This is a genomic window from Fructilactobacillus fructivorans, from assembly GCF_000814735.1.
Taxonomy (GTDB): domain Bacteria; phylum Bacillota; class Bacilli; order Lactobacillales; family Lactobacillaceae; genus Fructilactobacillus; species Fructilactobacillus fructivorans.
Genome location: NZ_JOJZ01000009.1, coordinates 1 through 230686, shown reverse-complemented (window position 1 = coordinate 230686; position 230686 = coordinate 1). Strand labels below are relative to the sequence as shown.

Here is a 230686-nt window from a genome sequence, read left to right as displayed (position 1 = left end):
ATCCTGGCTTTATTGTTTGAGGTTGTCGGAATCACAGTGGCGGGATTACAATTCTTGTGGTTATGCTCAATTGCATACGTCCTAGGCTTTGGATTTTATATCAAAGCGATTAAAGATCAGGGACGCAAAATCACACCTTTCGAATGGATCATGATGGCATTGATAACGATTGCCGCCATTAGTGCGGTAGTTGCATTATTTATGGGAAAGATAGGAGTGTCATAGAATGAAAAGAGTCGTGATAGCTCTAGGTGGCAACGCGATTTTGACTGACGATCCAACCGCAAAGGGTCAAGAAGCGGCCCTAAAACAAACAACGAAAAAAATTGTGGAGTTCGTGCGCAATTCAGCTGAGAATGTTCAGTTAATAATTACCCACGGCAATGGTCCACAAGTTGGAAATTTGTTGCTACAAGAACTAAACGGTAGCACAGAAAAGAATCCGCCAATGCCACTCGACGTGGTAGGGGCAATGACACAAGGCGAGATGGGTTTATGGATTAGTGATGCCCTCTGCGATAATGATATGACAAGCTCAACCATTGTCACACGGGTGTTAGTTAATCCAGATGACCCCGCTTTTAAAGATCCGACGAAACCAATTGGTCCGTTTTACGCGGACGTCAACTCGATCTTAAGGGAACATCCAGACTGGAAGTTCGCTGAAGATTCCGGTCGTGGATTTCGCCGGGTCGTTCCATCTCCGCATCCCATCAGTATTCTTGAGGCCAAACAGATTGGCACGCTCGTTGACAGTGGTTTTACTGTCATTGCTGGTGGCGGGGGCGGAGTTCCGGTTATCATGACTGATAACGGGGATGTCGAAGGCGTGGAAGCCGTGATTGACAAGGACTTTACCGCTTCATTAATTGGTCAGATGGTGGAGGCCGATCAGTTAATTATTCTGACCGCAATCGACCAGGCTGCCATTAACTTTGGTAAACCCAATCAACGAGAGCTTGGACACGTGTCGCTTGATGAATTAGACATGTATCTGAAGCAGCATCAGTTTGGCAGGGGTTCAATGGAACCCAAGATTCAGGCTGCCATGCAGTTCGTAAAGAACACTGGCAAAGATGCTGTGATCACGTCGTTAGACAACGTTGCTGAATTTGAAAAGAACGGACGGGCAACCGTCATTAAAAAGTAAAGCGATAATAAATCACCCTATGACTATGTAAAGTAGTTGTGGGGTGATTGTTGTTATAAAAGTAATTTAGCTTATTATTTATTCCAAAAGATTGATATGCAACATAGTTTATATGGTGCTTAAAGATCATCCAAATTACTGGAGAGCTATAAAAAAATAACTGTCTTAGCTTAGCCGAGCGGACAGTTATTATTAACAGAATCAAGCTGCTACCTGGCAACTCTCGGAGCAGTTGCGTAATCGCAACCGCTTTTTTTACAATTAAATATTATCATACAGAAGAAACTTGTCAACGAAAACGATTTGACACAATTGTCACGAGTACAATTGAAAATTAAATGACAAACTCAAAAGTTCCCTCACAACTATCAAGAATAATCGTAAGGGAACTTCAATGATACTTATGGGTCATAACCATCAAATAGAAAGGAGTAGTGCATCTTATTTGAAAACTACCGCTTTTGCGGCACAAACACAGTATACCATATAGAGTAAAAATGTCTAGGAATATTTATTTTATGTAATTGAAAAGGACAAATGAACCACTGAACTGTACCCAATAACCATGATTGGACTGGAATTGATATGCGCATTGCTATTAACAGCTAGTTGAATTTGTTATGCTTTAGATATAAATAGGAGGTATTAATTATGAAAATAATGATTATTGGTGGAACTGGTCGAGTTGGTTCTGACCTAGTAAAACAATTCAGAAAAAACACCGACGACGAGATTACCATTGCCGCTCGTCATCCCGAAGAAATTAAAATCGTTGACACCGTTGAGGAACGTCCTAAGATCAAGACCCTAAAGTTCAGTATCGTTGACATGACCGTGGAACAGATGGCCGATACCATGAAGGGGTTTGATGCCATCTACTTCACTGCTGGATCTGGTGGCCACAACGTAGTCCTCGTCGACAGTTACGGTGCCATTAAAACCATGCAAGCTGCTGAAGAGGCGGGCGTTAAGCGTTACATCATGTTAAGTTCAGCGTTTGCCTTGCAACCAGCCCAGTGGGAAGGTAAGAAACACTACGCTAAGTTACAGGATTACCAAGCCGCTAAGTTCATGGCTGACCACTGGTTGATTCATGATACTGACTTGAATTACACCATCTTACAGCCCGGAAGCTTACTTGAGACTCCTGGAACTGGTGAGGTAACTTTCAACGATGATCAGCCAGGATCCAACTCCATCAACGATGTTTCCCAAGTTTTGTTTGATGTCTTGGATAACAAGCATGCCTTTGATAAGGTCATCATCATGCACAGTGGTGACATGAGTATTGAAACTGCGCTTAACAATTTGAAATAGTTAGGAGAGTTAAAATGGCTGTTAAAAATAAAGTAGTAGTAATCACGGGAGCTTCCAGTGGAATTGGTGAAGCCACCGCTAAAATTTTGGCAAAGAACGGCGCCAAGGTTGTACTTGGTGCTCGGCGTGAGGATCGTTTACGTGCCATTCAAGAAGACATCGAGGCCGCTGGTGGCGTGGTTGCCATTCAAAAGACCGATGTTACCAAGCTTGATGAAGTCAGAAACTTAGCATCAATGGCCGTTGATCAATTTGGTCGTATTGATGTTTGGATGAATAATGCGGGTGTTATGCCTCAATCACCACTAATCAACGGTGATGTCAAAGGCTGGAACCAAATGATCGACGTTAACATCAAGGGTGTTTTGTATGGAATTAATGCATCACTTGATACGATGCGAGCTCAGGGTGACGGTCAGTACATCAATACGGCTTCGGTTGCCGCTCATACTTCTGGAATTAACAGTGGAGTCTACAGCGCAACTAAGGCGGCAGTTAAGATGATTAGTGATTCCCTTCGAGAAGAAGAGGCTCAGGCTAAGTCGGGCATTCGGGTTACCATGATTTCACCCGGTGCGGTGGCTACTGAACTCCCTAATCACATTACCGATCCGGACATCAAGAAGAAGTTTGAATCTTCTGATCTGACGCCACTGAGTCCCGATCGAATTGCCCAATCAATCTTGTATGCCATTGACATGCCAAAGGATGCCTCGGTCAACGAGATTGTAATTCGTCCCACTGATCAGGTTTAGGTGTTAGGCAATGAAACTAGATGTGTCAAAGCACGTGTTACGGGATGGTTCGTTTTTAATCATTGCCATCCTTTCAATCATGCAGTTTGCGCGTTACGTTTACACTCAGGAGTACCTACGTTCGGCAAAGTACCTGGTACTGTTTTTGATTACCATTTTAATGTACGGGTTTGTTCCAAGTACGATGATCCAGTCAGGGGTTAACCTGATTATGATTGTGCTCTTACTGGGATTTACCTGGTACGACGAGCGGATTGATAAGCGACGTGAAAAGAAATAAACCATAAGACTAGTTGTCGAATTTAATCGATAATTAGTCTTTTTTTACGAAAAAGTTTACTTATGGATGAACCATTTCTGGAAATGAGGTTGAAATAGTTAACATTTAATACTATTATTATAAAAAACAGGTTGTTTAGATTTTGTTATTTAACGAGATCCGAACATTGTATACAAAAATGGAGGAGAAAGTTCGATGAATTATTATCTAATCATTAACATCATTGGGGTGGCAGTCTTCCTCGGAATTGCCTTTTTGTTTTCCAAGGATCACAAACACGTCAATTGGCGCTCGGTTATCGTTGTTTTAGTTCTTAACTTGGTCATCGCGTTTCTCCTTACTCGATTCAGTTGGGGTCGAGACGCCGTGAAAGGTGCCGCCGAAGGATTTAACTGGATTGTCCAGGTAGCTTACACTGGGATCGCTTTTGCCTTACCAAACTGGGTCCACGTTAAGCAGATGAACTTCGTGACGTCCGCCTTGCTTCCAATTCTGATGATTGTTCCATTGTTTGATATCCTTACATACTTTGGAATCTTACCATTTATCATTAAATGGATCGGAATCGCACTATCAAAGATTACGGGACAACCAAAGTTCGAATCATTTTACGCCGTTGAAATGATGTTCCTTGGAAACACGGAAGCCTTAGCCGTTTCAAGTCTGCAACTGAAGCACCTGTCAGCTGATCGACTCTTGACGATTGCCATGATGTCTATGTCTTGTATCACCGCTGCCATCGTTGGTTCATATACCCAGATGATTCCGGGTCAGTACGTCTTGACCGCCATTCCGCTGAACATCCTGAATGCGATCATCGTTACTTCACTTTTAAACCCGGTTCACGTTACTCCTGAAGAAGACACGATCGCTACGATGAACGAGCAGCCTTCTGAACAAGTAGCCGAAGAGACGGTGGCTGATAAACCCGAAAAACCGAAAAAAGAACCATTCTTCTCATTTTTGGGTGATTCAATCCTTGGTGCCGGTAAATTGGTACTAATCATCGCCGCTAACGTTATTGCCTTCGTGGCCCTTGCCAACTTAATCAGTAAGCTACTAGGACTCATCAATCCTTGGCTTTCACTTCAACATTTACTTGGAATCGTTATGTTCCCATTTGCATGGCTCATGGGGATGGACGTTAACCACGCTTTCCAATTCGCTCAATACATGGGAACCAAGTTAGTAACCAACGAATTCGTTGTCATGGGTGCCATTGCACCTCACATCAACAACTTACACTTCTTCCCAGCTCACTACCAAGCTCAACTATGTGTCTTCCTTACTTCCTTTGCCAACTTCAGTACCGTTGGAATGGTAATTGGATGTCTGAAAGGCTTGGTAAGCCGCGAAAAGAATGACGTGATTTCTCGAAACGTGGGATACTTAATTCTTTCTGGAATCTTGGTATCACTCCTATCGGCTGGAATCGTTGGCCTGTTCGTCTGGTAATCATTAAATAAAATTAACGACACTTCTGATTAGGTTCAGAAGTGTTTTTTTTATTCATTGAGAAAAGCGCATGTTTAGTGAAACTTAATTTTGATATGATACACTGGTCTTAACTAATTAGGGGATGAGAATTTGAAACGAATCCATCCAAAATTTAAGATTCGTTGGCTCGCCATCGTCTTAGTGTTAATCTCGGGTTTGATCGTTGTGACGTTCACCCATTTTGACGCTCCCATGTACAAACAAACGGTGGCTCGGGTTGTAAACGTGCATAATTATGGTCGTACCTCACAAAGTGATGAATTTCAAAATCATGATTATCAAGAGAACCAGACCCTGACTTTGAAGGTCTTAAACGGTCAGTATAAGGGGAAAACTATCACGGCCAATAATCAGTTCTCTGGTTCTGGAGCGACCGATATGAAGTACCATCCTGGTCAACAGATTTTCATTCACGTTGCCAATAAGAATCTGAAGCGGTCGTCAATTCTGATTAATGGTTTTAAGCGTGATACCGCGGTCGTCTTTCTGATTTGGCTGACGGTGATGCTGCTACTGGTGATCCTGAAATTCAGTGGATCGATGGCGCTCTTGAGTATTGTCATCAACGCCATCCTGTTCTTTTTGGCGGTCTCAATTGACGTGGGAACGAGCTTTAATCCGTTCATATTATTTGCCATTTTGTCGGTAATTTTCACGATTGTCACCGCCGTGCTGATCTTTGGAGCGTCGAAGGAAACGGTCGTCACGATCTCGTCGACGATCCTGGGAACGGCGGTCGCGATTCTGATCGCGTTTATCGTTCTGTCGGTGACGCACGAACGGGGCATGAACTTCGAGATGATGGACTACGTGACCCAGCAACGCCTGCCGATCTACTTCGTTGGTTGTATGATTGGGTCACTTGGGGCCATCATGGATTTGTCCGCGGACATCACGTCTAGTCTGTTTGCGGTCTATGAAGAAGATCATAGTCTGTCATTCTTTAAACTCTTAAAGAATGGGCAAAATATTGGACGCTCGATTATGGGACCGTTGATTAACGTCTTGTTCCTGATTTTCGTTGCTGGAACCTTCCCAATGATGGTGCTGTTCTTAAGAAATGGAAACAGTTGGGGTTACTCGTTTTCAATGATCATGTCACTTGGAATTATTCAAAGTTTGATTAGCGCGATCGGTATCACGCTGACGGTTCCCATTACCAGCCTGATTGCGAGTGCGCTTTGTGAAATGAAGGTGGTCAAATGAGTACGATGACCGTCCTACTGATTATCCTGTTTCTGGCAATGCTGCTGGCAGGGGGATCTAAGGGATTTGTGGCCTTTATTGGCTTGTTATGTAACTTTGGACTGGTCTTCATGTCCGTCGTCCTGATTTCATTTGGAATCCCATACCTCCTTGTCACGCTAATTAACGCCGTCATCATCCTGGTCATTACGATTTACTTCGGCAATGAACAGGGACGAAACGCCGACGTGGCCTTCGTGACGTCGTTAATCGTGGTTGCTATTGTGATTGCATTAATCATTCCGGTGGAACACTGGGCACAGGTGCAAGGCTTTGGTCCTGAGAATACCGAGGACTTGGAAGGTATGTCGCTGCAAATTGGCGTGAAATTCCTCGACATTTCGTGTGCCATGACGATTTTGAGTTGCCTGGGGGCGGTTGCGGAAGCTTCCGTTGCCATGGCAACTGGTCTGGTTGAAATTCAGGACCACAACACGCAGATTTCCGACAAGGATTTCAGTTATATCGGAGTTTCGATTGGAAAGGAAATTGTCGGTACCGCCTTTAACACGCTGTTCTTCAGTTTCTATGGTGAGTTGGTCGGACTATTTATCTGGTTCGCCCGCCTGCACTACAGTATTGGAATGGTGATGAATGACAAAATATTTGCGTCTGAGTTAATCATGACGTTGATTTCGGCGATTGGAGTGGTTCTGACCATTCCGGTGACCATCGCTGTGATGTTGTATTTGAAGCATCGGAAGATGAAGAAAGCAAACAAGGTATAAATACGTAAAAAGCCCTTCACATATGTGAAAGGCTTTTATTAACTTATGAAATTATATTTTTATTTATGAATAATGATAAAATAGTATTAAAGGGTTCTTTATGCGTAAGTACATAAAGGAGGTAATAATTATGTATAAATATTTTAAGTTAACTTCAAAAGCTGCTAAAACCCTTAGAAGTGCTTCACTTAATTTATTGGCACCATTTATTAAAAGAAGTAAGATTAGATATAATAATTCTCCCGAATCAAAATCAATTTCTGACGACTGGAAAAAAGTTGGAGACGACATGAGAAGGGGAATTTTAAAGTATGACCGATCAGTTACCAAATGATCCCAAAGATATTAGGAACAAAGATCAACAGCTAGTTGATGATGTTAAGTCTTTACCTGAAGAAGAGAAAAAAGAAATGATGGCTTCTTTAGAAATGTATGAAGGTCCTATTCCACATCCTAAAATACTTGAAGGATATGAGCATTTATATAAAGGTGCTGCCAAAAAGATTATTGATAATGGAATTGAAGAATCTAATCATCGACGATACATGGAAAATAAAAGACAACGCAGGAGAGGGCGTTTAGCTTATATTGACTTAGTTGGCTCTTTTATCATTATTGTGATTTTGATGATACTTTCATTTTTATTGATTATGAATAATCATCCGATTATAGGTTCTATATTTGGAGGAATAAGTGTTCTAAGTGTGATTGGGAATGCTTTTGATAAAGTTGATTCATTAAGTTCAAATGATGATTTTAAAAGTAATAATGATGATAAGTAATGTTTTATGAATTTTATATTGAGCTTAAAAGAAGAACATGGGAATGTAATTTTTCTTTTTAATTGTGAACCTTATTCTTTACAACCCACTATTTCTGTGGTTAAATAATGACAAAATATGAAAGGGATGAAACCAATGACAATGATTACTACGAACTATCAAAATACTTGCTGTTGCTGTACTTGTTACATGTAGATCGGCGTTCGTAGTTTTAGATGCGGGTGTTGATCAAACGCCTGTATCTAAGTGTAGTAATTTTTGTACTCGGTTAGATACAACGAATTTTGTTAGTCTAACTGAGAGTGGTGGATTCCAACTCAATCGAATATACTAAGCTACTCTATAACGTAGTGAAAGTGGATCAGTTAGGCTAACTTTATCGTTAGTCTGACTGGTCCTTTTTTATTACCTATTTCATGGTATTTCGACAGGAGATCGTCATATGAAGAGTAAAAGTATTAGTAAAATTGAAAGTCCCACCTTACTTAGTCAATTAAAAGAAATTCGGCACTATCTGCATCAACATCCTGAACTGTCCGATCAAGAGTTTAAGACCACCAAATTTATCACAAGTTTCTTAGAGCAATTGGGATATAAAATTATTACTCCGGCAAGTCTTAAAACTGGTGTAATTGCGGAAATCGGTCCCAACGAAACATCTAATGTCATCGCTTTAAGATCTGACATTGACGCTTTACCCATTGACGAACAAACCGACTTGAACTTTGCGTCTGAGAACGCCGGGGTAATGCACGCCTGTGGTCATGATTTTCACATGGCGTCCCTAATGGGAGCGGCGGTTCTACTAGCGGATAATCAGAGTAAATTAACTAGTAAAATTCGTTTGGTGTTTCAGCCGGCCGAGGAGACGAATGCAGGCGCCCGTGAAGTGATTGAGTCTGGTGTTCTGAATGATGTGGCTGCGATCATCGGTTTTCATAATGAACCGACGTTAGCCGCTGGTGAAATCAGTGTGAGTGGTGGTGTTCAGGATGCAGCGGTTGATCAGTTCAAGGTGACCTTAAAGGGCATTGGCGGTCACGCTGCCCATCCTAATCAGGACGTTGATCCGATTGTTGGACTAGCGAGCACGATTACGTCACTTCAGACGATTGTCAGCCGTAACATCGATCCGATTCAGCCCAGTGTCTTGTCGGTCACCCACATCGAAAGTGGTTCCACGTGGAATGCCATCCCCGATGAAGCTTGGTTTGAGGGAACGTTACGAACGTTTTCGGATGCTGACGCCAAGATGGGGAAAGAAAAGTTTTATCAAATCGTTCAAGGTCAGGCAGCTACCTATGGATTGGACGTTAACATTGAATGGATCGAGGGGCCCCGGGTACTTAAAAATGACGACGAACTTGCCAAGGTGCTCGCAGATGATGCCCAACACTACGCCAAGCTGGTCAACGTTCCACCGACCCCTGGTGGTGAAGACTTCGCGTTTTATACCGACAAATTGCCGAGTGTCTTCGCGGAAGTTGGCAGTGGCGCAAACGTGGGCCTCCATCATTCTAATTTGGTGGTCGATGACGACGGTTTGATGACGGGTGTGAAATGGTTTTATCACTCAGCTTTGAGGTTGCAGGATTATTTAGAAGAGGGAGAACAGTAAGATGAAGAAGAGATATTGGATTACCGCATTAGTCGCAATTATCGTGGTTTTGTTTGGATACACGTTTGTGTATCGACCGTACCAGAAGGCGCATCAGCCGCAGTCAAATAAGAAGACGATTGTCTTGGCCAGTTCACCCGGTCCTTACAGTGACTTGTTCATGAAAGGTATCAAGCCCATTCTTGAGAAAGACGGTTACAAGGTTAAAAATAAGTCGTTTTCAGTTTTGTTAAATGCTGACATGGCATTAAATCAAGGGCAAGTCGACCTCAACATTGAACAACACGGAGCTTACATGAACAACTTTAACAAGGAAAATCATGGTGATTTGGTTTCCTTGACCAAGGTTCCAACGATCCCAACTGGTATTTATCCCGCTAAGAAGCACAGTCTAAAGGACGTCAAGAAGGGCGACACGGTTGCCATTCCTAATGATCCATCCAACATGTCGCGAGCCTTCTTAGTAATGGAAAAAGCGGGCTGGATTAAGTTGAAGAAGGGGGTCGATCCCATCAAAGCCACCAAAAATGACATCATTGACAATAAGTACGATTTGAAATTTGATGAAATGGATTCGGCCAACGAACCACGTTCTAGAAACAGCGTAGACTATGCGATCATTCCTGGTTCCGATACTTACGGTGCCAAGATCCCGGCTAGTTCAATGCTGTTGCGTGAGAATCCACAGAGTCAGTACATGCTGCTGGCTGTTGTGAATAAAAAGAATGAGCACACTAAGTGGGCACAGGACGTTAAGAAAGCCTACAACTCCAAGCAATTTATGAACTATATGAAGCAACACAATCAGGATCATGAGTGGGAAATTCCTGAGAAATAATTAAGTATCATATGTAGATACGGAAAAATCCTCCAAGCGCTTGGGGGATTTTTTGTTTCACGTGAAACTTATTTTTTTCTTAAGTATTGCCAATCCTACTTATCGTCATTGTTCAAAGCAATCTTTCTCAACGCTTCAAACGCATCAACGTCAATTTCTTCAGTAGTATTGTTGTTGAAAGTTACTTCATATGAAATAATCTTTCCTTCTGATTCGTGTGGATGGATGGAGTTAACGTTATCAACGTTAATTAAACGACCGTCACCAGTTTCCAATAATCCGTAAAAGTTCATGATTTTCACCTCCTTGTTAATATTATTACATAAGTGGTGTAAAAAGATTACTAATAACGTGCGCAAATTGCCGCCAACCGGGGAATTAACTTCATTAGTATTAATGCGAAACAAGCGTTAGAAATATTTAATTAATTAATCAAGCCATTTTATTGCAACCGTTTTCATATCGGAGTATATTAGGGACAACAAAAGGAACACATATACTTTTGGGAGGAAAATATTATGACAGATGTAAAGAAAATCCCTGCAGCAGTAGCAATGCTTAAAGTCATTGAATCATATGGCGTTAAGGATGTTTTTGGTTACCCTGGTGGTTCCATTAACTCAACGCTTGCTGCACTTGACCAAGAAAAAGACAATATTAATTACGTACAAATTCGACACGAACAAGTGGGCGCCTTAGCCGCAGCTGCTCACGCAAAGTTAACCGGTAAGATTGGCGTGGCCTTTGGATCAGCTGGTCCTGGTGCCGTCAACTTACTCAATGGTTTGTATGACGCCAAAGAAGACCATGCTCCAGTCCTTGCCATCGTTGGACAAGTGGGTCATGACAACATGAACTACAACTACTTCCAAGAATTTCCAGAGACCCCAATGTTCTCAGACGTTTCCGTCTACGACCGAATCGTCATGACTCCTGAAAGTTTGCCACACGTTGTTGACCGTGCTATTCACGAAGCATACCAAAACAAGGGTGTCGCCGTGGTTGTCATTCCAAATGACTTTGGCTTTGACGAAATCCCAGATGTTCCATACAGTTCTGCTTCAAAGACTTACGATAAGCCAGCTCCAGAACCAGTCGCATCTGACGACGAAGTCAGTGAAGCTCTCAAGATGATTAAGAACGCTAAACGCCCAGTTCTCCACGTTGGTCGTGGTATCAAAGGTAACGGCGACAAATTAATCGAACTTTCAAAGAAACTTCAAATTCCAATTATCATGGATGGATTAGCATTAGGCTACGTTGACGCTAGCTACGAAGGTAACTTAGGAACTGCTAACCGTGCCGCATCAAAGGCCGCTGACGAAATTCTAAGTACCGCTGACCTTGTAATCGCCATCGGTGGTGACTTCCCATTCGCTAAGTCAGTGTACGCAAGTCATCCATTTGCCTACATTCAAGTTGATAATTCACGAATCCAACTTGGCCGACACCACGAAGTTGACCTTCCGATCTGGTCTGACTCTGGTTCATTTATCGATAAAGCCCTCGCTCAAAGCGAACAGGTTGCTCCAAGTCCATTCTTCAAGGCTGCCGTTGCCGACGAAGCTAACTGGAAAGAGTACATCAACAAGATGTTGAACGTTGGCAGTGACGAACAAGACAAGAGTAACGGGAACTTCATGGACGAATTCAAGGACTTTGGTAAGCACTTGAAGGACACCATTACGAACGCTAACTCAACCATGCCAGTTGCACCAATCTACAAACAAATTAACCGGGTTGCTGACAAGGATGCCGTCTTCTCAATCGATGTTGGTGACAACATCATCAATAGTTTCAGATACTTGGACATTCAACCAACTAACAAGTGGGTCATCTCCGCCTTATTCGCAACGATGGGTTCAGGACTTCCTGGAGCAATCGCCGCTAAACGGGCTTACCCAGATCGTCAAGTGTTCAACATTGCCGGTGACGGTGCCCTTTCAATGGTCATCCAAGACCTTGTTACTTTGACGAAATATCAACTACCAGTTATCAACGTGGTTACTTCCAACGAAGACCTTAGTTTCATCAAGGGTGAACAAGATGATCTACCAATGCAGATCTTCGGACTTCAACTTCAGGGTCAAAGCTTTGAATTAATCGCTAAGGGAATGGGCGTTGACGCTACCACGGTTCGTAACGTTTCCGAACTTCCTGCCGCCTTTGACAAAGCCGTTAAGGTTACCAAGGCTGGTCACCCATTCTTGATTGACGCTAAGATAAACCAAGACCGTGGCCTACCAGTTGAAGATTTGGTTGTTAAAATCGAAAACGGACAAGTGGTTGAAACCGTAAGTCCAAATTACTTGAAGGACAAGAATGACAACAAGACTTACACACTACCTGATTTCTTCGCAGAATACGGCGGTGAAGGCTTGTTACCACTTAAGGACTTCTTCGACAAATATGATGTTCAACTTTAATATGTAAATCAAAAAGAGTTCCCATCCGGAAGCTCTTTTTTTATGGCCTAATTTATGCGCGAAATTCATCGAAAACCGTCCAGAGCGCGGCCAGGACGATCGTGAAAATAATCCCGGAAATGGGAATAAAATAGATAACAATCATGATGGCGATGCCGAGGGGAACTTCGATGAAGATGTGGGACAGATTAATTCGTTTGTGTTTTCTGAGATAGGTTTTCTCAAAGTACTTCTTGTTAGTGCGAACCATGACGTAGTCAAGGAGAAAAAATGAGAACGTCCAGATAATGTACGTGATGAAGTAGAAGTATTCGGTGGTCTGACTGTACGGATAATGACTAACCCAGGCCGTCGCAACGGGCAGAATCGACATACAGAGTAAAAAGAAGATGTTAGCCGCAAAACCAATCTCTGAGACCCGATGAATGGCCTTGGAAATGGACGTGATGTTGTACCAACAGATGCAGATGAGGGTCGCACTGATGAAATATCCCAGAAAATATGGAATTTGGTTGATCATCCCCGAAATGTGGGGTGAATCGGGCGCCTTAATCTCTAAAACCATGACCGTCATGATGATGGCCATGACGGCGTCGAACGCCTCCATTCTTGATTTTGACATGTGAAAGTCTCCTTTAAATTAAACCTAGTCTTTAAAGCGAAGCGGGGCAAGGATTAGGCTTTCACATCCAGTTATCACTTAAAACAGCTGTACAAAATCCACGAGAGGGCCGTCAGAATTGAGAAGATAATCCCCCAGAGTGGGAAGAAATAGATAATTACCAAACTGATCAGGGCGCAACTCACTTCAATTGCTAAGTGAAAACGATTAATTCGTTGGTGCTGTTTAATTTTGTCGTTTGAGAACTCCCGTTGATTACCTTTGACTAAGAGATAATCCAATAGGTAGTAAGACAGGTACCACACGATGAAAACAAAGAAATAGAAGTATTCGGTGTGCCGACTGAATGGAAAGCGGGCGACCCACGCCGTTGCCATCGGTGCTGGTGACATGCACAAAAGGAAGAGAATGTTACTCCAAAAGGCCGGCTTGGAGACAACCTTGATCGACTTGAAGATGTTCATCAGATTGTACCATCCCGTACTGATCATGATGGCACTGATAACGAAAGCCGCAAAGTAGGGTAATTGTTCGATAATTCCACTAAAACTGGCGGTTTCTGGGACCTTAATTTCGAGGATCATGATGGTCATAATAATGGCGATGACCGCGTCATCACATGCTTCCACTCGACTTTTGGGCATATTAATCACTCCTTTAATAATGATATAAAAATATGCTAAAGGAAGTGGTTAGTCAAGCAGAATTTTCTGGTTGGTATGCATTGGGAACTTAATTATATTTAGTGTTATGTAACATAAATTAAAAAACACGCAAAAAATTGAGCAAATTTCCCGGCTTGTGGGCGTTTAATGGTAAAATGAATGTAATCACAAGTGTATATTGGAGATGACGTAATGAGTTTTAAAAAGATTGTTAACTGGTTTTTAGTCGCATTCTGGATCGTAACCTTTGTCGTATTGGCCATGGGCTTCAGTATGGTATCAATGTATATGATGGTGATTGGGATGCTGATTCATAGTTTAAATTGTGTCTTAGGTGACAAACTATAAAGTTATAAGGAGGAATTAAATGTTTAAACCAATTTTACTGATTATTACCGTAATTGCCTTAATCATTGCGGGTTATTTGTATTGGACGAATCGAGATCGTGCCGACGATAAGAGTTATATCAAGAGCTGGAAATACTTCGTGTTCATCTTATGTATTTTGGTTGCTGTCGTAACTTTTGCCGTTGCCACCAGAAATATTTTGTCGGTTGCGGGCTTCGTGATCGCCTTTATCCTGTTTATCTACTACCTGGTTCGCTACTTCGTCGTAGCTCTGGGAAAGCACTACAGTTGGGATCAGACCGTTTTTCTGAAGTACTTTAGAAGAGGTGTGTACGCATTAATTGCGACATTAATTTTCTTCATTGCGTTTTACTGCTCATCAAACAACCAGTTGGATATGCTGCACCATCGAGAGATCACTTCACATCTTCAGATGAAGCAGAAGAAGACTCATAAGGAAAAGATGAGAATGGAGAAGAAGGATAAGAAAGCGGAAATGAAATAGTTGAAGGGAGCCCTGTGGTGGGGCTTTTTTTATTTCTAAAATCCTCCTTGTCTCCAATTTATTCCTTATGGTAAGATTATTATCGTGAAAAAATTCATTTTTACGTACTTTACTGTGCGTCCGATAATATTCTACTTGGAGGTTAACGTTCATGAACGTTATGCAAGCAATTGAGAAGACCGTCACTAATGCGGGAATCATTAGTTCGATCACCTCAACGATTTTTATTATTTTACTGGGTTTCTTTTTACGTAAGAAGAACATTTTTACCGATAAATTCGGAAAGATGTTGTCAAAGGTCGTCTTGACCGTTGCAATTCCAGCCTTGGCGCTGAACTCATTCATGCAGCCAATCAACAATGACACCCTGAAAGAGGGGATGAATGTCCTGCTGTGGGGTTTCATCATCTACATCATTTTGATTTTCGTTGCGCCACTACTTTATCCCAAACAGGATAAGGATAAAAAAGAAGTCATGGGAATTTTGACCACCTTCGGTTCTACGACCTTCTTTGGAATTCCGATCGTCGGTGCGGTCTTTGGACCCAAGGGAATCATGTACAGTTCCATTTTTAACATTGGTTATCGGGTTTTCCTTTATTCATACGCCTACATCAGAATGTCAGGCTTGAAGATGGAAATGAAGAACATCAAGAAAATGTTCCTTAATCCGGTTGTGATCGCCACCTTCCTAGGACTTTTCCTGTGGTTGGGACAAAACTATGTTCCACATGTAACAGTCCAAACGATGTTAAATGGTCTCCCTGGCAAAGGCACTAGTAGCGTGGCTTTCTACCGCATTGACCAGACTGCCTTGTGGCTCTGGAAACCGTTGAACTACTTGGCTCAACTTTCCTCGCCGCTGGCTTGGTTATCAATCGGTGTGACCCTTGGTTCCATTTCATTCAAGCAGGCCGCTTCCAACAAGCTTTCTTGGTACTACAGTTGGAACAAAGTTATCATCGTTCCGTTGTTCAACCTGATTGCCTTATCAGCCCTTTCGATGATTGGAATCCTGCCAATGAGCTACGTGGCAATCGCTACGATCGTGATCATGATGGCAACGCCAACTGCCACGGTGGCTTCGGCTTACGCAATCAGTTTCAATCGAGATCCAGTCCTAGCTTCCAACGCGTCCTTCCTATCGACAATCCTGTCAGTAATCATGATGCCAATCTGGATTGCTCTACTGGAAGTCATCAATAACTCCGGAATTATCAAATAAAGAGGTCTAAAATGTTTAAAATTACTGCGTACGGGGTGCGTCCCGTCGAAGTTAGTTACTTCAAAGATTTAAATAAATACGATTACGAGTTGAACCTAGTTTCCGAAATGTTAGATCACGAGAACGCCATTGATTCTAAAGGATCGGATGGTGTGTTAGTTCGGGGAAATTGTCTGGCTGACCGGGATAATTTACAAAAATTCGCTGACTGGGGCATTAAGTACGTCTTCACGCGCACGGTTGGATACGATCATATTGATTTGAAGGCCGCTAAGGAACTTGGCATTAAGGTTGCTCGCGTTCCCGGTTACTCGCCATACGCCGTGGCTGAACTGGCGATGACCCTCGGGATGAGTTTGTTTCGAAAAGTCGCTTCCGAAATTAACGCTACTCATGATGGCGATTTTATTGTAAATGATTCGTATTTTAGTCGTGAGATTCATTCCGGTACCGTTGGCATTATTGGCGCTGGTCGGATTGGTCGGGCCGAAGCCAGCTTGTACAGTGGGATGGGCGCAACCGTGCTCGCCAATGACGGCCACAAGGTTGACGCTCCTGAGATTGATGAATACGTTCCAATTAATGAACTATTGAAGCGTTCTGATATCGTTTCGCTGCACGTTCCCTACATTAAAGGTGAAACTGATAACTTAATTAGTACCGATCAAATTAACATGATGAAAGACGATGCCATTTTGGTTAATACTGCTCGCGGTCAAGTGGTCGATTTAAAGGCCGTTGATGATGCACTATCTGCTGGTAAATTAGGTGGATACGGTGCTGACGTGTTGATTGACGAATCCAACATTTTTGGTCATGAGTTCAAGAGTGTCAATGACATCAAGAATCAGGAAGTCGTTGGTTTAATGAAGAAGTATCCGAACGCAATTGTCACGCCCCACGTTGGTTCGTTTACGGAACCCGCTTTAACGGACATGATTACTGTTAGTTATGATAATTTTCATGAGATGGTGACGACGGGTAAGTCTAAGAACGAGATTTAAGGGTCAAAGTTAACATTAAGTATCATCAAAATTATTTGATATAATTGATTTATTATTAAACTGAGTTATAATGATAGATGTAAATAGTTCATGGGACCATCGATTTTTAGTAGGATTGATGATCAAAAGCCCATCGGTTTGTTGCCGATGGACTTTTTTACATAAATACACATAAAAAGGCTGAAACCCCAATCGGTTTCAGCCTTTTTGGTACTATAGGTCTCGCTAATGTGGAGACATTGACAGATGGTGCCATTCCCACTAACGCAGGGATACTCGTTACTTATATCATAACATGTCAGATTAATTAAATAAATGCCGTAACGGCGGAAGCAAAGACAATGAGCACCAATCCAAGATAGGTCAATGTCATTTCCTTGGGTGTCTTTCGCTGGTGCAAGAAGTAAATTCCCGTCAGAGTGGAGACCAGGACGGCTAACTGACCAAGCACGTTGGCAGTGGCTAGTCCGTTCATGTCTGGTTGAGCTGAGATTAAGTACATTAACATCCCGAAGCCTTGTGATAATCCGGCTAGGATATTCTTATATGAAACGGATTGAACAAAGACGTTTTCGTCCTTTAGATTCCACAAACCATAGATCACGGCACAAAGTACCATTCCGACGGCTTGGGGAAGAAAAGCATGATTTCCGTCCATTGGCTGCATTCCCGGCAGTAAGGCCTTCATTGATGGCATGATGACTACCTGGGGAGCGGCCGAGTAAATTAAGTATCCAAAGGCACCGATAATCTGAAAGATCGTGGCCTTCTTTAAAGCACCCTTATTGGTTGATTCTGGATTTTGAACCCAGGCGGTCAAAGTAGCACCTAGGATCACAATGATTAATGCGGCAAACCCCAAAACTTTTCCAATGATGCCGGTCCAGTCTCCGAGGACGAATACTCCCCACAGAGACGTCAGGATCAGTTGGAGAGCCGTGGTAATGGGCATGACCCGTGATGATCCAACTAATTTAAATCCTTTGAACTGCATGATCTGACCAAAGCCCCAGCCGAGACCAGAAATGACGCCAAAGGTGGTACTAATCCAGCCTGGCAGTGCCAGTCCTTCAATGAAGAAGAGGACGACCGCAAAGATCAAGGTTCCAAGCGTCGCACCCAAAATCTGGTTGGCGGGTTTTCCACCAATCTTTGATGAAATCGTGGGAAAGAGTCCCCAACCGATCATCGGTCCTAAACCAATCAATATCGCTAGCCAATTCATAATAACTACCTCCTAAAGTGTATCAATGAATTTGTGAAACGCCGCGGTTCCCTTGTCGTCAAGTTTGAAGACCCCAGCGTTTTCCAAGACGTGCATAAAGGTGATCCCGACTTCTTTGTCGATCACGTCTTGGACGTTGTCGGGATTGAGATTGTAATTTTGTTTAAGCTGCTTCGCCCAGGGAACGTGGTAGTCCGCGATGTCGTTGGGCTGGCCCAAGAGGTCTTTTTTGACCTCGACCAATTCGGATTTCAGTCGGGCTGGTAAAATGGCGCGACCCATGACCTCGATCAGGCCGATGTTTTCCTTCTTGATGTGCTGATATTCGGCGTGGGGATGAAAGATCCCATCGGGATATTTCGCAGACGTCTGGTTATCACGCAGAACCACGTAGACTTCAAACTGACCCTGGTTGTTCATGCGCACAATCGGAGTGACCGTGTGATGAGGGGTTCCGTTGGTCTCGGCGCGGACAGCAACGGATGGATCCGAGTATTTTCGCCACTCGTTTAGGATATGTGTTGCTAGGTAAATCAGTTCATGGGTGTCCTTACTGGTCAGGCGAATCGTCGACATCGGCCAGTTTAAGACTTCGGCTTTCACGTCTGGATAGCCGTTTACGGTGAAAGTGAAACGAGTATTCGCTTTCATCATCGGAAACGTGTGGTAGCCTCCCTGATAATGCTCGTGGCTCAGAATGGAACCACCGACAATTGGGAGATCCGCGTTGCTGCCGACAAAATAAGTGGGAAACATTTGAACGATTTCAATTAAATTTGAAAACGTCTGTGCACTAATTTTCATTGGTTCGTGCACGTCGTCTAAGAAGATGCAGTGCTGATCAAAGTAGGCATAGGGCGAATACTGAAAGCCCCACGGTCTGCCGCCAATCAACAGATCGATAATGCGATGGTTGACCCGCACGGGGACCTGCGCGTTGCCATAGTAACCCTCGGTCTGTGCACACAGATTACACTCGGGATAACCAAAGTGGGTGTTCTGACCAGCCTTTGCGATGTCATTGGGATCCTTCTCAGGTTTTGACAGGTTAATCGTGATCTCAAGGTCACCAAACTTGGTGGCGGTGTCCCAGTGCAAATTTTTCTTGATTCGCTCGGTCTTAATGTAGTTATTTTGTTGACTTAGTTGATAAAAGTAGTCCGTTGCCTGTTCTGGTGAATTATGATAAAGATTCCAGAACCGCTCGTTGACCGTGCTTGGCAGGGGCGTATACAGATTTGTCAGCTCCGCCTCTAAGAGTTCGCGGTTTTTTAGCGTGTCGTCAATTTGATGGTTCTGAATGGCCACGTTGATTAACTGACTGACCGTCTCCAGAAGTGCACCGGATTCGGCATTGCCCTCAACGTTTCCCTCACCCACCAGGTGATACAGATAATTGATTAAATAAGTCCGGTCCATTGGCTGGTACGTCTGATTGGTGCTAATTACCTGATCGGCGTAGTGTTCCACTAAATTTTTCATAATGTTCACCGACCCTAAATCTGAATTTCTCGTGGTCCGTCGGCGATGTTAGCGATGTAGAAATCAGCGTCGTAGCCGAAGCGGTAGTTGTACGTGTCGCCAACGTTTTTAATAAAACGATCAATCTGGTCGGCGGGAACGATGGCAATTGCACAACCACCGAAGCCCGCACCAGTCATCCGGGCTCCGATTGCACCGTTCTTCCAGGCTTCGTGAACCAACGTGTCCAGGTTCGGCCCCGTGACCTCGTAGTCGTATTCTAGTGAAATGTGCGACGCGTTCATTAGGCGCCCAAATTCGTCCACTGCGTTGTTCCGTAGGGCTTTGACAGCACGCAAAGTACGTTGATTTTCGGAGACCGCGTGTCGAGCACGTTTCAAAAGGGTGGCGTTGTTGATGGTGTACGTGTACTCGTCGAATTCGTCGTTGCTCATGGCGCCAAACGAGGAGAAGTCGGCGACCTTATTGACAAGGGCCAGGGCTTCTTCACATTCCTTGCGACGCTCGTTGTACTTGGAATCCTTTAAGCCCCGTTTCTTGTTGGTGTTCATGATGACAATCTTGTAGTTGCCGAGTTTAATCGGGACCAGGTCACTCTTCATCGTGTTCGTGTCCAGCAGGATCGCCGTGTTCTTCTGTCCCATCTCAACGGCGTACTGATCCATGATGCCCGAGTTGACCCCGATGTCGGTGTTTTCAACGTGTTGGCCGAGTTTAGCCAGTTCGGGTCCGGAGAAGACGTCACCGAATTGGTCGTTTAAAATCTTGCCGAATAGCATTTCGATGGAAGCCGAGGACGATAAACCGGATCCGTCCGGTAGGTTACCGTAGATTAGGATGTTAAAACCGTGGTCCAACTGGTGTCCCTTGTCGGCAAAGGCCTTGAACATGCCCTTGGGATAGTTGATCCAGCCGTCATCACGGTTGATATTCAGGTCGTCTAATTGAAACGTATTAATTCCCGTTTCTGAGAAATTCGTCGAGTAGATCTTGACCTGATTGTCAGTCCTTGGTGTCACTAAGGCGTAGGTTCCAAGGCTGATCGCACACGGGAAGACGTAGCCACCATTGTAGTCGGTATGTTCACCGATCAGGTTGATTCGACCCGGGGCGAAGTACGCCTTGGTTGGTTTTTGTTGGTATAAATCTTTAAATTTACTGGTTAAATCACTAATGATCTTGTTGGTTGAAATTACTTTTTTGGTCACCGCAAACATCTCCTTAAAAATCACTTTATCTGATGTTAGTTCTACAATAAGAGTAAGCGTTTTCAAATGGGAAAGCAAGGGCTTTTATTCTGAAAAATAATTGTTTGAATTAATTGCCAAATAAGGGCTGAACAAGTGGAAGTTGTATGGTAATCTGAAATCAATGATAACTAAATTTAATTTCACGAGGTGAAAATCAATGAAAAAGAATCAATGGTGGAAAAACGCAGTTGTATATCAAGTCTACCCACAAAGTTTTCAGGACAGTAACGGTGATGGAGTCGGTGACCTAGACGGAATCAGAGAACGGTTGCCATACATCAAGAAGTTGGGTGCGAACGTGATCTGGCTCAATCCGATCTATGCCTCACCCGAAGAGGACAACGGCTACGACATTTCGGATTATCGCCAGATTAATCCCAAGTACGGTGATATGAAATCATTTCAAAAACTGTTAGACCGAGCTCATGAACTCGGAATTAAGATTGTGATGGATCTGGTGGTCAATCACACGTCCGATCAGCACAGGTGGTTTCAAGAGAGCCGAAAGTCCAAGGATAATCCGTACCGTGATTACTATTACTGGCGTGATCCAGTGGAGGGCCACGCGCCAAATGACTGGGGTTCATTTTTCAACGGTTCAACGTGGAAATACGATGAACAAACGGGTCAGTACTACCTCCATCTTTTTGCGGACGGTCAACCCGATCTGAACTGGGAGAATCCGAAGGTTCGAGAAGAAGTTAAGAGCCTAATGAAGTTTTGGCTGGATAAAGGGGTTGACGGCTTTCGGATGGACGCCATCAACCTGATTTCTAAGCCCCAGGGACTACCAGACATGCCAAAACCTGAAAATGCAAAATATTCCGCTCCGGGAGCGGGTGTCCTGAATGGTCCTCGACTGAACGAATTTTTCAAGGAATTGAATCGGGACGTCTTGTCAAAGTATGACATCATGACCGTTGGTGAGATGTCAGGAACCAAGCCGGAACAGGCACTGGAATACACCGGTTTTGACGCGCATGAACTCAACATGGTCTTTCAGTTTGAGCACGTGGAACTCTCGCCTAATCCAGACCAAAGACTAGGAAAGTGGAATGATCAACCCATTAAGTTGACCGATTTAAAACGAGTCTTTAACAACTGGCAGACCAAATTGCACGGCAAGGGCTGGAACAGTCTGTACTGGAGTAATCATGACCAACCACGTGCTGTTAGTCGGTTTGCGACGGATAAGCCAGAGTATCGTGAACTTGCTGCCAAAATGCTAGGAACGACTTTGCACATGATGCAAGGAACACCGTACATTTTTGAGGGTGAGGAGCTCGGGATGACCAACGCTCACAAGGAAGACCTGACTCAGTACGAAGACATTGAAACGATTAACGCCTACGATCAATTTGTGAAAAAAGAGAAGTTCGTTTCCCCAACCAAGATGATGAGTTACTTGGCTCATATGTCACGAGATAATGCGAGAACGCCGATGCAGTGGGATGATTCCAAAAACGCTGGTTTTACCACTGGTACACCATGGTTTTCGGTAAACAAAAATTATAAGGAAATTAACGCCAAAGATGAAGTCGATGATCCAAACTCCGTTTTTGCTTACTATCAGAAGTTAATTGAATTGCGGAAGGATAACCCCATTATCATCGAAGGTGACTTTGAATTGTTAGATCCAGACGATCAGGAAGTCTTTGCCTACAAGCGTCATTATCAAGGTGAAACTTTGTTAGTTATCAGTAATTTTACTGATCATGTGGTAGAACGGGATTATAAGGTACATGAAAATGCAGAAAGGTTGATTGGTAATTACGCTGATGATGCTGGTAAGAGGTTGAGGGCGTATGAGAGTAAAGTGTATAAAATGAAATAAATTACTTGTATTAATAAAGTTCGTTCTTAATATTAAGAACGAACTTTATTTTTTGTTAAATTATTAACTAATTAATGTTAGAATTAATTAGTTAATATACGTAAAATGAGTAATGATTTGTTTAACATTAATTATTTAATAGAGAAGGTATGACATATTAAAGATTTTCCATTGATTAAAGAAATTCGTTATAGTGAATCTGGCTTAATATCATTATCCGAATCATACGAAGATTTTGACAGGGAATTAATGTTAGACTATCCAACTGTATATATCTTAAATGATAAGGATCCTAAGTCTCATAAGTTTAAAGTATATGTTGGGGAAACTAATGATATTGATCGACGTACTAAGGAACATTTAAAAAATGAAGATAGGGAAGATTTTGAAGAATTAAATAAGTCTAAAACGACAAAAATGTTAGTTATTGGTCATGAACATTTTAATAAATCGTTAACAATGGATATTGAAAATCAAATGATGCTTTATTTAACTGGTTCTCCTGCAGTGGCACAGATTAATAATCGTAGAGAAAATCCGCAAAGTAAATATTTTACTTCTGATGAAATGCCGAAGATTTTTGATGAAATTTGGAATGAATTAGAGAATAAAAATTCTTATCTATTCCCAGCAAAATCTAAAATTGAAAAAACTGCTATTTTTAAGTCATCTCCGTTTCATAAGTTGAATGATGAGCAAAATAAATATAAGAATATGATTATGAATAAAATTGCTGAAAATCTTGTTGATTTATCATCCAGAGAACATAAATTGATTCTTGTTGATGGAGATGCAGGTGCTGGAAAAACAGTTTTATTGAGTTCTATTTTTTATTTAATAAGTCAATTATATAAACAGTATCCGCGTCGTGAATTTAAAAACATAAGTGAATTTATGCTTGTAAACAACGATGAACAAGTTAAAGTTTATGATGAAATTGCACTTAAGTTAAAAATGGAGAAAAAGAAAAAAGAAATAGTCCAAAAACCTACAACATTTATTAATCATCATGATCCTAAAGGAGGATTAGTGGATATTTCTCTTATTGATGAGGGCCATTTACTTTGGACTCAAGGTAAACAAGCTTATAAAGGCAATAATCAATTACAAGATATTATCGATCGTTCTAGAATAACGATTTTAGTTTTTGATAAAAATCAAATGATTAGGACACAAAGTTACACTAACTCTAACGAATTAAATTCAATGATTTCTAAGGTAGAGAGTGAACATAATTATATTCATCTTTCTACACAAATGAGAATGAAAGCTAGCCCTAAAACTATGGCATGGATTGATGCTTTTATATATAAGCAGAAAATTGATGAAATTCCTAATGATCCCAATTATGACTTAAGGATATTTGATAATCCTAAGAAAATGTATGAAAAAATTGTTGAAAAAAATAATGATAAAAACTATGGGTTATCAAGAATGGTGGCGACTTTTGATTGGCCTTATAATCAAAAAAATTCTCCCACAAATTCTAGGTACTGGGATGTACATTTTTCATATAATGGTGGATATTTTTCTATGCCTTGGAATCGTCAGGTTACTAAAAATAATAATGAACAATCTTGGGCTGAAACGCCAAATAGTTTACAAGAAGTTGGATCAACATTTACCATTCAAGGATTTGATTTGAATTATGTTGGTGTTATTATTGGACCTTCTGTAAAGTATAGGAATGGCAAAGTGATTTTCGATTCAAGTCAGAGTTGCGATCGTAATGCTACACAAAAGAGAACTGAAAAGTATAAAGATGGATCTGCTAAGAAGGTAAATGTTTCAGAAAGTATGTTAAAAAATGCTTTAAATGTTTTGATGACGAGAGGAGTACATGGTTTATATATTTATGCTGTGGATGATGAATTACGTAAAGTACTTCAGACAAGACATTATAAATAGATCTTCACGCCATTAGGGATTTAATCAAATTAATATTAGAACTGTATCTTTTGAATTTAATATAATTGATATAGTTCTTTTTATTTGAATTATTTTCCAAAAAGGAATTATTACATTTTCAATAAATGACATCAGGCTCAATTTGTCACATGTAAGGGTGAATGATGTTTGCTAACACCAGTTATATCAAGGCATTTGGGCTGATGATGATTATTAATATGTTCATGGACATATGCTTATTTGAGTGGTTATCGTTTTTTAAGAATTTTGGAAATTGGTTAATAAAAGAACACTTTACCATAATTAGTAAGGTGCTCTTTTTCTATTAATTTTTATAATAGTATTGTGGCTATTTGATTAATTTCATTAGATCGGCGAAATAATCATCATTATCTGGAGACTGATAGTTAAAATGGCAATTTTTCTGGTACCCAAACAAATTATTAACCTGATTGCAGATCATTTCCTCCATACTTCTAATCTTATAAGAAGTTTCTTCCTGCTTTTTAATAAATGAATAAGTACCATCGATATAAATCGGGGTGGCAAGATCATTAAAGTAGATCTCTAATCGATCATCACCCATTCGGATGACATGGTGGAGGTTATGATAGGCGATCCAAGACGTGTTGCGCTTACAATGATCAATCGGTTTCAGTCGTAGCAATTGAACGTCTTTTCGGACGTATGGGATGTTTTTCTTAATCTTACAATAAGCTGCCAACATTTTGATTTTTGTAAGTGACAGGCGGTTGTCTTTCCATAGTTCTTTCATTAAAACGTTGGTAGTTTGCTTTACCAAGGTAAAACCAGAGACACGATCAACCACCAGTGAATTAAATTGACTATTTTTGTCTTTTAAGTCAATTAATAATAGTAAGGAGTTCCAATTTACTGAGTAAGTGGTCAACTTTCTGTTCACCTGCGATGGCAGAATGGAGTTGATGTCCACGGCAAATTCATTCCTCATCTTTCTTTTCATCGGTTCACATAAATTTAATGGTAATTCATTTAGTTCCATAGTATTTCTCCTTTTTTATTGTTCTATAGACAAATACGTAGACTACGGAGAATTTGTTCATGAATTTCGATTATTTAAAATAAATGTGAATTTCCAATTATCAAACAAATCAAAAAATAAGCCCTAGTGATCTTCACTAGGGCTTATTAGTGTATAAATATTTGAAGGATTATTTAGTGAATTTACGTCTGCTTCCAGCTAATCCAAAGATTCCCATCAATGTTGTTAACAATCCGATGATTGACAACCAAGTGGTGTTAGATTGTCCGGTTTGTGGAAGTTGACCGTTGTGCGCTATATTTTTCGTATCATTAGTAGTCGATGTTGGTTGATAAGCAAAGGTGGAAGCAGTTAGGTTTACTTTTGCATGATTACTTAGACGATATTGACCACTATTTATTGGTGTGGCACCAGTTACGTTGGTCTTGATGTTTTCAGGATGAACCGAATCTTGTTGGTTGATGTATGCCACCCGTGACTTGGTATTTTGTTGTGCTCGATCAATGGCGTGGTTAATGATTTGATTATTAACTTTCTGAGCTGCTTTGTTACTTTCGGACTGTTTTGCTGCAGCCTGTTTTTGCCATTTTGCTATCTGAGCCTTGTCCGAAGCCATTTGAGCCTTGGCTTTAGCTAATTTATTTGTTTCATTTTGGTAATCAATCAGTTGCTTTTGGAGGGCGATTAGTTTTGCCTGGTCAGCTTGCAGTTGTTGCTCTGCTCGATTAAGCTCATTTTGCTTGTTAATCAGGTCTTGGATGGCACGAGCTAAATCATCTTGGGCTTGTTGGTTAGCGGCAGTGGCCTTTTGCAACTTGTTTTGATCGTTATTGAGTTGGTTGGTGTCGTTTTCTACCTGTTGTTTTGCCTGAGCTAGTTTGTGCTGCAGTCCTGGAAGGGCAGCGTTGTTATTGTTGATAATCTGTTGCTGCTTTGAGATTTGATGGTTAAGATCGTTAATTTCAGCTTTCGCCTTGTTAATGTCAGTTGACCATTGAGCGGGATTGTTTTCCTTGGCCGCTTTGACATCATTAGCTAATTGATTTTGGAGGGCTGCCAGTTTGTCATGTGCGTTCTGGAGGGTTTGCAAATCGTGGCTTAAGTCTTTGTGGTAGTCCGAAATTAATTCGTAAGTATCATCGATTTGGCGTTGCAGGGTAGCTGGAGTTGGGATGTGGGCGGTTACCTCATTAAATTGTTTAGCATTTTGAATTTGGGCTGGATTAACAAAAACGAGGTGAATTTGGCCGTAGTTATCAATGCCGACGCCCATGTATTTGCTGTTATTAACATTACCCGTAGCTGGATCGATACCTAACAGGTTCATTTCATCACTGTCTGATGAATTACTGTCATTAAACGTCAGGTTCATAATCATGTTGTATAACCTTGAATAGATAGCGTCCATGGTGGTGAAATTGGTGAAGTTCATGTAACCAGAAGCAACGGTTTCATAACCATTCCTCCCGAGATAGGTCAGAAGGCCACTGTCAGCTGCCGCGTTATTAATGGCGTTCACATCATATCCGTTTTTACCAACATTCCAGCCGTCCTGGTTGTAACCGTTTAGTAGACTATTGATAAATTGTTGCATTCCCCACCCACCAATTTCAACGTTGGCGGTGCCAAACTGGTGATGCATTTGGTTAATGAGCCAATTGATGTATTCTTCTATATCTGAGTACTGAGAATTTGTGAACTGTGGAATTGTTTGTCCTGTATTGTTTGTACCAACTATGACCTCATCTTGTTTGGCAATGTCACTAGGTTGATAGTGATTATTAGCCATGGCCGCTTTATCAAATTGGTGAAACCAATCTGCGGCGTTTTCGTTCGGATGTTGTTTTTTCCATTGTTGAAAGCCCTGTAAAGTCATTCCCGCGGGAATATGAATGTTCTGTTCAAAAGCGGGCTTGGACTTGTTCAAATCATTTAGTTGAGATTGGGCGTCGTTAATGGACTTGTTATCATTATTAACTCGGTCTTGCGCATTATTAATGTCTTGGTTTGTTTGATGAATGGCATTCTGATCGTTAGCAGCGTCCTTTTCAGCTTCGTCGTGTTTTTTCTTGGTTGCGGCCTGCCACTTGTCCAAGTTATTTAAGTTGTCCTGGGCATCAGATTTTTGTTGTTCAGCTTGATTTTGTTTTTGTTGAGCATCCTTGGTGCTCTGTTCGTTGTTATCAACGGCATTTTGGGCTTGATTAGCGCCATCGGTATCATGATTAAGCTGATTTTGATCGTTGTTGACATCGCTCTGGGCCTGGTTTTGATCATGTTGAGTGTTTTCAGTGTGTTTTTGCGCCTTTTCTACCGCGGCTTGGGCATTACTTTCGGCTTGTTGATCATGGTCAACCCGGCTCTGGTCCTTTTTAACGTCGTTCCCAGTTTGATTAATTTCATCTTGGGTCTTCCTGATATTATCAGGAGTGGCGTTAGCTGCGTCTTTTTGGGCTTGGTCGACGGCTGCTTTATCATTGTCAACTTGGTTCTGATTGCCTTGAGGAGTTTCGGAAAGACTAGTTGGTTGTTGATTAGTGGGTTGAGCCTGGTCATCGGCACTAACCGAATTGTTGAAGGCTCCCACTGCCAACATTCCGGATGCGACCAGAGTGCTTCCAGTGATGACTTTTAGCCAACTTTTATGTAATCTTACTGGACTAGTGGGCGACTGGTGGTCGTCATCATTAATTGCTTTATAATTATCTTTTTTAATAAATTTACTCATGATGTAAGTCCTTTCTTCTTATTAATTATTTTACATAATTGATAATACTCTAAAATTTCTTACGATACAATTGTTTTAAATAAAAATAGACAATCAAAAGTGTTTATTTTATTCCAGTAAATAAAAAGCCAGCGCTTTAAGCACTGGTTTTTTAGTCTTAAGCTTAATGCTAGATTAACCACCATATAATTAGGGCAATAATTAAAATGACCAAGGCTAATCCTAACCAATCTTTCCACGTGGGCTTATGTGGTAACATTTCAATGGTTAAGTGCTTTCCAATTTTCCATTTCTTAGGTTTCATGAGAATACCTCCAACATTGATGTGTTATAATAAAAATGTAGTAAGGAGCGAGCGCAATCGCTCCTTAATGAATTACCATTTAAAAACAATTTTAAAGCTTATGATTGCTAAGTTTATTTTGACGGTTAACTTAGTTATTCGTGGCTTTTTTATTTTCAAATGAGGCAATTTCATCACCTCCTTACTACATATACTACAATACACTAATGTAAGTGCATTTAAAACACCTTTTCTATTCTATTGTATACAAAATTTATTTTATTTATCATTATCAATAAATAGCTTCTTGCTTTTAAAAATCGGTTCTAGTGACTATCACTAGAGCCGATTTCATTTTGAACTATCGTTTAATTTAGTAATTTGAAATTAGCAAGACATTGTGGTAAATATTTTTCTTTACTTATTTAAGCATAATTTGTGATTGACGAAACCACTATGTAATGTGGATTTATAACAAACAATATTTATCAGATTATTATGAAAATCATCTTGTTTTGAACTAATTTTAGCCATTAAAACACCCTAAACGTTACAATAATTAGTTATTGTAACGTTTTTATGTAGGTTACATTTTGTCATTATTATGTGCTGAAAGTCTTACCCCTCTAAGCTGTTCACACTTTGTCTTTCTTTACTCTGAGCATTTTTCTTCGAGTTTATGTATAATCGCGTTATTCTTTTGAAGTATTAAGTAATTACTTAATATTAATTGTGTCCTAGTAGTGATGTGTTAATCATTATCATTTCACAAGATGTGTTTGAAAGCGTAGGAGGAAGTTTCATGCAAAATAGGGAGCCTAAGAAACATTTTAAGATGTACAAAGCCGGCAAACGGTGGATGGTCGCAGGGATTGTGACCCTCACGACCGTTGGCGGTTTGACCATCGGTGCAAGTGCTGATAGTGCTAGTCAGCCAGCCACGAGTGACGTTAAGACTGAAGCACCAGCAGCCAGTGGCACTGCCAATCAGGCTGATCAGAGCCAGAACGTTGCTCCGGTTAAGTCAGAGCAACCTGCCAACGACAGTGTAACCAAGACAGATCAAGTTCCAGCTGCCAATTCACAGCAGCAGGACAATCAGTCTAGTCAACAAGTAACAAGTAGTGTCAAAGAAGAACCACAAACTGAGCAAAAGAGTCAGAATGCTCAGCCCAGTGATTCTAAACAAGTTCAGCCAGTTCCAGATACTAAGACTGAACAATCAAAAGATGTAAGTAATCAACCTGCTAAGGAGCAACAGTCAAACGATCAAAAGACTGATAACCAGGCCGATAATCAAACGGCCAAACAAGCTGATTCTCAGACTAAGAATCAAACAACTAATGATCAAAATGCCCAACCTGATTCACAAGTAACAGGGCAAAGTAACAAGTCAGACCAAAATACTGACAAACAAGATGAAAAGAACCAGACTAACCCAGTTAAGGCTGAGCAGGATCAACCAAAAGTTACTCCAGAAAAATCGGATCAGAAGACGGAGAATCAAGCTGACGATCAAGCTAATTTATCTGATAATCGTGAAGCAAATGTTGTCCAATCTCAGTTTAAGGCTAATCATACCAACGTAAAACAGGCTGTTAATGACACAATTAACGGGACTTGGGGAACAGCTAATTATGTTTACAATAAACAAACTGGAACGCTCTCATTTAATGAAGGCGGGAACCTTGGTAATGAATTTGCTTATGATAGCTGGTTAGAAGCTAATCACGCTCAAGTTCAACACGTAGTCTTTAATTCGAAAGTCTCAGTTAACGATGCCAATGGTCTCTTTGCCTATTGGAGTAGCGTACAGGATTACCAAAATTTATATAATCTTGATACTTCGAACTGTACCAAGATGACTAACATGTTCTTAGATAATCATTCTCTAAAGTCACTTGATTTAACGGGTATGAACACCAGTAACGTCACCGATATGGACGCCATGTTTTATACCGATGCCGGTTTGGATGGCAAGACCGGAACACAGCTTAAATACGTTAACCTCGGTGGCATTGATACCAGCAAAGTTACCCGATTCTACAACGCATTTAAAAATGACCGTCTCTTAAGTCGAATTGACGGTTTAAACAAACTGGACACTAGTAATGTAACTGCGATGAACAGTATGTTTGCTGATTGTTACAGCTTACAAAGTCTAGATCTTTCTAGCTTTAATACTAGAAAAGCTGATACAACCAATATGCTTGCTAATGATTCTAACTTAAGTGAACTCAAATTAGGGAAAAATACGATTTTAGGTATTTCTACCAATTTACCAAACGTCCCATCACAATACGCTGGTTGGGTTCAAGTTGATGCCAATGGGAAAGTCATTCCTTACAAAGATGCATTACCTTCAAATGAGTTAGCTGATGGAAACGCTCATCCAGGAACATGGATTTGGGGAAATCCAATTCAAGATGAATCCTCAATCCATGCTCAAGGAATTACCATTTATGCTGGCAATCAGGTACCAACGGATGCTGCTGCTTACAATGCGGCAGCTACCAACGCAGATGGAAGCACGGCAGCAATTACTAAGATTGATACTTCTAAAGTTAACAATCAGATTCCTGGCCAATACCCAGTCACCATCACGGCCGCAAATGGTCAGAGTATGACAGTCACGGTAACGGTTATTGCCAATCAAGCTAACATCACAGCGCATGGGATCTCAATCTATGTTGGTGACAATGTGCCAACCGATCCAGCTGCTTACGGTGCCATTGCCACAAATGAGGATGGAACCAAAGCTACGATTACTAAGATTGACACTTCAAATGTCAATAATCAGGTTCCTGGTCAATATCAGGTTGCCATTACAGCTTCAAACGGGAAGACCTTTTTCGTACCGGTAACCGTCCTAGCTAACCAATCCGGCTTAAAGGCACACGGGGCCACCATCTACGTTGGCGATCAGGTACCAACTGATCCAGCTACTTATGGCGCCACTGCCACTAATGAGGATGGAACCGAAGCTACAATTACTAAGATTGATACTTCGAAAGTTAACAATCAGGTTCCCGGTCAATATCCGGTTACTATCACGGCCTCAAATGGGGACACTTTAGTTGTGACCGTAACGGTGCTTGCTAAAGACGGCTCCAAGCCTGATCAGCCTGGTAACAATGGCAACGGCAATAACAATCCATCCACTCCAGATAACAATGGTGGAGATCATGGAAACGGGGAACACCCAAGTACATCAAATCACAACGGTGGTAATGATAACGGTAGCAACCCAGTTGCACCAAACCAACCAAGTGGGAGACCCGAAGTTCCAAGTCAACCAGTAGCTCCTAATCAACCAACTGGCGACAATGGAAGCATGGTTCCAGAAAACCATGCTCAAAACGTTCCAGAGACACCAAAGAAACCGGCTGCTAAATCAGAAGTGCCTGGTAGTAAGGGTGTCAACAAGGACAGTAACTCAACTGCTACTAAATCAACTAATAACGGTGAGCAAGCTACTTCGAATGATCATAAGAGTTCTCAAAAGGAAACTTCCGTTACCAAAACCGATCATTCTGAAAACCAAGTGGCTTCTAAGTCACAAAGTCACCAAACGGTTCGGAAAGCACAGAGTTCAGCCCAAGAAAATTCCAAGAAGGATAAGCAGACTTTGCCACAAACCGGTGAAAAAGCTTCTACGTTCTTAGAATTGATTGGACTTGGCTTCATTGCATCCGCTGCTGTCTTGGCATGGCGTGATTTGAAACATCGTGTTAAATAGATTGGATAAATAAAAAGTCACTCTCGTTGAGGGTGACTTTTTTAGTTGATATAAACTTTTAATTAAATGTCTGATAATTTTTTGACGTATAGATTTTGTTTATTGACGGTTTTGTATGGGATGACATCTTTATTATTTTTTCCGTCTTTTATTTCTAATCTTCTAAATCCATTTTGACAATAAAAATGGTCTAGGTGGGGATTATCATCAACTTCAACATAAAGAATTCTGCCGCCACCTAGTTTCCATAATTCACGTATTTTATCGTATGCTAGGGATAGTAAATCTTCGCCACTTATTTCCTGACAGTATTTATTATTTTTACTTAATTGTCCTAATAAAATGGAACTAATCTCATGAGTTCCTTGCAATGATTGTGAATCCATTGGATTTAATTTTCTTTGAATATTATGAGAAAGTCTATTCCAATTCCTTTTAGAAATTGTTAGAGGCTTGGTAGAAATTGAAAAATAACCTATAAGATCTTTTTCGTTTGAAAATACTAAAGTTGTTCTTGATAAACCAACTCTCTGGAATTCAATGGATTTAGATTTTAAAAAGTGTTCAACATCTTTATTCTTACTTTGAAAGGTGTTAAACACTTTTTTTATTTCTATTTCTTTATAATTTTCTAGTAGATCGCCTAAGCTTACAATTTTATATTCCACTAATTATTTTCTCCTAAATAATGAATCAAATTCTTGATGTAAGCTGTCAGTATCTTTACTACTAAATTCCTTAACAGGTTTTGTCGTTTTAATGTCTACTCTTTTGGATGCGTTTATCGCATCATATAATGAACGAGCAGACTTAGTTGTGAAGGTAAAATCGGTTCTAAAACTTTTAGTTGCCATAATAAACGACCTCCTTATACCAATATATTATAGTCTACTACAAATACTATAATAAAATGAAACAATAATTTTGTCAAAAATGTTTATAAATAATGCTATTAATTTCATTCTCCCAAAATTCGATTTACTACCTACTTTACCAGTCATCCCAATTTTTGTGAGCATAAAAAACTAACACCCATGCCTAGGTGCTAGTCTGGAGAAATTAAAATGTCATTTCAAAAATTAATTATTGTAAGCTAATGATTTTAAAATTATCATCATCTGAGAAAATCTCAAATTCAAACACTTTGCCAAGTGCGTAGTGCTCAACGTGATAGGCGACATTGTCGTCAATCGCGTTCTCTAATCGTGAAAGATTCAAGTTGCGAACAAAGATGATCGCGTACTCTAGTAGCATTATGGGGTCATCAATCAGATCATGAAATTGGCTCTCATCATCACACACCGTGGTGATATTCCCGGAAAATTCGTCACCAATGGTGTTGACCCCGTTGTAACATTTCTGTTTGAAGAATTCGTTACGGATAAATCCAAGACGATTGGCTTGGTCACGGTCTTTAACCTGATCGGTCTTGACCTCAAAGTCATCGTCGGTTTTATTAAGTTGGCTGTGTTTGGGCGCAAAGTCCCAAATGGAGCGTTTATCTTTGAAGTTTGGTGTGACGTTATAAGGATTTAAGCGGATGATTTCACTATCATTGAGTTCGCATACTGGCAAAGATGAATATAGTTTTTCTTTTCTTTGCTTCTTGATGTAGGCGTCTTGGTACATTAGGACTAGGTCGATAACGTATTGGGCGTCTCGAAGTTCATTTAATTTCATAGTTATCCTCCTCCCTATGCCAATCAATATAGCAGGAATTTACAGTGAAAGTCTACTAAGTTGTTTGTAAGTTAACATGAGGTGGAGATGGAAATGATTTAGGTAATAATAATTGTAAAATAGTGGTATAGAAGCATTATTAAGCAATGATAGTTATTGATGGTATGCACTATTTTTTAGGAAATAAACATTATTTGTTAAATAATTCACTACATTGAATTGCTTCTTAACAAGTAAATTTGGTACGATGGACAAAGTTTAAACTAGTTGTGATTATTTCAATAAGGAGAACTAAATGAACGTTCATAAATTTATCGCATTAACCGAACCTAGTTCAATTGTATCAACTCTTTCACCCTTTATCGTTGGCATTATGTTTACAAGTTATGATTATGGAAGGTTGGATATTTTTAATTCGTTGGTTTTATTACTAGCATGTTTAGCTATCCACTTAATGGCAAACGCGCTAGACAATTTATCGGATTATCGGGCTTCTTTTCAAACGACCAATTCAACGGCTCAAAAGTTTCGGCAAAAAACCAATTCATTAGGAGTCCACGGAATCTCATTTAAAGCAGCCGTCGTAACGGCGGCAATTTTAGGAATGATAACCGTTATTTTGGGGATCTACTTACTCTTTGCGACCACAATGTGGCTTTTAGTGATCGGTATAATTGGCTTTGTGATTAGCTATTTGTATTCAGGTGGAAAGCTACCGATCTCGCACACGCCCTTTGGGGAGGCGGCGTGCTCACTGACGATGGGAGTTGGAATTACATATACTGTCATCATGGTTAATATCCCAGTTTCGCAGTTTAGCTGGAACTTGTTTCTTTCTGGATTTTTAGTTGCTACCATCACTATTTTTCCACTTGCAAGTATCATGCTAGCTAATAATGCCTGTGATGTGGCAGAAGACGTGAAGATGGATCGACACACGATTGTTTCAGTTATCGGGAAAAAACGTGCCCTGGAGGCATTTGCGGCCAACTACGTTATTACTTACATTATGGTGATAGTAACGGTTCTACTTCGTTTATTGCCCATTAGCATGCTGTTGGTTTTAGTAACCATCCCAATCGTGTATAAACACGTGAAAGAATTCTTCGCGGTGCAAGATAAGAAACGAACCTTTATTTTATCGGTCAGAAATAGTTTCGCGATTGTTACCATGATTACCATTGCTGGGATTTGTGAGCTACTTTTTGACGGTTTAATTAAATAAATTCTAAAAAATGAAAAGTCAATTCCACTTTCAAGCTTAATATTACGACGTTAGCTCTTGCTAGCGTCTTTTTTACGGCAAAAATCCCTCATTGCCCGTCATGGTAACGTTTTTCATCTGCCCTTATGCTGATACTTGTGACAAAGGCCTTTGGATCAAACTACTTAAGGGAGATTCAATTTTATGAAAAACAAGCAAACCGCGTTTCAGTTCTTAATGGAAGGTGACCACGAAGTTATCGTGTTTGGAGTGCTCAAACGCCTGGGCATCCGCCCATTTTGCGATCAGTATCAGGATTTAGTGTCGGAGGGCCGATTGGCGTTTGTGGACGCATACGACCGGTATCCAGGAGATTGTAACGACGAAAAGAGTCGGTTGAACTTCATCTATCAGGGCGTCTACTGGCACCTCCTGGATATATTGAGAAGGGAGCGGAGACAGAATTCTCACATTGATGTGGAAACTAGTGAAGATGTAGATATCATTGCGACAAATGATGAGGACATTGAGAGTCAGGTCGTCTTGGATGGAATTTTGGCTCAATTGGATGATCGCGAATGTCAGATGATTGGCAAGTTATACAACGGTCAGTCGATGACGGCGATTGCCAGCGAACTCCATGTTTCTCGCAAAACCCTGTACCAATGGCGAAAACGAATTATTAAAAAGATCGATTGGGGTAACACATTTGTCGGCTGATTCGTTTCTAGTATGTGTAAGGGGTTGGCCAACTGCCTTAACAAAATAAATTTTAGAGGATGGAAAAAATGAAAAGAAATTGGATGAAGACAAGCGCAACATACACACTGGCAAAAGACGGTCACGCTGACGCCAAGCACACCTTCAACAACCTGGTGCAAAATGTTTCAGAAGATCAAATCAAACAGTTTGGTGTGATTTTGGCAGAACTATCCGGTGCCAAGTTTAAGAAAGCCACCTTAAGTTCCACTGACACGTTAGACGCTGAATAATTAGGAGGATGAAGATGAGAAATTTAGAATTAGTTTTTAAATCAGACGAAAACAAGGTCAAAACCATTAAGTTGAGCTACGCTTCCAGCACACTAGGGGAAGCAGTTGTGAAAAACGCAATGGATCGCATTGCCAAGCTCGAGATGTTTCAAAAAGACGGGATGAACTTGTACAACACGCCGGTTTGTGCCCGTTACGTTGAGATTAAGAAGTACCCGATCTACCAAGCACCAGTACCAGCAACTAAATAAGCCTGCGGGTTACGAAAAGCACTTCACGAAATGTGGAGTGCTTTTTTTACATGGCGGTACATTGTTGCGGTTGCGTCACAGATTTTATTGAGGTGAAATGGCGTGACATCACCAATGTGTTGGAAAGATTGCCTTTGATCCGCGCACTTTACTTTCGTTTTGTTAGTGTTAAAAGCATGTAAGGAGCGACATCAATGAAAAAAACAATTAAATATGTGATTCTCGTAGTCATCGCCATCTTAGTCGTCGTGGTGCTGGGATTATTTTTCTTGTTTCACGACGAATTGTCCACGCTGAATTCCGTCAAGGAGGTTAACGGATATCCAATGTACGAGATGACGTACAAGAACGACTATGGCTTAGATAAATTGCTGAAAAAGGGTGCGTCCAACGATCAGGAGCTGGTTCAGTTTGCGTCGAAACAGCTCCTAAAGGGACTGCCACTCAAGATTGACATTCCGAAGGTGGCCTGCACGACCTTTTCGGCCACCACGCCTAACGGGCAACATCTATTTGGCCGAAACTTTGACCTTGAGTATTCCCCGTCAATGGTGGTTAAGACCGCACCAAAAGACGGCTACAAGAGTATTTCAATGGTTGACCTGAAGTTTCTCGGACTCGATAAGCAGGCCATGAATCATTTTTCTGACAAGGTGATTTCTCTGGCGGCACCGTATATCCCCTTTGACGGTATTAACGAAAAAGGAGTTAGTGCGGCCGTCCTGTGGGTACCGGACAAGGTTACCAATCAACAGACTGGCAAACCAGATATCACCACTAGTGTTGCCATTCGCATGATTTTAGATAAGGCGAAGGACACAAATCAGGCAATTGCCTTACTGAAGAAGTACGACATGCACGCGTCGGCGGACGGCTGTTACCACTTCCAACTTAACGATGCCAAGGGTCACAGTGCCGTGGTGGAGTATGAGAATAACAAGATGTCAGTCATTCCGCAGACGGGTAACCACCAGGTCTTGACCAACTTTTATGAGACACCTGGAAGTAAGTATCATCATGGAATCGGCTTTGATCGTTACAACGTGGCCAATGATCATTTGAATCAAAGTCACGGCATTGAGACCGAGAAACAGGGGCTTCAGCTGTTAAATGACGTGCATGACGGTCCGCACATGCCTTACAAGGATGATGATCCGACACAGTGGACGGTTCTTTATAATAATTCTAAAAAGACGATGACGGTGGTGACCGGTGCTAATTTTAAAAAACAGTATCACTACCACGTTAATTAATTAAAGCACTTCATTTGATATGAAGTGCTTTTTTTGTGCGTTATAATTTAACTATTGAAGAAACGAATTTGAAAGGAGGAATTGTATGAGTTTACGGTTTGTTTTAGCACCAGATTCATTTAAAGACAGCATGACCGCCAAGCAGGTGACAAATGCGATGGCGGCGGGAATTACCAACGTGGATCCATATGCCCGCATTGATAAAGTTCCGATGGCTGACGGTGGTGAAGGGACCGTTGACACGCTGGTCGATGCGACCCACGGAAAGAAGATTAACGTGACGGTCGATGGCCCGATTCCTGGTCAAAAGGTGGAATCGTTTTTTGGGATGCTGGGTGACGGAAAGACCGCGGTGATTGAAATGGCGAAGGCCAGTGGACTGGAACTTATTCCAAAAAACCGCCGCAATCCGATGGTAACTACCACGCTAGGTACTGGTGAACTGATTCGGGCGGCCCTTGATTTTGGTGCCCAAAAGATCATCATCGGCATTGGCGGAAGTGCCACCGTTGATGGTGGTGCGGGCATGGCAATGGCCCTCGGTGTCAGGTTCATGGATGAGAACGGAAAGGTCATCATTCCAAACGGATCGTCGATTGGTCGAATTTCCGATATCTCCGTTGCCGGTCTTGATCACCGGATCTCTGAGACTGAATTTGTGGTGGCTTCCGATGTCACCAATCCGTTGGTTGGAAAGAACGGAGCCGCACCTGTCTTTGGCCCACAAAAGGGCGCTAATTCGAGCCAGGTGGTTCAGTTAGATGATAATTTGCGAAGTTACGCCCACGTTATTTACGATAAGTTAGGTGTCGACGTGACCAATATTCCTGGCAGTGGAGCCGCTGGTGGCGTTGGCGCTGGTTTACTGGTATTTACCAAGGCTAAACTTCGTCCTGGTATTGAGATTGTTGAAGAAGCCGTTGGACTGGAAGAAAAAATTAAACAGGCCGACTGCGTATTTACCGGTGAGGGCAGCATTGATTCACAGACGAAGTTCGGCAAGGTGCCCTTTGGCGTGGCTAAGCTCGGAAAGAAGCACCACAAGCCGGTCTTTGTCGAGACGGCCCACATTGGTGATGGGATTGGCGACCTCTATGACGCCGGCATTTCCACCGTCATCGACATCCTAAGTGGGGTGACACCCATGGCGGAAGCACTCGAACGGGGACCTGAGAATATTGAACGTACCACTGAGAATATGATAAGAATTATCAAAGCCAGTTCAAAACTTTAATTTTAAAACAAAAATAGGGTAGAATAAACGCATGGAGTAGTGGAATACGTTTATGAAATGGCGGTAGGAAAATGAAGAAATTTTTGGGAAACCTTCTCATCGTGGTCCTAGTAGTGGTCGGACTGGGACTGGTTTTTAACTCACAGATTACGTCGTGGTGGGTTGGATACCAGGGAGGACAGAAGGCTAGTAGTATTACCAAGCAGGAAGCGAAACGTGGCAATCAGCGTAAGGGTGATTACAACTTCAGTAATGTGAAGGCGGTCGACGAGAACGCCATTATGAAGAGTACGAAAGCCAAGCAGTCCCCAGCGATTGGTCGAATTAAGATCCCCGATCTCAAGGTTGATTTGCCGATCTTTAAGGGTCTAAACGACGATGACCTCACGATTGGAGCTGGCACGATGAAGATGGATGAGAAGATGGGCGAGAAAAACTACGTCTTAGCTGGCCATCATATGAAGAACCCTGACGTGCTGTTCTCACCGTTGTCGCGAGCAAAGGTGGGGCAGAAGATCTACCTCTCGAATCCTAGTAAGAAATACACCTATAAAATTACCAGTAAAAAAATTGTCTCGGAAAATGACATTTCTGTGATTAATGATAATGGTAACCAAAAAGAAATCACACTAGTGACGTGTGCTTCTGGCAATCCTGGTGAGACGCGCCGTTTGATTGTGTCTGGCGAATTAGTGAAATCTTAATATAAAAAAAGTCCTCTAAATTAGAGGACTTTTTTTATTTGGGTAATTACTTAAAATGTTTGAATTATTATATTGTTCCTTTTACAATAAATCCGCTTTACGGGTATAAATTATGTTTAATTGTGTAACTTTAATATTAGGGGGAATTTTATGTACGTGGATTCAAAAAAACATTTTAAGATGTATAAAGCCGGAAAGAAGTGGATGGTAGCGGCCATTGTCACTGCATTTGCCGTTGGTGGACTAACCATTGGAGCTAATGCGGATACGATAGTTTCATCCAATTCCTCATCCGACGTGTCAACAAGTGAACAATCGCAACAAACTACACATACGGCTTCTACGAAGAATGCCAATGCGGAAAACGATCAATCTCATAATGGTACGTCGTCAGTTGAGTCCAATCAAACGACGAAGCGGGATACTTCAAAACCGGGTGATCAATCACCAGGTGCAAAATCACAGAACCAAGGTGATGATCAATCGAACCAACCGGCATCGAAATCGCAGCCAGATCAAAAGCAGAGTAACGATCAATCCAGTCAAACTAAAGCAGGTCAAGACGCAAATGTTGGACAAAAAAACGATTCAGTGAAAGATGAAAATAATACTAATGGTTCTAATCATCAGCCCAATCAGGAAGACAAGCAATCGTCTGATCAGAATGACTCTAGTAAGGTTAATCCAAATCAAAAACAAGGTCAGGTCCCACAAACTAACCAGAGCAACTCTGATGATAAGACCGCTTCTCAAAATGATCAACCGAAAAGGAAAACTCAGGATAAATCAGTTAAATCTGATCCCCAGCCGGTCACTAATCAACCAGTTTCTGGGCAAAAAAATAATACCCAATTAGCCAGTGAAAATACCAATAGTAATTTGCCAAGGGGAATAAAGATTACCAGTAATCAAGTTAGTGCTCCATCGAACAACAACTTTAATCAATTTGGCAATTTAGATATTAGTAATAACGTTTCGGTCACAGACGCAAACGCCACCATTAATCCTGGTGACAAAATCGGGTTTAACATCGCTCATAGTGCCGATTCCAATGGTAATGTCATGATGAAGAAGGTCATTAATTGGAATCGGGTTGCCATGACGGGTGGTACTGACTATGGCCATTTAGAAGTCAATGGCGATACCGGTCAGGTCTTTTATGTTTTTGATAAAACCGTTCAGCTCACAACAAGTGGATTTGAATTCAATTTAAACGTGCCATTTCAAGCTGACTCAAGTGTGCCACGTGTTGACACTAACTATTCCTCTGATTTTCAGCAGGGTAACACGACCTATAAACTAGATAATTTTTCCTATGGTTACACGGCTTCTTCCAATCTATCAGCGCCAAACCCAGCTCAAGCTCCTGGTTTGAGAGCCGGACAAGATGGAAGCGGAGACTATGCGGGCGTCTCAACATATGATGGGCCCAATGCGAATAATCCGGTTGCAGGTTCCGATCATGCGCATTCGATCTTTGATCCAAGCAAAGGTGACCAACCCAGTTTTACCAACGTTTTGTATCCTAATACTGATCTAGATAGTAATCTCAATAATCTAACTGGCAGAACGTGGACCGTTGATGTTAAGGGGAATAAGGCTTCCTTTGACCTAAATGGTTTACGGTTTGGAATTCCACAAGCTAGCCTTCCCTCATCAGTAGCATGGGCCGGAAAGTACGCTGGTCAATGGATTACGTTAGGTCAGTTGAGACAAGTTTTACCCGGCATGCAGGTTCAAATGAAGCAAATTAGTTCAGATAACGCACGGTTAGCCCTCATCTTTCCCAATGATGTTGGAATCCAGGATCTACAATTCACGGGTAATTTAGTTGCCCCAGACGTTGGTGGAACTTATTCAGTCAACTTTGGCTACCACGATGATCAGGGAACTCAATTCAACAACATTCCCATGACGCTTTCTTATCGAACTAATAAGCAACATGGCTTTTTCCCGTCCATTGCGGCCAGTGACAAATCCCTTAATGCCGACACCTTTGACGTTAATAGTTTAAATCGTTACTTGTTAGACGGAGTGAATGTTCAGGATGGTACTAATAATGATAAGCTGAAAATTTCTGATGACTCAGACTTAAGAAATGCGCTGATTGAACATCAGGCTGGGGTTTATAATGTGACATACGAAACGACCAATTCGCTTGGCCTAACAAGTTATCAGACGGTTAGTGTGACGATTGCCGTTAGTCAGAATGTCACGGATTCAACGACGGGAACTACCACCATCCATTACAATAATAATAATTGTAACCAGGTTGCTCCTGACAAAGTCATTAACGCCCATTTCACGCGGACAGGTAAAAGAGATCCTTTAACAAACAATGTTACTTGGGATGACTGGGATAGTGATGATAGTGGCTATGACATTACTCCTCCGACTGTGAAGTTTATGACTCCCAATAAGATTCATGTTAGTGGGGATGTCGTGGCGAACGAACATAATTTCGAGACGGTTGTTTATTCTGGCATGACGAAATTGGTAACCGATGAAGGTCGGGGCCAAAGGAAAATTTATTACGTTGATAGGAACGGTAAGGAAATTGCTCCAAGTAAGACCGTAACGGCCGATTTTACTCGAACTGGCCTTAAAGATCTCTTACTTAACGAAATTATGTGGAACAATTGGACTAGTAATGATAATCACTATGACGTTAGTTTGCCGGCCATTGATGGCATGGCATCTGGTAAAGATGGCGTTAGCGGAACGATCACATTGAATGAAAATGATACTGATAATGTGATTTATACCGATAATACCGAACCAGTAAGTGATCATGCCACGGCTCAAAGGACCATTCATTACGTCGATGGTAATGGCAATGAGATTGCTCCAAGTAAGATCGTAACGGCCAACTTCATTCGTACTGGAACGAAGAATCTGCGAACCGATGACATCGCATGGAACAATTGGACCAGTAATAATGATCGTTATGACATTAATTCAGCAACCGTTGACAACATGACGCCTGGTCAACAATGTATAAGTGGTGTGCTGACTCCTGGTGAGAGAAATTCAGAAAACGTGATTTATTCTGATAATACGAAACAGATCACTGATGAAACAACTGGACAAAAGGTAATTCGTTATGTCGATGGTGATGGCAAGAAGGTTGCTCCAAGTAAAACCATGACGGCCGATTTTACCAGAACGGGCATTAAAGATCTACGAACCGGAGATATTACTTGGAATAAATGGAATAGTAATCACTACAATGTCACCTCACCATCTGTTGATAACATGACACCAAGCCAGCAGCAAGTTAGTGGGACATTGTCTCCGAACGAAGATGATTCCGAAAATGTGGTTTATACTGATAATACTGAACCAGTGAATGATGCAACTACTGGTCAGAAGACGATTCACTATGTCGATCACGATGGCAAGAAAGTTGCCTCAAATAAGACCATGACGGCCAACTTTACCAGAACTGGCATTAAAGATCTAAGAACCAACCATACGAATTGGAACAATTGGAGTAGTAGTGATAACTACTACAATGCAACCTCCCCATCAGTTGATAATATGACCCCAAGTCAGCCACAAATTAGCGGGACGTTGTCTCCAAACGAAGATGATTCGGAAACCGTGGTCTATACCGATAATACTGAACCAGTAAATGATCAAACAACTGGTCGGAAGACGATTCATTATGTCGATCATGATGGCAAGAAAGTTGCCTCAAGTAAAACAATTACTACCAATTTCCATCGAACTGGTATAAAGGATATGAGAAGTGGAAGTATCACGTGGAACGATTGGAGTAGTAATGACAACCACTATGATGTTACTTCGCCGGCAATCGACAATATGACGCCTAACGAGCAACATGTTAGTGGAACGATCGCTTTAAATGAAAATGACTCTGAAAAGGTTGTTTATACCGATAATACAAAGCAAATTACCGATAAAGTTGGCGGTCAAAAGGTCATTCGTTACGTTGATAGTGATGGTAAGGAAGTTGCCCCAAGTAAGACCGTAACGGACAACTTCATTCGAACTGGAACGAAGGATTTGCGAACCAATAACATCACGTGGAACGATTGGAACAGTAAGAATGCTCGTTATGACGTTACTTCGCCAGCAGTTGACAACATGACGCCTGATAAAGAACGGATTAGTGGGACGTTGATGCCAGACGAAAGTAGTTCAGAGGACGTGGTTTATACCAAGAATCATTCTGAAGAAAGTAAAACGACTCTAGCTCATCCAACTAATGGTGATAGTAGCGACCCCGTTCCAAGTCAAAACGATCATCATGATGATCCCACTCCAAATAAAAATGAGAGTAATCATTCCACAAATTTTGGTGATAAGAAACAAAGTCAAATTGATCCAAAGTTTGATAAATCCAACGGAGGTTTTGTTAGTAAAATTACGAAACCCCGTACGTCACTGATCGTTCATCCTGATCAAGTCCGTCAACAAAAGCATGTTTCTCAGACACCCCTTAAAGCAACGATCCAATCAAACCGAGAAGAAAAGACGGCAAAAAATAATCCGATTATCCGTAAGAATAAGGCCCAGTTGCCACAAACTGGCCAAAGTTCCGATAACTTCTTAAGTACTATTGGGACAATGTTGCTGTCACTGCTTGGCTTTGTTGGATTAGGGAAATGGTTTAAGGACCGAAAAGAAACCAAGTAAGCATGTAATTAAAAATATGAAAGGTTCATAAGGAAGGTTAGAGGTCAACATCTACGTAGGGTGTTGGCCTCATTTTTATAATTTATTAATAAAAAAATAAATTGTTTAAAGTGAAATCATGATATACTAAAATTTCTAACTTAATTTTTATAATTGTTTTTTTATGTAATTAAGATGATTGAATTGTTAGATGACTAAATTTATAATGTAACCTCACTAGGAGATCAGAAGCATGATTGTGAGAGTAAAGGGGGATTTCTATGTACATGGATTCAAAGAAACGTTTTAAGATGTATAAAGCCGGGAAAAAGTGGATGGTGGCAGCTATTGTTACCTCATTTACCATTGGCGGATTAACCATTGGGGCGAGCGCTGATACGACGGTTCCATCGAGTGCGTCGAGCACTGCAGCGGGTGAAAAGACCCAAGAAACGACTGAGAAGACGCCAACTAAGTCGGCTGATTCAACGACGGGTCAATCTGAAGACGCTTCGGCTACCAGTAGTACTAGCCAAACTGATCATCACGACCAGGCTCAATCAGATGATTCGTCTAAAGCGGCTGATCAGGCAACCCAACCAACTTCGAAATCACAATCAGAATCGCAGGCGGAACCAAAGAATCAGACTGATCAATCAGATCATCAGACCCAACAACCGTCTACTCAGACTTCAAGTGCGGATCAGGCCAAAGATAAGAACGCGCAATCCGACCAAGCTAATCATCAATCAACTCAATCAGCTAATGATGAAAATCACCAAGCTCAACCAACCGATTCGCAGGTAGATGACGCAAATCGTCCTAATCAGAATACCCAAAAGCAACAGGCATCTGATGAAAAGCAGCCCGAGGCGGCTAAAAGGGATGGTCAAACGACTCATCAAACCGATGTCAACTCGCAACCGGATCAAGCCAAGCCGAAGGAGCAGACTGATTCATCTGATCAAAATAATGATCAAAAACAGTCTACTGACCAACCAGATCAAGGACAAAAACAGGAAACTAACAATACTAAACTAGCCAGTGAAGAGCCTAATAGTAACTTACCTAAGGGATTAGCCATTACCAGTGACCAAATTAGTGCCCCATCTAGCAACAATTTTAACCAGTTTGGGACCATGATCATCAGCAATCACGTTTCGGTTAATGATGCTGACGTCACGATTAATCCTGGTAACCGGATCGTCTTTAACATCGCGAATAGTGCAGATGCTGGTAGTGACGCTTTGATGAAGAAGGTCATTAATTGGAACCGGGTTTCTATGACCGGTGGCACTGACTATGGTCACTTAGAGGTGAACGCTAATGATGGACAGGCTTACTACGTTTTTGATAAGACAATTCGTTTAACAACCGGGATGTTTTCATTTACTTTGAACGTTCCGTTTCAAGCTGATCCAAGTGTGCCACTTGTAGGAGTTAATTTCTCCTCTGAATTTCAACAGGGGAACGCGACTTATCCGCTAGATCAATTCTATTATGGTTACGTGGCTTCCTCCAATATTCCATCGCCTAACCGAGTTCAGGCTCCTGGATTGAGAGCGGGATTAGGTGGAAATGAGTATGCCGGGGTTACTTCGTATGATGGATCAACCGCTAATAACCCAATTGCGGTAAGTAACGGGACCTCAATGTTTGATCCAACACGGGGTGATCATCCTAGCTTTACCAATGTTTTGTATCCAAATGATGATCCAGATGGGAACCTCAATAATTTGACTAACAGAACCTGGACCGTCGACATCAAGGGAAATGGTGCTTCCTTTGATCTAAATGGTTTGCGTTTCGGCATTCCACGTGCTGGCTTGCCGTACTCGGTATCATGGGCTGGCAATTACGCTGGTCAATGGATTACGTTAGACCAGTTGAAACAAGTTTTACCTGATATTCAGGTGAAAATGGACCAAATCGATTCCAATGAAGCACGATTATCATTGATCTTTCCGAATGGAGTTGGGATCCAGTACCTCCAATTCACGGGTAACTTCATCGCACCCGATGTCAGCGGCAAGTATGCGGTTAACTTTGGCTACCATGACGATCAGGGAACTCGTTCAAACAACAGTATTGATATGAACCTTGCTTATCAAATTAACAATGAACACGGCTTCTTCCCGACCATTACGGCCAGTGATAAGTCCTTGAATGCCGACACCTTTAATATTAATAATCTCGACCATTATTTATTGGATGGGACGAGCGTTAGTGATGTGCAGGACGGAACTAACAAGGACGTAGTTAAGATCTCTGACGATGCTGCTCTGAGAAGTGCGATCATTAATCATCAAGCCGGGACTTATACCGTGACCTATCAGACTACCAACTCCCTTGGACTGACGAGTTATAAGTCAATTAGTGTGACGGTTTATGTCAGCCAGGATGTGACTGATTCAACGACGGGTACCACTACCATTCATTATGTTGATCAAAATGGCAAGGAAGTTGCGCCTGATAAGGATATTAAGGCTGATTTCACGCGAACCGGTAAAAGAGATCCCTTAACGAACGACGTAACTTGGGGTGACTGGGATAGCGATGATAGTGGTTATAACATTACTTCTCCCACCGTTGCTGATATGACACCAAATATGATCCATGTTAGTGGCAATGTTCTTCCTGATGAAAATAATTCAGTGACTGTGGTTTACTCTAATAACACGGAGCAGGTCACTGATGAAGCAACTGGTCAAAAGAAGATTCGTTACGTTGATCGGAATGGCAATAAGGTTGCCTCAAGTAAAACGATAACGGCTCATTTCACGCGAACCGGTACCAGAGACGTTAAGACGGGTAACATTACCTGGGGTGATTGGACTAGTAATGATACGCATTACGACGTTATCTCTCCAGCAATTGACAACATGACCCCCGATAAGAGTCGGGTTAGCGGAACGATCACAATGAACGAAAATGATTCGGAAAACGTGGTTTATACCGATAATACGGCACAGGTTTCTGATCAAACAACTGGTCAGAAGACCATCCATTATGTTGATTCTGACGGCAAAGAAGTCGCTCCAAGTAAGACAGTAACCGCTCACTTCACCCGAACCGGAACCAAAGATTTAAGAACGGGGAGGATTGAGTGGAACGATTGGACTAGTACCAGTGATTACTATGAGATCATGTCACCGACAATCGCCAACATGACACCTGATAAGCAACGGGTAAGTGGCACTTTGGTACCTAATGAGGATGACGCTGAAAACGTCGTGTACTCTAGAAATGAACCTGAAGCAACTAAACCAACGCCCAATGAAAATGGATCACATCCATCGACCCCTGACCATCAAAATGGTGGTAACGGTGGTAATGAATCAAATTCAGGTGAGAATAATAACTCTAATGATAATGGGTCCACTACTAACGAGAATGGAAACAATCAGGATATGATGCCTGAAGCAAATTCCAATTCTTCCCAAGGTATGAAACCGACGGAAAATTCTAAGACGTCAAAGGAATCGTCTACTAATGAACAGCAGGCCAGTGAAAGTGCTCCAAGGGTTCCCGCTGAATCAACGCAACATCCAAGACCAAAGGGAACGGTTGTAAATTCCAACCAGACTAAAACTGGTAAAAAGAATCAGCTTCCACAGACTGGTGAAAGAAGTTACTCTATTTTAGTCGCAATCGGAGACTTCCTATTGGCTCTTGCTGGAATGCTTGGATTAGGTCAGTGGTTCAAAAGACGAAAAAAGTCGCAATAAACAGTTAAATTGAATAAAATCATCTAAAATGACCAATGTCGAATAAGTTGATGTTGGTCTTTTTTGTGCTGATTTTCGTGAAAATAAAAAATTTTTGAAAAAATATTTTGTGAATTTTACTTACTTAAAATGGGTGGGGAACGGTTAAGGATAGGTCAATTGCGGGCAATAGAGTAAAGCACATGCTACTAGACTTAATTAATTAATTTAGAACCGCTCTTTTAACATATCAAGTCTAATCGCCGCGAAATTAGGATATAAAATGATTAGTTTTTTTAGATTGAAATTCCAATATCGGGAATTCGATAATAGTCATGTGAAACTAGACTTTTTCCAGTCTTTTAACATACTAATTCTTACTTTAGAAAACATATTTATTAGTATGGTTTATACGATTTGTGAAGAATGTTCAGGGGTTGAACGCCGTTATCATCATGTTTACAATGTTAGTTGTGAATATATAAACATCATTTTAAGCGGAAGGTCAAAGTAAGTTGGATATGACTACTAAATCAAGCCAAAATGCACAAGCTAATAATCAACATGCAGTGGTGAATGAGGCAGATAATTCAATTACACCAAACCACAACGGTGGTAGCGGGAACGGCGGTACTCCAGTTGCTCCTAAGCAACCTGTAACACCAAAGCAACCGTCAAATAATGGTGGATTTTCCATTGTTCCAAGTAATAACGGACAAAACGTTCCAGAGACACCAAAGATGCCAGCTGCTAAGCCAAAATTTCTAACTAACAATGGTGGTACTTCAGTTGCGCCTACTCCAAATGGTCACAAAGAAATTGCGGTTACTAAGAAATCCTCTAATCAGATGATTTCTGAACCGCAGAGTAAGCGAGCCATTCACAAAATGACAAATTCATCACAAAGTAACATTAAGAAGAGCAAGAAAATTTTGCCACAAACTGGTGAAAATGATTCCATCGTTCTTGAATTGATTGGATTGGGCTTTATTGCTCTTGCTGTTTTCATGATTATTAAGAAGTTGGATCGTAAATAATTGTTTTCAATGCTTAAATACGCGAAATTTTTCCACCAAAATCTAAATTAGGACAAAAAACAACCTTCAGAAAATTCTGAAGGTTGTTTTTTATTGATTCCACTTGGTTACTAACGAATGACCCACGGTCACAATTGGTTGGTAGCTCATGACTTGGTTGGTCTTGGTGTTGTAGAGAACGTCCCCCATTTTGTCGACGTTGTCGCCACCGTTTTGACTGTACTTCGTGGCGTACGTTACGATGACGCGCACCTTCTTAATGGTGGCTGGACTGTTCGGGTTATCGTACATCTGTAAGCCGACCAACTTACTCTGGATTCCCATACTCTTAACCTTGTCCTTGGTTTTCCGATTTCCCTGTTTGCCAAAAACCTTCTGGTTGTCGGCATAATTAGGGCTAATCAATCCCGCTTCTCTTAAGACTTTGGGACGGGCAAGAAATTGTTCGTCATTGTCGTAGGTGTAAAAGATCTGGAAGAATTCGTTGAGGTTCTTATACGTCGTGTCCGCACTCTTCTGGTTTTGAAGAATGCTGCCAGCCTTTTCGTTATTAGTGTTGAGAAGGCGGTCCTTGTAGTTCTTATTTAGTGAATTAAAACGTTGGTTGTACGTTTTCTGGTCGGCCGCTAGCGTTGCTTGGTTAGTATTGACCTGAGTGTTGATGGTATCGTTATGGATCATCAAGGTGAAGATGGCAAGCAGCATAACCACAATGATGATGAACATGATGGAAAGCACGCTGACGTTCCGACTGAGGTGGAACCTTTTGTTTTTAGCCATTGATTTCCTGACCTCCTAACGCAACAAACGAGTTGGTAAATGATTGGCCAACGAGCGTGGTCTTGTTCTTCTTAACGCTATAATTGACCACGTAGTTTAAGACGTTGGGTTTTTGCTTCTTTTTGGAAGCAAAGGTAATGGTAATCATGGCGTTGTAAGACTGGGACTGATTATCGTAACGGGCGTTATTGACGGAAATATCCTCAATTTTTTGATTGGCGTATTGCTTGTTTTGCCCCTTCTTACTTAGAATCATTTTAATTAAGGCCGGGTCAAAATGGTCTTTCTTCATTTGTTGACTAGCGGCTTGGCGTTGCTTGCTCGACTTTGCCGTGTATCCCATCTTCATGGCTTTTTCATAAACCTGGTCATTACTCTTCTGAATGGCAGTGATGTTGACACCGGTTTGGTGCTGTTTCTGAATCTTTTGCGCGGTTTTATTGGCGTTTAACGTATTGGTTTCCTGTTTGACCGTCTTAATCTTATTCATAAGTTGCTGGTTCTGGGCCTTGGCGTGATGAGTTGAGACCGAGAGACACCCTAAAAGGATTGCCAGCACGACGATGGTGCAGGCAGCGACCGTGACAGCGATAAGGTGGAAATCCCGTTTTTGATTGTTCATAGTTTTCCTCGAATTCTGGCAAATGTAGTTATTTTAATTATAACGGCTTTTATGTTGGGGTGTAAATCAAAATTCCATTAAGTTTAATTGACCACCAAATTGTGATGAAATTCTTAAGCAGAATGGTTTCCCTATGGTTCCGTTCAATGTTAAATTGTATCTAGTAAAGGAGTGATTAAAAATGGCTAAAGTAGCTGTATTAGTAACAAACGACGTTGAAGATGTTGAACTAACTTCACCAGTTGATGCCCTAAAGAAGGCTGGTCATGATATTACGATCATCGATCAAAAGGCTGGCGAAGAAATTACCGGTAAACATGGTCACAAGACCAAGGTTGACGCTGGTATTGCCGACGTAATGCCTGAAAACTTTGATGCCTTATTGGTTCCCGGTGGCTTTTCACCCGATCAACTAAGAGGTGACCCACGGTTTGTAAAGTTTGCTAGAAGTTTCTTGTTAGCTGACAAGCCAACGTTTGCGATCTGCCACGGTCCCCAATTGTTCATGCAAACTGGACTAGTTAAGGGTCGTACCATGACCGCTTACAAGACGGTTCAAACTGATATTTACTACGCTGGTGCAATCGTAAAAGACGAACCAGTGGTAAAGGATCATAATTTGATCACAAGTCGAACTCCAGATGATTTGGATCAGTTCAACGCTGCCATTGTGGAAGATTTGATTCAATAAAAAGATAGTAAAAATGCTTCACGTATTTAATTACGTGAAGCATTTTTTATTGGTCTTGATAAACCAATTTACCATTCGCAAAGGTCATTAAATTCTTGGCGTCAACTTGATCACCAAGAAAGGGTGAGTTATGGCTCTTTGACTTCATGTTTTTAGTGGCAATCTGGTGTGGGTCGTTCAAATCCCAAACGGAGAAGTTGGCGTGATTGCCGATTTTAATTTCATTTTCGTTTGATAGGTTGAATTTAGCGGTTGGGGCACTACTCATCCACTTCAACAATTGAGAAAGGGTCACTTTCTTAGTTTTCACTAATTGAGTGTAAAGGAGTGGAAATGCGGTCTCAATCCCAGTGATTCCGAAAGCCGCGTCGTTAAAGGAGTGTCCCTTATCAGCACTGGTGTGCGGAGCGTGATCGGTTGCAATCATGTCAATGGTGCCGTCGAGTAAGCCGGCTAGTAGTTCTGCGCGATCTTTTCTGGTTCGCAGGGGTGGATTCATTTTATACATGGGATCGTCAGCTTGGATCATTGAGTGGTCTAGCAGGAGGTGATGGGGCGTTACTTCAGCGGTGACGTTCACACCGTCCGCTTTGGCGCGCCGAATCAGTTCAACGCTTCTGGCCGTCGAGACGTGACAGACGTGGTAGTGAACGCCCGTTACCCGAGCCAATTCTAGGTCACGAGCAAGTTGGCTGGTCTCGGCTACTTCTGGAGCTCCCCTAAGTCCGAGCTTGTTTGACGCCGAGCCCTCGTTCATCACGCCTCCGTTCATTAACGCGTGGTCTTCGACGTGCGCCGCAAGTGGGAGACCAGTTTTCGCGATGGCTGTCATGGCGTCGTACATGGTTTTGGCGGTTTGAATGCCAACGCCATCATTACTGAAAGCGACCGCTCCCGCTTTCTTCATCCCGTCAAAGTCGACCAACTGGTATCCACACTCGTCGTAGGTCACCGGAGCGAACTGTTTCACGCTTATTACACCTTGTTCATCATTGTAATTAATCATCTGCTTTAACTTGTCAGGAGTGTTGGGCACCGGCGTAACATTTGGCATGGCGCAAACGGTGGTATAGCCGCCGTGAGCGGACGCTTCACTTCCGGTTTTCACGGTTTCTTTGTCAGTTTGGCCTGGGTCTCTGAAGTGAACGTGGACGTCCACTAATCCGGGTAGCACGGTTTGACCACTGGCAGCGATGATTTGATCAGCTTGAGTTGGGTCAATGTGAGGGCCAATTTGGGCAATGATGCCGTCGTTTAACAGAATGTCACGAGTTTGAAATTCAGAATCCTGAAAAATCATTCCGGCTTGAATTAAAGTTTTCATGGTTAGTCAATTCCCTCAATCTCGGCCTTGTTCACGATGCCCTTGTTGACCAGTACGTCGGTTAAAATGGCCATCCGCATGTACATCCCGTTCGTCATCTGTTTGAAGATACGGGACTTGTCGGCCTCAACTAAGTCAGAATCAATCTCAATTCCACGATTTACCGGAGCGGGGTGCATGATGATCGCGTGGTCCTTCATGGTGTGGTAACGATCCTTGGTTAGTCCGAACTGTTCGTGGTAACTGGCGGCGTCAAAATCCGCGAGCTCCTGTCCGAGACGTTCCTTCTGTACCCTTAGTAACATCACAATGTCAGAGTTTTTGGCAAGTTCATCAACCGTTAAACGTTGGCCATAATCTTCAAACTTTTGATCGTACCACTGGTCAGGACCAGCAAATGAGACGTGTGCACCTAGTTTGGTTAGGAGTTCCATGTTGGAGCGAGCAACCCGAGAGTGGTTTAGATCGCCAATGATCCCAACGTTTAAATTCTTGAAGGTGCCGAATTCCTGATAGATCGTCATCATGTCTAGTAGGGATTGAGAGGGATGTTGACCACTACCGTCACCACCGTTTACAACGCTAATTTTTAGATTTTCATCTAGTAATTTGCGGTAGTACTCGTTTTCGGGATGGCGAATAACCGCGATGTCAACGCCAATCGCCTGCAGGGTTTTGATGGTGTCGGCCAGGGTTTCACCCTTGGTGACCGAACTGGAACCAGCGTTAAACTGCAGGACTTGGATTCCGAGGCGGCGTTCTGCCATTTCAAAACTGGTGTGGGTTCGGGTGCTATTTTCAAAAAAGAGGTTCATCGCATAGGTGGGACGATTAAAGTGGACGGTCTTGCCACGTTGAAATAATTGGGCTAGTTTGATTTTATGTAGGACCTGATCTTCGTCCATGTCGGCTACCGTCACTAGGTCATGCTTGTAAGAATCTGTCATTTTATCCTCCTTGATTTCGATCCGTTCGATTCAGCGCATAAATAAAGGGCCTACTACCAATTAACGTAGTACGCCCATTTCTTGACATCCCAGTTAACTTTCCCATCTCTCTGGATCGGATTAAAGTAGCCTCTATTTATTGATAAACACTCTAACTAAATTAATGCGGAAAGTCAACTGCAATTTGGGGGTAAGGTGTCTCAGTTGACAATGACGGTCCCTTCCCGTTATGATAATAACAATCAATCTTTAATTGGTTCAGAGAAGCCAAAAGATTATCTATCTTAACTAAATAAATCGCAGCCACAATTATGACTTATGGGAACTTCTCTGAATGACCTGGTCGTAGTTGTGGCTTTTTTATACCAAAGGAGTTATCGACCATGAATCAAATTTCGATTTCGGCACGGATTGGCAACGAAACGTTTGAACATCCCTTTGTCAACGCAGCGGGGGTCTTTGATGAGACAAAACAGGAAATGAACCAAATCTTAAACTCCGAAGCCGGTGGGGTCACCACCAAGAGCGCAACCTTGAAACCGCGGACGGGCAATTCCAAGCCACGGTACGCGAATACGGAGCTTGGCAGCATTAACTCCATGGGACTGCCAAATCAGGGTCTTACATACTATCTCGATTATATCGAGCATAACCAAATCGATAAACCAATCGATCTTTCCATCTCGGGAACATCCATTGGTGACGACATTGCAGCTTTAAAAGCGATCCAAAAGAGTAATTTTAACGGTCTCTGTGAGCTGAATTTGTCGTGTCCTAATGTGGTTGGTAAACCGCAAATCGGTTACGACTTTGCGGCAATTGCGGCTGCCATGAAAGCGGTTTTTAGTTTTTACACCAAGCCATTGGGAGTGAAACTACCGCCATACTTTGACCTGCAGCAGTATGATGCCGTTAGCAAGATTTTAAATCAGTATCCCTTGACCTATATCAACACGATTAACAGCGTTGGTAACGGCCTCGTGGTGGACGCTGATACCGAGTCCGCTGTCATCAAACCCAAGGGTGGCTTTGGCGGCATCGGTGGTACTTACGTAAAGCCGATTGCCCTGGCTAACGTGCGGGCATTTCGACAACGACTGAATCCTGACATCAAAATCATCGGAACTGGTGGTGTTAGCACCGGAAAGGATGCCTTTGAACTCATTTTGTGTGGTGCCGACATTGTGGAAGTGGGAACGGCACTTCAAAAAGAAGGACCCGAGATTTTCGCGCGGTTAGATTCCGAACTAACAAATTTAATGATTCACAAAGGATATCACCAATTATCTGACTTTCGTGGTAAACTTAGGGACAATCAAGACTAACAACAGCATCACTTGAAGGGGAAGGTACTATGAAATCTGCGATTGAAGTAAACTCAGAGATTGGCCGATTGAAATCGGTATTGTTGCACAGACCCGGAAAAGAAATTGAGAACATCACACCAGCCACGATGAAACGCATGCTGTTTGACGACGTTCCGTTTCAAAAGATTGCTGACGAAGAGCACGATTACTTCGCTCATCTTCTGCGTGATCAGGGAGTGGAGACGGTCTATATTGAGGATTTGTTGGAGGACGTTTTGCAAGACGATGAGGTCCGAGACGATTTTCTAACTACCTATTTGGCCGAACACTACTACACCGGTAACTCGGCGGAAGACATCAAGAAATACTTCGAGACCCTCTCGATTCACGAACTCGTTTCTACGATTTACGCTGGTCTGAGACGTGATAAGATTCACTTTGAACATCCAAGTTTGCACGAAGTTTCGGGACCAGATGCGGAAACACCGTTCTTGTTGGATCCGTTACCGAATGCGTATTTTACGCGGGATCCGCAGGCGTCCATGGGATCGGGTTTGACGATCAACCGGATGACCTTTGAGGCCCGACGTCCAGAATCGCTGATTACCGAGTACGTGATGAAGTACCATCCCCGTTTTGCTGGAAAAATTGACGTTTGGCTTGATCGCTACAATGACGCTCGGATTGAGGGTGGGGATGAACTGGTTTTAAACGATCACGTGGTTGCCATCGGTTGTTCACAAAGAACCTCAACTCGTTCCATTGAAAAGTTGGCTCATAAGCTGTTTGATGATCCCGACTCTCATTTTGACACCATCGTGGCGGTTGAGATTCCACATAACCATGCAATGATGCATTTGGATACGGTCTTTACCATGGTGAACTACGACCAGTTCACGGTTTTCCCGGGTATTATGCATGGTGGCAAGATGAACATTAACATCCTGCATCCTGGAAATGACCACACCATTAAAATGGAACATCGGACCAGTCTTCCCGCTACCCTAAAGGAGGTTCTGGGACTTTCTGAAATTGATCTGATGGAGACCGGTAACGGTGATCCGGTGGCTGCTCCACGAGAACAATGGAACGATGGTTCAAATAACTTGGCCATTGCGCCCGGTGAGGTGGTTACCTACGACCGGAACTACGTTTCCATCAAGGTCATGAGGGAACATGGTATCAAGGTTCACGAGATTTTCTCATCCGAGTTGTCCCGTGGGCGAGGCGGTGCACGTTGCATGTCACAACCCATCGTGAGAGAACCATTAGACAATTAAAAAATCACTAAAACAAAAGTGACCACACGGCAAACGTCGCGTGATCACTTTTTTAAGTTTGAACCTTAAATTGCGTTTGAAATTTCACCAATTGGACCGGGAATTAACAGTACTAACATCATGCAGACGAGCAGTACAATTACAAGTACAACAGCAATGCCAATTATAATTTTTGTTGACTTGGGCATAATTTCCTCCTAATCATTTTTGATTAGATCAGTCAAAAGGATGAGCTCCCATGAATTAAAACACACAATCTCAATCTTTTTGAGTTTGATCTTGTGTTTCTCGTTTAAAATGGGATCGAACGGATCGTCGACCGCCCTTGAGATTAACGAGAATTTAGACTGTTTAAGATTTTTCATGTAACCGATGTAATCCTTCTTGTGGTGCTTCTTTCCCATCGTGACGACTTCAAAATTAACGCCGTTTTGGGAGAGATATTCCAAGATTTCTTGGAGTGGATTTTTAAAAGGAAGATCTTCGATTGCTTTAATTTGTGGTGTATCTTTGAGCCCATATTCGGTTGCAAGTGTGCGATATTCAATCATTTGTTTCAGGTAAGGGGTTCCCGTATTAAAGACGGGGTTCTCCTTGGTAAGATCAACCAATTCGTAGTTATCGAGCCGGCCTTCGAGGTCAATGGTTCTCATCAACGCGTACTGATCGTTGTGCTTTAAAACGTAGCCAACGTCGAATTTGCTTTTGCGTTCATTTTCAAAGTATTCCACCATGGTGGTGGGTTTTAGTTCATCAATATCAATGTCTTCCATGTTCTCACCTCCTGGGCTCAAATTCATCATACCGAAACGCTCATGATAGTACAAACATTTAGAAAAACCGGCTGAAATGGGTGTAAAATAAAAATAAGAAAAACTAATAAAGAGGTAGTACATGCTAAAAAAACTTTTTAAGACACGTCAATTCAAAACGTTATCACTGGAACTTACGGCGTATGCCTTTGTCATTTTGGATCTTCTCTACTATGATGCCTTTCACCTGGCAGCCGAGATTGGTCTAATTTTCATTTTTATGGCGGTGCCAATGGCTTTCTTCGAGAAGAACGGATGGGGAAGGCAATGGTCGTGGCTAGCGGCTTCCACCCTAATCTGTGGAGTAGCGGCGTCCGTCATGGATCGGCCGTACTTTGTAATCGCCGTCCTGTTTTTCACGGCCGTTTATGCTTTCATGATCTATCACCCGATTCATTTGTATCCGAAGTTTTGGATGATGTTGATCTACTGGATGATTTTTATCTTGGGTTACAACGTCATCACGTGGATTGGACAGAAGATCAACGTTGTGACCGAGAGCCATTCTCAACCCTTCAGTTCCAATCTAGAAATTATCGGCATTACGCTGGTGATCATGATACTTCTGACGGTTTTAGGGTACTTCTTGATTCACAAACAGTTGGAGCCACTACTGATCAAGAATAGTGTGATGTTCTGGATTAACGTAGTTCTGAATGCCTTACTGGTACTACAATCGGTTGTTGTAATTTTTTGGTTAAAATTTGGCCCCGTTAATCTTCACTTTGGTCCTCATTCGATCATGGATGGTTTTATGATGGTCGGCGGCGGTTTGATTGCCCTGATCATCTACGTCGAGCTGGTCTTTATCATTGTTAACTCAGCCTGGGCCAGTCACACGATGGGAAAGTGGCAGGTCGTAACCAGCTTTGTTTACCTTGATCTTGTGATGGTGTTTATCATGCTATTACTGGGAAATTCGCTAGTTTAAATTAAAATAGCAAAATAAAATGGCTTCACGTATTTAGGTACGTGAAGCCATTTTTGGTTGAGTTAATTAAAATGCCATTATTAACAATTTGATTCCTTCAATAATGAAGTAGATTCCGATGAATATAATGACAACGGCGTTGGAAAAGTATGGGGTAAACAACAGAATAATTCCAATGATGATCCCAATAATTCCAGCTGTCACAATCAACCAGTAGTAACGTTTGGGTGATTTTTGTTGGGCCTTCGTGGCGGAGTAAATACTCAGCCCAGAATCCACGATGAACCAGATGGCAAAGGCAATTGCGATTAGATAAAAGCCAAATGATTCACTGAATAATAGGAAAAGACCGATGATAATATCGATAATTCCGTTAAAGATTACTAGATAACTTGAAACGTCAAGATTTTTTTGCAACTGACGGTGAAGCACCAAGTGATACAGACCAATGCAGAGTGCGACGACTCCTAGGATGACCGCTAGTGCTTGCAGAGTTGCGAATGGTTTTACAAAGACGAAGATGCCGGCGGCAATAAAGATGATTCCCGCAATTAAAGCCCATCCGTCAAAACTTTTTTCTTTTGCATTAAACATAAAAACGCTCCCTTTATTAAAGCTATTACTGTATTAATTATAACGTAATTGGTAAGAAATAGTTAAAATAAAAAACGGTCAACAATTTGCCGACCGTTTGGATTATATTTTTTTAATAAAATGAAGGCTTTGAAAGATTCTCCGTACCAGGTTCAACTACCCCAATATCTTCACGTTGGTACTTGCTTGGATCTTCGATGATGCTGACAATCAACTTAGCGATTGCCTCCCGAGTAACTTGGGTACCTTTAAATGGTTCGCCAGCAGGGATGACCTTGTAATTCTCGTTGTTCTTGTCGTTGTAAAGCCAAGTCATTTTTAGATAAGTGTAGTCGACATCAGAATCAAGTAGTTCCTGATAGGCCTTCTTGGTGTCAGGATAGCCGCTTCCGATCATGTCATTATTCCATTTCTTGAATGGTCCAACTACCGTATCGTCCACGTCCAACAAGCCGGCTACGATTAAGCGTTTGACGCCAGCCTGATCCATTTCCTTAATCACAGAACTCATTGCCTCAGCGTGAGGGACATCTGAAAAGACGATGTCTTGTCCCTTCATAACATCCGTTAATTTACTGGTATCATTAATATCGCCATCAACGATGGTCTCACGTTCAGGATCACTAGCGGTCAAACGACTTTTAGCGTTCCGTGCTAACAGCGTCATGTCGACGTCGGTCTCCTTTAATAACTTTGGGATTACGATGCTAGGAATTTGGCCTGCAGCACCTAAAATCAAGACTTTCTTTGCCATATGCATTTCCTCCTGTTTCTATTCATCACTTTTGACGCCCTTAGTGTGACGCATTTCGTAACGAACTACAAATGTTATGAACGCAGAGAACAGTAAAATAATGGCTACGATGGAGTAGGGATAGTGTGGATTGATGTCCATTAAAATTCCTGAAAAGATGGGTCCGATGATATTACCAACGCTGGTCAGTGACATGTTAAGGCCGTTAATTAATCCTTGGTTGTTTTTGCCAAAACGGGTTAATAACGTCGTAATAGCTGGACGCAATACATCGAACGCACAGAATACGACTAGCGTTGCGATGATGACTTCAATCTTAGTGTGGGCGAACAGAATCCAAACGATACAGATCGAACTCAATATGAAACAGTCCCGAATCAGACCCAGTTCACCGCGCATTCTCACCAGCCAATCGAAGAAGACCACCTGCAGAACTAATGAGATCATTCCGTTGATGATTAATACAATGGCTATGTTATCCAGGGTAAAGTGAAAGACCTGGTTGACATAGATTGTATAAATACTTTCAAATCCCTGCAGTCCAAAGGATGAAATTAAGATCATGGCAAAGAGTGCGACCATGGCACCGTTTAAGATGGATTTGAGTCCTTTCTCGGTGATGTGAACTTCCTCCATTACTGCGTTAGAACTACCAGTTTGTTTGATATGTTTTGGTAATCCCACCACGAAGAAGATGACGGCGATGATCCCGAGGGCACCTGCGAACCAAAATGGCGTCTTGTAGCCAAACTTGGCGAGGGCTCCTCCGATTCCGGGTCCAATTATTAATCCACCACTGAAGGCCGCCGAAAGGAGTCCAATTACCTTGGCTCGTTGTTCAGATGATGAGAGGTCAGCGGCCATTGCCATTGACGTCGGAACGACCATGGCGGCGGAAATTCCGCCGATCAGTCGCGAAACATCGAACAGCAAGAGCGTGTTCGATGCAGCAAACATTACCTCTGATACTGAATACAGTATCAAGCCACCAGCTAAAATTGGTGCTCGACCTATTTTGTCAGAAACCCGTCCGACGATTGGTGAACCGATAAACTGAGCTAAAGCATATAATGATGTCATTGTTCCCATTTGAGCGGTTGTTAGGTGATATTCGTTCTTAATAAAGGGCTCAACTGGAATCACCAGACTCATCCCTAGACATATGATAAAGTTCGCAATAATCAGGATGAAAATTGCTCGTTTGGCCGCTTTTGACACGTCGATCCCTCCATTTTCGATAAGTAATATCTTCCATTTTAGCACGGTGTGACGCCCTCTCTCCAATTTTTTTGGCAGGGATTGTGAAGTCAAATAGGAGGAAAAGCCGAGTTTGCGGCACTAACCTTCTGTAAGTTAAATTTTGATTTCAATGGATTATACTTATTAATTGTAATTAGAAATCAAAATTAATAAAATGGACGCAACAAGAAAAACGAACTAAGAAAGGGTGGTTACATGAATAAGGAAGAATTAAACGCCAATTTAAAAAAGTATGCTGAATTAATTGTAAAGGTCGGTGTGAATGTGCAGCCTGGTCAAACCGTCGTCTTGTACATTTCTGATCGACAACCGGAGTTTGCCCACATGATTGTGAAAGAAGCTTATCAGGCTGGAGCCGCCGATGTGATGGTGAAGTGGGATGACACCTTTGTTTCCCAACAATTTCTGGAACACGCTAGTGAAGAGCGACTAGCCAATGTCCCTCAATACTTAGTCGACGAATCCCAATATATTGTAGACAAACACGCTGCTCGAATCTCGGTGCTTTCTGAAGATCCCGCAGCCTTTGCTAAGATCAACCCGAAACGAGTCGCCACAAACTCTGCTGCCATGGGGAAAGCCACTAACGCGGTGCGGGTTGCTACCCAGAACAATGATCTGACTTGGACGGTTGTTGGTGCCGCTGATACCGCTTGGGCGAAACAAGTTTTCCCTGACTTATCTGACGATGAAGCCGTTGATAAGTTATGGCGAGAAATCTTCAAGACGGCACGAGTTGATAATGATGATCCGATTCAAGCTTGGAAAGAACACAAGGACCAGTTAGAAAGCAAAGCGGCCTGGTTAAACGAACAACAATTTGACACCCTCCAGTACCATTCACCACGGACTGACATGGAAGTTGGACTTCCTAAGAACCATGTGTGGGTTGGTGCGGGTAGCACTAGTGCTGACGGAATTTCATTTATGCCAAATATGCCAACCGAAGAGGTCTTTACCGCTCCTGACAAACGCCGAATTAATGGTCATGTCACTTCCACGAAACCGCTAAGCTATGCTGGAACCCTGATTGAAGGCATGGAATTTACCTTTAAAGATGGTCAGGTTGTCAAAGCCACCGCTAAAAAAGGACAAAAAACGCTGGATCACTTGCTGCAGACGGATCCCGGGGTTCGATCTCTAGGAGAGGTTTCTTTGGTTCCTGATCCGAGTCCGATTTCTCAGTCTGGGATTATTTTCTACAACACTTTGTATGATGAAAATGCGAGCGACCACATGGCGCTTGGTGCAGCCTACCCGTTTAGCGTGGTTGGCGGAACCGAAATGAGTCCAGTTGAGCTGGATCAGGCTGGCTTAAATAGCAGTCAGGAACACGTTGACTTCATGATGGGCTCTGATGACATGAACATTGACGGTGTGAAGGCTGATGGCACGGTGGTTCCGGTCTTTCGTGATGGAGATTGGGCCTAGTGAAAAAATTAAACGGTGTGGGCGATCCGATTACGATTGCCTCGACCACCGACAACAACATGGCCATTCCACTAGTCATTAATTACACGTCACTCTTATGTAATAATCCGCATACTGACTTTGAATTTTTTGTCGTAAATGATCATCTGAAGCGGTCCAATAAAAACTTGATGATGAGCCTGCAAAGAATATTTGAAAATTGTCGCTTGGTTAAGTTTCTAGATCCTCATGAAGAGCGTTATCAACAGGCCAATACGGACGCACCTAACAGTGTGATCAAACGAAACACTTATTATCGGATTGATATTCCCGAAGAGATTAAACGACCTCGAATTCTATACCTCGACGCTGACATGATCTGTGATGGCGATATCACTGGACTATGGCAGGCTGACCTTGGTGGTAAAGTTATTGGTGCCGTTGAAAATGCCGGTTACTTGGATCGGCTGCGTGAGATGGGTGTAAGTGAGAAACCTGGCCGTTACTTTAACGCCGGGCTTCTCCTCATTGACACTAAAAAATGGAAGGAACAGGGAATTTCGCAAAGGGCACGAAACCTCGCTAATGATCATCCTGAAATTCTGCGCTTCCAGGATCAAGACGCTCTCAATGCCATCTTTAATGGGGACTGGCAGTCCCTGCCGTCTAAGTACAACGTTCAGAGTAATCTGGTGAAAGGGAAGTACCGAAAAAGTGGCACTGAATCAGGACGGAGATCGCAACAGGAAGCACTTGAGCAACCCGTCATCATTCACTACACTAATTTTGATAAGCCCTGGTTAATAAGAAATGATCATCTGCATCCCTTACGAAGCTTGTATGATGAATACCAGAATAAGTTGCTGAATCAATTGGCTCATTATGTGAACTAGCAGCTTCAATCATAAATACGAAAAAAGCATCCCAGAATTTTTATCTGAGATGCTTTTAATTTATTTAAATAGATAAGTAAGGACAGTTCCAACCATGTATGTCAGGATATACAGCATCACAATTAACGAAATGTTCATAACGATGACGTTGTAGATCTCCTCTTTGTCCTGGTTGGTGTTGAACACCTTCACTTTCGACCAAACGTACGGATAAATCAGAATGGTTACAAGGGCGAAGTAGGGCACAATTCCAACTACCAGTGAGAGGATGGGGATAACCAAGATTGAAAGCCAGTATATCCAATCAAATACTCGGATTGAATTCTGTTTGCCGATGTAATCAACCAAGGTGTGCCGATTATTTCCAATGTCTTGTTCTAGATCACAGGTGTCGTTGGCCAGCTGAATGATGAAGAATAAAATGAACGGTAACAGGGTAACCAAGAAGGCATCGAGCACACTCTGCAGGGTGAAGTTCCAGCGGTGGATACTTCCCATGTACATATAAATCAAAGGAACAAAAAACGGAATCAATGAGGCAACGGCAAGTTCACAGAACGGGGTGGCGTCTAGTGGCTTGGGACCAGCCGAGTAAGCCAGACCTAGGATGAAGCCGATCACCCCAATGACCAACGTAGGCCAACCAGTGAAGTAACTGAGGATTAGTCCCGCAATTACGATGAAAGTACCGAATCCAAGGAGCCAGTGTCTGATCATTGACAGACTAAGGTGGTTACTGCCGATGGTACTGGTACTGTGCTTATAGTCCGTTTTGTCGGTCGCGTGTTCGTAGTCTTCCAGGTTGTTTTGCATGTTCAAAAAGAGGTGCAGAGCAATCACAATCACGAAGGCAAAGATGGCGTAAAGCCAGTTAAACGAACCATAGTAATAGTACGAAAAACTAGCCGCTAGGATGAGCCAGGTGACATCAAGTGGGGTAGTGTAAATCTCGGTCAGTTCATAAAAATATTTCCAGGTCATGATACAGCCTCCTCTTGCTGATTATTTATTAAAGAAAGAATTTGATTAAAGTTCCAATCATATAGGTAACGATATAGATTCCCATTAACATCGTCACTCCACCTACAATATCATGGTAAACTTCTTTTTTACTCTGGTTGGTTAGAAAAACTTTAATCTTCTTCCATGCAAGCGGGTAAGCTAAAATAGTCAGATTAGAAAGTAGTGGGACGTATCCAAAGTAGGATAAAATTGGTATGATTAAGATTGTCAGCCAGAAAACGATTGTAAATAATTTAATTGCGTCTGATTTGCCGATGTAATACACCAGGGTGTAACGGTGGTTACCAATGTCTTGGTGAAGGTCACAGGTATTGTTAGCTAACTGGGTAATGTAGGCCAGTACGAACAGGAACATGGTACCCAAGAAGACATCCCAGACACTGCCCCACGTGAAGGGATGACGATTGATGCTTCCCAAGTAGACGTAGACCAGTGGATCAAAGAACATGATGAGCATGCCCGTTGCGAGCTCACAAAATGGAGTGGAATCCAGTGGACGGGGACCAGCAGAATAGGCAACCCCAAGGCCAAAACCAATCACCCCAATGACTAACGTGGGCCAGCCGGTGAAGTAGGCCAAGATTAAACCTAAAATGGCGATGATAACGCCCATTCCAATTACCCAGTTTCGGATCATTTTGAGGCTTAAGTGATGCATCCCAATGATGCTGGTACTATGCTTGTAATCAGTAACATCAGTGGCGTGCTCATAGTCCTCTAAGTTGTTATGTATGTTTAAAAAGAGATGCATGCCAAACACGATGAAGAAGGCCCACGTGGCGTAAAGCCAGTTAAAGGAGCCGTAAAAGTAGTACGAAAAGCTGGCACAGAACAGTAGGAGTAAGACATCTACTGGAGTAGTGTACATTTCGGTTAGTTGATAAAAGTATTTCCAAGTCATTGCGTTACCTCCAAAAATTGTTGTTAATGTTATTATTATTAAGGATAATGTTATTATTATAGTACCATGAAAGTATTGTAAAGTTACCATAAAAAAGGGAAAAGATATGAAAACTACCATTTGGAATAAATTTCCAGACCTTGAAAAAGAACTGGAACAGGTTCAATCGATCATAACTGATGAAATTCAGGTTCCCGAAGCTAATTTTGAACAAGGAATTGAACAATTAGTGACTGGAAACGGCAAGATGTTGCGGGCGGCACTCGTTTTGATTTCAGGTCACTTTGGGAAAGTGACCGTTGATCGTCAGAAATTATTGAAAGCTGCCGCCTCCATTGAGGTCATTCATTTGGCCTCTCTGGTCCACGATGATGTGATCGATCAATCGGACCTAAGACGGGGAGAAAGCACGTTAAACTCCCAATTTGGGCAGCGAGAAGCCATTTACCTGGGTGATTACCTGTTTACCAAGTACTTTGAGATGCTCTTGGACTACGCACCCAGTTTTGATAATTTACGCTATAACGTTGAGAGTATGAAGGACGTTCTGTTTGGTGAACTCGCTCAGGACGTCAGTAAATTTGATCTGGATCGTAGTGAGCAGGACTACTTTGATTCCATTCAAGGTAAGACTGCAGAACTCTTCAAGGTAGCCATGGGTGATGGGGCCATTCTTTCTCAAGCGGACCAATCGACCATTCAAGTGGCCGAAAAGATTGGCTTAAACTTTGGGATGGCGTTTCAAATTAGAGACGATCTCCTAGACTTTGAGCCTGATGTTGAGACCGAGAAGCCCACTCTTCACGACGCGAGTGAGGGTGTCTACACTTTACCAGTAATTGAGGCTTTAAAGACCGCAGATGCTCCCCAACTAAAAAAGATCCTAAAAAAAGACCAGCTTGATAAAGCTGATCTTAAACAAATTGTTGAAATTGTAAGTGACAGTGGTGGAATGAAGGCGGCTCGTCAGATTTACGACCAGTATCTTGATGATGCTTTTCATCTCATTGCGAAGCTGCCGCAGTCCGAAAGTACTGCCATTCTTAAAACTATCATTTCTGAATTGTTTCAGTCATCCAAATAATCGAATTTTACTCTCCAACGTCCATTGCGTATAACCTACGGTAACGGGCGTTATTTTTATACAATTCTTTTGGATTTCCCTCCATCTTGATCACGCCATTTTCCAAGAAGATGACTTCGTTCATTTCGTCTAATCCCTGAAGATGATGGGTAACCCAGATGACGGTCTTGTCCTTTAGAACACGACTAATCGTCTTAATCAGGTTGTTTTCGGTGATGGGATCCAATCCCACGGTTGGTTCGTCTAGCAGAACAATTGGATTATTCTGCAGCAAGATGCGGGCTAACGCAATTCGTTGCCGTTGACCACCCGAGAATCGGATTCCGTTTTCCTTTACGTTGGTGTCGTATCCCTCAGGCAGTGATTCGATGTAGTCTGAGAGTCCCACGGCCTTAATGGCTTTTTTGACGTCTTCATCCGTCGCGGTTTCGTTTCCAATCCGGACGTTGTTTAGGACGCTGGTATCGAACAGAAACGGACTCTGATCCAGGACACTGAACCACTTGTAACTGTTAGAGCCTAATTTGTAGGCATCGACGTTGTTGATGAGTACGTGTCCACTGGTTGGAATAAGCGCACCGGTTAGTAGTTGTAGTAGGGTAGTTTTACCAACTCCACTGGGTCCGATGATCGCCAGTTTATGGTGCTTATCAATCTTAAAGGAGACGTCCTTGATGATGTCATTCTTATCGTCCTGATAATGAAAAGTTACGTGATCGAGCTTGATGGACTGAAATTCAGCCGGTGTTGGCAACTTTTCGTCAGTAACGTACGGATGTTTTTCTTCATCAGAAAGTTGATTTAAATGAACGACCGAATCACTATACATGGGCCATTCTTCGAGGGCCTGTGAGACGGGCACGAAGGCGTCCATCAAAGGAAAGATTCCCATGACGAAGGCAGCCGCGTAGTTGACAAGTTCTTGAGAGCCCTTGAAGTACAGGTTCGACCACAAGAGGGTCCCAATAATAATAAGCGCAAAGACAACCTTAATTAAGAATTCACGGTTCCACTCAAAGAGGTGAGTTTTGTCGTTTGATTTAGCGATTTTGAGATCGTTTTTGCGGACGTGGCTGATGAAGCCCTTTTCTCTTCCAGAAATCATCCAGTCGGCAATTCCTAGGGTAGAATCGGTCAAGTTCTCGTAGGACTGATGCAAAAGGGACTTTTGGTACTCCTTGGAAGCACCCCGCATTGCGACCGAAGCGAGGGGAACGAAGAACAAGACGATGGCGAACGCTACGAACATAAAGATGGCGTATGGCCAACTGATGATTCCGAGGGCCACGATGATCACGATTCCAGTGATGTAGGCTACGATGGTGGGGAAAATGGTCCGAAGATACAGGTTTTCTAGATGATCAATGTCGTCAGCCAGGACACCTAACAGGTCACCCGTTTGAAACTTTTCACTTAAAAAGATGGCCGATGATTCAAGGGTAGTATAGAGGCGTTTTCTTAAAGCCGACGTCACCTTTAATACCCAGTTATGACTGTTAATTCGTTCGAGGTACTTGAAGACCGGTCGTCCAATTCCAAAGGCTCGCGTCAAGATGACTGGCACGTAGACGATCAGGATGTTGTACGGATGGGTTGCTGAACGGCTAATTAGATAGCCGGCAACGAACATTAGTCCGATTCCACATCCAAACGTGAGAACACCCAGAAAGAAGACCCAGAACAACAAGACCTTGTACTTAGTTAGATACGGTTTAATCCACGTATCGTGTTTAAGAAGTTTACGCATTGTCATCACCTCGAATCTCACTAATTAATCGTTTATAGGCCCCGTTTTGTTTGGTCAGTTCAGACTGAGTTCCTTGTTCAACGATTTTTCCATCTTCCATGACCAAAATGTAGTCCATTTCGTTCATCCAGTGCAATCGATGAGTGGCAAAGATAACGAGATGGTCCTTAAAAATGGGAACCATGGTTTGTTTCAATTGATACTCGGTTTCAATGTCCAAATGGGCGGTCGGTTCATCGAGTAGGAGAATCGTTCGTTGAGTATCAAGTAGTGTGCGGGCTAGGGCAATTCGTTGGGCCTGACCACCACTGATACCACGACCACCCTCCCCGATCTTAGTAGCTGCTTTGTCGGGAAGACTATTTACAAAGCGCTCTAGGCCGGCTTTTTCAATGGCTGCGTTAATGGCATCCATGTCAGCGTCGGGCTTGTAGAAAGCAATGTTTTGGGCAATTGTTCCGGCAAAGATGTAAGGATCCTGGGGAATGTAACTAATGTGTTTTTGCCACTCGGGTTGGGCCAAACTGTCAATTTTTTGACCGTTGACTTCAAACGGGAGATGACCGTTCTCGTTAGTCGGCGAGAGCCAACCACCAAGTAAGTTAAGCAAGGTCGACTTTCCTGATCCTGAGCGACCGACAATTCCAACGTTGACGAAGCCCTTTAAATTAAAGTTGGCGTCGGAGATGTTGTCCTCTTTTTGGTCGTAACTAAAGTTTAAGTCACTGACCTTAAGGGTACTGTCAGCGGTCCAGTTCTTAAAGCCGTGAAGCTTGATTTGACTAGTCGGACTGGGCAAATCAAGAATGTGGTGAATGTCGGTCATGGCATTTTTACCGTCTAGGGTCGCGTGATAGTCATTTCCGTAGTCCCGAACGGGCAAGAAGTAGTCCGGACATAGGATCAAGATGATCAGAGCGGGCAACAAGGTCACCGTTCCGTTAATCAATTTAACTCCTAGTAAGACGGCGACAATGGCAATTGACATCGTCGTGAAGAAATCGAGGGCAAACGTAGACAGTAATGCCACTTTCAGCACACTCATCGTGCTCTTACGGTAGTTTTCACTGACCCGGTAAATGTTATCACCGTACCTCTTACTGAGTCCGAAGAGTTTCAGCGTCTTTAACCCCCGCATGCTGTCGATAAAATTATTCGACATTTCTTTAAAGCCGGAGTATTGGCGGTCTGATTTGGCTTGGGCTGCTAGGCCCAAGATGACCATGAACAGGATGATAACCGGGAAGACCAGCAGCATGACGACCGCAGATAACCAGTTCACGAAGAAACTGTAAATTAGGATAATCCACGGAATAACGGCCAGGTTGATGGTTTTTTGCAAAATTAAATTGAGGTAGTTTTCTACCTTGTCAATGCCTTCAAGGGCAAGCGTTACCATGTGACCAGAGCCAATGTTGGAGACCATGGCTGGTCCTAGTTCAAATTCTTTTTGCAGGAGTTGTTCCTTTAGCTGACTGCTTGCCTGACTAGCAAATTTATCGGTGATTTGATTTTCAATTCTTGTGATCAGATATCTTAATGCGAAAGCAACAAAAAAAGATAGCACGGGTATGGTTAACGCTGCTATCTTTTTTTGTTCCCAAGTAAGTACCATCGCCTGTGAAAGAAACACAGCTTCAAGAATGATAGCGATTGATTGAACGACCGCTAGAACACTTAACTTGGCAATTAATTTTTTGACCCCAGGAATTGATAGAAGTTGTTTATCAAACATGTTTTATCAATCCTTATTTTTTTAGTATCCAGAATTAGTGTCTTCCATATCCTTAAGTGAGATACGGTGAAATTGTGAAATGTAACTCCAGGTGAAGTAAATCGCAATGATTGGTAGGAGGATACATGCCACAATGGTCATAACCACTAGGGTATATGGTGAAGAAGAAGCATTCACGATGGAAATCGTGTGAGCTGGATTTTCTGCATTTAGTAGATTAGGGAATAAACCAACGAAGATCAGGATTACTAGTAGAGCAATGGTGCTGGTACTAGCAAGGTATGCCTGTACTTCGTGACCAGTTGCACTGGTAATCTGACCCCAAATTGTTGTAGCAACGATTAATGCTAATATTACTACAGTTGAGATCAAATGTGTCTCAAAGAAGTTGGTTTGGAAATATAATGCGATCACAACTAGGATTTCCACTGGATATGCCAACCAGTATAGGTTGGAAGCCATGGCTGAGGCGTGATATCTGATCAAACCAGCCGTATGCAAGGCAATGTAGTGAAGACCCTGGTATAGACAGAGAGCGGTTAACGTGATTCCACCAAGAACTGATAGTGGGTTAATCACGTTTAGGAGGGAAACGTAAATGTTACCTTGACCGTCCATTGGTAACCGTTGAATCATGTCGGTGAAGAGCATTCCGAACAAGAAGGGAATGAACACACTTCCGAAGAAGTTCGCCCACATCCAACGGTTTCGTCCTTTTCTAGTCTCTGCGTTTTCGGAGAATTCAAATGAAACTCCACGAAAAATCAGAGCGACCAAGATGAAGAACAATAGGAGATAAAATCCTGAGAACAATGAGGCATACCACATTGGCATGGCAGCGAACATTGAACCACCAGCGGCAACCAAGAAGACTTCGTTTCCACTCCAGTGCGGACCGATCGTTCGAAGGACAAGTGCCGCTTCATCGTAGTTAGTGGCTAAAAAACGAGTTGACATCCCGGCCCCAAAGTCGGCTCCATCAAGAATTAGGAACAGTGCGAACAATAATCCAATCAAAAAATACCATAAAAGTTGTAATAAACTCATTTCTCAAAGGCCTCCTTTGAAAATGGATCTTCAGTGTCGTAACTCTCGTGGTCGCCGACACCTTCAGGACCCTTGTAAAGTGCTTTTCGTGCGTACATAAACATGAAGACACCCAAGGTGGCAAATAAGAAGAAGTAAATAATGATGGTAAAGAGGACGGACGCAGCCGTCGTACTTGGTGAGACCGCCTTGGCAATTGGAAGTAATCCGTAGACAACCCATGGATCACGACCTCTTTCAGTAACTAACCAACCACATGTGTTGATGATGAAAGGTCCAAATGTCGCTACCGTCAGTAGTAGGGTAAGCCACCACTGCTTGCCAATTGTGTTCTTCTTTTTCCTTGAGAACCAAAGACCACAGATGGCAAGGAAGGCTAAGACAACGGCACCAAATGCCATGATTCTAAATGAATAGAAGAGGGTATTTACTGGTGGATAGTAGTTCATATCTTTTCCGAATTTCTTATTCCACTTCTTGTGGAGTTTAGCGTTGGTTTCGTTCATTCCAGTTACTGATCCACTTAGCTTATGATAGGTTAAGATGTCCATTACATATGGAATCTCAATCTTGAAGTCAGCCTTGTGTTCATTGGTATGAGCGATTTCAACAGCCGTCCATGCGGCAGGACTCTTGACGTTTTGGAATTCACCTTCAGCTGCGGCAAACTTCATTGGTTGTTGATGGCTTAAGTAAAGCATCTGTTGGTCTCCAGTTAGGAAACTACCGCAGACCGCAATTAATCCAACTGTCAAACCAATTCGCATTGATTTTCTGAAGAATTCTGGCCATTTCTTTCTGAAGATCATCCAAGCAGAAGCACCAGCAACGATAAATCCACCGGTAACTAAAGCTCCAAAAATAACATGGGGGAATTCGTACCAGAGTTGTTTATTTGTGAGAATGGCTGCAAAGCTAGTCATTAAAGCGTGACCAGTCTTGGGGTCAATTCGGTAACCAACTGGATGCTGCATGAAACTGTTGGCAGCTAAAATCCAGAGGGCTGAAATGGCAGATCCGAAGAAGACCAACCAGATCATCAGAGCGTGCCAACCGGGCTTTAATTTGTCCCAGGTAAACATCCAAACCCCGATAAACGTTGATTCCAAGAAGAAGGCTAACAAAGCTTCGATGGCCAATGGTGCACCGAAAATGTCACCCATGAATCTTGAATAATCAGACCAGTTCATCCCGAACTGGAATTCTTGAATTAAACCAGTTACAACACCAACTGCGAAACTGAGTAAGAAAATCTTACTCCAAAATCTAGTCATGGTTTTGTAGATTGGCTTTTTGGTAACCGCGTAGAAGGTTTCCATAATTGCTACAATCAGTGCCAGTCCAATTGACATGGGCACGAAGAAGAAATGGAAAATCGTGGTTTCAGCGAACTGAATCCGCGCTAGCGGCAAAACACTTAAACCTAAATTAAGCATCGTGAGTAATTCCTCCTTAAATCAGTTTAACTTTCTAACATGGTCCGGATGTTTCCAAGTTCCAATCCATTCTTCTTGAAGATCATGTTTTTAAAGATTGGAACGATGCATCCCTTTAATTTAAATGTCATACCGAACATGTAGATTTCGGCAATTCCACTATAAGGTCCAAGGGAACAAACCGTTCCCATTGACTTGTAGTCGAATTTAACGGCAGACTTGCCGTTTAATTTGTTGAGAAAATCGTTAACTGCCACGTCAGCCTCGTAGATCGAGATCTGACCAGTAGTTGGGAACATTCGTCCCGTTTTGTCGTCCTTAACAGCTGAGACATCACCAATTAGGTATTGGTTAGGGAAGTCGTTAAGACTCATGTCGGTATTAACGGCAACTCGGTTTCTGTGTTCGTCTGGATACTGTGAAGCGGGAATAACGTCGGATCCCTTGACCCCAGCGGTCCAGAAGACTAAGTGTGATGGAATGAATTTATCATCCTTGCCATAGTAAGCACCATCGGCAGTGATCTTTGACACCGTGTCACCCATCACGAACTTAACGCCCTTCTTTTCAAGGAAGTGTTGAGCATAGTCGCCTAACTTCTTGTTGAACATTGGTAGAAAACCAGGGGCGATACAGGTAATCTTGAAGTCTTCCTTCTTAAAACCGTATTTTTTCGCCCACTTGGGAACCATGTGAACCAGGTCACCCAAGAGTTCAATTCCGGTAAAACCACCACCAACAACGACGATATTTAAGAGTTTTGGATCTTTAAATTCATCGTATTCGTCTAAAGTGGTTTGAATCTTTTGGTAATCGGCAGCTGAGTTGTCAATGTCACTGATTTGAAGACCAAACTCGTCAGCACCTGGCGTGCCAAACGTTTCTGGTTCAAAACCTAACGCATTGAACAAGTAGTCGTAACTTAAATCACCATTTTTTTTGGTTGAAACTGTGTTATCTTTACCATTAACTTTAACAACGTCGTCTTCTATGAAATGAACCTTAGGACTGATCATGTCTGTAATTCTAAACATAAGTCGTTCTGGTGCTTCATCTCCTGATGCGACCTTATAAAGGCCGGTAGAGTCATAATGATAAGCATTTTTGTTAACTAAGGTAATGTCTAAATCGGCCTTACTCTTAGCCAAAAGCTTACAAGCCCTTAATCCAGCGAATCCACCGCCTAGTATTAAGACTTTTTTCATTATCAGGATCTCCTTTCATACACCTATTATTGTGTAAATCTTAACATTATTTTAACCCTAATGCTGACATTGTGTCACTCTTTTTATAAATAAATTTTAATAAAATATTTTATTAAAAATAAAAGAGGTGGTCAAAGCCTTTTCAGCACTGTCATTTGGGCCTCGATAGGTGTTGATGCTTGAAAGTGATTTTGAGTTAGGCGATTATGAATGTAGGTAACAAGTAACGTAATTTTTTTCCAAATCTAGGGAGTAAAACATGGCTAAAATTGACAAAATTTTAAATCAAGAGGGAATTGATCGAATTGCGATTAATCCCTATCAAAAATATTCGCGGGGATACATGGAGCCTGGTAACCTTGGCGGTGGTTACGTCACGGGACTAAAGGTTGATGCTGGAACCCGTGAAAAAACGGACGATAGTATGCTGGACGGCATTGTTTCCTATGATCGAGCCGAATGTAAGAATGCTTACATCGGTCAAATCAACATGATGACGGCTTCTAGCTTTACCGGAGTTCAGGGGCACATTTTGGGATATGATTTACTGAGAAATCCTGCCGTTGATAAGGCACAACCACTCTTTTATGAAACCCAGTGGGATGGTTCCAAGCTTCCCATCTATGACGGAAAGCCGCTGCAAGATTCACTGGTGGAGTTTTTCGGGACGGCTGATAATCGGCGCCATTATCCCGCACCCGGCAGTTTCATTGTCTGTGCGAACAAGGGAGTCACGGCCGAACGACCACTTGAGGATCGTCCGTTAAATCCGGGTGAAGCCTATGGAGTTTGGTCGGCCATTGCGATCTCAATTGCGAAGGATCCCGTTCATAACTCTTCCATGTTTATCGAAGACGCGGGGACATGGAATACCCCAAATGAGGATGACTTAAACGAGTTTCTTTATCATCGACGGGAAGCCATCGCCCGTTCCATTGCCCAGTGTGGACAGGACGCTAGCACTTCGTTTGCTAGTTCATGGATCGGTTTTGCTCACGTCATGATGAAGCCGGGTGAAATTGGGAATGCCATTACCGTGGGACCGTACTTTTCCATGCCAGTTGACGCGGTGCCGGGCGGCTCCATTTTGACCCCAGATGTCGACATGAACATCATGGAGGACTTGAGTCTGCCAGAATGGTTAGAGAAAATGGGATATCAATCGATCGTGGAAAACCAAGACATTCAATATTAATTACGAATGAAAAAGCCAGTCAATTTTTATTGACTGGCTTTTATTCTTTTTCAGGGTTAAGCATCTTACTCAAGGGTTTTGGAACGTGACGGGGACCTCTGACGGCTTTTACTCCGGCGCGTTTTAATTGCTCTAGGTTGAATTCAGTCGGTTTGTACCTCGTAAGCAGATGTAAGCGCATGACGTAATGCATGGTAATGTTTTGGTCATGATAGTAATGCGGAAGGTTGACCGCTACCGCCACACATTTGTATTTAATGGCGGAAACGGGAGACGTAACGTAGATGTATACTATATCGCCCACTTGGATGTGGGTGGTTTGTTTCCAAATGATGGTCGTGTGTTTGGCAAAGTCACGTTCAAGGTCAAAGAACTTGGGGTTGGCTGGCACGATCCATTCCTGTCCGGTTGTCACCGGATCGTAGTTAAAGCAGTGGGTCGCAATGTTTTTTAGAATCGCAACGTAGGCTTTCTTAATGTTAGTAGCGAAGCCGCCCTGAGGATCAACCGCCCGGAAGTTGGTGTATTCCGCATGGTAATCATTATCCATTACTTTGCCAGCGACTTGGCCGTTCCGATCAACGGTGATGGAAACCGAAAAATTGGTTTGAGGGATGATGGTTGTGTATTCCAAGTGGTCGTTGACCGATTTAAAGCCGAAATTTCGTAGTTTCGTAAAATTTGGTTTTAAGTTCTTAAAAAGTTGTCGTTCAATCTCCATGATGTCCTCCTTGGGGATTAATTTTATTTATTAACCCTATTGTAACTAAGGATAATAAAACAAACATGATCAGTATAGATTCATTAGCTCATTTCTTAAAAGCGATATAATGGATTTGATGATAAAATCACATTTGATCTAGAAAGAAAGGTAGAGGGAAATGCACGCCAAATTAAGTAAATTTCATGGACTGCAAAAGGCACTTGGATCTCAATTCAATCAGTATCTTACGACTAACCTCCCTAAAGAAAGGGTAAGGGGATTATTGGTTGATAAAAGTGAAACCAAGACATCCGTTTTAATCATTACGAAAACCGAGTTGCTTATTTTTCAAGATGAGAATCAAACTTTTTCCCACCGGTCCTACCCACGTAACATGATTGAGACCATGACTTTTGTGAGTGGGGTCCCCAACGGCGCCCTTAAATTTCAGATTAGAAATCAAAAGTTTAATTACCAAAACATTGTGTACGGTCGGGTCTATGACTTTACCCAGTCCGTTTTAAAACGTGGACTTACGGCTGCTAAATATGACAACACGATTCGTGGCGAAAGCAATTATCTCACTAACACCGACCATGGTAAGGAAGTGGATCGGTTGCGAGTGGCCATGCAAAATGGGAAACTGAGTCGCTATGAGTACGACGACTTAAACGGCTCCATTTCTAAGGCTGGTAAGTAGAGGTAGATTGATGTTTCCATATCAAGTTGATCAAGAAATTTCATTACGGCTTCCGGATCAAGTGGGAGATGCCCGACACCTGTATCAGTTGGTTAATAATTCCCGTACCACGATCGCAAGGTGGTTGCCGTGGGCTAATTCGATGAGATCAGTAAAGTCCGAGCAGCAGTTTTTGACACAAGCCTTGGCACATTATCGTGCTGGAGATTCGGTTAACTTATTGATCATTTATCGGGATCATATTGCTGGGATGATTAGTTTTAATTCGTTTGATGTTAACCAAAAGCAGGGTGAAATGGGATACTGGCTTGGCAATCAGTACACTGGAAATGGGATTGTGCATCGAGCCGTCCTTTCCATATGTCAAATTGGATTTTATAACTATCATTTGAATCAAATTCATATCAAAGCTGTGGTTGACAACGATCGTAGTAATCAGGTTGCCAAACGAGCTGGTTTTCATCTAAATCAGGTAATTCAAAATGGCATTTTAATCAACGGTGTGGGCTACCAAACCAATGATTGGATCATGAAAAAAGTGAAGTGAATTAAAAGTGCTTTTTTGGTTGACTTACTAGTTAATCCATGTTTAAATCATAACAATTAAAAAAGAAGGGAATTTTAACAATTACTAAAGTAATTTATAAATGCTGTGAATTACATAATGTTTTTGTATTAATGTGATAGCTGACATTTTGTGTAAGTATTGACAAAAGTTGTATCTAATTATAAAAGATTTATTATACCTCAATTGGATATATTGATAATCAATGTTAGTTTAGTTGAGGTAATTTACTTGATGTAACCATCTCTTTAAAATGTCCTAGTCGAATTTTTACTGTATCAATTTCTTAACGGGCTTTTTGTTGTATTTAATGATATATAAATACGTAGTAATTAGTGTAACAAGTGTGTACAGAAAGTTATTTCTAGAAATTTCAGGCTTTAATCCATTATATGTGGAAATTGAACATATTAATATATAATATAGGTCTAGTTATATTACAAAAAATAAGATTTTAATTCTGGTAAGTAACTAATACTGAAGTTTGTTTATCTTAGAAGATCCGAAAATATAATCAGAAGTAAGGGAGAGATAAAATGAAATTTAGATACACAAAGAGTGTCCCTAAAAATAACGATAATGCCACTGCTGAAATCTTAAAGGCAGCTGCCAACCCAAAAGTAATTTCTTTTGGTGGTGGACTTCCTGCTCCTGAATTATTTCCAGTTGAAGAGATGAAAACTGCTGCTGACAAAGTGTTTGATAAGTATGGCAAAGTAGTCTTACAATATTCTGAGGCTATTGGTTATTCGAAGTTAAGAAAACAAATTATCGATTTGATGAAAGAAAGAAAAGTTGAAGTTAAGTTAGATAATGTTGGGATTGTAACTGGTTCCCAGCAAGCCATTGATTTAATTGCTAGAATGTTGTTAAATCCTGGTGATGTTGTTATAACTGAAGACCCTACTTATCTTGCTGCAATTGACGTTTTTAATTCTTATGGAGCTAATATCGTTGGAGTTTCAATGGATGATGATGGGATGAAGACGGATGACTTAGAAAAGTTAGTGAAAAAATATCCAGAAGCTAAATTCATTTATACAATTCCTAATTTCCAAAATCCTACTGGAAGAACTATGACAGAATATCGGCGCAAAAAATTAGTTAAAATTGCTAAAGATGCAGAAATTCCAGTAGTAGAAGATGATCCTTATGGAGCTATTCGATATGCTGGCAATTATGTACCACCTCTTAAGCATTTTGATCGTGACGGAGGCGTCATCTATTTAAGTTCATTTTCTAAAATTTTGGCACCTGGTTTAAGAATGGGATGGATTGTAGCTGATAAAAGTTTCATGAACAAATTTGTCATGTTGAAACAAAATGCCGATTTACATACGGATAACTTAACTCAATATATTGTTTCTCAATTCTTGATTGATGTAGATATTAAGAAGCATATTAAAGACATCACTCATGTATATGAACATCGGGCTAACTTAATGGTGAAACAGATTGACAAGTATTTTCCTCAAAATGTTAATCATAGTAATCCTGAAGGTGGAATGTTCATCTGGGTTGAAGTTCCTGGCGTAGGTGATACAAATGAGTTGTTTAAAGCTTGTATTAGAAATAATGTAGCCTTTGTGCCTGGTTCATCTTTTTTTGCTGGCGACATAAAACCAGGGACATTCCGTCTTAATTTTTCCAATATGAATGATGATCAAATTAAAGAAGGAATTAAACGAATGGGAAAATCAATTGCTGAAATTCTTTCTGACAATAAATACTAATTAAATATCAGTAGTTAATTTGAAGTACTCCATAATTATGGAGTACTTTTTATTATGAAAGACTTATTGCATTGTAGATATTTAAATCTTTGCTAATGTAATTTTTTGTGATTTCATTTTTATAAAATGATTATTTCTATTTTCATGTTAATTCATTGATTAAAATATTTATAAAGTTGTTATTCATTAATTAAGTAAACTTAAATATATTGAATACTTAGCCATAAAAAACGTTCCATAATTTTTAAATTATATTTAAAAATTATGGAACGTTTTTTATTCTTCTACTTCATTTCTATTTGTCCACTTTATGCCAAAAATCAACGCAAAGATCAAAGTAATTATGATCATCAAAACCCAACTAAGCGTGTTCGAAATGTAATTAGAAATGGATAGGAAGAAGAGCTGTCCGATCGGAATACTGGCCGTAACACACGTATTCATGGCTCCAGTCACTTGACCGATCGTATTAGAACCTACACTTCGCATTACAAAAGCTCCAACTTTCGGAATCAAAACACCCTCCATTAAACCAACAATCAATAACAATCCAATCTGGTAGATAAAGGGAGTCTGGATAATTAGAAGTCCAGAGAAAATGGAAATACATAGAAGCAAGATTGAACCTAATTTCTTTAAACTCAACAAATTAAACAACTTCATCCCAGCACAAGCTGCTCCAATAACAACTCCAATGGATAGAGCACCATTTGCCAGGGAAATCGTAAAACCCAGATTTTGAATAATCATACTATGGTGCTTTAACAAAGTTACATTTAGTAGTCCAACAATTGTTCCCGAAAACATATTAATCACTGTAAATAATAGGATAATGGTTAACATTGATGGGATTTTTAAAGCAATTTGTAAGTTAGATTTAATCGTAGTCAACGGATTCTTTTCTTCTGTAACATCAGTAGACTTAACCGTTGTCATAGAGCTAAACTGCTTTTTATTAAACAGAAGAATTGCGCTACTTAAACCAAATAATCCAGCTATTAGCAGTGACAAAACATCAAATTGATTATGTATCAAAGTAAGCGCACTGACACCAACCACTTGCCCAATTGCATTAATTAAAGATGACATGGTCGTCTGTAAGGAACGTGCTTCTACTAATTTATCAGGATCAACAATTTCTTGAATCATTGGTAACGTCACTAACGAACTTAGTCCACCAATTAAATCAGAAAAGAAAAGCACCATGATGGTAAATAAAAACGTGATCCAAGTAATACCAAAGGTAAATAATACTGCAAAGATACCAATAAACAGACCGGCTTGAAAAATTCTTGAATAACATAAAAATCTAAAGTGATTTTTCAGTGTATCAGCATAGTATCCTAAAATGATCTGTAACAAGGCCGGAATTGTAGTCATTAACACGGCAATAGTGGTTGCTAGTGAATTATTGGTTAACTCACTTGCAAATACAATGATGGCGATCTTAAAAAAGGAACTGGCTACTAATTCAAAAAATTGTGAAATCGTGAGTATCCTAAATAAAGGGTTGCTTTTAAATACTTGCATAAGCCAATTACCTATTTTTTCTTATTATCCACTTTTTTATAAACAACTTTTTTAGATAAATTAATTAATCGTTTAATTTTATGTTGCAATTCATCTTCTGTTTGTGCTTGAACTGTTGAGATAAATGGAATATCGGTAACAATAGTAGTTTTACCATTGCTAGTATCACCTATTTTTGATAGGATTCTTGTTTCATAAGTCCAATCAAAGTCTTGTTGTTGTGGGAGACTAATAATTTTTCCCTTCTTTTTATAAGGCATAAAAGTTGCTGTTAGATTATTAGGAGTATCTTCCTTTGGTTTGATATTAGTCAAAGTGTTAGTATTACTTGTTTCTAACTCCCAGTATTCCTTTAATAAATTTACTCCATATTCAGACTCAATAATTGTTGTTAAATTTCCACCACCGAATCTTCTTCCAACTTCATTAAAAATAGGTTTTCCGTCAGAAGATACAAACCATTCAAAATGAAAGGGGTTAACACCACTTTTATTACGTAATAAAGTTTTTAAAGCTTTCTGAGATTCTGCTTTTAAATCATTAATAATTTGTGGATTAGATTCATAAAAATGACTAGTTCTTAATATTAAGTATGGTTCAGAAAAGGATTGGAGAAGCTGCTTGTCATATTCATGAACTGAGAATCTCGAAATCTTATCTCCAATTGTATAACCATCACAAGTGACCATTACTGGAGCATTAACAAATTCTTCAATAATGTAGTTGCCTGAATAAATATCATTTGGAAGATTACTAACTTCTGAGCGATTAATTTTATGCACATCGAGGCCGCCAGCTTTTGCTTTATGCTTAATAATAAAAGAATCAGCCTCTGATCTGTCTACAAAAGTATCAATATCTTCCTACGATTCGATTAAACTAAAATCAGGTTGTGCAAGTAGACCATTTAAAAAACTTCTCATGACGTACTTATCTCTGAAAAGGAAATCAGTCATTAGTGCAGACTTAGTATTCAAAAAAAATTCTCTAAGGAGGGCGACCATTTCTATATCTTCTTCAGCAAGCGTTGATACACTATCTATTGAATGTTTAAGTGATATCTCTCTCATAACTGTTACAAGTTTTTTTAGATTCCATTGGTCAACATAAACTTCGTTAGGACGATTATGATTTTCATAAAAGAACTCATCATTATCTTTTTTAAATGATTTTGGTGAAATTAATACAACATTGTCCAGGTTTGCGTATTCGAGATGAACTAATTTTGCAGGGTGTCTTAGTAAAATAATATGCATAGCATTTCTCTTCTTTCATAATTCTTGATGAAAAGTAAAATTCATCTAGTGTTATTGATTGATATACCTGAAAATCATTACTTTGAATCTAAAATTGAATTTTTATACTAATTACCACTTTCTAATTGGAACCATCCTTTCAAATTTGTTTAAAGAATCATAACATAATTTCACAAAATTACTAATAATATGTTCTTATTTGGTGTAAATTATGTTGTATTTATTTTTTAATAATAGGGTAATCACCAGTCCAGTAACCATTCTTATAAACTATTCATCAACTCTTGTATTTCGCATTTTCTTCCTAAAAATTATAGTTTAATATTTATAAATAATTTGAACTATTTTAAATTTATGGTTTTAAAATTATTAATTAATGATATAATCTCTAACTAACATCTATCCAAAGTATTTTGCCAATTAATTAAGGAGGGCAGTATGACTCAAACAAATATAACAGATGCACTATATGATGCATATAAAGATAACAATGCGCTCCAAATAAGTGAATTTCGTGATTCTGTGATTGACGATACACAAGCTTATAAAGTTCAAAAAGAATCATATCTGCTTCGTAATGAAAAAGTTGGAGGTTATAAAATAAGTTTAACCAGTCCTGAAACCCAGAAGATGTTCAGTTCGAATGAACCGCTTTTTGGTAATATTGGGATACAGCACATATTAAAGTCTCCTACTTTGATAGATCTTAGTACATTAAATGAACCATTAATTGAAGTAGAACTTGCGTTTACTGCAAAAGAAGATATTTTTGCAGAAGATACTCCTGTAACATTACTTGAAAAAACATCTATTAGCGGAGCTATTGAAATACCAGATTCTAGATTTAAAAATTGGTTCCCTGATTTACCCAAAAATCTTGTCATTGCTGATGATGCAGTTGGGGCTTACGTTATTGTGGGTAAACAACTGAATGCTAAAAAGTTCTTTCCTTCAGATTTATCAAATATAACTGTAGAACTATTTCATAATGGAAATAAAGTTAGTTCTGGACGAGGCAGTGAGGTATTAAATAACCCATTAAACGCACTAAGCTGGTTATCTAAAAAACTAAAAACAAATAACCAAATAATTAAAAAGGGAAATGTAATTTCTACTGGAACTTTTCTTTTGCCCAAGAAACTATTAAGTGGTAAATGGACTGCAATTTTTAGTAATAATTTAGGAGATGTCAATCTCACAGTAAAATAGAATTACTAATAAGTTGAGAAGATAAGAAAAAGTATTTGCATTTGATCAGTTTGGAGTTAACTATAATAAAAATGATTTTACAAGTAGGCCATTTCTGAAGTCGTTGGTCAATAAAACTAAAATAGCACCTAGCTCGTGTGAGTTAGATGCTATTTTTATTTATCTTTTATCCAATGAAGCTAAACTCGTGGATTTCTGTCCTAACTGCTTCTCGAGCTGTTTTTCCTTGTTAAATTCGTTGTTGTAATTGTAATCTTTAGGATTAACTGGCTTAAAGCCCTTCGGATGATAGAAGCGCAGGAGATTTTCCTTGTTCAGTTTATCCGACAGTTCTAGTTCGGTGTTAACCTGCCTTTGGTTTTTGTTGATCTGTTCCTGTTGTGGTTTAGTGGGATGAAGCGGACGCTTGGTTCTATTATCGTAGACCGTTCCGTTAGCTGACGTGTACTGCGGTGAAACCCAGTCACGGTTTCTAAAAGCCACGACCTGATCGTGTTGTTTCGAGAAGAGATCGGTTCCAAACTGAACGTACGGTTTGGAGTTAATACCCAAGAGGTGCAAGATCGTTGGCAAAACGTCGATTTCACCACCATACGTGTGATGGATCTTCCCACCGGTCGTTCCTGGCATGTTGATCATGAAAGGAACCCTTTGAATCTGGCTGTGATAATAAGAATTCCAGTCGTTTGGCTTCACCCCTAACAGTGGTGCCAAGCTCCGTTCGTCCTGATCCATTAGGCCGTAGTGGTCACCGTAAATCACGATCATCGAGTTCTTATCGAGTCCCGTTTGGTGGAGATAATCATAGAATTCTTTGACGGACTGGTCGAGGTAGTGGGCGGTCACAAAGTAGTTATTGACCTCTGGATTATCGGTGTTGGCGGTCTTAAACCGCATCTGTTTCTGATCCTTTTCGTCCAGAACGTACGGTAAGTGATTGGTGACCGTCAGATACTTGGCGTAGAACGGTTGTTGCAGATTTTCCAGGTATTTGTTGGAATCTTGAAAGAGGAGTTTGTCCTTTAATCCCATGCCTTCGGTTCGATCACCCTTTAAGTTGTAGTCCTTAGAACTAAAGAAGTACTGGAAACCAAGACGCTTGTACGTGTTATTGCGGTTATAGAAGTTGGCGTCGTTACCGTGGAAAACAGCGGAGGTGTAGTTTTGCTGCTGCTTCAGGATGGCAGGGGCAGCTTGAAACGTGTTGGAATTTCCGTACTGTGAGAAGAGCGAGCCTTCCGGCAGACCATATGTACTAGTTTCCAGCATGTTTTCGGCGTCAGCCGTTCTTCCTTGTCCGACCTGATGATAAAAGTTATCAAATGAATTGGTCGATTGACTGTGGTAAATCTTGTTTAGAAATGGCGTAACTTCTTTGCCATTGATCTTCTTGTCGATCAAGAACTGTTGGAAGCTTTCCAGATGGATGATAATCACGTTTTTACCACGAGCTGAACCGTACATTGCTGGATTGGGAGCGGCATAGTGACTATTAGTAAACTTGAGGATGTCATTTAGATCAGATTTCTTAGCGGTGGATCGGGCAATGTTGGTCTGAATCGATTTGGTCCAGTCATAGACAGTGTAGTTGTCGATCCCAATATATTTGACGATGTCATTCTGCTTGCTTTGCGTACTTGATTGAGCGAACAAATTGGGATTATCAATGTGAGTTAGCACAAGATTGAGAATTAAAAAGAGAAATCCGATGCCAGTTGTAAGGAAGCTCCACCTTAGTTTTAAGGGATGCCGGTCGATTTTGATAACCCGAAACAGTAGTAATAGAATCACAATTACTAGGTCCAACCAGTAGAACGCATCCCACTTATTAATCAGGGCGGTGGCACTCGTAATTAACCCACCATTTAAGTTAGAATGGCCAGTTGTCATTGTGTCGGCGGTCATGAAGCCAAGGAATCCACGGAAATACACGATGTTTATGTATAGTAAGACGGTGTTTAAGAAATCAATAAAGATGATAAACGGATAAAACAGTTTCGCGGGTTTTATGTACAGCGCCAGACTGAGTGTGATAATAATCGCGGCGAGCGGATTTATTAGTAAAATAATGTGTTGCATCCGACTAGCGGGAATCAGGTAAAAGACGTGATAGTACGCGTAAACCGTTTTAAACCAGAACAGCGCGACAAGTAGGATGAAGAAGCCAATCCGAGTGTTGAAGACGTGAAGAATTTTTTTGATGATTTTCAAAGTTAGACGTTCCTTTATGTATTAAAAATTATGTAAGTAATTGCACAATTAATATCTTATCATACTGAGAAGTTTTGCGACTGTTTACGTTGCCTTTGTATACACATAAGTATATACTTTAATTGTTGTAGGAATCCAATAAATGGAGGCTTGTAAATATGAATGAGACCAAGATCGTAAAATGGGGTAATTCTCAGGGAATTCGAATTCCGAAAAAAATGTTGAAAGAAATTGGCATTGATAATCCTGATAATCAAAAAGTTAAAATGGAAGTTAATAAGCAAAAGAACGAAATTTTTATTAAAAAAGAGGGGCATGAGTCCAGATTAATGAAAAAGTATGGCTACCTTATGGATCAACCTAAAGACGGTGAAGTTGATTGGGGCCACGACGTAGGAAATGAAATTATTCCGTAAAACTAGTGCCTGAGGTGGTACGTGATATCGACACCATAGGGCGCTAATACTTGTGAAAGAAGGAGTTTGAGTGACCAATTCTAATGATTCAAATTTTCAGGATGGTGACGTAGTTTGGGTGAATTTTTCTCCCACTAATGGCCATGAACAACAAGGACGGCGTCCAGCTGTAGTAGTTTCAATTGGTGACTTGGAAAGATTGGCCGGAGTAGTTTGGGTAGTTCCCATCACATCGACCAATAAAAGAAGGCTGTCAGTACCAATCAATGCGAACATTGGCAATCATGGTATCAATGGTCAGGTATTAGTGGGACAAATCAGATCGATTGATCCACTATCGCCACGTAGAGACGTTGAAAGGGTTGGTCAATGTCCACCAGATACCCTTACTGAAATTCATCAAAGTATCGATATGATCCTTCATCAGTAAGTTAGGTTATGAGAATTTTTAAGTAATACAAAAAAGACTTCAAATGACTTTTAACAAGCCAATTTGAAGTCTTTTTTATTATTTAATTTTCAAAATCTTGCATCATTTCATCCACCACTTCTTTGACACTCTTAATGTCATGGATGTCGTTGATTCCAACGTCGATGGAGATCACCCCATCATCCAGTTTGCCGTCAAGCATGGCGGGTCGAACCCCACCAGCCTCACGAGTTTGCTGATAGGTATCCTTAACACCGTTGTTAAATTCCTTGGCCCACTTGTCAGCCATTGGGTTCTTGATTGAACGTTGGTTAGGTGAAACAAGGACAACGTCATCAACCGTGGAGTCGATGATCTTTTGTTTAGCGGCGTATGAAGTCCGGTTTTCGTCGGTTACGATAAACCGCGTTCCGACGTAGACACCTTGAGCACCGAGGGCAAAGGCAGCTCGTACACCCCGAACGTCCATGATACCACCAGCGCCAACAACGGGGATGGAAACGGCGTCCACAATTCGTGGAATGGTAGTGAAAGTCCCAAGTCCAGTAGTTGGGATAATGCCTCCCTCGTCGTAACCAGTGGCAATTAAGATGTCGACACCGAGGGTTTCGGCCTTCTTGGCACCCTCAACCGACGGATTGAGTTCCCGAAAGATCAAGGTACTCCCAGAATCCTTGATTTCCTTAAATAACTTTGGATTAATGGCTCCAGATAAAATGAAGATTCGAACCCCAGCATCGAAAGCGGCCTTAAAGGTCTTGTCAGGATAGGCAAAGTCGTCTTCACTGTTTACGATCATGTTAACCGCGAACGGTTTGTCAGTGAGCTTCTTAGCCTCCGCAATCTGCTTCTTCAGCATTTCGGTGGCGTCCTGATCAGGACTCGTTTTACCAGCATTGGGGCCAAGTGTTCCCATTCCACCAGCGTTTGAGACGGCAGCTACGAACTTGGCGTCGGTCAACCAGTTTAATGAAGCTTGAATAATGGGATATTTAATTCCTAAAATCTTAGTAATTGGACTTGTTTTCAATTGAATGACTCCTTACTTATTATTAGTTAGTTATACATACACATTTTAGTAGAAAATGCATTAGAAGCAAACTAAAACGATTTGTGATTGATTGAATGACAGTTGAATTAATCTGTAACTTCCATTAGGGCCTGTGATGACCGTGGTTACGTTCCCTTCAAAAATCATTAGTCATTTGGTGAAGTGGAATCCTTATAATGAGCAGTATGTTAAAAGGGGCGAAATGATGAAAAAAGGAAAATTAAAGCGGTGGCACAAGGTTGTCATCGCACTTGTAATTATTGTTATTATCTTGATTTTTTTGGGAACCTACTTTCTATTTAACTTCGCGTTCAAGCGAGGTGGATACAGTACCCAAGTCGGCGAGAAGGTGAATACAACCTGGATCAAAAAACAAAATCCGCAGGTTTGGCACCAGACTAACAAGAGTGGGTTGAAGCTAACGGCGTACTACTTGCCCGCTAAAACAACCACCAATAAAACGATGATCGTGGTTCATGGCTACGGGAGTACGGGACACAAGATGAATAACTACATTCGGATGTTCCACGATGATGGTTACAACGTGCTGGCACCGGATGATGAATCGTTTGGTCGCAGTCAGGGAGAGTACGCTGGCTATGGCTGGAAAGATCGTTCTGACATCGTGACCTGGATGAACATGATCAACCAGAAAATGCCAACTGGTAGGCTGGGAATGTTTGGGATTAGTATGGGCGCCGCGGCCGTGTTGTTCACGCTGCCAAAGGCTCCCCATAACGTTGACTTTGCGATTGCCGACTGTGGCTACAACAGTATCTACGACGAGTTAAAATACGAACTCGGCACATTATTCCATCTGCCGACTTTCCCAATCCTGCCGATTGCCAGGATTTACGGTAACGTCTTCGCCAAGTATGATTTTTACGCTGCCAATACGAAACAGACGCTGGCTCACAACAAAATTCCGCTTTTCATCATCCATGGAAATGCGGACAAGTTTGTTCCCGTAAAAGACGCGTACATTAACTACCAAAATGATCATGGTCCGAAGCGGTTGTGGATTGTGAACCATGCGACGCATGCGGATTCCTTCAACAAAGAAGGCCATGTGTACGTGAAAAAGACCAGGGCGTTTTCGGAACAGTACTTTAAGTAGGACTTGGAAATGAAAAAAATCAAAGTAATTAATTGATTTAACGCTAATAATGTGTTTGAGTGATGATAATTAATGAAGTATAGAGGAGGTCAGGGATGAGAAGAATATGGAAATGGATCGTTGGGATTGCGATTGTTTTAGTCGTCGTCGGACTTGGTGCATATCAGTTTGGGTACAAACCCGCTCAGTCGCCCAAAACCGTCACCCTAGGTTCATATGGTCCTGATACTCAGGTATGGGAATACATTGCCAAACTACCTGAAACCAAGAAAGTCGGAATTAATTTACAGGTCAAAGACTTTTCTGATGGTGTAAGCTTGAACAAGGCTACCGTTGAGGGTCAGGTTGACGTGAATGCCTTTCAGATGGAAAGTTATTTGAAATACTTTAATCAAAATAACAAGAAGGGCAAACTGGCGGTTCTAGGGACCACTTATCTTGAACCAATGGGACTCTATTCTAACCGGTATAAGTCCGTCAATGCGATTCCCGATAAGTCGACGATTGCGATTTCTAGTAATCCGGCCAACACGGCTCGTAGTTTAAAACTCCTCCAGAGTGCTGGTTTGATTAAGTTGGGTGGAGAACCCAAGAATGGGCTTTATCAACCCAGAAACGTGACGGACAATCGCAAGGATTTGAAGTTCCGTGAGGTTGATGACCACACGGGTCCACGTCTGTTGAATGATAAAACCGTTGCGGCCGTCGTTATTGGCAACACTATGGCACTTCAAAGTAACCTGAACGTGAAAAAGGATGCCATTTATCATGAACAACTGAATGAGGACACCAAGGGTAACATTAATGTAATTGCTACGAACGCTAAGAACAAGAATGATCCTAACTACAAGAAGTTAGTGAAGTTATATCACAGTAAGCCAGCGCAGAAGTACATTAAACAGAAGTTTCATGGAACCAAAATTGATGTAAATAAACCAGCCAGTTATTTTAACTAGCAGGGCTAAACGGGACTAAGGAGAGGTTAAATGCTCCTTGGTCCTTTTTTGTGGTTAAAAAATATGAATAATCACAAGAAGTTTCGTAAACGGTTAACTAGTGATGAAATATAAGTTAAACATTGAAAATGATGCGTTATTTTCACAAGTATGCCACAGAAGGGGTGAAGAAAGGCGTATTTTCCGTGTTATTCTTTAGACACTCCAAAACATATTGCTTTCACAACGCTTTTCTTACTTCTGGAGACACATAGCTTCACACTCCCCAAAATGCCACTTAGTAATAAGTGGCATTTTTGTTTGGAAAATAAAGACCGATTAAGTGATTAACTTAATCGGTCTTAAATGTTATTCAAACGTAGCATGAACCATGTAGCGCTTTTTATTTAGATCCACTCGCTTGTTGATGATATCGTACATCAGTTGAGCGGAGTATTTTCCCATTTTGTACGCATCCGTTCGGATACATTTGGTACGTGGGTTAATTAAATTAACGATCTTAGAACTCACAAAGCCCGTGATATTTGGAATTTTTTCTTTATCAATCACGTTGTTTCGCAGTAATCGTGGCAGAAGGTGCAGTAACCATTGTTCCGTAAGGCAGAAGATTAAACTGTTGGGCTGGCGTTTCAACTCTCTCACGATCTCATGGTAGGCCTGATTTAAGGACGTCTTGGAGTGACCCGGTTTGACAATGGTAATATCAGGTTCGGGGTACACGTATTTAATTCCTGCAATTCGTTCCCGAACTACCTTCATTTCACTTTCAGCGTTGGTAACCAGAATTAACTTCTGAATGCCTAGGTTATTTTTAAAAAAGGAGCCAGCTTTTTGGGCAATCTCAAAGTTGTTGGCAACGATGTTGTAGAAGAAGCCGTCATTAATCGATTTGTCGGCTAGGATGACCGGAAAGCGTGGCTTTAGTAGTTCGGCAATGTCCTTAATGTGTTCGTTGACAGGATGAATGATGGCGCCCCTAATCAGACTCGTATCCAGAGAGAGAAAGAGGTCCCGCTCGTTTTTGTATTTACTGGCGGAATTGATTAGTAACGGAATGTACTTATACTTTGATAATTGGTCTTGAATCCCCTCAAACATCCGAATCGAGAAGGGATCTTCAATATCAGAGACACCTACCGCAATGATACTCCCACTGTCATTTTGGCAACTGAGTCGACGAGCCATTGAGTTCGGCACATACCCGAGATGACTAATGGATCTTTTGATCCGATTCGCCGTATTCTTGGACATCGAATTCAAATGGTTATTTAAGAACCGTGAAACGGTTGCTGTCGACACATTGGCATGCCTGGCAACGTCAGTAATGGTGACACGTTTCTTGTTCATTTTTCACTTCCTCAATTTATTTCATAAATGATTACATAAAAATATCATATCCAATAAAATTATAAAAAGCAAAATGTTATTACATAATACTTAGATTAATCATAAGAATTTGAAACAAATTGAGTAAACGGTTAACCACTTACGTATTTAGGTATTGGATAGTGAAAACGGCTCATTTTCATTGTTACAGATTAAAAGTGGGACAAATGGCGGTCTAGAGCGGTTAAGAGGCATTCTTACTTGTAGAATTCCTGAAATTTCTTATTGGTTTACAACTTGACCGCCGTGTATCGCTGAAGGTGCAATGTTAACGAGAGAAACGAGGAGGTTGACTTGTGAAATTTATATGGGATTTTAAATAATTTGGGCAAACGGTTAACTATAGGCGGAGTAGTAATTTACTGCGCAAAAAGGGTCTGATTTGTGAAAATAAATTGTAAAATGGGACCGTACTAGCGATTTCATTCTCTATAATTATAGATAAATCAACCAAGAGAAGGTGTAAGCGATGGGCAGAGGATAGCTTCATGAAACGTTAAAAATTCCATGAATTCAGCAACGAACCAGAGAAAATAGACGGTTATACTTATGAGAAAACCGTGAGTATTCATTATGTAGCTTCCAAAACAAATAATTAAAAGATCAATACTTTAAAACAAACTAGTTCCTAAATGTGGTTACAAGTGTGAGGGATAAAACATAAATAAGTAGACAAACATATAAAAAGATCCTGGCGGTTTCTTTAATATCGAGTTAATTAATTTTAAGGGTGGGCTTTTCGGCGTTAATGCTTGTACGCATGACTAGTGAGTAAGTAAAACTCGTGATGGTTTCCTCTCTGCAAGGGGATGGAGGGAAATAAAACAATTTGACGAAGATCATCATTCTCAAGTTGCTTCTTTAAAAGCAGATCTCATTCATAAAAACACTCCCAGAAAATTGTGAGATTTGTCATTAAAAATTTCAAACGCATTGACGGTTTAGTTAATAACGTTGGTATGCAGAGGAGAAACAATCCGAGTACTAGTACGTAATGGTTTAAAGTATGAGAACTTAAAAGAGAGACCTTGTCATGACAAGGTCCCTCTTTTTTTACTAATAATATTTTATTTAATGGCGTGTTTTAAAACGTTCTGGGCCACAAAGGTGGCATACTTTGGAGCTCCTTGATTATTTGGATGAGCTTGGTCCGAATACAACCAGCTTGGATGTTGATTGATGTAATCGTTCCAGTCAATAATGTATAGATTCTTATATTTCTTTTGCGAGTCCTTTAGCATGGCGTTTACTGAGTTTTGCCATGTTTCGGTTGGAATGTGAACATTAATCCAGAAGACATTTCGTTTTGGTCCGGCAATATCCATGATTTGTTTCATGGTTTCTGGAGAAATATTCCCGTTCGTTCCAAGTCCGATGACGACGTTTTTCCCTAGTAATCCCTGATTAGCTAAACTCTTAATGTCAGGAACCGCTGCAGCGGGTTGACGTGAAACTTGAGCGTCAATGTAAAAACGGGGAAAAATCTTCTGTAAATCATCATGTCCAGCTAACATAACGGAGTCACCAACTGCAGTCCCAGAGATGTTCTGTGCCTCCTTCACCTGGGCAGCCGTTAAGCCATTCTTTTCTAATTGACTTTGATCCTTGTTTGAACTTTTAACTTTTTTGCCACTCTTAATATCTTTAGCAAGATTCTTATTGTTTTCTTTTTCGGTTTTAGCATTTTTCTGAATTCGATTAGCAAGCTCCGTATGGTTAGCTTGCTTAGGATTAACGGTCGTTGACTGGAGGATTCCCACGCCACCAATGATGGCCAAAACGCCTAGAATAATCTCACGAATCCTAGTGTGACTCATGAAACGATATAGTTCACTAAAAAGTTGTTTGTAGTCGTATTTACCGAAGGGAACTTCCACAAAGCGATACGATAATTCTGAGATTCCAACGATCAGTAAAATTTCGACAACGGCGTATAGCAACTGATGATCAGCTACGTTTTTAAATTTATCTTCAAAAAAGATAAAGACGGGTAGTTGATAAACATAGATTTCATAGCTCCGTGATCCGATCCAGTCAAAGATCGGATTAGTCATGAGCCAGTTCCATTTTCCGATATTGGATAGGATGGCCCACATGATCAGGACCGTAAAGAGTGAAAATAGAACCATTCCACCGCGATAGAGGAATTTGGACTGAGCGCCAACGGTAAAAATGAGCCAGACCATACCAATCACACCGACCAGTCCAACAATGTCGAAGAAAATCTTTTGTCCCTGATCAGAGTTTTTAACCGTTCGACTGCTAGGCCAGCTCCTAATAGAATTGAGAACATCCGAGTATCAGTTCCATAATAGACACGGCTTGGATCAGTTCCAGGCTTGAATAGTACGGCCATGAGGATGGCCGACAAGATTGATAATCCAATGGCAACGAAAAATACGCTCTTTTTGTTTAAACGACCATGTTTGTTTTTATTGAAAAGGTACAAAAGGATGACGATAATTAAGGGCCAAATTAGGTAAAATTGACCTTCAATTGCTAACGTCCACAAGTGGGTGAACGGTGATTCTGATCCAGCAAAATTCTGAAAGTATGACTGTCCGTTAGCGATTTCGTACCAGTTATAGACGTACGCTAGGTTAGTAACCACGCTCTGCCATAGGTTTGCTAACAAGTTTCGTTGGAATAAAGTGATGTAAGTTGCCGTTGCAAATAACATTACGATCAGCGTTGGGTATAACCGTTTTAATCTTTTGTACCAAAAGTGACCGTACCGAAAGTGACCAGTTGATTGATATTCATTAATTAAATGGTCGGTAACTAAGTATCCTGATAGTGTTAAGAATACTGGAACCCCTAAATATCCACCACTGAAAATATTTTGATTAAGATGGTAGAGAATTACGCAGATAACTGCTAGGGCTCTCAGTCCTGTAAACCCAGTAATAAAACGATTCTTTGAAGTATTTGTTTCCATAATTAAAATTCCCTACTAATTAATAATTATTAAATTCCGACCAAAAAAGACTGCCAAACAACATTATTTGACAGTCTTTTCACTTATGGTTCATTAAGTTAATTTAGTGTCTAAAATGATGTGCTTTTCTTACGCGATACCAGACAAACGCACCAATGCCGACAATTAAAATGACAATTATGCCACCGATCATCCATGGGGTATGATCCCTTTTAGCTGATTTTTTTGTTCGATCGTCTTTTTTAGCTTGTTTGTCCTGCTTACTTTGCTTCTGATTGTTTTGCTGCTTTTGGGATTCTTGATTGGCTTGATTCTTTGAGTTATCTTGCTTTTTATTTTGTTGATTAGGTTGGTTCTGATTGACTTGCTTGTCAGTAGAATCAGCTTTGCCTTGGTTAGCGTTACTCTGCTTTCCGCTATTATCATCTCCATTGGTTTTGGCTCTGTCATTTGCGTTACCAGTCTGGGGATCGGATTTGGCATTGTTTGCCGGTGTTGTGGCATTTCCGCCTTGCCAAATACCTGTCTGGCCTGCTTGATTGAGTGGTTGATAAGCAATTGTGACCGTCATTGACTGGCCACCAGCTGGGTAGGTGTTGCCACCATTATCAGCTCGGTTACTTCCAGCGACATATCCTGGGATGTTAGGAACATCATTGGATAAATCAAGCATGCTGTTGGGAGCACCGTAAATGACTTTACTAGAACGGATTGGTTGTCCGGTTAGGGCGTTGACGTATTGAACAACAACACGTCCCTGAGCGGTACTCTCCGAAACGTTTGGATCAGCATGAACTGAGTTCGGATGGCTTATAAAGAATCCACCACTAAATAGAGTAGTACCAACTAAAAGTGAAAGGGCAATTTTTTTAATGTTCATCATAACCATCCTCGCTATGTATTTTGTTATAAAACCCAGAAGCCATTATACAACAAAATGGGGGGGTAACTAGAGCCAATAAAAAAGAATCATTTCCATTTATTTTGGAAATGATTCTTTTGATTTTTATTGATACTCAATTGTTGCCGGTGGCTTACCCGTAATGTCGTAAAGAACCCGATTGATTCCGGTTACTTCATCGACGATTCGTGATGAGACCTTACTCAAGACATCCCACGGAATTTCCGCAAATTCCGCAGTCATTCCGTCAACCGAGTTAACGGCACGAATATTAATAGCTTCATCATAGGTTCGTTCGTCGCCCATGACACCAACTGTCCGAATCCCAGGTAGGGCAGTGAAGTACTGCCAGACTTTCTTGTCAAGACCGGCTTTTTTAAACTCATCACGCAGGATTGCATCGGAGTCCCGCACTTTCTTTAATCGTTCAGGAGTCACATCACCGATAATTCTGATTGCAAGACCTGGACCTGGGAAGGGTTGACGCCAAACCATTTCGTCTGGCATGCCAAGCTTTTCACCAATTTCGCGAACTTCATCTTTGAACAACTTGTTTAAGGGTTCGATTAATTTGAATTTAAGGTCTTTAGGAAGACCACCAACGTTATGGTGAGATTTAATCGTCTGGGCGGTATCAGTTCCTGACTCAATGACATCCGTGTATAACGTTCCCTGAGCTAAGAAATCAACGTCCTTGAACTTGCGAGCTTCCTTTGAGAAGGTGTCGACAAAGTCTTTACCGATGATCTTACGTTTCTTTTCAGGGTCAGTCACACCCTTTAGCTGGGATAAAAATTCGTCACTTGCATCGACAAAATCAATGTTTAAGCCAAATTCATCTCCCAAAGTGTGTAAGACCTGTTGAGCTTCATTTTTACGTAACAGACCGTGATCCACGAAAACGGAGATCAACTGATCGCCAATGGCACGGTGTAATAGAACGGCAACCACACTGGAATCAACTCCACCGGAGAGACCCAGCAGGACTCGCTTGTCGCCGACTTCTTCCTTAATGTTCTCAATGGCATCATCAATGAAGTCATCCATGGACCAGTTGTCCTTAGCATGAGCAATGTCAAAGACAAAGTTGTGCAACATCTGATTGCCCTGCTTGGTTAGGTTAACTTCGGGATGGAATTGGACGGCGTAGATTCCCTTGTCGGGATCTTCCATGGCTGAAATGGCACACTGCTCACTAGTAGCGGTCACCCTAAAACCGTCTGGAACCTTGGTAACGAAGTCCCCATGACTCATTAAAACGGTTTGATCAGCATCAAGGCCCTTGAAAGTTCCAGAATCATTACTGGTAACTTTGATTTCAGCGGGACCGTACTGACTGTCGTTGGCGGTCGTTGTTTCGCCACCCTTTAAATCGTGGGCGAGTAGTTGCATTCCGTAACAGATTCCCAGAATCGGAATTTCCATGTTCAAGATCTCAGGATCGACGTCTAGGGCATCTTTGCCGTTCACACTATTGGGTCCACCAGAAAAGATGATTCCCTTTGGTGCGATCGCCTTTACTTCTTTGGCAGTGATGGTGTGTGGTTTTAGTTCTGAATAAACCCCCATGTCACGAATGCGACGGGTGATTAGTTGGTTGTATTGACTACCAAAGTCGAGAACTAAAATCTCATCATAATCACGTTTTTTTGTACCAGTTGCCATCAAATTCCTCCTACTTATCGATTGAATAGTTTGGTGCGGATTTGGTGATTTGCACATCGTGTGGATGTGATTCGCGTAGTCCTGCATTAGTAATTCTAACAAATTGAGCGTTATTAATTAAGTCGGAAATAGTGTGGGAACCGGTGTAGCCCATTCCAGAACGTAATCCTCCGGCAATCTGGAAGAGGACGGTTGAGACGTCCCCTTTATAAAGAGTTTGCCCCTCAATTCCTTCTGGAACGAGTTTCTTTTCTTCTTTAACCTTACCTTGGAAGTAACGGTCAGATGAGCCATTTTCCATGGCTGCAAGAGATCCCATACCACGATAGGCTTTGTACTTTTTACCGTCGGCACCCGTGTAAACGTCACCAGGGGCTTCGGTAGTCCCCGCTAGCATACTGCCAAGCATGACGGCACTACCACCAGCGGCGAGCGCTTTGACGATGTCACCGGTGTACTGCATTCCACCATCAACGATGATTTGTTTACCGTAATCAGCAGCGACTTGAGCAGCGTCGAAAGCGGCGGTGATTTGAGGAACCCCAACGCCAGCCACAATGCGAGTGGTACAGATTGAGCCAGGACCAATCCCGACCTTAGCAATGTCAACCCCAGCGTCAAAGAGGGCTTTAGCCCCCGCACCGGTAGCGATATTTCCAGCAATCAAGGTTTTGTCTGGAAACTTGCTTCTGATTTCAGCAATTTTATCCAGGACACCCTTGGAGTGACCGTGGGCGGTATCGATGATGACGGCATCTGCGCCAGCATCAAATAATAATTGAGTTCGATCGAAGGTATCATTGGTTACCCCAACGGCCCCCGCTACTAATAAATGACCATCGTCATCCACTGCAGCGTTGTCGCCGGTAACCTCAGCAGTTTTAACCGTTTTAACTTCGGCCGCTTGATCTTTTGCGCTCATGTTCTTGTGAACTACTCCTAGTCCACCATTTTGAGCCATTGCGATTGCCAAAGGTGCCTCTGTGACAGTATCCATACTTGCGCTTAGAACGGGTAGGTTAAGCTTTAAGTTCTTGCCTAAAGTCGTTCTTAAGTCAACTTGGTTTGGTAATACGTCACTTGCTGCAGGAATTAGAAGAACATCATCAAATGTTAATCCTTGTTTCCCGAATTTATAATTCCAATCCTTCATCGTACTCCTCCTATTGTTCAGTTTTTTATAAATTATTAATAGAATACCATAAAAAACGTTGGACTATCAATGATAACTCGAACAATTTTTATTTGGTTAACGTTAATCATATGTGGTTGTCAGCTGGTTGATTTATTTGAGGGGACAAGACATGCTAATTCAATAATGGTAAAATCTACGTATATATCTTTAGCATGGTTTTAAATGAAGTAATTTAATAGAAAGATGGGAAAATTATGGACGACAAATTTAAGAAAGTTAGAGGGATGTCAGACATTTTGCCTGACGAGACCAGTATTTGGCAACGAATTGAAGACACCGCACGCGACGTCTTTTCCAGATACGACTTTCATGAGATGCGAACCCCACTAGTTGAGAAGACCCCGGTCTTTACAAGGACTTCTGGTGATAGTTCGGATATCGTGACAAAACAGATGTATAGTTTTCAGGATAAAAGTGGGCGTGATATCTCACTTCGACCTGAAGGAACCGCTGGAGTGGTACGTTCGTTTGTTGAAAACAAGCTCTTTGGACCTGAACATCCCAAGCCCGTCAAGGTTTACTACATGGGTGCCATGTTTCGTTATGAACGTCCGGGAGCTACCCACAACCGGGAGTTTCATCAGATTGGTTGTGAATCGATTGGGGCCACAAGTCCACAAATTGACGCTGAGACGATTGCGTTAGCCCTCGACATTTTCAAAGGTGTGGATATTAACGATTTAAAAGTTGAGATTAACACTCTGGGTGACGAAGCGAGCCGCAAGCGTTACCATGATGTTTTAGTTGATTATTTCTCACAGTATAAGGATCAACTTAGTGACGATTCGAAACGGCGTTTACAACAAAACCCCCTGCGAATCCTTGATAGTAAGGACAAGGGTGACCAGAAGTTGGTGGCTGATGCCCCGAAACTGGAAGACAGTCTGACCGACGAATCGAAGCAGTATTTCACTGACGTCTTGTCCGCTTTGGATGCCCTAGACATCCCGTACACCGTTGACGATCGGTTAGTTCGCGGTCTAGATTACTACACGGACACGGTCTTTGAAATCATGGCAAAGGATCCTAGTTTTGGTGATGATTACACCACCATCTGTGCCGGTGGTCGTTACAACCACATGGTGGAAGAATTCGGGGGACCCGAAAATACCGGTGGCGTTGGGTTTGCCTTTGGTGAAGAACGATTGGCAACGATTGTAAATTCTAACGACGACAGTAATGCCATTGATTATTTCATTGCGACCGACGTTAAAAATAAGGATAGTAAAGCCAAGAATCAGATCCTTGATGAGGCGCTTAAGAAGGCGGAGGAGTTACGAAATGACGGCAACTCCGTTGAGGTTAATTTCCAGAGTCGCAGCATGAAGAGTCAGATTAAAGAAGCTAAAAAATTAAATAGTAAGAACATTATAAGACTTGAGTAATTAGAAACGAGGGCGAATTTGATCGCCTTTTTCTTTTAACTCCATATTGAAAGAAGTGAGGATTTGAGTAATAAAAAAGAAAAGATCGGGACGGTCGGTCTGACGGCGTTCGTATTATCCGCGATGGTTGGTGGTGGTATCTATGATTTGCCACAGAACATGGCGCTCCATGCCGGAGCAATTGCCCAAATCATCGCTTGGGCCCTGTCAGGACTGATTATCTGGTTCATCGTACGTTCGTTTATGACACTGTCAGAAGTTCGGCCCCAATTTACCACTGGGCTATACCATTATGCCCACGCTGGCTTTGGAAACTTTACCGCGTTCTTTGTAAGCTGGGGTTATTGGATCTGTCAATCGTTTGCCGTGGCTGCGTACTCGGTGCTACTGATGTCGACGTTAAACGCGTTTTGGCCCGGAACATTTACCGGTGGAAATAACTGGATCTCTATTTTAGGTGGAACGATTGTGTTGTGGCTGATGACCTACCTGATCCTGAAGGGGATTCGGGTTACTAGTCACGTGGACGTCTTTGGGACAATCTGTATGTTGACGATTGTGGCCATCTTTATCATTACCATGATCGTGGTCTTTAATTGGCATGCTTTTACCACGAATATGTTTGCTGCTCAAACATTGCCGAAGGTCAACGATAAAGCCATGGGCGGTCTCTTTTCCCAGGTTCGAAACGCCATGATGACCACTATGTGGGTCTTCTCTGGAGTTGAGGGTGCCGTGGTTCTTTCAAGTAACGCCAAGAGTCAAAAGGACGTTCGTCAAGCCACCAAGTATGGTTTCTTGATTTGTTTGGTACTGTACGCCTTGGTATCAATCCTGCCACTTGGCTTACGGAGTTATGGTCAGATTGCGAACCTGCAGAGTCCTTCAACCGGGGCTTTGATGCAGATCGTTTTGGGACCACTAGGACGATTAATCATCACCTTTGGGGTAATCGTGGCCGTCTTATCAAGTTGGTTAACGTGGGTCTTGGTCTTATCCGAAATGCCACGGGCGGCTTCCATGGACGGAACCTTCCCGAAGTTCTTTAGAAAGATGGGAAAGAACAACGTTCCGATTCACTCATTGTTCATGACGGTCTTAGTCATTCAGTTGATCATCATCTTTACCCACTTTGCGGGTAGAGCCTTCAACTTTACGTTGACAATCGTTGGAACGATGACGGTTCCACCATACTTGATTTCGATGATGTACCTGTTCAAGATCAGTCGAAATGAGAAGACGTTTAATCCAACTGGCAACAAGATTTCCGTCTCGAGAAAGAGTGCCTACTTCGTTTCCGCACTCGCAATCCTTGGAACTCTATTTATGGGGTATGCTGCTGGGCTTGAGTACATGACAATTGCCTTTGTGATCTATGCAATTGGGATTCCGTTGTTTATGTACGCTAGAAAGCAGTACGCACCCGACCAGCCAATCTTTGGAAAGTACGAACGTTACTTTGCCATTGGAATTTTGATTGTGGCCGTTATCGGTGTGATTTTGCTGATTCAACCAAAACTATAAAACTAAATTGAAAGGGACGATTGAATCAAATCAATCGTCCCTTTTTCTATTCATTAATTTTAGTTTAAATGACGTACGTAAAGCCGCATATAACTATCCTTGCTTTGAGCGTTTTGGTAAGATTATAAAATAACTAATTAAGTGGGGATTAAAGATGAGTTTTTTAATTGATTTTGTGCTTCACATTGACCACCACCTGGTTACCCTTGTTAACGTGTTTGGTAATTGGACTTATTTAATATTGTTTGCAGTCATTTTCATTGAGACCGGAGCCGTGATTATGCCCTTCTTGCCGGGCGATTCACTGTTGTTTGCTGCGGCGGCATTAGCGGCCGCCAGTACCAATGATCTAAACATCTGGATCTTCGTGATTCTGTTTTTCCTAGCTTCGGCACTGGGCGACTCGCTTGATTTCTTTTTGGGTCGGAAAGTTGGAATGGCAATTACTGACAACAAGTATCTCAGCCGTTTTATTAAGCCAAAGGACTTCGAAAAAGCCCATCATTTTTTTGATAAATATGGATCGTGGGCAATCTTGCTGGGACGATTCATGCCAATTGTGCGGACGTTTGTCCCGTTTGTAGCCGCCAGCAGTGACTACAGCTACCAAAAGTTCGTTAAATATAATGTGAGTGCCTGTGTGGCTTGGGTTGTACTTTGTTGCGGTGGTGGATATTTCTTTGGCAACATTCCATTCGTGAAAGATCACTTCTCGGCGGTAATCCTGACGATTATCTTGATTACGTTGTTACCTGCCATCATTGGTGTCATTAAAACTCGTTTCATTAGTAAAAAGGACGAAGCCTAGGGCTTCGTCCTTTTATTTTCCAATCGAATGAGTTAGGGACTGAACTTGAATTAACGGAAATTCCGCAGCTCATGACTAATCTTTTTGGTTTGAGGATAAATTTGTTGATAAATTTTGAAAAGTTTGGCGTATTTATCAGCGTTAGCCTGGATTGGTTCGTAAGTCTTGCCGAACTTGATGAACTGATCAGCACAGGCAGGGAAACCGGTGAACCAACCGAGTCCAACGGCTGCGATCATGGCCGCTCCGATGCCAGGACCCTGCTCGTTCTTTAGTGTTGTGACTGGCTTATCGAAGATGTCAGCTTGGATTTGCGTCCAGACCGCACTTTTAGCTCCGCCACCAATGGAAGTGACGTGGTCAATCGTGGCACCTATTTCGTCATAAATGGTTAAGATGTCTTTTAGACTGAAGGTAATGCCCTCCATGACCGCACGGGTAAAGTCGCGTCGTACCTGGGTCCGATCAATGCCAACGAAGCTTCCTCGAATCTGAGAGTCAGCGTGGGGCATTCGTTCTCCGGCAATGTAGGGTGTAAACAGGAGACCGTTTGCCCCGATCGGTGAATTGCCAGCCTCATCGGTCATTTCGGTGAAGTCTTCATCTGGGACAAAGGTATTTTTATACCAAGTGAGGGAATCGCCGGCAGCCAGCGTGACACCCATAGAATAGTAGGTGTTTGGAATTGAGTGATCTTCCATTTGAAGGCGTCCACCGTAATCGGTAGAGAGATCAACTTCATGATGGAGAACCACCCCAGACGTTCCCACACTGACCAGGGCGTTATTCGGCGACATGATGCCCGCACCAACGGCTCCAGCGGAGTTGTCAGCGGCACCGCCGTAAACTTTGGTAATGGTCGACATGTCGGCTTCGTCGGCAAAGTCTGGGATGACATTTCCAGCGTAATCAATGGATTGGATCAGTGGTGGGAGAATCTTTTCGGGAATTCCCAGGACCTGACAGATTTCTAAACTCCACTTGTTGTCGTGGATGTCTAGAAGGGTGGTTCCAGTGGCGTCGGAGAAGTCAACCGCGATGTTTCCGGTCATCTTAAAGCGCAGGTAGTCCTTTGGTAGTAGAAAGGTTTTTACTTTGGCCCAGTTCTCGGGTTCGTTTTCCTTGACCCAGAGCAGTTTGGTGATTGTAAAGCCCTCCAGTGGTTGATTACCCGTTATTTCAACGAACCGTTTGCCCAGTTTATCTTCAATTTCTTTTCGTTGTTTGGTGGTTCGGGTATCATTCCACAAAATGGCGGGACGGATGACATGATTATTTTTATCTAATAAGACGAGACCATGCATCTGACCCGAAAAACTAGCTCCACTGATGGAGACCGGATCCACGTTATCATCATTGACTAATTTTCTGATGGCAGCGATCGTGCCATTAACCCAATCGTTGGGGTTTTGTTCACTCCAACCCGGTTGCGGCTGTGGATTGGGATACGACGTTGATTCTTGTCCCACGATGTCACCCAGTTTGTTGACCGCTGTGACTTTAACCGATCCCGTTCCGAGGTCGATTCCTAAAACGTTCTTTTCCATGTGTGCACCAACTTTCGTAAATGTTCTTGTAGTTGCTTCATTAATTTAAGATTAGCAGGTTATGTAATCGTTTTCAATGAATATTCATTTAATGTGAAAGAAACAAAAAAACAACCAATCGGATGATTAGTTGTTAAAAGAAATTATTATTCATCAATCTCCATCGCCATCTTTACCAGCTGTTTCTTAACTGGTCCCACGGCATCCCGATGTGCTAGGACAATCAAAGTGTCGCCGGCTTTAATCTTGGTGTTGCCATTGGGAATAATGTGCAGATTACCACGACTGATCGTGATGAGAATGGAGTTTTCTGGCCATTTTACGTTTTTGACCAGTTTATTTTCAATTGAACTAAATTCGTAGACGGGTACCTGAATCCTGTCCGTCTTGCTGTCAGCATTGAAGTACGTCTTGATGGCAGTCAGCCGTTCGGCCAAGGCTTGATAGATTGGTTGACCACCCATCATATCGACCACGACGTAGGAAACCAAGACCACGAGCGCTAACGCCATGAAGTTCTTGGTATTACCCACGAGTTCGGTAATCAGCATGATTGAAGTGAACGGAGCCTTACTAACGGCCGCAAAATAACCGGCCATCCCAAAAATCAGAAGATTATTGACGTATCCAGCTCCCAGCAGTCCTGATTGTGACATGAAGCCACCATATGCGGCTCCAATTAGTGATCCGACGGCAAGAACCGGCATGAAGAAGCCACCTGGAATCCCAGCGCCGTACGTAATTAAACCAAAGACAAACCGAACGATTAGGAAGACAAAGATGGCGGTCAATGGAACGTTATGAGTGGCCACTGTCATGATGACCCGACTACCACTTCCAATCGTGGTCGGGAAGAACATTCCAATGGGAATGACCATTAAGATCGGGATGGCACACATGAAGTACCAGGGAATGATTTTAATTTTGGCGAACCATTTGGGAAGATCCAGCAGGCCTAAATTATAGACGTAACCTAGTACACCCAGAATAATTCCTAGAATGATCAGCTGCCAGTAGTTCTGGAGCTGAAAAGTGTGACTGTAAAAAATGGGAAGGATAGGTTTTAGCCCAAAGACTTTCAACGAAACAAAGTTCGCACAGATTGACCCAGTCAGTGACGAGAGCCAGACGGCTGGTGAAAAGTTCCGGTAGACGCCTTCCATGACGAAGAACGTCCCGGCTAGTGGGGCACTAAAAGTCGCCGAAAGTCCGGCGGCAGCTCCGGTCGCAATCATGAGCCGACGTTCAGAGCCGACCTCCTTGAATCCCTGAGCGACTCCTTGACCGATAGCACCACCTAATTGAACGGATGGACCTTCTCGACCTAAGAAGATCCCGGTTCCGACGGTTAGAACTCCTGTAACAAACTTCCGCCATAGAATCGAAACCCAGTTGGTTTCAATGTTTCCAGCTAATTGAGCTTCTACTTGGGGGATTCCGGAACCCTTGACGTCAGGATCACCTTTCATGATGAGTCCCGTGACGATTGAGATCAGTAAGAAGAAAGGAATCACGAACCACAGTAGGTTAAGGTTGTGATCAAGACCATTGTAAATGATTAAAGACCATTTAAGTGCCACTTGGATTAGGTAACGAAAGGACGCAATGACGGCTCCCGTTAGAATTCCAATGATGGTCGCAAAGAGGACGTATCTTAAATCTGAAAAATCGATGTGATGTGTGCGTTTTGCCAAACTTTTCATCTCCATTAAGCAATTACATTAATTGTATCACGATTATTTTTACCAAATGGATTCGATTTTCATGTAAAATGGAAGTATAAAGATGAATTAGATGGAGGAATTTATGAAGAAATCAGATGTTGTTCAAAAGTTAGACTTCTTGTATGTTTTAACGCTTATAATTGCGATCGTTGAAACGGTCTTGTTATTCCCAATCCTTGGTGGAATCATTATCGTAAGTATGCTTTGGGTTCCATTACTAGTCCTATTGGGACTTTACATTACCTGTTTTATTATCAGCTCCCAGATGGTGAGTTCTTTAGATGATGGCAAGGTTCGTTCTGATATGTTAAGCATCAAGCCCAAATTCATCGTTGGGATTATCCTGTCGGTAGTAGCGGTGATTCCAATTGTGGGATGGGTTTCACATATCATCATGGCAATCATTATGTGGCAAGTCTTCACTAATATTAGTACGCTCAAGACTGATTTAATCGATAATGATGAGTCTAATGGGGAATGGAAAGACGTTACTCCTGATTCTGAGAAAGATAAAAATACGGAAAAATAATTTATTTATTAAAATAAACTTATTATTCATTTACATGATTTTTATACTGATTTTTCCAATAGTTATTATCCAACTCAGAATGTACATGAAAATTTAAATCTAAAGAAACGTCCTGTTATTACTGCTTTTGAGGATGATGAATTTAAAATTAAATTTTTGCCAGAGTATAGAAAAGGATTAATTAATTTTGAAATTTATAAAATTGATCCATATCTTGATAAATTTCAATTGAATGAAGGAATTCTAATAGAATGAAGAGTGAAAGCAAAAGATTCAATGCTTAATAAACTTGCTTCGTATTATCGCAAATCAAAAGATTGTAATCAGAACTTTTACGTTTATAAATGTTTAAATGATTTATTTGGTGCCAGAATTGTATTGCCAGGGATTGAAGATATTAGTTCTAATGTGTTTTATGCTCTTGAAACGCTAAAAAGTAATGGTATTATAAGCAGATATTATTTGAGAAATGACGGTAATTATTGTGGAATTCATTGTTATTTGCAGTTCGATAATCGACATCTAACGTGGGAATTGCAGATTTGGGATAAATCTAATGCACAAAAAAATAGAGCAGAACATGGACGACATGAGAGAGAAAAATTACAGTAATTGAGTATTAAGTTAAAAAGGGGGGAGATATACTATGTATATTCATTTAATTGTTTATTCAAGAATTAGTGGAAAAAAGTTTGCTTATCAGTATGTAACAAAAAATGTAAAACAGCTATCTAAAATTAGAAAACTCATTCTTGAAAATGCAGAAAAATGTGATAATTATGATTTTAGTATGCATACTTTACAAACTGATGAAAATTCATTTGAATCAGTTGTAAAATTAGATCCATATTTTAAAGACTCAACGGTTTTTACTGATATTGAATCATTCTTTAAAAGTTTGAATGATTCTTCTAAATTAACGGCACTAGATGTTGGAAGCTATTTGTTACGTAAATTTAGTTTAAACAGTTTTCCCCTTCAAAAGATTTTGTATTATATATATGCAGATTATTTGGAACAATTTAAAGAACCACTTTTTGAAGCAAAATTTGAAGCATGGAACCATGGTCCAGTAGAACATGATGTGTACACAAAGTATAAACATGATCAACCAAAATTATTGAAAAGTGTTGCATTTGAACAAAAGATTTCTAACAGTTCAAATCAAATAGATTTAATTCGTTTTATAAATTCTGAAGAAATTAAATATGCTCCTTACTATGGTGAGGATGCGTGGGAATCTAACGATAAAAATTTGACACACAAGGCAAATACACCTTGGTCTAGAGCCCGTGATCGTGATGACAATAATGAAAATATAACTGATGAAGATATACTGAATTATCATTACATTGAAAAAGCCTGATTAATAGTTTTATATTTATACGAGAAAGGATACACTTATGGGTTTTCATAAGTGTATTTTTATTTACATTAATTTTTCACTAAACATCATATTTTTTGTGTCATTGTATTTTACATACATTAAGATAGTAAGTAGACGTGACAATTTATTTTAAAAGTCCTAATTAGAGAGGGGAAAGAGCCAATGAAAAGAATACTAAAGTGGACCGGAGTTACAGCTTTTTTCTTTGTCATTTTTACAATTATCCTAGATTTGGCCCTAGGTTATCTTCTGTTCAACTTTGCCTTTGGAAAAACTGGCTTAGCTAGTTTATACAATGAAAACGTGGGAACACCTGATACTGAATGGTTTAGTGATAACAACACCCAAATTTTACACGAAAAGGCGGACGACGGTACCAATTTGGTAGCCAGGTACGTTCCATCAGAAAAGCCATCTAATAAGACAATGATCGTGGTTCATGGCTACGGTAGTAACAGTGAAGAGATGGAAGCTTTCATTAAGATTTTTCATGCAGACGGTTACAACGTCCTAGCGCCTGACAATCAGTCGTTTGGTGGAAGTGGTGGGAAGTACATCGGTTATGGGGTTAAAGACGCCACTAACCTTGAAAAATGGGCCCGAGTGATGAATTCTGACCATCCTGGTGGTGAACTAGGATTGTTTGGAACCAGTATGGGGGCTTCGGCAGTTATGTACTCACTGCCAAAGATGCCTAGTAACGTTAAGTTTGCGATTGAAGACAGTGGCTACGCTAGTGTCGAAGGCGAACTTGGTGGTCAACTAAAGCGATTATTCAACATTCCCAGTTTTCCGCTCGTTCCGACCGTCAATCTTTACGTCAAAACGTTGGCAAAGTACAACATGAACGACGGAAACACTAAAAAGACCTTGAAACACAACCAGATTCCACTTTTTATCATTCACGGGGATGCCGACAAGTTTGTGCCAGTTAAAAATGCCTATGAAAACTACCGAAATGATGCCGGGCCGAAGCAGATTTGGATTATTAAGGGTGCCGGTCACATTGAAAGCCGAAGTCAGGATCCGGATACGTATACGCAAAAGGTCACGGATTTTGCCCAACAGTATTTTAAGTAGTCAAAATTGTTGATATGATTGATAAGTTAAGCCAGTAAAACTTAGGAGATGGATTTTAATCAAAGCCAAAATCAGGTTGACATTTGCATACTTACTCGTAATTCTAGTGATCGCTGCTTATTTTATCTTTGATCAAAAGGAGCGGCTGGTTCTCTTTTTAGAGGGAACTGGCTTACTTGCTTCATGTGTCCTGTTTGGATGGCATGGAATTAATGAGTTAATTAGAAGAATTTTCAAAGTGTTTTAAGCCAATAAAAAAAGGAATGTGATTTAATCACATTCCTTTTTGATTTAATTTTAACCATTACCATTTTGAAATGATGGGTATAATGTCATACCACCATCAACGTAAAGGGAAACACCGGTTACGTAGCTAGCTTGATCGGAAGCTAACCAAACCGCAGCAGCAGCAACTTCTGAAGGTTTACCAATTCGGTGCATTGGAACCATGTTAACCGTTGACTCATAAGTCTTTGGATCAGCGAATTTCTTAGCGTTGATTGGGGTGTTAATCGCACCTGGACAAATTGAGTTAACACGAATGTTTTGTTTAGCGAACTCCATTGCGGTAGTTTCGGTGAACAACTTAACGCCACCTTTGCTTGCTGCATAGCTAGCAAATGTAGGCCATGGAATTTGTTGATGAACTGATGAAGTTTGAACGATACTACCTTTTTTGTTTTTCTTTAAGAAGTAGTTCAAAGCGGCCTTAGTTCCTAAGAAAGTTCCGGTTAAATCAACGTTGACAACTGCTTCCCATTGTTCCAATGGAATTTCGTTAGTTGGAGTCTTTTTCTCCATTCCAGCGTTGTTAAACCAGACGTCTAAGTCACCAAAAGCGTCAACGGCTGCCTTTACTAATGATTCAGCACCAGCATCGTCACCAATGTCACCCTGTTTTGTGATAGCGTGACCACCATTTTTTTCAACGGCTTCAACAACTTGGTTAGCTGCTTCTTCGTTTTTGTGGTAGTTAATTACCACATTCATGTGTTCTTGACCCAAACGTTCAGCAATTGCGGCACCGATTCCGGAGTCTCCTCCAGTAATAACGGCTGTCTTGCCTTCAAGATCTTTGTACATAACCATAACAATACACCTCTGCTTTTCCTAATCCTGTTGAGCGGATTAAACTTATCTTGTGATTACATAATACCCCATTAAATCACGAATATAAAGTGAAAAAGCTTATTGGCTTTTTAAAATTAAATTGTGTACATTATACTTGCACTATTGATAATTTCTGTTAGTATTGATAGTGAAGATTTGAAGAGATTCATTTCTGAACCATTTAACTAGGAGGTTATGAATATGAAATTAACAATTACTGATGACGCAATGGCCTACATGAAAAAGAGATTAGCAGGTGCTAACGCATATCTGTTGGCCGCAAATGACGGGTCAAATAACTTCTCTGAAGGTGCTGGTGGTGCTTGCACTGTTGGAGACGCATTTCAAGTCGTTGGTGTTTCAAAGGCACCCAGTGACTACGATGTAAAGCTCGAAAACAACCAAGACGCTGACGTTTTAACCAGCAAGAATGACATGACATTCTTCGGACCAGGTCTAAAGCTTGATTTCAAGAATAACTTCTTGCAGTTAAAGGATGACGGCGAAATGATTGATGGCCAAGTTACGACCAACAATCAAGTCGATAAATAATAAAACAGATTAATAAGTCATAGAATCGAAGGTCAAACTTCGGTTCTTTTTTATTACCAAACTTTCGTAAACTTATTGACAACTTCTAAGAAAAAATGTAGAGTAACGACAACCAAAAAACAATAAACTAAACAAACGGAAAAGTTGAGTAGACGGCAGAAGCTCTCAGAGAGTCTCAGGTAGGTGCGATGAGATGAGTTGACGCTGCCGAAGATGGACTTGGAGTTTTTCATCAGTGAATAATTAGCTGGTGACGGATTTACCACCGATATCAAGGTCAAGTTATTGATTGATAACTTGTAAGATAATGGTCGTGAGACGATTATGAACTAAGGTGGTACCGCGAAAGCATTCGTCCTTTGATAGGATGAATGCTTTTTTGTTTGGTAAAATGGGAGGAATGAAAATGAGAAGATGGGTTAAATACGTAGTTTGGATTGGAATTGTCTTGTTGATTGGAGTGGCCGGGTACTTCAGCTTTTTCCACCAGTCCGAAGCCGAAGCCAACACCATCAACGTTGGGATCATGGCTGGCTCTGAGCAGGAGCAGGCGATCTGGAACGAAGTGGCCAAGACCGCGAAAGATAAGTACGGACTAAACGTGAAGTTCCAGACGTTTACCGATTATTCTCAACCCAACAACGCGTTAACCAATGGTGACATTGACGTGAACGCCTACCAAAACTATCCATTTTTGGATAACTGGAATGAGGTGCATCACACTGACATTGTGCCGGTCGGTGACACCGTCATTGAACCCATGAGAATTTATTCTAATCAGTTTAAGTCTGTTAATGATATTTCAAACGGAACTTCAATTGCCGTTCCAAATGATACCAATAACGAGTCACGGGCACTTCACGTCCTTCAGAGTGCTGGTTTGATCAAGTTAAATCCGAAAAAGACCTTCACCACGGTCAAGGACATCACCAGTAACCCCAAGAATCTGAAGATCAAGGAAGTGGATGCTTCTCAGACTCCACGCCTGCTGAATTCAACCGGAGCCTCCGTGGTTAACGGGAACTTTGCTGAAAGTTCTAACTTGAGTCCCAAGAAGGCCATCTATACTCCACCATTCACCAAAGATTCACATAAGTGGGTTAACTTCATTGCGTCAACGAAAAAGAATAAGAACGATAAACAGATTAAGGAACTAGTTAAGGCCTACCAGACTGAGAAGACTGCCAAGTTAATTAAGAAGGAATCGGGAATTAACCAACAGGCGGCTTGGAACTTAAAATTCAAATAACAATGTGGGAATCCATCAATTGATTTGATGGGTTCTTTTTCGTCTGTGGAAACAGGAGTTCAAAGAATGGTAAAATAAAGAAAAATGATTGATTGGAGGTGTCCAGATGGTTTCAGTAGCTACAATGAGAGACGTTGCTTCAGAGGCAGGAGTGTCAACCGCAACTATTTCACGTTATTTAAACGGGAAGACGAATCACATGTCAAGTGCCACTGCCAAGCGGGTTACCGAAGCAATTAAGAAATTGAACTACGTGCCAAACGAGTCCGCCAGACAACTGATTACGAAGCAGAGTCGCTTAGTGGCCGTGGTTGCGGCAGATGTTGACGACTATTTTTCGACCGAAATCTTTAAGGGAGTTAATTCAGTTCTAAAGAAAAATAATTTCATCGCGGTTTTAATGGATTCAGATAGTGACGAACAGCGCGAACTTGGAACGCTTTCTTCACTTAATCAGCAGATGTTTGGCGGAGTGATTATTCAGCCCTTAAGTAACGACTTGAAGGCTTTTAAAAAGGTGATTCCGCAAAACATTCCGGTGGTTATGCTTGATCGCCAGGTGGAAAATAGCCCATGGCCGAGTGTGGTTACCAATAACTACACGATTAGTAAAAAAGCGGCACAATACTTTAAAGACCAGGGATTAAACCATGTTTTTGTGATCACGAACAACGTCAAGAACGTTTCAACGCGTGAGGAACGGTTAAGCGGGATCAAAGCTGTTTTTCATGAAAACGTTCAAATTATCGAGCCCGGTGATAGTGAAGATTCGTTTAACGAAGCATATACAAAGCTTAAACGTTCGGTAGCCGCAACCCATGGTGGTTTAATCTTTGCGTTAAAGGAACGATGGTTGCTTAAATTTCTACCAAAATTAATCCGAGATGGCGTGATTCGAAAATCGGATGGAGTACATATGACGGGATTCTCTGATACATCATTAACTGACAATATTGATCCAGGAATCAAAGTTATTAATCAGGATCCTTATCAGATTGGGGTTAGTGCGGCTCAAATTCTAATCGAGGGAGTCGACAGTGCCACACAACCGATCGCCAAAAAGATTGAAATCCCGGCACAATTTTAAGGGAAGCTTACGGACTAGCTATTTTAGCTAGCCTTTTTTATAGTGTTTTGGAAAACGATTACATATTTATTTAAAAATATCACAAAATAGTATTGACTAGCTTTATGTAAACGATTACCATAGTTATAAATATGAAAGCGTTAACAAAGAAACCAAAGGAGTGCAATACTGATGAAATTGTTTTTAAATACATGGATCTTTGTAAATGACATTGATGCTGGAACACGTCAAAGTGAGCTGTTTGCTCGTGTTAAAGACACGGGAGCCGACGGAATTGAAGTTCGCCGTGAGTACATTAAGGATTTTCCGAAAGAACTTGATGACATTCATCAAGCTAGTAGGAAGACTGGTTTACTGGTGAACTACAGCGTCCCGGATGAGCTCTTCTTAAAGGATGGGTCCATCAATCCCAAGTTAAAACAATATTTTGATGAAGGACAACGGATGGGAATTACCAAGATTAAGTTTAACGTTGGTAATTTTAGAAAGTTCGATGGCGACCTAGCTCATGCGTTTGACGGATTACCACTCGATCAAATCCAATTGAACGTGGAAAACGACCAAACAGAAGTAAGTGGCAAGATTGCCAACATTAAGCATTTTTTGAATCAAGCGAAAAAGAATGATTTGCCGATTAAATATGTTTATGACCTAGGAAACTGGGCGTTTACCCATCAAAGTGCTGATTACGCTGCCGACTGTTTGGGTAGTTATACCGATTACATTCATTTAAAGAACGTTAATCAGTTTGATGAGGATGACCTTCAGACGGCTGATGACCTCAACGATGGGATGTTTGATTGGAAAAACATTCTCAAAGAATTGCCACCAAAGACCGACCTAGCTTTGGAATTTCCAATGCAAGATGACGAACATGTGAAACGTCAGGTCCAGTTACTTAAGGATGAGGTGATGTAATTGATAAATACGATAATTGCGATTTTGTTGTTAATTACATTTGCTGGTTTTATTTTTTACATTATTAAAGGTGGCGACCTTACAATCGGGTTCTTTGTCATGGCGATTCTCTGGACTGTCATTGGCCTGATTCCATATCATACCGCCATAACCGCCGTCTTCTCGACGCCAGCTTTGAAATATGGATCCACCATCATTTACATTGTCTTTGGTTCGTGGTTCGGTCGGGTTCTTGTTGAAAGTGGGATTGCTCCCTCCATTTCACAAAAGACCAATAAGGTGGGTAAATCGCATCCCTTACTGGCTGCCATCCTGATTGTGCTAGTGACCGCGCTCTTATTCGTGAGTTCTTACGGAGTGGGTTCTGTAATTGCCATCGGTGTCATTTTACTGCCAATCCTGCTTTCATTGGGGATTCCACGAGACGTTGCCTTGACGACCTTTGCCCTCTCCATTGGATCGGCGATGTATGTCAACGTTGTCCTATTTAATCAGATCAAAGCCTTCTTTCCCAAGGCGCAGTACAACTTGCACTACCTTGAGTTTGGTTGGGCTGCCATGGCGGTTCAGCTGATCGCGGTCATCTTGTTCTTGGTCATGAAACGCCACACTTTCAATCCTAAGAATGCTGAAGCCAACTTAAGGGAAATTGGGGCAACCGATCCAGGCGATGTGAATAAGATTCCATACATTGCCTATGCCATCCCAGTTGTTCCAGTTATCTTGAACATGGCACTTGGTTGGGATGCCATCCCAGCCTTGATTCTCTCAAGTATCTTGGCCATGCTAGTAACTGGGAAGATGAATGGCTATAAGAAGTTTAAAAAGTTCCTAAACACTACCATTAAACAGTCCATTAATGATATTTCTGGATTAATTATGTTCTTAATGGCGCTAGTAATGTTCGCTGGGGCTGCCCAATTAAACGCTGGTCGTTTCAAGGGCATCTTTAGTGCCATCTTGCCTAACAGTCATTTACTGTTAGCACTTGGAATTGGAATCTTAGCGCCATTGGCCTTGTTTAGAGGACCCTTACAGGTATGGGGAGCCGGAGCCGCAACGGCAGCCGTCTTATCTGCCACTGGCATGTTTAACGACATGTTCCTCTTACCTCTCATGTACGTTCCAACTCTAATGGCGGTCTCCACTGACATTACCCAATCGTGGAACGTCTGGGGCCTTGATTACATGAAAGTTCGTCCTCAGCAATTATTGAAACTGGGAGTTCCAATCATGTGGATCGTTTCCATTATTAATGAAATGTTAGTCTACTTATTCTTTGGATAGATGATTAAAGAAAGGTGAAAACTTATGAGTGAATTTCTAACAATTGGCGAACCAGTGGTGACGTTCGCCTCAACCGATCCTGATGCCAGCCTCGCTGACTCAACCCATTACTTAAAAATCCTAGGAGGTGCCGAGTTAAACGTGGCCATTGGTGCCAAACGATTAGGACATTCCGCCCAGTACGTTTCTCAAGTTGGAACCGATCCCCTAGGACAATACGCTAAAAATGTCATCATTGGTCATGGGGTTGGAATTGATTATGTGAAAGACGACCCCGAGCACTGGACGGGTCATCAGTTAAAACAGATGGTAACGCACGGAGATCCGAAGACGTTTAACTACCGGACTGGGTCCGCTGCCTCTCATTTAGATAAAGATGTCATTGATGAAATTAATCTTGATGATGTTAAGATAGCTCACCTGACTGGAATCTTCCCAGCACTCTCAGATGAAGCCCAAGCCTCATATCGTGCATTAATGGACCGCTTGATTAATAATAAAATTAAGATAACGTTTGATCCAAATTTGCGTCCCGGACTGTGGGGTGATCATGATCGAATGATTAAAACGATTAACGAGTTGGCAAAATCGGCTGACATTGTGATGCCTGGTGTAAATGAAGGAAAGGTCCTGATGGGCAGTGATGATCCTGAACAAATTGCCGATTTTTACCTCCAAAACGGAGAACGGACCCAAGCGGTTTTAATTAAATTAGGACCCGCTGGGGCGTACGTTAAAACAAAGAATGGTGATTCGTACACCGTTGATGGTTTCAAGGTTGATCACGTTGTGGATACCGTTGGTGCAGGAGATGGCTTTGCTCTAGGGGTCATTACCGCGTTACTGGAAGATAAGGACTTAAAAAGTGCCGTGATGCGGGGGAATGCCGTTGGCGCCATGCAGGTCCAAACGCCGGGTGATAACGATGGTTACCCCACTCAAGATCAGTTAAAGGATTTTTACAGAAAAGCAAATGTTAGTGAATCATAGACAGGAGAGATAATTATGGCTAAAAAAGTTGCAGTACAAGCAAGTTTAGCTCCAGATGGGAAACAATTATTAAAGGATAATGGTTTTGAAGTCGTCGAACTGCCAGACAAGAAGATTTCGACCCTGCTTGACAAGGCCGCTGACGCTTATGGAATTCTGATTGGGACCGCACCATTTCCTAACGATACGATTGAAAAGATGCCTAACCTGAAGATTATCGCTAGAAACGGTGTAGGTTACGATAACATCGACGTTCCCTTCATGGTACAACATGGGATATATGTAACAATCACACCACTCGCTAATGCTTCAACGGTGGCGGAGACTACGCTTGCGGAAATCTTCGACATTTCCAAGAACGTCACGAATGATTCCCACGAAATGCGCGAAGGCAATTGGAACTACAAGAAGGACCACAAGGGCTTTGACTTAGAGGGGAAGACCCTTGGAATTCTTGGTTATGGTCGCATTGGTAAGATGGTCGCTAAAAAGGTGAGTGGCTTAGGGATGAACGTCATTTACAATTCACCTCATGCTGAAGATTCTGAGTACGGAAAAGCTGTCAATCGAGATGCCATCTTTACTGATTCGGACATCGTTACCTTGCACATGCCAGTACTTCCTTCAACTAAGGGAAGTGTGGGAAAACGTGAATTTGAGATGATGCATAGCTCTTCGGTTCTCATTAATTTGGCCCGGGGTGCACTCATTAATACGGATGATCTCATCGATGCGTTAAAGAGTGGTGAGATTAAGGCCGCTGCCCTGGATGTGTTTGATAAAGAACCACTTCCAATGGACAGTCCGCTTTATCAATTGGATAACGTCCTCTTGACTCCCCACATTGCATCGAACACGGTGGAATGCATGAACCGGATGGCGCATGATGCGGCGAGTGAGATCGTTAAAGTTCTAAATGGTGAGCAACCACAGTGGGCCGTTCAAAAATAAATTTTAAAGTGTTAGAGACTGGGATGATTTCATTCCAGTTCTTTTTTGTTTAAGGAAATCTTAAAAAAGTAATTGTCATGATCATGGTTTCACGGTACAATGCAATGCAATACAAATGAAAAGGAGTGATGCATATGCATAACATGTTCAAGAAAGAATCGGTTGAAAATTTTGTTAGAGCTGATGCCGGTTTAAAGCGGACCTTAACCGCGAAAGATTTAATTGGACTTGGTGTTGGTGCCGTGGTTGGAACTGGAATCTTTATTCTGCCAGGACACGAAGCAGCGTCACACGCCGGGCCTGCCGTGGCATTAGCGTTCTTGTTCGCTGCCATCTTAGCGGGGGTCGTGGGGATGGCCTATGCTGAGTTTTCGTCAGCCATGCCCGTTGCTGGATCTGCATACTCCTTTGGAAGCGTTGTTTACGGGGAGATTATTGGATGGATCCTCGGATGGGGTCTTATTCTTGAGTATTTCCTGGCGGTTTCTGCTGAAGCAACGGGATTCGCTTCATACTTTAATAACAATATCCTGGCGGCAATTGGGTTCAACATTCCTAAGGTGCTCCAGAACGGACCCATGCAAGGCGGAATCGTTAATATCACAGGTGTGGTAATCACGCTTCTAGTCGGTCTTTTAGCGCTCATGGGAACGAACTTTTCTAAAAAGATTGAGAACTTTGCTGTTCTGGTCAAGATTGGCATTATTTTACTGTTCATCGTCGTAGGTGTTTTTTACATAAAATCGAGCAACTACGTTCCGTTTTATCCGAAACAATTTCACACCACACCATTTGGTTTAGGTGGGATTTCGACCGCAGCTGCCACCGTCTTCTTTGCCTTCATGGGATTTGACGCTTTAGCCTCAAATTCGGCAGAAACGATCAATCCGAACAAAAACATGGCCAAGGGAATTCTTGGAACCGTTTTGATCGCGGCCGTTTTGTACGTCGGCTTTTCACTGGTACTAACCGGAATGGTGCACTATTCGCTCTTAAACGTTGATGATCCGGCTGCCTTGGCATTTTCCATGGTTCACTTAAACTTCATGAACAAGGCAATTACGATTGGAGCCTTATTTGGGATCTTTACCGCCATGGTAACCATGGTGATCGGAAGTTCACGGCTAGTTTACTCTTTAGGACGTGACGGCCTTATTTCTAAGAAAATGGGGAAGATTAACTATAAGACCGGGATTCCTACCTCTGCCGTTTGGTTGGCCGTTATTATCCAGGCTATTTTTGCTGGAATCGTTCCATTAACGCAGTTGGTTTCATTAATTAATGCGGGAACGCTAGTGGCCTTTACCTTTATCTCGTTTGGAATTATTCCACTTCGGCACCGTAAAGATATCAAGAACACTGGTTACAAGATGCCACTCTACCCATACCTACCAATTCTGGCAGGTCTGATGAGTATTTACTTTATCATCATGTTGCCAAACGTAACTAAGATTGCGGTAGTGGGTTGGTTAGCCATTGGAATTGTGATTTACTTTGTTTACGGGATTCATCATTCCAGACTACAAAATGAAGAATAAATTGATGGTAAGTCCAATGGCGGGCTTCTCATTTTTTTGTGGTCAAGTTAGCTTCTGCTGTGATAAAATTAACTTATATTATCAGTAATAAGTAAGGAGAATGAATGATGGACAAAAAAGTAGCTCTAGTTACGGGTGCTGGACAAGGAATCGGCGCTGCCATTGCTAAACGTTTGAGTAAGGACGGCTTTTCCGTGGCACTCGTTGGTCGTCACTTGGATAAAGTGGAAGAAATTGCTAAGGAGATTCAAAGTGACAACGGAGATGCCATTGCGATTAAGGCGGACGTTGCTAATCGGGATGAGGTCTTTGCCGCAGTAGAAAAAGCTGCTAAACATTTTGGTGACTTCAACGTCATCGTCAACAATGCCGGTATTGCACCAACCACACCAATTCAAACCGTTACTCCAGAAGTCTTGGAACAAGCTGAAAAGATTAACGTTGGTGGAACCATCTGGGGTATCCAAGCTGCTGCCAAGAAGTTCAAGGAACTAGGACACAGTGGTAAGATCATTAACGCATCTTCACAAGCTGGGATGACTGGAAATGAAAACTTGACGGTTTATGGTTCAACGAAATTCGCCATTAGAGGAATTACCGAGACAACTGCCAAGGAATTGGCAGACGATGGCATTACCGTTAACGCCTACTGCCCTGGAATCGTTGTGACGCCAATGATGAACGATATTGCTCAAAACGTGGCTGATGAAGCAGGTAAACCATTTGAATGGGGAATGGAACAATTCGCTAAGGACATTGCCTTAAAGCGTCTTTCAAAACCTGAAGACGTGGCAGGCTGTGTATCATACTTGGCAGGACCTGACTCAGACTACATGACTGGTCAGTCGTTGTTGATTGATGGTGGAATGGTTTTTAATTAAATAATTAACGGGAACTCTGACATTTTGTCGGAGTTCTTTTAATACATACGAGAAGGGGAAAGAAAATGGCATTAAAAACAAGATTTTGTCCCAATTGTGGAGCTGAAATTCCAATTGACGTGAAGTTCTGTACCAAGTGTGGATACAAACAACCTAGTATTGACGAACTCGAAGAAATGAATAAGGAAGAGGCGACAACTACGGTTGACGTTGAACCAAGTGAAAAGCAAGTTGATGATCAACCTGAGATCGTTATTCCTGTTTCAGCTGGTACGATTCCGGATGGATACGAATTTAAGGCGAATGAGTCCATGGCTTTAAGTGGGCATTACGTTCCTGACGATGATCAAAGCTTGGATGAATTTCAACACCACGCATTTGAGAAAATCAGATCGATTGTGAAGAAAAATCATTGTGACGGAGCCTTCAACTTGGTAATTCAAACTCAAATTGACGGAGATAGTTCAAAAATGTTCATTTTTGCCTATTTTGACATGGTAAATAGTGTAAAATAATAATAGATGTTATATTAACATCTATTTAATACATATTATGGAGGTTTTATCATGGATGAAACAAAGCACTGCCCCAACTGTGGCAAGTTGCTGAAAGCGGACGTAAAGTTCTGTCCTTATTGCGGTCAAGCTCAGCCTGAGATGGCTGGAGCTACTGATAATGACCAAGCTAATTATGAGAATCAGAGTAATAATGAGCAACAGACTTATCGTCCTGATAATGAAAATGGTGATATTCGCTCAGAATATTCATCACCAAATATGATTACTTCATTTAAGGACTTCTTTGGGAATATGTTCCATATTTCTGGAAGAATGAGCCGAGCTTCATATTGGTGGTCATATTTGGATATTGTATTGATAATGATTATTTTGACAATATTTATAATACTTGTCGGATCTAGTGCGGAAAATATTTCACAATATGCTGGAATCTTTGTACTGTTATTTCTTATTGTTATTCCTATTGCAGAAATTACTGCAACATGTCGTAGATTTCATGACATTAATTATTCCGCTGGCTTTTGGTGGCTTTCATTCATCCCATGGGTTGGAGGTATTGCTATTTTCATTTTCATGTTGTTTAGTTCTGTGGACGAAGGAAATCGGTTCGGTGAACCAGACGTTAGCTATTTGAAAAAGTTAAATTAAAACATGTTAAAAACACCCTTCTTATGAAGGGTGTTTTTGTATAATTATTTTTTGAAATGCTCCATATAATATTTTGGAGTATAAACCGTACCGCTTTCGGCTGCCTTATCAACTTCATCCATTTCTCTTGGGTAAATTAATAGTTTTGAAAATGTTTTTTTATTTGAAAAAGGCTGCTTAGGGGTAAAAACAGTTTCAATATATTTATTAGCAAGCTTATCGTACATTCTTAACATATATACTTTATGCCCATTATAATTAAATAAATATCGATTTGTATATTTGTTTTTCATGAGAACCATGTTTTTTTGATACATAATTTTATCAGCGGCAATGTTTTCAGCATCCTTTTTAGAATATGATTCTCTTGCATAATCTTCGTAATCATTTCCAACCATTGCAATCATCGATAGAGTATCCGTTTTGCTATTAGTATAAGCCCATTTCATTATCTCATTTGGAGAAGTTGATCCACGTGACTCATAATATTTATATCCACCAAATGAAATTCCAGCTAATAAGAGCACTATCAATACAAGACTCGTAATGATAACACTTGTAGTTGAATGACCTTTATTTTGGTTGTAATTATTTGGCTGATTTTGATGATTCGATTTTACTTCATTATTAGAACTTGGTTGCTCCGCTCCACAATACGGACAGAACTTCACGTCCTTTCCAATTTTCTTCCCACATTTGACACAAAACTTAATATTATCCATTAGTTATTCTCCTATCTCCCAAATTCTTGGGGTCCCATTATTAGTCCTAATATGATTCCAAAAATCATCAAGATTACTGAAGCAATTATTAAGAGGATTCCAGCAGTTTCATGGTATTTTAATTCGATCACTCCGAGAACGACTCCGATAATCCCGAAGAGAAATGGGACAAATAGTAAAGATACCCCAGCAGAAAGCCATCCAAAGATCAGGATCAGGTTGCTGGCTGTTTTATTTTTATCGTTTTGAACGTTACCAGGCTGGATAGGTCTAGGCATTCCGTGCTCAGAATCTGTTTGATTTGAAGCTGGACTAGGTTGTTTAGCACCGCAATACGGGCAAAACTTAGTCTCTTTTGGAATTTTCTTTCCGCATTTGACACAATATTTTTCGTCATTGTTATTCATTGAGATAAACCTCCGGCTTGTGATAAATTTATTTATTCATTTAAATAATATCATTAGAAATTTATGACTGCAATTTAATGGCAAATTGGGGACAACAAAAAATCGTCCGACTGGATTTACTTCCAATCGGACGATTTTTAACGGTTATTTATACTGCTTGGCTTCCTCATCACTGCAATACAACCAGTGACCAGGGGTAACCTCTTGAAGATACTGATCATCTTTGAAGGGTTTACTGTGATCAAACTTGATGATCTTGTGCTGCTTTTCTGAATGTGGGTCAGGGACAGGGACCGCTGACAGTAAGCTCTGAGTGTACTTGTGAAGTGGATGGTTGTACAACTCGTCCGTGTCTGCCATTTCAACGATCTTGCCATTGTACATTACGGCAATGCGATCACTGATGTACTTAACCATTGAAAGATCATGGGCAATGAACAGGTAAGTCAGCCCTTCCTTTTCTTGGATGTCCTGCATCAGGTTTACCACCTGAGCTTGGACGGAAACATCTAGGGCGGAAATGGGTTCATCGGCAATGATGAATTTCGGTTTAACGGCAAGGGCTCTGGCGATTCCGATTCGTTGTCGTTGACCACCTGAGAACTCGTAGGGATAACGACTGGCATGTTCTTCATTCAAGTTAACCAAGTGAAGGAGTTCATGAACCCGTTTGTCTCGTTCATCAGAGTTTTTAACCAGGTGATTAATGTCGAGTCCTTCAGCGATGATGTCTTCAACCTTCATTCTGGGATTCAGTGAAGCATAGGGATCCTGAAAAATCATCTGCATCTGACTCCGAAAATCCTTCATCTGTTTACGCTTTAACTTCGAAATATTTTTGCCTTCAAAGTCGATTTCACCCTCAGTGGGATCGTATAAACGAATGATATCACGGCCCGTCGTACTTTTACCGGACCCAGATTCACCAACAAGTCCTAGGGTTTCGCCCGGGTAGATATCAAATGAGATGTCATCAACGGCTTTCACTTCGTCGGGTTTCCCAACGTTGAAGTATTGTTTTAAATGTTTAACTGAAACAATGGGATCTTTTTTAGTCATGGTCGGCTTCACCTCGTTTCTTAAATTCAGCCTGACGCTTTTGAATGGATTCCGGTGGAGTTACCTTTGGAGCTCGCTTGTCTAACAGCCAGGTGGCAGCGTAATGTGTGTCACTCACCTTGAAGAAGGGCGGCTGCTTTTCGTGATCAATCTTTAAGGCGTACTTGTTTCGAGCGTAGAAAGCATCGCCCTTAGGAGGATTGATCAGGTTCGGTGGAGTCCCTGGAATGGTGTTAAGTCGATCACTGTTCATGGAGAGGGTCGGCATGGAATCCAGAAGTCCCCAAGTGTAAGGGTGTTGTGGATTGTAGAAAATGTCATCAACAGTTCCATACTCCACAATCTTGCCAGCGTACATTACGGCAACTCGGTCAGCAATGTTGGCAACTACTCCTAAATCATGGGTAATAAAGATGATCGAAGTTCCAATTTTATCCTTTAAATCTTTTAACAACTTAATGATTTGAGCCTGCACTGTAACGTCTAGGGCTGTCGTTGGTTCGTCAGCAATTAAAACATCAGGATTGTCAATGATGGCCATCGCAATCACGATCCGTTGCCGTTGCCCACCAGAAAATTGGTGTGGATAGTCACGCATTCGTTCTCGGGCGTTGGGGATTCCAACTTCTTCGAGGACTTCGGCGGCTTGTTCTAAAGCTTTATGTTTTGACATTCCCTCATGAACTCGGAGTGGTTCAGCCACCTGGTTCCCAATGTTCATAGTGGGATCGAGTGAAGTCATGGGGTCCTGGGAGATCATGGCGATCTTGCCACCACGGATCTTGTCCATTTCTTTCTTAGATTCTTTTAAAATATCTTTGCCTTCAAAATCAATGGTACCGTTGGTGATGGTTTCGTTATCAGCTAGGAGACGCATAATAGTTCTCACGGTGATTGACTTACCTGAACCAGATTCACCAACGAGTGCTAAGGTTTCTCCCTTATCAAGGTGAAAGCTAACATCTCGAATGGCCTTGACGGTTCCGTTTAGGGTATCAAAATCAATTGACAGGTTTTTAACGTCTAATACTTTTTGAGCCATCTTATTTGTCTCCTTTACTTAGATTTTGGATCGAACGCATCCCTTAGCCCATCACCAAGTAGGTTAGTCGTAATCATAATTACTGACAGGACGATTGCTGGAACCCACATTTGATATGGCAAGAAATGGAACGCCTTCTGACCATCATTTAGAAGGGTACCAAGTGATGCGTTTGGTGCTGGAATTCCAATTCCGATGAAGCTTAGGAAAGCTTCAAAGAAGATGGCCGATGGAATGGTGAACATCGTTTGAATGATAATGGTTGAACTTAAGTTAGGAATCAGGTGCTTCATCGCAATCTTGAATGGTGATTCACCAAGGGTCCGAGCGGCTAGGACGTACTCCGATTCCTTTAGTTTAAAGGTCTGGGCTCGGACTAGTCGTGACATGGTAATCCATCCGGTAAAGGCAATGGCGATGATGATTGAAGTAATACCTGGTTTTAGGATCAATAGTAGTAAGACAACCACGATCAGGTTAGGAATTGATGAAAGAATTTCAACGATTCTCTGCATGAAGGTGTCAACGGCACCGCCGACCCAACCAGAGATTAATCCGTAAGGAACACCGACTAATAAGTCAACGGCCGTAGCAACCACGGCGATGAACAGTGACAAACGGGTTCCATACAGAATTCTTGAGAAGAGGTCCCGACCAAGGTAGTCGGTTCCCATGATGTAGTAGGTACCCTTTGGAACGTGTTCTGCTTGATAAGCGTTGACCATGTGACCGCCGGCTTCATGAATTCCGTTTAAACCAGGGATGTTCAGTGAACCCCATTTGGGTGGCAGGTTAGCGTACAGAACGTTTTGTGCGTTTGGATCGTGTGGTGACAAGATTGGCGCGAAGATTGCGACTAGGGCAATAATTACTAAAAGAATTAAAGAAGTCATGGCAACTTTGTTTCTGATTAATCTTCGTTTAACGTCTTGAAAGTACGTTAAAGATGGGGTGTTAATTGATTCGGATTCAGTGTCCAAGTTTGAAAGATCGTCACTAGCGAATTGGAACTGATCCTCAAGTGGTGGTAGGTTTTCAGCCATTATTCTTTACCTCCGTTTCCTAGTCTGATTCGTGGATCGATGATTCCGTAGAGAATATCGACAACTAAGATAATTACAACTAATAAGAATGAATAGAAGATTGTAAGTCCCATGATGGTTGGGTAATCGTTGGTCAAAATGGATTGAACGAACTGATTTCCGATTCCTGGGATTGAGAAGATGTTTTCTACTACCAGGGAACCGGTCATGATTGAGACGGCCATTGGTCCAACGATGGTAATTACTGGAATGAGCGAGTTTCGCAAGGCATGATGTGTAATCGTCTTGCGTTCTGAATCACCCTTAGCTTTAGCTAGTTCAATGTAGTCACTGTCTAAGACATCAACCATTTCAGTTCGCATGAATCGTGCCACGTTAGCGAGTGGAAAGGCCGCAAGTGCTAACGTCGGTAGGATACTGGAGCTGAAGTTCTGCCAGAGTGCTACGGGGAACCATTGCAATTTGTAACCGAAGTAGTACTGAAGAAGAACGGCTAGAACGAAACTTGGGATTGAGATTCCTAGAATTGAGATGAAGGTGGCACCTGAGTCAACCCAAGTGTTTTTCTTGATGGCAGCAACGGCTCCAAGAAGAATTCCCAGAACGGAACCAACGATCATGGCTTGGGTACCAATCTGCATTGAAGGTCCAATGTCATGAGCGATCAACTGGGTAACTGGTTGGTTGTTAAATTGAAATGAGGTTCCCAAGTTTCCGTGGAGTAAGTTTCCCATGTAGATTAGGTACTGATCCCAAAGTGGTTTATTTAATCCATACTTTTGGTTCATTATTGCAATTTGACTTGGCTGGAGTTTTGCCTGGTTCGAGTAAGGGGTACCGGGTAAAAATTTCATCAGGAAAAATGTCACTGAAGCAACAATGAATAAAGTGAGGATTAGGTAGAAAATTCGACGAATGATGTATTTTGTCATTTTGATTTACCTCTCTTTATTTCTTGTAGGCAGCTGCGAGATCGTAGTTCCCATTTGGTGACATGTTGTAATTCTTAACGTCATTTCTTGTAAGTGCTGCAGTGTTTAATTGATAAAGCGGAACGACTCCCTCTTGTTTGGTCAAGATCGTTTGGGCGTTTAAGAGGTTCTGCCAACGAGCCTGATAGTTCCCGGCATTTTTGTCAGAAGCTTCCTTGATTTGGTTATCAAATTCTTTGTTAGACCAGTGACCGTCATTCATGGCGCCACCAGTTTCAAAGAGGTTCAAGAAGGTAACTGGATCTGGGAAATCGGCGTTCCAAGCGGAGACAACCATGTCGAAATCACCACTCGTTGAACGTTGTAGACGGTTCTTGAATGGAACGTTAGCAAGGGTCACTTTCAATCCTGGTAATTTCTGTAGTTCGGCCTGTAAGAATTCTGATTGTTTAAGTGCAGAATCTGTGTCATCACTTAAAAGAGTTAAATTAAGATTCTTTTGACCAGTTTCCTTTAGACCTTCCGTCCAGAGCTGTTTTGCTAGTTTAGGATTGTAGTCGTTGTAACTAGCGTCTTGTTTACTCTGAGGTTCGTTTTCAAAGTCAGTCCCGGTCTGCTTGTTCCAAGTCATCTTGGAAGGAACGACACTAGCATCCGGGGTCGCCGTCTTACCTAAAACTTGATTAGAGAGAAGCTGGCGATTGATGGAATGACCAATAGCCTGTCTAATCTTGGTGTTTTTAAAGAACGGATCCTTCTTTTCATTCATTTCGATGTAGTAAGTGCTTGAAGTTGGATTAGTTGAGAAGTCTTTATTATTTTTCAATTGATTAGCAGAATCACCCGATAAGTCTTGGTATCTGTCAATCACATGACTGGCATATAAGTTGAGTCCGGTATTTGGATCTTTAACAACGTAATATTTGATGTTATTTAATTTGACATTATCTTTGTTCCAGTACGAATTATTCTTACTTTCGGTCCAAGCGGTGTTTCCAACCTGCCATTTGTCTAGTTTGAATGGTCCGTCAAATACCATTTCTTTGCTGTTTAATCCATACTTACTTCCAGCTTTTTCAACCACTTTTTGGTTCAGTGGAAGATATGACGCACCGGTTAAGAGGGAGTTAAAGTATGGAATTGGTTGCGATAGGTTAACCTGTAACTTATGCGGACCAATTGCTTTAACACCTAAGGTCTTTGGTGACGCCTTGCCGTTGGTGATTTTGTCAGCATTCTTAACTCCCTGGAAAATGTAGGAGTATTGAGAAGCCGTCTTAGGATCAACGATTCTTCTCCATGAGTAGACGAAGTCATAAGCGGTTACGGGGTCTCCATTTGACCATTTAGCGTTTCTCAGGTTGAAATTATACTGAGTTCCGCCCTTAGTCGGAGTCACAACCTTGGTAGCAATTCCGGGTTCAATCTTTCGACCGCTATATCTGTATAATCCTTCCATGGTGTTGGCTAAATTTTGGGCTCCAATAGTATCAGTAACGGTACTTGAATCCATGGTGGAAATAATATCTTTGGAATTAATCGCGAGATCCTTACTTCCAGACTTAGTACTTCCAGAAGAACAACCAGTAAGCACCAGTGCAAGTGCCGCACCGATGAATGCTACTGAAAATATCTTCTTGTGGTTCAAATGAAACACCTCCATGTTTGCTTTTTGTCGAATATACTCGCGTGTTTCACAAAAGTAAATATGAATTTTTATATTTTTATTAAGAAGTTTAATAAAGCCTTAAAATGGTTGAATTAATGTAAGCGTTTGTGTTTCTGTGATACGGGCAATAAAAGCTCGTTCATAATTAATGCCTTTTTTAATTAATGTCTTTCGTAATTTCATTCCTTGAATTCAGATAGAGAAATGTGAATGTAATGGCGTTACAAGTGATACAATACGAACAAGAAAAATATTAAGGAGTGATCATTTTGGATAAAAAAGCAATTAGTCCGCAAGACCTGGAATGGTATGAAAAGAGTTATGAAGACAAAGACGACAGTCTTGTCTTAGAACGTGCCGTTTCACACAACGGAATTAATAACAGTGCTGCCGACTACAAGGCCGACGAAAAGATGAAGCGAGTATTCTCCGTGGAAGTTCCCGAACAACACGTTGCTGATCAGAAGCAAAGTGGTAGATGTTGGATGTTTTCCGCGTTGAACACGATGCGTTTCAAGATCGCTGAAAACTACAAGGTTTCTCCTAAGTTTGAGTTGTCACAAAACTACGTTAACTTCTGGGACAAGTTTGAGAAGTCAAACTACTTTTTAGAAAACGTCATCAAGACAGCTGATCAACCACTTGGATCACGTAAGATTGATTTCTTAATGGAGACTCCTCAACAAGACGGTGGTCAATGGGACATGTTGTGCGCCATCATTGAGAAGTACGGAGTCGTTCCAAGCTCTACCATGGTTGAGACTTATAATAGTAATCGTTCCGACGAATTGAACCAGACTTTGAACCTGAAACTAAGACGCGACGCGGAAGTTTTGCGTAAAATGGTAAAGGATGGTTCCGCGGAAGAAAAATTGGAATCAACTAAGAGTGACATGTTAAATGATGTGTACCGCATCTTGGCATATTCACTTGGTCGTCCAACCAAGCGCTTTGATTTCGAGTACCGTGATACCGACAACAAGTACCACATGGACAAGAATCTGACTCCTAAAGAGTTCTTTGATAAGTACGTCAACATCAATTTAGAGGACTACGTTTCATTGATTAACTCACCAACTGATGACAAACCATTCAACGAAACTTACACCATTGAAATGCTTGGAAACGTCGTTGGTGGTCGTCAGGTAAAGCATTTGAACCTTCCCATTGATGAATTAAAGGATCTGGCCATCAAACAGTTGAAGAATGGAGAAGCTGTTTGGTTCGGTTGTGATGTTGTTCAGGATTCCGATCGTAAGAAAGGAATCATGGATACCCACTTGTACCACAAGGATGCTTTGTTTAGCACTGACTTGAAGATGAGCAAGGGTGCTCGTTTGGACTACAAGGAAAGCATGATGACTCACGCCATGGTCATTACTGGAGTTGACCTTGTTGACGACCAACCAACGAAATGGAAAGTTGAAAATAGTTGGGGTGAAAAAGTCGGCGACAAGGGTTACTTCGTCATGAGTGACGACTGGTTCAACGAATTCGTCTACCAGACGGTCATCAACAAGAAGTACATGTCAGACAAACAGCTTGAAGAACAAAAGCAGGCTCCAAAGATGTTGGAACCTTGGGACCCAATGGGTTCACTAGCTAGTTTTAAAAAATAATTAAGATTTGTATTGACAGATATTTTTCTGCGGATTAATATACTTACAACAAATTAAATATACGAGATGGAAAAGCTGAGTACCCGTTGAATTTTCTAAGAGAGTCTCTGGTTGGTGTGAAGAGGCGAGATGAATTCGGGGAATATGGACTTTTCAACATTTACTGGTGAGATTTTCGAACCGGCGACGGGGTTGCTACCGATATCAACGCAAGGCTCTTCTGGTTAAGACGTCGACCAGAGTAGTCTTTGAGGCGGTTGCTTGTGAGAGCAACCGTAAACCAAGGTGGTAACACGAAAGCATTCGTCCTTTTTAATTAAAGGGGACGGGTGCTTTTTTTATTTAATTTAATGGATTAGGCAACCAAATAAAATTAGGAAGTGGACATCATGAAAAGAAGTACGAAATGGATTATTGGAATTGTCATCGTTGTTGTCATTGTTGGATTAGGATGGTTTAGCTTTGCACATCATTCTGAGCAAAGTAAAAAGACCGTGAAGGTTGGATTAATGAGCGGGTCGAAGGCGGACGACAAGATTTGGGAATCCGTTGCTGAAACCGCCAAGAAGAAATACGGTGTGACCATTCAGTTTACTCACTTCACCGATTACACCCAACCCAACAAGGCGTTGACCCAACACGAAATTGATCTGAACTCGTTTCAGCACTACGCCTTCCTGGATAACTGGAACAAGCAGAATCATACCAACATCGTATCGGTTGGTAACACGTACATTGCGCCAATCCGACTCTATTCAAATAAGTACAAGAATGTAAAAGACATTCCCAATGGTGGAACGATTGCTCTACCAAATGACATTTCCAATGAAAGTCGTTCACTTTACCTCCTTAAGAATGCCGGCCTCATTACTTTGAAGGACAAGAAGGGTTTCTTAGGACTCAATGATATTGAAAAGAATCCGAAGAATTTGAAGTTCAAAGAAGTGGATGCTTCCCAGACTCCACGAGTCCTAAACAGTGTGGACGGTTCAATCGTTAACAACACCTACGCTGCTCCGGCTCACCTAAGTGAGAAACAAAGTATTTACGTTGAACCACTTAATAAGGACTCAAAGATTTGGGTTAACTTGATTGCCGCTAACAAGGATCAAAAGAATAACAAGAATTACCAAGACGTAGTTAAGGCCTTTCAGACTAAGAAAACTGAGCAGTTAGTTAAGAAGTACTATGGAAACACAGAAATTCCTGCTTGGAATCGTAAATTTTAGGAGGAACCAATGAGTAATAATATTGTTCAATTCAAGGACGTCTCAGTTACGTTCAAACAAAAAAAGAATGTAATTCACGCTGTTTCAGATGTAACGCTTGGGATTCCCAAGGGTGAGATCTTCGGGATTGCCGGATATTCCGGTGCCGGAAAGTCTACGTTAGTTCGGACCATTAACTTGTTACAAAAGCCCACCGATGGTGAGGTTGATGTGTTTGGAAAGACCTTCTATAAAAAAGAAGGGGATCACGTTTCATCCATTAGTACCAAAGATCTACGTGATGAACGACGTCAGATTGGAATGATTTTTCAGCACTTTAACCTCCTGGAAGAACAAAACGTCCAACGAAACGTGGAGTTCGGACTGAAGCACAGTGGTTTAAAGGAAAAAGAACGAGAGGCCAAGGCCAAGAAAATGCTCGATATCGTTGGATTAGGGGACTATTTAAAGGCCTATCCTTCCCAATTATCCGGTGGGCAACAGCAACGAGTTGCGATTGCTCGGGCACTTGCCAATGATCCGAAGATTTTGATTTCGGATGAAGCGACATCCGCACTTGATCCTAAGAATACCGATCAAATCTTGGACTTGCTGAAAGAATTAAATGAGAAATATGGTTTGACGATCATCCTGATTACCCATGAAATGGAAGCTATCAAGCGGATCTGTCAACAGGTTGCCATCATGAGTGATGGGAAAGTCGTTGACGTTGGTGATTTACTTGAAATCTTCGTTGATTCGAAGAATCCAACCACGAGAAAAATTGTTGGTAACAGTTTCAACGCCCTGGAAATCCTAAAGTCGATGAACATTGACGTGAATAAACGGAACTTGATTCAGCTGACCTACCTGTCGGCTGACATTACTGATCCCATCATCGTTAGTTTGTATGAGAAGTTCCACATTTCCGCTAGTATCATCTATAGTAATATCGAAAAACTAGGTGAACAAGTAGTTGGAACGTTGATCGTTGATTTACTCGGTGGTAAAGAGGATCAGGAAGCAGCGGTAAAGTACCTTGAGGGTCAAAACATCAAGGTCACTGAATTGAAGGAGGCAGAATAATGGGAGCTTGGTTTGCAACTCATTTTCCTAATGTAGTGTCACAGGGATTAAATGGTGAAGAAGGCTGGATCACAGCCGTTAATCAGACAATTTACATGACGTTTTGGTCAGCAATTTTTGGTGGAATTGCGGGGATTATTTTCGGAGTTTGTTTAGTAATATTTGCGGATAACGGAATTATGCCATGTCATCCACTGTTCTGGATCATTGATAAAGTCGTATCACTGTTCCGTGCCGTTCCATTTATCATCTTGCTGGCCTTCATTGCGCCTGTGACCCAAAAGATCGTTGGAACTCAGATCGGAACGACCGCTGCTTTGGTTCCATTGTCAGTCGGAGTCTTTCCGTTTTACGCACGGCAGGTTCAGGTCGCTCTTGAGAGTGTTGATCACGGAATCATTGAGTCAGCGGAATCACTGGGGGCCACAAACTGGGATTTAATCTTCGGCGTTTACCTCAGTGAAGCTCGTTCAGAGTTGATTCGGGTTTCAACCGTGACACTGATTAGTCTAGTTGGTTTGACCGCTATGGCCGGTGCCATCGGGGCTGGTGGTCTTGGTAACATGGCCATCTCTTACGGGTACAACCGATTCGCTAATGACACTACTTTGGTAGCAACGATCTTAGTTGTGATCATGGTTCTCATTATTCAAGTTGTTGGTGATGTTTGGGCTAAGTTCGCTAATCACGCTGATCAAGGCTAACAAATGATGATTTAAGGAAAGGTGTTTAAGGATGGAAAAAGCAGAGAAAATCAAAATTTTACAGGATTTGATTCAGATTAAATCCGTGAATGGTAATGAAATTGAGATCTCAGAATACTTGTCAAAACTACTGAAAAAGCATGGAATTGACAGTAAGATTTTTCCGTTTGGCGACGGCCGCGCAAACTTAATTGCGGAACTTGGGACTGGTGAGTCAGATCAGGTGCTGGCTTTAGAAGGCCATCAAGATACGGTGGCGGTTGCTCATCCGGAAAATTGGGAACACGATCCCTTTAAAGGTGAGATTGTGGGTGACAAGATCTATGGTCGTGGGGCTGCTGACATGAAGAGTGGTCTTGCTTCTGAAGTGATTGCGTTGTGTGAGTTAGCCGATAAGGGTCAAGTTCCGAACGGCACGATTCGTTTGATTGCTACATCAGGGGAAGAGTTTGGTGCTCCGGGCGCTTATAAGATCGAACCAAAGTACATTGACGACGTGGACGCCATGATTGTTGGTGAACCGTCTGATGGGGATGTAACCTACGCTCATTCGGGTAGTTTGAACTACCAGATTACGAGTACTGGGAAACCAGCCCACAGTTCCACTCCAGACCTTGGGTTGAACGCAATTACCGGTCTGGTGAAATACATCCAAGCTGAGCCAGGACTATTTGATGATCTACCCGTTGATCCCGTACTTGGTAAAGTCCAGCATAGTATCACGGTGATTAATGGTGGGGAACAGGTTAACATCATCCCTGGATCCGCTAGCTTGCTGGGAAATGTTCGTCCCACGCCTTCCTTTAACAACGATAACGTGATTGAATTAATCCAAACGGCCGTTGATAAAATCAACGATGAGACACCATATCATCTCGAATTCAAATTGATTCACAATTTCTATCCAATTGAAACTGATAAAAACAATTCCTTTGTGCAGGATGCTTATCAGGTTACTAAGAAAGATTACCATAATCATGATTCTGATCTGATCGTGAACAACGGTGCAACCGATGCCAGTGTTTACGTTCAGGAAAACGACCAGATGGCTGTGATCTTGTTGGGACCTGACAAGAATAATACGTCGCATCAAATTAATGAGTACACGACACTATCGAGTTATCTTGATACGATTGATGCTTATCAGGATATTGCGAATGATTTCTTTGCAAAGAAGTAAAAAATAAAGGCCTTGAACGGTGAGTTCAAGGCCTTTGTTGCGTATCTAGTATTTTTATATAATTATTTATATCTTAGAAAGCATCTTGAGTGCCTTTATTACCTTAGGGTTATCCGTTACCTTTTTATTAGCTTCTTCATTAATTCTTTTACGGTTTTTGGGATCCATTAAATGTTCTTGGATTCTTTGTAATTCTTTAACTTGTTTTTTAGATATTTTATTTTTCATAATTTCCTCAATTAATTTATTTCAATAAAAAAGAAGCCTCAACTGAGACTTCTTTTTTTATTATTTAAAATTACCATCTTAAGATAGCTGAAACTTTCTTGTCAGTTGGCATATCGCTAGCAGGCAATACGGTAACGTCACCATCAAGACCAAGAACAGTCAATGCTAATGAGTTTAACTCGTTAGCTGGACGTGAACCTTCGGAGTTGACTTCAACGTCTTCACCGTTGTCTTTGCTTTCAACGTAAGCATCTTGTTGGATGATTAGGTTAGCGATTCGGTCGTCGATAGCAGCCTTTAAGATTTGATCGTAGTCATCAGTGGTCTTCTTAGCACCGTCAGCTTTGTCGTAGACGTTCTTCATTGACTTCTCACCATCAGAAACGAAGTTATCGTGGATGGTTTGAGCAACTTCTTGAACGTTTTCGCCGGCATTCTTAACGGCAGCATCCATTTCAACGTGTTTGTCTTCAACCACGTATGGGTTATGAGTAGCACGGTTGAAACGACCTTCGTCTTCAGCGTTTGCAACAACTACTAATGGATTGTGATCTTTGTTTGAAACATGCTTTTGAACATATTTGTCAACAAGTTCGTAGTATTCGTGGGTGTCCCACTTAGCGCCATTCTTTCTAGGATCGTCCTGAGTTTCAGTCTCAGACTTATCAGAATCGAATGGATCTGGAGTGTCAGTATCATCATCAATGACGTTTAGGTCGTTAACGTGAAATACCTTGAAATCGTCACGTTGTAAGAACAACATGTCAAAATCAGGAACAAATTGGTATTGTCTTACGATTGGTAAGATTTGCAATCTGTCTGAGAATGAGAATGCGGTTTGTGGGGCATAATTCAATTGTGCAACTTCGATTGAATCGTTAGTTACATACATGATGATACCCTTAGCAATCGTTGACTTAGGTTGTAAAGTCTTTAAGTAGTTCTTAATTTGAAAATCGTAGGCGTTCCAAAGTTCTGGTTTGTATTGCTTTTGAAATGCTTTCTTAGCAGTGTCAACCAAACTGTTAATTTGGGTGTTATCTCTACGAGTATTGTCTTCCTTAGGATCCAAAGGAACAGTAATTGTTAAAACTGGGCCGTTGTCAGATTCCAAGTCAAGCAAGTTTTTGATTTGATCTTTTTTGTCATGCTTAGCCATGGTGAAAACCTCCATTAATAAATTGTTACTATACTCTACTATATTACCATTTTTACAACCAATTGGAAACGGATACCTCAATTAGAGTTTGTCAGTGACAAGCCGTTTGACCATGAAGTACACAATTAAGGCAAAAATAACAATGATGGCCAATAGAACCATTATTTTTTTGAAGCTTCCTTGAAGGATCGTATCACCACCAAGAGAGTATATAACCGAGATTGGTACACTTCCTAAAATGGTTGCGATCTTAACGTCCTTGCTAGTGAAACGCTCCTTATCTTGATTAGCCTGAAAGCTCACCAAGTAGGTGGGAATAATGGGAATTGAATATCCGATAATTAGACCCAATAGGGGATGCCTGAGATTCTTAAAATGCTGGGCGTACTTATTGTCCTTATACTTTTTACTCATTCCTTTAAATGAAGAAACGATTTTAGCGGTTCCAAGGTTGCCAGCCGATAGGCCGATGATGTTAATGATAATTCCAAACCATTTTCCAAAACAGATGCCGGAGATGACCCCGACTACCGCCACTGGTGCGCCAGGAATCAGTGTCAGAATGTATAAAAGGAAGATCAAGAGGACGGCATCCACTACACCATGATCACGAATTTCTTGGATGGCAGTACCACGGGTAGCTGGATTAAACATCATCTTAATCTCAGGCCAGTAGTCCATGAAAAGGATGTAGAAGAAGAGGACGGCAATGATAATCGCGAGATATTTTAGGATGTCCATACGGTGTTCTTTAATGAATTCAATGATGATAAAAGACTCCTCCAAGTGTTATAGCTATATCTTATAAGAAAATCAGCGTTACGTCTATTCTTTCTGAAAAAAAATAAACCAACCATTTTGGTTGGTTTATAAATTATTTTTCGGCGTGTTTTAAAACGTTTTGAGCGATAAACGAAGCGTACTTTGGTGTTCCTTGTACGTTAGGATGCGTCTGATCTTGATAGAGGTACTGGGGATGATTCTTAGCGTAATCATACCAGTCAATGACGTACAGGTTCTTATACTTCTTTTGTGCTTTATTTAAGAAGGAGTTGACCTGATTTTGCCATGGTTGAGTTGGAACGTATGTGTTAATCCAGAAGACGTGACGATTCTTGCCAGCAATCTCCATGTATTGCTTCATCGTCTGATCATTAATGGCTCCGTTGGTTCCAAGCCCAATGATGACGTTTTTACCAAGCAGACCCTGTTGTTCCAGACTCTTCATGATGGCAACGCCGTCTTGAGGATGACGTGAAGTTTCGGCATCAATGTAAAGTTTCGGGAAGATCTTTTGTAAATTATCTCGACCAGACAACATGACGGAATCACCAATGGCACTCCCAGAAAGATTTTGGGCCTCTTGAAGTTGGGGCTTAGTTAAGCCGTCCTTTTCGAGTTTCTTATTAACCTTGGTGTTTTTCGTTTTCTTGCCTGATTTAATCTCTTTAGCTAGTTTTTCGTTGTGTTGATCCTGTGACTTTGAATTCTTTTGGATCCGGTTAGCTAGTTGAGTGTGATTAGCCGCCTTGGGGTTAACCGTGGTGGACTGGAAAATTCCAACCGTTCCGATGGCAAGAACAACAATTGCGGCCATCTTTAAGATCAGGTGATGCTTGAAACATGAAATGATCCAGTTTTCAATCTCATCAAGACTCATCTTGCCAATGTGGAAGAGGGTCTTGAAGAAGTCGATAACACGGTGGTAATCGTATTTGGCGAGTGGCACCTCAATGAAGCGGTATGACAATTCTGAAATGACAATGATAATCGCAATTTCAATAATGGCATACAACCATTGATGATCGGCCACGTCCTTGAACTTGTCGGCAAAGAAGATAAAAACAGGGAACTGGTAAACATAGATTTCGTAACTCCGAGATCCAATCCAGTCAAATAACTTGTTGGTTAGGATGCGGTTCCAGTGGCTGTTAGGGTGAACAATGGCTAGCATTGCCATCACAGTGAAGATTGAGAACAAGGCCATTCCACCACGATATAAGAATGGTGATTGTGAGCCAGTTGTAAAGATGATCCAACCCATGCCAACCATTCCGACTAAACCAAAGACGTCCAGCAAAAACGATTTTTGTTGGTCATCATCCTTTTTCTGGTTGCTGGGCCAAAAGACAGCTAGAGCAGCCCCAAAGAGGATTGAGAACATCCGGGTATCAGTTCCATAGTAAACTCGACTTGGATCCTTGCCTGGTTGATATAAGACAGCCATGAGGATCACTGATAGGGCTGAAAGTGCAATCGCCATGAAAAAGATCGGATGTTTATTACCGTGAAATTTTTTAAGTAAGAAGTATGCAATCAAGGGCCAGATTAAGTAAAATTGACCTTCAATTGCAAGGGTCCAAAGGTGGGTAAATGGAGACGCACTTCCCGCAAAATTCTGAAAGTACGATTGGCCATTCATAATTTCCCACCAGTTATACACGTAGGCTAGGTTAGATACGACACTCTGCCATAGATTCGCAAGTAGATTGCGTTGAAATAATGTTATGTAGGCAGCAGTTGCAAATAACATTGTAATGAGCGTCGGGTAGAGACGTTTGAGTCGCTTTTGCCAAAAGAATCCGTAACGGAAGTGATCCGTGGCGTGATACTCACTGATAAGATGATCAGTGATAAGGTAACCTGACAGCGTCAAAAACACCGGTACTCCTAGGTATCCACCCGTAAAGACGCTAGGTGATAGATGATACAAAATGACACAGATAACGGCGAGTGCCCGTAAGCCGGTGAAGCCGGTAATAAACCGACGTTTTGGAGTTTTATTATTCATATTATTGGATCCTTGAAATTAATTTATTTATTAGTATACTTCTTCACAACATTGAAAAGTCTAGCACTCTAAAGCCGCACTGTATATGGCTTTCAGCAAATCTTAAGAAATAAATCAGAGTACAAAAAAGACCCATCATCATTGATGGGTCTCTTTTAGAATTAAACTAATTTAATTAGTCACCACTAGCAAATTTGGTTTTGTCAGTGTTCTTAGTGATTTCGATGGTGTCTTTTCTAAGGTCAGCCTTAAGATGTTTAACATCTTGGTGATCCAAGTAGTACATCGCAATCTTATCTCTTAATTGTTGTTCGATTACTCGACGTAATGGACGAGCACCCATGGCTTCATCGTAACCTTGGTCCATCAACCATTTCTTAGCATCTGGAGTTACGTAAAGTTCCATGTCTTTTTGAGCTAAGGTGTCGTTTAAGTTACCGATCATAAGATCAACAATCTTGCTTAAGTCTTCCTTAGTCAAGTGTGAGAATTCAACGATTGCATTGAATCGGTTCAAGAATTCAGGTCTGAAGTATGGAGCCAAACGGTCCATAATTGACATATCCTTCTTGTTGTTCTTGCTCATTGAATCGTTACCGAATCCGGCATTTGAAGTAGCAATGATAACAGTGTTCTTAAAGTCAACCACGTTACCTTGACCATCAGTCAAACGACCATCATCCATAACTTGAAGTAATAGGGTAATTACTTGTGGGTTAGCTTTTTCAATTTCATCAAGCAATACGATTGAGTATGGGTTTCTTCTTACTTGTTCAGTAAGGGTATTACCATTGTCACCGTAACCAACGTAACCAGCTGAAGTACCAATTAATTTAGATACAGCAGTTACATCTTGGTATTCTGACATATCAAGTCTGATGATTGAGTTTTCATCGTTGAACATGTCTTTAGCTAATTGCTTAACTAATTCGGTTTTACCAACACCAGTAGGTCCAACGAATAAGAATGAACCGATTGGACGATTACCTTCGTCAAAACCAGCACGGTTTCTACGAATAGCGTTAACAACTAAGTCAACAGCTTGGTCTTGTCCAATAACACGACCCTTAAGTCTAGTATCCATGCCTTTCAATCTTTCAAGATCGTTAGCACTCATTTGTGAAACTGGAATACCAGTTAATCGTTCAACTGAGGCAGCAATGTCAGATACTTTGGCAACTGGACGTTCAGTGTTAGTGTCGTCACTCTTAAGTTTCTTTTGGATGTCTTCGATCTTAGTCTTAGCTTTGGCAGCATCTTCATACTTTTCAGCCTTAGCAGCATCCTCTTTTTCTTTCTTAGCAGCCTTTAATTCACTTTCAAGGGTAACCTTGTCAGTAACAGGGTGTTTTGCAGCTAAGTGAGCAGCAGTCATATCGATCAAGTCAATTGCCTTGTCAGGTAATGAACGTTGAGGGATGTATTGAACAGAGTAGTCAACAGCAGCTTTTAGAACATCGTCAGGTAATGTAACTTGGTGATGGTCTTCGTAAGCCTTCTTGATACCCTTTAAGATTTCAAGTGTGGTTGCTTTGCTTGGAGCGTTAACAGTAACATCATTGAAACGACGTGCAAGAGCAGAGTCTTTCATGATGGTGTTTCTGTATTCGTCTTGAGTAGTAGCACCGATAACTGAGATCTCACCACGGCTCAAAGCTGGTTTGATCATGTCGGCTAAACCTTTGCTTCCAGATTCGTCACCTGAAGCACCGGCACCAACAATTTGATGAATTTCATCAAAGAATAAGATAACGTTTTTACGTTCTTCAACTTCTTTGATTAATTTTTGAATGTTCTCTTCATATGCACCACGGTATTGAGTGCCAGCTTCAAGAGAAGATAAGTCGATTGAGATAATCTGCTTGTCTTTGATAGCACCAGGAACGTCGCCCTTAACGATCTTTTGAGCTAAACCTTCAACGATGGCAGTTTTACCAACACCAGCGTCACCTACTAAGATCGGGTTATTCTTGATACGACGACTCAAAATTTCAGCTGTTTCTTGAATTTCTTTGTCACGTCCAATAACTGGGTCAAGTAAACCTTGTTTAGCTTCATCAGTTAGGTTACGACCAACTTTGTCCAAGTAGCTTTCAGCTTTCTTTTGTTGCTTGGCGTTGCCGCCACCGTTTTGACCGCCACGGCCAGGAATTTGACCTGATTTTCTCATTGCTTCAACTTCTTCAGGTGTCAGTTCGTGACCGTTAACAACGTAACGAGCATTAGGGTTATTTTGACCCATGCCACCACCTAATAGACTATTAAATAAATCATCCATTCCGTTTCCGAATGGATCATTTCCAAAATTGTCTGCCATATGCAATTCCTTCTTTCCCTATTTTCACCACTTGGTGATTTTATGACTATTTAAGATAACAGGAACTTATCTCTAGTTCCAATTTCAATTATACCAGTTATGGGTCGGATGCATAGTATTTTGCTCATGTTTGGTGAAATTGGTCAGTATTGGTCAGACTACTTTCCATAAGTAGTGCTAATTTCCAAGATTTTTAATTTATAATTTACTTCTGGGGCTTTGACTGAAATGGTCTCGCCAACCTGATGATGTAAAAGTGATTTGCCAAGCGGGGAATCATAGAAGATTTTATTTTCTTCAAGTTTAGAGAACTCCGCTTCTTGTTTTCCAACAATAATGAAGGAATCGGAATCGCCGTCTTCTAAAAACTTAACTTTAACCTTACTTCCAATGCCAACTTGATCACTTTTTGGGCTTGAAACCACTTCCGCATACTGTTCCTGCTTACGAAAGTATCGCAATCGGTTTTCGAGCTGGTGAAGTTCTCTTTTGGAAGTGCTGTACTCAGCATTTTCAGAACGGTCACCTAACGCAGCAGCGTCGTGAAGTGCTTGGATTTTCCCTGGCCGATTTTTTTCAAGCGTTTTGATTTCATCTTGAATTTGTTGATAGCCGTGCTTTGTCATTTTATTAAAATACGTAGCCAACTTGATCACCTCCGTCTTTTTTTCGTCCAAATTTTACCATAATTATGGTAGTAAAAAGCCCACATTTCCCATTTAAAGTTTGATTAGTAGCGCTCTTATGATATTATTACACTATGATTAATTCCAAATTGATTTCATTTTAACTAAGGAGAAATAATATGAGAAGCCGTCACATGGAGAAGAAATCTCATAAGACTCGTAACATCATTATTCTAGTAGTGATTGTGGTTGTTGCCATTGTTTTGGCATTTCTAGGATATGGTGCTTACAAGTACAAATCTGCTTCAAATCAAATTAATAAAGCTTATAAGAGTGCTGGCATCAAGAAAACAAGGGATACTGATGCCCTATTAAATCACAGAAAACCAGTTTCAATTCTGTTACTTGGAACCGATACTGGAGCCCTTGATCGAAATTATAAGGGTCGAACCGATACCATTATGGTTGCTACCCTTAATCCCGAGACCAAGAAGATGACGTTAACTAGTATTCCTCGTGATACTGCCGTTAACATTCCTGGATATCCACAGGATTCACCATCTAAGATTAATGCAGCTTACACCTATGGAAGTGCTGGAACCGCAATTAAGACGGTTGAAAAGTTATTAAACGTGCCGATTGATTTTTATGCCCTCATTAATATGGGTGGTTTAAAGGAAATTGTGGACCAAGTTGGTGGAGTAACCATTACGCCAACACTGTCATTTAGTTACGAAGGCTACACCTTTAAGAAAGGTCAACCAACTAAGATGGACGGAAAAGAAGCACTATCGTATTCTCGGATGAGATATGACGATCCTGCCGGTGACTATGGTAGAACCATGCGTCAACGTCAGATTCTACAAGCCATTGCAGGTAAGGGTGCTTCGGTATCACAATTGATGAACAACGACTTCATTAGTTCCATTGCCAAATCCAGTCAAACAGACTTAAGTTCAAGTGATTTGACGAAACTTGCAGCAGGGTACCGTGAACACGGTGACTTTGTTGACAATCATTTACAGGGTGAGAACCAGATGATTGCGAACTCAGCAATGCAAGTTCCAACGGAAAGTCAACTGCAGCAGACGACTAACTTCATTCGAAAGAATCTTGGTTTACCTGCCGCAAAGACTGGAAGCGCAGCTTATCACTAGATTTAAATAGAAACACGATGTTCTCCTGAGTGTATGAGGAGAACATTTTGGCGTAAAAGGGTAATTAGAACTAAGGATGAAGGAGTCATGATGCATGGAAGAGAACATAAAGAGAAAGACGATCTGGCTTGACCCTAAAAAAGTCCAAGATCGCCCCGTCTACTTCACGTGTAAAAGAATATTTGACATTATTGCCAGTTCCCTTGGACTTATTCTATTAAGTCCTTTATTCCTAGTGCTTAGTATTTTAATTAAGTGTGATGGATCTCATGGGAAGGTCTTTTATACGCAAGAACGAGTTGGATGCAACGGGGACATTTTCAAGATGTATAAGTTCCGCTCAATGATTCCCAATGCTGACCAAAAATTAGCTGAACTTAAGAAATTTAATGAGGTTGATGGAGCCATGTTTAAGATGAAAGACGACCCACGAGTTACCCGAGTTGGTCGTTTTATTCGAAAATATAGTTTAGATGAACTCCCTCAGTTGGTAAACGTCTTGATTGGTGAGATGTCACTAGTGGGGCCACGTCCACCACTTCCAAAAGAAGTGGCCGAATACACGGAATATGATCGCCAACGCTTATTAGTTAAACCGGGTTGCACTGGCTTGTGGCAGGTAACGGGGCGTAATAACGTTGGTTTTGATGACATGGTTTATTTAGATATTGTTTATATTATGAATAGTGGTTTCTGGTTTGATCTTAAGATTATATGTAAGACGGTTCAGATTATGGTCGTACCAAATGCGGCATATTAAAGGGGTTTAAGAATGAAAATTGCAATTTTGGTAGCAGCCCATAAGGATGCTCCCATGCCAAAGGATCGAAGTTTATACCTACCGGTTCTGGTTGGGGCCGATAAGAACTACCACGGTCAGAAGGGCTTTCAACTTGATAATCAGGGCGAAAACATTTCAGCTAAGAACCCCAACTATAATGAACTAACTGCCATCTACTGGGCCTGGAAGAATTTACACAATGTGGATGCCATTGGACTTGTTCACTATCGCCGACTCTTTAGTAAACACCTTGATCGGTCACTTGATAAGGTTTTGACTCAAAAGCAGATTGAGGAAATGCTTGAAAAAGCACCAGTGATCTTACCCCGTAAGCGTTATTATGTGGTGGAAACGATCTATTCTCATTATGTTCATTCTCACTACAAGGAGCCCTTGGAAGAGACACGGAAGGTAATTTCTGCGGTTGATCCAGATTACCTAGGAAGTTTTGATAAGGTTATGCATCGTCGTTCAGCTCATATGTTTAACATGTTTATTATGAAGACAAACTACTTCGATGACTACTGCAAATGGCTTTTTAACATTCTGTTTAACGTTGAAAAGCGGATCGACATTTCAAACTATTCGGTTCAAGAAGCACGAGTTTTTGGCTATCTATCTGAAGTTTTGATGGATGTCTGGATTGACAAAAATCACGTTAAATACACTGAATGTAACTGGATTCAGATCGGCGACCGTCACCTCGTTAAGAAGGCGTGGGGATTTGTGAAACGGAAATTTTCCAGTAACGTTGGAAAAGACGAGACACACTACTAGAAAGAGGATTCATTAATGACTAACTATGACATTAGTATTATCATGCCAAGCTTTAATTCAGAAAAATCAATTGGCAAAGCAATTGATTCAATCTTTAATCAAGAAACTGATTTTAGTTTTGAGCTTTTGGTTATTGATGATGGGTCCTCTGATGACACTGTGAATATTATCAAGTCACGGATGCTCCAAAACAAGAGCATCCAACTTTTTTATACTGATCATAAGTACCAGGCCGAAGCCAGAAATCAAGGCATCAAGCATGCCTCTGGGAAATACATCATGTTTTCTGACGATGATGATGAGTATTTGCCGGGATACATCCAAGCTATGGGAGAGAAAATTAAAGATATGCAGTTAGTGATTGCGGGAATTGAGAAGCAGTTTCCTAATGGTCGAGTTGAGGTTGAGGACCAGTCAGTTATGGAATCTGCTACTAGTGACGATCAATTACTTGGTGATTATCTTACTAAAAATCAAGAAATGGATGTTGGCTTGTGGAATAAGATTTTTGTTAAAAAAATTATTGATGATAATCACATTCTGATGAGTAACAAGAACTTTTTTGAGGATAGTCTGTTTGTCCTTCAATATCTGTTAGCGATTAACTGGGAACAGATTGGCTATGTTAACCAGCCAATGTACCTGTTAAATAAGCATGAGGGATCAACGACTAATACATACGATCCTAAGTTGTTGGACAAGTGCAATGAGTATATTGATAAGGTAAGTAAGTTAATTGCTAATCGACCTGAGTTAGAGAAGTATTTTAGAAGCTTCAAAGCACGAATTGACTTGTTTTATGTTCACCGTAATATTTTGAATAATCCGAAGTGGGATGTGCAAGATCAGCGCTTAATTCTGCGTCCCTTGATTAATTCATCATATCTGAAGGAGCTCAGCAAAAAGTATGTAATTGCGATTATGCTGGCGTTCATGATGCCTAAAACTTACATTAAGTTGTATTCAAAACGAAAGTGAGGATCAGATTTGAATCTAAAATCCTTTATGTACAAGGCATTTAACGATGCAGTCTACATCCCAATTTATCAAATTAAATATAAACGACAGTTTCAGACTTTAAAAATTAAATCAATTGAACAAACGATTGATGCGATTACGAAGGATCACATTTCTCTTAGTCGTTTTGGTGACGGTGAGTTCAAATGGATCAACATGACTGGGCAAGAGTCTTTTGAACATGATTCAAAAGAACTGAGTCAACGACTTTTAGAGGTTCTTCATTTTAATTTAAAGCGACATGGAATTGGATTACCACAGGCCTTTAAAAATCCTGATATCATGAACGCCAATAAGTATTGGGAACGTGAAATGGGGAAGTACGGTAAACAATGGCTTTCTGATTTAGATTTTTCTAAAATGTACTTCAACACTAGTGTGACGCGTCCCTACATGGATTTGAAGGACAAGAAAATTGCTAAGTACGTTTTTGATGAATTTAAAAAGTACATTTCAAATAAAAGTATCTTAGTAATTGAAGGTGATCAGACCCATTTTGGTGGGGGGAACGATCTGTTAAGTAGTGCCAGCAGTGTGATGAGACTAGAATGTCCTAGTCACAATGCCTTTGAGCAGTATAAAACAATTTTAGGTCAAGCTAAGCATGCCATCTTAAATGAAGATCCAGATTTAGTTCTGGCTGCGTTAGGACCAACCGCCACCATTCTCTCGTATGATTTAACTAAGATTTTAAACAAACAGGTACTTGATATCGGACATTTTGATGTAGAGTATACTTGGTTCTTAAATGGTGATAAAAAAAGAACTAAAATTAATGGCAAGGCTGTTAATGAAGTGAAAAATAATTAAATTGATCAATGTATCGTACCCGCAAACTGTAGGAGTAGATGTTAATGAGCAAAATTAATAACCAGCAATGGTTTAAAATTGTAAATTATGTGTTTATATTTTTCTTAGTGTTGAGTTGTAAGAGTGTGTTTTGGGTCTCAACTTTTCCAGCTTTTAAAATTGTTAAAGTTGGGGCATTCTTTTTACCCTTGTTAATCGTTTTGGGATATGCTTTTTATTATCGTGACACCGTTGTAGAACAATTTAAAAAAATTATGATGCCCTTAATTATTTTCATTGTGTTCATTAGTGTTTTTTTAATATTCAATTTCTTGATTTATCATTACTCATTACCTAGAATTGGATTCTTTTGTTTATATTTACCAATTATTCTTTATTTATACAGTTGTATTGTGATTCATAAAAAGCAGGATGTAATTGTTTATTTTATCAATATTGTTTCCTTCTTATCAGTAATTTCATTATTCTTTTGGTTGCTTTCTGAGTTTGATATACCCACCAATACCGAATTTGTTGCTCAATGGGGACATGACATCAAAGTTCCTGGTTACCTTATCTTTCAATTTATACCACAGGGTGCTGTCCCGTTTTTAGGAATTAATATAGTGCGAAACACAGGGTTGTTCATTGAAGCTCCTATGTTCTCATTTGTTCTATCAAGTGCAATTATATTTAGTCTGTTTTTATGCCCAGACCTTAAGCAGAGAAAATCGAAGTTATTAATTCTTTATGTAACAATTATTACTACTACTTCTACAACTGGAATTATAATTTCATTATTATCATTAGTTATTTATATTTTTGCGGTAGAATGGAAAAAGATTGTCAAAAATGTGTCAAGAATTGATCGGTATGCTATTGGATTAGTTTTAATTGCTTTTGCTGGTTGTTTTGCTGGATTTGCGATTTCTAGTAAAATGCAATCAATGAAAGGATCCACTACCGTTAGAAGTAATGATATTATGGCTGGTTTTCATGCCTTTATGCTTCATCCCATTATCGGAAATGGGATCGGGAACTTTGATATACTGAAGAAATTCATGCTTGCATCTCGATTAAAGCAAGGCGGAAATGATGGTTTTTCTGCTGGATTGATGCAAGTACTTGCTTATGGCGGAATTGCATTGTTGCTTGTATATCTAGTTCCACTGATTTTTTCTATTATCAAAAGAGACTTAAATACAACAATTGTATCTTCATTATTGCTTGTACTATTATTCTTTACTATTGTTAATGAAGTAGAATTATACTTCTTTTTATCAATTTACCTAGTGAGTTATTTATACCTTACAGGTGGTAAACAAAACAATTTAAGTGGGGCACGTCCCAATAAACTATTACATTTTGGAGGATAACATGACTGATTATTTAGTGGTTGGTTCAGGATTATTTGGATCAACGTTTGCGTACGAAGCTGCCAAACGTGGTAATCACGTTGAGGTAATTGAAAAGCGAGACCACGTTGGTGGTAACATCTATACAAAAGAAGTAGAGGGAATCCAGGTTCATGAATATGGGGCTCATATTTTCCATACCAAGATGAAGGACATCTGGGACTATGTGCACCAGTTTGCCGACTTTAACAACTACGTTAATAGCCCAATTGCCAATTATCATGGCGAGATCTACAACATGCCGTTCAACATGAACACCTTTAACAAGTTGTGGGGTGTCAGGACTCCAGCAGAAGCTAAGGCTAAGATTGAGGAACAGAAACGGGATGCTAACATCCCAGATAAACCAACTAATCTTGAAGAACAAGCTATTTCGTTGGTTGGACCTGATTTATACGAAAAATTAGTTAAAGGTTACACCGAAAAACAGTGGGGAAGAAAGGCAACTGATCTTCCAGCTTTCATCATTAGAAGAATTCCCGTTCGTTTCATTTATGACAATAACTACTTCAGTGATCCATACCAGGGAATCCCAATCGGTGGCTACACCCAAATCATTGAAAAGATGCTTGCTAGTGACTTAATTGACGTTAAAACCAATACTGATTTCTTTGATAAGAAGGATGAATACTTAAAATCTGGCAAACGGATTATCTTTACTGGAATGATCGATCAGTTCTTTGACTATCAATTGGGTGCGCTTGAGTACCGAAGCTTGAAGTTTGATACTGAAGTTAAAGACGTTGATAATTATCAGGGGAATGCCGTTGTCAATTACACGGACGCTGAAACTCCTTACACCAGAGTGATTGAACACAAACACTTTGAGTTTGGTAAGGGTAACAAACATAAGACGGTTATAACTCATGAATATCCAAAGACTTGGCATCGTGGGGATGAGCCTTATTATCCAATCGATGACAAGAAGAACCGTTCTTTGTACAAAAAATACGCAGAATTAGCTGCAAAAGATGTGCCTAATGTATTTTTCGGTGGCCGCTTGGGTCAGTACCGATACTACAACATGGATCAGGCCATCATGTCAGCTTTGAGATTAGTTAAAAACGAATTTGGTGAATAAATTTGGGTAAAGTAATTAAGAACTATTTGTATAATGCGTCCTATCAACTATTTGTGTTGATAGTTCCTTTAATAACGACACCTTATTTAGCTCGTGTGCTAGGACCACAAGGGGTCGGAATTAATGCTTATACGAATTCAATTATTCAATATTTCATTATTTTTGGAAGTGTTGGGGTTGCTCTATACGGAAATCGTCAGATTGCGTACGTGCGCAACAATAAGCAGAAATTGACTAACACTTTTTATGAAATCTTCTTTATGCGAATGGTAACAATCGGTGTCGCGTACATTGCCTTCTTTATTTTTCTGGCATTTGCACATCGGTTTCATAGTTATTACATTGCTCAATCCTTTTCACTACTCGCTGCGGCTTTTGATATTTCTTGGTTCTTTCAAGGAGTTGAGAACTTTGGCGTGACCGTTTTAAGAAATTTTATTGTTAAAATCATTACGCTTTTCAGTATTTTTGCGTTCGTCAAGTCATACAATGACTTGTGGTTATACATATTTATACTGTCCATGTCGCTTTTAATCGGGAATTTAACTTTGTTTCCAAGTTTGAGAAGATATTTGGGAAAGGTTGATTGGAAAAACTTTCACTGGTTTAGGCACTTTTGGCCGTCGATGGTGCTTTTTGTTCCGGAGATTGCCACTCAGATTTATCTGGTTGTTAATAAGACCATGCTGGGTGCCATGACATCCGTCACTGCGGCAGGATATTTTGATCAGTCTGATAAGATCGTAAAATTGTCGCTGGCAGTTGTTACCGCAACCGGAACCGTGATGCTTCCCCACGTGGCAAATGCATTTATGCAAGGGAAACACGAGAAGGTTAAGGACTACTTGTATCAAAGTTTTGAGTTCGTTACTGCCTTGTCAATTCCAATTGCGTTTGGGATTGCGGCAGTTTCCCCCAGCTTTGTGCCATTGTTCTTTGGTACCAAGTTTATGGCTGTTGTACCGTTGATGATGATTGAGTCAATCGTGGTGGTTATGATTGCATGGAGTAATGCGATTGGGGTTCAGTATCTGGTTCCTACCAATCAGAACAAAGCCTACAATTATTCCGTTATTATTGGTGCTATTATTAACATTGTAGCCAATGTTCCTTTGATTTTACTGTGGGGAGCAGTTGGAACTGCCGTTGCAACGGTTCTTTCTGAGGCTTCGGTGACTGGAATTCAACTATATGCCGTTAAGGACGAGATTGATTTTAGAAAGTTGTATCATGGATTCTTTAAGTACTTCGTCGCGGGTCTTTTGATGTTTGCCATCGTATTTGTACTCGATGCAACTTTAAGAGTTAAGTGGATTGATTTGATCATTGAGGTATTTCTTGGAATCATTGTGTATACGGTATTGATTTTCGTTCTGAAGACTAAAGTGTCTAAAGATGTAATTACTATTATCAAAAAGAAGTTTTAATTTAAAACATTAAGAGGTTATGAGTCAATGAAAATTGCGTTTGTCAGTGAGGATAAACTAAATGATGTTTCCGTTTGGTCTGGGACTACCAGTAATATTTACGATGTCATTGCCAAACGAAATGAAGTTGTTTCAGTGCGCCCATCTGGCATTAAGCTGTTTTTTGGAAAAGTAATTCGTAAATTTACAAAATGGTTTAAATTACCCGATCTGGAGGCATTTTCTGATGAATGGATTGCCAAAGTTGAAGGCAAGTCATTAAGCCAAAAATTAAAAAGTCATTCAGACGTTGATTTTATTTTTGTGGCCGCTGAAGATAATTTAATCGAATTTCTTCATACTGACATTCCAATTGTTTTTTTAAATGATGCAACTTTTAACGAGATGATTAACTACTATTGGTTCCATTTGACGAAACAACAGATCAGTATTCATACCCGAATGGATCAAACGACTCTTGATAAGTCAGCATTGATTTTGATGGCGAGTGAATGGGCTAAGCATGATGCAGTGCAAACCTATGGCATTAACGAAAATAAGGTTAAAGTCTTGCCGTTTGGCGCTAATTTACCCGATAAATTTGTTCCTCATCAACTAGAGGCTGATGATAAGGTGAAGTTATTATTTGTTGGGGTCGAGTGGGAACGAAAGGGAATGGACGTCATCTGTTCCATGATGGATAAATTAAATGAGAAGTATCCTCATCAATTTGAAATTAATGTTATTGGACTAAACGGTCTGGATGATCAGAGATTTCCCGACAACATTAAGTTTCATGGATTCGTTTCTAAACACACTGACGCTGGTTTAGACAAGATGATTAAGCTTTATAATGAAAGTGACGTCTTTGTACTGCCCACTAAAGCAGAGTGTGCGGGCATTGCATTTGCTGAAGCAGCCGAATATGGTCTGCCGTCCATCACGTACGATACTGGTGGAATTGGGACTTACGTAATTAATGATTACAGTGGCTATCGGTTAAATAGATCGGCAACAGCCATGGATTTTGCTGACACAGTTAGTGATTTGACGAATGATTATGAGAAATTGGTTAAGATGTCAAAAAATGCGCGTAAATTGTATAAAACGAAGTTAAATTGGGATGCCTGGGAACATGGCTTTAATAAATTGACCCATAAATTTGATAATTAGGTGGAATTTAAAGGAGTTTAGTGGAACTGATGAAAAAATTGATTATTGATGTGGTCCGTTCGAAGGCTAACGATGGAATTGGTAAGCCCAAAGAAGACATTAATGAAGTCCTTGAAAACGATTATGGTTTTCAGATGGCTTACTTAAAACAATTCAAATATGGCAAGTTTGATCGCCATTTTTTGATCAATTATCGAATCAACAAACTTGATAAATATCACTTAAAATCAACTGATGTAATTGTCATTCAATACCCCATTTACTCTGGAAAACAATTTGAAGAGACCCTTTTAAGATATCTCAATGATCGACGAGTTAAGACGGTGGCTGTCATTCACGACATCGATTCGTTACGTTTTCCTAATAGTACTTTCAAAACGGTCAAAGATGAGGCCGAGTTTTTAAATAACTTTACAGCGGTGATTTCACCCAATAGCACCATGTCAGATACACTGAAGGAAAATGGCTTAAACGTTCCGTGTGTTGACCTTGAAATTTTTGATTACTTTTCTGATGTTCATAGTAAAAAGAATGGGATTAAGTACAAGGATGAGATCACCTTCGCTGGGAATTTGAATAAATCGGTTTTCTTAAAATATTTAGAAGTTCCTGAGGACATTCGATTTGAGGTCTTTGGTAATATTGATGATCCAGAAACGTTAAATTCTTCCTTGAGGTACATGGGAAGCGTCTCTCCAGATGTGTTATCGAAAAAGTTAGGCCATGGTTATGGACTAGTATGGGATGGCAACAGTGTGGATAGTATGGACGGTAAGATTGGTGACTATTTACGATACAACAATCCTTACAAGGCTTCGTCCTATTTGAGCGCTGGCATGCCCGTGATTGTCTGGGAGGAGTCAGCAATCGCTAAATTCGTTGAAGAACATCATGTTGGATTAGCGGTGGATTCAATCGCTGACTTGGCAATGTCTTTGAAACGAGTAACTGATGGTGAATTCAATCAAATGGTCGATAATGCTCATGCAATTTCGGCGAAGTTACACGATGGTTTTTACACTAAACAGGCTTTTGATAGGGTATTTGATGAAATTAAATAAAACAAATCAAAAACGACGTGTTAATCTATTAGTTAATATTAACTAATGACTATCACGTCGTTATTTTTTTAGGAGTGATTATATGAGAAAAGTTTTAGTGCTTGGATCGAGTGGACAACTAGGTCGTGAACTATCCGATCTTTTAAACGAACAAAAAATTGAATTTGAGGCTCCATCTTCAAAAGAGGTTGATGTAACTGATCAAAATGGGGTCATGAAGTACTTTAAAGATCATCAACCAGAGGTGGTTTTTGATTGTGTTGGTTACACGAACATTGCGGGTGCTGAAGAAGAGCCCGGAAAGACAATCAATCAGAACGTTAATTTTCTTGGAACCCAGTACGTTGCTTTGGCTGCAAGAGATGTGGACGCGACATTGGTCCACATCAGTACGAATCGTGTTTTTGATGGAAATGACAATTCTAAACCGCATAAGACGACGGACATCCCCACTCCAATTAGTGAATACGGTAAGCAGAAACGCATGGCAGAACGTGCCATCGAAGAGATTAGTACAAAATACTATACAATTCGAACGGCAAATCTATTTGGTAAAGATGGCAGTAAGTTAGTAAGTAAATTACTTGAATCTACTGAAGATGATGAAATTAAACTTAATAATACTCAATCAATACAGGTGACTTCCACGAGTACATTAGCCAAGTTTATGCTTTTGGTGATCCAAAATGATTTACCATATGGGATGTATCATTTAACGAATGAAGAAATAATTACTCCATATGAGTTTGTAAAGAGAATTCTAAGAAATAAAGATTTAAAAATCACAGGTGCTAATTATAGGTATAATATATATAATGTATTGTTAGATTTAAATAATAATTATTTCCTAAATAAATGAAATTATTCAAAAACAAACTATATATTATTGAATTATTTAAGATAGATAATGCTAATTATTGGTGCTTTAAGTAAGTTTCTAATGCTATGATTAAGTTTGAAAAGTAATATTGTTGAACAGTATCAGTTTGTTCATTATTTTTATTTTTCATTTTAATTAATAATTTATTTTTATTGCATGTAATGCTCTTTTTGGGGTTACTATTATCTATTTGTTCATTTACATAATTTGTTAACCGAATGCATTTATTAGTTTTGGTCATTAGTTCATCCTCAATAATTTTTGTGTTTCCCATTAAAAAATCAATTATATAGTCAACGGATATATTATGTCTCGAATTAATTGATGTTCCATTTAATATAGCAATAAATAAATTCTTATCTTGCTTTTTTGATAAATTTTTTATTAGTGATTTTATTTCCATCTTTATTTCCACATAATTATTATCTTTATAATTACCATCTGCTAACCTATCATTTTCCATACTTAAATTATCTAATTCATAAAGATTATTTTTCTTCATTTTATTGAACAATTTTGATTTTAATGCATTGACCTTATTTAGATTTATTGAAGGTAATTTTGCTTTTCGTATAAATTTAAATCTCCAAAATATTTTTAATAAAATAGATGATGATAAAGTAATATCAATTTGTACGATATTTATAATTTTATTTTCTAATTTTTTTAAGTCATAATCGGATATATAAGGGCCTATTATAAAATTATTTATAATTTCCATATCGGGACCAAAAAACATGGCATTTATGTTTTTTAAGTATTCATTAACATTAAATATTCCTTTAATGACTTCATTTAAAATTTCTTCTGTTAGCATGAAATTATTTTTAAATTCGCGATTGGCATTTTCAACATAAGATTCTAAGAATTCTAATGGTTTTAAATAGTTATCTAAATCTTTTAAAGTTCTTTCTAATTTGTTACTTCTATCTGGATTGTCTTCAAGTTCTACTTGATAACTATGTTTGTTCATATTAATTTTACTAATTAAGTCATACAAATTTGTAGAAAAGTTTTCGTATTTAAGATTTTTTAAATGGGCTAAATCGAAAGAAAAATAGTTATTTTTTGTTCCAAATGTAAATAAGAAGATAGAAATATAAGCTGTTTTTATAGCTTGGTCCTTTAAATCTTGTGTTTCATTTTCTTCATTAATTTCATATACTACTTCATTAAATGTTGATATTATAGTTTCTATTGATCGTAGATTTATATTATTTTTTACTATTAATTTATTTGATATATTAGAAATCCACTTGGATAATTCTTGATTAGTATTATTAAGAATTTTATTTAAACCACTATTTATAATTTGTAAAGCAATTCCCTTGTTAAAATTCCCAAAACTAATTGTTTTATTAATTATCTTTTCTTTTATGAATTTAAATTTTTGTGTATTTTCTTTATTGTCTAATTTTTCTTCGTTAGATATAATTATAATTTTAAATCCATCTTCCAATAATTTTTGAATAAATGCTATAAGTTCATTTGAAGTTATAGATTCATCTACTCTTTCTAAATCATCAACGATAATAGTTTTATTTCTTGCATCAGAGATAATTGTTTTTTCAATATGACGATCCCAAAAGTCAATCATTAATCCTGGAAGATTTTTAGTAGAGACTCCCTTTATTTTTGATGGTGTGAGCTCTTTAATCGGATCCTTGTACTTTGTTATGATTTGGTTAAATTTATTATAGAGTTGGAATAAGATTTCTTTGTATGTGTTTTTTAAATCTGTTTCTCCACTCAAAGAGACATATGAAAAATCATATCGATTTTTGCTTTTTTCCATAAAATTTTTTATATACCATGTTTTACCTGTTCCCCACTCTCCGTTAATTTGGAAAGCAAGTTTATCATCTGAGTCTATGTATCTTTTAACAGCATCATCAATTGGTTTTAAACTTTCAAATTCATTCTTTCCTGTCAATTGCCTACACCTCAATATTTATAATGGTTTTAATATACATAAAATAATACTAAAACCCGTTTTCTGCAATCTTTTTTAACCTCCATGTAATGTTTTCCTAATATTGCTGAAATTTTCACCCTTTAACGTATTGAACGTTGAGAGGAGGAAAAGACATGAACTGGAAACACATTATTCTAACAGTAGTCAGTGTTGCAGCTATTTTTACCACGGGCATAGCAGTCGCAAATAGTTCGCGCATGGACGTTAATGCTGATTCATCGAGATACACCACCGTTAATAGACAGAAAAAAGTTCAGAAAGCAAAACGGGCAAAACAACCCGTAAAAGTAATTAAGTCAGAAAGTTCAGTAACTCAGCTAAGTAAGTCCGAAGGGGCTGCCAAAAACTGGATTGCTTATCAAGAATCACGTGGTGACTATCACGCCAAGAATCCAACTAACCCAACGGTGTACGGTAAGTACCAATTAAGTCGAGCTTACCTGCACGGCGATTACTCAAAAGAGAATCAGGAACGGACCGCCGATAACTACGTTTACGGACGTTACGGATCTTGGAAGAACGCTAAAAAACATTGGGAAAGCAATAACTGGTACTAAACTTTTAGTACATAAGGCTCATGACAAAAGTCATGAGCCTTTTTGCGTGTTAATGAAGCTTTTAATGGTAAGGTTAGGTTAAGAATAAATATGTAATTGGAGGGATATATTATGACAGACAGATTAAAGAACAAAGTTGCAATCATTACTGGTGGAACCCTTGGAATTGGTTATGCTATTGCCGAGATGTTTGTTAAAGAAGGCGCTAAAGTAGCGATTACTGGACGTAATGAAGATCGTGGCCGTGAAGCAGCCGATGCAATTAACAAAGAATACCCCAACACAGCTAAATTCATCAAACAGGATGTTTCTGATCCAGAGCGTTGGCCAGAAGTGTTTGAAGAAACTGAGAAGGATTTTGGTCAAGTTACCACATTGATTAACAATGCTGGAATTGCGATTGGCAAGTCGATCGAAGATACTACCACTGAAGAATGGAAGAAAGTCTTAAGCATTGACCTTGACGGTGTTTTCTATGGAATGCGTGAAGGCATCAAACAAATGAAAAACAAGAACATTGGCGCTTCCATCGTAAACATGTCATCAATCGAAGGTTTAGTTGGTGATCCTGATTTGGGTGCTTACAATGCCTCAAAAGGTGGCGTCCGGATGATGTCAAAGTCAGCTGCTTTGGATTGTGCGCTTAAAGACTACGGCATTCGGGTTAACTCAGTTCACCCAGGTTACATCCAAACTCCAATGGTTAAACCAGACTTTGTTAAGGCTATGTCACAAAGAAGCAAGACTCCAATGGGCCATTTAGGTAAACCAAAAGACGTTGCATATGCTGCCGTTTACTTGGCTTCTGATGAATCCGAATTCACTACTGGTAGTGAATTAGTGGTTGATGGTGGATACACGGCTCAATAAAAAGTATTAAATAATAATAGATGTGAGAGGATATGCTATGAGCATAGCCTCTTTTTTAGTATGTTTTGATATTTTTTCCTATGATACAATAAAAATATCTATATTATGAGGTGAATTTGTTTATGGAGAAATTATTGTCTTTTTGTAAAAAGTATTTTATATTGATTATTTCAATTTGTTTATTTATCTTAGTGTCATTTTGGGGAATGATTACTCCATTGTTTTCAGATGATGCTTTAGCAGTAAGAATGAGTCCTAGTGAAATTTTACATAGTGGAATAAATGATTGGTTTGTATGGAATGGAAGATTTGTAGGTCAAACATTTTATAGAATTCTTGTGAATTTACCACCATCTATTTATGGATTAGTTAATGCCTTAGTTTTTATTCTTCTCCCATTACTTATGATGGTTCTAACATTTAAGTCTTCAGGCAATTTAAAACACAAAAATGCAAAGTATATCTTAATTTTAGCAATGATTTTTGCTTTTTTTCCTAACTTTTCCCTTAACTTTCTATACAGAGCAATTTCTGGAAATTATTTATGGACTGGAATAATAAATTTTTTGTTTGTTATTTTGTGGATTTCATATAAACATAATACGAGTAAATTGAAAAATATTTCTTATAGTATTTTGTTAATTGCTTTGAGTGTAATTGCAGGTTGGTGTAATGAAAATCTTGGAATTGGAATAATTTTTCTGCTTATTGGGTTAACGTTAATTTCAACCAAGAAATATAAAGGGTTAAATTTTACAAAAGTTATCTCAGTGATTGCTTATATTTTTGGTTATGTAATGTTACTCATTGCTCCTGGTAATATGGTTAGAGGGAGGTCGAGAGATCAAAGCTTCTTAAATAAATCATTTATTCAAAAAATTGCTACTAATCTGCCTATAATTAATCAATATATTATACAGCACATTCTTCCCTTGCTTATTATCTTTATTATTGTTTTATTTATTAATATTTATTTAGTTAAGAATCGTTATGCGATTTTAAGCAGTTGTATTTTGTTTGTTTCAGCATTTATTACATTTTATGCATTGTTACTATCTCCTGAGTCCGTTGATCAATCGAGATGCTACTTTTTTGGAACAATGTTATTAATCATTGCTGTTGTTCAATTGATACCATTTTCTTCTAATGATGATTTAATAAAAATAGTGGTTAATTCTTTTATAGTTTGTTTATGTGGCTATGTATTATTAACTTTAAGTACTGGTTTTGTACTCTCATATAAAACGGATATAGAGTTATTGCAACAACAGAACATGATTAAAAATAAACTAAAAAATAAGAAAAATAATGGAAATATTACTGTGCCAAAAATAAATAACGCTCCATATTCAGATTATGGGCTGTGGGATATTCTTTCTGAGAATCCAAGTGATTGGCAAAACACTTGTTATGCTCATATGTTTAAAGCTAAAAGTATTAAGGTAGCTGGAAACTACTAATACTAAAAAAGACGACTGTGAAGTCGTCTTTTTCTTTTCTAGTTTATTTTGTTAAGATGGCGTAAATGCCAGCGATGACCAAGATAATCATCACAACCGCCATTACAACGATTCGTTTCACTTGTGTTTTATGAAAATTATTAAATTTGTTTGCCATAGTATTCTCCTCTGATTGGTTATGAACATTTTAGCATTTAATAAGAGAAAAGAATTGCATTTTAACCACGGTTTAATTCATAATTGAGTTGTTAAAATAAGGAGATAGATCAATGTTTAAAATAACTATTTACCATGCTGATGCAATGCAGAAGCAATATTTTGAAGATTATAATCAAACAAGTTTTGAACTAAAGTTTGTTAAAGAGAGATTAACGATGGCCAATGTGATCCAAGCCCAGGGATCCAATGGAGTCTTGATCGATGGGATGTGCAATGCTGACACTAAAATTGTTGATCAGTTAGCTGACTATGGCGTTGAGTACTTGTTTACCCGTGCGGTTGGTATTAATAATATTGATGTTAAAGAAGCCACTGCTAAGGGGATTAAGGTTGCTAATGTCCCCGACTATTCGCCACATTCAGTTGCTGGTCTTGCGTTCACACTTGGAATGACGCTTTTCCGTCATGTAGCTCAAGCCACTGCCAACACGCATGATGCTGACTTTCGGATCTTGCCCCTCTACTTTAGTCGTGAGATTCATGACTCTACGGTTGGAATTATCGGAGCTGGGAGAATTGGAACGGCCGAAGCTGAGATGTATGATGCGGTTGGTGCTAACGTTTTAGCGTACCAACGTCATCCAAACCCAGACAATCAAGCCGTTAAATTTGTGGAGATGGATGAACTGTTAGCTAAGTCTGACATTGTTTCCATCCATGTTCCGTTAACTTCTGGAACCGAAAAATTAATTGGTAAACCAGAACTGGACCAGATGAAGAATGATGCCATTTTGGTTAACACGGCTCGCGGTGGGGTAGTTGATAATAATGCTGTCGCTGATGCCGTTGAGAACTTTCAAATTGGTGGTTATGGAACCGATGTTTTGCTTGATGAGGGCGAAGTCATTGGGAAAGAATTCAACAGTTTGGACGACGTTCCAAGTGCTGAAGATAAGAAGTTAATGAAGAATTATCCAAATGTCATCGTGACACCTCATATGGGAGCATTTACCGAGGAAGCCAATAAAGACATGGTTCGGATTAGTTTTGAGAACTTCAAACAAGTGCTTGCAACTGGTAAACCATTGCATCCAGTAAACTAAGGAGAGATAGAATGGCAAAGATTACTGCTTATGATGTAAGACCATTTGAAAAAGAATATTTTGTGGACTTAAATTCATATGATTTTGATTTGAATCTGGTTGAAAAGCCATTGAGTATTGACACCGTTGACGAAGCGATGGGGACCGATGCTATCTTGATTGATGGTTCGTGTACCGCTGATAAGAAGGTGTTGGATAAGGTCAAGGACTTGGGGATTAAGTATCTCTTTACTCGTTTTGTGGGGTACAACAACATTGATTTAAATGCTGCCAAGGCCGACGGTATTATGGTGGCGAACGTTCCTAGTTATTCCCCATATTCAGTTGCTGAACTGGCACTGACAATGGGGATGGATCTGTTCCGCCACGTTGCTCAGGCAACCGTGAACACCAATAATGCTGACTTTCGTGTTTTGCCGACTTATTACAGTAACGAAATTCACGATGCCACTGTTGGAATTATTGGGGTTGGTCACATGGGAAGTGCCGAGGCCAAGTTGTACCATAACTTAGGGGCCAACGTTCTTGGCTACCAGCGTCATCCTAATGACAATCCGGACGTGACGTTTGTTAATGAAGATGAGTTGTTAGAGAAATCTGACATTGTCTCACTGCACGTCCCATACGTCCCAGGTAAAAACGACGAAATGATCGGTGGACCTGAACTGGCTAAGATGAAACGCAACGCTATTCTGGTTAACACGGCGCGTGGTGAGCTAGTTGATACGAATGCAATTACGATTGCTCTGTCAGGTAGTAATATTGGTGGATATGCTGCCGATGTAATTATTGATGAAAATCAAATTGATGGCAATGAGTTCAATTCATTGGACGATCTTCCAAACAAAGACGTGTTAGAATTAATGAAGCGTTATCCAAATGTTATTATTACTCCACACATTGGGTATCTAACTAAACCCGCTACGATTGACATGATCAAGGTTAGTTATGATAACTTTCATGAAGCTATGACAACTGGGAAGACCAAGAATCAAATTTAACGAAAGAAGTTTTTAAACATGGAATTAAAGCAACAATTCTTAGACCTAGAGAAAAATCGACGGACCATCTATGATTTAGGAAAGGACGTTTCATTCTCTCAAGACGATCTATATACTTATATTAAGGAATTAATCAAATACACACCAAGTGCCTTTAATGGGCAAACGGTTCGTGCCGTTGTGTTATTCGACGAGAACCATGACAAGCTGTGGGACATCGTTGAAGATGCCTTAAGAGAAAAGGTTCCAGCTAACGGATTCCTTCGAACTAAGGCTAAAATCTCGACTTTTAGGGATGCTTATGCATCAATCCTGTTCTTTACTGACATGGATAAGGTTAAGGAATTGCAAGGTCAATTCAAGACGTATCAGTACGAAATGTACAACTGGTCAGAAGAAGGACAAGGTAACGCTCAGTTCGCCGTTTGGACTGGACTTGAGGAAAATGGTTTAGGTGTTAATATTCAACATTATGACCCATTGATTAATGCTCAAGTTGCTTCTACCTTTGACATTCCTGATAACTGGCAGTTACGTGCTGAGATGAACTTTGGTTCTGTCAACACTCCAGCTGGTAAGAAGGACTTTATGGACGATAGCAAGCGATTTAAAGAATTTAAATAAGATATACGTAAAAAGAAGCATGAAGATAATTATCTTCATGCCCTTTTTTGTTGGATAAAATTGTATTTCGTGTTTTGAATAATTCTGATATGATTATATATGTATTTTATTAATTAAGAGGTGCTGTTATCACAAAATGTAAAAGGACCATTTATAATCATTTAAATTTGCTTATAACTTTATTCTTTGTGGTTTTGAGCTTTTTAGTAGTTGCTCCATATTTTCATGGAGCAGGAATAATAACAAACGTTGATGGAACATTTCATATTTCTCGTTTGCAGGAAAGTTATTTAAGCTTAAAATCAGGGAATCTTTTTGGCATATTTCCAGATGTTATGACTCAAGCTTTTGGAAAGATTGGATATCCACAAAATTTATTTTATCCAATCTTTATAGTTGCTCCGGAAGCAATTATCCATGTCATTATTAAAAATGGTTACTTTTCTTATTACATTTTTCTGATGATAATTAATTTTTGTATTTTTATTTCTATGTATCTATGTTCTGCTAGAATTTCTAAATCAAAATTTGCTGGTATAGTTTCTGCCTTAGTATATGGATTTTTTCAATACAAAATTCATGTAATGTTCTATCAAGGCGATTTAGCTGAAAGTATTGTCTTCATTTTCTTGCCAATTGTTGTTTATGGATTATATGAGTTATTAGTAAAAGACTATCATAAGTGGTGGATTCTATCTGTTGGAATGGCATTAATAATGCTAACTCATGTATTGTCTACTTTTTTGGCTTCAATAATGGTCTTATTTAGTTTAGGCTTATTATTTTTTAGTCATGATGATTATAAAGATAAGTTTAAGAGATTATTATTTACTATTCTTGCTGGAATTATTGCGATTCTTTTATCATGTGCGTTTCTGATCCCATTTATTCAAGATTATAAATTTGCAGGGAAAATGAATATTGGAACTGCTCTTTTGTATGATAATGCCATGCCTATCCAGAATATGGTATTCAACTTTTTGCCTAATCAGGGTCCTGGGTTTGGTGTAGGAATTGGAATTATTGGTGCTTTGGTTATTATTTCATCAATTTTTGTTTGGAAAAAATTATCATTGTTTTATAAGTATGTAACTTTTGAAGCAATAGTTTTTCTATTGTTGGTGTCTAACTTTTTTCCTTGGCAACTTGTTCAAACCCAACTTAAGTTTATACAAGTCCCATATAGGCTACTTCTATTAGCTACAGTTTTGATCGGGTTAATGTCAGGTCAATGTATATTAATATTATGTAGAAAGTTTAGTACTAATAAAAAAGTGATTTTTGTGAGTGGCTTAACGCTATTTAGTCTTTGTATTTCTTTTGCATCTAATGAATATGTAAAGATGAATCCAGGAAGTCTTGTTACTTATTATATTTCAAAAAATAATGATGGAATGAATACAATGGCTAATAGCCAAGTATTTGATTATCTACCTAAAACTACTAAATCTATTGAACCATACTTAGTCAAACATTCTATTAGGGGTATAAATAATGATAATAAAGACATGAAGCAGCTAAGATGGTATACATCATATGATCAAATTCATTACAAATTAGTAGCTAAGAAAAGTTTTGCAAACATTACTATACCTAATATTTATTATCCAGGGTTTCATGCTTACGTGAACAATAAAGAAGTACCAATTAAAGTTGATAAAAACAAGGCTATTAATATCCCAGTTCAAAAGGGAATAAACAATATTGATATTGTATATAAAAAGACTATTATACAAATTGCCACATTGTGGATTAGTATTATTAGTTGAATTGTTTTAATTGGGTGGATAATTTACATGAAATTTGTAAGTATTAAAATAAGACAGAAAAAATCAAATAAATAGCTTTAAAAGAGTGAAGAATTATTTCTTCACTCTTTATTTGACTCAAATTGTGTTTTTTGTTATTTAAAAGTCTGATATCATTATGTTTGTGTTAAATTTTACATAATTTAGGAGAAAATATGAAAAAGAGATTAACTTATATTGATGTAATCAACATCATTGCTATTATATTTGTTTTATTTATCCATTCATCATGGAACTATAATAATAATGCGTTAGGAATATTTGATTCGATTATTAGGACAATTGCTGTTCCAGCAGTGTTTCTATTCGTGATGAATTCTGGAGCAACATTACTTGGATATCGAGATAAATATGATACCCAAGTATTTTTCAAGAAACGTTTTTTTAGAGTAATGATTCCACTAATTGTGTGGAGTATTATTTATTACTTAGTAGACGCAGTAGTTAAAACACCACTTCCGGATGTGAATTTTGTGCATCATGATCCTAGTGTTGAAAATTTCTTTACTAGTTTCTTCTCTGGAAGTATTAATGGAGCATTTTGGTTCTTTTATTGCATTATTGCATTGTATTTTATTACGCCAGTCTTATCGGTTTTAGCTAGGAATCACAAGAGTGTTTTGTTTTATCTTGTGGTATTAGATTTCTTAGTTAATTACATTTTTATTTATTTAAACACTAACTGGTTTCACATGAATTTATCACTATACATTTTTCCAATCGCTTCAACTAGTTATGTTGGCTTCTTTATTATGGGTTACCTAATTAGAGTAGGGTACTTTGATCAAAAATGGTTGAAGATTACTAAGTGGGTTGCTTTGGCAGCTTTAGTAATTTCTTTAGTCATTTCGTTGTTTATTTTTAAGGACTTACCTGCTTCTATTATGAATCTTAAGGAAAATGGCGGTCCGTTATTGTTCTTGTACGTGATTGGGATCTATCTCTGGATTAAGGATTTTGTCGAATCACATAAAGTATTCGTTAAACAAAAGTTTCAGAATTTACTAGCTAAAATGGCATCAGTTAGTTTAGGAATTTATATTTTACATCCATTTTTCTTGAAACTGTTTATGGTAGTAACTAAGACAACTTTCGACAGTTGGCTTGATATTCTGGTTATGCCCCTGTTTACTTACGTAGTTTGTGGATTAGTAGTTTACGTGATTAAGAAGATCCCATTTATGAAGGATATTTTGCCATAATTAAAATTTGTATTAGTAGAGAGATAATAAGTATGAATATGGATAAATCATTAAATAAATTATTTACTATAAAATCATTAAATAATTTAATTTATGAACGTAATGTTGATAATTACAAAAAAATAGTGAATAAACTAAATGGTAAACCTAATGAAATGTTAAATTTACAAAATTTAAAACTAATTTATAAATACATGTCTGTACATCATCGAAATGAATATTTTTATAAAAATACATTACTTAATAAAATTTTATTAGGAAGACATAGTATCAATACATCTACAGCAATACGTGAATTGCCTATAGATGGGAATATATTAGATTTTTTAATTGTTAATGGTACAGGATCAGTTTATGAAATTAAAACAGAACTTGATAATTTACAGCGTTTAAAGAAACAGCTAGATGCTTATTACCGTGCCTTTTCTTTTTGTAATGTAGTTACCGATGAAACACACCTAAAAGAAATAAAAAGGGACATTAATATACCTGAACTTGGAATTCTAGTTCTTACAAAGAGAAATACCTTGCATGAAGAAAAAAAGGCTAAAGAAAAGACTAATCACTTAAACCATAAGACAATGTTTCGAATTTTAAGAAAATATGAGTTTGAAAATATCTTAATGAATGAATTTGGTTATTTACCTGATATTAATTCATTAAGATATTATGATGAATGTTTTAAAATGTTTAGACACATTAATATATTTCATGCTCAAAAGTTAATGTTGGCTCAATTAAAAAGAAGATGTAATATAAATAGTAATAATTTGGGAAGCTTTAATAATGTCCCCAAAGAAATAAAATTTATAATTTATTTTTCGAATTATAAAAAAAATGATTTTAATAAATTGAATAGTTTTTTATACAAAAAGACTAAGGAGATGTAGAGATGTATTATCCATTACTACGGAGTAAAAAATATGAATGTTCAGCATTAATAGAGCTATTGACGCAAAATAAGCTCAGTAAGAATATAATACCTATAATTGAACCAGTAAAAGCAAATCAACCTTTCAAAGCTTTGTTGAAACAATTCTTTGAAGATAAGCGCGAGATTGCGGTTGTTCAAAACTCTAGCGTTGCTAATTATAATAGTTTTAATGAGGAAGAGATAAACAAAATTAAATTGAGTGATATGTTTATCAATGCTTATAACTTAAAATCAGATGAAGATGTTAATAGAATAAAAGATAAAAATAAAAAAACAATGGTAATTTTGACTGATAAATCTGAATTATCCAATATTGAGCAATTTTCAAATGATAAAAGCCTTGTTGTTATTGATGTAAACAATAGAATAGAAATTAGGAAGGCTAAAAATAATAGTGTAAAAAATCTTATAGAATTAAGTGATGGGTATGATAAAAAAGAAAGAAACTTAGACTATGTGGATGACGCTGATCAATCCTTTTCCATTGAACATTTATTATATAAAAATGATGGTTTTCTTGGATTTAGTGATTATTCTATTGTTGGTGATAATTTTAGTACTGGTGGTTCATTTCCTAAAGTAGTAGCAATTCATATTGTATACTTTAATAAAAATAATGAACTCCGTATTCATCATTTTACATCTGATCCAAAAGATTCTGAAAGTAAAGATTTAAAGTTGAAGAATGGGGAAGCTCTTGAAAAGTTAGTTTCTTGGTATGATAGTAAAAATTTTGATAAAAGCAAAAATGATTCTTTAGGTCTTCGAGAACTTAGAAATGTATATGTGAACAAGCATGGAGAAACAAATCTAGGAAAACTTAAGCAATTTTCCATTGAGCATCATTTAGAAATAATTGGTAGATATTTAGATAATAATGAATAGGAAATAATAAAAAACGAAAGTAGAAACTTATAAATTTCTACTTTCGTTTTTGTTTGTTATTTCTGTCTCTTAAACACTTTTCTCTTCTTCGGATACAACACCAGATCAAGGTTGCCCTTAGGCCCAAACTGACCTAAGTAGACATCTTGAATGGTGCATCCTTGATTCTCACATAGTTGTTCAACTTGATTAGCATCCAAGCCTCGATGGCTAGCGACGTTTTCGTTTAGTTGACCATCAGTGATGATTGGGTAATTCATAGTAGGCTCATCGTTAAGGGTTACGGTCAACTGACCATTTTCTTCAAGGGTGGCATTTTTAACGTCCTTGAAATCATTAACTCCGTGGGTTCTAAGTTTGAAAGCAAGTTGATTAGCAGTTAAACCGTTCCGCAATGCACGGTTGACGTTTACGACACCATTTAAGATCAGTATCTGCGGACTTCCGTTGATCATCTTGTTCAGTGTATTACTCGTTCCGGTTAAGAACTTACTTGCGAAGACGATGACTGACCAGATTAATAGAATGATGACGAATTGGATTGGAGTAATGTCTTGGTTGTAGATAACACCACCGATAATTCCACCAAGAATATAGTTCTGGAGTTGATCAACGGCATTTGATGGAGCCAAGTTCCCTTTACCAGAGAGGTTAATCTGCAAGACGATCATGATGAATCCAATTAGGAACTTCAAGAAGATGGTTCCGTATTGTGAGTCACTACTACTCCATGTGAAGCCACCAGAATTAACGTGTTGTGGCTGTGACACAAGCTTGGTTGGGGTAACAGTATAATTCGTCATGTCAGTGTTGAAATGCACAACGTAGGCGTCTTTTCCCGCCTGAATCGTCATCCCATCAACCAGATTGTTGCTGCTGGAATACATCTGATCAAGCGGCACCTTCTTTTGCTTACTAATGTTCCTCATGATTTGGACGGTCTGAGTGGTCTGACTGTCAGCGTTCTTTTGCTGAAAGACTCGGCCCGTCTGCATCGCAATAATCAGAGCACCAAGCATGGTGACTAAGATGAACAGACTTCGAAATCGTAAGTTACTTCTATTTCGATAATAGAAGATCCCAGTTCCAATGATGACCAACGCAATTACTATAATCAAAGCAATAAAAATGTAGTTGGTAAAATGGAAGTTGTGGGCAATGAATGAATATGAATAAAGTTTCATGACTCTCGCTCCAATTTTATTGTATTTATGTAACAATTATACTCAATTTGGACAATTTTGGTATTAAATTTTGAACAATTTAATTTTATTGTTTTAAAATATACGAATTTTTACTAATAATGTGAAACGATAATAAATTTATTATGATTTTTTGACTATAAAAACATTATAAAATGGCTAATTCAAGGGATTTGAAAGTGATATAATTATAAATGATATAATTTTTGTTTTATGAATTTAATTAATTAAGAAATAATAATTTATATCAGTTATATTATTATGGGGAGAGGTTTTATTATCAAATATTCAAATATACAGGGTTTTATATATAAGGCATCACAACTTTTATCTAACAAACTAATGATAATTTTTGTATTATTAGCAGCTTTCATTGTTATAATAACGGGATATTTTCTAATTAGAAATAGCTCACATAACGATAAAGTCAATAGGAGATTAAAAAGTAACCATAAAAAGGTAGGTACATGGCTAATTTGTTTAGGAATAATATTTATAGGCCTCTTCTTTTTTATTTACAAATATGTTAAAAAAGCTGCTATCAATCCAAATGAGATTATTAGAACTAATAAAGTTAATTTTAGTGCAACGGGTACTATTGATAATATTGATCAATCAAATGGAAATTATGTATATGAAATTAAATTTAATGGTAAGAATAGAAATCAAACCATTTATGTTTCAATGTTTGACAAACCAGTAAGTACTAATGTCAAACCACCAATTCATCCCTTCAGTGGGACAGTCATTGAACAACCAGTAATTACTAAAGCAACCGTTGGTAATAAAGTTACGTTAAAGTCATATAAATATGCTTTTAAATACACAAACCATGATAAACTTGACTCTAATGATAGTTATTTCAATAATCAATTAAAATTATTAAATGAGAATTATGTAAATGGTGTTGTGACTCAAAAATGATAAAAAATTAGAGCTGTCTTTATAGATCACATGATGTTTAAAGTTCTTTATAGTTGTTAGAAGTTAATCTAATAATTATGAGGGACTTTTTTAATTAGATTTAATTACAGTATATGGAATAGAATTAGTCCCAACATGCTTAATCTGGTCAAAAATGATAAAATAGTGCAAACGAAACAACAGGGTAATTCGTGCGAAGTCGCTCAAAATTCAGCGAGTTTTAATAGTTGGAATGTTGATCATCATGATCTTCTCGCCAACGCGAAGTAAATAAAGGAGTCCTTTTCATGGAATCAAAAAAGACAGAGGAAGAATTAAACAAAAAGATCAAGTATCTGCATAACTTTGCCAACTGGGGATTAACGCCACTAGTTGTGATCTTCATCGTGGTTTACTTTCTTACAAAACCAACCTCGATCTGGACCATTCTTTTGGCACTCTTAGTGGTCTTTACCACCTTTATCGTCTGTGTGATGGCGTTAGTGTATATTCACCAAAAAAAGAAGTTGCAGAAACAAAATGACAATCAAAAATAATTAAGGAGGACGGTTTTTAATGGCCGTCTTTTTTCATGCCATTTGATTAGTGTATAATCGATGATAATTAAGAACTTAATAATTATATTTTATAAGAGGAAATCATGAAAAAATACAAGTATCCTAAAACGATTCTGGCAGTGATTTTAATTTTGGTAGCGGCCGCTTTCTTAGTTTCAATTCAGTGTTTCTCACATAGTTTGTTGCTGGGAAACGACTCACTTTTTCATTTTAGTCGGATTTACGACATTAAAATGCAGATGCAGACGGGTCACTTTAACTACTTCATGACCAACTATGGGTTCAATCAGAGTGGTCGGATCATCAATGCCATTTATGGACCATACATGGCGGTCATTCTGGGATTCGTTTTGTTGCTCACTAAAAGTTGGTTCAGCTTCCAAGTCGTAACGAGTTTTGTCCTGTATGCGATTGCTGGACTAGGAGCTTACGGACTGTTTCGACGGGTAAAAGTGAACCAGTGGTTTGCGACTGCTGGTGCCATTATTTACTTGTCACAAAACTTCATCACTGGTTGGCAGACGGACGCCCAGTTTCTAGCCTGGGGAGCAGCCATCCTGCCATTTGCAGTGATGGTCGCCCTTGATTTGATGGATGGTTCACCGAAAAAGGTTCACGTGACGTTGGCGCTGGTTGTGGCAGCCTTACTTGAAATGCACATTTTAAGTGCATTGTTTACTGTCATCATGCTGGTGCCATTTGCGCTGATCGGTCTTTGGCGATCCCGTGCTAAATGGAAGTATCTGGGGAAGATTGCGTTAAACGTTATTTTGACATTAATCTTAGCTGGTAACTACTTCGTCAGCTTTTTGAGTGTTTTCGGTAAAAATGAACTCATGCCACCATTTATGATGGAGTACATGGGTACGTATTCGGCTAGTTTTAATTTTTACAATAATTTACCGAACGGCGTGGGCATTGTACTGACCCTCAGCTGTGTCTTTCAGTTAGGTTACATGATAATCGCTAAGAGAAAGAACCTAACTAACGTTGTGGTGACGGTTGTTGGTGGATTGTTTTTGTTATTATCATCTGCCATTCTGCCTTGGAACGCCATGGGAGAACAGTGGACCTACATGCAGAACTTCATTCAGTTCCCATACCGTTTCTTTCCGTATGCGGCAATTTTGCTGATGGTGGGCTTTCTGATTTCGATCAGTCAGATCAGTAACGAATGGTACGAAAAAATCAGTGCGTCACACGGCGACATTCACTATAATTACATGAAAATTTTCATGGGGGTCGTAGTGACTGTTATGGCCGTCGCAGCACTCTGGTTTGCGGATTCTAACATTCAGTACGGCGTTGACATTTGGAACAACCCCAAGAGTTCTCCCATTAAACGTAATATGATTAGGACGCTTCCGGACCCCGAAACGCCAAAGAAGTACATGGCACCATCCAAGAGTCCGTTTAAGAAAGACGTGAGCGTCAAACAGGTTCGCTCTGACTTTATGAGTAAGAACTTAGGCAAGCCCTTCCGAGACATCTCTGAGTCAAACGGTGATTACCTACCAAATGACTCTGATGATCCTAATTTTGATGCGGTAGGATCACATTATCACGCAGATGTCATGAATAATCATGGCTTTAAGAAACACGTTACGCGGAGTGGGGCACTAGTAACAAAATGGACTGCTGATTCTGGTAAGGCTAAGAACGGTTATCGGACGATTCCAGTAATCTTGTACCATAATTCAACGGTGAAGTTGAATGGGGCGAAGCTGAGTCCTAACCAATATCGCGTTTCCGATATTGGAGCGGCAAAGGTTAAGGAACAGCCTGGTCAGAATCAGATGACGGTCAGGTATCAGCAACCAGCTCATTTCATGGCAGTTGTGGCTGTGTCAGTGTTGGCATGGATTGTGACGGTTGGATGTGTGATTGTTAAGGGAATGTATAAATGGATTAAAAAATAGCAAACAAAAAGGGATTGAGCCATTAGTGGTTCAATCCCTTTTTAATTTATTATCTATTTTTCTTTTTCATCATTTGCCACAACAACCTTACCAATCATTTGCTTACTTTCAACCAACTTAGTGGCTTTCCGCAAATTCTCAGCGTTAATTGGACCAAACTGCTTAGTCAAGGTACTTACCAAGTTACCCTCATCGAGCATGATGCTGATTTTATCTAAGATTTCGTGTTGAGTAATCATGTCAGGTGTATGGAATTCAGACTTAGTAAACATGTATTCCCAAGCAAAACGAGCCCGTTTCTCCTTGAGCTTGCTCATATCGAGGGATTTACCTGATCCAGTGATGGATACGATCGTGCCAGAAGGGGCAATTAATTCACAGATTTCATCCCAGTAGGCATCCAAGTTACGCAGATCCAGAATGTAATCTACGTACTTGAATCCCTTGTCATGAATCTGTTTGATAATGTCATCATGATAGTCAACAACGATATCGGAACCATGGTCAAGTTCCCATTGTTTCGTCTCATCTTTTCCGGCAGTTGAGATGACCTGAAGGTTGGCACGATGAGCCAATTGAGTAGCAATCGAACCAACGCCACCAGCACCGTTAATGATTAAGATGGATTTCTTGTGGTTTTGTTCGTTACGGTCGTAAAAGTCGATATTCATTTGTTCAAACATGGCTTCCCATGCGGTCAAGCTAGTGAGTGGCATGGCAGCGGCGTGAGCGTTATCCAAGCTGTGCGGAGCGATTCCAACAATCCGTTCGTCAACGGTTTGATATTCACTGTCACAGCCCGGACGAACGTGCGATCCAGAGTAGAAGACCCGGTCGCCAACGCTGAAACGATTGGTCTTTGATCCAACTTTTTCAACGGTTCCGACCGCATCCCATCCAATAATTTTAGGATCCTTTAGCGGTTCCTTTTGGGACTGACGGGTGAAAACGTCCACGGGGTTAACCGAAACGGCTTCAACCTTTACCAACAAATCGTGTGGTTCGGGTTCTGGAATATCAGTGGTGAAATCAAATAAGCTTTTAGGATCATCAATCGGTAGGTATTTAGTGTAACCAACGGCGTTCATTTTTTTAGTCATAATCGTTCTCCTTTTACGTATTCTACCCTTAGGATACCACGCGTGCGGTGATAATTGTTGATGTGAGTTTATTGTGGGAGTTAGGTTGCATCCTGTTTTTATGATAAAATGGTGACATGAAAGAGTGGGATGAGGTAGAAAATGCAAAGATTGTATTGGGATTCCGTTCATGTTAACGGAGATAAGATATTCTTCACGATTGACAATCATGGATTGAATTTCGTAAGCAGTCCGGGTCAGGGAGTTTCACAGCTACTTGATTTTTATACGAACGATCATTTTGAGTACGCGAAGAACAGTGAGCGTAGTCTGTTATATCGGAAAACGATTAAGAATTATTTGCGGGGTAAATCAACTGACCTTGATCTACCAACTGATTTTATGAGCTATGGGTCCGACGAAGAACGGTTGATCTGGAACGAAATTGCCCAGATTCCATTTGGTGAGCTAGTGACGGTTTCTGACCTTGCTGATCAGTCTGGTTTAGGTCCAGACAAGGTCGAATCGGCAATCTCTAAGAGTCCCATTTGGCTGGTGTTGCCACTTCATCGTGTAACGGATCGAAATGGCCGTTACCCATATCGAACTGGTGATGCGACCCGAGATTTTTTGGTGGATCTGGAACATCCGAAAAAATAAATATAACTAAATAGGGATTTCGTTTGGAAAATCCCTTTTATTTTCAGTAAATTTATGGTGATATGGCTTTTGTATAAGCAATTGATGTTGTATAGTCATAATCAAAATAATAAATGAGGTATTTAAAATGAAACATATTATTAAGGCAGACAACGGTAGAGTGTTTAAACGGCTAGTATCAACTGGTGTCAATGAGGATAGTAACCAGTTTGATTTCAACAAGATCCGTCCCATTCCCCAACAAATCCAGGACGTGATCGTGGATAACTTCTTATCGAACGCGGCCATTGGGGTCTACATGGTCAACGTTGATTTTAATCGGGATGACATTCCATCTACGGTTGAGGCCTTAGCGGCTGACATGAATCAAAATGGTGATGAGTTCTACGATAAGGTGGAACGTGATCAACAAAAATTCCTGTCCACTTTCATGGAAGTTTACGGGCAGTTTGAACAACCCATGGATGACAAGATGAAGGAAGCTACCATTGCGTCGCTGCAGCGGGGGTACATGGGCGCGAAGAAGTACTTGATTGAAGACAACATCGATTTGGAAGTCTTCAAACCATATGATCCAGAAGAAATTCTTCAACCAGATCTAAGAGACGGATTTCAAGGAATCGATCTGAACGTGCTGGCTTGGTTGTCAAAACAAGGTGAGATGTTGATCAATAACTACATCGCCTTTCAGGCTTTCAACGAAGAGGACTGGACCAACGAGAACTGGGCATTACCGAAAATGCGTTTGACACTGAATTAGATAAAAAAGAAAATACCATTACGTTCCATACGTACGAAATTGTTGGCTTGACCGATTTGTTTGAGACATTGTTAATTAAGTCGGATTCGCAGGCGGATGATGTGAAGTATTCGTATGAGTTGTAGGATATTAGTTGAATAAGATTCAACTAATATGATAAAATTATATATGAAGAAAAGTGTTTGAATGGAACTGTATTGCTTTTCTTAATATCTTGTATTGACATAATAGGAACGCTTTATGTTGCCCGACGGAGGCGTTATATCCCATCACTAGTCGCGGTTATGGACATCTCATAACTCAGCGTTCAAAAAAGCCGTCAGATTTATCTGGCGGCTTTTCGTGTGTATAGCGTAATAATAAATAAATATGAAAAAGTAGGTAAATGATATGTCATTAAAATCTTCAAATGTACCGCTAGGATACTTGGTAATTAGTGATGAGAATTCAATTAATTTTAAAGACATGTTGGATGATTATCGACATTATTTTTCTGGACATACAGTTGAACTTACTACTAATTATAATTTATTAAGTCAGGTTAAAATTATTTTTAATGAAAAAGATCTTCCACATTTAATGGGATGGGAAAAAGTTAGGATAAAAAATAAGGATAAAAATGCATCAAAAATAATCATTGATATTGATAATCTAACTTTTACTAAAAAATTATCTAAAAAGAATCCAAATTGGAAAAGCATTAAAAAGAGAAATTTAAATTATAATTTGTTACATAGAATATTTTTAGATCAAGATATTAATGTATTTGTAGAGACAAGTAATATGCATCCTAATCGATTACATTTAAATATTGTTTTTGTTTATAACAAAAAAAGAGAATCAATTATTCTTGGATTTAGAAAAACAAGAACTCGTGATGTTTTTGTTCCTGTCACTTTGCATGCCACAAATATACATAATCAATATAATTGTAGAAGAAGAACAAAAGTGAAGAGTCTTAAATGGCTTGATTAGAATTGTTTTAATATGATGTGAGAGTGAACATGCTATGTTTGCTCTTTTTTTTATTTGTATTCATTATGATATACTTGTGATATCAATCATTTGGAGGTTTTTCCATGAGCAAAGAAAACGTTAAGTATAATATTGGACTGGATATTGGTACCAATTCAATCGGGTGGGCAGCAACTGATGAATTTAACAAGCTAATACATACAAAGGGACATAATGCGATTGGTGCACGTCTATTTAAAGAAGGCAAATCAGCGGCTGAACGTCGTGGATTTCGGACTACAAGACGACGCTTATCAAGAAGAAAGTGGCGACTTCGATTACTAAATGAGATCTTTGATGAGAACGGCATTTCGGATGTCGACCCATCATTTTTTGCCCGAATGAAGCAATCCAATGTTTCACCAAGAGATGATCGAAAATCATTTAATGGCAATATTTTATTTGATGATAAGGATTTCGATGATAAAAAGTATCATAATGAATATTCGACTATTTACCATCTCCGTAGGGCTTTAATGACAGAAGATAAAAAATTTGATATTCGTTTAATTTATTTGGCAATGCATCATATTATCAAGTATCGTGGGCATTTCTTAAATCAAGCTAACGTGAATGATTTTAAAGGTGGCGAAATTGATCTTGCTAGCTCATTTAAAGCGTTAAATGAACAGTTTAAGAATCAAGGACGTGCGCTGTTACTAAAAGACAGTGACTTAGGAAATGACACCCAAACGTTACTGGATAACTCACGAAGTCGGAATGATCGCCAAAAAGAATTATCTAGGATTTTGAACATTCCAAATCAAGATGATGATAAAGATCAAGCTAAATTAAATAAAAAGGCCACTACTGAAATTATTAAAGCCATTTTGGGTATGAAAGCAAAGTTTGACATTATTTTTGGATTGGAAGTTGATGAACCCAAAGATTGGAGTTTAACTTTTAATAGTGATGATTTTGACGATAAAATTAGCGAGTTAGAACCACAAATGACTGATGAAGCCAATGAAATTTTGTTGATCTTAAAGAAACTGTACTTTTCAATTAATCTCTCTGACATTCTAAAAGATGCGGAAACAAAGAAAATGGCAGATTCTCTTTCTGATGCCATGATTGCACGATATGACGATCACGCTCGTCATCTGAAGTTGTTGAAGCAAGTAGCTGAACAAGAAAGTGGAACAGAGAAAGGCAAAGCATTAAAGCAAGCTTACGAGGAGTATGTCAATGGTAAAAATGGTAAGCCAGTTACTGCTGATGATTTCTTCAAGCATGTCAAAAATAATTTAAATGATTCAGCAGAATCACAAGAAATTTAAAGTGACATTGAGCAAGGTTATTTCATGCCTAAACAACGTTCCAAAGAAAATGGAGCAATTCCGCATCAACTGCAACAACAAGAATTAGATAAAATTATTGAAAAGCAATCTAAGTATTATCCGTGGCTCAAAGAATTAAATCCAAATAAAAAACGTCAAAAAATTGCCAAGTATAAGTTGGATGAACTTGTAGCCTTTAGAGTTCCATACTACGTTGGACCGTTAATTGATCCAGACGGTGCTAAGGGTGACAACGGCAAATTTGCCTGGATGATCAGAAAAGAACAAGGTGCCATTACACCTTGGAACTTTGATCAAAAGGTCGATCGAGTGGATTCTGCTAACAAGTTTATTAAGCGAATGACAGCAACTGACACTTATTTAATTGGTGAACCAGTGCTTCCTAAAAATAGTTTGTTGTATCAAAAATTCACTGTTTTAAATGAATTAAATAAATTAAAAGTTAATAAGCAACCAATCACGCGCGATCAGAAACAATATGTATATAATCATGTCTTTAAGAATCATAAGCGAGTTTCTTTGAAAATGATCGGGGATGCTCTGGTCGTAAAAAGTGATTATGCAGCACGTCCTGATGTAACTGGAACGACTGACCAACGTAATATGAATAATTCGTTGAGCTCATACTATGATTTACGCAAAATTTTTGGTGATCAAATCGATGATGCCGATAAGCAAGATGATTTCGAAGAAATTATTGAGTGGTCAACAATCTTTGAGGATAAACACATCTACGCCCTAAAGCTTGATGAACTTGAGTGGTTAACGCAAGATCAGAAGGATCAATTACAGAAACTTCGTTACCAGGGATGGGGACGTTTATCTGGCAAACTACTAGCTGATCGTGGTGGAAAAGATCAGGTTCATATTGTTAATAGCGATGGTGAACGGATTATTGATGAATTGTGGAATACCAATCATAATTTCATGGAAATTATTGCTGACAAAGTCTTTAAACAAGATATTGATGATTTTAATGGTGAACATTTAGAAAAGACTGATATCAATAAAGTCATTGATGATTTATATACTTCACCACAAAACAAAAAAGCCATCAGACAAATTATTCTGGTGGTTAATGACATTATTAATGCGATGGGTGGCGTTGCTCCACAAAATATCATGATGGAGTTTGCGCGAGAAGATAGTAATGATCATCGTCTAATTCATTCTCGTTCCCGTCAATTAGAAGAAGCTTACAAGAAAATTAGTGACAGTTGGTTTGATAATCCTGATGTTAAAAATGAATTAAAGGAAAAAGTCAAAGACAAGGCGGACTTTAAAGATCGTTTGTATCTCTATTTCGTTCAAGGTGGGGTTGATATTTATGATGGTGAACCATTAAATATTGATCAACTTTCAAGTTATGATATTGATCACATTTTGCCTCAATCATTTATTTTGGATAATTCCATTGATAACCGGGTATTGACCAAAGAGAAAAATAATCGAGTTACTAAAGAAGATCAACTTCCTGGTGAATTCTTTGGCGCTAAGATGCATAATTTGTGGCAATCAATGCGTGCCAATGGACTTATGACTTGGAGAAAGTACAACAATTTGATGATGAAACCGAGCGATATCGACAAACACGATAATCGTGGGAAGTTTATCAATCGTCAATTAGTTGAAACTCGTCAAGTTATTAAGTTAGCTGCCGAAATCATGAATAATCAGTATCAAGAAAATGGAACCCGGATTGTTACTGTAAAAGCCAATTTGACTCATCATATGCGTGAGAAATTTAATTTCTATAAGAACCGAAATGTGAATGACTATCACCATGCTTTTGATGCTTATCTAACCGTGTTTGTTGGGGACTGGTTGCTTCAAACTTATCCTAAGTTGAAACCTTATTATGTCTATGGTGATTTTGAAAAAGCTGATACGAAAGACCTTAGGAATTTCAATATGTTGTACAAATTTGAGAAAAATCATCAATTAGATGGTGATGGTGAAATTAAAAATGACAATGATAATATGTTGAGGTACATGAAACGGGTTTATCACTTTAAGAAGATGCTGATTACCAAAGAATTGGAAACCAATCATGGCGCTTTGTATAAGCAAACTGTATTTCCATCTCCAGCTCATGGTAAATCACGAAAATTGATTAATGCTAAAAAAGATCGTCCGACAGATATTTATGGTGGATATAGTGCTCAAACTAATGGATTTATGGCACTGGTTAAGATTGCTAAGCCACATGGTGATGAGTATCGTCTGTATGGTATACCTCTAATGGAATATAACCAATTGAAAGATAATGAAGCTGGAAAGTTTGATAAGCATGCGATTGATAAAATTATTGATGAACAATTAACTAATAAAAAAGGTAAAATGCCTGAACATCGTGTTGTTTTATATAAGGTTGATATTAATCAGTTAGTGAAAGATGATCACACTATTTACACTGTTTCAAGTAAAGCGTATAAGCAGAGTGCTCAGCAATTAGTATTATCTGATGGTTCTATGAGGACTTTAACAAATAATTATAAGAATGTAGGTAGGGATGATTTAATCGAAACGTTTAATGAAATTATAGACAATACGATTAAATTTATGAATATGTATGACATTAATGATCCTGAAAAAATAAAAAGTAATTTTACAAAATTATCTGATAATCAAGAAATGAGAAATGTAATTAATAATCTGTTGATTTCATTGCATGCTAATGCAGCCCGTGGAGATGTTTCAGGTATTGGAATGTCAAAATGGTTTGGCTTGTTTCAACTTAAAGCAGGATTAAAACTTTCATTAAAAGATGAGCTTATTTACCAATCACCAACAGGTCTATTTTCACGTAAAGTTCGAATTTCGGACTTGTAAAATAAAAAAGGAAACTGTCATTTGACAGTTTCCTTTTACATATGTACGGCCCTTAAGGGCTCAGAAAACAAAACTTAGCTTTCGCATCGTTTGATTTTAACTCAGTACGTCATTCTAATGAGATTAAGTGCCAGCATTCCAACTGACAAACAAATCATATCGAAAAAAATCGATAAAGTCAAGGAGGATTTTTATGGCTTGGAGAAGTGTTGTCATTACCCAACATTCGAAAATATCATATTCAGGAAGGAGAATTATTGTTCAAACAGACTCAAATATTCATGAAATTCCAGTTGAAGACATTGAAGTATTACTAATATCAACTACACAAGCAGTGGTAACCGCTCGTGCAATGGCTGAACTTTCAAGAAATGCGGTTAAAGTGATTTTTTCTGACACATTAGGAGAACCAGTGTGTGAAACTGTCAATTATTTGCCTAATAATCGTACTTTATCATTGCTGAAAAACCAATTTAATTGGGATGCCCATCGAAAAGAAATTTTATGGACTTGGATTGCCACTGCCAAGATGAAGATGCAAATTGAAGTTTTACAGAGCAAGAAAATTGATACAGAAGAATTGGATTATGAATTTAAAAAGATTGAAGTTAACGATGAAACCAATCGTGAAGCAGTTGTAGCGAGAAAGTATTTCCCAATGTTGTTTGGGACTGATTTTCAACGACGAGATTTTAGTCCATATAATGCAGCTTTAAATTATGGATATTCTTTATTGTTATCTTTCGTAAATCGATCAATCGTTGAACAAGGTTATTTAACTCAAATAGGAATTCATCATCATAGTGACGAGAATCAATTTAATTTAGGATCAGATCTAATGGAACCATTTCGGCCTATTATTGATGGATGGGTGAGTGGACAAGATATTAAGAAATTAACACCAGAAGTTAAAATTCAGTTGGTTGATTTGTTTAATCTAGAACTAAAATTCAATGGTAAAAATACTATTTTGAGGAATGCATTGAAACAGCACGTTAATAATTGTTTGAAATATCTTAGTCAAGAACAGGATGACGTGAAGATCGAGGTGGAATTAAAAGATGAGGTATCGAGTAATGAGATTAATCGTAATGTTTGATTTACCGGTAGACACGAGTGAAGAACGACGGAATTACCGTAAATTTCGCAAAGAATTAATTAACGAAGGTTTTTTAATGATCCAGTATTCAGTTTATGCCCGTGTTTGTGTCAGTAAAGAGTCGGCTAGATTTACAGAAGCAAGAATTTCTACATATGCTCCCTCGAAGGGATTGATTCAAACCATGATGGTGACGGAGAAGCAATATAATAGTATGCATTTTCTGGCAGGAAAGAAAAAAGAAGATATTAGAAATACCTCAAATCGAACGGTGGTGATCTAATGAAAGTGACAATATTTCCAACGGAACCGTTTGAAGTTGAAAATGGAATTTTAACGGTGGTTCAAACTAGTAGTCCGAAATTCTATACCGATTTTATTAAGGGATTATCAACCGAAAATGGGCTTACGATTAGTGAAGACGATGAAATTTTGAATTTTGCAAGTAACGTTACTTATTTGAAAGACGTAGTAACTAACCCTTATGTATTTGATGCATTTAAATCCTCTCTTCAGAATCAAGTGGTTGATAATTTAAATGAAAATAATCGTCAAGAATTATTTCGCATTGATCGTAGAATCAAAGACATTTTCCTTCAATCTGCGTATATGGAAGATGTACCACTTGAAATTAATGACGAATGGAATTTGAAGAAAATGGTTAAGTACGCTGGAATTCAAATGGTAAGTTCCACAGTTGAAACCCCTTATGATATAATTACTAGTGTTCTTAACTTATTTAAAAAATTTAATCCTAAAAAATTAATTGTTCTTAATGATCTATTTAATTATCTCAATTCCAGTCAAATCAGTGATTTGATTCAGGTAATTAAAGCATTAGATTTGAAAGTATTAATATTAAACTTTTCTGATTCATTTAAAAAAGATGATTTTAAGAAGTGCCGTAATTACTATATTGACGCCGATCTTGTGAGATGGACTGACTGATTTATGGTATATGTATAAATATTACAGACGGTTTTAGAAGTACGTCATTCTAATGAGATTAAGAACGGCTGTTAACCATTTTAATCATGAGACCCTGTTTTAGAAGTACGTCATTCTAATGAGATTAAGAACTGACATTCTTTAGAGTTAAATAACATTAGCGTTTTAGAAGTACGTCATTCTAATGAGATTAAGAACAGTACTCATGGTATCGATTGGGTTGCGTTTGTTTTAGAAGTACGTCATTCTAATGAGATTAAGAACAAACATGCGAGCATTAATTACTATATTATTGTTTTAGAAGTACGTCATTCTAATGAGATTAAGAACCAATTAAAAGATGAGCTAAAAAGAATGTACGTTTTAGAAGTACGTCATTCTAATGAGATTAAGAACTATTCTTAGATGATGAGAATTATCTATTTGGTTTTAGAAGTACGTCATTCTAATGAGATTAAGAACCACACAGGTTTATATGAGAAGTACCTCAAAGTTTTAGAAGTACGTCATTCTAATGAGATTAAGAACGATAAAATTCCTCGCCTTTATTGGACGCCTGTTTTAGAAGTACGTCATTCTAATGAGATTAAGAACGAATATTTCGAATCTTTGAAGGCAATGAGAGTTTTAGAAGTACGTCATTCTAATGAGATTAAGAACGTTGAATTGCTGTCATACAAATTAGACCATGTTTTAGAAGTACGTCATTCTAATGAGATTAAGAACAACTGTTATGATCTCTGCGAGCTTATTGAGGTTTTAGAAGTACGTCATTCTAATGAGATTAAGAACAACAAAGAAAACAATACCATGCGATGATAAGTTTTAGAAGTACGTCATTCTAATGAGATTAAGAACCGCACAGTGTTGGCCCGTTATCAAACCGTTGTTTTAGAAGTACGTCATTCTAATGAGATTAAGAACCGCTGGAACTAAATATTGATCCAAAGTAGTGTTTTAGAAGTACGTCATTCTAATGAGATTAAGAACGAATGTTAATAATATGGACCGTACTATCGTGTTTTAGAAGTACGTCATTCTAATGAGATTAAGAACATTTACACGTTAGATGTTCAAACTGATATGGTTTTAGAAGTACGTCATTCTAATGAGATTAAGAACTATAAAAGCTATTAGAAGTATAAGACTGTTGTTTTAGAAGTACGTCATTCTAATGAGATTAAGAACAACGCGGGATGTATGTATGGTCTGTTTGCCGTTTTAGAAGTACGTCATTCTAATGAGATTAAGAACTTTTTTGTATCTATTTGGGTTATTTCCATAGTTTTAGAAGTACATCATTCTAATGAGATTAAGAACTACCTTGGGGAGGAAAATCATGAATAGAGTAGATACTTTTAGAAATAATGCAGAATTATATTACCACCCAGATCACTTCGTTACTGAAGTTCCTAAAGACATGCTCATACCTGATTTTATCTATTCTTATGTAGATCAAGGCAAAGGCCGTGAAGTAGCCTTTAAATTAGACGACGGACACATTAACACCCCTGAGATTTTGTTTAATTCCACTGATCCATTTTTTAAGAAACTTTCAACTGACAAATATGCGCATGTTTCCAATAGCCTTGAAATGGTTAACACTTGTGATAATGAGATTGTTTGGGCTTTAGTTAATGAAGTTAATAATAAAATTGGTCAGCCTATTTATGGATTAATTAGAAAAGATAAAACTATTGCACCCGTTCATACTTTTTGTAATTTTCCATTCAATGGTCCAAAAAGAGTAATATAGAACTATTGTAAAAATAAGAAAGAAGTAATTGTTATGATTACACGTGATTCTTGGAACAAACAAAAAGAAGAAATGAAAAGACAAGAGGAACAGAACAAAGTTAAAGAGCATGATTCTAAAGTAGATAACATTTTAGCTTGGGTGTTTGCCATTATTACAATAATTTTTGGAAATGCTCAATCTGTTGCTATTCTCTTAGCTTCAACTTTCTTTGGAGAAAATCATAAAAGTAATTAATATTATAATTAATTCGCTGTAATTACAGGAGATGCCCATTCCGGCATCTCTTTTTTATCCCATTTCATGTTCATTCATTAACAAATCTCCCTCAATAGGATAAACTTAGGTAACAAAAATACATCGTGGTATTTTCCAAAGGAGACTTTGACATGACACAATACATTATTGGAATCGACATTGGCACTTCCAGCACCAAGGCTATCTTGATGACGACCGCTGGAGACATTATTTCGCAGGGTCGTGTTTCGTATTCATTAGAGAACCCGTATCCAGAGTGGGCTCAAGAAAATGCGGACGACTGGCTTAATGCGGCTACGACTCTGATTAAAGATCTGGCTGAAAAGGTTGATAGTAAAAATATTATTGGCATTGGAATTGACGGTCTCTATGGAGGATCGGGAGTTCCAGTTGATAAAGCGGGTCAACCACTTGGACCAGCTCTGATTTGGATGGATCGGCGCGCTACTGAAGAAACTGACCAGGCTTTAAAACTCGTTAGTAAATCAGAACTAATGGACATCACCGGTAATTTGGCGGATCCATACTATGGTTACACTAAAATTATGTGGTTGAAGCAACATCGGCCAGAGCTTTACCGAGATACTTATCAATTTTTGCCACCCGAATCGTACGTCATTTATAAGTTAACGGGAAATATCAGCATTAATTATTCTGCGGCAGGTAACTTAGCGGGTGTTTTCAATATTAATGATGACGAGTGGTCACCCGAATTAGCTGATAAGCTGGGAATTGACTTGAAGAAATTACCTCAGAAAATGATTGCTAGTACTGACGTTGCGGGAAAAGTGAGTGATGAGTGGGCGCGAAAGTTAGACATTAATCCTGGCACACCGATCTTTAACACGGGTGTTGACGTGGGTCCGGCTACAGTTGGTACTGGTGTGCTTGGAGCCGGGCGCATGACAATCGCACTCGGAACGTCAATGAACGCGGCTTTGGTAACTGACAAACCGCTGAAAGATGATAATTTGATCATCTGGCCCTATGCTTATAAGCCTAAAGAATACTACTATAATTTTGCCGGGGCGAACACTGCTGGTGCCGTGATTGCGTGGTTTACCCGTGAATTTGCGCAGGAAGTCGATAACAATAATGGTACAAGAATGTTGGATGAAGAAAGTGAAGCAGTTCCAGCTGGTAGCAACGGTTTAATTGTCCTGCCATACTTCATGGGTGAGCGCAGTCCGATTTGGGATTCCAACGTACGTGGAACCATCTTTGGAATTTCGATGACGACGAAACGTTATGAAATGTTCAACGCCTTTCAGGAAGCCATTGCGTACTCTGTACGTCAAAGCATTGAACAGTTTGGTGATTACATCGGTGATTCGTTTACCTTAGTTGGTGGCGTCAGTAATTCGAAGAAAATGGTGCAGATTATTGCGGACGTGACGGGCAAAACCGTCAAAACGACTGATTCTGGTGGTGAAGCAGACCTTGGAAGTGCCATTTTGGCAGGAATTGGGTTGGATCAAATCCATCCTGAGGATGCCGAGAAGTGGATTAAGATTAATGAAAAGGTTGAACCCGATCTTGTGAAACACGAGAAATACAATAAGTATTACGAGTTGTATCGTTTAGCATATACGGATACTAAGGGATTTTATGAGAAGTATTCGGATTTGCTTAATGATCAGAATTAAATTAAGTGCTAAACCAGTTGATGGTTTGGCACTTTTTTTATTTCACTGAAAGCTTACATTTTTGACTTTCCATTCTCACAGCCACATACTTCTTTTAGATTAAAAAGAAAGAAGTATGATAAAAATGAAAATTGCAATCTACGGCGCAGGTTCACTTGGCACCATTATTGGGGCTTATTTGACCAAGGCGTATGGCAAAGATCACGTGGATTTGATCGCTGACAATCCCCAACACATCAAAGATTTAAACGAGAAGGGAGCCACCGTTACTGGGACCGCCAATTTTACGGTTCCCGTTTCCGCTAAAACTCCCGATGAATTGAAACCGAATGAGTACGATTTGGTGCTTCTCTTGACGAAGCAAACGCATAACGACGAAGTGCTTCCCAAGGTCAAAGAAGTGTTAAAACTAGATGGCACGTTGGTTTCGCTGCAAAATGGGGTTCCAGAAATCGCGGTTTCAAAGGTGATTGATCCTAAGAACATCGTAGCTGGATCGGTTGAATTTGGTGGAACGCAGCTCAATCACAATGAATCTGAATTGACCACCGCCCAACCGGCCTTTGAGAATGCGGCGTTTCAGATTGGTGAACTCGACGGTAAAGATACGGATCGAATTAAGCAGGTTCAAGCGGTGCTGAATCACGTTGGTGGCACGGCCGTTTCTGATAACTTGCTGGGGACCAAATGGTCCAAACTCTTAGTTAATTCATCATTTAGCGGATTGTCAGCGGCCAGTGATGCAACGTTTGGTCAGATTGCTGACAGTGAAATCGGCTTAAAGGCGGCGTTGAACATTGTCAATGAGGGTTTGAAAGTAGGTCATGCTGACGGTGTAAAATTCGCCAAAATGGGCAACCATGATCTGAGTTCATTGTCCATGGATCACCGTAATGATGAACCGGGTCAACTGGCATATCTCAGGTCAGCCATGGCAAATAGTAAGAACCTGAAAGCCAGCATGTTGCAAGATCTCGAGAAGGGTCATAAAACTGAAGTCCATGACATTAATGGGGTAATCGCTGATACTGGTAAAAAGTATGGCATTAAGACACCTTTTAATGATTTGATAATCAAGATTGTTTCTAACGCTCAGGACACGGACAAATTACCCCAATTTGACGATACAATGGCACAATTTCAAAAGCTTCTAGATAATAAATAGTAAAAAATATGAGAGTATTTTCAACCTTAGTTTGGAAATGCTCTTTTTTGAACTTTACACAACCTTGTAAAATCCCCAGTCTAAGCGCTTTACGTTGACTTTATGTGATTCACCCCACATACTTTTTCATGAGTCCACTAATCATTGGACTCGAATAACAGATGGGGAGTGACAAGCATGAAAATTGCAATTTATGGTGCTGGTTCACTCGGCACCATTATTGGAGCTTACTTAACGAAAGCATACGGTAAAAAACACGTTGATTTAATTGCGAATAATGATAAACATATTGGCGACTTAAATAGTCAGGGAGCCCATGTCAACGGATCGGCAGAGTTTAGAGTTCCGGTCTCAGGTAAGATTCCCTGCGAATTACACGCAAATGACTATGACTTAGTACTCCTTTTAACTAAGCAGCCTGATAACAATAAAGTGTTAGATGAGATTAAAAAAGTATTGAAACCCGATGGCACGTTAGTTTCACTGCAAAATGGGGTTCCGGAAGCTACGATTGCGGAGGTAATTGATCAAGAACAAATGGTTGCTGGGTCCGTGGAATTTGGTGGTCGAATGCTTAAAAATAACGAGGCTGAGATTAATACGCTTCTGCCCGCATTTGAGAAGAACGCCTTTCAGATTGGGGAGTTGAACGGGAAAGACACCCTACGGATTCGTATCATCCAACATGTCTTAAGCTTTGTTGGCGGAACGCGAATTTCGGGCAATATCCTGGGAGCCAAATGGGCTAATTTATTGGTTAGTGCATCGTTTGGTGGTCTTTCAGCCGCTGGCAACGTCACCTATGGGCAAGTCGCAAATGACGCGATTGGCTTAAAGGGTGCGCTCCACCTTATCTCTGAAGGACTGCAGGTTGGAGCCAATGAAGGAATCAATTTTGCTAACATGGGTGAATATGATCCCTACGACTTCGCTTTGAACGGTCAGTACGATGAGGACATGCAACTAAACTGCCTGAGAAGGGCGTTTACTGAGAATCGCAACCTGAAGAGCAGCATGCTCTATGATCTGAAGCGGAATCGTCCGACGGAAGTTCATGATATCAATGGTTTAATCGCCAGCAAGGGACGTAAGCACTACATTGAGACGCCCTTTAATGACCTCATTATTCAAATTATTGATAAAGCTCAGGATACGAACACGATTCCAGATTTTGCCGACACGAAAGACCGTTTTGCCGACCTTATGAGCAAGGAATTTGCTAGAAAAGCTCTGCCCATGATCGTTTAAGTAATTCTATTTACAATTACGGTGAATCTCTAAGTTTATTTTAGAGATTCACTTTTTTTATATTTTCATTAACCTACTAATAATCCCAGTCTAAGCGCTTTGTTTTGACTTTCACTTACTCACGCAACATAATTTTACTGGATTCAACTTTTTTGAATTCGAAAGATACGAGAAAACGTGGGAATATACATCAATAAGAAGTAGGTAGAGATTATGAAAAAAGAGGAACTATTAAAAAAAATCACGACCCCCATTAATGATCCAGCTTTTCCAGAAACCAAAGTTTCATACATTAACCGGGAGTTTGTCTGTTTTAGGTACAAGACGGATGGGGATGCTTTAAAAAAGATTCTCCCTGAACCACTCAAGCCGAGGGGAAACCAGGTTAAGTTTGAATTTATCAAGATGCCAGACGCTACTGGACGTGGAAGTTATACGGAAGCTTGTCAGATCATTCCGTGCACCTTTAAGGGTAAGATGGGAGAATTTACTTTAGCCATGTATGTTGATAACTTTCCTTCGATTGCCTCAGGAAGAGAAACCGCTGCCTTTCCTAAGAAGTTGGGAAAACCACGGGTTTACATTGACGGTACCGAAACCTTGGCTGCAACACTGGACTACGGATCCTTACGTGTTGCTCAGGGAACCATGGGATACCGATACCAACCCATGGACCTGATGACCGCAGAAGATGAACTGACGCAACCCAATTATCGATTGAACATCATGCGCGATTACGATGGATCGCCTCGCATCGTCGAGCTGACGGAGAGCATGATTACTAATCTGAACGTGAAGGACGCTTGGACCAGTCCAGCCCGTCTGCAGCTCTTTGAGCACGTCCACGCTCCGGTGGCTGATTTACCTGTCAGAGAGATGGTGGGCGGAAGTGACATTATCGCCGACCTGACGCTTCCACAACCGAAGAAAATTTATGATTATCTCAGCTAAACTGAATATGTAATATTATGAATCTCTAAAGTTACTTTTAGGGGTTCATTTTTTGTGGTTAAATATACTATATGTTAAAAATGATTATTTGAAAGAAAGGCGAAAAATGACTGTCGCGATCTCAATCTTTATTTTTCTGTTCTTGGTCTGGTTATTGTTTGAATTTATTAGTAGTACTGCCTGTGGCTGTCTCCTACTAGTGTTTCTGTTAGCTGCTACCATCGGATTATTTGCGGCTAATTTCTGGATTCTTGGCATCATCATGGCGGTCTTGATCACCGTGGGAGCGTTATTTAATCATTAAGGACTTGTTTTGGGTAAATGAAAAGCTTTCAGTTCCAATTATTGGGCTGAAAGCTTTTTTAGATGGAAATTAATTTTTGGGATCATGTTCTTGATGCCACTTTTTGATTTGTTCCAAACGTTCTTTAAACCGAACCTCATGTCCTTGACTGGTCGGCTTGTAGTACACGTGACCAGCCACGGATGGTGGCATCGTCTTCATGGTGGTTAATTTATCCTTATAGTTATGAGCCAGTTTGTAGCCCTTTCCATAGCCCAAGTTTTTCATCAATTTTGTTGGAGCATTTCTGATTTGAAGTGGTACCGGGTCATCGGCGGTTTCTTTGACGTCTTTCGCTGCCGCCAAACGGGCCTTATAAAGGGCATTTGATTTGGGCGCCAGTGACAGGTACGTAACGGCTTCAACGAGGTGGACGTCACATTCGGGCATCCCCAAGAACTGACAGGCCTGAAAAACATTAATGGCAACGTTTAAGGCGTTCGTGTCAGCCAAACCAACGTCTTCACTTGCAAAGCGGACTAGTCGACGGGCGATGTAAAGTGGATCTTCCCCACCATCTAACATCCGTGAAAGCCAGTAGATGGCGGCGTCAACGTCACTATTACGCATGGATTTATGCAGGGCGGAGATGATGTTGTAGTGCTCTTCGCCGTTTTTGTCATACAAGACGAACTTATTACTAATTAACGGTTTTAAGTCGTTGAGGGTAATGGTAGTTACGCCATCCTTTTGTTCGCCGTTTAAGACTGCCATTTCCAGGGTGTTTAAGGCCTTGCGCGCGTCTCCGTTAGCAAAATTAGCAATCTCATTGATTTCATCTTTGCCAATCTGAACGTGTTGTTTCCCAAAGCCATTCGGATTCTTAATGGCATTGTTTAAAAGTGAGACGATGTCATCAGGTTTCAAAGCGTGTAAGACGAAGACCTTACAACGTGACAACAACGCTGAATTCACCTCGAACGATGGATTCTCGGTCGTTGCTCCGATTAAGATGATGCTTCCTTGTTCAACGTAGGGAAGGAAAGCATCCTGTTGCGCCTTGTTAAAGCGGTGAATTTCATCTACGAAGACAATGGTTTTCTGGCCCACTTCCTGATCTTGTTCAGCCTGACGCATGATTTTTTTAATTTTACTGATACTACTGTCGGCGGCACTAAAGCTAAAGAAATTTGATTGGGTCTTTTTGGCAATGATTTCAGCTAAAGTGGTCTTGCCAACTCCCGGTGGTCCCCAAAAAATCATGGAGGATACCTGATCGTTTTCAATTAATTCGCGTAAAATTTTGCCGCGGCCCAGTAAGTTCTGTTGGCCAACAAACTGATCCAGGTTCTTGGGACGAACCCGACTTGCGAGTGGTTCGTTTTGATCTGGATTGGCAAATAGGGATTCTTGTCGCATTTGATCACTTCAATTCTCAGAATGAATCTGATTGGTAGTGTTAATAACATTCAAGTTAAACCACTTGACTCAATCATGCAATTGATGGGACTAAAAAACTCCCTTGATTAAAGGGAGTTTGGCTTTAAATTTCGTATGGTGGTTTATCTGACAGTAGATCTTTGACCTGCTCATCAAGAGTGGGAAGGGGTCTACCGATGACCTGCGGTAGATCGGGATCATTGTCCGTGTTGTTTTCTAAAATTTCTTGGTGGGTCATACCGAACTTCACGGCCTGCTCGTCAATGTTTTCGTCAAGGACACCAGCACGAATCATGTCCTGAACGTTGACCATGAAATCAATTGATCCTGGTTCAAAGCCTCGTTCAGCCAGCGCTTTACGATAATTTTCGTCGTTTAACAGTCTGACCTTAAAATCCTGGCTGGTGTTAGCGATCACTGAAGCGGCTAGATCGGCGTAAGTGTGTTCATTTCCATAGAATTCGTAGACGTCTTTCGTCTTTTCATCACTTGCCAAAACCTTGGCAGCGGCATAAGCGTAATATTTTTCTTCCGCCCAGCCAACCTTACCGTCGCCAGCCGAGAAGATGAAGTCTTCGCCGTTAGCGGACCGTTTGATGAGGTCAGCATCGTTTTCTAGATACCAGTTATTGCGCAGAAAGGAATGCTTAATTCCGGTATCTGTGATTAATTTTTCGGTTTTAGCATGATCCTCAGCTAAAGGAACTTTGGCGATGTTAGCGTGGGGGAAACTGGTGTATGCAATGAATTTGACCTTGGCTTTTGTGGCAGCATTCACCACGTTTTCATGTTGAACGTAGCGGGGATGCTTGGGATCTGGTTGTGACGATACAAAAAGGAGCTTATCAATTCCATCAAACGCCTTGTCCAGACTTTCGGTGTCGTTGTAATCACCCCTTCTGATCTCAACTCCAGCAGGATACATTTTTTTGGCCTTCTCAGTGTTTCTTGCGATCACGACGATGTCTTCAACTGGCACCAGTCGGATTAAGCCCATAATTGCACGTTCGCCGAAACGACCTGTTCCAGCGGTAACTCCATATTTCATAATGATTTCTCCTTCGTCTTCGTTACTTAAAAATTAGCATTAATCTTTTTAAAAGGCAATTAATCCATTTTATGAAATGATTATTTATGAATGCCTTCGTGATAATGATATAATAGGAACGTATAAACAGAAGAGGAGGGTTTAGTATGAGTGACAGAAGACCTAGTGAAAAACAAGAAAAAGACTTATTGCATAAATTAGAAAAAGACGATCATAAAAAGGATCGTGGCCATGAAAACCGTTCAACTAAGGGTAAAGAAATCCATAAACACATTGAACGTAGTGACCGTCCTGAAGAACCAAATAAGGACCGTAAATAATTAATGGCATAAAAAAAGATCGCGAATTCGCGATCTTTTATTTTGGCCTAGAATGAACGAACAATTAACAAAATTCCGAAGAACATGAAATAGAATGCTACTAGGAATAATGCAACGGACATTGCCATGGCTGGTTGGAATAATAGGGCAATCCCTAAGATTAAACCAACGATTCCAAGGATAACTTCAAACCAGAAGTAACCCTTGTGGTTTCTCTCAGCAAAACGACTGTACCATAATTCGAACAGTGAATCGATGATAAACCAGATTGATAACATTAACCAGATGTAGATTCCACCAACGGCTGGATCTAAGAAGATTAAGATACCAATGATGATATCAAGTACACCATTAATGATTAGCCAAACTGGTGACATTCCTAATGATCGGTCCAGTTGAGAAATTTCAGCGATCTTGAAGATACCTTCAACGATCGATAGGATAGCAATTACGAAAACTAATGCTTTAAATGAGTTCAATGGATTTCTTAAAATGAAGAGTGACAAAATCACACTCAGGATTCCAATAACCAATGAAAACGGATCAAAGCCCTTTGTTTTACTAAACATATAAACACTCCTTTTTTATTTATTAGCCTAAGCTTAAATTCATTTTACCAAAATTTAAGAAATAAACCACCTTTTGAGATTTGGTTGGGTAGAATATTAGGAAGATTAATTGAAAAGGGAAATGATTAAGTGGTGGTTTGACGTATCTTAGTACCGAAGCATTGGGGATTGGGCATGAACAGCTTGAATTGAAAAATTTAAACCATAAAAACATTTTTAAAAATAGTCACATTTGTTAGGTTGCGTCACAAAAATATAATACAATGAGATTTAGTTACATATTTTTACAAATACTTAATATAGAGGGAAATTTTATTTATGAAAAAGAAAATGCATGTTTGGAAATACTATGCGGCAGCGTTCATCATCCCAGTTATCGTTGCTTGTATCGTATTTGCCATTTATGGAATCACGCCGTTCGGTAATCATAACTTATTATTGAGTGACTTACTCACCCAATACATGCCATTTTTTAAGCTACTTCGTGATCAAATGCTGCATCATACTCTGAGTTCATACTCATTCTTGGTATCCATTGGTGACAATACGGTGCCAATCTATACCTATTACCTCATGAGTCCGTTGAACCTGCTAGTCTCGTGGTTCAGCGTAATTCACTTGCCAATTTTGATCTCAATCATCATCTTGATTAAGATCGGTCTGATTGGCTGGTCAATGGCCTTCTTCTTGAAGGTAAAGTACCAAAGACAGGACATGATGCAGATCATGGCAGCCGTTGCGTACAGTTTATGTGGTTACGTGGCACTCTATTTCTACGATTTCATGTGGCTCGAAGCCTTGATGATTCTCCCACTCTTAACCCTTGGGATTGAACGTCTTTTCTATAAGGGCAAGTGGGGTGGTTATGTAGTTGCTCTGACAGCCATCATCATCATGAATTACTACATGGGGTACATGTTATGTATCTACTCCGTAATCTACTTTGTTTACCTAGTCTTCTTGAATCGTCCTACTAAGACGGGATTTTGGCACTATTTAAAGGTCCACGGTTCCATGACGTGCAAGTACGTGATCAGTTCGATCATTGCTGCTTTATTATCTGGTTTTATGTTAATTCCATCAATCGTGGGGATGCTTTCGACTAGTAAAGGGCTCTTCAAGATTTGGGATTTTCTTCCGTACCCAAGGTTTAGTCCGGCTGTCTTTGCCAATTTTGGGGTGGGCGCCAACAACTTTATGGGACGCTTATCACACGACCCCAGTATTTTTGTGGGAACCATCTTTATCATGGGATTACTGGTATTCTGGTTCTCTAAAAAGATTTCAAAACGACAAAAACACGCTTCATTTTGGTTGGTGGGTGCCATTTTCTTAGGCATGTGGATTACCACCTTTAACACCATTTGGCACATGTTCCAAAATCCAGCGGGGTTCCCGTATCGTGAAGCCTTCATGTTTGGATTCGTAATGATTATGTTTGCCTATGAGGCCTACATTAATGGCGCGTTTAAGAATAATCGGGTTGTCATAACGGCTGGGTCGATTGTGGCTGGATTACTCGTGATTGGCTATATTTGCGCTGATATCATTATTTTCTTTAACCATATGCAACAGGTAAATAATCAGTTGATTGTTAGCAACACCCATCTGTTGATTGCCATAATCTTTGTCGCACTGACGACCGGATTGCTAGTAGCCGCTAATCGCTATGGCAAGAAGATTTGGTACCTGATTTTCGCCGTTTTGTGTGTTGAAATGGGTGTCAACCTCTATCTTTCGCTTCAAGGCGAACTGGTTAACGGTGTCAGACAAAGTGCTTCGTTTGGCAATCAGAAGCGTTTTGAGAACGCCTATAACCAGTCAAAGGGAATTATTGATCGAAAGATTGATAATAAAAAGGACCAGACAACTTTCCATCGAAATGACGTCGACAATCAGATTTACAGTCATATTATTAATCAAGCCTATAATCAATATAATGATTCCATTATCTTTAACTTCAGGGGAGTAAGTGGATACAGTTCTACGCTAAACATGCATACGCAAGACGTTCTCTCTAAACTTGGATTATCATCACGAAACGTTCGAAGAGTCAGTGTCATTGGTAGTTCACCCGTTACAGATCAACTGTTGGGGATTACTAATCATCTGACAATCTTGCCAAATGGGCAGGCCGTTAATAAGAAGGATAACCGATTTAGTGGTCTTGGTTATGCCGTTTCAGATCAGATCGTTAAGACGAAGCTGAAAAAGAACCACGTCTTTATTAACTTAAACAAGTTTGTTCAGCATGAAGCTGGGACCAAGAAGAAGTATATGCATCGGGCTCAGGTCACCGTGAATAGTTCAAATAAGCGGCACTACAAGATGCCTACCTCTTATAACACGAAGTTAATGGACCAAATTGATGGATATGAGTATCATCTTACGATTAATCCAACCATTACCGGAAACCAGTACATGTACTTGGCTAACGCCAATTTGTATAATGATCAGATCTTCGTAAATGGCAAGCCGCTTCCTGACAGATACAAGATGCTTGGAACCGAAAATGTTTACTTGGGTCACTTTAAAAAGGATGAAAAGTATACCGTAAAACTGGTTGTAACTGATGCGATCAAGGAGAAGAGCCTGCTTAGAAGCTTCTCTGGACTTGATAATGCTGCCTTTAATAAGTTTGTTAATGAGACGCAACCATACAAGTTGCGAATTGATCATCCCGAAAACCTGAAACTTTCTGGATCTGATTTTACTGGTCACGTTAAGACCACGCCAAAACGAAACGTACTAATGTTGAGTATTCCGTACGATAAGGGGTGGCATGTGACCGAAAATGGCAAGAAGGTCAAAACATTGATGGTTGGTGATGGAATGACAGGTTTGAAGTTGAAACCTGGAAAACACACGCTTCACTTCCATTACCGAACTCCAGGACTAATTCTTGGATTAATTCTGACCCTGATTGGAATCATTGGCGCTTTCTCAGAATGGTTCTTCTACCGCAAACGAAATAAATAAAAACTAGCATTCCCAAAACACTTTGGGAATGCTTTTTTGTTATAATTAGGTTAGTGTTAAGAAAACGAGTGAGGTAATAACAATGAAAGTAACTGCATATCTAGTACGACATGGACAAACTTATATGAACCTGTACAACAAGGTTCAGGGATGGATTGATTCACCGTTAACCAAGAAGGGTTTGGAAGACGCTGATAATGCTGGTGAGAGACTAAAGGACATTAATTTTGATGCGGCTTTTAGTAGTGATTCGGGACGTGCCATTCAGACCGCGCATCATATTCTGCAAGCTAACAATAATAACATCAACATCATTAGCTACCAGTTTCCGGAATTGCGAGAACAATTTCACGGATATTTTGAAGGGGAAAACCTGGAACAGATGTGGCAATTCGTTGGTGAACAGGTAAAGACCACGTCTGAAGCGGGGGTACTTAAGAACTTTGGTCTGGAGAAAGCTCGGGACTTGATCGCAAAGGCTGATTTGTATAATAACGCCGAAGATAACAAGACGTTCTGGAAACGGGTTGACCGTGGGATTGATCGAATTCGTAAAAATACGAAAGATGGCGACAAGATCTTGATTGTTTCTCACGGAATGACCATTCGCTCCATCGTTGACCGTTATAATCCAGCCTTGGATATCGGAGAACCGGCTAAGAATGGTAGTATTACCAAGCTGATTATTACCGATAAGGACATTAAGGTTGAGTACTTTAACAATTTAGGTAAGGTATAGAAAAAAGAAGTTGAGATAGATGTCTCAACTTCTTTTTCTTATGTAAATTTTTCAAATGGTTTACTTCGTAGTTTGTGAATAATATAATTAAATCAACTTAAGAAGGAGTGATTGAGATGGTTAAATTATTTGCGAGTCCCAGTAACTATGTTCAAGGACCGGATGTCTTGATGCACAGCGCTGATCGCATTGGTAAATTTGGTAAGAAGGTACTGTTACTATCAAGTCCGTCGGTCTTAAAAATCATTGGTAATGACTTTGCGGAGTACTTAAAAAAGAACGATTTTGACGTGGAAGTGGTTAATTTTACGGGTGAATCATCAGAAAGTGAGATCGATCGGGTAACTAAGATTGGCCAAACTAACGTTGATAACGTTGTGATTGGGCTTGGTGGTGGAAAAGTATCCGACAGTGCGAAGGCCATTGCGGATAACCTGAATACTACCGTTGTGATTGCACCAACGATTGCTTCTACCGACGCTCCGTGCTCGCGTCTTTCAGTAATTTATACGGACAAAGGTCAGTTTGACCACTATCGCTTTTACAAGAAAAATCCTGATATGGTTATTTTGGATACGAAGGTCATCAGTCATGCTCCGGTGAAATTCTTGATTGCTGGAATGGCTGACGCTATGGCTACTAACGTTGAAGCAACCGACACCCGGAAGTCCGATGGGACTAACATGCTGGGTGGAAAATCGACTCTAGCTGGAGAAGCGATTGGGCAAAAGTGTGAACAGACACTGTTCAAGTATGGAAGTCTAGCGGTAGCCGCTAACGTGGTGGGTTCGGCGACTCCAGAACTTGATAAGATCGTTGAAGCCAATACGCTTCTTAGTGGAATTGGGTTTGAAAGTGGCGGATTAGCTGCTGCACACGCTATTTACAACGGTTTTACGGCCTTAAGTGGTGAAATTGACCAATTATCCCATGGCCAGAAAGTTGCCTTTGGGACTCTATGTGAACTCGTCTTGACTGGTTCAGATCATCGGCGCTTCGAGAAGTACTTGAGCTTCGACTTAGAATTTGGGTTGCCAACCACGTTGGAAGACTTAAAATTGGGAACTGCCAGTGATGAAGAGTTAATGAAGGCTGCTACGCAGGCGTGTGATCCAAGTGATACCATGGTTAATTTGCCAGTCTCCGTCACTCCAACCGACGTGATGAACGTCATGAAAGCCGTCTCAGAATTCAGTCATGAATATCAGATTAAGAATGGACTCGGTGATTGAAATGCAGACACGTGATGATGTCATCAAATACATTAAAAAGCAATTTGACGTTGAACCAGATCATCCCTTTAAGGAATACCCGCAGTACTTGGCATTTCGCCACAAGGACGACCAAAAGTGGTTTGCTCTGATTATGGACGTTCCCAAAGACCGCCTAGGATTAGATGGAACCGATGAAATTGACGTACTGGACGTGAAGGTAGATCCAGACGTTGCTGGTCTTTTGAAACAATCGAAGGGCTATTTACCGGCCTATCATATGAATAAGGAACACTGGATCACGATTGTGTTGGGTGATGTGGATTCAAAACAGGTTCAAAAGATGATAAAAGATAGCTTTAAAATGACCCAATAGTGAGGATTACTGCTAAATAAATCGTGATGGCAAGTGAGAACCAACCATCTAATTTCCTAAAATGGGTTTCATAATAACGAGTGGTTTTGGAATTAGTTGCGTAGCCGCGGGCGTCTAACGCGTCAGAAACCTTATCGGCCCGATTGATAACGGCGTATAGCAACGGAATGATGAGTTGAACGTGGAGTTGGATTTTTTTCGTTAGTTTTGCTGGAGAGAAGTCAACTCCACGACTGATTTGAGCGGTTTTAATGTCGTTTAATTCATTTAAAATGATGGGTACGAATTGTAGAGTGAGGGTTACCATGAGCGAAAGTTGTGCCACCGGAACATGGAAGAATCGCAGCGGACTGAGTAAGCGTGCCATTCCCTGGGCCAGTTCGGTTGAACTCGTGGTAAAGGATAAAAGAGCGGCGACCAGGATCATGAGGATGATTTTGATACAAATTTGAAATCCATCCAACCAGCCACTGATGTTGATATGGTTGAGACTAAAACGGTGACTCGGAAAGATTCCATGATAAATTAAGATAAACACTAAGATGAATAAAATGGGTTTGATTGAACTGAATGCCATTCCGAGTTTGATTTGGGCCAAGTAATACAACAAAAGTAAAACTAAAACGTTCATTCCGAGTTGAAATGGGGTAGTTGTCCACATAAAAGCCATGGTTATGATGGTGATGGAAATGAGTTTAGTTCGCGGATCTAACCGATTGAGAAGTGAATGGTTGTCAACGTACGAACCGAAGATAAAGTTATTCATGTTTAATTTGCGCTATGAGACTGATTTTTTTGGTGGCGACACAGATTAGACTAACAATAACGGCTTTGATGAAATCGCCGGGGATGAACGCGAGATTTGAGATCAGGGCAGCCATGACTGACATGTGGGCAATTACTGAGAGATATAAGGCACCAAAAAAGTCGATCAGAATGATTCCACCAATAATATTCACAACGAGGTATTTCCAGAAGTTAATCTTCTTCCATAACTTTTCAACTAGGTAGCCGATGACAAAGGCTGCGATGGGCCAGATGATAAAGTATCCGCCAGTGGGTCCAGTTAGAATTCCCAGGCCACCGCGTCCGCCAGAAAGAACGGGCAGGCCAATTAGCACAAGGATTACCACCAGCAGGGAACTAATGAAGCCATTCTTCTTACCAAGAAAACTGCCTTGCAGCATGACGCCCATGCTTTGGAGGGTGATTGGTACTGGGATGAATGGCAGTGTGATTGGTGGAAAGAGGCCTAAAACGATGACGATTGCCGCAAATAATGCATCATAGACGAGTTCTTTGGTTTTCATGAGTAATTATCTCCTTAATAAGTGATTGAATGTGTTTAATTAAGGATAGCGATTAGATTATCATTCTACAATCACTTTTTGGGATCATTATCTTGACATAATGTTACGTAAGAACTTTGGCTTAATAATGTTGTAGACACATAATTAAATATGCAACTTTAGTTCCTTTAAAAGAATTATCTGGTGGTTTAGTTATTGACAAATTTTATCCTAAATCGTAAAATTAATGTGTAATAAAAAAGGAAGAGATGCGTGGACATCTCTTCCATATTCGCAAGTTTGGTGCGGTTTTTTGGGTGAGCTAATCAGTTATGATTAGCTTTTTTTATTATAGCGTACGCTTTGGCAAAAATAATTACTCTATTAATTATTTTTAATAAGAATTAATTTGCAAAAAAAGAAAGGTCACACAGTTGTGTGACCTCTTTATTTCTTCTAAAAGAACTGTTTAATGTTATTTGTAATCTTTCGCATATCACGATCATCCAACTTTGCAACCAGCTTAGTTTCACTTCTAACTTCCATGTCCACGGTTCGAACGTGCTGTAACATGGCCGTTCCGTGAATTTTCTTGTTGTTAACCTGGAAGTAAAGCGGTGATTTAACGTACTTTTTTTCTTCTAAATACTTCTCTGATGAACTAATTGGAATCACAATCACCGTGTTCATTAAACGATTGTAGTGATTGTTACTAACCACCAAACATGGCCGCTTTTTCTTCGTTTCAGTGCCAAGTGCTGGTTCAAGATTGACGAAGTAAATTTCGCCTTGTTTACAATTCATTAATCGATAACCTCCGACCCCTGGTCAGGACCCCAGTCCGTTTCGGGACTGCTGACATTACCGTATTTCTTTTCCTGGTCCTCCACGATTTTCCAGAAGTCCTCAAAAGACTCTTTTGGTGCAATCGTGATCGAACCATCTTTTTGAATCGTAAACTCAAGCTGATCGTTCTGCTTGAGATCGAGAATGTCACGGACAGTTTTCGGAATCGTGATTTGATTCTTACTTGTCATCGTGGCAGTAATTTTAATTTTGTTTGTAAACATGCACTAACCTCCCATATGCCATCTTTTAATGTAGCTCAAAATTAAAAGAAAGGGAAGCGATTTGTGCTTAAACCATTCTTTTGTCAAACCATTTCGCAAGTAATGAAAGACCGTAGTTGATAATGAAGTACATGATCGCGATGGTAATGAACATGGGAATCATGTAGTTGGGGTTCTGTCCGTAAATAACTTGTGATCGGAAGGTTAATTCTGGGAGCACAATGGCAGTGGCCAACGAAGTGTCCTTAACTAGTGAAATGAATTGGGAGATAAGGGGAGGAATCGATTTCTTTAGAGCCTGGGGCAAAAGAATGTGCCAGAGGGTCTGAACCTTATTCATCCCGGTTGAGAGGGCTCCCTCAGCTTGATCAGCACCAACTGAGAGAAGGCCACCTCTGATAATCTCACCAACCATGCTGGCTTCAAAGACCGACATGGCAACGACGGTAGCCGCAAAAGCGTTCAATTCCACTCCTAGCTTTGGTAAAGCAAAGAAGGTGAAGAAGATCAGAAGCAAGAGGGGTAGATTTCGAATGGTATTAGAAATGAACCGAACCGTTTTGGTGAAGTAGGGGACCTTTTCAAATAGAATGATTCCAATTAAGGTTCCTAACACGAAACTGATTAGGATTGAAATTACCGAAACTACGATGGTGACAACTAGCCCACCCAGTAAGTAATGCATGTTAATTAAACTAAATGCTCCACTCATTCTGTGGCACCCCCATTCACTTTACTTTCAATGATGCTCATGCACTTAGAGACGGAGACGGTGATAATCAAGTACATAATTCCAACGATGATGTAGGTGTTGAACGGATCTAGATTTGCACCCGAAATAACGTTGGCTTGATACATTAAATCAAATCCGGCCACGAATGACAGAATCGATGAGTTTTTAACTAGATTAATGAATTGGTTTCCAAGTGATGGAATTGCCAGTTTAAAGCCCTGTGGTAAAACCACCTGAACCATGGCCTGAGTGTACGTAAGTCCGTTGGCTCGAGCTCCTTCCATCTGGCCTGGATCAACCGAGTCGACTCCACCTCGGATACATTCAGCGATGAAGGCGGAGGTATAGAGGATCAGACCGATGGTTCCGGACCAAAATCCTGAAATGTGAAAGTCAGCGGCGACCACCACGTAGAAGAAGAGGGTGATAACTAGGAGTGGGATGTTACGGAAAAATTCCACAAACGCACTCCCAATGAACTTCAGAAATTTATTGGGTGCCATCTCTAGGAGGGCGAAGATGGTTCCCAAGACTAAGGATCCTACTAGGCCAACGATTGAGGACAAGATGGTGATCCAGAAGCCGTCTAATAGGGTTTTCCAATTTTCAAGAAAGATATTTATCATTTTTCTAGACTCCTCCAATCTAATCCAGGAACGTTTGAGAACCATTTTTTAATCAATTTGTTATAGGTACCGTTGGCAATGACTTGTTCCAATGCCTTGTTCATGGCGGACTTTAATTCTGGTTGATTCTTGTTCATGGCCAGTCCGTAAGGCTGGTTGGTGAATGGTTTTCCAACAACTTTGGTGGATCGATTTTGATCAGCTAAACCATATAAAATGGCGTTATCAGTAGTAACGGCAACACCCTGACCAGACTCAAGGGCACTTAGGGCCTGAGAGTTATCTGGCATTGAGATGACTTTAGCCTTGGGTGCGAACTGCTTCATGGTCTGAACCGCAGTGGTCCCAATCGTGGTGATCACGGTGTACTTCGGACTGTTTAACTGCTTAATGTCTTTGATTGGTGAATCTTTTTTAACCAGGATGGATTGTCCAGCCGGGAAATACGGTTTAGTAAAATCAATCACTTTGGCACGTTCAGGAGTGATAGTCATGGTAGCGGCGACCGCCTCTACCTGATGGTTCTTTAGTAACTGAATTTTCGAATTAGTGGTAACCGAAGTGAATTCGGGCTTAATTTTCGTTCCAGCGTTTTTAGCCATTTGGGCGGTAATGGCACGTGCCATATCAACGTCGAAGCCTTCACTTTGACCAGTTTTCGGACTGATCAGACCAAACAAACGCGTATCACCCTTTACACCCCAGCGCATCACGTGACTACTTTTAATTTTATTATAGTCGTTGCTGTCGACCGCTTGGTGCTTTTTGGCCTCAAGGCCGCCGAAGATTCCGCCGATGATCACGATGACTAAGACGATAGAGGCAATTAAACCCACTCGTTTTAACTTAAATTTACTCATGGAATCTACCTCACTTTTTATTTATGTTCAACTTGTGATAAGAACTTGCGAGCTCGTTCGGTCTTCGGGTGATCGAAAAATTCGTCGGTCTTTGAGTTCTCAAGAATCTTACCATCAGCCATAAAAATGACTCGATCGGCGACGGCTTTCGCAAAGCCCATTTCATGGGTTACAACTAGGGTAGTCATATCCGATGTATTAGCGATGTCCTGCATGATGTCTAAAACACTACCAACCATTTCGGGGTCAAGGGCAGAAGTGGGTTCATCAAACAAAAGCACCTTTGGATCCATTGCTAGTGATCTAGCAATGGCGATTCGTTGTTGCTGACCACCAGAGAGCTGAGCTGGGTACTTCGCGCCTTGGTCAGGTAAATCAACTCGTTCAAGGAGCTTTTTAGCGACTTTTTCGTTTTCGGATTGCGGTCGCTTCAAAACGATGCGCGGAGCTAGGGTAATGTTTTCTGTGATGGTCTTGTTGTTGTAGAGGTTGAAATGTTGAAAGACCATTCCAACGTCGGTTCTAAGTTTATTTAGATTAGTTTTGCTACTCGAAAGATCCTTTCCATCCACAATTAATTGTCCCTGTTGAATGGTTTCGAGTCCATTGATGGTTCTAAGTAAGGTTGATTTACCGGATCCAGATGGTCCGATTAGCACGACGTTTTCACCTTCGTGAATGTCGAGGTTGATATTGGTTAAAGCGTGAAATTTGTCATAGTATTTTTCTACGTTTTTGAATTGAATGATTGATCCCATTAAATTGTCCTCCTTCTTACATAAACTCCAAAAAACGTGTTTTGGGGTTAAGACTAGATTATACGCATTGAAAAGAAATTACTAGCATTGATGACACATTTTGTTACACAAAGATGAATTTTTTTAAAAGATAATGAAAAAAAGTCCCCAAATTTTTATAAATTTAGGAACTTAATTTCAGACTTATTTTTTGAATTTTACTACTTTTTTATTTGTTGAAACGACTTCATTAATACTTTCCTGAGTTCTGGATCATGCGCAAAGATGAAGGTTCCATAGACGCCTCGTTTCATTAAAACGTTAACGGAATTGAGGATAATCTGTTTGCGTACTTCTTTGAACTCCTTGGGATCTGTGATGTCTTTACGATGCTTCTTACTTTCAACGTCGGTTTGTTTACTTAGATCGACCTTAATTTGATGGTCGTTAGGATCGAGATAGATCGGAGGACCCAGAATGATGCCCACGTAGTTCAGGTCAAACCCCTGACAGGTATAAATGGAGCCTACTTCATCAATGGTTTGGGGAATTTCTGCCCAAGGAGTACTGGTGTAATTGTACTGATCCCACGGCATCTTAAAACCACCACGTTCTCTGATGTAATGTTTCCCACCATCTAACGTTGAGGGGTAACCAGTGGTTGAAACAATTCGTGATAAGCCAACCTTGTTATTTTTCTGGACGATTTCCTGTCGCATTTGTTCTGCATCGTCAAAGATCCGAAAATCATAACCATCGTCAGCATCCCTTGGAATTGGCAACAATTTACCAGCGGTGAACTCGTTCATCCAGTGGACCAAATCAGGTTTGGCAGTCATCCGAAATTGATGGGTCAGCTGATAACTTTCGTGATAGTAGGGAGCAAGAAGCTTTTTTAAACGACTTTGATCCCAGTAGCATTTGGTTCGTAAGACCTGATTCATGTCAAAGACGGCAATTACAACCTTGCTCGATTTGATGATCTCTTCTAGCTGATTTTCCTGATAGAAGTTGTTGTAATGGTCCGGTGATGAGAGTAAGAGGTGAGCTTCATCAACAATGACTACGTCAGCATGTTCGTCTTTTTTATGCATTTGGTTGATAAACGAGGTTGGACGCATAAAGTTTTTCTTTAAGACGTTATTTTCTGATCCAGCAATCTGTTTGTAGACTTTCAAGATTTCGGGATGGTTGACCAAAAAATAATTCTTGGTGCCATGAAGTTTGCCATCCCTTCGTGCGGCTTGCTGAATGTTGAAGAAGAGTTGACTTAAAATCACGCTCTTCCCGGTTCCAGCGTCACCAAAGATGGTAAAAATCGAATGCTGTTTCTGATCAATTCGCTGATTAATAAATTGTTCAATTTGATCAATGAGCCGTTCCTGTTCACCAGTCAATTCGTGGAGATTAGGAGCAAGCTTCTTAGTTGCTTGATTATTATGCATTTTGAGTGTTGTGCTTTCTTTGAATAGTCCAGTTGACTAAGGTTAAGATTAAGCCAGCAACTGCCAAGACGAATAGTAAGAGGAAGTCCATGTGACCACCCATGATGGTCTTGGCGACGTACTGAGCAGCATCATGTGCTTGGTTCTGATTGAAGGCGTAGATGGTTGCTAGCACACTGGTACCAATTGAGCCTGCATATTGTTGCAACATGTTGAACAAGGAGTTCACATCGGCTGAATCGGACTGAGGTGCTGTTTCCTGAGCGTTAGTGATGGTACATGAGAATGCACAGTTAAATCCAAATCGGAGAAGTGCAAACAGTAACATTAAAATGATGGTACTAAACATTGCGGTCATCGTACTAAACAAGAACATGGCAATCGTCAATAGGACCATTCCAGTGATGATCGGTTTGAAAGCCCCAAAACGATCGTAGACACCACCAGCAAATGGTGAGGTTACACCACCAATGATGGAACCAGGCAACAGGATTAATCCAGCAACCATGGCACTCGAATGGAGGACCGTTTCCGCATAAATTGGGATGACAAATGAAGCACCAATGTTGATGAACATTAACAAGAAGTAGTTAATGGCATTTAATGAAACTGTTGGAATTTTAAGGGGATGAAGTGACATTAGTTGGGAGTCACCGTGACCATTGAGGTAGATGAACAGTCCAAGGGTGATTAAACCAATGATAATTGGGATCAGTCCACTCATGAAGGTTGCACCTTTAACGCCGAACTGGTTGGCACCCCATACAAATGAGAAGAGGGTGACAATCAGGAGGGCAAAACTGATGAAATCAAATCGTTTAGAAATTCCAGGAGCCTGAAGGTCGATACTCTTGAGCCCAATGAATAACGTGATTAAGACGATTGGAAAGGCGATGATAAAGATGTATCGCCATGAGAGTAGGGATGATAAGGTTCCACCATAGGTTGGGCCAAGGGCTGGAGCAATTGAAATTACCATTGAGGCAATTCCAGTGTAGAAACCAATCTTTGGTCGTGGAACTTCAGCGAAAATGATTTGGTACATCATGGGTAAGGAAAGTCCGGTGGCAGCGGCCTGAATTAAACGTCCGATTAAGAGTAACCAGAAGTTAGGCGCAATTGCACACAAGACGTCACCTACGATAAAGGCTAGGACAGCGAAGACGAAGATCTTCTTTAGTGAGAACCTCTTAAGTAGATAAGCGGTGGTAGCCATCGTAATCGTTACCACTAATAAGTATCCGGTTGAAATCCACTGAACTAAATTCAATGAAATGTGAAAAATTTGGGAAAGTTCTGGGAACGTCACGTTCATCGAGGTTTCCAGTAAAATTCCACAAAATGATAATAACGCGGTTGCGAGGATCGCGATTTTGGTTTTTAAGCTTACTTTTGAATCCAAATAATTTCCTCCATTAGCGTCTTTTATTGATTGGCGTCGTTAACTGCTTTGTTGACAGCGTTTCTAAATCCAGTTGCATCTAAAGCGACTACTCCCTTGATGGTAGATCCACCAGGTGAAGTAACTTGATCCTTCAGGGTGGCCGGTGAAATGCCAGTGTCTAACGCTAACTTACCGCTGCCTTGCACCATGCTGGCCGCAACTTTAAAGGCGGTTTCACGATCAAGGCCATTTTGAACGGCTGCATCAGCAAGGGCGTCCATAAAGACGTCGACAAAGGCAGGACCACATCCGGCAACGGTACCAACGATACCCAGATTTTGGTTACTGGTCTTGATTAAAGTACCAAGACTAGCAACCACCTTTAAAGCAGTTTTTACGTCATCTTCATTCGCATGATCTGATTCGCCAACGGCAATACAACCCGCGTTGACGGCAACCGGGATGTTAGGGACGATACAAACTACCGAATTGTTTTTGTGAACGGAGTTAATTTCTGCCTCAGTTACGCCCTGAGCAGCTGAAACGATGACCGTTTGGTCGGGCAACTTCGTGTTTTTTAAGATACTAACCGTAATGGGTGCCGGGGTTGTTACAAATAGCACGTTCAAATCGCTTGGGAAATCATCATCAACGATTGTGAATCCCAACGTCTTTGATAAATCTTTCAGTTCTGAGGTAACGTGGTGTCCTTTTACAAGAATGTCACGAGGGTCATATTTATTAACTAAACCCTTAATGATGGCGCTGCCCATGTGGCCGGCGCCGAGTACTCCAATTTTCATGTATTTCACTCCTTAATTTACTATTATGATAATAATACATCATTGTTAATTAGTTATGTAAGGCTGAATTCGGAAACCACGGATTTTGTGAAAGCTGATCATTATTGGTAAGCGCTTACAGCTAATGATATAATAAAAGTAGGGTTTTATGAATGAAGTACGAGAAAAGGGGGCTGGTAATTTGAATTTAAAGGGTTGGTTTCATAACTTAACTAATAAAGAAACGCCGAGCCTTTCAGACACAAAATTAGCTGATAACATCGAGTTTATTGATAATGAAGGTAAATACCTGGAAACGGTCGTTAGTAGTTTTAGAGACAAATCTGGTCTGGTTCACTACCGGGGTGAGGGTTATACCGTTGAAAACTCGTTTGCCTTTGCCATTGGAGACCTTGTGAATGACGATAATCTCATTGAAAAGTGTACATATTCGATCAAGGTGTTAAAAAGAATGCGTGCACCTAAAAAGTCCAAATTAGCTACATTAATTGCTCAGATGATTAAAATGATCGGCCATGTTTCCGACTACATTAACGGGATGCGACGTGATATGCACAAGGGGACTTCCGGACACGCTGCCATTCAAATGTATTGGCGCAGTGAGAAAGCGATTAAAGACTTCAAAGTCGAAAAGGTGTACACGGTGGCCCTTGTGAATGCTGATGAACCATTAGTTAAGTGAAAATAAAAAAACTGGACTCGTTTGAGTCCAGTTTTTTGATGTTTAATTTATTGATTTAATAATTCGTCATCGACAGCTTTAACGTAGCTTTGTAGTTTCTTATCAGCAGCTTCCGCAGTATCAGCTTTAACACCAATGTAGAATTTAATTTTTGGTTCAGTTCCAGAAGGACGGATGGCAAGCCATGTGCCATCATTGAGCCAGTACTTTAAGACGTTTGATTGAGGTAAATCAATCTTTTGGGTTGATCCATCCGCCATTGTGGTGGTTGAAGTTTGGAAGTCTTCCAGTTTGACAACTTTAGCACCGTTAAATGAAGTCATAGGGTGATCCCTAAAGTTCTTCATGATGGCTGCCATCTTGGACTTACCTTCAAGACCATCAAATTCTTTGGAAATGGTCTTTTCTCTAAAGTATCCATACTTCTTGTAGATTTCTTGTAAGCCGTCGTACAAGGTCATTCCCTTTTCCTTGTAGTATGCGGCCACTTCAGCAAGTAGCAAGGTGGATTGAATGGCGTCCTTATCACGAACGAATGGTTTGATTAGGTAACCATAACTTTCTTCAAAGCCAAACAAGAAGGTGTGGTCATGATTTTGTTCAAAGTTCTTGATTTGTTCGGCAATAAACTTAAATCCGGTGAGGACATCCTTCATTTCAACACCGTAGTTCTTGGCAATGTCAGTAGCCAGTTCCGTTGAAACGATTGATTTGACCACGACACCGTCCTTAGGAAGGTCACCAGCATCCTTTTTGGCCTGTAAAATGTAATTGAGGAGGACACTAGCAATCTGGTTTCCGGTCATGAGTTTGTATTCGCCATCGGGCTGTCTAACCGCAGCTCCCAGACGATCAGCGTCAGGATCAGTCGCGATGAGGACGTCCGCGTCTTCTTTTTTACCTAACTGAATGGCTAGGTCAAAAGTCTGTGGAAACTCTGGATTGGGAAACGGAGTGGTGGGAAACTCAGGATCAGCGATGGTCTGTTCAACCACGGCATCGTAATTCTTGAATCCAGCGTCTGATAAAGCCCGTCTGGCAATGATTTTACCAGTTCCATGAAGCGGAGTGTAGACAAACTTTAGGTCTTTTCCTACCTTATTAATTAGGTCATGATTAACGTTGACGGTTTGAACGGCTTGAAGATAAGGAACGTCGACATTTTCACCAACGATGCTCATCAGTCCGTTGTTTCGCAAGTCTTTTTCCTCAGAAATGGGAATCTTGAATAAATCATCAACCTTACGGACGTAGGTAGTCATTAAATCGGATTCCTTTGGTGGCATCTGACCCCCGTCTTCACCGTAAATTTTGTATCCATTGTACTGCTTAGGGTTATGGCTGGCGGTAATCATGATGCCCGCGTAGGTGTGTAAATGACGAACTGCAAACGATAGTTCTGGGGTGGGGCGAATGTCGTCAAAAACAAACGTCTTAATTCCGTGAGCACCCAGTACTCGAGCTGCTTCGTGAGCAAAAAGCTGGGAATTGTAACGAGGATCAAAGCTGATCACCACGCCCCGATTCTTTACCTTAGGATCAAGCGTATCCATTAACTGAGCCAAACCTTCAGTGGCCTGACGAACAGTGTAGACGTTCATTCGGTTAGTTCCAGCGCCTAAGGTTCCCCTCATTCCAGCGGTTCCAAACGAAAGTGAAGAGCCAAAAGCATCTTTGATTTGATCTGGATTATCACGCATTTTTGCTAAATCAATTTTTAATTCTGCTGGCATATCTTCCTGGGAAACCCAGTTTAGGTATTCCTTTTTAGTATCTGTTGAACTCATAATTCTCCTCCTGGAAAGCAATTTTTTCCACGTCGAATACTGTGAATTGTAACTTCTATAAGGGATTATAGTTAAAGTCTGACACTCCGTCAATGTAAGCGCCTTTATATTGCCATCGTGACTATGATATACTGATATCAAGGTGGTGAGACAAATGAAATTTGATTATGAACCAGGACGTTTTTACGCTAACGATGTACATGGCAATCTAATTGCCGAGGTGACTTTTACTGAAGATAATGGAGTTGTCTCCATTAATGAAACGTTTGTTAACCCGAACTATCGCGGGCAAGGACTCGCTGGGAAGTTAATTATGGTAATGATTGATTACGCTAAGAAAAATCATTACCAGATCAAACCCGTTTGTTCCTTCGCCGTTAAATTTTTTGAAAAAAACACTCAATACGATGATTTATTAGTAGGAGGTAAATAAGATGGCTGTACTAGTTGCCGGAGGAGCCGGATATATCGGTTCTCACATGGTAGATCGCTTAATTAATGACGGATATGACGTTGTTGTGGTTGATAATTTGTCAACTGGACATCGTCAGGCCATTAATCCAAAGGCAAGGTTTTATGAAGGGGACACCCGTGACTCGGATTTCTTGGACGACGTGTTTTCTAAAGAAAAGATTGATGCGGTCATCCACATGGATGCCTTCTCACTCGTTCCCGAATCAATGAAAGATCCACTAAAATACTTTGATAATAATGTAATTGGGATGATTAAGTTACTGGAATCAATGAAGAAAGCGGGCATTAAGTACCTGGTCTTCTCTTCAACTGCCGCTACTTACGGGAATCCAGAACGAATCCCGATTTATGAAAAGGATCGTAAGGACCCCATTAACCCTTATGGTGAAAGTAAATTAATCATGGAACACATCATGAAGTGGGTAGACGAGGCCTATGGCATTAAGTTTGTGGCATTACGTTACTTCAATGCTGCTGGAGCCAAGGAAGATGGCTCAATTGGTGAGGATCATCATCCAGAAACGCATTTGATTCCCATCGTTTTAAAGGTGGCAGCCGGGCAGCAGGATACGATGAAGATTTTTGGGGACGATTATGATACCCCAGATGGAACTAACGTCCGAGATTACGTCCATGTCCTTGATTTAGCCGATGCTCATATCTTGGCCATGAAATACCTAGAAAAGGGTAATCCAAGCAATATCTTTAACCTGGGTTCTTCAACTGGCTTTTCTAACAAACAGATTATTGATGCAGCACGAAAAGTGACTGGGAAGAAGATTCCAACTGAGATTGCTCCAAGACGTGGCGGTGATCCTGATACGCTGGTGGCAAATTCTGACAAGGCGCGTGAAGTCCTTGGCTGGAAACCACAATTCGATAATATCGACTCTATCATCAAAACCGCTTGGACGTGGAAAACGAAGCATCCAAATGGTTATGAAGATAAATAAATGGGGCACAAATATTGAAGAAGAGTAAAACTTACATTGGTGTCATCCTAGCGATTGCTGGTGCCATCATGTGGGGAATTCAAGGACCAGTTTCGCAGTTCTTGTTTCAAGACAAGAGTTTTTCAACGGAATGGCTTATGGGAGTTAAGATGTCGGTTGCTGGCATCTTAATTCTTTTGTTTACAAAATTTGTTCAAAAAAATCACATTTTAAAAATTTGGCATACGGGCCGAAGCTGGATGATCCTGCTTTGTTATGCCATTTTCGGACTTTCAGCGGTTCAGTACCTTTATTTACTGACGACGCGCGCCAGTAATGCGGCCACCTCGACGATCATGCAGAGTTTGGGAACGGTTATCATCATGATCTTGACCGTCATCGTCTATCATCAAGCCCCGACAATTCAACAGGGTGTAGCCGTTATTGTGGCTCTAATTGGAACCTGGCTACTGGTGACTAAGGGTGACTTAACGCATTTAGCGATGAGTCCGAAGGCGTTCACCCTTGGCCTTTGTTTGGCATTCGCGGGAGCTCTTCAGACCATGCTGCCAGTTAAACTGCAGGAAAAGTTCAGCACATTTGTCATCATTGGGTGGGCAATGATCGTTGGTGGCGTGATTTTTACCTGTATTCATCCCTTCTGGGTCGATGTTCCTCATTTGATGCTTGGAGGAATTTTAGGAGTGGCCTTTATTGTACTTTTTGGCACAATGCTGTCATTTCTTTGTTTTACTTCCAGTCTACGATACGTATCCGCTACCACCGCGGGACTACTAGATACGTTTGAACCACTCTCAGCAACCATTGGAACGGTTGTGTTTTTGCACACCAGTTTCAATCTTTACGAAACTATCGGTGGCATTTTGGTCTTGAGCACCGTCTTTATCCTGGCAATTAGACCGCGAAAATCGTAATGATAGCACTAACTAATTAGTTGGTGCTTTTTTAATTGACTTGTTTTCGTTGTATTGCTTGTTTGTGGTCAATTTTGTATAATTGAAAGCGTTACACATGAATTAATATGTTAATTAAAATATTAAGCGTTGAGGAGGAGTTCGATGAATAAATTCGTCAAAAAATACATATTTTTTGCGGCATTCTGGGTCATTGCTGTTTTAGCCGCTGTCTTATTTTTGCCCAACATTTCACAGATAACTGCGGAACACGGACAAACTAAGATTCCAGCTAACATGCAGAGCCAGGTTGCAGAAAATATTCAAAAGCACTGGGGTCATCACATTAGTGATACTAGACAAGTGGTCTTGGTATACAACAATGGTGATAAAAAGATTGATGCTGGCAAACAAGCCGACATTAATCACACTGTCTCAAAGTTAAAAAATAATGCTGATTACTACGGCATCAAAGGTGTAACGTCCGCTAATGAAAATGCGGCGACTAAGAAACAGCTGATTTCAAAGGATGGTACCACTGAGCTGGTCCAACTGAATGTTTCTAAGAAAGATTCGGTTGAGACGATGAATAACAAGCTTAAAAAGGGTGCCAAGACGTCGAATCTGAAGTCGTATGTCACTGGATCGGACGTTTTAAATGATGATATGCGGCAATCGATGATTGACGGAATTAAACAGACCGAGGTCATCGCCGCCGTCTTCATCTTGATTGTTCTGATCATTGTCTTTAGATCGCCAATTGTCCCACTAATTTCACTATTAACCGTGGGAGTCTCATTCATTGTTTCCTTGAGCGTTGTGATGAATTTGGCTAAGTACATGAACTTCCCACTGTCAAACTTCACCCAAGTCTTTATGGTAGTGGTCTTATTCGGGATTGGAACGGATTACAATATCCTGCTGTACGACAGATTTAAAGATAATCTGGGTCAAGGAATGGATAAGGTTGAAGCCACCGTGGACGCGAGGAAACGAGCTGGAAAGACCATCCTTTATAGTGGGGGATCCGTTTTAATTGGGTTCTTTGCACTGGGACTGGCGAAATTCTCTATTTATCAGTCCGGAGTAGCCGTTGCCATTGGGGTAGTCGTTCTCCTGTTGGTTCTGCTTTCATTGAACCCATTCTTTATGGCACTCCTTGGTAAGACCATGTACTGGCCTGCCAAGAATCTTTCCCCCAAGAAGCGTGGAAGTCGCATTTGGCACTTCCTTTCAAGTCATTCGGTTGCTCACCCCATCATCGCGATTGCGTTGGTCTTAGTCCTAACGCTGCCATTGATCTTCTTTACCGGAAAGAGTAGCTTAAACTACGATAATTCGGTTGAACTAAGTGATTCATTGCCTTCTAAACAGGGATTGAACACGGTTCAGCAACACTTCTCCAAGGGGACTGCTGAGCCTTCCACCATTTACATTCAATCTAAGCATAAAGTTAATAACGAGAAATCGATGATGGAGATTGACCGCATCACTCGTCAGTTGAAGAAGAACAAGGAAATTAAGACGGTTGCATCGGTTACCCAGCCAAGTGGGGAACCGATAAATCAACTCTACTTAAATAATCAACTTGGTACGCTTAATAGTAAGATGCAACAAGCTAACGCAGGATTGAGTCAGATTCAAGCTGGAGCTAACGGTGGTTCCTTTAATGCCGATCAACTAAAGGCGATTGGAGCTTCAGCTCAATCCATTGGAAATCACTTGAAGACCATTCAAGGGGTTAGTGGGGCAAGTACTGCTCCTGGTCAAACTTCTGGTCAGGCAGTAATTGCTCAGATGCAGCAACAGGCAACTGCCATGGGATCACCAATGAGCCCACAACAGTTACAAATCGTTGCTAGTGGACTTCAAAACGTTAGTTCTCAAGTTCAGATGCAACAAGCATCTGCGATGTCTGGTTTGCAAAATGAATTAACTGGGATTGCTTCAGACACACAAAATATCGGAAACAATGCGCAAGCCATGGGGCAACAACTCCAAGGAATTCAGTCGCAATTGACACAGGCTAACGCTGGTCTTAATAAGATTAATCAGGGAATGCAACAATCTAACGAATACCTGACGGGACTTCAAGATTCAGCTGCGGCTGCTAATACGTTCTACATTCCAAATCAGGTGCTTAAGAGTAAAACCTTTAAGCAATCGTTGAATAACTACGTCTCCTCAAACGATAAGATTACTAACATTACCGTTGTTTTGAAGGATAATCCATCCAACGCGAAGTCAATGAACCTTGTTAAGAATGTGCAAAACCAAGTTAAACAGTCTCTTAAAGGAACTAGTTTAAATGACGCTACCGTTGCCATTGGTGGTGAAACAGCTACGATGTCTGATACCCATGACATTGCATCGCAAGACTTCTTTAGAACTGCCGTTATCATGTTGGTTGGAATCCTGATTGCGTTGATGTTTGTAACGCGTTCCATTTTGCAACCACTCTATATTGAAGGAACGTTGATTTTGACGTACTTCACTTCGTTAACGTTAACCCGTTTGTTCTCAGAGACCTTCTTAGGTCAAAGCATGTTAACTTGGAATACGCCGTTCTTCACCTTTATTATGCTGATTGCGTTGGGTGTTGATTACAGTATCTTCCTGATGATGAGGTATCGTGAGACCACGGATGGATCACCAGCGGAACGAATTGTAAGTTCTGCTAACTACATTGGTGTCGTGGTATTGTCAGCTGCCGTCATCTTAGGTGGTACCTTTGCCGCACTGATTCCATCTGGAATCTTGACACTGATTCAGGTTGCCATTGGCGTCATCATTGGTTTGATTATTCTAGTAATTATCTTGCCAATCCTGTTACCAGCTGCCATTCGTTTAACTTATCAACCAATTAGCTTTAAACGAAATAAGAACAAAGCTTAAGCTTCAAATTAAAAGAGAGATCAGTTTTGACTGACCTCTCTTTTTTGTGTCATCTAAAATGACATGGACTATTGACCGGCTTTCGCTTTACGCCTAAAATTAACTTATTAATATGTAAAAAAATAAATCGGTCGTGACCGAGTTAGGGTGAAAATATGAGTGAAGATAAGACTAGCATCGGAAAAAGTAAAGTATTAAAAGGGATTGCCTGGGCAACCCTGGCATCAACCTTTTGGGGTATTTCTGGAGTGGTCCTTCAGTTTGTCTCACAAAATGCGGCCATTCCAGCCTCATGGTTCTTGTCAGTAAGAACCATTTTTTCTGGAATTTTGCTTTTAGTAATCGGATCCATCATGTATGGAACCAAGATTTTCCATGTCTTTAAAGACTGGAAGTCCATTATTTGTATCGTCGCCTATGGAATCATCGGATTAGGTGCTAACCTAATGTCATTTTACCTTAGTGTTCAGGATGGAAATGCTGCTTCGGCAACGATCCTGCAGTACTTATCGCCATTATTTATCCTGTTGGGTGGATTTTTGTTCATGCATAAGCGACCTTACAAGATCGATTTAATCGTTTTTCTACTAGCTCTTGTAGGGGTCTTTCTGGCAATTACTAAGGGTGACATTAATCAATTAGCCATCCCACTTCCAGCCCTACTTTGGGGAATTGTTTCTGGAATTACCGCCGCTTGTTACGTGGTCATCCCTCGTCCACTAATGGAAGAAAATTCGCCCATCGTAGTTCTCGGTTGGGGAACTTTGATTGCGGGATTGGTCTTTAACATTCATCAACCAGTTTGGGTTGGGGTTCCACACCTAACTACTGGAGCCATCGTTGGAATTGGAGCCATCGTAATCATTGGAACGGTCATTCCATTTGCATGTTTGCTTCACAGTTTGCATTTTGCTTCTTCAGAAGACGTTAGTTTGGTGGATGCTGTTCAGCCAGTTGTCACTTTCATCTTGAGTGTGCTCTTCTTACATACTAAGATTAGTTTGATGGAAGTAGTTGGATCGGTGTTGGTAATTCTCGCAATTTACATTTTGCAAGATTCCAAGCGCCGAAACGTGAAACAACAGAAGCTGTAACAAAGATAATCATGGCAAATAAATATAAAGTAATGCGTTTTACCGGAGTTCCACTGGCAATGGATGATGCCGGTAATTATGTAATTAAAAAAGATGAGAACGGCAATTTTAAACTTCATACTTGGCGAATTGGGAAACATACTAGGGGCCATTTTCATCGGATCGGTCAAGTTTTTTTAACGGAAAATCGATTAAGGGTTGCCATTGTGCAGGATTTTAGTGTATCTTTTAACAAACGGCATCGGTATACGCCGATGGAACGTTTTTTAGATGATTATGTTGATAAAAAAGTTATTGATGAAGCTGAGTCACACTTGGATTAATTGGAAACTGTGAGGAGATAATATGAAAAGTAGAACGGGTAAGATGAGCAACACCGTTAAGGGAATTTGTTTAGCGGCGTTTGCGTCAACTTCATGGGGTGTTGCTGGTGTCATTACACAGTATGTTTCACAAAATGTTGGGATTCCAGCTTCCTGGTTTCTATCAGCCCGTACCACTGGTGCGGCCATTGTTTTGTTACTAGTTAGTGCCATTATTTATGGTAAGGGAATCTTTAGTGTCTTTAAGTCGTGGAAGTCAATCATGTGGTTGGTTTTGTATGGTTTGTTTGGACTAGCAGCTAACATGGGAAGTTTCTATGTCAGTATTCAGACCGGTAACGCAGCCGCAACTACGATTTTGCAGTACCTATCACCACTGTTTATCTTATTAGGTGGATTTGTGTTTATGCATAAAAAGCCGATGAAGATGGACATCGTGGTCTTCGTTTTGGCCTTGGCTGGAGTGTTTTTATCAATTACCAAGGGTGATATTTCACAACTATCAATTCCAATGGACTCATTTTTCTGGGGAATTATTTCTGGAATTACCGCTGCTTTATACGTGGTTCTGCCACGTCCATTGGCTCACGATAATTCACCCATCGTGGTTCTTGGTTGGGGAACTTTAATTGCCAGCTTAGCCTTTAACATTAACCACCCGGTATGGACCAACGTTCCCCACTTAGGAATGGGCGGAGTGCTTGGCGTTTGTGGAATCATTCTGTTCGGAACTTTGCTTACTTTCTCCTCACTAATCTACGCTTCTCGTTTTACCTCATCAGAGGTCATCAGTTTACTGGATGCGATTCAACCAGTAGCGACCTTTGTCCTGAGTGTGATCTTCTTACATACTCACATTAGTTGGGTTGAAGTCTTAGGTGCTGTCCTGGTTATTCTGGCGGTTTACATCCTTCAGTATGTCCAACGCCACAAGAATCAAGAGGAGCTCTTATAACTTTCTTAAGCATTTGAGCATATTGGTTTGAAAGCCCAATCTTTCAGGATATAATAGTGTCAATCTTAATAAAGGGAGAGATTATTATGGCAGAAGAAAGTAAAGAAACAAAAGCATTGGACAAGATTTCAGAAATCATGAACAAGTTGCAAAAGACTTTGGACAAAGAGGGCACTGAATCAAAAGAGGGCCACAAAGTTCATAGTTGGTTGGAAGAACACCGTGCTATTCATGAAATCAAACGAACCCTTCATGAAGTTGGCAAGTTCGACAAGTTTGACTCAGCCGCTTACGACAAATTCATGAAGGATTACGAAAAAGTTGTTAATGATTTGGACGACAACGATTAATAATCTATAATTTCTAGGGAAGCTGCAATGGTAGCTTCTCTTTTTTTGTGAGGATCTTTAAAAAGAAGGGAAATGATAATTTGGCAGGTACGACGAATGAGTTCAGCTTTGATGGATTCACTTTAAATCCGGCGGTAGGTGAGTTGAGTAGTAATACTCAATCCATTAAATTAACCGCTACTGAGACCTCGCTGATGGTGCTTTTTATTGAGCACAAAGACAAGCTAGTATCAAAAAAAGAATTAATGACTTTTCTGTGGGCCAACGGTGCTTTTATTGACAAAGATGCCATTGAAGATGATATCAGCAGATTGAGACATAAACTTGGTCAAGTGGGTTTAAAAGATAGGATCAAGACGGTGCCAATGCGGGGATATAAGTTGGTTACAAATCGGTAGGGTTAATAATTAAAAAGAGAGATGGCAAAAATGTCATCTCCCTTTCTTTGTATAAAAAAGAATCCATCAATTAATTGATGGACTCAGGAAAATAAAAAATTATTTCTTAAGTAACTTTTCAGCATCAGCTTTAACGTCGTCATCGCTCATGTCTAAGTACTTTTCCATGTCAGATTCAGTCTTCATGGTGTCATGACTGTTATCTTCCATGTAGTGATCCCATAAGGCATCACGGACAGGAATTGAGTCATCGCTCCAATCAAATACTTCTGACATCTTTTCGTCTAATACACGTGGTGTTTCAAAATCATCAGCCATGTTATATATCCCCTTTTCATTTATTCACTTCTATTTTAATTCTTTTTAACAAAAAGTGTTAGCTATTTGCACTTAATTTCGCCTTTTTACTTAATTTTTTGATGCCAGGGATGCTTAGCATTGTCACAAAGCTAATTAAATATAGAACGGAAAGGAAAATCATTACAACCATCAGGTTATACTGGTCCATTAAAATCCCAATGATTACCGATGACATTCCGCCAACCGCGCGACCGACACCAACAATAATGTTATTAGCACTACTTCTAACTTCGGTGGGGTAGAGTTGACTGACAACCGCACCGTATCCACCATACATCCCATTGGAGAAGAAACCGACGATCGCTCCAATTACTAGGAGGGCAATCGTAGTGTGGGCGAAGACCAGGAGATAGACCATGATTGACGATGCAATTAAAAAGATTCCAAATGAAAGTCTAGGACCGATACGATCCAAGATAGAACCAAAGGTCATCATTCCCACACTCATTCCGATAATGGTGGAAATCATCCAAAGTGATGATCCGGCAACGTTCAATCCGCTTTGCTTTTGAACGATGGTGGGTAACCAGTTCATAAGACCGAAATAACCAGCGATTTGAACGGTGGTCATGATCATCAAACCGATACTTTGATAGGACGTTTGAAAGTCAGAAAACATGTATTTTCGAATGGCTTCTGCGGTAGAAATGGTTTGTTCCTGCTTGGACTTCAGAAATTCGTTGGATTCCGAAAGGTGTCGACGAACGAAGAAGATTAAAACGATGGGAATTAATCCAAATAGGTAGAGTGCGTGCCAACCCAAGTTGGGAATAATAAAAGCAGCTAAGACTGCCGCAAGCAGTGCACCGACTTGACCGCCAACCGAAGCAATCGACGACATTTTACCTAACTTATTCTTGGGAAAGGCTTCCGCAAGGAGCGTAATTCCAAGCCCGTATTCACCGCCTGCTCCGATTCCGGTCAGTAGTCTCAAAAAGTAAATGAGATAGATGTTGTTGGCAAATCCCATTAAAGCCGTCGCAAACGCAAAGATGAAGATGGTGTATGTAAACGTTTTGACCCTACCAAATCGATCGCCCAGAAAGCCAAAGATGACTCCACCAAGTAACATTCCCCAGTTAGTAATGGTTCCAATCAGACCGGCAGCTCCGGCTGAAATGTGGAGTGAAGCAATCATCGAACTCATCGTGAAAGATAGAAAGAGCACATCCATGTTTTCAAGACCAAATCCAGAACTAGATGATAGTAAAACTAGTTTTTGGTTCTTGCTCATTGCATGGCTGTGCTCAGTATCATTGGTTATATTATTATCCATAATTTCCTCCAAATTAAGACTCACTGGTCTTTTTTATTTGTTGCTGTTAGCGATTATTGCATAGCAAAATTATTTTCGCAAGGTCCAATTTGAACTTGACGAGCCGACCAATCTTCCCTATATTAGGAGTAATCATTAATTAAATTGGTTCAGAGAAGCCAAAATTATGTTTATCAATTCATATAAATTTAATTCTAAAGGACCATTCTCTGACATTTGTCTCGGAATGGTCCATTTTTGTGAGGTAAAAAATGAAAAAAACAATGATGATCGCGTTGGATTTTCCAACCCAGATGGATGTGAATACTTTTCTTGATCAATTTCCGTACCCAGAACAGTTGACCGTTAAGATTGGGATGGAACTCTTTTACCGTTACGGACCAGAGGCAGTGCAGGAAATTCAAAATAAAGGATGCTCGATTTTCCTGGATCTAAAGTTAATGGACATTCCCAATACGGTTTATGCTGGAATGTTTCAACTGGCCAAACTGGGAGTCGATTACGTGACGGTTCATACCCTTGGTGGTAGTGAGATGATGCGTGCCGCCAAACGGGGGCTAGTTGATGGGAGTAGGGAGGCAAATAAGAAGGTACCCGAGCTACTAGGAGTAACCGAATTAACCTCCATTTCCCAGATGGCGCTTACTAACGAACAAAACTGTTCGTTAACTATGAATGAACAGGTCGTTTCCCTTGCTAACTTAGCCAAGGCATCTGGTTGTGATGGCGTAATTACGTCTGCCAAAGAATTGAATGATCTCGTGGAACAGGTCGGCGATGATTTTGACTACGTGGTTCCTGGCATCCGGAGTAGGGATGACGCCAGTGAGGATCAGAAGCGGGTGGCAACTCCAGAGCAGGCTCGAGAACACGGTGCTTCCGCCATTGTCGTCGGAAGGCCAATTACTCAGAATGAGCATCCCTATCGATCCTATCAAAAGTATGATGATGAATGGAATCTTAAGAAAAGGGTGGATTAATGATGAATACAACTAGCATTTTAAAGGACCTCGTGAGTGATCGAATTGTCCAACTCAACCCTAGTAAGCCGTTTACGTTTGCGAGTGGGATTAAGTCGCCAATCTATACGGACCTTCGTTTGACCATTTCGTATCCGAAGTTAAGACGTAAAATTTATCGGGCCCTTGGTCATTTGATTGAAACTAATTTTCCCAACGCCACTGTCATTGGCGGTGTTGCCACCGCTGGTATTCCTCATGCTGCGTGGGTAGCGGAAGAAATGCAGTTACCGATGATCTACGTCAGATCCAAGCCCAAAGATCACGGAACCAGTAAACAAATCGAGGGAAAGGTAACTCCATCTGACCACATTGTCTTAATTGATGACCTGATTTCAACTGGTGGAAGCGTGATTAAAGCTTCCAAGGCAGTTCAAGCTGACGGCTATCAAGTTGACGGGGTGGTTTCAATTTTCTCCTATGGGTTTGCGGACGCTACTGATAATTTTAAAAAGGCTAATTTAAAATTTGTGCCACTACTAACTTATCCAGAATTAATTAAGCAAATGCTTAACGATGAACAAATTCAAAATGATGAGTATGAACGGTTGAACAAGTGGCACCATGATCCATGGTCATGGAAATAAATTACCGTTTTTATTTCCCAATTTTTAAGGATATATTACGATCTGTTATCGCTTACAATTCGTTATTGACACGTGAAAAATTTAACTATATGATAGGAATTGTTGATAGATAGATGAATATAATTACAAAAATAGGAGAAGTGATTATGGTTAAAGCAGCAGTTGTTAGAGATAATTCAGATGGATATGTAGACGTTAAAGACGTCAAGTTACGTCCAATTCATGAGGGTGAAGCCCTAGTTAAAGTTGAATATTGTGGTCTTTGTCACACTGACTTGCACGTGGCTTCAGGTGATTTCGGTGAGGTTCCTGGCCGAATCATTGGACACGAAGGCGTTGGCCGAGTAATTCAAGTTGCCGACGATGTAACCGACTTAAAGATTGGTGATCGGGTTTCGATTGCCTGGTTCTACTCAGCCGACGGAACTTGTGAGTACTGTGTTACTGGGAATGAAACTCTATGTCGGAACGTTAAAAACTCCGGTTTCACCGTTAATGGTGCGATGGCTGAAGAATGTATTGTAGACGCTAAGTACGCCGTTAAGGTTCCAGAAGGTTTGGATCCCGTAGAAGCAACTTCATTAACCTGTGCGGGTGTTACGACTTATAAAGCCTTGAAAATTGGTGACACGAAACCAGGTAAGTGGGTTGAAGTCGTAGGTGCCGGTGGTTTAGGTAACCTTGGAGTTCAATTAGCTCACAACGTTTTTGGTGCCCCAGTGGTTGTCGTTGACGGTGACCCCAAGAAGTTGGAAGCCGCTAAAAAGAACGGTGCCGATGTTTTGATTAACCGTCACGATGGTAACGTAGCTGAACAAATCCAGGACAAGGTTGGCGGTGTTTACGATTCTATCGTTACGGCCGTTAATCCAGACGCTTTCACTCAATCAGTTAACGCCTTGAGACCTAATGGAACATTGGTTGCCGTTGCTCTTCCTAAGGGTGACATGGCACTTAACATTGATAAGACGGTTCTTGACGGCATCAAGGTTGCTGGTTCACTTGTAGGAACTAGACAAGACCTAAGAGAAACCTTCCAGTTCGGTGCTGAAGGAAAGGTTAAACCAATCGTTAGAACCGACAAATTGGAAAACATCAATAACGTCATTGATGACATGAAGGCCGGTAAGATTGTTGGTCGAGTTGTCTTTGATTTCACTGGTGACGACAAATAATTTAAACTTATAATTAATTAAGAAGCAGAATTGTTCAAATTCTGCTTCTTTTTTTAATAATTACTTCGATGTTCGTTATAATGGAGAAATGAGATTATTTTTAAATTCATAACGAACGAGGAAGCATAATGAAAGAAAAACCCAAGTATAAAATTGCCATTCCAAATCAAGTGGTAGAACGCTTGCACATTAAGCCCGGTGCTAAATTGAAGCTAGCGTTACGGCGGCAAGGGATGATAGTTGAAAAAATCAATGATGGGAGTACGGACTCTTGGAACGTGTCCATCTGGTGGTCACTCGTTCCGGCCATTTTAACTGCCATCATGGTTCTAATATTTTTTAAGTATCGGAATTTTCGAATTATTCCCTTGAGTGGTCAGTTTTCGATTGCAAGTGGAACCATTATTTTTGGTCTGATTTTTGGTGCACTCTTATTCACGCTTTTTCTGGTGAAGAGTCGGAAAAATCCGCAAAATACCATTTATCGCAACATTTATTGGCGAAATTTCCCAACGATTGTTCTGTCATTTACGGCTAGCTTGTTGGTTGGATTGCTGGGAATCTTTTGGATTCTGGGAATTGCCTTTAAGGGAGCAACGTTTGATGTTTATACAGCGACTATCATCATTGCGGTTTTAGAGGGAATCGTAAACTACGTCATGATCGGGGTAGCCGTGGCTTTGACGCCCACGTTACTAGTTGATCTCTTAAACCTGATCATCGTGTCTGGAGTCCTCATCTCCATGTCATCTAATAGTCATCGTTACTGGTGGAAACACAACCTGAGCTTTCTTGGTACCAGCCGAGCCACTGATAGCTGGCAGTTTAATTTGACCATTATTTTCTCGGCTTTGTTGATGTGGGCCGTGATTGATTTCTTGTTTGTTTCATTGAAGTCGGTGCAAAAGCCCACGGTTCAGACTTGGGTTTTAAGGACCCTCATGACCCTAATGGCTTTTAACGTTGCTGCGATCGGGATCATTCCAAATGACATTCAGATTCCGTGGATGCACTTCTGGCATACGCAATTTGGGTGGTCGTTAGTCTGGATTATCATTATTTTAATTGCAGGAATTCGGTGGCTGTGGCCGGGGATTTCCAAGAACTTTTTAAAGACCTCTTATCTGATTGGTTTTCTCCTGGTACTAGCCAGTATTCTCTTCCAGGTCGTGCACTACTTTTCACTCACAGCTTTTGAGATTACCTCGTTTACGCTGGCGTTTGCGTGGATTTTGATGTTATTTCAGTACATTTTAAACGTCGTGAACAAGGGAATTCTCGATTTTACGGTTACTTTAACCCAAAATAAATAAGCAGAATCCATGAAATAAATAGCGTGATATCCTACAATGTATTCATGGAGGTGTTAAGTATGAGTAGAGACTTAGAATCAAAAGTACGTTTAAATAATGGCGTTGAAATGCCCCAATTAGGAATGGGTGTTTGGAAGAGTAACAACAAAACTGCCGCTCAATCCGTTGAATGGGCACTAAACGATGGTTATCGAGCAATCGATACCGCTAAACAATATGGTAATGAAGCCGGTGTTGGTGAGGGTCTGAAAAAGGGCTTAGCTGACAATGGATTAAAACGTGAAGACGTTTTTCTAACAACTAAAGTATTTAACGGTGATCAAGGATATGACTCAACACTTGAAGCTTTTGAAGGCCAATTGAAGCGTCTTCAAACTCCATATGTTGATTTACTATTGATTCACTGGCCAGTAAATGGCAAGTACAAGGAAACATGGCGCGCCCTTGAAAAGATTTATCATGAAGGTAAAGCTCGCGCAATTGGAGTTTCAAACTTCAACATTCGTCGTCTTAGAGACTTAATGAAGCATTCTTCCGTAAAGCCAGCCGTTAACCAAATGGAATTCCATCCATTGGAACAAGAAGCTGACATTAAAGAATACTGTGATTTAAATGACATCAAACTCGAAGCATGGTCACCACTTGGTGGTGGAGAAGCCTTAGGCAATCCACTTGTTAAGAAGTTGGCTGAAAAATACGGTAAATCAACCGCACAAATCATCCTTCGTTGGGACATGCAACGTGGTATCATTTCAATTCCAAAGTCAGCTCACGAAAAGTATATCCAAGCTAATGCTGACATCTTTGACTTTGAACTTGATGATGACGACATTCGTTTAATTAACAGTCTAAACGTTGACAAGCGTTCAATTTGGTACGGTGACTTCCGTTGGAACGGAAATCCTGATGCTCCAGTTGACACTGTTGATCAATGGGACGATTAATATTAATCAAAAGAGAAGCCTATGCTTCTCTTTTTTTATTGCCTGCAATGGCAACTGATAGCGTTTTTATTAAGATTTAGTTATAATAAAAGGGTAAAACAAATTAACAAAAGGAGAAATATTATGATTATTAAAGCAATTAAAAGTGCCTTAAATATCACTAAAAAGCATTTTTGGATCTTGCTGGCAATGGTTGTTCCCGCTATCCTAATCTCTGCGATTCTTGGCGGAGTTGTTAGCAGCCTGCAGAATTCTGAAGCTTTGAGTTTAAGTTATAGTTTTGGCGCTAGTTTTAGTGTCTGGTTAATATCCGTCTTGGTTGGAATTATCTGAGTGGTTCTGTTCGAGTCGGCCGCCATGGGTTATCTGACTGGTGATGAGACCGAGACCTTTAAGTTTGAAGATGCCTTTGTGGCCTTTAAGCAGGGGAATACTTGGTTGGTAGCAGCCTTATACGCTGCCTTCATGGATCTGATTAGCTTCATTTTTGGAGCACTATTTGTTGCCGCCGTTGGGGTAATTAGTGCGTCATTTGTACCCCAGGCCTTTGGTTTTAATACCACAACCGCTCAGATCATTGCTCTGATTATTGTGGGCATTGTGATTTTGGCTTTAGTCGGAATCGCTTGGATTTTCGTTGCTACCGGCCTAGCCTTTATCTACCTAACTTACTTTGACGCTAAACGGAAAGGTCAAGAATTGCATTTGATGGCTGGATTCTCGAAATCTTGGAACCTCATGAATGGTAAGCGTTGGGATTTGATTGGTTTGAAACTTTTGACCTTAATCATTGCCGTCGTTACCTTTGCTATCATTGCGGTAGTTGGGGCCTTGTTATGGTGGATCTTTGCTTCAATGCTAACTTGGACCGTCTTTGCGATTGTACTAGAAGCAGTTTTGGCTGTTCTTGCCGTTGCTATTTCAATTTTTTACACGGTATGGTTCGCAATGGCTAATATCAAGTTCTACGAAGAAATTAAATAGTTAATAAGATAATTTTAAAAGAGAAGCTGATGGGCTTCTCTTTTTTTGTGGATTTTCATTTTACGCAAAAGTTCGTTATCCTGGACCTAATTAATTTTAAGGGAGAGTATCATATCTATGGCAATTGAAGCAATTAGTAAAGCACTTAGTACCACCAAAAAATATTTCTGGCGACTCCTCTTGATGACGATTCCGTATGTGATTATTTATTTCGCTTTAACTGGGCTCGAGATCTATTTTATGAAGGAAACTCAGATCATGAACTTGGACGATATTTTTACATCAGGTGTTTCAATGATCATGCGAATCGTGATCACACTTATCACCAATATTTTGGGGATGTCCATTATTATGGGATATCTTTTAGGTGAAAAAGACGGCCACTTTCCCCTTAAAAATGCGTTTGCAGTTTTTACTAGGGGTAACACGTGGCTGATTTCGATTGGTTATTCACTTCTTATAATTGTGATTATGATTTTATATGCTGGTGTCACGATAGGTGGAATTTTTGGGATTGCGACCCTGTTAGGAAGCTTTTCTCTAAACGTGTGGCTGAAACTGTTGATTGCGATCGTCGGGATTGGTTTAATAGTTGCCTGGTTCTTTTTGTATGCCTACGTTGGACTAGGACTGCAGTTTATGTATCTGGCTTACTTTGAAGCCAAAGGGCAAAATAAGCACGTTTCCTTCTTTTATGGTGTTAGAGCCTCTTTAGAAATGATGAAGGGACATCGATGGAGCCTCTTTGGATTCAAATTTACCTTATTATTAGTTGCCCTGGCAATTTTCCTGTTGTTAGGAATTATCGGAATTATCTTGTGGGCGATCTTTGCCGTTGCTCTATCGTTAAAGATTTTAGGAACCATCTTTCTGATTTTAATTGGTCTGATGGCGTTTGCAGTTTTTCTTTTCTTTAATGTATGGATTTTCATGGGTTACGCAAAATTTTATGAGGAAATTAAATAACAAAATGAAGCACAACCAGCCATTTGGTTGTGCTTTTTACATTGTCAAAACGAACGGGGCGTGTGATAATTCTAGTAACGGAAAATGGAGGAATTACATATGATTGCAAACGCAATGACGAAGTCGTGGGAAGTTGTTAAGAAACACTGGTGGATGATGTTTTTAATGGGGATTCCAGCAGGAATTGTTGGGGCATTTTCTGATCCTTCAATGCTATTGAAGCTGCAGGGGATGCAAAGGGCCCTTTTCTCAATCTTTGAGCTAATTGTCGGGTTAGTGGGCATCTTATTTTCGGCCTCGTTAGCAATGGGATATGCCAAAAGTATGCAGACGGGGAGTTTCAAGTTCAAGAATGCCTTTGTGGCTTTTAACCGGAAGTATAACTGGCCTGTTATTATTCTTGTGGGACTTTTGATGGCACTTGCTGAAGCATTTGCAACGCTACTGTTCATCGTTCCCGGAGTAATTTTATCCGTTGGTTGGGGACTATGGATGTATTCGTATCAAGACAATATTGAAGCTGGCGATGAGGTTGGCATTACCCAGGCATTTACGGATGCATGGAAAACGACTAAGGGATACAAATGGAACTTCTTTGGATTACAACTGTTGTTTTTCTGCATGTACATGGTGTTAACCATTCTGCTGACTGCCATCACCTCAGCTTTTAAAGGGAATGGGATCGTTGTTGCTGTGGTTTCAGTGCTAGTCTACATCCCGATGATCATCATTAGCTTTTGGAACTCAGCGGCTCAGATTATTTTCTATCGCGAAATTAAAAAGTAAATTAACGTAAAAAAAGAGCTTACCAGCGGTAAGCTCTTTTTAATATTCTAATTATTATTTAAAAAGGGTATTAATTTGATCGTACTCAGCATGAGTAAGATTGATATCCAGGGCTTTAGCATTACTCTTAACTTGTTCTGGTTTCTTAGCACCAGGAATGACAACTGTAATATCAGGATTCTTAATGTACCAAGCTAGGACAATTTGGGCAATTGTGGCATCGTGTTTGTCAGCAATTGGCTTTAATTGATCAACCTTATCAACGATTTTTTCGAATTCTTTACCCTTAAAGTCAGGGTTATCATGTCTAATATCGTCTTCAGGGAACTTGGTTTCCTTACTGTACTTACCGGTCAAAAGACCTGATGCCAGTGGGAAGAATGGTACAAACGAAATATCATGTTCCTTCAGGTATGGGAATCTTTCTTTTTCTGCCGATCGGTCGATTAGGTTGTATTCCTCTTCATCAATGTCAACTAAGCCGTCAAGGTTAGCTTGTTTTAATTGGTCCATTGACATGTTTGAGACTCCGATGGCACGAATCTTACCAGCTTTTTTCATTTCATTTAGAGCAGCAACCGATTCGTTTAATGGAGTATGATCGTCTGGAAAATGAATGTAAAAGATGTCAAGGTAGTCCGTTTGAAGTCGTTTGAGGCTATCTTCAACGCATTGTTTCAAGTATTCTGGTGAGTCATCGATCACAACGCTGCCATCACTTTGAACTTTTTGACAACCTTTGGTAGCGATCTGGATCTTGGAACGATCATAATCTTTGATGGCTTCACCAATAAGCTTTTCTGATTCACCCATGCCGTATGCAAAAGCGGTGTCCAAAAGGGTGATTCCAGAATCTAGGGCTGTTTTAACGATTTCGATTCCAGTTTGATCACTTAGATTAGGGAACAAGTTGTGTCCACCAACGGCATTGGTACCTAAACCTAATGGAACTGTGGTGACGTCTGATTTACCAATTTTTACTGTTTTCATGTTAAATTCCTCCATTACTGATTGAGTTCTGCTTTAATCTCTGGTTGGTCTAGCAAGTAGTGATAGATAATAATTGCTTGATTGTGCTTGGTATCCTTCGCTCCATACAATAAAATTACGTTACCAGATTTTAAATGAGTGGCCACTAATGATACAAATCCTGGCATCTGTGAATTGTTTTTTAATTCTTCCAGGTATTTTTGTTTGAATTCATCAAACTTAGCTGGATCATGTCCGAACCACTTCCGAAGGTCGGTGCTCGGGGCAATTGATTTAAACCAGACATCCAGATCGGCATTGACCTTGGAAATTCCACGGGGCCATAACCGATCCACTAAAATACGATAACCGTCTTTATCAGCGGGTTTGGTGTAGATTCGTTCAAGCTTTAATTCCATTTTTCTTGCCTACCTCCATCGATTATTGAATCTCTTGTACTATAAGTAAGTATACGATATTTGAGGGTGCAAACGTTAGAATTTAGTCTCCGATGTGGTAAAATCAAGTGTTAAAAAATTTAAGGAGGGACAGTATATTGGTTAGAAAAAATCGGATTTCGGATGGCATTTCAAAGTTGCATGGATCAGCCAATGGATTTTTGAAAAAATTTCAAACTGAAATCGATGAAAAGCGACATCCTAATAAACGAAGAGTGATTGATGGAACAGATATTGAACTGGCGCCACGACAAAAAATCGAACGTCATCGTTATCCTGATTTGGTGGACTATGGGACCTATTATTCTGCGATGATGAATAATGGTCATACTGTTCTGGTTAATCCAGATTACCCTGAATATAGTGTTGAAGTGATGCCTGGATCCTATGATCAGGAACATCATTTCATGAATGACACCAAACATTGGCGGATGTATTATGTTGATGGTGTTGGAATTGATCGATATTCAGCCCCAATTCCCGAATCATACGATTATTTACAAGATATGGACAGTGATGAAGCCGATAAATTTCCTGGAATTCCTGGAGATCGATACGGAAATCGTTGGGCCATTGGATATAATTCGAAGGATAAAGTTTTGTTAGTAAGTAATGAAGCTTTGAGCTTAAATAAGCGTTAGGGTGTTACCAAACGTCACATCTGTAACGTCAAACTAAATTTTGTGAGATGAAAAAATGGAACAGTTAAGCATTGATAAAATTATGGAAATTCTTCCAAACAAAAATCCGACCTTATTTGTGGATCGGGTAGATCAACTAACTCCAGGCGAGTCAATTGATGCGGTGAAAAACGTGACCGCTAATGAAAACTATTTTCAGGGTCATTTTCCTGGCTTTCCATTAATGCCGGGAGTCCTAATTGTTGAGACCCTTTCTCAGGTGGCGTCAATCCTAATTTTGAAATCAATTGATGAAGATCCCCAGAAAAAAGAAACGAAACTCGATAAAACAAAGAACGTCAAGTTTCGTCACATGGTTCGACCCGGCGATACTTTGAAAGTTCATGTTGATCTTAAAGAAGCTGCTAACGGCAGATACGTTGTAGCAGCTGATGGTGAAGTGGACGGTAATAAGGCCTGCTCGGCCACCTTGGAGTTTTCGTTAGCAGATCGGCTTGATTGATGATTAGTAGGTGTTAGGTAATGAGTGCTTTTAAGATTATGGCAAGTTCCAAGAGTGTTCCACATCGGGTGGTCACTAATGATGACTTAGCTCAGATTATGGATACTTCTGATGAATGGATTAAGCGACGCACAGGAATCTCACGCCGGCACATTGCAACGGACGAATCCACTACTTCAATGAGCATTGAGGTTGCCCACGCGCTTTTAAAGAAGACCCAAATTGATCCCAAAGACTTGGATTACGTGGTTGTAGCCACGATGTCGTCTGATTATCAGACACCAGCAACGGCTGCCAGCGTTCAAGGAGCTATCGGCGCCACGAACGCGGTTGCTTTTGACATCGACGCAGCATGTACTGGCTTTGCATTCGGAACGTCGATCCTTAATTCACTGTTAGCAAAAAAGAGCGGTAGTTGTGGAATCTTGATTGGGGCAGAAGTTTTAAGTAAACTTCTGGACTGGTCAGATCGATCAACCGCCGTGCTTTTTGGTGATGGGGCAGCTGGGGTGTTAGTTCAAAATGATCCCAGCTCATCTTCACAAGTTTTAGGGGAATCGCTTAAGACTTTTGGTAATTTAGGTTCAGCACTAACGGCTGGCCATTTTGCTGACGTTACCCCCTTTGGCAAAAATCCAAACCAAGAAAAACAATTTTTCAAGATGGATGGCCACCAGGTTTTTAATTTTGCTTTAAAAAAGGTTCCACTTTCAATTAAAGAAGCACTGACTGATGCGAATTTATCACTCAATGACATTGATGTTTTTGTTATGCATCAGGCCAATGCACGTATCATTGCGAGTGTTGTCAGAAAGCTGGGCTTACCAAAAAATCGATTCCCGATAGATATTGATGAGTACGGCAATACAGCGGCGGCCAGTGAACCGCTGCTATTGGCAGATTTGCTTACAAGCGGTAAAATTCAAAGAGGGAACAAGATTGCCCTTGTCGGTTTTGGTGGCGGATTAACTACTGGAACTGTTATAATTAATTATTGAGAACAAATAAATTTTATTAATGGAGTGATTATTTATGGCTGAAAAAGCAGATAAGAATCAGATTTTTGACAAGATTAAATCGGTGGTTACTGACCAAACCGATATCAACCCAGATGACATCAAGATGGACGCCAACTTCAAGGATAACTTGGACTTAGATTCACTAGATATCTTTGAAATCGTTGATGCCTTAGAAGATGCCTACGACATCGAAATTGACAGTGACGAAGGTATGGAAACTGTTTCTGACTTGGTTGATTACGTTGCCAAACAGATTGACGACAAGGACAAAAAGTAAATAAGATTTAGGAGTGTTTTGAATTTTGAAAATCGGTTATTTATTCAGTGGACAGGGACAACAGTTTCCTGGCATGGGATCTGACTTGTATCAAAATAATGATACTTATCGAAACGTGGTCGATACCGCGTCACGGACTTTAAATCTCGATCTATCCGATCCCAAGGTTTTTGACGATCCTGAAAACACTCAGGTTGCCATCTTAACGATGAGTTATGGTATTTATCGCATTTTAGCGGATCAATTACCAAAGGCTCAAGCGATGATGGGACTTAGTTTGGGTGAATATAGTGCTTTAGTATCCGCTAAAGCACTATCTTTTCAATCAGGATTAAAACTAGTTCGGGATCGAAGCCACTATATGGATGAAGCCGGGAAACAAAATCCAGGCTCCATGGCAGCGGTCCTAAAAATTGACCCGGACGTAGTGGTCGATGTTACCAGTAAAATTGACGGAGCGTATCCTGCCAACTTTAATACAAGTGAACAAACTGTGATTGGCGGAACCAAAGCTGGGGTTGAAAAAGCCAGTGCGGTCCTTAAGGAACGGGGTGCTAAGCGCGTCGTTCCATTAAAAGTGGCGGTGTCTTCTCACACGCCACTTATGCAATTAGCGAGTGATTTACTGGCCAAGCGCATGGAGAACGTCACATTTAAGACTCCCACCATCCCAGTTATTAGTAACACCGATGTGGGTCTCTTTAATGAGAATAATCTGGCCGATACGTTGACACGTCAATTAGTTAACCCCACCCATTTTAGAGAAGATTTGGAATTGATGGTTAATAATTATGGGGTTGATACGCTCATTGAGATCGGGCCTGGAAATACCCTAACTAAATTTGTGAAAAAAACGCTTAAAGATGTTAACGCGTATAGTGTTGATAGTTTAAAGAAATTAACTGACTTACAAGAAAAACTTGGTTTGGAGGACTAATTCATGACAACAACAAATGATAAGAGCACGGTCTTAATTACTGGTGCTACCAAGGGAATTGGTCTGGCAACTGCCAAACGTTTAGCTAAGAATTCCAATAATTTGGTGATCATTAACTCGCATAGAGAACTGAGTGACGATGAGGTAAAAGATTTAAAGTCACAGTTTGATACCGAGATTGAGATTCTTATTGGTGATGTTTCAAAAGAAGAAGACGCCGAATCAATGGTTAATCAAATTCTAGACGAGCATGATCACTTGGACGTTTTGGTGAATAACGCTGGCATTACCAAGGATAAATTACTAACTCGGATGAGTGAAGAAGACTTCAAGGCCGTATTAGATACGAACTTGGTTGGAACCTTCAACATGACGAAGTATGCTTTAAAGACCATGCAAAAGAAACGAGCTGGAGTAATTGTAAACACTTCAAGTATTTCAGGTCTTCATGGAAATATGGGCCAAGCCAATTATTCTGCCAGTAAGTCAGGAATTGTCGGTTTAACTAAGACCACCGCTCAAGAGGGATCACTTCGAGGCGTCCGTTGTAACGCGGTTGCTCCCGGAATGATTAAGACCGATATGACGGCTAAGTTAAGCGACAAGATTATTTCAAAGTGGGAAGATACTATCCCACTTCATCGTTTTGGAAATGCTGAAGAAGTAGCCGAAACAATCGAGTTTTTAATTAATAATCAATACATTACTGGTCAAGTAATCACTGTTGATGGCGGACTCACAATGTAGTTCCGTTTACTTAAGGGAGGATTCAATTGGGTAATAGAGTTGTTGTTACGGGTATGGGTGCAGTAACCCCGATCGGAAACGATGCTGAAACTTTTATTGATAATTTGTTGGCTTCAAAGGTCGGAATTGAAAAAATCACTAGTTTTGACACTTCTGAGATTAAAGCTCACGTGGCAGCTGGTGTAAAGGACTTTGATCCAGGCAAACGCTTAGCTAAACGAGACTATCATCGAGTAGATCCATTTGCACAATACGCACTTTATAGTGCCGTGGAAGCAATGAATCAAGCTGGGTTAAAACGTGGTGAGTACGATGGAAAGGATCTGGGTGTCATCTATGGATCTGGAATCGGTGGGATTAGTACCATCGAAACACAGGTTCTCAAGATGTATAAGAAGGGTCCACGTCGACTTTCCCCGTTATTTATTCCAGAAACCATCATTAACATGGCGGCTGGAAATATTTCAATCTACTTTGGTGCAAAAAATACCAGTAAAGCAGTGGTAACTGCTTGTGCAACTGGGACCAACGCCATTGGGGATGCATACGAATACATCAAGGCTGGAAAGGCCAAGATGATGATTGCGGGAGGATCCGAAGCAGCGATTACCCCCGTCGGCATTTCGGCCTTTGCTGCCTTAACAGCCTTATCTTCAAGTGAAGATCCCGAACGCGCTTCGATGCCATTCGATCAAGATCGTGATGGCTTTGTAATGGGTGCCGGTGCTGGAACCCTTGTTCTTGAAGATTATGATCACGCAAAAGCACGTGGTGCACATATCTTAGGTGAAATCGTGGGTTACGGCCAAACCAGTGATGCTTATAACCTAACTGCTCCAGATCCAGACGGAGAAGGTGCCATTGGAGCAATGCAACAAGCACTTGATGAAGCTAACATTAAGACGTCTGATTTGGATTACATTAATGCTCACGGAACCGCTACTCAGTCCAACGATATTGCTGAGTCTAAGGCCATCAGTAAGTTATTTAACGATAATGATCACGTTTTGGTTAGCTCAACTAAGGGGATGACCGGTCATGCATTGGGAGCTGCCGGAGCCATTGAGGCGGTAGCGATCCTTGGAGCCATGAAACGGAGCCAGATGCCCGTAAACGTTGGGGTTACTCATCAGGATCCCGAGAGTCATATTCGACTGGTTGATCAGACCAACGCTAAACGATCAGTTAATACGGCAATTAGTAACTCGTTTGGATTTGGTGGCCATAACGCGGTCCTTGCAATAAAGAAGTGGAATCAATAATGAATGAAAAAGATATTGAAAAGTTAATTACAAAATTTGATAAGTCAAATCTGCAGGAATTAAAAGTTGATGAAAATGGTCAACAGGTTTATTTCTCAAAAATTGATAGTCATTCAAAGCCAGTAACACACGTTGAAAAAAGTGATGTTGGTGATGAAAAGAAAGCCAAAAAAGAAAACTTGCAGCTTAATGCGCCAACCAATGATAATTATCAGTTAAAGGCGCCCATGGTAGGGATTCTTTATTTTGCTCCTAGTCCTGAGAAACCTGATTTTAAAAAAGATGGTGATCGGGTTGAAAAGGGTGAGACGGTTTGCGTTATTGAAGCCATGAAGATGGTTAACGAAGTTAAGAGTCCCATTAGTGGAACGATTGTTAAACGATTGGTTGATAATGGCTCCATGGTTGAGTATAACGAACCGGTTTACGAGATTAAGGAGGACTAATTATGACACTGAATGTTAATGATTACATTCCTCAACGTCCTCCAATTCAAATGATTGATAAGATTGAGGACATTACTCCTGGTGAGGGAGCCACGGCGACTAAGATGCTGGCTGGTAACGAGTGGTATTTTGCTAATCAGGGCAATCATCCTACGTTGCCACGACCATTAGTGCTTGAATCGATGGCTCAGACTGGGGTAGTGGCCTTATTATCAATGCCAGAGTATCACGGAAAAAACGCGTTCTTTGGTGGGATTAAGCAAGCGGAATTTAAAGATGACTTCAGACCAGGGGACGTTTTACATCTCAAGGTGGATTTACTGAAGGTTAAACATAATATTGGAATTGGAAAGGGCGTTGTAACTAGGGATGGACAAGAAATCGCTAATGCAACGTTGATGTTTGCGGTTGAATCATAGTGAGTGAAAGGTGATTTAATGTTTAAAAAGGTACTGGTGGCTAATCGGGGCGAAATTGCGGTCCAGATTATCCGTGCGCTTCATGATATGAATATTAAAGCGGTGGCGGTTTATTCAACGGCTGATGCCGATAGTTTATTCGTAAAATTGGCCGATGAGTCAGTATGTATCGGTGGACCATTTCCAGACGAGTCATATCTCAATATGGCGGCAATTGTTGATGCAGCGGTATTAACCGGTTGTGATGCTTTGCACCCGGGGTATGGCTTTTTGTCTGAAAACGCTGATTTTGCCGAACTTTGTAATCAATGTGGCGTGAAGTTCATTGGACCAAGTGCCAAGGTCATTAACCTCATGGGTAACAAGGGGCACGCGAAAGAAGCCATGAAGAAGAGCGGGGTTCCAACGATTCCTGGTAGTGATGGCTTCATCGATTCCGTCGAGCAGGCTAAAAAAGTTGCTCATCAGATTGGTTATCCGGTTATGCTAAAAGCTGCTGCAGGTGGCGGAGGCAAAGGAATTCGGAAGGTTGCCGATGATGATGAACTTTTAAAGGCTTTTCAGGATACCAAGCGGGAAGCTAAGCTTTCGTTTGGAGACGATCGGTTGTACATGGAAAAAGACCTAAATGATGCCAAACACATCGAGATGCAGGTCATTGCTGATGAACATGGCGACATCGTCTATTTCCCAGAACGGGACTGCTCACTTCAACGTAATCATCAAAAGGTAATTGAGGAGAGTCCTTGTTCTGAGATTAACCCTGACAAACGAAAAGAACTTGGTCAGATTGTAGTAAACGCTACCAAGGGAATCCAATATACAAATACAGGTACATATGAATTCTTAATGGATCAAGATCATAACTTCTACTTTATGGAAATGAATACGCGACTGCAGGTTGAGTACACCATTACCGAAGAAGTAGCTGATGTTGAAATCATCAAGGCCCAAATTTTGGTTGCTGAAGGAGAAAGGTTACCCTTTACTCAATCAGATTGTGAAGTGAAGGGATACGCTCTTGAGTGTCGAATTGACGCTGAGGACCCTAGCAATAATTTTGCCCCATCGCCCGGTAAAATCACCAGCCTGCATCAAACTTACGGAACCAAGGGTGTCCGGGTTGATTCGGGAATTGGACAAAATGACGTCATTTCGCCGTACTATGATTCGATGATTGCCAAGATCATCGTTCATTTACCGACTAAGAAGCAGGCAGTACACAAAATGCGACGGGTTCTTAATGAATTTCACATTGAAGGAGTTAAAACCAACCGAGATTTCTTGATTGCACTGTTAGCGGACAAGCATTTCTTAGCCGGTGATTTTAACAATAATTATATTGAAAGTACGTTCTTAAAAGAATGGATGAAGAAACATGGCAAAAAATAATTTTGAGAATTTGAGTTCTGATGAACTATCCAGAAGAATGGATCAAATTCCTGAAGATATTTGGATAAAATGTCCATACTGTGGGGTCACATTTTTTAAAAAGAAGTTGGGTAAGTACAAAGAGTGTCCGAATTGTGGTTATGCCTTCAGAATTGGGGCCAAAGAACGCATTGCAATGATGTGTGACGATTTTACCCCAATTAACACGGAGTTGAAGGCGTCGAAAAAATTTAAAGACGCTCAGTACGTAGCTAAATTGAAAAAAGCACGGGAAGTAACCGGTATTAACGAAAGTGTCCTTTCGGGAATTGGAACCATTGACGGTACCAAGGTCGCAATTGCTGCCATGGACTGGCGATTTGTGATGGCCAGTCTTGGAACGGCAACTGGTGAAATTCTGGCCCGTTTATTTGAAATGGCTACTAAAAAGAACC

At 40.3% G+C, this 230686-nt stretch carries 218 protein-coding genes, 2 pseudogenes, 1 CRISPR repeat array and 1 other annotated feature (1 of these 222 cut by a window edge); of the genes and pseudogenes, 142 read left to right on the top strand and 78 right to left on the bottom strand.

The features are described 5' to 3' along the window. The 12 genes from LfDm3_RS01705 to LfDm3_RS01650 form a co-directional block, all read left to right on the top strand. A protein-coding gene (locus LfDm3_RS01705; RefSeq protein ID WP_039143531.1) for a basic amino acid/polyamine antiporter crosses the window boundary here: on the top strand, positions 1–225 show its final stretch. It extends 1194 nt beyond the left edge of the window; only the last 225 of its 1419 coding nucleotides appear in the window; its start codon lies beyond the left edge, outside the window; its stop codon occupies positions 223–225. Between the two features lies 1 nt (position 226). Beyond that, positions 227–1150: a carbamate kinase gene (gene arcC / locus LfDm3_RS01700; protein ID WP_039143528.1), complete on the top strand. Its 924-nt coding sequence runs from the start codon at positions 227–229 to the stop codon at positions 1148–1150. 651 nt (positions 1151–1801) lie between these two features. Next, positions 1802–2467, top strand: a complete 666-nt coding sequence (locus LfDm3_RS01695) for an NAD(P)-binding oxidoreductase (RefSeq protein ID WP_052236563.1) — start codon at positions 1802–1804, stop codon at positions 2465–2467. A 14-nt stretch (positions 2468–2481) separates the two neighbouring features. Next, on the top strand, positions 2482–3222 hold the full coding sequence (locus LfDm3_RS01690) for an SDR family oxidoreductase (RefSeq protein ID WP_039143523.1): 741 nt from the start codon (positions 2482–2484) through the stop codon (positions 3220–3222). A 10-nt stretch (positions 3223–3232) separates the two neighbouring features. Continuing rightward, the gene (locus tag LfDm3_RS01685) at positions 3233–3502 is read left to right on the top strand and encodes a hypothetical protein (protein ID WP_039143519.1); all 270 of its coding nucleotides are present in this window, start codon (positions 3233–3235) and stop codon (positions 3500–3502) included. Positions 3503–3697: 195 nt separating this feature from the next. Further along, positions 3698–4957 (top strand): NupC/NupG family nucleoside CNT transporter, encoded by a 1260-nt coding sequence (locus tag LfDm3_RS01680; protein ID WP_039143518.1) that lies wholly within the window; start codon positions 3698–3700, stop codon positions 4955–4957. Between the two features lie 132 nt (positions 4958–5089). Further along, positions 5090–6205 carry a YibE/F family protein gene (locus tag LfDm3_RS01675; protein ID WP_052236562.1) on the top strand — a complete coding sequence of 372 codons (1116 nt, stop codon included), beginning with the start codon at positions 5090–5092 and terminating at the stop codon, positions 6203–6205. Then, the gene (locus LfDm3_RS01670) at positions 6202–6972 is read left to right on the top strand and encodes a YibE/F family protein (RefSeq protein ID WP_039143515.1); all 771 of its coding nucleotides are present in this window, start codon (positions 6202–6204) and stop codon (positions 6970–6972) included. The genes LfDm3_RS01675 and LfDm3_RS01670 overlap by 4 nt, the downstream gene beginning before the upstream one ends. Before the next feature lie 130 nt (positions 6973–7102). Continuing rightward, positions 7103–7306, top strand: coding sequence for a hypothetical protein (locus tag LfDm3_RS01665; protein WP_039143513.1), 204 nt, complete (start codon positions 7103–7105; stop codon positions 7304–7306). Then, a complete protein-coding gene (locus tag LfDm3_RS01660; RefSeq protein WP_082019945.1) occupies positions 7284–7754 on the top strand; it encodes a DUF2335 domain-containing protein in 471 nt (156 codons plus the stop codon). The genes LfDm3_RS01665 and LfDm3_RS01660 overlap by 23 nt, the downstream gene beginning before the upstream one ends. 442 nt (positions 7755–8196) lie before the next feature. Continuing rightward, positions 8197–9372 carry an amidohydrolase gene (locus tag LfDm3_RS01655; RefSeq protein ID WP_052236561.1) on the top strand — a complete coding sequence of 392 codons (1176 nt, stop codon included), beginning with the start codon at positions 8197–8199 and terminating at the stop codon, positions 9370–9372. Between the two features lies 1 nt (position 9373). After that, on the top strand, positions 9374–10210 hold the full coding sequence (locus tag LfDm3_RS01650; protein WP_039143510.1) for a MetQ/NlpA family ABC transporter substrate-binding protein: 837 nt from the start codon (positions 9374–9376) through the stop codon (positions 10208–10210). Between the two features lie 95 nt (positions 10211–10305). On the opposite strand, the gene LfDm3_RS01645 is transcribed toward LfDm3_RS01650, so the two are convergent. Further along, a complete protein-coding gene (locus LfDm3_RS01645) occupies positions 10306–10503 on the bottom strand; it encodes a hypothetical protein (protein ID WP_039143508.1) in 198 nt (65 codons plus the stop codon). A 225-nt stretch (positions 10504–10728) separates the two neighbouring features. On the opposite strand from LfDm3_RS01645, the gene LfDm3_RS01640 reads away from it, so the two are divergent. Next, complete coding sequence (locus LfDm3_RS01640; protein ID WP_039143506.1) at positions 10729–12636, top strand: thiamine pyrophosphate-binding protein; 1908 nt, start codon at positions 10729–10731, stop codon at positions 12634–12636. Positions 12637–12688: 52 nt separating this feature from the next. Here LfDm3_RS01640 and LfDm3_RS01635 read toward each other — a convergent pair whose 3' ends face one another. Next, positions 12689–13258, bottom strand: a complete 570-nt coding sequence (locus LfDm3_RS01635; RefSeq protein WP_052236560.1) for a TMEM175 family protein — start codon at positions 13256–13258, stop codon at positions 12689–12691. A 74-nt stretch (positions 13259–13332) separates the two neighbouring features. Then, on the bottom strand, positions 13333–13902 hold the full coding sequence (locus LfDm3_RS01630; RefSeq protein ID WP_039143503.1) for a TMEM175 family protein: 570 nt from the start codon (positions 13900–13902) through the stop codon (positions 13333–13335). 213 nt (positions 13903–14115) lie between these two features. On the opposite strand from LfDm3_RS01630, the gene LfDm3_RS06860 reads away from it, so the two are divergent. The 4 genes from LfDm3_RS06860 to LfDm3_RS01615 all read left to right on the top strand — a co-directional run bounded on the left by LfDm3_RS06860 (position 14116) and on the right by LfDm3_RS01615 (position 17005). Further along, on the top strand, positions 14116–14271 hold the full coding sequence (locus LfDm3_RS06860; protein ID WP_010022242.1) for a hypothetical protein: 156 nt from the start codon (positions 14116–14118) through the stop codon (positions 14269–14271). 19 nt (positions 14272–14290) lie between these two features. Then, positions 14291–14776 (top strand): hypothetical protein, encoded by a 486-nt coding sequence (locus LfDm3_RS01625; protein ID WP_039143500.1) that lies wholly within the window; start codon positions 14291–14293, stop codon positions 14774–14776. 151 nt (positions 14777–14927) lie between these two features. Next, positions 14928–16001 (top strand): AEC family transporter, encoded by a 1074-nt coding sequence (locus LfDm3_RS01620; RefSeq protein WP_039143497.1) that lies wholly within the window; start codon positions 14928–14930, stop codon positions 15999–16001. A gap of 11 nt (positions 16002–16012) precedes the next feature. After that, entirely contained in the window at positions 16013–17005 is a 993-nt protein-coding gene (locus LfDm3_RS01615; RefSeq protein ID WP_039143494.1) for an NAD(P)-dependent oxidoreductase, read from the top strand. Between the two features lie 307 nt (positions 17006–17312). Here the strand turns inward: LfDm3_RS01615 and rbsU are convergent, their stop codons facing one another. Genes rbsU through LfDm3_RS01600 form a run of 3 tightly spaced genes read right to left on the bottom strand, consistent with a single transcriptional unit; the run spans position 17313 to position 20929 of the window. Then, the gene (gene rbsU / locus LfDm3_RS01610; RefSeq protein ID WP_039143493.1) at positions 17313–18230 is read right to left on the bottom strand and encodes a ribose/proton symporter RbsU; all 918 of its coding nucleotides are present in this window, start codon (positions 18228–18230) and stop codon (positions 17313–17315) included. A gap of 12 nt (positions 18231–18242) precedes the next feature. After that, complete coding sequence (gene galT / locus LfDm3_RS01605) at positions 18243–19712, bottom strand: UDP-glucose--hexose-1-phosphate uridylyltransferase (protein ID WP_039143491.1); 1470 nt, start codon at positions 19710–19712, stop codon at positions 18243–18245. 14 nt (positions 19713–19726) lie between these two features. Then, complete coding sequence (locus tag LfDm3_RS01600; RefSeq protein ID WP_052236559.1) at positions 19727–20929, bottom strand: galactokinase; 1203 nt, start codon at positions 20927–20929, stop codon at positions 19727–19729. Positions 20930–21119: 190 nt separating this feature from the next. Here LfDm3_RS01600 and LfDm3_RS01595 point away from each other — a divergent pair, with 190 nt between their 5' ends. Together LfDm3_RS01595 and LfDm3_RS01590 are read left to right on the top strand one after the other, a co-directional pair. Further along, positions 21120–22796, top strand: coding sequence for a glycoside hydrolase family 13 protein (locus LfDm3_RS01595; protein WP_039143488.1), 1677 nt, complete (start codon positions 21120–21122; stop codon positions 22794–22796). 171 nt (positions 22797–22967) lie between these two features. Further along, on the top strand, positions 22968–24704 hold the full coding sequence (locus tag LfDm3_RS01590; RefSeq protein ID WP_225349297.1) for a DUF2075 domain-containing protein: 1737 nt from the start codon (positions 22968–22970) through the stop codon (positions 24702–24704). A 349-nt stretch (positions 24705–25053) separates the two neighbouring features. Here LfDm3_RS01590 and LfDm3_RS01585 read toward each other — a convergent pair whose 3' ends face one another. The 3 genes from LfDm3_RS01585 to LfDm3_RS06960 form a co-directional block, all read right to left on the bottom strand. Next, positions 25054–25725: a hypothetical protein gene (locus tag LfDm3_RS01585; RefSeq protein ID WP_039143483.1), complete on the bottom strand. Its 672-nt coding sequence runs from the start codon at positions 25723–25725 to the stop codon at positions 25054–25056. 169 nt (positions 25726–25894) lie between these two features. Then, positions 25895–28453, bottom strand: a complete 2559-nt coding sequence (locus LfDm3_RS01580) for an SEC10/PgrA surface exclusion domain-containing protein (RefSeq protein WP_039143480.1) — start codon at positions 28451–28453, stop codon at positions 25895–25897. Positions 28454–28622: 169 nt separating this feature from the next. Beyond that, on the bottom strand, positions 28623–28757 hold the full coding sequence (locus tag LfDm3_RS06960; RefSeq protein WP_010022262.1) for a hypothetical protein: 135 nt from the start codon (positions 28755–28757) through the stop codon (positions 28623–28625). 781 nt (positions 28758–29538) lie between these two features. Between LfDm3_RS06960 and LfDm3_RS01575 the strand changes: the two genes are divergently transcribed. After that, a complete protein-coding gene (locus tag LfDm3_RS01575) occupies positions 29539–32475 on the top strand; it encodes a BspA family leucine-rich repeat surface protein (protein WP_039143478.1) in 2937 nt (978 codons plus the stop codon). Positions 32476–32537: 62 nt separating this feature from the next. Here the strand turns inward: LfDm3_RS01575 and LfDm3_RS01570 are convergent, their stop codons facing one another. From LfDm3_RS01570 to LfDm3_RS01560, 3 genes are all read right to left on the bottom strand, one after another. Beyond that, complete coding sequence (locus tag LfDm3_RS01570) at positions 32538–33143, bottom strand: hypothetical protein (RefSeq protein ID WP_052236558.1); 606 nt, start codon at positions 33141–33143, stop codon at positions 32538–32540. A 3-nt stretch (positions 33144–33146) separates the two neighbouring features. After that, positions 33147–33329 carry a hypothetical protein gene (locus tag LfDm3_RS01565; protein WP_039143476.1) on the bottom strand — a complete coding sequence of 61 codons (183 nt, stop codon included), beginning with the start codon at positions 33327–33329 and terminating at the stop codon, positions 33147–33149. A gap of 229 nt (positions 33330–33558) precedes the next feature. Continuing rightward, positions 33559–34155 carry a hypothetical protein gene (locus LfDm3_RS01560; protein WP_010022270.1) on the bottom strand — a complete coding sequence of 199 codons (597 nt, stop codon included), beginning with the start codon at positions 34153–34155 and terminating at the stop codon, positions 33559–33561. A 295-nt stretch (positions 34156–34450) separates the two neighbouring features. Between LfDm3_RS01560 and LfDm3_RS01555 the strand changes: the two genes are divergently transcribed. The 10 genes from LfDm3_RS01555 to LfDm3_RS01510 all read left to right on the top strand — a co-directional run bounded on the left by LfDm3_RS01555 (position 34451) and on the right by LfDm3_RS01510 (position 49178). Further along, positions 34451–35380 (top strand): prenyltransferase, encoded by a 930-nt coding sequence (locus LfDm3_RS01555; RefSeq protein ID WP_039143473.1) that lies wholly within the window; start codon positions 34451–34453, stop codon positions 35378–35380. Between the two features lie 183 nt (positions 35381–35563). Further along, positions 35564–36079, top strand: a complete 516-nt coding sequence (locus LfDm3_RS06670) for a sigma-70 family RNA polymerase sigma factor (protein WP_052236557.1) — start codon at positions 35564–35566, stop codon at positions 36077–36079. A 68-nt stretch (positions 36080–36147) separates the two neighbouring features. Further along, complete coding sequence (locus LfDm3_RS01545; RefSeq protein ID WP_039143469.1) at positions 36148–36351, top strand: DUF1659 domain-containing protein; 204 nt, start codon at positions 36148–36150, stop codon at positions 36349–36351. Between the two features lie 14 nt (positions 36352–36365). Then, positions 36366–36602 carry a DUF2922 domain-containing protein gene (locus LfDm3_RS01540; RefSeq protein ID WP_039143466.1) on the top strand — a complete coding sequence of 79 codons (237 nt, stop codon included), beginning with the start codon at positions 36366–36368 and terminating at the stop codon, positions 36600–36602. Positions 36603–36796: 194 nt separating this feature from the next. After that, positions 36797–37855: a linear amide C-N hydrolase gene (locus tag LfDm3_RS01535; RefSeq protein WP_039143463.1), complete on the top strand. Its 1059-nt coding sequence runs from the start codon at positions 36797–36799 to the stop codon at positions 37853–37855. A gap of 85 nt (positions 37856–37940) precedes the next feature. Further along, positions 37941–39089, top strand: a complete 1149-nt coding sequence (locus LfDm3_RS01530) for a glycerate kinase (RefSeq protein ID WP_039143460.1) — start codon at positions 37941–37943, stop codon at positions 39087–39089. Positions 39090–39160: 71 nt separating this feature from the next. Continuing rightward, complete coding sequence (locus LfDm3_RS01525; protein ID WP_039143456.1) at positions 39161–39793, top strand: class A sortase; 633 nt, start codon at positions 39161–39163, stop codon at positions 39791–39793. A gap of 150 nt (positions 39794–39943) precedes the next feature. Further along, on the top strand, positions 39944–44455 hold the full coding sequence (locus LfDm3_RS01520) for a mucin-binding protein (protein WP_039143453.1): 4512 nt from the start codon (positions 39944–39946) through the stop codon (positions 44453–44455). Positions 44456–44721: 266 nt separating this feature from the next. Then, positions 44722–48162, top strand: a complete 3441-nt coding sequence (locus LfDm3_RS01515; RefSeq protein ID WP_225349296.1) for a mucin-binding protein — start codon at positions 44722–44724, stop codon at positions 48160–48162. 500 nt (positions 48163–48662) lie between these two features. After that, the gene (locus LfDm3_RS01510) at positions 48663–49178 is read left to right on the top strand and encodes an LPXTG cell wall anchor domain-containing protein (protein ID WP_156112331.1); all 516 of its coding nucleotides are present in this window, start codon (positions 48663–48665) and stop codon (positions 49176–49178) included. A gap of 90 nt (positions 49179–49268) precedes the next feature. Here LfDm3_RS01510 and LfDm3_RS01505 read toward each other — a convergent pair whose 3' ends face one another. Together LfDm3_RS01505 and LfDm3_RS01500 are read right to left on the bottom strand one after the other, a co-directional pair. After that, positions 49269–49958 carry a hypothetical protein gene (locus LfDm3_RS01505; protein WP_039143444.1) on the bottom strand — a complete coding sequence of 230 codons (690 nt, stop codon included), beginning with the start codon at positions 49956–49958 and terminating at the stop codon, positions 49269–49271. Next, entirely contained in the window at positions 49951–50580 is a 630-nt protein-coding gene (locus LfDm3_RS01500) for a hypothetical protein (RefSeq protein ID WP_039143442.1), read from the bottom strand. Before LfDm3_RS01500 ends, LfDm3_RS01505 begins: the two co-directional genes overlap by 8 nt. 181 nt (positions 50581–50761) lie before the next feature. Between LfDm3_RS01500 and LfDm3_RS01495 the strand changes: the two genes are divergently transcribed. Continuing rightward, positions 50762–51271, top strand: coding sequence for a type 1 glutamine amidotransferase domain-containing protein (locus tag LfDm3_RS01495; RefSeq protein WP_039143440.1), 510 nt, complete (start codon positions 50762–50764; stop codon positions 51269–51271). A gap of 46 nt (positions 51272–51317) precedes the next feature. On the opposite strand, the gene LfDm3_RS01490 is transcribed toward LfDm3_RS01495, so the two are convergent. Beyond that, a complete protein-coding gene (locus tag LfDm3_RS01490) occupies positions 51318–52595 on the bottom strand; it encodes a dihydroorotase (RefSeq protein WP_039143437.1) in 1278 nt (425 codons plus the stop codon). Positions 52596–52597: 2 nt separating this feature from the next. Beyond that, positions 52598–53542: an aspartate carbamoyltransferase catalytic subunit gene (locus tag LfDm3_RS01485; RefSeq protein WP_039143434.1), complete on the bottom strand. Its 945-nt coding sequence runs from the start codon at positions 53540–53542 to the stop codon at positions 52598–52600. 383 nt (positions 53543–53925) lie between these two features. On the opposite strand from LfDm3_RS01485, the gene LfDm3_RS01480 reads away from it, so the two are divergent. Together LfDm3_RS01480 and arcA are read left to right on the top strand one after the other, a co-directional pair. Further along, the gene (locus tag LfDm3_RS01480; protein ID WP_039143431.1) at positions 53926–54867 is read left to right on the top strand and encodes a dihydroorotate oxidase; all 942 of its coding nucleotides are present in this window, start codon (positions 53926–53928) and stop codon (positions 54865–54867) included. A gap of 29 nt (positions 54868–54896) precedes the next feature. Then, positions 54897–56129, top strand: a complete 1233-nt coding sequence (gene arcA / locus LfDm3_RS01475; protein WP_039143428.1) for an arginine deiminase — start codon at positions 54897–54899, stop codon at positions 56127–56129. 65 nt (positions 56130–56194) lie between these two features. On the opposite strand, the gene LfDm3_RS06955 is transcribed toward arcA, so the two are convergent. Both LfDm3_RS06955 and LfDm3_RS01470 read right to left on the bottom strand, forming a co-directional pair. Next, the gene (locus LfDm3_RS06955; RefSeq protein WP_259739885.1) at positions 56195–56317 is read right to left on the bottom strand and encodes a hypothetical protein; all 123 of its coding nucleotides are present in this window, start codon (positions 56315–56317) and stop codon (positions 56195–56197) included. 9 nt (positions 56318–56326) lie between these two features. Beyond that, on the bottom strand, positions 56327–56902 hold the full coding sequence (locus LfDm3_RS01470) for a hypothetical protein (RefSeq protein WP_039143426.1): 576 nt from the start codon (positions 56900–56902) through the stop codon (positions 56327–56329). A gap of 121 nt (positions 56903–57023) precedes the next feature. On the opposite strand from LfDm3_RS01470, the gene LfDm3_RS01465 reads away from it, so the two are divergent. Continuing rightward, positions 57024–57872 carry a hypothetical protein gene (locus tag LfDm3_RS01465; protein WP_039143422.1) on the top strand — a complete coding sequence of 283 codons (849 nt, stop codon included), beginning with the start codon at positions 57024–57026 and terminating at the stop codon, positions 57870–57872. 66 nt (positions 57873–57938) lie between these two features. Here the strand turns inward: LfDm3_RS01465 and LfDm3_RS01460 are convergent, their stop codons facing one another. The 3 genes from LfDm3_RS01460 to LfDm3_RS01450 form a co-directional block, all read right to left on the bottom strand. Further along, a complete protein-coding gene (locus tag LfDm3_RS01460) occupies positions 57939–58466 on the bottom strand; it encodes a DUF308 domain-containing protein (protein ID WP_010022300.1) in 528 nt (175 codons plus the stop codon). Between the two features lie 112 nt (positions 58467–58578). Next, complete coding sequence (locus LfDm3_RS01455; RefSeq protein WP_039143418.1) at positions 58579–59220, bottom strand: NAD(P)H-binding protein; 642 nt, start codon at positions 59218–59220, stop codon at positions 58579–58581. Between the two features lie 18 nt (positions 59221–59238). Beyond that, positions 59239–60438 carry an MFS transporter gene (locus tag LfDm3_RS01450; RefSeq protein ID WP_039143416.1) on the bottom strand — a complete coding sequence of 400 codons (1200 nt, stop codon included), beginning with the start codon at positions 60436–60438 and terminating at the stop codon, positions 59239–59241. A gap of 237 nt (positions 60439–60675) precedes the next feature. On the opposite strand from LfDm3_RS01450, the gene LfDm3_RS01445 reads away from it, so the two are divergent. Next, positions 60676–61911: an aminopeptidase gene (locus LfDm3_RS01445; RefSeq protein ID WP_039143413.1), complete on the top strand. Its 1236-nt coding sequence runs from the start codon at positions 60676–60678 to the stop codon at positions 61909–61911. Next, positions 61911–62783: a glycosyltransferase family 8 protein gene (locus LfDm3_RS01440; RefSeq protein WP_052236556.1), complete on the top strand. Its 873-nt coding sequence runs from the start codon at positions 61911–61913 to the stop codon at positions 62781–62783. Before LfDm3_RS01445 ends, LfDm3_RS01440 begins: the two co-directional genes overlap by 1 nt. A 60-nt stretch (positions 62784–62843) precedes the next feature. Here LfDm3_RS01440 and LfDm3_RS01435 read toward each other — a convergent pair whose 3' ends face one another. Both LfDm3_RS01435 and LfDm3_RS01430 read right to left on the bottom strand, forming a co-directional pair. Next, positions 62844–63764 carry a prenyltransferase gene (locus tag LfDm3_RS01435; RefSeq protein WP_039143409.1) on the bottom strand — a complete coding sequence of 307 codons (921 nt, stop codon included), beginning with the start codon at positions 63762–63764 and terminating at the stop codon, positions 62844–62846. Positions 63765–63792: 28 nt separating this feature from the next. After that, positions 63793–64707, bottom strand: a complete 915-nt coding sequence (locus tag LfDm3_RS01430; protein ID WP_039143406.1) for a prenyltransferase — start codon at positions 64705–64707, stop codon at positions 63793–63795. A gap of 106 nt (positions 64708–64813) precedes the next feature. Between LfDm3_RS01430 and LfDm3_RS01425 the strand changes: the two genes are divergently transcribed. Next, positions 64814–65791 (top strand): polyprenyl synthetase family protein, encoded by a 978-nt coding sequence (locus tag LfDm3_RS01425; RefSeq protein ID WP_039143403.1) that lies wholly within the window; start codon positions 64814–64816, stop codon positions 65789–65791. A gap of 7 nt (positions 65792–65798) precedes the next feature. Here LfDm3_RS01425 and cydC read toward each other — a convergent pair whose 3' ends face one another. The 5 genes from cydC to LfDm3_RS01400 are packed head-to-tail and all read right to left on the bottom strand — an operon-like array spanning position 65799 to position 72961. After that, a complete protein-coding gene (gene cydC, locus LfDm3_RS01420; RefSeq protein ID WP_039143401.1) occupies positions 65799–67538 on the bottom strand; it encodes a thiol reductant ABC exporter subunit CydC in 1740 nt (579 codons plus the stop codon). Next, on the bottom strand, positions 67531–69273 hold the full coding sequence (cydD, locus tag LfDm3_RS01415; RefSeq protein ID WP_039143398.1) for a thiol reductant ABC exporter subunit CydD: 1743 nt from the start codon (positions 69271–69273) through the stop codon (positions 67531–67533). The genes cydC and cydD overlap by 8 nt, the downstream gene beginning before the upstream one ends. 21 nt (positions 69274–69294) lie before the next feature. Then, a complete protein-coding gene (cydB, locus tag LfDm3_RS01410; RefSeq protein ID WP_039143395.1) occupies positions 69295–70320 on the bottom strand; it encodes a cytochrome d ubiquinol oxidase subunit II in 1026 nt (341 codons plus the stop codon). Beyond that, the gene (locus LfDm3_RS01405) at positions 70317–71756 is read right to left on the bottom strand and encodes a cytochrome ubiquinol oxidase subunit I (protein ID WP_039143392.1); all 1440 of its coding nucleotides are present in this window, start codon (positions 71754–71756) and stop codon (positions 70317–70319) included. Before LfDm3_RS01405 ends, cydB begins: the two co-directional genes overlap by 4 nt. A gap of 26 nt (positions 71757–71782) precedes the next feature. Further along, positions 71783–72961, bottom strand: coding sequence for an NAD(P)/FAD-dependent oxidoreductase (locus LfDm3_RS01400; RefSeq protein ID WP_039143390.1), 1179 nt, complete (start codon positions 72959–72961; stop codon positions 71783–71785). Between the two features lie 259 nt (positions 72962–73220). On the opposite strand from LfDm3_RS01400, the gene hdcA reads away from it, so the two are divergent. Beyond that, positions 73221–74156 carry a histidine decarboxylase, pyruvoyl type gene (gene hdcA / locus LfDm3_RS01395; RefSeq protein ID WP_039143388.1) on the top strand — a complete coding sequence of 312 codons (936 nt, stop codon included), beginning with the start codon at positions 73221–73223 and terminating at the stop codon, positions 74154–74156. A gap of 40 nt (positions 74157–74196) precedes the next feature. Here the strand turns inward: hdcA and LfDm3_RS01390 are convergent, their stop codons facing one another. After that, entirely contained in the window at positions 74197–74877 is a 681-nt protein-coding gene (locus LfDm3_RS01390; protein WP_039143386.1) for a hypothetical protein, read from the bottom strand. A 160-nt stretch (positions 74878–75037) separates the two neighbouring features. On the opposite strand from LfDm3_RS01390, the gene hdcB reads away from it, so the two are divergent. The 3 genes from hdcB (at position 75038) to LfDm3_RS01375 (ending at position 77857) form a co-directional block, all read left to right on the top strand. Next, on the top strand, positions 75038–75559 hold the full coding sequence (hdcB, locus tag LfDm3_RS06665) for a histidine decarboxylase maturation protein HdcB (RefSeq protein WP_052236555.1): 522 nt from the start codon (positions 75038–75040) through the stop codon (positions 75557–75559). A 10-nt stretch (positions 75560–75569) separates the two neighbouring features. Beyond that, positions 75570–76106, top strand: a complete 537-nt coding sequence (locus tag LfDm3_RS01380) for a GNAT family N-acetyltransferase (RefSeq protein ID WP_039143383.1) — start codon at positions 75570–75572, stop codon at positions 76104–76106. Between the two features lie 554 nt (positions 76107–76660). Then, entirely contained in the window at positions 76661–77857 is a 1197-nt protein-coding gene (locus tag LfDm3_RS01375; protein WP_039143380.1) for an aminotransferase-like domain-containing protein, read from the top strand. 276 nt (positions 77858–78133) lie between these two features. Here LfDm3_RS01375 and LfDm3_RS01370 read toward each other — a convergent pair whose 3' ends face one another. The 3 genes from LfDm3_RS01370 to LfDm3_RS01360 form a co-directional block, all read right to left on the bottom strand. Further along, complete coding sequence (locus tag LfDm3_RS01370) at positions 78134–79387, bottom strand: MFS transporter (RefSeq protein ID WP_039143377.1); 1254 nt, start codon at positions 79385–79387, stop codon at positions 78134–78136. Between the two features lie 11 nt (positions 79388–79398). Beyond that, on the bottom strand, positions 79399–80169 hold the full coding sequence (locus tag LfDm3_RS01365; protein WP_039143374.1) for a hypothetical protein: 771 nt from the start codon (positions 80167–80169) through the stop codon (positions 79399–79401). 81 nt (positions 80170–80250) lie between these two features. After that, the gene (locus tag LfDm3_RS01360; RefSeq protein ID WP_039143370.1) at positions 80251–80643 is read right to left on the bottom strand and encodes a hypothetical protein; all 393 of its coding nucleotides are present in this window, start codon (positions 80641–80643) and stop codon (positions 80251–80253) included. Positions 80644–81081: 438 nt separating this feature from the next. Between LfDm3_RS01360 and LfDm3_RS01355 the strand changes: the two genes are divergently transcribed. Next, on the top strand, positions 81082–81852 hold the full coding sequence (locus tag LfDm3_RS01355; protein WP_039143366.1) for a 2-keto-4-pentenoate hydratase: 771 nt from the start codon (positions 81082–81084) through the stop codon (positions 81850–81852). 159 nt (positions 81853–82011) lie between these two features. Here LfDm3_RS01355 and LfDm3_RS01350 read toward each other — a convergent pair whose 3' ends face one another. Next, the gene (locus tag LfDm3_RS01350) at positions 82012–84063 is read right to left on the bottom strand and encodes an LTA synthase family protein (protein WP_039143363.1); all 2052 of its coding nucleotides are present in this window, start codon (positions 84061–84063) and stop codon (positions 82012–82014) included. A 158-nt stretch (positions 84064–84221) separates the two neighbouring features. Here LfDm3_RS01350 and LfDm3_RS01345 point away from each other — a divergent pair, with 158 nt between their 5' ends. Beyond that, positions 84222–84479, top strand: coding sequence for an AbrB/MazE/SpoVT family DNA-binding domain-containing protein (locus tag LfDm3_RS01345; RefSeq protein ID WP_039143359.1), 258 nt, complete (start codon positions 84222–84224; stop codon positions 84477–84479). A 70-nt stretch (positions 84480–84549) separates the two neighbouring features. Then, the gene (locus tag LfDm3_RS01340; RefSeq protein WP_039143356.1) at positions 84550–84909 is read left to right on the top strand and encodes a type II toxin-antitoxin system PemK/MazF family toxin; all 360 of its coding nucleotides are present in this window, start codon (positions 84550–84552) and stop codon (positions 84907–84909) included. 82 nt (positions 84910–84991) lie between these two features. Here the strand turns inward: LfDm3_RS01340 and LfDm3_RS01335 are convergent, their stop codons facing one another. Beyond that, entirely contained in the window at positions 84992–85939 is a 948-nt protein-coding gene (locus LfDm3_RS01335; RefSeq protein WP_052236554.1) for an NAD(P)H-dependent flavin oxidoreductase, read from the bottom strand. 223 nt (positions 85940–86162) lie between these two features. Here LfDm3_RS01335 and LfDm3_RS01330 point away from each other — a divergent pair, with 223 nt between their 5' ends. After that, positions 86163–87077 carry an alpha/beta hydrolase gene (locus LfDm3_RS01330; protein WP_225349295.1) on the top strand — a complete coding sequence of 305 codons (915 nt, stop codon included), beginning with the start codon at positions 86163–86165 and terminating at the stop codon, positions 87075–87077. A 95-nt stretch (positions 87078–87172) separates the two neighbouring features. Beyond that, positions 87173–88033: a MetQ/NlpA family ABC transporter substrate-binding protein gene (locus LfDm3_RS01325; protein WP_039143350.1), complete on the top strand. Its 861-nt coding sequence runs from the start codon at positions 87173–87175 to the stop codon at positions 88031–88033. Between the two features lie 348 nt (positions 88034–88381). Here the strand turns inward: LfDm3_RS01325 and LfDm3_RS01320 are convergent, their stop codons facing one another. The 6 genes from LfDm3_RS01320 to guaB form a co-directional block, all read right to left on the bottom strand. Continuing rightward, positions 88382–89380, bottom strand: coding sequence for a LacI family DNA-binding transcriptional regulator (locus tag LfDm3_RS01320; protein WP_039143347.1), 999 nt, complete (start codon positions 89378–89380; stop codon positions 88382–88384). 1106 nt (positions 89381–90486) lie between these two features. Then, a complete protein-coding gene (locus LfDm3_RS06905; RefSeq protein ID WP_225349294.1) occupies positions 90487–91605 on the bottom strand; it encodes an acyltransferase family protein in 1119 nt (372 codons plus the stop codon). Positions 91606–91610: 5 nt separating this feature from the next. Next, on the bottom strand, positions 91611–92357 hold the full coding sequence (locus LfDm3_RS06900) for an acyltransferase family protein (RefSeq protein ID WP_225349293.1): 747 nt from the start codon (positions 92355–92357) through the stop codon (positions 91611–91613). A 103-nt stretch (positions 92358–92460) separates the two neighbouring features. Further along, positions 92461–93240, bottom strand: coding sequence for a hypothetical protein (locus LfDm3_RS01310; protein WP_156112329.1), 780 nt, complete (start codon positions 93238–93240; stop codon positions 92461–92463). Positions 93241–93363: 123 nt separating this feature from the next. Next, positions 93364–94923: a glutamine-hydrolyzing GMP synthase gene (gene guaA / locus LfDm3_RS01305; RefSeq protein ID WP_039143341.1), complete on the bottom strand. Its 1560-nt coding sequence runs from the start codon at positions 94921–94923 to the stop codon at positions 93364–93366. Positions 94924–94933: 10 nt separating this feature from the next. After that, the gene (guaB, locus tag LfDm3_RS01300; protein ID WP_039143339.1) at positions 94934–96076 is read right to left on the bottom strand and encodes an IMP dehydrogenase; all 1143 of its coding nucleotides are present in this window, start codon (positions 96074–96076) and stop codon (positions 94934–94936) included. Positions 96077–96312: 236 nt separating this feature from the next. On the opposite strand from guaB, the gene hisS reads away from it, so the two are divergent. From hisS to LfDm3_RS01285, 3 genes are all read left to right on the top strand, one after another. Continuing rightward, positions 96313–97503, top strand: a complete 1191-nt coding sequence (gene hisS, locus LfDm3_RS01295) for a histidine--tRNA ligase (protein ID WP_039143337.1) — start codon at positions 96313–96315, stop codon at positions 97501–97503. A gap of 63 nt (positions 97504–97566) precedes the next feature. Then, a complete protein-coding gene (locus tag LfDm3_RS01290) occupies positions 97567–99027 on the top strand; it encodes an amino acid permease (protein WP_010022351.1) in 1461 nt (486 codons plus the stop codon). A gap of 154 nt (positions 99028–99181) precedes the next feature. Beyond that, positions 99182–99835 (top strand): VTT domain-containing protein, encoded by a 654-nt coding sequence (locus tag LfDm3_RS01285; protein WP_039143332.1) that lies wholly within the window; start codon positions 99182–99184, stop codon positions 99833–99835. Positions 99836–99885: 50 nt separating this feature from the next. On the opposite strand, the gene xylB is transcribed toward LfDm3_RS01285, so the two are convergent. Both xylB and LfDm3_RS01275 read right to left on the bottom strand, forming a co-directional pair. Continuing rightward, positions 99886–101382 carry a xylulokinase gene (gene xylB / locus LfDm3_RS01280; RefSeq protein WP_039143329.1) on the bottom strand — a complete coding sequence of 499 codons (1497 nt, stop codon included), beginning with the start codon at positions 101380–101382 and terminating at the stop codon, positions 99886–99888. A gap of 146 nt (positions 101383–101528) precedes the next feature. Next, complete coding sequence (locus LfDm3_RS01275; RefSeq protein WP_039143762.1) at positions 101529–103085, bottom strand: ClC family H(+)/Cl(-) exchange transporter; 1557 nt, start codon at positions 103083–103085, stop codon at positions 101529–101531. 103 nt (positions 103086–103188) lie between these two features. Between LfDm3_RS01275 and LfDm3_RS06660 the strand changes: the two genes are divergently transcribed. The 4 genes from LfDm3_RS06660 to LfDm3_RS01255 all read left to right on the top strand — a co-directional run bounded on the left by LfDm3_RS06660 (position 103189) and on the right by LfDm3_RS01255 (position 106102). Then, positions 103189–103635 (top strand): hypothetical protein, encoded by a 447-nt coding sequence (locus LfDm3_RS06660; protein WP_052236553.1) that lies wholly within the window; start codon positions 103189–103191, stop codon positions 103633–103635. A 258-nt stretch (positions 103636–103893) separates the two neighbouring features. Next, entirely contained in the window at positions 103894–104247 is a 354-nt protein-coding gene (locus LfDm3_RS01265) for a hypothetical protein (RefSeq protein WP_156112328.1), read from the top strand. Positions 104248–104281: 34 nt separating this feature from the next. Further along, positions 104282–105001, top strand: a complete 720-nt coding sequence (locus LfDm3_RS01260; protein ID WP_039143324.1) for a Panacea domain-containing protein — start codon at positions 104282–104284, stop codon at positions 104999–105001. A gap of 183 nt (positions 105002–105184) precedes the next feature. Beyond that, positions 105185–106102 (top strand): alpha/beta hydrolase, encoded by a 918-nt coding sequence (locus LfDm3_RS01255; RefSeq protein WP_039143321.1) that lies wholly within the window; start codon positions 105185–105187, stop codon positions 106100–106102. A gap of 297 nt (positions 106103–106399) precedes the next feature. Here the strand turns inward: LfDm3_RS01255 and LfDm3_RS01250 are convergent, their stop codons facing one another. After that, positions 106400–107185: a glucose 1-dehydrogenase gene (locus LfDm3_RS01250; protein WP_039143757.1), complete on the bottom strand. Its 786-nt coding sequence runs from the start codon at positions 107183–107185 to the stop codon at positions 106400–106402. Positions 107186–107413: 228 nt separating this feature from the next. Between LfDm3_RS01250 and LfDm3_RS01245 the strand changes: the two genes are divergently transcribed. From LfDm3_RS01245 to LfDm3_RS06655, 11 genes are all read left to right on the top strand, one after another. After that, the gene (locus LfDm3_RS01245; protein ID WP_039143318.1) at positions 107414–107764 is read left to right on the top strand and encodes an iron-sulfur cluster biosynthesis family protein; all 351 of its coding nucleotides are present in this window, start codon (positions 107414–107416) and stop codon (positions 107762–107764) included. A gap of 129 nt (positions 107765–107893) precedes the next feature. Then, positions 107894–108127: a binding site (T-box leader), on the top strand. 37 nt (positions 108128–108164) lie between these two features. Next, positions 108165–109013: a MetQ/NlpA family ABC transporter substrate-binding protein gene (locus tag LfDm3_RS01240; RefSeq protein WP_039143753.1), complete on the top strand. Its 849-nt coding sequence runs from the start codon at positions 108165–108167 to the stop codon at positions 109011–109013. A 106-nt stretch (positions 109014–109119) separates the two neighbouring features. Further along, entirely contained in the window at positions 109120–110100 is a 981-nt protein-coding gene (locus LfDm3_RS01235; RefSeq protein WP_039143316.1) for a LacI family DNA-binding transcriptional regulator, read from the top strand. Between the two features lie 171 nt (positions 110101–110271). Next, a complete protein-coding gene (locus LfDm3_RS01230) occupies positions 110272–111018 on the top strand; it encodes a sugar phosphate isomerase/epimerase family protein (protein WP_039143314.1) in 747 nt (248 codons plus the stop codon). Beyond that, entirely contained in the window at positions 111019–112305 is a 1287-nt protein-coding gene (locus LfDm3_RS01225) for a hypothetical protein (protein ID WP_039143311.1), read from the top strand. Between the two features lie 24 nt (positions 112306–112329). After that, the gene (locus tag LfDm3_RS01220; protein WP_039143309.1) at positions 112330–113295 is read left to right on the top strand and encodes a sugar kinase; all 966 of its coding nucleotides are present in this window, start codon (positions 112330–112332) and stop codon (positions 113293–113295) included. Between the two features lie 15 nt (positions 113296–113310). Further along, on the top strand, positions 113311–114246 hold the full coding sequence (locus LfDm3_RS01215) for a phosphoglycerate dehydrogenase (RefSeq protein WP_010022374.1): 936 nt from the start codon (positions 113311–113313) through the stop codon (positions 114244–114246). Between the two features lie 134 nt (positions 114247–114380). Next, entirely contained in the window at positions 114381–115784 is a 1404-nt protein-coding gene (locus LfDm3_RS01210) for an APC family permease (protein WP_039143306.1), read from the top strand. Between the two features lie 107 nt (positions 115785–115891). Then, complete coding sequence (locus tag LfDm3_RS01205; protein ID WP_010022377.1) at positions 115892–116665, top strand: (S)-acetoin forming diacetyl reductase; 774 nt, start codon at positions 115892–115894, stop codon at positions 116663–116665. 65 nt (positions 116666–116730) lie between these two features. Next, positions 116731–117180 (top strand): zinc ribbon domain-containing protein, encoded by a 450-nt coding sequence (locus LfDm3_RS01200; protein WP_039143303.1) that lies wholly within the window; start codon positions 116731–116733, stop codon positions 117178–117180. Between the two features lie 51 nt (positions 117181–117231). Next, positions 117232–117831 (top strand): DUF805 domain-containing protein, encoded by a 600-nt coding sequence (locus LfDm3_RS06655; RefSeq protein WP_052236552.1) that lies wholly within the window; start codon positions 117232–117234, stop codon positions 117829–117831. A 44-nt stretch (positions 117832–117875) separates the two neighbouring features. Here the strand turns inward: LfDm3_RS06655 and LfDm3_RS01190 are convergent, their stop codons facing one another. The 7 genes from LfDm3_RS01190 to LfDm3_RS01160 all read right to left on the bottom strand — a co-directional run bounded on the left by LfDm3_RS01190 (position 117876) and on the right by LfDm3_RS01160 (position 124693). After that, a complete protein-coding gene (locus tag LfDm3_RS01190) occupies positions 117876–118553 on the bottom strand; it encodes a zinc-ribbon domain-containing protein (RefSeq protein ID WP_039143300.1) in 678 nt (225 codons plus the stop codon). Positions 118554–118564: 11 nt separating this feature from the next. Then, the gene (locus tag LfDm3_RS06650) at positions 118565–118960 is read right to left on the bottom strand and encodes a zinc ribbon domain-containing protein (protein ID WP_052236551.1); all 396 of its coding nucleotides are present in this window, start codon (positions 118958–118960) and stop codon (positions 118565–118567) included. 144 nt (positions 118961–119104) lie between these two features. Further along, complete coding sequence (locus tag LfDm3_RS01180; protein ID WP_039143299.1) at positions 119105–120019, bottom strand: ABC transporter ATP-binding protein; 915 nt, start codon at positions 120017–120019, stop codon at positions 119105–119107. Next, positions 120012–121061, bottom strand: coding sequence for an ABC transporter ATP-binding protein (locus tag LfDm3_RS01175; RefSeq protein WP_039143296.1), 1050 nt, complete (start codon positions 121059–121061; stop codon positions 120012–120014). Before LfDm3_RS01175 ends, LfDm3_RS01180 begins: the two co-directional genes overlap by 8 nt. A gap of 14 nt (positions 121062–121075) precedes the next feature. Beyond that, complete coding sequence (locus LfDm3_RS01170) at positions 121076–122104, bottom strand: ABC transporter permease (RefSeq protein WP_010022388.1); 1029 nt, start codon at positions 122102–122104, stop codon at positions 121076–121078. Next, the gene (gene opp3b / locus LfDm3_RS01165; RefSeq protein ID WP_010022390.1) at positions 122104–123036 is read right to left on the bottom strand and encodes an oligopeptide ABC transporter permease; all 933 of its coding nucleotides are present in this window, start codon (positions 123034–123036) and stop codon (positions 122104–122106) included. Before opp3b ends, LfDm3_RS01170 begins: the two co-directional genes overlap by 1 nt. A 16-nt stretch (positions 123037–123052) precedes the next feature. Continuing rightward, the gene (locus LfDm3_RS01160; protein WP_225349309.1) at positions 123053–124693 is read right to left on the bottom strand and encodes a peptide ABC transporter substrate-binding protein; all 1641 of its coding nucleotides are present in this window, start codon (positions 124691–124693) and stop codon (positions 123053–123055) included. Positions 124694–124974: 281 nt separating this feature from the next. Here LfDm3_RS01160 and LfDm3_RS01155 point away from each other — a divergent pair, with 281 nt between their 5' ends. From LfDm3_RS01155 to LfDm3_RS01135, 5 genes are all read left to right on the top strand, one after another. Then, the gene (locus LfDm3_RS01155) at positions 124975–126324 is read left to right on the top strand and encodes a C1 family peptidase (protein WP_052236549.1); all 1350 of its coding nucleotides are present in this window, start codon (positions 124975–124977) and stop codon (positions 126322–126324) included. Positions 126325–126713: 389 nt separating this feature from the next. Continuing rightward, complete coding sequence (locus tag LfDm3_RS01150; protein ID WP_082019942.1) at positions 126714–127553, top strand: MetQ/NlpA family ABC transporter substrate-binding protein; 840 nt, start codon at positions 126714–126716, stop codon at positions 127551–127553. Positions 127554–127562: 9 nt separating this feature from the next. Beyond that, positions 127563–128618 (top strand): methionine ABC transporter ATP-binding protein, encoded by a 1056-nt coding sequence (locus LfDm3_RS01145; protein ID WP_039143293.1) that lies wholly within the window; start codon positions 127563–127565, stop codon positions 128616–128618. Next, positions 128618–129322 (top strand): methionine ABC transporter permease, encoded by a 705-nt coding sequence (locus LfDm3_RS01140; protein WP_010022396.1) that lies wholly within the window; start codon positions 128618–128620, stop codon positions 129320–129322. Before LfDm3_RS01145 ends, LfDm3_RS01140 begins: the two co-directional genes overlap by 1 nt. A 31-nt stretch (positions 129323–129353) precedes the next feature. Then, positions 129354–130502, top strand: coding sequence for an ArgE/DapE family deacylase (locus tag LfDm3_RS01135; protein WP_039143290.1), 1149 nt, complete (start codon positions 129354–129356; stop codon positions 130500–130502). A 66-nt stretch (positions 130503–130568) separates the two neighbouring features. On the opposite strand, the gene LfDm3_RS06810 is transcribed toward LfDm3_RS01135, so the two are convergent. From LfDm3_RS06810 to greA, 6 genes are all read right to left on the bottom strand, one after another. Continuing rightward, positions 130569–130730, bottom strand: coding sequence for a hypothetical protein (locus LfDm3_RS06810; RefSeq protein ID WP_156112327.1), 162 nt, complete (start codon positions 130728–130730; stop codon positions 130569–130571). Positions 130731–130800: 70 nt separating this feature from the next. Then, positions 130801–131889, bottom strand: coding sequence for a baeRF3 domain-containing protein (locus LfDm3_RS01130; protein WP_039143288.1), 1089 nt, complete (start codon positions 131887–131889; stop codon positions 130801–130803). Positions 131890–131970: 81 nt separating this feature from the next. Beyond that, positions 131971–132675, bottom strand: a complete 705-nt coding sequence (locus tag LfDm3_RS01125) for a TVP38/TMEM64 family protein (RefSeq protein WP_225349292.1) — start codon at positions 132673–132675, stop codon at positions 131971–131973. An 88-nt stretch (positions 132676–132763) separates the two neighbouring features. Beyond that, complete coding sequence (locus LfDm3_RS01120; RefSeq protein WP_039143283.1) at positions 132764–134680, bottom strand: acyltransferase family protein; 1917 nt, start codon at positions 134678–134680, stop codon at positions 132764–132766. 175 nt (positions 134681–134855) lie between these two features. Next, complete coding sequence (locus tag LfDm3_RS01115; protein ID WP_039143281.1) at positions 134856–136997, bottom strand: ATP-dependent Clp protease ATP-binding subunit; 2142 nt, start codon at positions 136995–136997, stop codon at positions 134856–134858. 158 nt (positions 136998–137155) lie between these two features. Then, on the bottom strand, positions 137156–137623 hold the full coding sequence (gene greA / locus LfDm3_RS01110; protein ID WP_052236574.1) for a transcription elongation factor GreA: 468 nt from the start codon (positions 137621–137623) through the stop codon (positions 137156–137158). Positions 137624–137802: 179 nt separating this feature from the next. Here greA and LfDm3_RS01105 point away from each other — a divergent pair, with 179 nt between their 5' ends. The 11 genes from LfDm3_RS01105 (at position 137803) to LfDm3_RS01055 (ending at position 149139) form a co-directional block, all read left to right on the top strand. Continuing rightward, positions 137803–138780, top strand: coding sequence for an LCP family protein (locus LfDm3_RS01105; RefSeq protein ID WP_156112326.1), 978 nt, complete (start codon positions 137803–137805; stop codon positions 138778–138780). Positions 138781–138874: 94 nt separating this feature from the next. Continuing rightward, on the top strand, positions 138875–139540 hold the full coding sequence (locus LfDm3_RS01100; protein WP_039143275.1) for a sugar transferase: 666 nt from the start codon (positions 138875–138877) through the stop codon (positions 139538–139540). Positions 139541–139552: 12 nt separating this feature from the next. After that, a complete protein-coding gene (locus LfDm3_RS01095; RefSeq protein WP_039143272.1) occupies positions 139553–140338 on the top strand; it encodes a DUF4422 domain-containing protein in 786 nt (261 codons plus the stop codon). Between the two features lie 15 nt (positions 140339–140353). Next, entirely contained in the window at positions 140354–141316 is a 963-nt protein-coding gene (locus tag LfDm3_RS06645; RefSeq protein ID WP_052236548.1) for a glycosyltransferase family 2 protein, read from the top strand. A gap of 9 nt (positions 141317–141325) precedes the next feature. After that, positions 141326–142165, top strand: a complete 840-nt coding sequence (locus LfDm3_RS01085) for a GT-D fold domain-containing glycosyltransferase (protein ID WP_052236547.1) — start codon at positions 141326–141328, stop codon at positions 142163–142165. Positions 142166–142209: 44 nt separating this feature from the next. After that, the gene (locus tag LfDm3_RS01080; RefSeq protein WP_039143269.1) at positions 142210–143520 is read left to right on the top strand and encodes a hypothetical protein; all 1311 of its coding nucleotides are present in this window, start codon (positions 142210–142212) and stop codon (positions 143518–143520) included. Position 143521: 1 nt separating this feature from the next. Beyond that, positions 143522–144640, top strand: coding sequence for a UDP-galactopyranose mutase (gene glf, locus LfDm3_RS01075; protein ID WP_039143267.1), 1119 nt, complete (start codon positions 143522–143524; stop codon positions 144638–144640). Positions 144641–144642: 2 nt separating this feature from the next. Beyond that, positions 144643–146067 carry a flippase gene (locus LfDm3_RS01070; RefSeq protein WP_039143264.1) on the top strand — a complete coding sequence of 475 codons (1425 nt, stop codon included), beginning with the start codon at positions 144643–144645 and terminating at the stop codon, positions 146065–146067. Between the two features lie 27 nt (positions 146068–146094). Continuing rightward, the gene (locus LfDm3_RS01065) at positions 146095–147219 is read left to right on the top strand and encodes a glycosyltransferase family 4 protein (RefSeq protein ID WP_039143263.1); all 1125 of its coding nucleotides are present in this window, start codon (positions 146095–146097) and stop codon (positions 147217–147219) included. A 29-nt stretch (positions 147220–147248) separates the two neighbouring features. Next, positions 147249–148280: a hypothetical protein gene (locus LfDm3_RS01060; RefSeq protein WP_039143261.1), complete on the top strand. Its 1032-nt coding sequence runs from the start codon at positions 147249–147251 to the stop codon at positions 148278–148280. An 82-nt stretch (positions 148281–148362) separates the two neighbouring features. Further along, positions 148363–149139, top strand: a complete 777-nt coding sequence (locus LfDm3_RS01055; protein ID WP_052236546.1) for an SDR family oxidoreductase — start codon at positions 148363–148365, stop codon at positions 149137–149139. 55 nt (positions 149140–149194) lie between these two features. On the opposite strand, the gene LfDm3_RS01050 is transcribed toward LfDm3_RS01055, so the two are convergent. Further along, positions 149195–151093 (bottom strand): P-loop NTPase fold protein, encoded by a 1899-nt coding sequence (locus tag LfDm3_RS01050; protein WP_039143259.1) that lies wholly within the window; start codon positions 151091–151093, stop codon positions 149195–149197. 155 nt (positions 151094–151248) lie between these two features. On the opposite strand from LfDm3_RS01050, the gene LfDm3_RS06640 reads away from it, so the two are divergent. The 10 genes from LfDm3_RS06640 (at position 151249) to LfDm3_RS06635 (ending at position 161738) form a co-directional block, all read left to right on the top strand. Next, the gene (locus LfDm3_RS06640) at positions 151249–151692 is read left to right on the top strand and encodes an aggregation-promoting factor C-terminal-like domain-containing protein (protein ID WP_052236545.1); all 444 of its coding nucleotides are present in this window, start codon (positions 151249–151251) and stop codon (positions 151690–151692) included. A gap of 111 nt (positions 151693–151803) precedes the next feature. Next, complete coding sequence (locus LfDm3_RS01040; RefSeq protein WP_010022420.1) at positions 151804–152562, top strand: glucose 1-dehydrogenase; 759 nt, start codon at positions 151804–151806, stop codon at positions 152560–152562. 122 nt (positions 152563–152684) lie between these two features. Continuing rightward, the gene (locus LfDm3_RS01035; RefSeq protein ID WP_039143257.1) at positions 152685–154022 is read left to right on the top strand and encodes a DUF6056 family protein; all 1338 of its coding nucleotides are present in this window, start codon (positions 152685–152687) and stop codon (positions 154020–154022) included. 269 nt (positions 154023–154291) lie between these two features. Further along, the gene (locus LfDm3_RS01030) at positions 154292–155284 is read left to right on the top strand and encodes an NAD(P)-dependent oxidoreductase (RefSeq protein ID WP_039143254.1); all 993 of its coding nucleotides are present in this window, start codon (positions 154292–154294) and stop codon (positions 155282–155284) included. 11 nt (positions 155285–155295) lie between these two features. Beyond that, on the top strand, positions 155296–156285 hold the full coding sequence (locus tag LfDm3_RS01025) for an NAD(P)-dependent oxidoreductase (protein ID WP_039143253.1): 990 nt from the start codon (positions 155296–155298) through the stop codon (positions 156283–156285). Positions 156286–156303: 18 nt separating this feature from the next. After that, on the top strand, positions 156304–156909 hold the full coding sequence (locus LfDm3_RS01020) for a nitroreductase family protein (protein ID WP_039143251.1): 606 nt from the start codon (positions 156304–156306) through the stop codon (positions 156907–156909). 167 nt (positions 156910–157076) lie between these two features. Then, entirely contained in the window at positions 157077–158678 is a 1602-nt protein-coding gene (locus tag LfDm3_RS01015) for a 6-pyruvoyl-tetrahydropterin synthase-related protein (protein ID WP_156112323.1), read from the top strand. Positions 158679–158872: 194 nt separating this feature from the next. Then, entirely contained in the window at positions 158873–159919 is a 1047-nt protein-coding gene (locus tag LfDm3_RS01010; RefSeq protein WP_052236544.1) for an acyltransferase, read from the top strand. A 32-nt stretch (positions 159920–159951) separates the two neighbouring features. After that, entirely contained in the window at positions 159952–160809 is an 858-nt protein-coding gene (locus LfDm3_RS01005; protein ID WP_039143248.1) for a sce7726 family protein, read from the top strand. A gap of 2 nt (positions 160810–160811) precedes the next feature. Then, positions 160812–161738 (top strand): sce7725 family protein, encoded by a 927-nt coding sequence (locus LfDm3_RS06635; protein WP_052236543.1) that lies wholly within the window; start codon positions 160812–160814, stop codon positions 161736–161738. Between the two features lie 56 nt (positions 161739–161794). Here LfDm3_RS06635 and LfDm3_RS06630 read toward each other — a convergent pair whose 3' ends face one another. Further along, positions 161795–162922, bottom strand: a complete 1128-nt coding sequence (locus tag LfDm3_RS06630) for a DUF3290 family protein (protein WP_052236542.1) — start codon at positions 162920–162922, stop codon at positions 161795–161797. A 360-nt stretch (positions 162923–163282) separates the two neighbouring features. Between LfDm3_RS06630 and LfDm3_RS00990 the strand changes: the two genes are divergently transcribed. The 3 genes from LfDm3_RS00990 (at position 163283) to LfDm3_RS00980 (ending at position 166340) form a co-directional block, all read left to right on the top strand. After that, the gene (locus tag LfDm3_RS00990; protein WP_156112322.1) at positions 163283–163864 is read left to right on the top strand and encodes a hypothetical protein; all 582 of its coding nucleotides are present in this window, start codon (positions 163283–163285) and stop codon (positions 163862–163864) included. A 287-nt stretch (positions 163865–164151) separates the two neighbouring features. Then, positions 164152–164400 carry a hypothetical protein gene (locus tag LfDm3_RS00985; RefSeq protein ID WP_010022434.1) on the top strand — a complete coding sequence of 83 codons (249 nt, stop codon included), beginning with the start codon at positions 164152–164154 and terminating at the stop codon, positions 164398–164400. Positions 164401–164504: 104 nt separating this feature from the next. Continuing rightward, on the top strand, positions 164505–166340 hold the full coding sequence (locus LfDm3_RS00980) for a hypothetical protein (RefSeq protein WP_039143242.1): 1836 nt from the start codon (positions 164505–164507) through the stop codon (positions 166338–166340). 53 nt (positions 166341–166393) lie between these two features. On the opposite strand, the gene LfDm3_RS00975 is transcribed toward LfDm3_RS00980, so the two are convergent. Beyond that, positions 166394–167440, bottom strand: coding sequence for a zinc-binding alcohol dehydrogenase family protein (locus LfDm3_RS00975; RefSeq protein ID WP_039143239.1), 1047 nt, complete (start codon positions 167438–167440; stop codon positions 166394–166396). A gap of 141 nt (positions 167441–167581) precedes the next feature. On the opposite strand from LfDm3_RS00975, the gene LfDm3_RS00970 reads away from it, so the two are divergent. The 14 genes and pseudogenes from LfDm3_RS00970 to LfDm3_RS00905 all read left to right on the top strand — a co-directional run bounded on the left by LfDm3_RS00970 (position 167582) and on the right by LfDm3_RS00905 (position 183361). Continuing rightward, positions 167582–168079, top strand: coding sequence for an MGMT family protein (locus LfDm3_RS00970; protein WP_039143236.1), 498 nt, complete (start codon positions 167582–167584; stop codon positions 168077–168079). A 127-nt stretch (positions 168080–168206) separates the two neighbouring features. Next, positions 168207–168839 carry a hypothetical protein gene (locus tag LfDm3_RS00965; protein WP_039143234.1) on the top strand — a complete coding sequence of 211 codons (633 nt, stop codon included), beginning with the start codon at positions 168207–168209 and terminating at the stop codon, positions 168837–168839. Between the two features lie 390 nt (positions 168840–169229). Then, positions 169230–169814 (top strand): PBECR4 domain-containing protein, encoded by a 585-nt coding sequence (locus LfDm3_RS00960; RefSeq protein WP_039143230.1) that lies wholly within the window; start codon positions 169230–169232, stop codon positions 169812–169814. Between the two features lie 104 nt (positions 169815–169918). Next, a pseudogene (gene cas9 / locus LfDm3_RS00955) lies at positions 169919–173986 on the top strand (type II CRISPR RNA-guided endonuclease Cas9). Positions 173987–174179: 193 nt separating this feature from the next. Beyond that, positions 174180–175085 (top strand): type II CRISPR-associated endonuclease Cas1, encoded by a 906-nt coding sequence (cas1, locus tag LfDm3_RS00950; RefSeq protein WP_039143227.1) that lies wholly within the window; start codon positions 174180–174182, stop codon positions 175083–175085. Then, complete coding sequence (cas2, locus tag LfDm3_RS00945) at positions 175063–175368, top strand: CRISPR-associated endonuclease Cas2 (RefSeq protein ID WP_039143225.1); 306 nt, start codon at positions 175063–175065, stop codon at positions 175366–175368. The genes cas1 and cas2 overlap by 23 nt, the downstream gene beginning before the upstream one ends. After that, entirely contained in the window at positions 175368–176033 is a 666-nt protein-coding gene (gene csn2 / locus LfDm3_RS00940; RefSeq protein WP_039143223.1) for a type II-A CRISPR-associated protein Csn2, read from the top strand. The genes cas2 and csn2 overlap by 1 nt, the downstream gene beginning before the upstream one ends. 30 nt (positions 176034–176063) lie before the next feature. Beyond that, a CRISPR array of direct repeats spans positions 176064–177353; the repeat unit is 36 nt; unit sequence GTTTTAGAAGTACGTCATTCTAATGAGATTAAGAAC. A 19-nt stretch (positions 177354–177372) separates the two neighbouring features. Next, the gene (locus LfDm3_RS00935) at positions 177373–177789 is read left to right on the top strand and encodes a hypothetical protein (RefSeq protein WP_039143220.1); all 417 of its coding nucleotides are present in this window, start codon (positions 177373–177375) and stop codon (positions 177787–177789) included. A 33-nt stretch (positions 177790–177822) separates the two neighbouring features. Then, positions 177823–178026 carry a hypothetical protein gene (locus LfDm3_RS00930; protein WP_039143217.1) on the top strand — a complete coding sequence of 68 codons (204 nt, stop codon included), beginning with the start codon at positions 177823–177825 and terminating at the stop codon, positions 178024–178026. A gap of 152 nt (positions 178027–178178) precedes the next feature. After that, positions 178179–179693, top strand: coding sequence for an FGGY-family carbohydrate kinase (locus LfDm3_RS00925; protein ID WP_039143215.1), 1515 nt, complete (start codon positions 178179–178181; stop codon positions 179691–179693). A 124-nt stretch (positions 179694–179817) separates the two neighbouring features. Next, on the top strand, positions 179818–180858 hold the full coding sequence (locus LfDm3_RS00920; protein ID WP_039143212.1) for a ketopantoate reductase family protein: 1041 nt from the start codon (positions 179818–179820) through the stop codon (positions 180856–180858). A gap of 177 nt (positions 180859–181035) precedes the next feature. Further along, positions 181036–182106 carry a ketopantoate reductase family protein gene (locus LfDm3_RS00915; RefSeq protein WP_039143209.1) on the top strand — a complete coding sequence of 357 codons (1071 nt, stop codon included), beginning with the start codon at positions 181036–181038 and terminating at the stop codon, positions 182104–182106. Between the two features lie 213 nt (positions 182107–182319). Then, positions 182320–183057: an acetoacetate decarboxylase gene (locus LfDm3_RS00910; protein WP_010022451.1), complete on the top strand. Its 738-nt coding sequence runs from the start codon at positions 182320–182322 to the stop codon at positions 183055–183057. Positions 183058–183163: 106 nt separating this feature from the next. Beyond that, the gene (locus LfDm3_RS00905) at positions 183164–183361 is read left to right on the top strand and encodes a hypothetical protein (RefSeq protein ID WP_156112320.1); all 198 of its coding nucleotides are present in this window, start codon (positions 183164–183166) and stop codon (positions 183359–183361) included. A gap of 69 nt (positions 183362–183430) precedes the next feature. Here the strand turns inward: LfDm3_RS00905 and LfDm3_RS00900 are convergent, their stop codons facing one another. Both LfDm3_RS00900 and LfDm3_RS00895 read right to left on the bottom strand, forming a co-directional pair. After that, on the bottom strand, positions 183431–184759 hold the full coding sequence (locus tag LfDm3_RS00900; protein WP_039143204.1) for a replication-associated recombination protein A: 1329 nt from the start codon (positions 184757–184759) through the stop codon (positions 183431–183433). Positions 184760–184883: 124 nt separating this feature from the next. Then, positions 184884–185828 (bottom strand): NAD(P)H-binding protein, encoded by a 945-nt coding sequence (locus LfDm3_RS00895; RefSeq protein ID WP_039143202.1) that lies wholly within the window; start codon positions 185826–185828, stop codon positions 184884–184886. 146 nt (positions 185829–185974) lie between these two features. On the opposite strand from LfDm3_RS00895, the gene LfDm3_RS06805 reads away from it, so the two are divergent. Then, positions 185975–186148, top strand: coding sequence for a hypothetical protein (locus LfDm3_RS06805; protein ID WP_156112319.1), 174 nt, complete (start codon positions 185975–185977; stop codon positions 186146–186148). A gap of 47 nt (positions 186149–186195) precedes the next feature. On the opposite strand, the gene LfDm3_RS00890 is transcribed toward LfDm3_RS06805, so the two are convergent. Continuing rightward, positions 186196–186717 carry an HdeD family acid-resistance protein gene (locus LfDm3_RS00890; RefSeq protein ID WP_039143199.1) on the bottom strand — a complete coding sequence of 174 codons (522 nt, stop codon included), beginning with the start codon at positions 186715–186717 and terminating at the stop codon, positions 186196–186198. Between the two features lie 318 nt (positions 186718–187035). On the opposite strand from LfDm3_RS00890, the gene LfDm3_RS00885 reads away from it, so the two are divergent. The 4 genes from LfDm3_RS00885 to LfDm3_RS00870 all read left to right on the top strand — a co-directional run bounded on the left by LfDm3_RS00885 (position 187036) and on the right by LfDm3_RS00870 (position 192022). After that, the gene (locus tag LfDm3_RS00885; RefSeq protein WP_039143196.1) at positions 187036–189696 is read left to right on the top strand and encodes a YfhO family protein; all 2661 of its coding nucleotides are present in this window, start codon (positions 187036–187038) and stop codon (positions 189694–189696) included. A gap of 82 nt (positions 189697–189778) precedes the next feature. Then, positions 189779–190435 carry a histidine phosphatase family protein gene (locus LfDm3_RS00880; protein ID WP_039143194.1) on the top strand — a complete coding sequence of 219 codons (657 nt, stop codon included), beginning with the start codon at positions 189779–189781 and terminating at the stop codon, positions 190433–190435. Between the two features lie 116 nt (positions 190436–190551). Beyond that, positions 190552–191667: a glycerol dehydrogenase gene (locus tag LfDm3_RS00875; protein WP_039143191.1), complete on the top strand. Its 1116-nt coding sequence runs from the start codon at positions 190552–190554 to the stop codon at positions 191665–191667. Next, on the top strand, positions 191633–192022 hold the full coding sequence (locus LfDm3_RS00870; protein ID WP_225349291.1) for an MmcQ/YjbR family DNA-binding protein: 390 nt from the start codon (positions 191633–191635) through the stop codon (positions 192020–192022). The genes LfDm3_RS00875 and LfDm3_RS00870 overlap by 35 nt, the downstream gene beginning before the upstream one ends. Here the strand turns inward: LfDm3_RS00870 and LfDm3_RS00865 are convergent. The 11 genes from LfDm3_RS00865 to LfDm3_RS00815 form a co-directional block, all read right to left on the bottom strand. Then, positions 192006–192788, bottom strand: coding sequence for an energy-coupling factor transporter transmembrane component T family protein (locus LfDm3_RS00865; RefSeq protein ID WP_039143188.1), 783 nt, complete (start codon positions 192786–192788; stop codon positions 192006–192008). The two genes, LfDm3_RS00870 and LfDm3_RS00865, sit on opposite strands and share 17 nt — an antisense overlap. After that, positions 192781–193209, bottom strand: a complete 429-nt coding sequence (locus tag LfDm3_RS00860) for a biotin transporter BioY (protein ID WP_263640269.1) — start codon at positions 193207–193209, stop codon at positions 192781–192783. The genes LfDm3_RS00865 and LfDm3_RS00860 overlap by 8 nt, the downstream gene beginning before the upstream one ends. Positions 193210–193767: 558 nt before the next feature. Then, entirely contained in the window at positions 193768–194115 is a 348-nt protein-coding gene (locus LfDm3_RS00855; RefSeq protein ID WP_039143182.1) for a type II toxin-antitoxin system PemK/MazF family toxin, read from the bottom strand. Further along, positions 194115–194381 carry an AbrB/MazE/SpoVT family DNA-binding domain-containing protein gene (locus LfDm3_RS00850; protein WP_039143179.1) on the bottom strand — a complete coding sequence of 89 codons (267 nt, stop codon included), beginning with the start codon at positions 194379–194381 and terminating at the stop codon, positions 194115–194117. Before LfDm3_RS00850 ends, LfDm3_RS00855 begins: the two co-directional genes overlap by 1 nt. Positions 194382–194448: 67 nt before the next feature. Further along, positions 194449–195093 (bottom strand): amino acid ABC transporter permease, encoded by a 645-nt coding sequence (locus LfDm3_RS00845; protein WP_010022470.1) that lies wholly within the window; start codon positions 195091–195093, stop codon positions 194449–194451. Next, positions 195090–195740: an amino acid ABC transporter permease gene (locus LfDm3_RS00840; protein WP_039143175.1), complete on the bottom strand. Its 651-nt coding sequence runs from the start codon at positions 195738–195740 to the stop codon at positions 195090–195092. Before LfDm3_RS00840 ends, LfDm3_RS00845 begins: the two co-directional genes overlap by 4 nt. Then, positions 195737–196600, bottom strand: a complete 864-nt coding sequence (locus LfDm3_RS00835) for a transporter substrate-binding domain-containing protein (protein WP_039143173.1) — start codon at positions 196598–196600, stop codon at positions 195737–195739. Before LfDm3_RS00835 ends, LfDm3_RS00840 begins: the two co-directional genes overlap by 4 nt. A gap of 17 nt (positions 196601–196617) precedes the next feature. Beyond that, positions 196618–197358: an amino acid ABC transporter ATP-binding protein gene (locus LfDm3_RS00830; protein ID WP_039143170.1), complete on the bottom strand. Its 741-nt coding sequence runs from the start codon at positions 197356–197358 to the stop codon at positions 196618–196620. 200 nt (positions 197359–197558) lie between these two features. After that, complete coding sequence (locus LfDm3_RS00825) at positions 197559–198782, bottom strand: DUF2075 domain-containing protein (RefSeq protein WP_039143167.1); 1224 nt, start codon at positions 198780–198782, stop codon at positions 197559–197561. After that, positions 198775–200184 (bottom strand): MFS transporter, encoded by a 1410-nt coding sequence (locus tag LfDm3_RS00820; RefSeq protein WP_039143165.1) that lies wholly within the window; start codon positions 200182–200184, stop codon positions 198775–198777. The genes LfDm3_RS00825 and LfDm3_RS00820 overlap by 8 nt, the downstream gene beginning before the upstream one ends. A 23-nt stretch (positions 200185–200207) precedes the next feature. Continuing rightward, positions 200208–200969: a pyrroline-5-carboxylate reductase family protein gene (locus tag LfDm3_RS00815; protein ID WP_039143163.1), complete on the bottom strand. Its 762-nt coding sequence runs from the start codon at positions 200967–200969 to the stop codon at positions 200208–200210. A 148-nt stretch (positions 200970–201117) separates the two neighbouring features. Between LfDm3_RS00815 and LfDm3_RS00810 the strand changes: the two genes are divergently transcribed. Next, positions 201118–201651 (top strand): hypothetical protein, encoded by a 534-nt coding sequence (locus LfDm3_RS00810; RefSeq protein ID WP_039143161.1) that lies wholly within the window; start codon positions 201118–201120, stop codon positions 201649–201651. 47 nt (positions 201652–201698) lie between these two features. Here LfDm3_RS00810 and LfDm3_RS00805 read toward each other — a convergent pair whose 3' ends face one another. Next, a complete protein-coding gene (locus tag LfDm3_RS00805) occupies positions 201699–203438 on the bottom strand; it encodes a phospho-sugar mutase (RefSeq protein WP_039143160.1) in 1740 nt (579 codons plus the stop codon). A 154-nt stretch (positions 203439–203592) separates the two neighbouring features. On the opposite strand from LfDm3_RS00805, the gene LfDm3_RS00800 reads away from it, so the two are divergent. The 9 genes from LfDm3_RS00800 (at position 203593) to LfDm3_RS00760 (ending at position 211773) form a co-directional block, all read left to right on the top strand. Then, complete coding sequence (locus LfDm3_RS00800) at positions 203593–203871, top strand: GNAT family N-acetyltransferase (RefSeq protein ID WP_039143157.1); 279 nt, start codon at positions 203593–203595, stop codon at positions 203869–203871. A 1-nt stretch (position 203872) separates the two neighbouring features. Further along, a complete protein-coding gene (gene galE / locus LfDm3_RS00795; protein WP_039143155.1) occupies positions 203873–204865 on the top strand; it encodes a UDP-glucose 4-epimerase GalE in 993 nt (330 codons plus the stop codon). A 14-nt stretch (positions 204866–204879) separates the two neighbouring features. Further along, entirely contained in the window at positions 204880–205779 is a 900-nt protein-coding gene (locus tag LfDm3_RS00790) for a DMT family transporter (RefSeq protein WP_039143152.1), read from the top strand. Between the two features lie 144 nt (positions 205780–205923). Further along, a complete protein-coding gene (locus tag LfDm3_RS00785) occupies positions 205924–208653 on the top strand; it encodes an MMPL family transporter (RefSeq protein ID WP_039143149.1) in 2730 nt (909 codons plus the stop codon). A gap of 155 nt (positions 208654–208808) precedes the next feature. Continuing rightward, on the top strand, positions 208809–209747 hold the full coding sequence (locus LfDm3_RS00780; RefSeq protein WP_039143146.1) for a DMT family transporter: 939 nt from the start codon (positions 208809–208811) through the stop codon (positions 209745–209747). 11 nt (positions 209748–209758) lie between these two features. Then, positions 209759–210070, top strand: coding sequence for a DUF7671 family protein (locus LfDm3_RS00775; protein ID WP_039143143.1), 312 nt, complete (start codon positions 209759–209761; stop codon positions 210068–210070). 22 nt (positions 210071–210092) lie between these two features. Further along, positions 210093–211025 (top strand): DMT family transporter, encoded by a 933-nt coding sequence (locus LfDm3_RS00770; RefSeq protein WP_039143139.1) that lies wholly within the window; start codon positions 210093–210095, stop codon positions 211023–211025. An 86-nt stretch (positions 211026–211111) separates the two neighbouring features. Continuing rightward, complete coding sequence (locus LfDm3_RS00765) at positions 211112–211375, top strand: hypothetical protein (protein WP_010022492.1); 264 nt, start codon at positions 211112–211114, stop codon at positions 211373–211375. Positions 211376–211422: 47 nt separating this feature from the next. Beyond that, a complete protein-coding gene (locus LfDm3_RS00760) occupies positions 211423–211773 on the top strand; it encodes a winged helix-turn-helix domain-containing protein (RefSeq protein WP_052236540.1) in 351 nt (116 codons plus the stop codon). A 99-nt stretch (positions 211774–211872) separates the two neighbouring features. On the opposite strand, the gene LfDm3_RS00755 is transcribed toward LfDm3_RS00760, so the two are convergent. Together LfDm3_RS00755 and LfDm3_RS00750 are read right to left on the bottom strand one after the other, a co-directional pair. Next, on the bottom strand, positions 211873–212091 hold the full coding sequence (locus tag LfDm3_RS00755; protein WP_010022495.1) for a P8 family protein: 219 nt from the start codon (positions 212089–212091) through the stop codon (positions 211873–211875). Between the two features lie 58 nt (positions 212092–212149). After that, positions 212150–213409 (bottom strand): MFS transporter, encoded by a 1260-nt coding sequence (locus tag LfDm3_RS00750; protein WP_039143136.1) that lies wholly within the window; start codon positions 213407–213409, stop codon positions 212150–212152. A 251-nt stretch (positions 213410–213660) separates the two neighbouring features. Here LfDm3_RS00750 and pyrF point away from each other — a divergent pair, with 251 nt between their 5' ends. The 9 genes from pyrF to LfDm3_RS00705 all read left to right on the top strand — a co-directional run bounded on the left by pyrF (position 213661) and on the right by LfDm3_RS00705 (position 221183). Beyond that, on the top strand, positions 213661–214389 hold the full coding sequence (pyrF, locus tag LfDm3_RS00745) for an orotidine-5'-phosphate decarboxylase (protein ID WP_039143134.1): 729 nt from the start codon (positions 213661–213663) through the stop codon (positions 214387–214389). Positions 214390–214391: 2 nt separating this feature from the next. After that, positions 214392–215015, top strand: a complete 624-nt coding sequence (pyrE, locus tag LfDm3_RS00740; protein WP_039143132.1) for an orotate phosphoribosyltransferase — start codon at positions 214392–214394, stop codon at positions 215013–215015. Positions 215016–215161: 146 nt separating this feature from the next. Beyond that, complete coding sequence (gene adhP / locus LfDm3_RS00735) at positions 215162–216190, top strand: alcohol dehydrogenase AdhP (protein ID WP_039143129.1); 1029 nt, start codon at positions 215162–215164, stop codon at positions 216188–216190. A 128-nt stretch (positions 216191–216318) separates the two neighbouring features. Continuing rightward, entirely contained in the window at positions 216319–217503 is a 1185-nt protein-coding gene (locus tag LfDm3_RS00730; protein WP_039143126.1) for an AbrB/MazE/SpoVT family DNA-binding domain-containing protein, read from the top strand. 59 nt (positions 217504–217562) lie between these two features. Continuing rightward, the gene (locus LfDm3_RS00725) at positions 217563–218447 is read left to right on the top strand and encodes an aldo/keto reductase (protein WP_010022503.1); all 885 of its coding nucleotides are present in this window, start codon (positions 217563–217565) and stop codon (positions 218445–218447) included. Positions 218448–218570: 123 nt separating this feature from the next. Further along, complete coding sequence (locus LfDm3_RS00720) at positions 218571–218780, top strand: hypothetical protein (RefSeq protein WP_039143123.1); 210 nt, start codon at positions 218571–218573, stop codon at positions 218778–218780. Next, the gene (locus tag LfDm3_RS00715; protein ID WP_039143120.1) at positions 218781–219431 is read left to right on the top strand and encodes a hypothetical protein; all 651 of its coding nucleotides are present in this window, start codon (positions 218781–218783) and stop codon (positions 219429–219431) included. Positions 219432–219548: 117 nt separating this feature from the next. Then, the gene (locus LfDm3_RS00710) at positions 219549–220397 is read left to right on the top strand and encodes a hypothetical protein (protein WP_039143117.1); all 849 of its coding nucleotides are present in this window, start codon (positions 219549–219551) and stop codon (positions 220395–220397) included. An 84-nt stretch (positions 220398–220481) separates the two neighbouring features. After that, positions 220482–221183 carry a hypothetical protein gene (locus LfDm3_RS00705; protein WP_191978909.1) on the top strand — a complete coding sequence of 234 codons (702 nt, stop codon included), beginning with the start codon at positions 220482–220484 and terminating at the stop codon, positions 221181–221183. 54 nt (positions 221184–221237) lie between these two features. Here LfDm3_RS00705 and LfDm3_RS00700 read toward each other — a convergent pair whose 3' ends face one another. Next, the gene (locus tag LfDm3_RS00700; protein ID WP_039143114.1) at positions 221238–222173 is read right to left on the bottom strand and encodes an aldo/keto reductase; all 936 of its coding nucleotides are present in this window, start codon (positions 222171–222173) and stop codon (positions 221238–221240) included. A 14-nt stretch (positions 222174–222187) separates the two neighbouring features. Beyond that, positions 222188–222571 (bottom strand): DUF488 domain-containing protein, encoded by a 384-nt coding sequence (locus LfDm3_RS00695; protein ID WP_039143110.1) that lies wholly within the window; start codon positions 222569–222571, stop codon positions 222188–222190. Between the two features lie 137 nt (positions 222572–222708). Between LfDm3_RS00695 and LfDm3_RS00690 the strand changes: the two genes are divergently transcribed. From LfDm3_RS00690 to LfDm3_RS00640, 11 genes and pseudogenes are all read left to right on the top strand, one after another. Further along, on the top strand, positions 222709–223251 hold the full coding sequence (locus tag LfDm3_RS00690) for a hypothetical protein (protein ID WP_010022510.1): 543 nt from the start codon (positions 222709–222711) through the stop codon (positions 223249–223251). A 55-nt stretch (positions 223252–223306) separates the two neighbouring features. Then, positions 223307–223753 (top strand): 3-hydroxyacyl-ACP dehydratase FabZ, encoded by a 447-nt coding sequence (fabZ, locus tag LfDm3_RS00685; RefSeq protein ID WP_039143105.1) that lies wholly within the window; start codon positions 223307–223309, stop codon positions 223751–223753. A 20-nt stretch (positions 223754–223773) separates the two neighbouring features. Next, a complete protein-coding gene (locus tag LfDm3_RS00680) occupies positions 223774–224751 on the top strand; it encodes a beta-ketoacyl-ACP synthase III (protein ID WP_039143104.1) in 978 nt (325 codons plus the stop codon). A 34-nt stretch (positions 224752–224785) separates the two neighbouring features. Continuing rightward, positions 224786–225049, top strand: coding sequence for an acyl carrier protein (locus LfDm3_RS00675; RefSeq protein ID WP_039143101.1), 264 nt, complete (start codon positions 224786–224788; stop codon positions 225047–225049). Positions 225050–225074: 25 nt separating this feature from the next. Then, the gene (locus LfDm3_RS00670; RefSeq protein ID WP_039143097.1) at positions 225075–225986 is read left to right on the top strand and encodes an ACP S-malonyltransferase; all 912 of its coding nucleotides are present in this window, start codon (positions 225075–225077) and stop codon (positions 225984–225986) included. A gap of 3 nt (positions 225987–225989) precedes the next feature. Continuing rightward, complete coding sequence (gene fabG / locus LfDm3_RS00665; protein WP_039143093.1) at positions 225990–226733, top strand: 3-oxoacyl-ACP reductase FabG; 744 nt, start codon at positions 225990–225992, stop codon at positions 226731–226733. Between the two features lie 26 nt (positions 226734–226759). Further along, on the top strand, positions 226760–227995 hold the full coding sequence (gene fabF, locus LfDm3_RS00660; protein WP_082019940.1) for a beta-ketoacyl-ACP synthase II: 1236 nt from the start codon (positions 226760–226762) through the stop codon (positions 227993–227995). Beyond that, complete coding sequence (locus tag LfDm3_RS06890) at positions 227995–228441, top strand: acetyl-CoA carboxylase biotin carboxyl carrier protein (RefSeq protein WP_039143090.1); 447 nt, start codon at positions 227995–227997, stop codon at positions 228439–228441. The genes fabF and LfDm3_RS06890 overlap by 1 nt, the downstream gene beginning before the upstream one ends. Positions 228442–228443: 2 nt before the next feature. Next, positions 228444–228860 carry a 3-hydroxyacyl-ACP dehydratase FabZ family protein gene (locus tag LfDm3_RS00650; RefSeq protein ID WP_039143088.1) on the top strand — a complete coding sequence of 139 codons (417 nt, stop codon included), beginning with the start codon at positions 228444–228446 and terminating at the stop codon, positions 228858–228860. Positions 228861–228878: 18 nt separating this feature from the next. After that, positions 228879–230252 carry an acetyl-CoA carboxylase biotin carboxylase subunit gene (locus tag LfDm3_RS00645; RefSeq protein WP_039143085.1) on the top strand — a complete coding sequence of 458 codons (1374 nt, stop codon included), beginning with the start codon at positions 228879–228881 and terminating at the stop codon, positions 230250–230252. Further along, positions 230239–230686, top strand: a pseudogene (locus tag LfDm3_RS00640) (acetyl-CoA carboxylase carboxyl transferase subunit beta); the annotation flags it as partial. The gene LfDm3_RS00645 and the pseudogene LfDm3_RS00640, both read left to right, overlap by 14 nt.

Excerpts from the sequence above, each read along its gene's own strand:
- opp3b (WP_010022390.1), bottom strand. The coding sequence starts at position 123,036 with ATGACAAAATACATCATTCGTCGAATTTTCTACCTAATCCTCACTTTA.
- LfDm3_RS01660 (WP_082019945.1), top strand. The coding sequence starts at position 7,284 with ATGACCGATCAGTTACCAAATGATCCCAAAGATATTAGGAACAAAGAT.
- LfDm3_RS01490 (WP_039143437.1), bottom strand. The coding sequence starts at position 52,595 with ATGAAAACTTTAATTCAAGCCGGAATGATTTTTCAGGATTCTGAATTT.
- LfDm3_RS01190 (WP_039143300.1), bottom strand. The coding sequence starts at position 118,553 with ATGGATAATATTAAGTTTTGTGTCAAATGTGGGAAGAAAATTGGAAAG.
- LfDm3_RS00965 (WP_039143234.1), top strand. The coding sequence starts at position 168,207 with ATGAAACATATTATTAAGGCAGACAACGGTAGAGTGTTTAAACGGCTA.
- LfDm3_RS01235 (WP_039143316.1), top strand. The coding sequence starts at position 109,120 with ATGGTTTCAGTAGCTACAATGAGAGACGTTGCTTCAGAGGCAGGAGTG.
- LfDm3_RS01065 (WP_039143263.1), top strand. The coding sequence starts at position 146,095 with ATGAAAATTGCGTTTGTCAGTGAGGATAAACTAAATGATGTTTCCGTT.
- LfDm3_RS00650 (WP_039143088.1), top strand. The coding sequence starts at position 228,444 with ATGACACTGAATGTTAATGATTACATTCCTCAACGTCCTCCAATTCAA.
- LfDm3_RS01170 (WP_010022388.1), bottom strand. The coding sequence starts at position 122,104 with ATGGCTGAAAACCTACCACCACTTGAGGATCAGTTCCAATTCGCTAGT.
- LfDm3_RS00815 (WP_039143163.1), bottom strand. The coding sequence starts at position 200,969 with ATGAAAATTGGAGTACTCGGCGCCGGCCACATGGGCAGCGCCATCATT.
- LfDm3_RS00805 (WP_039143160.1), bottom strand. The coding sequence starts at position 203,438 with ATGAGTTCAACAGATACTAAAAAGGAATACCTAAACTGGGTTTCCCAG.
- hdcA (WP_039143388.1), top strand. The coding sequence starts at position 73,221 with ATGGCTAAAATTGACAAAATTTTAAATCAAGAGGGAATTGATCGAATT.
- LfDm3_RS01145 (WP_039143293.1), top strand. The coding sequence starts at position 127,563 with ATGAGTAATAATATTGTTCAATTCAAGGACGTCTCAGTTACGTTCAAA.
- LfDm3_RS01480 (WP_039143431.1), top strand. The coding sequence starts at position 53,926 with ATGAATCAAATTTCGATTTCGGCACGGATTGGCAACGAAACGTTTGAA.
- LfDm3_RS01215 (WP_010022374.1), top strand. The coding sequence starts at position 113,311 with ATGGCTAAAAAAGTTGCAGTACAAGCAAGTTTAGCTCCAGATGGGAAA.
- LfDm3_RS00755 (WP_010022495.1), bottom strand. The coding sequence starts at position 212,091 with ATGGCTGATGATTTTGAAACACCACGTGTATTAGACGAAAAGATGTCA.
- LfDm3_RS01180 (WP_039143299.1), bottom strand. The coding sequence starts at position 120,019 with ATGACTAAAAAAGATCCCATTGTTTCAGTTAAACATTTAAAACAATAC.
- LfDm3_RS01535 (WP_039143463.1), top strand. The coding sequence starts at position 36,797 with ATGAAAAAAACAATTAAATATGTGATTCTCGTAGTCATCGCCATCTTA.
- LfDm3_RS00870 (WP_225349291.1), top strand. The coding sequence starts at position 191,633 with ATGAATATCAGATTAAGAATGGACTCGGTGATTGAAATGCAGACACGT.
- LfDm3_RS00800 (WP_039143157.1), top strand. The coding sequence starts at position 203,593 with ATGAAATTTGATTATGAACCAGGACGTTTTTACGCTAACGATGTACAT.
- LfDm3_RS01205 (WP_010022377.1), top strand. The coding sequence starts at position 115,892 with ATGGACAAAAAAGTAGCTCTAGTTACGGGTGCTGGACAAGGAATCGGC.
- LfDm3_RS00705 (WP_191978909.1), top strand. The coding sequence starts at position 220,482 with ATGGAGGAATTACATATGATTGCAAACGCAATGACGAAGTCGTGGGAA.
- LfDm3_RS01460 (WP_010022300.1), bottom strand. The coding sequence starts at position 58,466 with ATGTTTAATGCAAAAGAAAAAAGTTTTGACGGATGGGCTTTAATTGCG.
- LfDm3_RS01595 (WP_039143488.1), top strand. The coding sequence starts at position 21,120 with ATGAAAAAGAATCAATGGTGGAAAAACGCAGTTGTATATCAAGTCTAC.
- LfDm3_RS06670 (WP_052236557.1), top strand. The coding sequence starts at position 35,564 with ATGAAAAACAAGCAAACCGCGTTTCAGTTCTTAATGGAAGGTGACCAC.
- LfDm3_RS01035 (WP_039143257.1), top strand. The coding sequence starts at position 152,685 with ATGGAGAAATTATTGTCTTTTTGTAAAAAGTATTTTATATTGATTATT.
- LfDm3_RS01080 (WP_039143269.1), top strand. The coding sequence starts at position 142,210 with ATGAGCAAAATTAATAACCAGCAATGGTTTAAAATTGTAAATTATGTG.
- LfDm3_RS01130 (WP_039143288.1), bottom strand. The coding sequence starts at position 131,889 with ATGGCTAAGCATGACAAAAAAGATCAAATCAAAAACTTGCTTGACTTG.
- LfDm3_RS01525 (WP_039143456.1), top strand. The coding sequence starts at position 39,161 with ATGAAGAAATTTTTGGGAAACCTTCTCATCGTGGTCCTAGTAGTGGTC.
- LfDm3_RS01530 (WP_039143460.1), top strand. The coding sequence starts at position 37,941 with ATGAGTTTACGGTTTGTTTTAGCACCAGATTCATTTAAAGACAGCATG.
- LfDm3_RS01330 (WP_225349295.1), top strand. The coding sequence starts at position 86,163 with ATGATGAAAAAAGGAAAATTAAAGCGGTGGCACAAGGTTGTCATCGCA.
- LfDm3_RS00890 (WP_039143199.1), bottom strand. The coding sequence starts at position 186,717 with ATGTTTAGTAAAACAAAGGGCTTTGATCCGTTTTCATTGGTTATTGGA.
- LfDm3_RS01650 (WP_039143510.1), top strand. The coding sequence starts at position 9,374 with ATGAAGAAGAGATATTGGATTACCGCATTAGTCGCAATTATCGTGGTT.
- LfDm3_RS01435 (WP_039143409.1), bottom strand. The coding sequence starts at position 63,764 with ATGACCTGGAAATATTTTTATGAACTGACCGAGATTTACACTACCCCA.
- LfDm3_RS00710 (WP_039143117.1), top strand. The coding sequence starts at position 219,549 with ATGGCAATTGAAGCAATTAGTAAAGCACTTAGTACCACCAAAAAATAT.
- LfDm3_RS00785 (WP_039143149.1), top strand. The coding sequence starts at position 205,924 with ATGAATAAATTCGTCAAAAAATACATATTTTTTGCGGCATTCTGGGTC.
- galE (WP_039143155.1), top strand. The coding sequence starts at position 203,873 with ATGGCTGTACTAGTTGCCGGAGGAGCCGGATATATCGGTTCTCACATG.
- LfDm3_RS06960 (WP_010022262.1), bottom strand. The coding sequence starts at position 28,757 with ATGAAACCTAAGAAATGGAAAATTGGAAAGCACTTAACCATTGAAATG.
- LfDm3_RS01465 (WP_039143422.1), top strand. The coding sequence starts at position 57,024 with ATGCTAAAAAAACTTTTTAAGACACGTCAATTCAAAACGTTATCACTG.
- LfDm3_RS01020 (WP_039143251.1), top strand. The coding sequence starts at position 156,304 with ATGGAATTAAAGCAACAATTCTTAGACCTAGAGAAAAATCGACGGACC.
- LfDm3_RS01060 (WP_039143261.1), top strand. The coding sequence starts at position 147,249 with ATGAAAAAATTGATTATTGATGTGGTCCGTTCGAAGGCTAACGATGGA.
- LfDm3_RS01665 (WP_039143513.1), top strand. The coding sequence starts at position 7,103 with ATGTATAAATATTTTAAGTTAACTTCAAAAGCTGCTAAAACCCTTAGA.
- hisS (WP_039143337.1), top strand. The coding sequence starts at position 96,313 with ATGGACGACAAATTTAAGAAAGTTAGAGGGATGTCAGACATTTTGCCT.
- LfDm3_RS01320 (WP_039143347.1), bottom strand. The coding sequence starts at position 89,380 with ATGAACAAGAAACGTGTCACCATTACTGACGTTGCCAGGCATGCCAAT.
- LfDm3_RS01010 (WP_052236544.1), top strand. The coding sequence starts at position 158,873 with ATGAAAAAGAGATTAACTTATATTGATGTAATCAACATCATTGCTATT.
- LfDm3_RS00860 (WP_263640269.1), bottom strand. The coding sequence starts at position 193,209 with ATGCTGCAAGGCAGTTTTCTTGGTAAGAAGAATGGCTTCATTAGTTCC.
- LfDm3_RS00645 (WP_039143085.1), top strand. The coding sequence starts at position 228,879 with ATGTTTAAAAAGGTACTGGTGGCTAATCGGGGCGAAATTGCGGTCCAG.
- LfDm3_RS01485 (WP_039143434.1), bottom strand. The coding sequence starts at position 53,542 with ATGACAGATTCTTACAAGCATGACCTAGTGACGGTAGCCGACATGGAC.
- LfDm3_RS06640 (WP_052236545.1), top strand. The coding sequence starts at position 151,249 with ATGAACTGGAAACACATTATTCTAACAGTAGTCAGTGTTGCAGCTATT.
- LfDm3_RS00865 (WP_039143188.1), bottom strand. The coding sequence starts at position 192,788 with ATGAATAACTTTATCTTCGGTTCGTACGTTGACAACCATTCACTTCTC.
- LfDm3_RS01500 (WP_039143442.1), bottom strand. The coding sequence starts at position 50,580 with ATGAACAATCAAAAACGGGATTTCCACCTTATCGCTGTCACGGTCGCT.
- LfDm3_RS01325 (WP_039143350.1), top strand. The coding sequence starts at position 87,173 with ATGAGAAGAATATGGAAATGGATCGTTGGGATTGCGATTGTTTTAGTC.
- LfDm3_RS01625 (WP_039143500.1), top strand. The coding sequence starts at position 14,291 with ATGTTTAAACCAATTTTACTGATTATTACCGTAATTGCCTTAATCATT.
- LfDm3_RS01520 (WP_039143453.1), top strand. The coding sequence starts at position 39,944 with ATGTACGTGGATTCAAAAAAACATTTTAAGATGTATAAAGCCGGAAAG.
- LfDm3_RS06630 (WP_052236542.1), bottom strand. The coding sequence starts at position 162,922 with ATGAAACTTTATTCATATTCATTCATTGCCCACAACTTCCATTTTACC.
- LfDm3_RS00875 (WP_039143191.1), top strand. The coding sequence starts at position 190,552 with ATGGTTAAATTATTTGCGAGTCCCAGTAACTATGTTCAAGGACCGGAT.
- greA (WP_052236574.1), bottom strand. The coding sequence starts at position 137,623 with ATGACAAAGCACGGCTATCAACAAATTCAAGATGAAATCAAAACGCTT.
- LfDm3_RS01555 (WP_039143473.1), top strand. The coding sequence starts at position 34,451 with ATGAACGTTCATAAATTTATCGCATTAACCGAACCTAGTTCAATTGTA.
- xylB (WP_039143329.1), bottom strand. The coding sequence starts at position 101,382 with ATGGAAAAGAACGTTTTAGGAATCGACCTCGGAACGGGATCGGTTAAA.
- LfDm3_RS06900 (WP_225349293.1), bottom strand. The coding sequence starts at position 92,357 with ATGGAAACAAATACTTCAAAGAATCGTTTTATTACTGGGTTTACAGGA.
- LfDm3_RS00855 (WP_039143182.1), bottom strand. The coding sequence starts at position 194,115 with ATGAATTGTAAACAAGGCGAAATTTACTTCGTCAATCTTGAACCAGCA.
- LfDm3_RS01310 (WP_156112329.1), bottom strand. The coding sequence starts at position 93,240 with ATGATGAACATTAAAAAAATTGCCCTTTCACTTTTAGTTGGTACTACT.
- LfDm3_RS01655 (WP_052236561.1), top strand. The coding sequence starts at position 8,197 with ATGAAGAGTAAAAGTATTAGTAAAATTGAAAGTCCCACCTTACTTAGT.
- LfDm3_RS00930 (WP_039143217.1), top strand. The coding sequence starts at position 177,823 with ATGATTACACGTGATTCTTGGAACAAACAAAAAGAAGAAATGAAAAGA.
- LfDm3_RS00985 (WP_010022434.1), top strand. The coding sequence starts at position 164,152 with ATGGAATCAAAAAAGACAGAGGAAGAATTAAACAAAAAGATCAAGTAT.
- pyrF (WP_039143134.1), top strand. The coding sequence starts at position 213,661 with ATGAAAAAAACAATGATGATCGCGTTGGATTTTCCAACCCAGATGGAT.
- LfDm3_RS00765 (WP_010022492.1), top strand. The coding sequence starts at position 211,112 with ATGGCAGAAGAAAGTAAAGAAACAAAAGCATTGGACAAGATTTCAGAA.
- LfDm3_RS06905 (WP_225349294.1), bottom strand. The coding sequence starts at position 91,605 with ATGGTCTGGCTCATTTTTACCGTTGGCGCTCAGTCCAAATTCCTCTAT.
- LfDm3_RS01565 (WP_039143476.1), bottom strand. The coding sequence starts at position 33,329 with ATGGCAACTAAAAGTTTTAGAACCGATTTTACCTTCACAACTAAGTCT.
- LfDm3_RS01260 (WP_039143324.1), top strand. The coding sequence starts at position 104,282 with ATGTATATTCATTTAATTGTTTATTCAAGAATTAGTGGAAAAAAGTTT.
- LfDm3_RS01135 (WP_039143290.1), top strand. The coding sequence starts at position 129,354 with ATGGAAAAAGCAGAGAAAATCAAAATTTTACAGGATTTGATTCAGATT.
- LfDm3_RS01360 (WP_039143370.1), bottom strand. The coding sequence starts at position 80,643 with ATGCATATTATTTTACTAAGACACCCTGCAAAATTAGTTCATCTCGAA.
- LfDm3_RS01095 (WP_039143272.1), top strand. The coding sequence starts at position 139,553 with ATGAAAATTGCAATTTTGGTAGCAGCCCATAAGGATGCTCCCATGCCA.
- LfDm3_RS06635 (WP_052236543.1), top strand. The coding sequence starts at position 160,812 with ATGTATTATCCATTACTACGGAGTAAAAAATATGAATGTTCAGCATTA.
- LfDm3_RS01055 (WP_052236546.1), top strand. The coding sequence starts at position 148,363 with ATGAGAAAAGTTTTAGTGCTTGGATCGAGTGGACAACTAGGTCGTGAA.
- LfDm3_RS06650 (WP_052236551.1), bottom strand. The coding sequence starts at position 118,960 with ATGAATAACAATGACGAAAAATATTGTGTCAAATGCGGAAAGAAAATT.
- LfDm3_RS01245 (WP_039143318.1), top strand. The coding sequence starts at position 107,414 with ATGAAATTAACAATTACTGATGACGCAATGGCCTACATGAAAAAGAGA.
- glf (WP_039143267.1), top strand. The coding sequence starts at position 143,522 with ATGACTGATTATTTAGTGGTTGGTTCAGGATTATTTGGATCAACGTTT.
- LfDm3_RS00990 (WP_156112322.1), top strand. The coding sequence starts at position 163,283 with ATGATAATTTTTGTATTATTAGCAGCTTTCATTGTTATAATAACGGGA.
- LfDm3_RS06955 (WP_259739885.1), bottom strand. The coding sequence starts at position 56,317 with ATGCCCAAGTCAACAAAAATTATAATTGGCATTGCTGTTGTACTTGTA.
- LfDm3_RS00900 (WP_039143204.1), bottom strand. The coding sequence starts at position 184,759 with ATGCGACAAGAATCCCTATTTGCCAATCCAGATCAAAACGAACCACTC.
- LfDm3_RS01615 (WP_039143494.1), top strand. The coding sequence starts at position 16,013 with ATGTTTAAAATTACTGCGTACGGGGTGCGTCCCGTCGAAGTTAGTTAC.
- LfDm3_RS01545 (WP_039143469.1), top strand. The coding sequence starts at position 36,148 with ATGAAAAGAAATTGGATGAAGACAAGCGCAACATACACACTGGCAAAA.
- LfDm3_RS01345 (WP_039143359.1), top strand. The coding sequence starts at position 84,222 with ATGAATGAGACCAAGATCGTAAAATGGGGTAATTCTCAGGGAATTCGA.
- LfDm3_RS01220 (WP_039143309.1), top strand. The coding sequence starts at position 112,330 with ATGAGTGAATTTCTAACAATTGGCGAACCAGTGGTGACGTTCGCCTCA.
- LfDm3_RS01580 (WP_039143480.1), bottom strand. The coding sequence starts at position 28,453 with ATGAGTAAATTTATTAAAAAAGATAATTATAAAGCAATTAATGATGAC.
- LfDm3_RS00915 (WP_039143209.1), top strand. The coding sequence starts at position 181,036 with ATGAAAATTGCAATTTATGGTGCTGGTTCACTCGGCACCATTATTGGA.
- guaB (WP_039143339.1), bottom strand. The coding sequence starts at position 96,076 with ATGAAGGATTGGAATTATAAATTCGGGAAACAAGGATTAACATTTGAT.
- LfDm3_RS01630 (WP_039143503.1), bottom strand. The coding sequence starts at position 13,902 with ATGCCCAAAAGTCGAGTGGAAGCATGTGATGACGCGGTCATCGCCATT.
- LfDm3_RS00835 (WP_039143173.1), bottom strand. The coding sequence starts at position 196,600 with ATGAGTAAATTTAAGTTAAAACGAGTGGGTTTAATTGCCTCTATCGTC.
- LfDm3_RS01690 (WP_039143523.1), top strand. The coding sequence starts at position 2,482 with ATGGCTGTTAAAAATAAAGTAGTAGTAATCACGGGAGCTTCCAGTGGA.
- LfDm3_RS00975 (WP_039143239.1), bottom strand. The coding sequence starts at position 167,440 with ATGACTAAAAAAATGAACGCCGTTGGTTACACTAAATACCTACCGATT.
- LfDm3_RS01430 (WP_039143406.1), bottom strand. The coding sequence starts at position 64,707 with ATGACTTGGAAATACTTTTATCAACTAACCGAAATGTACACTACTCCA.
- LfDm3_RS00880 (WP_039143194.1), top strand. The coding sequence starts at position 189,779 with ATGAAAGTAACTGCATATCTAGTACGACATGGACAAACTTATATGAAC.
- LfDm3_RS00775 (WP_039143143.1), top strand. The coding sequence starts at position 209,759 with ATGGCAAATAAATATAAAGTAATGCGTTTTACCGGAGTTCCACTGGCA.
- adhP (WP_039143129.1), top strand. The coding sequence starts at position 215,162 with ATGGTTAAAGCAGCAGTTGTTAGAGATAATTCAGATGGATATGTAGAC.
- LfDm3_RS00885 (WP_039143196.1), top strand. The coding sequence starts at position 187,036 with ATGAAAAAGAAAATGCATGTTTGGAAATACTATGCGGCAGCGTTCATC.
- cas1 (WP_039143227.1), top strand. The coding sequence starts at position 174,180 with ATGGCTTGGAGAAGTGTTGTCATTACCCAACATTCGAAAATATCATAT.
- LfDm3_RS00935 (WP_039143220.1), top strand. The coding sequence starts at position 177,373 with ATGAATAGAGTAGATACTTTTAGAAATAATGCAGAATTATATTACCAC.
- LfDm3_RS01255 (WP_039143321.1), top strand. The coding sequence starts at position 105,185 with ATGAAAAGAATACTAAAGTGGACCGGAGTTACAGCTTTTTTCTTTGTC.
- LfDm3_RS01540 (WP_039143466.1), top strand. The coding sequence starts at position 36,366 with ATGAGAAATTTAGAATTAGTTTTTAAATCAGACGAAAACAAGGTCAAA.
- LfDm3_RS06655 (WP_052236552.1), top strand. The coding sequence starts at position 117,232 with ATGGATGAAACAAAGCACTGCCCCAACTGTGGCAAGTTGCTGAAAGCG.
- LfDm3_RS00845 (WP_010022470.1), bottom strand. The coding sequence starts at position 195,093 with ATGAGTGGAGCATTTAGTTTAATTAACATGCATTACTTACTGGGTGGG.
- LfDm3_RS01495 (WP_039143440.1), top strand. The coding sequence starts at position 50,762 with ATGGCTAAAGTAGCTGTATTAGTAACAAACGACGTTGAAGATGTTGAA.
- LfDm3_RS01100 (WP_039143275.1), top strand. The coding sequence starts at position 138,875 with ATGGAAGAGAACATAAAGAGAAAGACGATCTGGCTTGACCCTAAAAAA.
- LfDm3_RS01210 (WP_039143306.1), top strand. The coding sequence starts at position 114,381 with ATGCATAACATGTTCAAGAAAGAATCGGTTGAAAATTTTGTTAGAGCT.
- LfDm3_RS01370 (WP_039143377.1), bottom strand. The coding sequence starts at position 79,387 with ATGCAAGTATTTAAAAGCAACCCTTTATTTAGGATACTCACGATTTCA.
- csn2 (WP_039143223.1), top strand. The coding sequence starts at position 175,368 with ATGAAAGTGACAATATTTCCAACGGAACCGTTTGAAGTTGAAAATGGA.
- LfDm3_RS01375 (WP_039143380.1), top strand. The coding sequence starts at position 76,661 with ATGAAATTTAGATACACAAAGAGTGTCCCTAAAAATAACGATAATGCC.
- LfDm3_RS00840 (WP_039143175.1), bottom strand. The coding sequence starts at position 195,740 with ATGATAAATATCTTTCTTGAAAATTGGAAAACCCTATTAGACGGCTTC.
- LfDm3_RS01040 (WP_010022420.1), top strand. The coding sequence starts at position 151,804 with ATGACAGACAGATTAAAGAACAAAGTTGCAATCATTACTGGTGGAACC.
- LfDm3_RS06805 (WP_156112319.1), top strand. The coding sequence starts at position 185,975 with ATGAGTGACAGAAGACCTAGTGAAAAACAAGAAAAAGACTTATTGCAT.
- LfDm3_RS01175 (WP_039143296.1), bottom strand. The coding sequence starts at position 121,061 with ATGGCTCAAAAAGTATTAGACGTTAAAAACCTGTCAATTGATTTTGAT.
- LfDm3_RS00725 (WP_010022503.1), top strand. The coding sequence starts at position 217,563 with ATGAGTAGAGACTTAGAATCAAAAGTACGTTTAAATAATGGCGTTGAA.
- LfDm3_RS06810 (WP_156112327.1), bottom strand. The coding sequence starts at position 130,730 with ATGAAAAATAAAATATCTAAAAAACAAGTTAAAGAATTACAAAGAATC.
- galT (WP_039143491.1), bottom strand. The coding sequence starts at position 19,712 with ATGAAAAATTTAGTGGAACACTACGCCGATCAGGTAATTAGCACCAAT.
- LfDm3_RS01445 (WP_039143413.1), top strand. The coding sequence starts at position 60,676 with ATGAATAAGGAAGAATTAAACGCCAATTTAAAAAAGTATGCTGAATTA.
- cydB (WP_039143395.1), bottom strand. The coding sequence starts at position 70,320 with ATGAGTTTATTACAACTTTTATGGTATTTTTTGATTGGATTATTGTTC.
- LfDm3_RS00770 (WP_039143139.1), top strand. The coding sequence starts at position 210,093 with ATGAAAAGTAGAACGGGTAAGATGAGCAACACCGTTAAGGGAATTTGT.
- LfDm3_RS00750 (WP_039143136.1), bottom strand. The coding sequence starts at position 213,409 with ATGGATAATAATATAACCAATGATACTGAGCACAGCCATGCAATGAGC.
- LfDm3_RS01515 (WP_225349296.1), top strand. The coding sequence starts at position 44,722 with ATGGATTCAAAGAAACGTTTTAAGATGTATAAAGCCGGGAAAAAGTGG.
- LfDm3_RS00905 (WP_156112320.1), top strand. The coding sequence starts at position 183,164 with ATGACTGTCGCGATCTCAATCTTTATTTTTCTGTTCTTGGTCTGGTTA.
- LfDm3_RS01115 (WP_039143281.1), bottom strand. The coding sequence starts at position 136,997 with ATGGCAGACAATTTTGGAAATGATCCATTCGGAAACGGAATGGATGAT.
- LfDm3_RS00680 (WP_039143104.1), top strand. The coding sequence starts at position 223,774 with ATGAGTGCTTTTAAGATTATGGCAAGTTCCAAGAGTGTTCCACATCGG.
- LfDm3_RS01585 (WP_039143483.1), bottom strand. The coding sequence starts at position 25,725 with ATGGAACTAAATGAATTACCATTAAATTTATGTGAACCGATGAAAAGA.
- cydD (WP_039143398.1), bottom strand. The coding sequence starts at position 69,273 with ATGTTTGATAAACAACTTCTATCAATTCCTGGGGTCAAAAAATTAATT.
- cas2 (WP_039143225.1), top strand. The coding sequence starts at position 175,063 with ATGAGATTAATCGTAATGTTTGATTTACCGGTAGACACGAGTGAAGAA.
- LfDm3_RS01025 (WP_039143253.1), top strand. The coding sequence starts at position 155,296 with ATGGCAAAGATTACTGCTTATGATGTAAGACCATTTGAAAAAGAATAT.
- fabZ (WP_039143105.1), top strand. The coding sequence starts at position 223,307 with ATGGAACAGTTAAGCATTGATAAAATTATGGAAATTCTTCCAAACAAA.
- LfDm3_RS00780 (WP_039143146.1), top strand. The coding sequence starts at position 208,809 with ATGAGTGAAGATAAGACTAGCATCGGAAAAAGTAAAGTATTAAAAGGG.
- LfDm3_RS01140 (WP_010022396.1), top strand. The coding sequence starts at position 128,618 with ATGGGAGCTTGGTTTGCAACTCATTTTCCTAATGTAGTGTCACAGGGA.
- arcA (WP_039143428.1), top strand. The coding sequence starts at position 54,897 with ATGAAATCTGCGATTGAAGTAAACTCAGAGATTGGCCGATTGAAATCG.
- LfDm3_RS00895 (WP_039143202.1), bottom strand. The coding sequence starts at position 185,828 with ATGAAATATGGAGTTACCGCTGGAACAGGTCGTTTCGGCGAACGTGCA.
- LfDm3_RS00700 (WP_039143114.1), bottom strand. The coding sequence starts at position 222,173 with ATGAAAACAGTAAAAATTGGTAAATCAGACGTCACCACAGTTCCATTA.
- LfDm3_RS01150 (WP_082019942.1), top strand. The coding sequence starts at position 126,714 with ATGAAAAGAAGTACGAAATGGATTATTGGAATTGTCATCGTTGTTGTC.
- LfDm3_RS01680 (WP_039143518.1), top strand. The coding sequence starts at position 3,698 with ATGAATTATTATCTAATCATTAACATCATTGGGGTGGCAGTCTTCCTC.
- LfDm3_RS01275 (WP_039143762.1), bottom strand. The coding sequence starts at position 103,085 with ATGAAAAGTTTGGCAAAACGCACACATCACATCGATTTTTCAGATTTA.
- LfDm3_RS01390 (WP_039143386.1), bottom strand. The coding sequence starts at position 74,877 with ATGGAGATTGAACGACAACTTTTTAAGAACTTAAAACCAAATTTTACG.
- LfDm3_RS01250 (WP_039143757.1), bottom strand. The coding sequence starts at position 107,185 with ATGTACAAAGATCTTGAAGGCAAGACAGCCGTTATTACTGGAGGAGAC.
- LfDm3_RS00825 (WP_039143167.1), bottom strand. The coding sequence starts at position 198,782 with ATGCATAATAATCAAGCAACTAAGAAGCTTGCTCCTAATCTCCACGAA.
- LfDm3_RS00830 (WP_039143170.1), bottom strand. The coding sequence starts at position 197,358 with ATGGGATCAATCATTCAATTCAAAAACGTAGAAAAATACTATGACAAA.
- LfDm3_RS01685 (WP_039143519.1), top strand. The coding sequence starts at position 3,233 with ATGAAACTAGATGTGTCAAAGCACGTGTTACGGGATGGTTCGTTTTTA.
- LfDm3_RS00980 (WP_039143242.1), top strand. The coding sequence starts at position 164,505 with ATGAAAAAATACAAGTATCCTAAAACGATTCTGGCAGTGATTTTAATT.
- LfDm3_RS00810 (WP_039143161.1), top strand. The coding sequence starts at position 201,118 with ATGAATGAAGTACGAGAAAAGGGGGCTGGTAATTTGAATTTAAAGGGT.
- LfDm3_RS00970 (WP_039143236.1), top strand. The coding sequence starts at position 167,582 with ATGCAAAGATTGTATTGGGATTCCGTTCATGTTAACGGAGATAAGATA.
- LfDm3_RS01695 (WP_052236563.1), top strand. The coding sequence starts at position 1,802 with ATGAAAATAATGATTATTGGTGGAACTGGTCGAGTTGGTTCTGACCTA.
- LfDm3_RS01670 (WP_039143515.1), top strand. The coding sequence starts at position 6,202 with ATGAGTACGATGACCGTCCTACTGATTATCCTGTTTCTGGCAATGCTG.
- LfDm3_RS01575 (WP_039143478.1), top strand. The coding sequence starts at position 29,539 with ATGCAAAATAGGGAGCCTAAGAAACATTTTAAGATGTACAAAGCCGGC.
- LfDm3_RS06645 (WP_052236548.1), top strand. The coding sequence starts at position 140,354 with ATGACTAACTATGACATTAGTATTATCATGCCAAGCTTTAATTCAGAA.
- LfDm3_RS01505 (WP_039143444.1), bottom strand. The coding sequence starts at position 49,958 with ATGGCTAAAAACAAAAGGTTCCACCTCAGTCGGAACGTCAGCGTGCTT.
- LfDm3_RS01105 (WP_156112326.1), top strand. The coding sequence starts at position 137,803 with ATGAGAAGCCGTCACATGGAGAAGAAATCTCATAAGACTCGTAACATC.
- cydC (WP_039143401.1), bottom strand. The coding sequence starts at position 67,538 with ATGCGTAAACTTCTTAAACACGATACGTGGATTAAACCGTATCTAACT.
- LfDm3_RS01400 (WP_039143390.1), bottom strand. The coding sequence starts at position 72,961 with ATGAAAAAAGTCTTAATACTAGGCGGTGGATTCGCTGGATTAAGGGCT.
- LfDm3_RS00920 (WP_039143212.1), top strand. The coding sequence starts at position 179,818 with ATGAAAATTGCAATCTACGGCGCAGGTTCACTTGGCACCATTATTGGG.
- LfDm3_RS01240 (WP_039143753.1), top strand. The coding sequence starts at position 108,165 with ATGAAAATGAGAAGATGGGTTAAATACGTAGTTTGGATTGGAATTGTC.
- LfDm3_RS01455 (WP_039143418.1), bottom strand. The coding sequence starts at position 59,220 with ATGGCAAAGAAAGTCTTGATTTTAGGTGCTGCAGGCCAAATTCCTAGC.
- LfDm3_RS01600 (WP_052236559.1), bottom strand. The coding sequence starts at position 20,929 with ATGTTTGCGGTGACCAAAAAAGTAATTTCAACCAACAAGATCATTAGT.
- LfDm3_RS01120 (WP_039143283.1), bottom strand. The coding sequence starts at position 134,680 with ATGAATAATAAAACTCCAAAACGTCGGTTTATTACCGGCTTCACCGGC.
- LfDm3_RS00850 (WP_039143179.1), bottom strand. The coding sequence starts at position 194,381 with ATGTTTACAAACAAAATTAAAATTACTGCCACGATGACAAGTAAGAAT.
- LfDm3_RS01560 (WP_010022270.1), bottom strand. The coding sequence starts at position 34,155 with ATGAAATTAAATGAACTTCGAGACGCCCAATACGTTATCGACCTAGTC.
- LfDm3_RS01510 (WP_156112331.1), top strand. The coding sequence starts at position 48,663 with ATGACTACTAAATCAAGCCAAAATGCACAAGCTAATAATCAACATGCA.
- pyrE (WP_039143132.1), top strand. The coding sequence starts at position 214,392 with ATGAATACAACTAGCATTTTAAAGGACCTCGTGAGTGATCGAATTGTC.
- LfDm3_RS01355 (WP_039143366.1), top strand. The coding sequence starts at position 81,082 with ATGACTCAAACAAATATAACAGATGCACTATATGATGCATATAAAGAT.
- LfDm3_RS01620 (WP_039143497.1), top strand. The coding sequence starts at position 14,928 with ATGAACGTTATGCAAGCAATTGAGAAGACCGTCACTAATGCGGGAATC.
- LfDm3_RS01635 (WP_052236560.1), bottom strand. The coding sequence starts at position 13,258 with ATGTCAAAATCAAGAATGGAGGCGTTCGACGCCGTCATGGCCATCATC.
- LfDm3_RS01425 (WP_039143403.1), top strand. The coding sequence starts at position 64,814 with ATGAAAACTACCATTTGGAATAAATTTCCAGACCTTGAAAAAGAACTG.
- LfDm3_RS01470 (WP_039143426.1), bottom strand. The coding sequence starts at position 56,902 with ATGGAAGACATTGATATTGATGAACTAAAACCCACCACCATGGTGGAA.
- LfDm3_RS01285 (WP_039143332.1), top strand. The coding sequence starts at position 99,182 with ATGAGTTTTTTAATTGATTTTGTGCTTCACATTGACCACCACCTGGTT.
- LfDm3_RS01005 (WP_039143248.1), top strand. The coding sequence starts at position 159,952 with ATGAATATGGATAAATCATTAAATAAATTATTTACTATAAAATCATTA.
- rbsU (WP_039143493.1), bottom strand. The coding sequence starts at position 18,230 with ATGAATTGGCTAGCGATATTGATTGGTTTAGGACCGATGATCGGTTGG.
- LfDm3_RS00960 (WP_039143230.1), top strand. The coding sequence starts at position 169,230 with ATGTCATTAAAATCTTCAAATGTACCGCTAGGATACTTGGTAATTAGT.
- fabG (WP_039143093.1), top strand. The coding sequence starts at position 225,990 with ATGACAACAACAAATGATAAGAGCACGGTCTTAATTACTGGTGCTACC.
- guaA (WP_039143341.1), bottom strand. The coding sequence starts at position 94,923 with ATGGCAACTGGTACAAAAAAACGTGATTATGATGAGATTTTAGTTCTC.
- LfDm3_RS01380 (WP_039143383.1), top strand. The coding sequence starts at position 75,570 with ATGTTTCCATATCAAGTTGATCAAGAAATTTCATTACGGCTTCCGGAT.
- LfDm3_RS06660 (WP_052236553.1), top strand. The coding sequence starts at position 103,189 with ATGAAGAAATCAGATGTTGTTCAAAAGTTAGACTTCTTGTATGTTTTA.
- LfDm3_RS01030 (WP_039143254.1), top strand. The coding sequence starts at position 154,292 with ATGTTTAAAATAACTATTTACCATGCTGATGCAATGCAGAAGCAATAT.
- hdcB (WP_052236555.1), top strand. The coding sequence starts at position 75,038 with ATGCACGCCAAATTAAGTAAATTTCATGGACTGCAAAAGGCACTTGGA.
- LfDm3_RS06890 (WP_039143090.1), top strand. The coding sequence starts at position 227,995 with ATGAATGAAAAAGATATTGAAAAGTTAATTACAAAATTTGATAAGTCA.
- LfDm3_RS01640 (WP_039143506.1), top strand. The coding sequence starts at position 10,729 with ATGACAGATGTAAAGAAAATCCCTGCAGCAGTAGCAATGCTTAAAGTC.
- LfDm3_RS01405 (WP_039143392.1), bottom strand. The coding sequence starts at position 71,756 with ATGCTTAATTTAGGTTTAAGTGTTTTGCCGCTAGCGCGGATTCAGTTC.
- LfDm3_RS00910 (WP_010022451.1), top strand. The coding sequence starts at position 182,320 with ATGAAAAAAGAGGAACTATTAAAAAAAATCACGACCCCCATTAATGAT.
- LfDm3_RS00730 (WP_039143126.1), top strand. The coding sequence starts at position 216,319 with ATGAAAGAAAAACCCAAGTATAAAATTGCCATTCCAAATCAAGTGGTA.
- arcC (WP_039143528.1), top strand. The coding sequence starts at position 227 with ATGAAAAGAGTCGTGATAGCTCTAGGTGGCAACGCGATTTTGACTGAC.
- LfDm3_RS01230 (WP_039143314.1), top strand. The coding sequence starts at position 110,272 with ATGAAATTGTTTTTAAATACATGGATCTTTGTAAATGACATTGATGCT.
- LfDm3_RS00925 (WP_039143215.1), top strand. The coding sequence starts at position 178,179 with ATGACACAATACATTATTGGAATCGACATTGGCACTTCCAGCACCAAG.
- LfDm3_RS06860 (WP_010022242.1), top strand. The coding sequence starts at position 14,116 with ATGAGTTTTAAAAAGATTGTTAACTGGTTTTTAGTCGCATTCTGGATC.
- LfDm3_RS01645 (WP_039143508.1), bottom strand. The coding sequence starts at position 10,503 with ATGAACTTTTACGGATTATTGGAAACTGGTGACGGTCGTTTAATTAAC.
- LfDm3_RS00675 (WP_039143101.1), top strand. The coding sequence starts at position 224,786 with ATGGCTGAAAAAGCAGATAAGAATCAGATTTTTGACAAGATTAAATCG.
- LfDm3_RS00695 (WP_039143110.1), bottom strand. The coding sequence starts at position 222,571 with ATGGAATTAAAGCTTGAACGAATCTACACCAAACCCGCTGATAAAGAC.
- LfDm3_RS01200 (WP_039143303.1), top strand. The coding sequence starts at position 116,731 with ATGGCATTAAAAACAAGATTTTGTCCCAATTGTGGAGCTGAAATTCCA.
- LfDm3_RS00720 (WP_039143123.1), top strand. The coding sequence starts at position 218,571 with ATGATTATTAAAGCAATTAAAAGTGCCTTAAATATCACTAAAAAGCAT.